Source organism: Kribbella sp. NBC_00359 (genome assembly GCF_036097425.1).
In the GTDB taxonomy this organism is placed as follows: Bacteria; Actinomycetota; Actinomycetes; order Propionibacteriales; family Kribbellaceae; genus Kribbella.
In genome coordinates, this window is record NZ_CP107975.1 from 1031716 (window position 1) to 1260182 (window position 228467).

213 protein-coding genes and 2 pseudogenes (1 of these 215 running past the window's edge) are annotated in these 228467 nt (G+C 69.3%); 86 read left to right on the top strand and 129 right to left on the bottom strand.

What is annotated here, in order from left to right; genetic code table 11:
- Positions 1 to 140 precede the first annotated feature (140 nt).
- Complete coding sequence (locus OG876_RS05000; RefSeq protein ID WP_328526859.1) at positions 141 to 1511, top strand: glycoside hydrolase family 76 protein; 1371 nt, start codon at positions 141 to 143, stop codon at positions 1509 to 1511.
- Here the strand turns inward: OG876_RS05000 and OG876_RS05005 are convergent.
- Positions 1495 to 3360, bottom strand: coding sequence for a DUF2264 domain-containing protein (locus OG876_RS05005; RefSeq protein WP_328523568.1), 1866 nt, complete (start codon positions 3358 to 3360; stop codon positions 1495 to 1497). The two genes, OG876_RS05000 and OG876_RS05005, sit on opposite strands and share 17 nt — an antisense overlap.
- A complete protein-coding gene (locus OG876_RS05010; protein WP_328523569.1) occupies positions 3353 to 5170 on the bottom strand; it encodes a heparinase II/III domain-containing protein in 1818 nt (605 codons plus the stop codon). Before OG876_RS05010 ends, OG876_RS05005 begins: the two co-directional genes overlap by 8 nt.
- Positions 5171 to 5287: 117 nt before the next feature.
- On the opposite strand from OG876_RS05010, the gene OG876_RS05015 reads away from it, so the two are divergent.
- Both OG876_RS05015 and OG876_RS05020 read left to right on the top strand, forming a co-directional pair.
- A complete protein-coding gene (locus OG876_RS05015; protein ID WP_328523570.1) occupies positions 5288 to 5773 on the top strand; it encodes a DUF2505 domain-containing protein in 486 nt (161 codons plus the stop codon).
- A gap of 86 nt (positions 5774 to 5859) precedes the next feature.
- Positions 5860 to 6057, top strand: coding sequence for a hypothetical protein (locus tag OG876_RS05020; RefSeq protein ID WP_328523571.1), 198 nt, complete (start codon positions 5860 to 5862; stop codon positions 6055 to 6057).
- 1 nt (position 6058) lies between these two features.
- Here OG876_RS05020 and OG876_RS05025 read toward each other — a convergent pair whose 3' ends face one another.
- Together OG876_RS05025 and OG876_RS05030 are read right to left on the bottom strand one after the other, a co-directional pair.
- Positions 6059 to 6328 carry a hypothetical protein gene (locus tag OG876_RS05025; RefSeq protein ID WP_328523572.1) on the bottom strand — a complete coding sequence of 90 codons (270 nt, stop codon included), beginning with the start codon at positions 6326 to 6328 and terminating at the stop codon, positions 6059 to 6061.
- Positions 6316 to 6669 (bottom strand): hypothetical protein, encoded by a 354-nt coding sequence (locus OG876_RS05030; protein ID WP_328523573.1) that lies wholly within the window; start codon positions 6667 to 6669, stop codon positions 6316 to 6318. Before OG876_RS05030 ends, OG876_RS05025 begins: the two co-directional genes overlap by 13 nt.
- A 237-nt stretch (positions 6670 to 6906) precedes the next feature.
- Here OG876_RS05030 and OG876_RS05035 point away from each other — a divergent pair, with 237 nt between their 5' ends.
- Positions 6907 to 7539, top strand: a complete 633-nt coding sequence (locus OG876_RS05035) for a TetR/AcrR family transcriptional regulator (protein WP_328523574.1) — start codon at positions 6907 to 6909, stop codon at positions 7537 to 7539.
- A gap of 174 nt (positions 7540 to 7713) precedes the next feature.
- Here OG876_RS05035 and pruA read toward each other — a convergent pair whose 3' ends face one another.
- Positions 7714 to 9342, bottom strand: coding sequence for an L-glutamate gamma-semialdehyde dehydrogenase (pruA, locus tag OG876_RS05040; RefSeq protein ID WP_328523575.1), 1629 nt, complete (start codon positions 9340 to 9342; stop codon positions 7714 to 7716).
- A 196-nt stretch (positions 9343 to 9538) separates the two neighbouring features.
- Between pruA and OG876_RS05045 the strand changes: the two genes are divergently transcribed.
- The gene (locus tag OG876_RS05045) at positions 9539 to 9928 is read left to right on the top strand and encodes a nuclear transport factor 2 family protein (protein ID WP_328523576.1); all 390 of its coding nucleotides are present in this window, start codon (positions 9539 to 9541) and stop codon (positions 9926 to 9928) included.
- Position 9929: 1 nt separating this feature from the next.
- Here the strand turns inward: OG876_RS05045 and OG876_RS05050 are convergent, their stop codons facing one another.
- Genes OG876_RS05050 through OG876_RS05065 form a run of 4 tightly spaced genes read right to left on the bottom strand, consistent with a single transcriptional unit; the run spans position 9930 to position 13339 of the window.
- Positions 9930 to 10406 (bottom strand): VOC family protein, encoded by a 477-nt coding sequence (locus tag OG876_RS05050; RefSeq protein WP_328523577.1) that lies wholly within the window; start codon positions 10404 to 10406, stop codon positions 9930 to 9932.
- On the bottom strand, positions 10403 to 11332 hold the full coding sequence (gene ku, locus OG876_RS05055; protein ID WP_328523578.1) for a non-homologous end joining protein Ku: 930 nt from the start codon (positions 11330 to 11332) through the stop codon (positions 10403 to 10405). The genes OG876_RS05050 and ku overlap by 4 nt, the downstream gene beginning before the upstream one ends.
- A 16-nt stretch (positions 11333 to 11348) precedes the next feature.
- On the bottom strand, positions 11349 to 11876 hold the full coding sequence (locus OG876_RS05060) for a DUF6912 family protein (protein WP_328523579.1): 528 nt from the start codon (positions 11874 to 11876) through the stop codon (positions 11349 to 11351).
- Positions 11873 to 13339: a WS/DGAT/MGAT family O-acyltransferase gene (locus OG876_RS05065; protein ID WP_328523580.1), complete on the bottom strand. Its 1467-nt coding sequence runs from the start codon at positions 13337 to 13339 to the stop codon at positions 11873 to 11875. The genes OG876_RS05060 and OG876_RS05065 overlap by 4 nt, the downstream gene beginning before the upstream one ends.
- A 172-nt stretch (positions 13340 to 13511) precedes the next feature.
- Here OG876_RS05065 and OG876_RS05070 point away from each other — a divergent pair, with 172 nt between their 5' ends.
- The 3 genes from OG876_RS05070 to OG876_RS05080 all read left to right on the top strand — a co-directional run bounded on the left by OG876_RS05070 (position 13512) and on the right by OG876_RS05080 (position 16193).
- The gene (locus tag OG876_RS05070; RefSeq protein ID WP_328523581.1) at positions 13512 to 14000 is read left to right on the top strand and encodes a cupredoxin domain-containing protein; all 489 of its coding nucleotides are present in this window, start codon (positions 13512 to 13514) and stop codon (positions 13998 to 14000) included.
- Positions 14001 to 14121: 121 nt separating this feature from the next.
- Entirely contained in the window at positions 14122 to 15450 is a 1329-nt protein-coding gene (locus OG876_RS05075) for a hypothetical protein (RefSeq protein WP_328523582.1), read from the top strand.
- Entirely contained in the window at positions 15450 to 16193 is a 744-nt protein-coding gene (locus OG876_RS05080) for a nucleotidyltransferase domain-containing protein (protein ID WP_328523583.1), read from the top strand. Before OG876_RS05075 ends, OG876_RS05080 begins: the two co-directional genes overlap by 1 nt.
- Here the strand turns inward: OG876_RS05080 and OG876_RS05085 are convergent.
- The 5 genes from OG876_RS05085 to OG876_RS05105 all read right to left on the bottom strand — a co-directional run bounded on the left by OG876_RS05085 (position 16153) and on the right by OG876_RS05105 (position 20948).
- A complete protein-coding gene (locus tag OG876_RS05085) occupies positions 16153 to 17382 on the bottom strand; it encodes a glycosyltransferase 87 family protein (protein WP_328523584.1) in 1230 nt (409 codons plus the stop codon). The genes OG876_RS05080 and OG876_RS05085 overlap by 41 nt on opposite strands.
- A 2-nt stretch (positions 17383 to 17384) precedes the next feature.
- Positions 17385 to 18056, bottom strand: coding sequence for an HAD family hydrolase (locus tag OG876_RS05090; protein WP_328523585.1), 672 nt, complete (start codon positions 18054 to 18056; stop codon positions 17385 to 17387).
- Between the two features lie 73 nt (positions 18057 to 18129).
- Positions 18130 to 18918, bottom strand: a complete 789-nt coding sequence (locus OG876_RS05095; protein WP_328523586.1) for a DUF4097 family beta strand repeat-containing protein — start codon at positions 18916 to 18918, stop codon at positions 18130 to 18132.
- Positions 18919 to 19023: 105 nt separating this feature from the next.
- Positions 19024 to 20289, bottom strand: a complete 1266-nt coding sequence (locus OG876_RS05100) for an AAA family ATPase (protein WP_328523587.1) — start codon at positions 20287 to 20289, stop codon at positions 19024 to 19026.
- On the bottom strand, positions 20289 to 20948 hold the full coding sequence (locus tag OG876_RS05105) for an SAF domain-containing protein (RefSeq protein WP_328523588.1): 660 nt from the start codon (positions 20946 to 20948) through the stop codon (positions 20289 to 20291). Before OG876_RS05105 ends, OG876_RS05100 begins: the two co-directional genes overlap by 1 nt.
- 183 nt (positions 20949 to 21131) lie before the next feature.
- Here OG876_RS05105 and OG876_RS05110 point away from each other — a divergent pair, with 183 nt between their 5' ends.
- On the top strand, positions 21132 to 21380 hold the full coding sequence (locus OG876_RS05110; RefSeq protein ID WP_328523589.1) for a helix-turn-helix domain-containing protein: 249 nt from the start codon (positions 21132 to 21134) through the stop codon (positions 21378 to 21380).
- A gap of 354 nt (positions 21381 to 21734) precedes the next feature.
- Here OG876_RS05110 and OG876_RS05115 read toward each other — a convergent pair whose 3' ends face one another.
- Positions 21735 to 22283, bottom strand: a complete 549-nt coding sequence (locus OG876_RS05115; protein WP_328523590.1) for a hypothetical protein — start codon at positions 22281 to 22283, stop codon at positions 21735 to 21737.
- Between the two features lie 160 nt (positions 22284 to 22443).
- Here OG876_RS05115 and OG876_RS05120 point away from each other — a divergent pair, with 160 nt between their 5' ends.
- From OG876_RS05120 to OG876_RS05130, 3 genes are all read left to right on the top strand, one after another.
- A complete protein-coding gene (locus OG876_RS05120) occupies positions 22444 to 24270 on the top strand; it encodes a LysM peptidoglycan-binding domain-containing protein (RefSeq protein WP_328523591.1) in 1827 nt (608 codons plus the stop codon).
- 1 nt (position 24271) lies between these two features.
- Complete coding sequence (locus OG876_RS05125) at positions 24272 to 25447, top strand: Rv3235 family protein (RefSeq protein ID WP_328523592.1); 1176 nt, start codon at positions 24272 to 24274, stop codon at positions 25445 to 25447.
- Positions 25448 to 25643: 196 nt separating this feature from the next.
- A complete protein-coding gene (locus OG876_RS05130) occupies positions 25644 to 26642 on the top strand; it encodes a VanW family protein (protein WP_328523593.1) in 999 nt (332 codons plus the stop codon).
- Positions 26643 to 26649: 7 nt separating this feature from the next.
- On the opposite strand, the gene OG876_RS05135 is transcribed toward OG876_RS05130, so the two are convergent.
- Positions 26650 to 27057, bottom strand: a complete 408-nt coding sequence (locus tag OG876_RS05135) for a cupin domain-containing protein (protein WP_328523594.1) — start codon at positions 27055 to 27057, stop codon at positions 26650 to 26652.
- Positions 27058 to 27155: 98 nt separating this feature from the next.
- Between OG876_RS05135 and OG876_RS05140 the strand changes: the two genes are divergently transcribed.
- Together OG876_RS05140 and OG876_RS05145 are read left to right on the top strand one after the other, a co-directional pair.
- Positions 27156 to 27863, top strand: a complete 708-nt coding sequence (locus OG876_RS05140) for a helix-turn-helix transcriptional regulator (protein WP_328523595.1) — start codon at positions 27156 to 27158, stop codon at positions 27861 to 27863.
- A 30-nt stretch (positions 27864 to 27893) separates the two neighbouring features.
- Positions 27894 to 28256: a hypothetical protein gene (locus tag OG876_RS05145; RefSeq protein WP_328523596.1), complete on the top strand. Its 363-nt coding sequence runs from the start codon at positions 27894 to 27896 to the stop codon at positions 28254 to 28256.
- A gap of 30 nt (positions 28257 to 28286) precedes the next feature.
- Here the strand turns inward: OG876_RS05145 and OG876_RS05150 are convergent, their stop codons facing one another.
- The 10 genes from OG876_RS05150 to OG876_RS05195 all read right to left on the bottom strand — a co-directional run bounded on the left by OG876_RS05150 (position 28287) and on the right by OG876_RS05195 (position 41513).
- Positions 28287 to 30212, bottom strand: a complete 1926-nt coding sequence (locus tag OG876_RS05150) for a hypothetical protein (RefSeq protein WP_328523597.1) — start codon at positions 30210 to 30212, stop codon at positions 28287 to 28289.
- Positions 30209 to 31270: a glycoside hydrolase family 130 protein gene (locus OG876_RS05155; protein ID WP_328523598.1), complete on the bottom strand. Its 1062-nt coding sequence runs from the start codon at positions 31268 to 31270 to the stop codon at positions 30209 to 30211. Before OG876_RS05155 ends, OG876_RS05150 begins: the two co-directional genes overlap by 4 nt.
- 25 nt (positions 31271 to 31295) lie before the next feature.
- The gene (locus OG876_RS05160; protein WP_328523599.1) at positions 31296 to 32111 is read right to left on the bottom strand and encodes a carbohydrate ABC transporter permease; all 816 of its coding nucleotides are present in this window, start codon (positions 32109 to 32111) and stop codon (positions 31296 to 31298) included.
- Entirely contained in the window at positions 32111 to 33004 is an 894-nt protein-coding gene (locus tag OG876_RS05165; protein ID WP_328523600.1) for a carbohydrate ABC transporter permease, read from the bottom strand. Before OG876_RS05165 ends, OG876_RS05160 begins: the two co-directional genes overlap by 1 nt.
- On the bottom strand, positions 33001 to 34293 hold the full coding sequence (locus OG876_RS05170; RefSeq protein ID WP_328523601.1) for an extracellular solute-binding protein: 1293 nt from the start codon (positions 34291 to 34293) through the stop codon (positions 33001 to 33003). The genes OG876_RS05165 and OG876_RS05170 overlap by 4 nt, the downstream gene beginning before the upstream one ends.
- Positions 34290 to 35327 (bottom strand): LacI family DNA-binding transcriptional regulator, encoded by a 1038-nt coding sequence (locus tag OG876_RS05175; RefSeq protein WP_328523602.1) that lies wholly within the window; start codon positions 35325 to 35327, stop codon positions 34290 to 34292. Before OG876_RS05175 ends, OG876_RS05170 begins: the two co-directional genes overlap by 4 nt.
- Positions 35328 to 35437: 110 nt before the next feature.
- Positions 35438 to 38509: an ATP-binding protein gene (locus OG876_RS05180; RefSeq protein ID WP_328523603.1), complete on the bottom strand. Its 3072-nt coding sequence runs from the start codon at positions 38507 to 38509 to the stop codon at positions 35438 to 35440.
- A 33-nt stretch (positions 38510 to 38542) separates the two neighbouring features.
- Entirely contained in the window at positions 38543 to 39676 is a 1134-nt protein-coding gene (locus OG876_RS05185) for an NAD(P)/FAD-dependent oxidoreductase (protein WP_328523604.1), read from the bottom strand.
- Entirely contained in the window at positions 39673 to 40938 is a 1266-nt protein-coding gene (locus OG876_RS05190; protein WP_328523605.1) for an NAD(P)-binding domain-containing protein, read from the bottom strand. The genes OG876_RS05185 and OG876_RS05190 overlap by 4 nt, the downstream gene beginning before the upstream one ends.
- 2 nt (positions 40939 to 40940) lie before the next feature.
- The gene (locus OG876_RS05195; RefSeq protein WP_328523606.1) at positions 40941 to 41513 is read right to left on the bottom strand and encodes an OsmC family protein; all 573 of its coding nucleotides are present in this window, start codon (positions 41511 to 41513) and stop codon (positions 40941 to 40943) included.
- 305 nt (positions 41514 to 41818) lie between these two features.
- Between OG876_RS05195 and OG876_RS05200 the strand changes: the two genes are divergently transcribed.
- From OG876_RS05200 to OG876_RS05225, 6 genes are read left to right on the top strand one after another with little or no spacing between them, the layout of a single operon-like run.
- Positions 41819 to 41977: a hypothetical protein gene (locus tag OG876_RS05200; RefSeq protein ID WP_328523607.1), complete on the top strand. Its 159-nt coding sequence runs from the start codon at positions 41819 to 41821 to the stop codon at positions 41975 to 41977.
- A gap of 40 nt (positions 41978 to 42017) precedes the next feature.
- Entirely contained in the window at positions 42018 to 43316 is a 1299-nt protein-coding gene (locus OG876_RS05205) for an ABC transporter substrate-binding protein (RefSeq protein ID WP_328523608.1), read from the top strand.
- Entirely contained in the window at positions 43316 to 44242 is a 927-nt protein-coding gene (locus OG876_RS05210) for a carbohydrate ABC transporter permease (RefSeq protein ID WP_328523609.1), read from the top strand. Before OG876_RS05205 ends, OG876_RS05210 begins: the two co-directional genes overlap by 1 nt.
- Positions 44239 to 45057, top strand: coding sequence for a carbohydrate ABC transporter permease (locus OG876_RS05215; protein WP_328523610.1), 819 nt, complete (start codon positions 44239 to 44241; stop codon positions 45055 to 45057). The genes OG876_RS05210 and OG876_RS05215 overlap by 4 nt, the downstream gene beginning before the upstream one ends.
- Positions 45058 to 45059: 2 nt before the next feature.
- Positions 45060 to 45986, top strand: coding sequence for a carbohydrate kinase family protein (locus tag OG876_RS05220; protein WP_328523611.1), 927 nt, complete (start codon positions 45060 to 45062; stop codon positions 45984 to 45986).
- On the top strand, positions 45983 to 47278 hold the full coding sequence (locus OG876_RS05225; protein WP_328523612.1) for an alpha-glucosidase/alpha-galactosidase: 1296 nt from the start codon (positions 45983 to 45985) through the stop codon (positions 47276 to 47278). Before OG876_RS05220 ends, OG876_RS05225 begins: the two co-directional genes overlap by 4 nt.
- On the opposite strand, the gene OG876_RS05230 is transcribed toward OG876_RS05225, so the two are convergent.
- From OG876_RS05230 to OG876_RS05245, 4 genes are all read right to left on the bottom strand, one after another.
- Entirely contained in the window at positions 47242 to 48147 is a 906-nt protein-coding gene (locus OG876_RS05230; RefSeq protein ID WP_328523613.1) for an NAD(P)H-dependent flavin oxidoreductase, read from the bottom strand. The two genes, OG876_RS05225 and OG876_RS05230, sit on opposite strands and share 37 nt — an antisense overlap.
- A gap of 61 nt (positions 48148 to 48208) precedes the next feature.
- The gene (secA, locus tag OG876_RS05235; protein ID WP_328523614.1) at positions 48209 to 51136 is read right to left on the bottom strand and encodes a preprotein translocase subunit SecA; all 2928 of its coding nucleotides are present in this window, start codon (positions 51134 to 51136) and stop codon (positions 48209 to 48211) included.
- A 186-nt stretch (positions 51137 to 51322) separates the two neighbouring features.
- Positions 51323 to 52471: a winged helix-turn-helix domain-containing protein gene (locus OG876_RS05240; protein WP_328526860.1), complete on the bottom strand. Its 1149-nt coding sequence runs from the start codon at positions 52469 to 52471 to the stop codon at positions 51323 to 51325.
- Positions 52472 to 52626: 155 nt separating this feature from the next.
- Positions 52627 to 54177 carry a BTAD domain-containing putative transcriptional regulator gene (locus OG876_RS05245; RefSeq protein WP_328523615.1) on the bottom strand — a complete coding sequence of 517 codons (1551 nt, stop codon included), beginning with the start codon at positions 54175 to 54177 and terminating at the stop codon, positions 52627 to 52629.
- A 161-nt stretch (positions 54178 to 54338) separates the two neighbouring features.
- On the opposite strand from OG876_RS05245, the gene OG876_RS05250 reads away from it, so the two are divergent.
- Both OG876_RS05250 and OG876_RS05255 read left to right on the top strand, forming a co-directional pair.
- Complete coding sequence (locus OG876_RS05250; RefSeq protein ID WP_328523616.1) at positions 54339 to 54938, top strand: hypothetical protein; 600 nt, start codon at positions 54339 to 54341, stop codon at positions 54936 to 54938.
- Positions 54939 to 55086: 148 nt separating this feature from the next.
- Positions 55087 to 55899 (top strand): S1 family peptidase, encoded by an 813-nt coding sequence (locus OG876_RS05255; RefSeq protein ID WP_328523617.1) that lies wholly within the window; start codon positions 55087 to 55089, stop codon positions 55897 to 55899.
- 54 nt (positions 55900 to 55953) lie between these two features.
- Here the strand turns inward: OG876_RS05255 and OG876_RS05260 are convergent, their stop codons facing one another.
- From OG876_RS05260 to mtrA, 6 genes are all read right to left on the bottom strand, one after another.
- Entirely contained in the window at positions 55954 to 57300 is a 1347-nt protein-coding gene (locus OG876_RS05260) for a ferredoxin reductase family protein (protein WP_328523618.1), read from the bottom strand.
- 169 nt (positions 57301 to 57469) lie between these two features.
- Positions 57470 to 58090 (bottom strand): ribosome hibernation-promoting factor, HPF/YfiA family, encoded by a 621-nt coding sequence (hpf, locus tag OG876_RS05265; protein ID WP_328523619.1) that lies wholly within the window; start codon positions 58088 to 58090, stop codon positions 57470 to 57472.
- Positions 58091 to 58340: 250 nt separating this feature from the next.
- The gene (locus OG876_RS05270) at positions 58341 to 59030 is read right to left on the bottom strand and encodes a ComF family protein (RefSeq protein ID WP_328523620.1); all 690 of its coding nucleotides are present in this window, start codon (positions 59028 to 59030) and stop codon (positions 58341 to 58343) included.
- Positions 59031 to 59097: 67 nt separating this feature from the next.
- Positions 59098 to 60876, bottom strand: a complete 1779-nt coding sequence (locus tag OG876_RS05275) for an LpqB family beta-propeller domain-containing protein (protein WP_328523621.1) — start codon at positions 60874 to 60876, stop codon at positions 59098 to 59100.
- On the bottom strand, positions 60873 to 62555 hold the full coding sequence (gene mtrB, locus OG876_RS05280; RefSeq protein ID WP_328523622.1) for an MtrAB system histidine kinase MtrB: 1683 nt from the start codon (positions 62553 to 62555) through the stop codon (positions 60873 to 60875). The genes OG876_RS05275 and mtrB overlap by 4 nt, the downstream gene beginning before the upstream one ends.
- Before the next feature lie 101 nt (positions 62556 to 62656).
- A complete protein-coding gene (mtrA, locus tag OG876_RS05285) occupies positions 62657 to 63334 on the bottom strand; it encodes an MtrAB system response regulator MtrA (protein ID WP_131345780.1) in 678 nt (225 codons plus the stop codon).
- A gap of 223 nt (positions 63335 to 63557) precedes the next feature.
- Here mtrA and OG876_RS05290 point away from each other — a divergent pair, with 223 nt between their 5' ends.
- From OG876_RS05290 to OG876_RS05310, 5 genes are read left to right on the top strand one after another with little or no spacing between them, the layout of a single operon-like run.
- Entirely contained in the window at positions 63558 to 64574 is a 1017-nt protein-coding gene (locus tag OG876_RS05290; RefSeq protein ID WP_328523623.1) for a hypothetical protein, read from the top strand.
- Complete coding sequence (locus tag OG876_RS05295) at positions 64571 to 65197, top strand: DUF4129 domain-containing protein (RefSeq protein ID WP_328523624.1); 627 nt, start codon at positions 64571 to 64573, stop codon at positions 65195 to 65197. The genes OG876_RS05290 and OG876_RS05295 overlap by 4 nt, the downstream gene beginning before the upstream one ends.
- The gene (locus tag OG876_RS05300; RefSeq protein ID WP_328523625.1) at positions 65194 to 66336 is read left to right on the top strand and encodes a DUF4350 domain-containing protein; all 1143 of its coding nucleotides are present in this window, start codon (positions 65194 to 65196) and stop codon (positions 66334 to 66336) included. Before OG876_RS05295 ends, OG876_RS05300 begins: the two co-directional genes overlap by 4 nt.
- Positions 66333 to 67304, top strand: coding sequence for an AAA family ATPase (locus OG876_RS05305; RefSeq protein ID WP_132150182.1), 972 nt, complete (start codon positions 66333 to 66335; stop codon positions 67302 to 67304). The genes OG876_RS05300 and OG876_RS05305 overlap by 4 nt, the downstream gene beginning before the upstream one ends.
- 13 nt (positions 67305 to 67317) lie before the next feature.
- Positions 67318 to 68610 (top strand): DUF58 domain-containing protein, encoded by a 1293-nt coding sequence (locus OG876_RS05310; RefSeq protein ID WP_328523626.1) that lies wholly within the window; start codon positions 67318 to 67320, stop codon positions 68608 to 68610.
- Positions 68611 to 68620: 10 nt separating this feature from the next.
- Here the strand turns inward: OG876_RS05310 and OG876_RS05315 are convergent, their stop codons facing one another.
- The 5 genes from OG876_RS05315 to OG876_RS05335 form a co-directional block, all read right to left on the bottom strand.
- Positions 68621 to 68767, bottom strand: coding sequence for a hypothetical protein (locus tag OG876_RS05315; protein ID WP_328523627.1), 147 nt, complete (start codon positions 68765 to 68767; stop codon positions 68621 to 68623).
- A gap of 73 nt (positions 68768 to 68840) precedes the next feature.
- The gene (locus tag OG876_RS05320) at positions 68841 to 69641 is read right to left on the bottom strand and encodes a VOC family protein (protein WP_328523628.1); all 801 of its coding nucleotides are present in this window, start codon (positions 69639 to 69641) and stop codon (positions 68841 to 68843) included.
- Positions 69638 to 69973 carry an ArsR/SmtB family transcription factor gene (locus tag OG876_RS05325; protein ID WP_328523629.1) on the bottom strand — a complete coding sequence of 112 codons (336 nt, stop codon included), beginning with the start codon at positions 69971 to 69973 and terminating at the stop codon, positions 69638 to 69640. Before OG876_RS05325 ends, OG876_RS05320 begins: the two co-directional genes overlap by 4 nt.
- A 49-nt stretch (positions 69974 to 70022) precedes the next feature.
- Positions 70023 to 72209 (bottom strand): S8 family serine peptidase, encoded by a 2187-nt coding sequence (locus OG876_RS05330; RefSeq protein ID WP_328523630.1) that lies wholly within the window; start codon positions 72207 to 72209, stop codon positions 70023 to 70025.
- Positions 72206 to 73804, bottom strand: a complete 1599-nt coding sequence (locus OG876_RS05335; protein WP_328523631.1) for a copper resistance CopC/CopD family protein — start codon at positions 73802 to 73804, stop codon at positions 72206 to 72208. Before OG876_RS05335 ends, OG876_RS05330 begins: the two co-directional genes overlap by 4 nt.
- A gap of 285 nt (positions 73805 to 74089) precedes the next feature.
- On the opposite strand from OG876_RS05335, the gene OG876_RS05340 reads away from it, so the two are divergent.
- From OG876_RS05340 to OG876_RS05360, 5 genes are read left to right on the top strand one after another with little or no spacing between them, the layout of a single operon-like run.
- A complete protein-coding gene (locus OG876_RS05340; protein ID WP_328523632.1) occupies positions 74090 to 79285 on the top strand; it encodes a hypothetical protein in 5196 nt (1731 codons plus the stop codon).
- Positions 79286 to 79314: 29 nt separating this feature from the next.
- Positions 79315 to 80598: a multicopper oxidase domain-containing protein gene (locus OG876_RS05345; RefSeq protein WP_328523633.1), complete on the top strand. Its 1284-nt coding sequence runs from the start codon at positions 79315 to 79317 to the stop codon at positions 80596 to 80598.
- Positions 80599 to 80611: 13 nt separating this feature from the next.
- On the top strand, positions 80612 to 82606 hold the full coding sequence (locus OG876_RS05350) for a multicopper oxidase domain-containing protein (protein ID WP_328523634.1): 1995 nt from the start codon (positions 80612 to 80614) through the stop codon (positions 82604 to 82606).
- Between the two features lie 29 nt (positions 82607 to 82635).
- Positions 82636 to 83607 carry a multicopper oxidase domain-containing protein gene (locus OG876_RS05355; RefSeq protein WP_328523635.1) on the top strand — a complete coding sequence of 324 codons (972 nt, stop codon included), beginning with the start codon at positions 82636 to 82638 and terminating at the stop codon, positions 83605 to 83607.
- A complete protein-coding gene (locus OG876_RS05360) occupies positions 83604 to 84086 on the top strand; it encodes a hypothetical protein (RefSeq protein ID WP_328523636.1) in 483 nt (160 codons plus the stop codon). The genes OG876_RS05355 and OG876_RS05360 overlap by 4 nt, the downstream gene beginning before the upstream one ends.
- 3 nt (positions 84087 to 84089) lie before the next feature.
- Here the strand turns inward: OG876_RS05360 and OG876_RS05365 are convergent, their stop codons facing one another.
- Complete coding sequence (locus OG876_RS05365; RefSeq protein WP_328523637.1) at positions 84090 to 85184, bottom strand: sensor histidine kinase; 1095 nt, start codon at positions 85182 to 85184, stop codon at positions 84090 to 84092.
- A complete protein-coding gene (locus OG876_RS05370) occupies positions 85156 to 85830 on the bottom strand; it encodes a response regulator transcription factor (protein ID WP_328523638.1) in 675 nt (224 codons plus the stop codon). The genes OG876_RS05365 and OG876_RS05370 overlap by 29 nt, the downstream gene beginning before the upstream one ends.
- 254 nt (positions 85831 to 86084) lie before the next feature.
- On the opposite strand from OG876_RS05370, the gene OG876_RS05375 reads away from it, so the two are divergent.
- From OG876_RS05375 to OG876_RS05385, 3 genes are read left to right on the top strand one after another with little or no spacing between them, the layout of a single operon-like run.
- A complete protein-coding gene (locus OG876_RS05375) occupies positions 86085 to 86693 on the top strand; it encodes a TetR/AcrR family transcriptional regulator (RefSeq protein ID WP_328523639.1) in 609 nt (202 codons plus the stop codon).
- A 2-nt stretch (positions 86694 to 86695) separates the two neighbouring features.
- Positions 86696 to 87595, top strand: a complete 900-nt coding sequence (locus tag OG876_RS05380; RefSeq protein WP_328523640.1) for an ABC transporter ATP-binding protein — start codon at positions 86696 to 86698, stop codon at positions 87593 to 87595.
- Complete coding sequence (locus tag OG876_RS05385; protein WP_328523641.1) at positions 87592 to 89181, top strand: ABC transporter permease; 1590 nt, start codon at positions 87592 to 87594, stop codon at positions 89179 to 89181. The genes OG876_RS05380 and OG876_RS05385 overlap by 4 nt, the downstream gene beginning before the upstream one ends.
- Here OG876_RS05385 and OG876_RS05390 read toward each other — a convergent pair.
- Complete coding sequence (locus OG876_RS05390; RefSeq protein ID WP_328523642.1) at positions 89178 to 89957, bottom strand: DUF1206 domain-containing protein; 780 nt, start codon at positions 89955 to 89957, stop codon at positions 89178 to 89180. The genes OG876_RS05385 and OG876_RS05390 overlap by 4 nt on opposite strands.
- A gap of 30 nt (positions 89958 to 89987) precedes the next feature.
- Entirely contained in the window at positions 89988 to 90983 is a 996-nt protein-coding gene (locus OG876_RS05395; protein ID WP_328523643.1) for a stage II sporulation protein M, read from the bottom strand.
- 81 nt (positions 90984 to 91064) lie between these two features.
- On the opposite strand from OG876_RS05395, the gene OG876_RS05400 reads away from it, so the two are divergent.
- Complete coding sequence (locus OG876_RS05400) at positions 91065 to 91949, top strand: RDD family protein (protein ID WP_328523644.1); 885 nt, start codon at positions 91065 to 91067, stop codon at positions 91947 to 91949.
- A 45-nt stretch (positions 91950 to 91994) separates the two neighbouring features.
- Here the strand turns inward: OG876_RS05400 and ahcY are convergent, their stop codons facing one another.
- Positions 91995 to 93431 carry an adenosylhomocysteinase gene (gene ahcY, locus OG876_RS05405; protein ID WP_328523645.1) on the bottom strand — a complete coding sequence of 479 codons (1437 nt, stop codon included), beginning with the start codon at positions 93429 to 93431 and terminating at the stop codon, positions 91995 to 91997.
- Between the two features lie 120 nt (positions 93432 to 93551).
- Here ahcY and OG876_RS05410 point away from each other — a divergent pair, with 120 nt between their 5' ends.
- On the top strand, positions 93552 to 93911 hold the full coding sequence (locus tag OG876_RS05410; protein WP_328523646.1) for a MerR family transcriptional regulator: 360 nt from the start codon (positions 93552 to 93554) through the stop codon (positions 93909 to 93911).
- A 102-nt stretch (positions 93912 to 94013) separates the two neighbouring features.
- Positions 94014 to 94949: an acyl-CoA desaturase gene (locus OG876_RS05415; protein WP_328523647.1), complete on the top strand. Its 936-nt coding sequence runs from the start codon at positions 94014 to 94016 to the stop codon at positions 94947 to 94949.
- 3 nt (positions 94950 to 94952) lie between these two features.
- On the opposite strand, the gene OG876_RS05420 is transcribed toward OG876_RS05415, so the two are convergent.
- The 8 genes from OG876_RS05420 to OG876_RS05455 form a co-directional block, all read right to left on the bottom strand.
- The gene (locus OG876_RS05420; protein WP_328523648.1) at positions 94953 to 95912 is read right to left on the bottom strand and encodes a cation diffusion facilitator family transporter; all 960 of its coding nucleotides are present in this window, start codon (positions 95910 to 95912) and stop codon (positions 94953 to 94955) included.
- A gap of 24 nt (positions 95913 to 95936) precedes the next feature.
- Complete coding sequence (gene manA, locus OG876_RS05425; protein WP_328523649.1) at positions 95937 to 97103, bottom strand: mannose-6-phosphate isomerase, class I; 1167 nt, start codon at positions 97101 to 97103, stop codon at positions 95937 to 95939.
- On the bottom strand, positions 97097 to 98173 hold the full coding sequence (locus OG876_RS05430) for an SIS domain-containing protein (protein WP_328523650.1): 1077 nt from the start codon (positions 98171 to 98173) through the stop codon (positions 97097 to 97099). The genes manA and OG876_RS05430 overlap by 7 nt, the downstream gene beginning before the upstream one ends.
- Positions 98173 to 98382 carry a Trm112 family protein gene (locus OG876_RS05435; RefSeq protein WP_328523651.1) on the bottom strand — a complete coding sequence of 70 codons (210 nt, stop codon included), beginning with the start codon at positions 98380 to 98382 and terminating at the stop codon, positions 98173 to 98175. The genes OG876_RS05430 and OG876_RS05435 overlap by 1 nt, the downstream gene beginning before the upstream one ends.
- Positions 98383 to 99768, bottom strand: coding sequence for a phosphomannomutase/phosphoglucomutase (locus OG876_RS05440; RefSeq protein ID WP_328523652.1), 1386 nt, complete (start codon positions 99766 to 99768; stop codon positions 98383 to 98385).
- A gap of 37 nt (positions 99769 to 99805) precedes the next feature.
- On the bottom strand, positions 99806 to 100549 hold the full coding sequence (locus OG876_RS05445; protein WP_328523653.1) for a ThuA domain-containing protein: 744 nt from the start codon (positions 100547 to 100549) through the stop codon (positions 99806 to 99808).
- Positions 100542 to 101630: a Gfo/Idh/MocA family protein gene (locus tag OG876_RS05450; protein WP_328523654.1), complete on the bottom strand. Its 1089-nt coding sequence runs from the start codon at positions 101628 to 101630 to the stop codon at positions 100542 to 100544. The genes OG876_RS05445 and OG876_RS05450 overlap by 8 nt, the downstream gene beginning before the upstream one ends.
- A gap of 217 nt (positions 101631 to 101847) precedes the next feature.
- Positions 101848 to 102294, bottom strand: a complete 447-nt coding sequence (locus OG876_RS05455) for a metallopeptidase family protein (protein ID WP_328523655.1) — start codon at positions 102292 to 102294, stop codon at positions 101848 to 101850.
- Positions 102295 to 102325: 31 nt separating this feature from the next.
- Between OG876_RS05455 and OG876_RS05460 the strand changes: the two genes are divergently transcribed.
- Entirely contained in the window at positions 102326 to 102709 is a 384-nt protein-coding gene (locus OG876_RS05460) for a DUF3499 domain-containing protein (RefSeq protein WP_328523656.1), read from the top strand.
- Here the strand turns inward: OG876_RS05460 and OG876_RS05465 are convergent, their stop codons facing one another.
- The 4 genes from OG876_RS05465 to OG876_RS05480 all read right to left on the bottom strand — a co-directional run bounded on the left by OG876_RS05465 (position 102710) and on the right by OG876_RS05480 (position 109110).
- On the bottom strand, positions 102710 to 104188 hold the full coding sequence (locus OG876_RS05465; RefSeq protein WP_328523657.1) for a DUF5719 family protein: 1479 nt from the start codon (positions 104186 to 104188) through the stop codon (positions 102710 to 102712). It abuts the gene before it with no gap.
- Positions 104185 to 107097, bottom strand: coding sequence for a glycosyltransferase family 2 protein (locus tag OG876_RS05470; protein WP_328523658.1), 2913 nt, complete (start codon positions 107095 to 107097; stop codon positions 104185 to 104187). The genes OG876_RS05465 and OG876_RS05470 overlap by 4 nt, the downstream gene beginning before the upstream one ends.
- Before the next feature lie 220 nt (positions 107098 to 107317).
- Positions 107318 to 107569: a WhiB family transcriptional regulator gene (locus tag OG876_RS05475; protein ID WP_020389877.1), complete on the bottom strand. Its 252-nt coding sequence runs from the start codon at positions 107567 to 107569 to the stop codon at positions 107318 to 107320.
- A gap of 314 nt (positions 107570 to 107883) precedes the next feature.
- Positions 107884 to 109110 carry a hypothetical protein gene (locus OG876_RS05480; protein ID WP_328523659.1) on the bottom strand — a complete coding sequence of 409 codons (1227 nt, stop codon included), beginning with the start codon at positions 109108 to 109110 and terminating at the stop codon, positions 107884 to 107886.
- Positions 109111 to 109224: 114 nt separating this feature from the next.
- Here OG876_RS05480 and cofD point away from each other — a divergent pair, with 114 nt between their 5' ends.
- From cofD to OG876_RS05495, 3 genes are all read left to right on the top strand, one after another.
- The gene (cofD, locus tag OG876_RS05485; RefSeq protein WP_328523660.1) at positions 109225 to 110202 is read left to right on the top strand and encodes a 2-phospho-L-lactate transferase; all 978 of its coding nucleotides are present in this window, start codon (positions 109225 to 109227) and stop codon (positions 110200 to 110202) included.
- The gene (locus OG876_RS05490; RefSeq protein WP_328523661.1) at positions 110199 to 111173 is read left to right on the top strand and encodes a coenzyme F420-0:L-glutamate ligase; all 975 of its coding nucleotides are present in this window, start codon (positions 110199 to 110201) and stop codon (positions 111171 to 111173) included. The genes cofD and OG876_RS05490 overlap by 4 nt, the downstream gene beginning before the upstream one ends.
- A 125-nt stretch (positions 111174 to 111298) precedes the next feature.
- Positions 111299 to 111979, top strand: a complete 681-nt coding sequence (locus OG876_RS05495; RefSeq protein ID WP_328523662.1) for a DUF3105 domain-containing protein — start codon at positions 111299 to 111301, stop codon at positions 111977 to 111979.
- 62 nt (positions 111980 to 112041) lie between these two features.
- Here OG876_RS05495 and OG876_RS05500 read toward each other — a convergent pair whose 3' ends face one another.
- The 5 genes from OG876_RS05500 to OG876_RS05520 form a co-directional block, all read right to left on the bottom strand.
- Positions 112042 to 113139, bottom strand: a complete 1098-nt coding sequence (locus OG876_RS05500) for a mannose-1-phosphate guanylyltransferase (protein ID WP_328523663.1) — start codon at positions 113137 to 113139, stop codon at positions 112042 to 112044.
- An 11-nt stretch (positions 113140 to 113150) separates the two neighbouring features.
- Complete coding sequence (locus tag OG876_RS05505; protein ID WP_328523664.1) at positions 113151 to 114173, bottom strand: NAD(+)/NADH kinase; 1023 nt, start codon at positions 114171 to 114173, stop codon at positions 113151 to 113153.
- An 88-nt stretch (positions 114174 to 114261) separates the two neighbouring features.
- Complete coding sequence (locus tag OG876_RS05510) at positions 114262 to 115332, bottom strand: hemolysin family protein (RefSeq protein ID WP_328523665.1); 1071 nt, start codon at positions 115330 to 115332, stop codon at positions 114262 to 114264.
- Positions 115329 to 116666, bottom strand: coding sequence for a hemolysin family protein (locus OG876_RS05515; RefSeq protein ID WP_328523666.1), 1338 nt, complete (start codon positions 116664 to 116666; stop codon positions 115329 to 115331). Before OG876_RS05515 ends, OG876_RS05510 begins: the two co-directional genes overlap by 4 nt.
- Positions 116667 to 116714: 48 nt before the next feature.
- Positions 116715 to 117560 carry an SDR family NAD(P)-dependent oxidoreductase gene (locus tag OG876_RS05520; protein WP_328523667.1) on the bottom strand — a complete coding sequence of 282 codons (846 nt, stop codon included), beginning with the start codon at positions 117558 to 117560 and terminating at the stop codon, positions 116715 to 116717.
- A gap of 71 nt (positions 117561 to 117631) precedes the next feature.
- Here OG876_RS05520 and OG876_RS05525 point away from each other — a divergent pair, with 71 nt between their 5' ends.
- Positions 117632 to 118555, top strand: a complete 924-nt coding sequence (locus OG876_RS05525; protein ID WP_328523668.1) for a LysR family transcriptional regulator — start codon at positions 117632 to 117634, stop codon at positions 118553 to 118555.
- On the opposite strand, the gene tatA is transcribed toward OG876_RS05525, so the two are convergent.
- Positions 118487 to 118756 carry a twin-arginine translocase TatA/TatE family subunit gene (gene tatA, locus OG876_RS05530; protein WP_328523669.1) on the bottom strand — a complete coding sequence of 90 codons (270 nt, stop codon included), beginning with the start codon at positions 118754 to 118756 and terminating at the stop codon, positions 118487 to 118489. The genes OG876_RS05525 and tatA overlap by 69 nt on opposite strands.
- A gap of 66 nt (positions 118757 to 118822) precedes the next feature.
- Between tatA and OG876_RS05535 the strand changes: the two genes are divergently transcribed.
- Both OG876_RS05535 and OG876_RS05540 read left to right on the top strand, forming a co-directional pair.
- Positions 118823 to 119503 carry a TIGR03089 family protein gene (locus OG876_RS05535; RefSeq protein ID WP_328523670.1) on the top strand — a complete coding sequence of 227 codons (681 nt, stop codon included), beginning with the start codon at positions 118823 to 118825 and terminating at the stop codon, positions 119501 to 119503.
- A 1-nt stretch (position 119504) separates the two neighbouring features.
- Positions 119505 to 120296, top strand: a complete 792-nt coding sequence (locus OG876_RS05540; protein WP_328523671.1) for an SDR family NAD(P)-dependent oxidoreductase — start codon at positions 119505 to 119507, stop codon at positions 120294 to 120296.
- Here the strand turns inward: OG876_RS05540 and OG876_RS05545 are convergent.
- From OG876_RS05545 to galE, 3 genes are all read right to left on the bottom strand, one after another.
- On the bottom strand, positions 120271 to 123483 hold the full coding sequence (locus tag OG876_RS05545; protein ID WP_328523672.1) for an ATP-binding protein: 3213 nt from the start codon (positions 123481 to 123483) through the stop codon (positions 120271 to 120273). The genes OG876_RS05540 and OG876_RS05545 overlap by 26 nt on opposite strands.
- A 30-nt stretch (positions 123484 to 123513) precedes the next feature.
- Positions 123514 to 123933 (bottom strand): cyclic nucleotide-binding domain-containing protein, encoded by a 420-nt coding sequence (locus tag OG876_RS05550; protein ID WP_328523673.1) that lies wholly within the window; start codon positions 123931 to 123933, stop codon positions 123514 to 123516.
- Positions 123934 to 124180: 247 nt separating this feature from the next.
- Positions 124181 to 125134, bottom strand: a complete 954-nt coding sequence (gene galE / locus OG876_RS05555) for a UDP-glucose 4-epimerase GalE (protein ID WP_328523674.1) — start codon at positions 125132 to 125134, stop codon at positions 124181 to 124183.
- A 66-nt stretch (positions 125135 to 125200) separates the two neighbouring features.
- On the opposite strand from galE, the gene OG876_RS05560 reads away from it, so the two are divergent.
- Positions 125201 to 125998 carry a phosphocholine cytidylyltransferase family protein gene (locus OG876_RS05560; RefSeq protein WP_328523675.1) on the top strand — a complete coding sequence of 266 codons (798 nt, stop codon included), beginning with the start codon at positions 125201 to 125203 and terminating at the stop codon, positions 125996 to 125998.
- Here the strand turns inward: OG876_RS05560 and OG876_RS05565 are convergent.
- The 3 genes from OG876_RS05565 to OG876_RS05575 all read right to left on the bottom strand — a co-directional run bounded on the left by OG876_RS05565 (position 125922) and on the right by OG876_RS05575 (position 129676).
- Entirely contained in the window at positions 125922 to 126557 is a 636-nt protein-coding gene (locus OG876_RS05565; RefSeq protein ID WP_328523676.1) for a class I SAM-dependent methyltransferase, read from the bottom strand. The two genes, OG876_RS05560 and OG876_RS05565, sit on opposite strands and share 77 nt — an antisense overlap.
- A gap of 3 nt (positions 126558 to 126560) precedes the next feature.
- Positions 126561 to 128660 (bottom strand): spermidine synthase, encoded by a 2100-nt coding sequence (locus tag OG876_RS05570; RefSeq protein ID WP_328523677.1) that lies wholly within the window; start codon positions 128658 to 128660, stop codon positions 126561 to 126563.
- A 167-nt stretch (positions 128661 to 128827) separates the two neighbouring features.
- On the bottom strand, positions 128828 to 129676 hold the full coding sequence (locus OG876_RS05575; RefSeq protein ID WP_328523678.1) for a S1 family peptidase: 849 nt from the start codon (positions 129674 to 129676) through the stop codon (positions 128828 to 128830).
- A 264-nt stretch (positions 129677 to 129940) separates the two neighbouring features.
- On the opposite strand from OG876_RS05575, the gene OG876_RS05580 reads away from it, so the two are divergent.
- Positions 129941 to 131422 (top strand): LCP family protein, encoded by a 1482-nt coding sequence (locus OG876_RS05580; RefSeq protein ID WP_328523679.1) that lies wholly within the window; start codon positions 129941 to 129943, stop codon positions 131420 to 131422.
- Between the two features lie 6 nt (positions 131423 to 131428).
- On the top strand, positions 131429 to 132430 hold the full coding sequence (locus OG876_RS05585; RefSeq protein ID WP_442914103.1) for a glycosyltransferase family 2 protein: 1002 nt from the start codon (positions 131429 to 131431) through the stop codon (positions 132428 to 132430).
- Here the strand turns inward: OG876_RS05585 and OG876_RS05590 are convergent.
- From OG876_RS05590 to OG876_RS05615, 6 genes are all read right to left on the bottom strand, one after another.
- Entirely contained in the window at positions 132427 to 133182 is a 756-nt protein-coding gene (locus OG876_RS05590; RefSeq protein ID WP_328523680.1) for an ABC transporter ATP-binding protein, read from the bottom strand. The two genes, OG876_RS05585 and OG876_RS05590, sit on opposite strands and share 4 nt — an antisense overlap.
- Positions 133169 to 134050 carry an ABC transporter permease gene (locus OG876_RS05595; RefSeq protein ID WP_328523681.1) on the bottom strand — a complete coding sequence of 294 codons (882 nt, stop codon included), beginning with the start codon at positions 134048 to 134050 and terminating at the stop codon, positions 133169 to 133171. The genes OG876_RS05590 and OG876_RS05595 overlap by 14 nt, the downstream gene beginning before the upstream one ends.
- 71 nt (positions 134051 to 134121) lie before the next feature.
- Entirely contained in the window at positions 134122 to 134823 is a 702-nt protein-coding gene (locus OG876_RS05600; protein WP_328523682.1) for a tyrosine-protein phosphatase, read from the bottom strand.
- Positions 134823 to 135476 (bottom strand): hypothetical protein, encoded by a 654-nt coding sequence (locus OG876_RS05605; RefSeq protein WP_328523683.1) that lies wholly within the window; start codon positions 135474 to 135476, stop codon positions 134823 to 134825. Before OG876_RS05605 ends, OG876_RS05600 begins: the two co-directional genes overlap by 1 nt.
- A gap of 22 nt (positions 135477 to 135498) precedes the next feature.
- Positions 135499 to 135825, bottom strand: a complete 327-nt coding sequence (locus OG876_RS05610) for an AzlD domain-containing protein (protein WP_328523684.1) — start codon at positions 135823 to 135825, stop codon at positions 135499 to 135501.
- Entirely contained in the window at positions 135822 to 136508 is a 687-nt protein-coding gene (locus OG876_RS05615; RefSeq protein WP_328523685.1) for an AzlC family ABC transporter permease, read from the bottom strand. The genes OG876_RS05610 and OG876_RS05615 overlap by 4 nt, the downstream gene beginning before the upstream one ends.
- 69 nt (positions 136509 to 136577) lie before the next feature.
- Here OG876_RS05615 and OG876_RS05620 point away from each other — a divergent pair, with 69 nt between their 5' ends.
- On the top strand, positions 136578 to 137159 hold the full coding sequence (locus OG876_RS05620; protein WP_328523686.1) for a helix-turn-helix domain-containing protein: 582 nt from the start codon (positions 136578 to 136580) through the stop codon (positions 137157 to 137159).
- A 53-nt stretch (positions 137160 to 137212) separates the two neighbouring features.
- Here the strand turns inward: OG876_RS05620 and OG876_RS05625 are convergent, their stop codons facing one another.
- Entirely contained in the window at positions 137213 to 138043 is an 831-nt protein-coding gene (locus tag OG876_RS05625) for an SAM-dependent methyltransferase (RefSeq protein ID WP_328523687.1), read from the bottom strand.
- Positions 138044 to 138203: 160 nt separating this feature from the next.
- Here OG876_RS05625 and OG876_RS05630 point away from each other — a divergent pair, with 160 nt between their 5' ends.
- The gene (locus tag OG876_RS05630; protein ID WP_328523688.1) at positions 138204 to 139076 is read left to right on the top strand and encodes a helix-turn-helix domain-containing protein; all 873 of its coding nucleotides are present in this window, start codon (positions 138204 to 138206) and stop codon (positions 139074 to 139076) included.
- Between the two features lie 3 nt (positions 139077 to 139079).
- On the opposite strand, the gene OG876_RS05635 is transcribed toward OG876_RS05630, so the two are convergent.
- Positions 139080 to 139571 (bottom strand): winged helix-turn-helix transcriptional regulator, encoded by a 492-nt coding sequence (locus OG876_RS05635; protein WP_328523689.1) that lies wholly within the window; start codon positions 139569 to 139571, stop codon positions 139080 to 139082.
- 250 nt (positions 139572 to 139821) lie between these two features.
- Between OG876_RS05635 and OG876_RS43950 the strand changes: the two are divergent.
- Positions 139822 to 140055 (top strand): annotated as a pseudogene (locus tag OG876_RS43950) (GNAT family N-acetyltransferase); the annotation flags it as partial.
- 81 nt (positions 140056 to 140136) lie between these two features.
- Here OG876_RS43950 and OG876_RS05645 read toward each other — a convergent pair.
- The gene (locus OG876_RS05645; protein WP_328523690.1) at positions 140137 to 141261 is read right to left on the bottom strand and encodes an epoxide hydrolase family protein; all 1125 of its coding nucleotides are present in this window, start codon (positions 141259 to 141261) and stop codon (positions 140137 to 140139) included.
- 34 nt (positions 141262 to 141295) lie between these two features.
- A complete protein-coding gene (locus tag OG876_RS05650; protein WP_328523691.1) occupies positions 141296 to 141934 on the bottom strand; it encodes a TetR/AcrR family transcriptional regulator in 639 nt (212 codons plus the stop codon).
- Positions 141935 to 142055: 121 nt separating this feature from the next.
- On the opposite strand from OG876_RS05650, the gene OG876_RS05655 reads away from it, so the two are divergent.
- Together OG876_RS05655 and OG876_RS05660 are read left to right on the top strand one after the other, a co-directional pair.
- Positions 142056 to 143522, top strand: a complete 1467-nt coding sequence (locus OG876_RS05655; protein WP_328523692.1) for an MFS transporter — start codon at positions 142056 to 142058, stop codon at positions 143520 to 143522.
- Positions 143523 to 143566: 44 nt separating this feature from the next.
- Positions 143567 to 143794, top strand: coding sequence for a hypothetical protein (locus OG876_RS05660; RefSeq protein WP_328523693.1), 228 nt, complete (start codon positions 143567 to 143569; stop codon positions 143792 to 143794).
- Positions 143795 to 143853: 59 nt separating this feature from the next.
- On the opposite strand, the gene OG876_RS05665 is transcribed toward OG876_RS05660, so the two are convergent.
- On the bottom strand, positions 143854 to 144432 hold the full coding sequence (locus OG876_RS05665; RefSeq protein ID WP_328523694.1) for a dienelactone hydrolase family protein: 579 nt from the start codon (positions 144430 to 144432) through the stop codon (positions 143854 to 143856).
- 58 nt (positions 144433 to 144490) lie between these two features.
- Between OG876_RS05665 and OG876_RS05670 the strand changes: the two genes are divergently transcribed.
- Positions 144491 to 145069, top strand: coding sequence for an ArsR/SmtB family transcription factor (locus OG876_RS05670; protein WP_328523695.1), 579 nt, complete (start codon positions 144491 to 144493; stop codon positions 145067 to 145069).
- On the opposite strand, the gene OG876_RS05675 is transcribed toward OG876_RS05670, so the two are convergent.
- Positions 145030 to 145881, bottom strand: a complete 852-nt coding sequence (locus OG876_RS05675) for a helix-turn-helix transcriptional regulator (RefSeq protein ID WP_328523696.1) — start codon at positions 145879 to 145881, stop codon at positions 145030 to 145032. The genes OG876_RS05670 and OG876_RS05675 overlap by 40 nt on opposite strands.
- 69 nt (positions 145882 to 145950) lie before the next feature.
- Between OG876_RS05675 and OG876_RS05680 the strand changes: the two genes are divergently transcribed.
- The 6 genes from OG876_RS05680 to OG876_RS05705 all read left to right on the top strand — a co-directional run bounded on the left by OG876_RS05680 (position 145951) and on the right by OG876_RS05705 (position 150591).
- Positions 145951 to 146751: a phytanoyl-CoA dioxygenase family protein gene (locus OG876_RS05680; protein WP_328523697.1), complete on the top strand. Its 801-nt coding sequence runs from the start codon at positions 145951 to 145953 to the stop codon at positions 146749 to 146751.
- Between the two features lie 77 nt (positions 146752 to 146828).
- Complete coding sequence (locus OG876_RS05685) at positions 146829 to 147308, top strand: TIGR03618 family F420-dependent PPOX class oxidoreductase (protein WP_328523698.1); 480 nt, start codon at positions 146829 to 146831, stop codon at positions 147306 to 147308.
- A complete protein-coding gene (locus tag OG876_RS05690; protein ID WP_328523699.1) occupies positions 147305 to 147982 on the top strand; it encodes a DsbA family oxidoreductase in 678 nt (225 codons plus the stop codon). The genes OG876_RS05685 and OG876_RS05690 overlap by 4 nt, the downstream gene beginning before the upstream one ends.
- Positions 147979 to 148686 carry an MBL fold metallo-hydrolase gene (locus tag OG876_RS05695; protein ID WP_328523700.1) on the top strand — a complete coding sequence of 236 codons (708 nt, stop codon included), beginning with the start codon at positions 147979 to 147981 and terminating at the stop codon, positions 148684 to 148686. Before OG876_RS05690 ends, OG876_RS05695 begins: the two co-directional genes overlap by 4 nt.
- 34 nt (positions 148687 to 148720) lie before the next feature.
- Positions 148721 to 149647, top strand: a complete 927-nt coding sequence (locus OG876_RS05700) for an aldo/keto reductase (RefSeq protein ID WP_328523701.1) — start codon at positions 148721 to 148723, stop codon at positions 149645 to 149647.
- 53 nt (positions 149648 to 149700) lie between these two features.
- Positions 149701 to 150591: a hypothetical protein gene (locus OG876_RS05705; RefSeq protein ID WP_328523702.1), complete on the top strand. Its 891-nt coding sequence runs from the start codon at positions 149701 to 149703 to the stop codon at positions 150589 to 150591.
- A gap of 86 nt (positions 150592 to 150677) precedes the next feature.
- Here the strand turns inward: OG876_RS05705 and OG876_RS05710 are convergent, their stop codons facing one another.
- From OG876_RS05710 to OG876_RS05720, 3 genes are all read right to left on the bottom strand, one after another.
- Complete coding sequence (locus OG876_RS05710; RefSeq protein ID WP_328523703.1) at positions 150678 to 151832, bottom strand: NAD(P)/FAD-dependent oxidoreductase; 1155 nt, start codon at positions 151830 to 151832, stop codon at positions 150678 to 150680.
- Positions 151833 to 151900: 68 nt separating this feature from the next.
- Complete coding sequence (sigJ, locus tag OG876_RS05715) at positions 151901 to 152773, bottom strand: RNA polymerase sigma factor SigJ (RefSeq protein WP_328523704.1); 873 nt, start codon at positions 152771 to 152773, stop codon at positions 151901 to 151903.
- A 124-nt stretch (positions 152774 to 152897) separates the two neighbouring features.
- The gene (locus OG876_RS05720; RefSeq protein ID WP_328523705.1) at positions 152898 to 153170 is read right to left on the bottom strand and encodes a GlsB/YeaQ/YmgE family stress response membrane protein; all 273 of its coding nucleotides are present in this window, start codon (positions 153168 to 153170) and stop codon (positions 152898 to 152900) included.
- Positions 153171 to 153446: 276 nt separating this feature from the next.
- On the opposite strand from OG876_RS05720, the gene OG876_RS05725 reads away from it, so the two are divergent.
- Positions 153447 to 155408 carry a hypothetical protein gene (locus OG876_RS05725; protein ID WP_328523706.1) on the top strand — a complete coding sequence of 654 codons (1962 nt, stop codon included), beginning with the start codon at positions 153447 to 153449 and terminating at the stop codon, positions 155406 to 155408.
- Positions 155409 to 155460: 52 nt separating this feature from the next.
- Here the strand turns inward: OG876_RS05725 and OG876_RS05730 are convergent, their stop codons facing one another.
- The gene (locus tag OG876_RS05730) at positions 155461 to 156267 is read right to left on the bottom strand and encodes an ABC transporter permease (protein WP_328523707.1); all 807 of its coding nucleotides are present in this window, start codon (positions 156265 to 156267) and stop codon (positions 155461 to 155463) included.
- Positions 156264 to 157163, bottom strand: a complete 900-nt coding sequence (locus tag OG876_RS05735; RefSeq protein ID WP_328523708.1) for an ABC transporter ATP-binding protein — start codon at positions 157161 to 157163, stop codon at positions 156264 to 156266. The genes OG876_RS05730 and OG876_RS05735 overlap by 4 nt, the downstream gene beginning before the upstream one ends.
- 152 nt (positions 157164 to 157315) lie before the next feature.
- On the opposite strand from OG876_RS05735, the gene OG876_RS05740 reads away from it, so the two are divergent.
- Positions 157316 to 158482, top strand: a complete 1167-nt coding sequence (locus OG876_RS05740) for a sensor histidine kinase (RefSeq protein WP_328523709.1) — start codon at positions 157316 to 157318, stop codon at positions 158480 to 158482.
- Positions 158479 to 159153, top strand: coding sequence for a response regulator transcription factor (locus OG876_RS05745; RefSeq protein ID WP_328523710.1), 675 nt, complete (start codon positions 158479 to 158481; stop codon positions 159151 to 159153). Before OG876_RS05740 ends, OG876_RS05745 begins: the two co-directional genes overlap by 4 nt.
- A 6-nt stretch (positions 159154 to 159159) precedes the next feature.
- Here OG876_RS05745 and OG876_RS05750 read toward each other — a convergent pair whose 3' ends face one another.
- Positions 159160 to 160323, bottom strand: coding sequence for an acyl-CoA dehydrogenase family protein (locus OG876_RS05750; protein ID WP_328523711.1), 1164 nt, complete (start codon positions 160321 to 160323; stop codon positions 159160 to 159162).
- 135 nt (positions 160324 to 160458) lie between these two features.
- Here OG876_RS05750 and OG876_RS05755 point away from each other — a divergent pair, with 135 nt between their 5' ends.
- Positions 160459 to 161796, top strand: a complete 1338-nt coding sequence (locus OG876_RS05755) for a UDP-glucose dehydrogenase family protein (RefSeq protein ID WP_328523712.1) — start codon at positions 160459 to 160461, stop codon at positions 161794 to 161796.
- Here the strand turns inward: OG876_RS05755 and OG876_RS05760 are convergent.
- From OG876_RS05760 to OG876_RS05770, 3 genes are all read right to left on the bottom strand, one after another.
- A complete protein-coding gene (locus OG876_RS05760) occupies positions 161793 to 163013 on the bottom strand; it encodes an MFS transporter (protein WP_328523713.1) in 1221 nt (406 codons plus the stop codon). The two genes, OG876_RS05755 and OG876_RS05760, sit on opposite strands and share 4 nt — an antisense overlap.
- Positions 163014 to 163088: 75 nt before the next feature.
- Positions 163089 to 163592 (bottom strand): 5-(carboxyamino)imidazole ribonucleotide mutase, encoded by a 504-nt coding sequence (gene purE / locus OG876_RS05765; protein WP_328523714.1) that lies wholly within the window; start codon positions 163590 to 163592, stop codon positions 163089 to 163091.
- A 9-nt stretch (positions 163593 to 163601) separates the two neighbouring features.
- Positions 163602 to 164774, bottom strand: a complete 1173-nt coding sequence (locus OG876_RS05770; RefSeq protein WP_328523715.1) for a 5-(carboxyamino)imidazole ribonucleotide synthase — start codon at positions 164772 to 164774, stop codon at positions 163602 to 163604.
- A gap of 155 nt (positions 164775 to 164929) precedes the next feature.
- Between OG876_RS05770 and OG876_RS05775 the strand changes: the two genes are divergently transcribed.
- Positions 164930 to 165490 carry a GtrA family protein gene (locus OG876_RS05775; RefSeq protein ID WP_328523716.1) on the top strand — a complete coding sequence of 187 codons (561 nt, stop codon included), beginning with the start codon at positions 164930 to 164932 and terminating at the stop codon, positions 165488 to 165490.
- 9 nt (positions 165491 to 165499) lie between these two features.
- On the opposite strand, the gene OG876_RS05780 is transcribed toward OG876_RS05775, so the two are convergent.
- Positions 165500 to 166288, bottom strand: a complete 789-nt coding sequence (locus OG876_RS05780; RefSeq protein WP_328523717.1) for a hypothetical protein — start codon at positions 166286 to 166288, stop codon at positions 165500 to 165502.
- A 212-nt stretch (positions 166289 to 166500) separates the two neighbouring features.
- On the opposite strand from OG876_RS05780, the gene OG876_RS05785 reads away from it, so the two are divergent.
- Positions 166501 to 167712 (top strand): GNAT family N-acetyltransferase, encoded by a 1212-nt coding sequence (locus OG876_RS05785; protein WP_328523718.1) that lies wholly within the window; start codon positions 166501 to 166503, stop codon positions 167710 to 167712.
- Positions 167713 to 167719: 7 nt separating this feature from the next.
- On the opposite strand, the gene OG876_RS05790 is transcribed toward OG876_RS05785, so the two are convergent.
- From OG876_RS05790 to OG876_RS05800, 3 genes are all read right to left on the bottom strand, one after another.
- A complete protein-coding gene (locus OG876_RS05790) occupies positions 167720 to 168112 on the bottom strand; it encodes an MAPEG family protein (RefSeq protein ID WP_328523719.1) in 393 nt (130 codons plus the stop codon).
- A gap of 76 nt (positions 168113 to 168188) precedes the next feature.
- Positions 168189 to 169160, bottom strand: a complete 972-nt coding sequence (locus OG876_RS05795; RefSeq protein ID WP_328523720.1) for a hypothetical protein — start codon at positions 169158 to 169160, stop codon at positions 168189 to 168191.
- On the bottom strand, positions 169157 to 170071 hold the full coding sequence (locus tag OG876_RS05800) for a glutamate-cysteine ligase family protein (RefSeq protein WP_328523721.1): 915 nt from the start codon (positions 170069 to 170071) through the stop codon (positions 169157 to 169159). The genes OG876_RS05795 and OG876_RS05800 overlap by 4 nt, the downstream gene beginning before the upstream one ends.
- A gap of 58 nt (positions 170072 to 170129) precedes the next feature.
- Between OG876_RS05800 and OG876_RS05805 the strand changes: the two genes are divergently transcribed.
- Positions 170130 to 170597 carry a hypothetical protein gene (locus OG876_RS05805; RefSeq protein ID WP_328523722.1) on the top strand — a complete coding sequence of 156 codons (468 nt, stop codon included), beginning with the start codon at positions 170130 to 170132 and terminating at the stop codon, positions 170595 to 170597.
- Here OG876_RS05805 and OG876_RS05810 read toward each other — a convergent pair.
- Positions 170594 to 171220, bottom strand: a complete 627-nt coding sequence (locus OG876_RS05810; protein ID WP_328523723.1) for a PH domain-containing protein — start codon at positions 171218 to 171220, stop codon at positions 170594 to 170596. The genes OG876_RS05805 and OG876_RS05810 overlap by 4 nt on opposite strands.
- 130 nt (positions 171221 to 171350) lie before the next feature.
- On the opposite strand from OG876_RS05810, the gene OG876_RS05815 reads away from it, so the two are divergent.
- The 4 genes from OG876_RS05815 (at position 171351) to OG876_RS05825 (ending at position 174468) form a co-directional block, all read left to right on the top strand.
- The gene (locus OG876_RS05815) at positions 171351 to 172745 is read left to right on the top strand and encodes an OFA family MFS transporter (RefSeq protein ID WP_328523724.1); all 1395 of its coding nucleotides are present in this window, start codon (positions 171351 to 171353) and stop codon (positions 172743 to 172745) included.
- Positions 172742 to 172849: an MFS transporter small subunit gene (locus tag OG876_RS43955; RefSeq protein ID WP_442914104.1), complete on the top strand. Its 108-nt coding sequence runs from the start codon at positions 172742 to 172744 to the stop codon at positions 172847 to 172849. The genes OG876_RS05815 and OG876_RS43955 overlap by 4 nt, the downstream gene beginning before the upstream one ends.
- A 168-nt stretch (positions 172850 to 173017) precedes the next feature.
- Complete coding sequence (locus OG876_RS05820) at positions 173018 to 173923, top strand: helix-turn-helix domain-containing protein (RefSeq protein WP_328523725.1); 906 nt, start codon at positions 173018 to 173020, stop codon at positions 173921 to 173923.
- Positions 173923 to 174468, top strand: a complete 546-nt coding sequence (locus OG876_RS05825; RefSeq protein WP_328523726.1) for an MOSC domain-containing protein — start codon at positions 173923 to 173925, stop codon at positions 174466 to 174468. The genes OG876_RS05820 and OG876_RS05825 overlap by 1 nt, the downstream gene beginning before the upstream one ends.
- On the opposite strand, the gene OG876_RS05830 is transcribed toward OG876_RS05825, so the two are convergent.
- The 3 genes from OG876_RS05830 to OG876_RS05840 form a co-directional block, all read right to left on the bottom strand.
- Positions 174454 to 175260, bottom strand: a complete 807-nt coding sequence (locus OG876_RS05830) for a biotin--[acetyl-CoA-carboxylase] ligase (RefSeq protein ID WP_328523727.1) — start codon at positions 175258 to 175260, stop codon at positions 174454 to 174456. The two genes, OG876_RS05825 and OG876_RS05830, sit on opposite strands and share 15 nt — an antisense overlap.
- Positions 175260 to 177887, bottom strand: coding sequence for a phosphoenolpyruvate carboxylase (locus OG876_RS05835; protein WP_328523728.1), 2628 nt, complete (start codon positions 177885 to 177887; stop codon positions 175260 to 175262). Before OG876_RS05835 ends, OG876_RS05830 begins: the two co-directional genes overlap by 1 nt.
- Positions 177888 to 177986: 99 nt before the next feature.
- Positions 177987 to 178613 (bottom strand): TetR/AcrR family transcriptional regulator, encoded by a 627-nt coding sequence (locus OG876_RS05840; protein ID WP_328523729.1) that lies wholly within the window; start codon positions 178611 to 178613, stop codon positions 177987 to 177989.
- Positions 178614 to 178679: 66 nt separating this feature from the next.
- Here OG876_RS05840 and OG876_RS05845 point away from each other — a divergent pair, with 66 nt between their 5' ends.
- The 4 genes from OG876_RS05845 (at position 178680) to OG876_RS05860 (ending at position 181544) form a co-directional block, all read left to right on the top strand.
- Positions 178680 to 179162 (top strand): SCP2 sterol-binding domain-containing protein, encoded by a 483-nt coding sequence (locus OG876_RS05845; RefSeq protein ID WP_328523730.1) that lies wholly within the window; start codon positions 178680 to 178682, stop codon positions 179160 to 179162.
- A gap of 234 nt (positions 179163 to 179396) precedes the next feature.
- Positions 179397 to 180974, top strand: a complete 1578-nt coding sequence (locus tag OG876_RS05850) for an acyl-CoA carboxylase subunit beta (protein ID WP_328523731.1) — start codon at positions 179397 to 179399, stop codon at positions 180972 to 180974.
- A complete protein-coding gene (locus tag OG876_RS05855; protein ID WP_328523732.1) occupies positions 180971 to 181174 on the top strand; it encodes an acyl-CoA carboxylase subunit epsilon in 204 nt (67 codons plus the stop codon). The genes OG876_RS05850 and OG876_RS05855 overlap by 4 nt, the downstream gene beginning before the upstream one ends.
- 10 nt (positions 181175 to 181184) lie before the next feature.
- On the top strand, positions 181185 to 181544 hold the full coding sequence (locus OG876_RS05860) for a hypothetical protein (protein WP_328523733.1): 360 nt from the start codon (positions 181185 to 181187) through the stop codon (positions 181542 to 181544).
- On the opposite strand, the gene OG876_RS05865 is transcribed toward OG876_RS05860, so the two are convergent.
- From OG876_RS05865 to OG876_RS05875, 3 genes are read right to left on the bottom strand one after another with little or no spacing between them, the layout of a single operon-like run.
- Positions 181541 to 183028 carry a hypothetical protein gene (locus OG876_RS05865; RefSeq protein ID WP_328523734.1) on the bottom strand — a complete coding sequence of 496 codons (1488 nt, stop codon included), beginning with the start codon at positions 183026 to 183028 and terminating at the stop codon, positions 181541 to 181543. The two genes, OG876_RS05860 and OG876_RS05865, sit on opposite strands and share 4 nt — an antisense overlap.
- Position 183029: 1 nt before the next feature.
- Positions 183030 to 184220: a Maf family nucleotide pyrophosphatase gene (locus OG876_RS05870; protein ID WP_328523735.1), complete on the bottom strand. Its 1191-nt coding sequence runs from the start codon at positions 184218 to 184220 to the stop codon at positions 183030 to 183032.
- Complete coding sequence (locus OG876_RS05875; protein WP_328523736.1) at positions 184217 to 185920, bottom strand: DUF885 domain-containing protein; 1704 nt, start codon at positions 185918 to 185920, stop codon at positions 184217 to 184219. Before OG876_RS05875 ends, OG876_RS05870 begins: the two co-directional genes overlap by 4 nt.
- 105 nt (positions 185921 to 186025) lie before the next feature.
- Here OG876_RS05875 and OG876_RS05880 point away from each other — a divergent pair, with 105 nt between their 5' ends.
- The gene (locus tag OG876_RS05880) at positions 186026 to 187246 is read left to right on the top strand and encodes a neutral zinc metallopeptidase (RefSeq protein WP_328523737.1); all 1221 of its coding nucleotides are present in this window, start codon (positions 186026 to 186028) and stop codon (positions 187244 to 187246) included.
- On the opposite strand, the gene OG876_RS05885 is transcribed toward OG876_RS05880, so the two are convergent.
- Both OG876_RS05885 and OG876_RS05890 read right to left on the bottom strand, forming a co-directional pair.
- A complete protein-coding gene (locus OG876_RS05885) occupies positions 187243 to 187566 on the bottom strand; it encodes an MmcQ/YjbR family DNA-binding protein (RefSeq protein ID WP_328523738.1) in 324 nt (107 codons plus the stop codon). The genes OG876_RS05880 and OG876_RS05885 overlap by 4 nt on opposite strands.
- 9 nt (positions 187567 to 187575) lie before the next feature.
- Complete coding sequence (locus OG876_RS05890; RefSeq protein WP_328523739.1) at positions 187576 to 188988, bottom strand: MFS transporter; 1413 nt, start codon at positions 188986 to 188988, stop codon at positions 187576 to 187578.
- Positions 188989 to 189107: 119 nt separating this feature from the next.
- Here OG876_RS05890 and OG876_RS05895 point away from each other — a divergent pair, with 119 nt between their 5' ends.
- Positions 189108 to 189653: a TetR/AcrR family transcriptional regulator gene (locus tag OG876_RS05895; protein ID WP_328523740.1), complete on the top strand. Its 546-nt coding sequence runs from the start codon at positions 189108 to 189110 to the stop codon at positions 189651 to 189653.
- Between the two features lie 268 nt (positions 189654 to 189921).
- Here OG876_RS05895 and OG876_RS05900 read toward each other — a convergent pair whose 3' ends face one another.
- The 8 genes from OG876_RS05900 to OG876_RS05935 all read right to left on the bottom strand — a co-directional run bounded on the left by OG876_RS05900 (position 189922) and on the right by OG876_RS05935 (position 198365).
- Complete coding sequence (locus OG876_RS05900; RefSeq protein ID WP_328523741.1) at positions 189922 to 190902, bottom strand: threonine ammonia-lyase; 981 nt, start codon at positions 190900 to 190902, stop codon at positions 189922 to 189924.
- A 413-nt stretch (positions 190903 to 191315) separates the two neighbouring features.
- On the bottom strand, positions 191316 to 192953 hold the full coding sequence (locus OG876_RS05905) for an FAD-dependent oxidoreductase (RefSeq protein ID WP_328523742.1): 1638 nt from the start codon (positions 192951 to 192953) through the stop codon (positions 191316 to 191318).
- A gap of 16 nt (positions 192954 to 192969) precedes the next feature.
- A complete protein-coding gene (locus tag OG876_RS05910) occupies positions 192970 to 193518 on the bottom strand; it encodes a hypothetical protein (protein WP_328523743.1) in 549 nt (182 codons plus the stop codon).
- Complete coding sequence (locus OG876_RS05915; protein WP_328523744.1) at positions 193515 to 194816, bottom strand: DUF58 domain-containing protein; 1302 nt, start codon at positions 194814 to 194816, stop codon at positions 193515 to 193517. Before OG876_RS05915 ends, OG876_RS05910 begins: the two co-directional genes overlap by 4 nt.
- A complete protein-coding gene (locus OG876_RS05920) occupies positions 194816 to 195823 on the bottom strand; it encodes an AAA family ATPase (RefSeq protein ID WP_328523745.1) in 1008 nt (335 codons plus the stop codon). Before OG876_RS05920 ends, OG876_RS05915 begins: the two co-directional genes overlap by 1 nt.
- A 6-nt stretch (positions 195824 to 195829) precedes the next feature.
- Positions 195830 to 196423, bottom strand: coding sequence for a hypothetical protein (locus OG876_RS05925; RefSeq protein WP_328523746.1), 594 nt, complete (start codon positions 196421 to 196423; stop codon positions 195830 to 195832).
- Positions 196420 to 197139, bottom strand: a complete 720-nt coding sequence (locus OG876_RS05930; RefSeq protein WP_328523747.1) for a DUF4129 domain-containing protein — start codon at positions 197137 to 197139, stop codon at positions 196420 to 196422. Before OG876_RS05930 ends, OG876_RS05925 begins: the two co-directional genes overlap by 4 nt.
- A 17-nt stretch (positions 197140 to 197156) precedes the next feature.
- Complete coding sequence (locus OG876_RS05935; protein ID WP_328523748.1) at positions 197157 to 198365, bottom strand: GNAT family N-acetyltransferase; 1209 nt, start codon at positions 198363 to 198365, stop codon at positions 197157 to 197159.
- 156 nt (positions 198366 to 198521) lie between these two features.
- On the opposite strand from OG876_RS05935, the gene OG876_RS05940 reads away from it, so the two are divergent.
- Positions 198522 to 199598, top strand: a complete 1077-nt coding sequence (locus OG876_RS05940; RefSeq protein WP_328523749.1) for a GTP-binding protein — start codon at positions 198522 to 198524, stop codon at positions 199596 to 199598.
- Here OG876_RS05940 and OG876_RS05945 read toward each other — a convergent pair.
- Together OG876_RS05945 and OG876_RS05950 are read right to left on the bottom strand one after the other, a co-directional pair.
- Positions 199595 to 200302, bottom strand: a complete 708-nt coding sequence (locus tag OG876_RS05945; protein ID WP_328523750.1) for a maleylpyruvate isomerase N-terminal domain-containing protein — start codon at positions 200300 to 200302, stop codon at positions 199595 to 199597. The two genes, OG876_RS05940 and OG876_RS05945, sit on opposite strands and share 4 nt — an antisense overlap.
- A 58-nt stretch (positions 200303 to 200360) precedes the next feature.
- Complete coding sequence (locus OG876_RS05950; RefSeq protein WP_328523751.1) at positions 200361 to 201137, bottom strand: HpcH/HpaI aldolase family protein; 777 nt, start codon at positions 201135 to 201137, stop codon at positions 200361 to 200363.
- 72 nt (positions 201138 to 201209) lie between these two features.
- Between OG876_RS05950 and OG876_RS43960 the strand changes: the two are divergent.
- A pseudogene (locus OG876_RS43960) lies at positions 201210 to 201890 on the top strand (phosphotransferase family protein); the annotation flags it as partial.
- On the opposite strand, the gene OG876_RS05960 reads toward OG876_RS43960, so the two are convergent.
- From OG876_RS05960 to OG876_RS05970, 3 genes are all read right to left on the bottom strand, one after another.
- Positions 201819 to 202118, bottom strand: coding sequence for a hypothetical protein (locus OG876_RS05960; protein ID WP_328523753.1), 300 nt, complete (start codon positions 202116 to 202118; stop codon positions 201819 to 201821). The pseudogene OG876_RS43960 and the gene OG876_RS05960 sit on opposite strands and share 72 nt — an antisense overlap.
- Positions 202119 to 202131: 13 nt before the next feature.
- Positions 202132 to 203661 carry an acyl-CoA carboxylase subunit beta gene (locus OG876_RS05965; protein ID WP_328523754.1) on the bottom strand — a complete coding sequence of 510 codons (1530 nt, stop codon included), beginning with the start codon at positions 203659 to 203661 and terminating at the stop codon, positions 202132 to 202134.
- 126 nt (positions 203662 to 203787) lie between these two features.
- Entirely contained in the window at positions 203788 to 204951 is a 1164-nt protein-coding gene (locus OG876_RS05970; RefSeq protein ID WP_328523755.1) for an acyl-CoA dehydrogenase family protein, read from the bottom strand.
- A 67-nt stretch (positions 204952 to 205018) separates the two neighbouring features.
- Between OG876_RS05970 and OG876_RS05975 the strand changes: the two genes are divergently transcribed.
- Complete coding sequence (locus tag OG876_RS05975; RefSeq protein WP_328523756.1) at positions 205019 to 205441, top strand: MerR family transcriptional regulator; 423 nt, start codon at positions 205019 to 205021, stop codon at positions 205439 to 205441.
- 58 nt (positions 205442 to 205499) lie between these two features.
- On the opposite strand, the gene OG876_RS05980 is transcribed toward OG876_RS05975, so the two are convergent.
- Entirely contained in the window at positions 205500 to 205934 is a 435-nt protein-coding gene (locus OG876_RS05980) for an SRPBCC family protein (protein WP_328523757.1), read from the bottom strand.
- Positions 205935 to 206216: 282 nt separating this feature from the next.
- Here OG876_RS05980 and OG876_RS05985 point away from each other — a divergent pair, with 282 nt between their 5' ends.
- Entirely contained in the window at positions 206217 to 206768 is a 552-nt protein-coding gene (locus OG876_RS05985; RefSeq protein WP_328523758.1) for a dihydrofolate reductase family protein, read from the top strand.
- Here the strand turns inward: OG876_RS05985 and OG876_RS05990 are convergent.
- The 6 genes from OG876_RS05990 to OG876_RS06015 form a co-directional block, all read right to left on the bottom strand.
- The gene (locus tag OG876_RS05990) at positions 206747 to 207466 is read right to left on the bottom strand and encodes a sirohydrochlorin chelatase (protein ID WP_328523759.1); all 720 of its coding nucleotides are present in this window, start codon (positions 207464 to 207466) and stop codon (positions 206747 to 206749) included. The genes OG876_RS05985 and OG876_RS05990 overlap by 22 nt on opposite strands.
- A complete protein-coding gene (locus OG876_RS05995) occupies positions 207463 to 208590 on the bottom strand; it encodes a uroporphyrinogen-III synthase (protein WP_328523760.1) in 1128 nt (375 codons plus the stop codon). The genes OG876_RS05990 and OG876_RS05995 overlap by 4 nt, the downstream gene beginning before the upstream one ends.
- The gene (gene nirD / locus OG876_RS06000) at positions 208580 to 208924 is read right to left on the bottom strand and encodes a nitrite reductase small subunit NirD (protein ID WP_328523761.1); all 345 of its coding nucleotides are present in this window, start codon (positions 208922 to 208924) and stop codon (positions 208580 to 208582) included. The genes OG876_RS05995 and nirD overlap by 11 nt, the downstream gene beginning before the upstream one ends.
- A gap of 76 nt (positions 208925 to 209000) precedes the next feature.
- The gene (nirB, locus tag OG876_RS06005; RefSeq protein ID WP_328523762.1) at positions 209001 to 212936 is read right to left on the bottom strand and encodes a nitrite reductase large subunit NirB; all 3936 of its coding nucleotides are present in this window, start codon (positions 212934 to 212936) and stop codon (positions 209001 to 209003) included.
- Entirely contained in the window at positions 212933 to 215056 is a 2124-nt protein-coding gene (locus OG876_RS06010; protein WP_328523763.1) for a molybdopterin oxidoreductase family protein, read from the bottom strand. The genes nirB and OG876_RS06010 overlap by 4 nt, the downstream gene beginning before the upstream one ends.
- Positions 215053 to 216420, bottom strand: coding sequence for an MFS transporter (locus OG876_RS06015; RefSeq protein ID WP_328523764.1), 1368 nt, complete (start codon positions 216418 to 216420; stop codon positions 215053 to 215055). The genes OG876_RS06010 and OG876_RS06015 overlap by 4 nt, the downstream gene beginning before the upstream one ends.
- A 181-nt stretch (positions 216421 to 216601) precedes the next feature.
- Here OG876_RS06015 and OG876_RS06020 point away from each other — a divergent pair, with 181 nt between their 5' ends.
- Positions 216602 to 218737, top strand: coding sequence for an MMPL family transporter (locus tag OG876_RS06020; RefSeq protein WP_328523765.1), 2136 nt, complete (start codon positions 216602 to 216604; stop codon positions 218735 to 218737).
- A 10-nt stretch (positions 218738 to 218747) separates the two neighbouring features.
- The gene (locus tag OG876_RS06025; RefSeq protein WP_328523766.1) at positions 218748 to 219188 is read left to right on the top strand and encodes a YdeI/OmpD-associated family protein; all 441 of its coding nucleotides are present in this window, start codon (positions 218748 to 218750) and stop codon (positions 219186 to 219188) included.
- Positions 219189 to 219190: 2 nt separating this feature from the next.
- On the opposite strand, the gene OG876_RS06030 is transcribed toward OG876_RS06025, so the two are convergent.
- Complete coding sequence (locus OG876_RS06030) at positions 219191 to 222229, bottom strand: helix-turn-helix transcriptional regulator (RefSeq protein WP_328523767.1); 3039 nt, start codon at positions 222227 to 222229, stop codon at positions 219191 to 219193.
- 139 nt (positions 222230 to 222368) lie between these two features.
- Here OG876_RS06030 and OG876_RS06035 point away from each other — a divergent pair, with 139 nt between their 5' ends.
- The gene (locus OG876_RS06035; RefSeq protein ID WP_328523768.1) at positions 222369 to 223805 is read left to right on the top strand and encodes an Nramp family divalent metal transporter; all 1437 of its coding nucleotides are present in this window, start codon (positions 222369 to 222371) and stop codon (positions 223803 to 223805) included.
- Positions 223806 to 223849: 44 nt separating this feature from the next.
- On the opposite strand, the gene OG876_RS06040 is transcribed toward OG876_RS06035, so the two are convergent.
- From OG876_RS06040 to OG876_RS06055, 4 genes are all read right to left on the bottom strand, one after another.
- Complete coding sequence (locus OG876_RS06040; protein ID WP_328523769.1) at positions 223850 to 224641, bottom strand: nucleotidyltransferase domain-containing protein; 792 nt, start codon at positions 224639 to 224641, stop codon at positions 223850 to 223852.
- Between the two features lie 20 nt (positions 224642 to 224661).
- Positions 224662 to 225207 carry a hypothetical protein gene (locus OG876_RS06045; protein WP_328523770.1) on the bottom strand — a complete coding sequence of 182 codons (546 nt, stop codon included), beginning with the start codon at positions 225205 to 225207 and terminating at the stop codon, positions 224662 to 224664.
- Between the two features lie 309 nt (positions 225208 to 225516).
- Positions 225517 to 226446: an SMP-30/gluconolactonase/LRE family protein gene (locus OG876_RS06050; RefSeq protein ID WP_328523771.1), complete on the bottom strand. Its 930-nt coding sequence runs from the start codon at positions 226444 to 226446 to the stop codon at positions 225517 to 225519.
- A gap of 90 nt (positions 226447 to 226536) precedes the next feature.
- Positions 226537 to 227439, bottom strand: a complete 903-nt coding sequence (locus tag OG876_RS06055; RefSeq protein ID WP_328523772.1) for an SMP-30/gluconolactonase/LRE family protein — start codon at positions 227437 to 227439, stop codon at positions 226537 to 226539.
- Between the two features lie 61 nt (positions 227440 to 227500).
- Here OG876_RS06055 and OG876_RS06060 point away from each other — a divergent pair, with 61 nt between their 5' ends.
- Both OG876_RS06060 and OG876_RS06065 read left to right on the top strand, forming a co-directional pair.
- On the top strand, positions 227501 to 227950 hold the full coding sequence (locus OG876_RS06060; RefSeq protein WP_328523773.1) for an Lrp/AsnC family transcriptional regulator: 450 nt from the start codon (positions 227501 to 227503) through the stop codon (positions 227948 to 227950).
- Positions 227951 to 228015: 65 nt separating this feature from the next.
- Positions 228016 to 228467 carry the start of an acetyl/propionyl/methylcrotonyl-CoA carboxylase subunit alpha gene (locus OG876_RS06065; RefSeq protein WP_328523774.1) on the top strand. It continues 1318 nt past the right edge of the window, so the window shows 452 of its 1770 coding nt (coding positions 1-452); it begins with the start codon at positions 228016 to 228018; its stop codon lies off the right edge, out of view.

Genomic DNA, 228467 nt, shown 5'->3' on the forward strand with positions numbered 1-228467 from the left:
ACCTTCGGTGACACCGCTCTCTTCCTACCGCCCCAGGGAGATCCGTGATGTTCGTTGGAATCGTTTCCAGCCTCAGCCTGCTAGCCTCGCCTCTCGGCGCACCACCTCCGGCCCCGGCCCCTGAGACCCCGGCGGTGAACATGTCCACCCAGGCAACGATCTGCAACAAGTACTGCGACGCCCGCGACCCCGCGCTCTCCCCCGGCGACCGGGCCCCGGTGTCGGCGACGCTGTTCGGCCGGACCGTCTCGCTGCACTTCGACGACGCGGACGCGATGGGCTGGGCCTCGATCGAGAACGGCAATCCCGGCGACGAGGTGTGGCTGGACCGCTCGATGGACGGCGGCCGTACCTGGACCGACGGCAGCCGCCTCGGCAACACCGCGATCCCCGCCGGGCAACGCGGTTGGCGCACGCTGATGTACAACGTCGACGACTGGAACAACCTCGGCGTCGGCGCCCTGCGCGCCTGCGGTAAGGCCGGCGACCGCCACGACATCGCCTGTACGCCGTGGGCCCGGACCACGTGGAACGCCTGGGATCGCCGTACGGCGGCCGCGACCGCGCAGATGCAGTACTACAACCGCTCGACCGGACTGTTCGACACCACCGGCTGGTGGAACTCGGCCAACGCGTTGAACGCGGTGATCGACAACATCCGGGTCAGCGGGATGGACAGCTACAAGTACGCGATCGCCCGGACCTACGACCTCAACCTGAATGCCGCGGAAGGCCAGTTTCGCAACGACTACCTCGACGACACCGGCTGGTGGGGTCTCGCCTGGGTCGCGGCGTACGACGTGACCGGTGAAGCGCGCTATCTGCAGACTGCCCGGGCCGACGCCGACCATATGGCGGCGTACTGGGACAACACCTGTGGTGGCGGCGTGTGGTGGAGTGAGGCGAAGACGTACAAGAACGCGATCTCCAACTCGCTCTACATCCAGCTCAGCGCGGCGCTGCACAGCCGGATCCCCGGCGACTCCACCTATCTCCAGCGGGCACAGGCCGGCTGGACCTGGTTCCAGCAGACCGGGATGATCAACGGCTCCCAGCTCGTCAACGACGGGATCGACCTGTCCACCTGCAAGAACAACGGCGCCACCGCATGGACCTACAACCAGGGTGTGCTGATCGGCGCGCTCACCGAGTTGGCCAGGGCAACGAACAACTCGGCGTACCTGACCAGCGCCCGGCAGCTCGCCGACGCGGCGACCACCGCGCCGTCACTGCACACCGCCGATGGGATCCTGCGCGAGCCCTGCGAGTCGGGTGACTGCGGCGGCGACGGCCCGTCCTTCAAGGGCGCCCACGTGCGCGGCCTCGGCAAGCTCAACGCGGCGCTGTCCGATCATCCGTACACGGCCTACCTCCAGCGGCAGGCCGACCGCGCCTTCACCGCCGACCGTACGCCGATGGACCAGTTCGGACTGCGGTGGTACGGCCCGGTCGACAACCTCGACGCCGCCCGGCAACAGTCCGCGCTCGACCTGCTCAACGCGGCCCCGTGAGTTCGAGACGATCCACTTGGCCGTCCGACCACTCGACCCGGACCGTCCGGCCCTCGCTGGACACGAGCGGGAGCGGCTCGGGGTATCCGCCGAGCGTGACGGTGGCGAGGTAGACGACATCCGGTTCGGGGTGGATCCGGGCACACGGTACGGCGGTGTGGTTGCCGACGGCACTCGCTTCGGTGGACCGGCGGACGTCGTACTCGAACCCGGCGCCTGCGGCAACGGACGAGACGAGGCCGTCGGTCGCGGCCTTCGCCATTTGGCCTTCGACGGTGGGCGGCTCGGTCCCGGACAGCGGCCAGCCGCTGACCTCCAGCTGCCACTCCGGATCAACGTTGCCTTCGACAACCACCGCGCGTACCTCATGGCTGCCGCGCAGCAGCGAGCCGACCACGAGGCGCGGCCCCTCGATCACCTCGCCTTGGCGACCCGATCCGTGGTCCCGGCCGGTCTCCGCTGTCCGCACCCAGTGCGCGGTCGCGGCCGAAACACCGGTGCTCACCGTGGTGAACCCATTGCGGTGGCTCGGGCCGAGCTCCGGGTGCACGATCGCGACACTGTTCTCGACCGCGGTCGACCAGGCGGCGCTGTCCATCGGCGGCATCGTGTGGGTCGAGTAGGCGATCCGTGCGTAGAGCGGCGAGTCGGCGCGCCGGTCGCCTGGGACCGAGTGATCTGTGCCGTGGTTGACGATCCGGACGACACCGTCGACCTTCGTACCGCTCACCAGCCAGCCTGGCTCGGGGAGTTGGAGCGTGAAGTCACCGGCCTCGACCGGTAGCGGTTCCTCCCGCGCCACCCAGACCGGATGGTCGGCGGGGAGCATGAGGCCGAGCATGCCTTTGACGACCCAGTACGGGGACCCCGGGCCTGAGTACGACTGGGCGATCCGTGGCCATTCGCCGTACCAGCCGAGGTTCAGCAGACCGCGGTCGTCGGGGACGCCGCGGTCGAGGAAGTGCGCGAGCATCCCGGACGCCCCGCGCCGGAGCAGGCCCAGCGGTACGTCGGTCGCGCCAGTGATCGCGCCCATCCACAGCGGCGCGGCCGTGGCGAAGCGGTAGGTGAGGCTGCGGCCTTGGACCAGGGGCGAGCCGTTGCCGCCTTGGAGGTGGACGACGGTTCGGAGGTACTGCGCCAACCGGTCGCGCCACGCGGTCACCAGGGAGTGCTCCACGAGCGTCGAGCCCATGGTTGCCCACAGCAATGGAAAGACGTGGAACGCCCAGCCGTTGTAGTGGTCGAACGCGCGCTCGGGACCGTCTGCGTACCAGCCGTGGCCGCGGTACAGCGACTCGTGCACAGCCAGACCGCTCTCGATGTCGGCGGCCGACCACGGCCCGCCGACGGACTCGAGGAAGGTCTCGACGACGATCTGGAACCAGACCCAGTTGACCGGTGGGTACTGCTCGCCGACGACGGTGGCGAGCCACGCGACGATCCGCTCACGATCCTGGTCGTTCAGGCGGTCCCACAGCCACGGTCGGCTGAGGTGCAGGCCGAGGGCGATCGAGTAGGCCTCCACCTTCGCCTGGCCGAGGCGATCGGGTCGAGGCCACGCGTTGGGTGACGCGGGGTCCGTGCCGGCACGGAGGCCGTCGGCGTACCACTCGGCGAACCCCTGGGGATCGTTGCCCTGCTCGCCGTGCAGCCGGACCGCTGCGAGCAGGAAGGATCGCGCGAACGCCTCCAGGGAATCGCTGTCCGATCCGTGCGCGCTCGGCTGGCCGGGGAGGTCGATGCGGGCGTGATCCGGTGAGTTCCAGGGGCGCAACGACAGCAGCAACCCGTCGGCGGTCGCGGCCCAGTGCTCGCGGGTCAGACCGGTGTACGGCGCGTCAGTCACGGGCACTCGTGACGGTCAGCTCGAAGGAGTTGCGGTCGGGCGTGATGACGAGCCGATGCACGATCGAGCCCCAGACACCTTCCAGGAGTTGGTCTTCCACCGCTCGTCGCTCCAGCCGTGCGGCGCCGGCGTCCCACCTGAGCTGAACGTGCCCGCCGGTGAGGGTCTGGATCCGGAGCCGGCCCGGCTCGTGATCGAGCGGCGTACCGGCGATGACGAAGTGCTGCTCGGCCGAGCCGTCCCACTGGTCGGCGATCCTGATCGCACCCGCCTCCAAACTGGCCACCCGCCGATAGCGCGACCCCGTGGGATAGGCGTGCGACAGGTCGAGTGCCAGCGAGTTCTCTTGCGCCTCAACCTCGGTGGCGCGGTACTGCGCGCCGGGGAGCTGCTCTTGGCCGTCGATCAACGGGACGTTGTGCCAGTCGCTCCGGACGACCCAGTGCTCGTAGCGGCGGTCGGAGAAGGATAACGCGGTGTACGTCGGCTGGCCGAGGTCGATCAGCACCGGAGTCCCGTCGAGGGCGGCGATGAACGAGCCGACGTCGTTGTGGTTGTGGTTCTCGTTGTTGTGGCCACCCTTGATCGCCAGGGTCAGGCCGTTCGAGGTGCCGGCCGTTTCGCGGACGACCAGGACCTGCAGCTCGGCGAGATAGGTCGACCGTGGCAGCGGCAGATCAGCTTTGGCGCTGGCCCACCAGGCATCGTCGGTGAATCCGATCAGCGCTCGGCCGAGACCGGCGACCGGCGCGATCGGCTGGTCGCGATGTGCGGCGGCCTGGGCCATCACGGCGGCGTCATCGTGATGGCGGCCCCAGCGGTGCAGGAGATGCCAGGGCTGGTTCGGGTCCGGACGGGCGGAGCCGTCGGCCACGTTGACGTACCAGCCGTTCCCCAGCGCCATCCGTTGCGGATAACGGGCCAGTTCGGCGAGCGGCGTACAACTCCAGGGCGCGAAGGCGCCGTTCGTGATGATGTCGAGGAGGTCGAGGGCTTGGGCCAGGCGGGCGGGACCGTTCCACCAGTAGGCGTAGCCCTCGTCGCAACCGCCGTCGGCCGGGAGTGAGTTCAGGTATCGATCGAGGCCGTCGACGACGAGGTCGGCGACCTCGAGCCGGACCTCGGGGTCGTCCTCGAGGAAGAGCGTGGCGGCGAGGACATGGCCGTGGACCCACGGGTTCCAGTTGCTCAGGTGACCGGTCAGGCCGAGCCAGTGCCAGCGGCGATCGGTGCGGAACGGCTGGATGACGCGACGACGGACCTCCGCGCGAAGGCGCCGCCGCAGCCCCGGCACGCGGGCGTCGAGCGCAGGGCCGAGCACGAGGTCGGCCCAGGCCAGGATCTCCGCGGTCTCCGCGGCACCCAGATCCAGGTACGGCTGGTCGGGATCGCCCAGCACCTCATGTCTCTCGGTCGCGAAGGACTCGTGCGCTGCCCAGCACCAGGTGGTCTGCTCACACAACAAGAGCAATCCGTCGGCGGCCTGATCGACGTACGCCTGGTCAGCGGTCAGCGTGGCGGCCACCACGGCGGTCGACGTACGACGCCGTAGCTCGCCGGCTGGGGTCTCGTAAGGGGTGCGGGCGCCGTCACGCCAGAAGCGGGCGTAGTCCGACAGCAAGGTCTGCGGCCAGGGCCGGGCACGGTCGGCGTCCGCCTCGGCCAGGATCGCCTTCACCGCCGCGGGGTCACGGGTCCCCCACGTCTCGCGGGCCGTCAGGTCCGGTACGCCGGCCCGCTCGCGTGCCGACGCGACCGCCTCGGCACGACCTTCCGCCCCAACCGCCATCCACCGCTCGGCGAGCCCCATCGGTCCTCACTCCGTCCGGCAATCGCTTGCCCAGGCACCGTAGCAGGCGACTCCGCACCAGCCGGCGGGTGCGGCGGAGGGGTCCGGTGACCGAGCGGCAATGCCATGATGTGCGGCATGGAGCTGAAGCTGTCGGCGTCGTACGACGCCACCCCCGAGGAAGTGTTCGCGATCGTCTCGGACGCCACCTTCCGCGAGCAGGCCTGCGAGAAGACCAAGGCGCTGTCGTACGACGTGCAGGTGACCGAGTCCGGCGGCGACACGATCGTCCGGGTCAGCCGGGAGATGCCGTCGGACGACGTACCCGACTTCGCGCGGAAGTTCGTCGGCCAGACGCTGACCGTGGTCCAGACCGAGACCTGGCACGCGGCCGCCGCGGACGGATCCCGGCGGGCCGACGTGGTCGGCGAGATCAGCAACACCCCGGTCACCCTGAAGGGCACCGCGAGCATCAGCGGCGGCGCCCAGGCGGTCCAGGCGATCGACCTGGACGTAAAGGTCGCGGTCCCGCTGATCGGCAAGAAGATGGAGCCGTTCGTCGTCGACGCGATCCGCTCCGGCCTGCAGAAGGAGCACGAGCTCGCCCGCGACTGGACGCACTGACCCGGCCGGGCCGAGTGTCGCTACCGTGACGGGCCCGGCTCCGGTGGCAACCTGAACGGAAGAGTTGCTCCGGAGGTGAGCCCGTCATGCGGAAGAAGCGCCAGCGCGTGGAGCCCGTGGGTGAGGATTCGCAGTACTGCGTGTTCTGTGCGGCGGTGATGCCGTTCGAACGGATCGAGGCCGGGGATCACCTGGTCGACGAGCCGGACGAATGGATCTGCGTGAAATGCGGATCCGCGCTGCTCGTCGACCCTCCTCTGCAGGAGCTCGACCGCACCGCCTGACTTACAGCGGCGGGCCGAAGGCGCACAGCACGCGGGTTGCGTGGGCCGGGTCGAGCGCGTTGGCGACCAACTGAGCGACAGTCGGGTCGAAGGCGAGACCGACGTGGCCGACCGGGTGGAGTGGGCAGGTGTCCTGGACGTACTGGTTCGTGACGCCGGGCCCGCGGATGAAGGACGTTTCGTGCGGTGTCACCAGGGCGTCGAAGCGGGACGCGATCACCGTGAACTTCACGCCGGGCTGGGCGATCGGGCCGACGGTCAGCTTCTGCACGGCTGCACCGCCGACGATGAGTTCGTCGCGGCCGGGCAGCCGAACTGCTGCAGGACCTGGTCGACCAGCGGGCCGAGCCCGAGGTAGTCACCCACGCTCACCAGGCCGGCGAACGTCGTACCGTTCGTCGGCGGCGCGAGGGCGATCACCTTGCCCACCTGACCGGCGTACCCGCGGACCTTGAGGCCGTACAGGCTCTGCAAGGCGGCCGACGGCTTGCAGGACCAGTTGTCGAAGCCCGATGACGGCGCGGCGATGGCGGTCGTCGCGGTGGTTGCCGAGGCTGTCAGCAGGACAGTGGCGATCAGGCCGGCCGCGGCCCGGCGCAGGCGGATTCTCATGTGCAGCTCCCCGTTGAAGAACACCCGCCGCCGAGGGCGGCGCTCCTTAAGAACACCCCGCCCCCGAAGGCGGCGCTCCTTAACACCCCGCCGCCGAGGGCGGCGCTCTGTCGTTGTATCGTTCAGTGACGCCGAGATCACAGACAGTTGAACATGGGAGCCTGGTTACAAACAAGAGCTCATGTTCGAAACAAGTTGCTCCGGTTATGAATCCGCCACGGGGGTACCGTCCAGCGCATGAGCAGGACCATACGGGGATTGGACGCCGAGCAACGCCGGGCGGAACGACGCGAGCAGCTGCTGGACGCGGCGCTCAAACTGTTCGCCGCCAACGGCTATCTCGGCACGTCGATCGAGCAGATCTGCAGCACGGCGTACATCGGGACGAAGAGCTTCTACGAACTGTTCTCCAGCCGGGAGGAGTGCTACCTCGCCCTGCTCCGGCGGACCTCGGCGCGCCTGGAGGAGCAGGTGGCCGACGCCGCGGCGCAGGCGACCGGCAACGAACGGCAGGAGGCGCCGCGGCTGCTCGCGACCTTCGTGCACGCGCTGGTCGACGACCCGCGCGTCACCAGGGTCACCTTCGGCATGGCCTCCGGGATCTCGGAGACGGTCGAGCGTGAACGCCGGACCAACCGCCGCTGGGCAGCCGGCTTCCTGATGCAACTCTGGGACCGGTACGACGGCCCGCCGCCCGAGGAGCAGCGAGCCGTCCGGCACAGTGCCGCGATCGGCCTGGTCGGCGGGATGTTCGACCTGATCTCGGACTGGCTGCTGGACGCCGATCTCACCAACCGGAACCAGGTCGAGGCCCTGCTCGACGACCTCACGACCTTCTACATCACCGTCCGCCGGGGCCTGGCGACCTAGACGAGCGCCGCCTCAGCCCCGGTCCCCCACCACCGTCTTTTCGCTTCTTTCGTCAGCCCTGGTCCCCCACCAGTGTCTTTCTCGCTTCTTTCGTGAGCCCGGTCCCCACCACCGTCTTTTTTTCGCTTTCTTTCGTCAGCGCTGCTCCCCCACCACCGTCTTTTCGCTTCTTCGTCAGCCCTGGTGCGGGTAGCGGTAGTCGGTCGGCGGGGCGAAGGTCTCCTTCAGCGACCGCGGCGAGACCCAGCGGATGAGGTTCCACATCGAGCCGGCCTTGTCGTTGGTGCCGGAGGCCCGCGCACCACCGAACGGCTGCTGCCCGACGACCGCGCCGGTCGGCTTGTCGTTGACGTAGAAGTTGCCAGCCGCGAAGCGCAGGTAGTCCGAGGCTTCGGCGATCGCGTGCCGGTCCTGCGCGATGACCGCACCAGTCAGCCCGTACGGCGCCGAGTGCTCCATCTCCCGCATCACGGTGTCGTAGTCGGCGTCGTCGTACACGTGCACGCCGAGGATCGGGCCGAAGTACTCGGTGCTGAAGATCTCGTCGGTCGGGTCCGCCGAGACCAGCATCGTGGGCCGGACGAAGTACCCCTCGCTGTCGTCATAGGTGCCACCGGCAACGACCTCGATGGAGTCGGTCGTGCGGGCCCGGTCCAGGGCCGCCTTGTGCTTGGCGAACGCGCGGTCGTCGATCACGGCGCCGATGAAGTTCGACAGGTCGGTGACGTCGCCCATGGTCAGTGAATCGGTCTCGGCGACCAGGTCGTCGCGGATCCGATCCCACACCGAGCGAGCGACGTACGCACGCGAAGCGGCCGAGCACTTCTGGCCCTGGTACTCGAACGCGCCGCGCACCATCGCGGTCTTCAGCACCGCCGGGTCCGCGGACGGGTGCGCCAGGATGAAGTCCTTGCCGCCGGTCTCGCCGACCAGCCGCGGGTAGGTCTTGTACGACGCGATGTTCGTGCCGACCGTGCCCCACAGCGACTGGAACGTCTTGGTCGAGCCGGTGAAGTGGATCCCGGCCAGATCCGGGTGGGTCAGCGCGGCCTTGCTCACCTCGAGGCCGTCACCGGTGACCAGGTTGATCACGCCGGCCGGCAGGCCCGCGGCCTCGAGCAGCCGCATCGTCCAGTGCGCCGCGAACTGCTGCGTCGGCGACGGCTTCCACACCACGGTGTTGCCCATCAGCGCCGGCGCGGTCGGCAGGTTGCCGGCGATGGCGCTGAAGTTGAACGGCGTGATCGCGTAGACGAAGCCCTCGAGCGGCCGGTAGTCGACCCGGTTCCACACTCCCGGGGACGAGATCGGCTGGTCGCTGACGAGCTGCCGCGCGAAGGCCACGTTGAAGCGGAGGAAGTCGATCAGCTCACAGGCCGCGTCGATCTCGGCCTGCTGGATCGTCTTCGACTGGCCGAGCATGGTGGCCGCGTTCAGGGTGTCGCGCCACGGGCCGGCCAGCAGGTCGGCGGCCTTCAGGAAGATCGCGGCGCGGTCGTCGAACGACAGCGACCGCCACGACGGAGCAGCCGCGAGCGCCGCGACCACGGCCGCCCGGCCATCGGCCTCGGTCGCGTTGCCGAGGGTGCCGAGCACGTGCGCGTGCTTGTGCGGCTGCACCACCTCGACCAGCGTGCCGCCACCCAGCTTGTGCTCGCCGCCGATCGTGCAGGTCAGATCGATCGCACCCGCCGCGGTGAACTCCTTGAGCTTCGACTCCAGACTCGCGCGCTCGGCCGAACCAGGCGCATACCCCTTGACGGGCTCGTTGGCAGGCGTCGGAACGGTGGTGACGGCATCCATAGTGCGAGGCTCCTCGATCGTGTGGTGGACCGTGCTGCGGCGCCGCTGCGGGTGGGCGGCGCGCGCTGCCACTAGGTGACACGAGCATCGTGCCACGCCGAACCCCCGGACCACGAACCCGACTGGTCCGCTCTCACGGCGACCTCATTTGTAGCATACGTTTCACCTGAAGAGGTCCCCGAGCGGAGGAGCAGCCATGGATCCCGACGACCGGATCGCCATCACCGACCTGATCTGTCTGCACGGCCACCGGGTCGACGCCGGCGAACGCTGCGACGACCTGTTCACCCCGGACATCGCGTACGACGTCTCCGACCTGGGCGGCGGCGTGATCGTCGGTACGACGGCGCTGTGGGAGGCGGCCCTGGCGCTCGGTGACAGCAATCCCGTCGGCCATCACGTCACCAACATCGTTCTCACCGAGGTCGGCCCCGACGAGGTGTCGGCCCGCTCCAAGGGCATCGGCGTGATGGCGGACGGCACTACCGGCAGCGTCACCTACGAGGACACCGTCGTACGCACCGCCGCCGGTTGGCGGATCAGCCGGCGGAAGGTTCTGGCCCGCCGCCGGCCGCTGGGGCGGTAGGTCAGGGGCGCCAAGGCATGTGCTGGAGGGCCCAGGTGTTGCCGTCGGGGTCCTCGAACCAGGCGTAGAAGACGCCGCCGAGGTCTTCGGTCTCGCTGACGTCGACGCCGCGCTTGATCAGCTCCTCGCGAGCGGCCTCGATGTCCTTGACCACGAGGTGCAGGCCGCGCAGGGTGCCGGGTGGCATGTCGAGCTGGGGCAGGCCGGTGACCAGGGTGATCGAGCAGTAGGAGCCCGGCGGGGTGAGCTGGACGATGCGTACGCCGTCCGCCGGGGAGACGTCGACGTCGACATGGAAGCCGGCCTGCTCGGAGTAGAACCGCTTGGCCCGATCCACGTCCGTCACCGGGACCGGGACGAGCTCCAGCAGGAAGGCGCCGGGCGTGACCACCGCCGCGGTCGGATCCGCCGGGATCTCCGAGGCGTCCTTCGGGATCTCGGTCTGGGTCGGCGGCGGGGTCGGCAGCTGATCGGTCATGCGGACTTCTTCGCCGTCTTCTTGGCGGTCTTCTTCGCCGGGGCCTTCTTGGCCGCCGCGGCCTTCTTGGCGGGAGCCTTCTTGGCGGCGGCCGCCTTCTTCGCCGGGGCCTTCTTGGCCGGCTCGGCGTCCGCGGACCCGCCCGCACGACGGGCCTTCGCGGCCTCGACCGAGGCGCGGAGCGCGGCGACCAGGTCGACGACCTCGGCGCCCTCCGTCTCCTCCTCCTCGGTCTCCGGCAGCGGGACACCCGCGGCCTTCGCCTCGACCACCTTCTCCAGCGCCTGCCGATACTCGTCGTGGTACTGGTCCGGGTCGAACTCGCCCCGCAGCGTGTCGATGTACGACGACGCCATCGCCTTCTCCTGGGACCGGATCTCCACGTCCTCGGGCGGCGCGGCGAAGGACGCGTCCCGGACCTCGTCCGGCCAGAGCATCACCTGCAGCACGAGGATGTCGTCGACGGTCCGCAGCAGCCCCAGGCTCTCCCGCGACCGCAGAGCCACCTTGACCAGCGCGTACAGCTCGGAGCCGTCGAGGGCGTCCCGCAGCAGCACGTACGGCTTGGCACCCGGCCCGCCGTCGGCCTGCAGGTAGTAGGACTTGCCCAGGTACAGAGGGTCGACCTGGTCGGCGGGCACGAACTCGAGGACGTCGATGACCTTCTTGCTGGACAGCGGCAGGTCGGCGAAGTCGTCCGGTTCCAGCACGATCATCCGGCCGTCCGGCATCTCGTAGCCCTTGCCGATGTCGGAGTACGGCACTTCCTCGCCGTCGATCGAGCAGATCCGCTTGTACTTGATCCGGCCGCCGTCGGCGACATGCACCTGGCGGAACGAGATGTCCTTCTCCTCGGTCGCCGAGAACACCTTGATCGGGATCGTCACCATCCCGAACGAGATGGCACCCTTCCAGATCGCCTGCATCGCCATCAGCTCCCTGTCAGCTCGATCCGTTCCGCCCGCGCGGCCCCTCCGCCGCCAGCAGGTCGGGAATCTCCTGTGTCGCGTACCACAACAGGTCTTCACCCTCGCACGAATCGAGGGCGAAAAGTGCGTCGTCGTCGCCGTTCTGGGCCGCATCCCAGAGGTCGGCGGCCTTCCCCACCACCGCCGCCGCGCCGGCCGCGTCCAGGTGGACGGCGGCCACCGTCGTCCACGGGATCACCACCTGCAGCTCCAGCCGGGCGTCCCCCAGCTCGACCGATCCGTCGGCCGGCGGTACGGCGCTCACCTCGGCCGCCACGACCACTCGTCTCCGCGCAGTCTCCGGATCGGCCGCGAGGAGTCCCACCGAGGCACGGGCGGCCTGCGCCATCGCGGCGTACTCGAGCTCCTCGTCGTCACCCTCGGCGTACCACTCCCGCAGCGCCGGTGTGACGGCGTACGCGGTCAGCGGGGCCGGGCCGAGCTCGCCGGCGTGACACGCGGCGTCCAGCAGCCGCAGCGTGGATGGGATGTAGACCCTCATGAACCCGCCTTCTTGGTCGTGCCGCGGGGTTTCTTCCGGCCCCGGGAGGCCCGGTTGTGGCTGCCCGTGGTGGTGTCGAGCAACTCGTCCAGCGCATCCGTCACACATTGGGCGAAAACAGCCAGGTCCGGCATCGCGGTGCGGTCCGCGTTGAGCCCGTAGAACACCTTCCCGTCGTACGACGTGACGCCGACGGACAGCCCCTGTCCGGGCATCAGTGGGACCACCGGGTACGACGCCAGCATCGGCGCACCCTGGGCGTACAGCGGGAACTGCGGACCGGGCACGTTGGTGATCACCACGTCGTCGATCGGCCGGACGGTCGTGGTCGCGACCCGGGCGGCGAGCGCGTGCAGCGTGGTCGGGGCGAACCCGGCGATGCCGACGAGCGACTGCGCACTGACCGCGCGGCCGGTGTCCTTGTGCACCTTGGTCTGATACGAGATCTGGTGCATCCGCATGACCGGGGAGTTCTCCCCGACCGGGAGGTTCACCGTGGAGGCGATCACCCGGGACCCGAGCGAGGTCGGCTCCTCGTCCTCGTCGTCGCGGATGCTGACGGGGACCACGGCGCGGACGCTCCGGGTCGGTCCGACGCCCTCACCACGTGTCATCATCCAGCCCCGGAACGCGCCCGCGACGACCGCGAGGACCACGTCGTTGACCGTGCCGCCGTGCATCGCGCGGACGGTCCGGTAGTCCTCCAGGTCGGTCTGCACGGTGGTGAACCGGCGCTGACCGGACGTCTTCACGTGGAGCGAGCTCTCCTGCACATGGCGCTGCGCGACCAGCGAGCCGACCACGTCCCCGAGCACCTCGCGGACCGACGTTGCCCCGGTCAGGCTGGCGATCTCGGCCCGGGCCAGCTCCAGCACCGCGGTGGGGTGCCGGGTGGCGTCGGTGAACACGCCGGCGAGCAGCTCCAGCGCGGACGGTGGGTGCTGCGGCTCCCAGGTGTCGGTCGGGGTGTCCCGGGGCTGCGCGGTCGCGTCCAGCACGACCTGGCCGATGTCGACCGTGCTGTTGCCGTCGACAAGGGCCTGGTGGGACTTGGCGATGATCGCGAACCGGTCACCTTGCAGGCCCTCGACCAGGTACATCTCCCACAGCGGCCGGGCCCGGTCCAGCCGCCGCGACATGATCCGGGCGACCAGCTCGAGCAGCTGCGCGTGGGTCCCCGGTCGCGGCAGGGCCGAGCGTCGTACGTGGAAGGTGATGTCGAACTCTTCGTCGTCCACCCAGACCGGGCCGGCGAACCGGCCGGGCACCTGCTGGACCCGCTGCCGGTACCGCGGCACGAACGCGATCCGGTCCCGGATCAGCGCGACCAGGCTCTCGTAGTCGAACCCGTCGCCGGAGTGCACCGGCGGCTCGAAGATGTCGACCGTCCCGACGTGCATCGGAGTGGCCGGGGACTCCGCCTTCAGGAAGGTGAGATCCAGCGACGTCAGCCGATCGGGCATCCGGTCACCTTCCTCTCTGGGGATAGCTTGTCTCGTCACCCTAGCGGCCGGTACCGACAGTGGGCTGCGACACTGGCTGTACGGGAACACTGAGCTATTCGTGTTCGTCAGGCAAGAGGGTGTGTCCCGCACCCTGAGAACTCCACAGACCCCTCGAAAGGCTCCTGGACCGATGCGTTCGACGCTCACTCGCGGTGCCGCCGCCGCTCTTCTGCCCACCCTCGGCATGCTGGTCCTGGCCGGCTGCGGCGGTGGTGACTCCGACAGCGGCGCGAGTTCGAGCAACACGCCGAGCGCCCCCGCCAGTACGCCGACGGCCCTGCCGACGAACACCCCGACCCCGGGCAAGCCGAACCCGAGCTCCCCGTCGAACACCGCGGACCCGTCCGGCGAGCAGGCCGACGTCACCATCAACGTCACCGTTGCCAACGGCAAGGTCACCCCGAGCGGCGCGACCATCAAGGCGAAGGCCGGCCAGACCGTCCTGGTCACCGCGGTCAGCGACGCCGCGGACGAGGTGCACATCCACGGCTACGACAAGGAGCTGCCGCTCACCCCGGGCAAGCCGGCCTCGGTCAAGTTCACCGCGGACATGAAGGGCACCTTCGAGATCGAGACACACGAGAGCGGCAAGCTCGTAGCCAAACTCGTCGTCTCGTGAGTACTGCATTGAATTGCCGCGCCTCCGGCACGGCGCGGTCACGGGGCCTTGGCTCCCGGCCTTCCCTCGTCGCTCCAGTCGCTTCGCTCCCTGCGCTCCTCAGTCCAGGCCGGGAGGCCCCGTGACCGGGCTGATCCTTCCCCTGCACGGAATCGGTGGGCGGCAGGATCTGCCGGTTCCGTTCGGGCTGGCGGTCGGGGGGGCCGCGGTTGCGATCGGCGTCTCGTTCGTCATCCTCGCGCTGGCCTGGCGGAGTCCGAAGTACCGGGGCAACGCCTCCGGTAAGCCGTTGCCTGCCGCAATCACCCGGACGGTCGACGCGGCCTGGTTCCGCTGGGTGGTCCGGCTGGTCGGGCTGGCGACCTTCCTCTACGCGATGGTGTCGCTGATGTTCGGCGTCGACCGGCTGACCAACCCGATCTTCGGGTTCATCTACATCCTGGTCTGGGTCGGCCTGGTGCCGATCTCGATCGTGTTCGGCCCGGTCTGGCGCACGCTGAACCCGCTGCGGACCATTCACCTGCTGCTCAGCAAAGCGCTCCGGCAGCCATCGTCGAAGGGCGTGCTCGAGCTGCCCGCGTGGCTCGGTCTGTGGCCCGCCGCGCTGGGTATCTTCGCTTTCACCTGGCTGGAGCTGGTAGCCCCGGACCGCGCCACCATCCCGGTCCTGCAGGCGTGGCTCGCGCTGTACTTCGTGATCACGCTGTTCGGCGCGATCCTGTTCGGCGACCGGTGGTTCTCGACCGGCGACCCGTTCGAGGTGTACGCGACCCTGATGTCCCGGTTGTCGCCGTGGGGCCGTCGTACCGACGGAGCCCTGGTGGTCCGCCGTCCGCTGGAGAACCTGGACGGTCTCAAGCCGCTACCCGGTCTCGTCGGCATGGTGGCCGCGCTGCTCGGCTCGACGGCGTACGACGGCTTCTCGAACTCGACGGCGTGGATCGGCTGGGCCCAGAACCAGAACATCTCGATGACCTGGCTCGGCACCGCCGCGCTGATCGGGTTCATCCTGTTCGTCCTGGTCACGTTCAGCGGTGCCACGCTGCTGGCCGGGCGGTTGTCGGACAGCTCCCGGACGACACTGCCGCGGTTGTTCGCGCACTCCGTCATACCGATCGCCTTCGGGTACGTCGTCGCGCACTACCTGACGCTGTTCATCCTCGAAGGGCAGCGGACGCTCATCTACCTGAGTGATCCGCTCAGCAACGGCGCCAACATCTTCGGCACCGGTCTGCTCGCGGTGAACACTGGCATCACCAACCACAGCACGACGATCGCGGTCGTCCAGGTGCTGGCCGTGGTCTGCGGTCACCTGCTGGGCGTCGTCTCGGCGCACGACCGTGCCGTCGCTCTGTTCCCGCGCAACAAGGCGCTGGCCGGTCAGATCCCGCTGCTGGTCGTCATGGTCGCCTACACCGTCGGTGGTCTGCTCCTACTGTTCTCCTCGTGATGTACACGGTTGCAGAGAGATCCCGCCTGCGGGATTTGCTGGTGGAGGCCGCTCGGTCTGATGCACGTGTCACCGGTGCGGCGCTGACCGGGTCGGCCGCGGTCGGAGGTGAGGACGAGTGGTCCGACATCGATCTGGCCCTCGGACTCGCGGCCGACGCCGACCAGGACGCCGTACTGGCTGACTTCACGGCACTGATGTACGCCGAGTACGGCGCTGTCCACCACACCGACGTGTGGTCGCGCCGGACGGTGTATCGGGTGTTCCTGCTGGCTTCGACGTTGCAGGTGGACATCGCCTTCGCACCGGCTGCTGAGTTCGGTGCCCTCGGGCCTACGTTCCGGCTGCTCTTCGGCGAGGCTGTGGAGCAGCCGGCCTGGGGGACGCCGGCACCGGTGGACCTGATCGGGATGGGGTGGCTGTACGCGTTGCATGCGCGGTCCAGCATCGCGCGGGGCAAGGCGTGGCAGGCGGAGTACATGATCAGCGGCGTACGCGATCACGTGCTGATGCTGGCGTGCTTGCGGCACGGTGTGCCGCATTCACAGGGCCGTGGCCTACATCTGTTGCCAGCGGCCACCACTGCGGCTGTGGAGCCGACACTGGTGCGGTCACTCGACACCGCTGAGCTCTTGCGAGCCTTCCGTGCCAGTGTCGACGTATTGCTGGCCGAAGCTTCTCTGATTGACGCTGACCTGGCGGTCAGGCTTGATCCGCCGTTGCGGGCGTTGACGACGGTTTAGGCAGGCTGCGGCTGGTGACCGCCAGCAGGATGAAGGCGATCATGCCGACGATCAGGTGGGAGTTGCCGGGGATGGACTGCCAGAAGGTCCAGTTGAGCTCGCGGTCGTCGCGGTACGGCACCCACCAGATCGAGCGCAGCACGAACAGGCCGTAGAAGAGCACTCCGGTGACGACCGCAGGGTTGAGTCCCCAGACGCGGTTGACCGCCCGGATCAGGCTCACGCCGAGCGGGATGATCCAGACCCAGTGGTGACTCCATGAGATCGGCGACGCGTACAGCACGGCCAGTGCCATCACGGAGATCGCGGTCACGCGCTCGTCCGCCAGCCAGTAGCGCCGGGCCAGCCAGAGCACGAGCAGGCCGAACACAACCGAGAGCACGAACCACGCCGGCTGTACCCAGCTCGCGTCGTTGCCGATCCGGTGCAGGAAGCCGTTGAAAGACTGATTGCCGGTGTATGCGATGCCGCCGACCCGGTTGGCATCGAGGATGACATCGGTCCAGTACCGCCACGACTGATGCGGCACGATCGCGAACCCGATCGCCATCGTGGCCAGCAGACCGAGTACGGCGTTGCGCAGCGCGCGCCACTGCTTGGTGACGATGAGCAACGCCAGGAACGGCAGCGGGGTCAGCTTGACGCCGATCGCGACACCGAGCCAGAACCCACGCAGCCGCGCGTCGTTCGGCCGGACCAGGTCCAGCAAGATCATTGCTGTCAGCAACAGGTTGATCTGGCCGAACTGGATCGTCTGCCAGACCGGTTCGAGCAGCAGCGAGAGCGCGGTCAGCGCGACCAGGACCGCCGTCCGCTTGCGGGGCGTGATGAACGCCCAGAAGGTCTTCGGCAGGCTGGTCCGCCACAGGGCGGTGATGCACAGCACCGAGATCGTGGTCCAGGCCACCAGCGCGACACCCCACGGGACCGCAGCAAGCGGCACCATAGCGATCGCCGCGAACGGCGGGTAGGTGAACGGCAACCCCGAGCCCGGCAGCTCGGCGTCGTACAGCGCCTGGCCGTGGAGCAGCACCGAGCCGCCCATCCGGTAGACGCGCAGGTCGATCATGCCGCCGAACAGGCTGCCGACCCAGGCGCCGAGAGCGACCAGCAGCGCGCAGCCGACGATCGCGATGACGACGCGGCGACGGCCGGCCCGGCGAGGTGGGGAGGAGGGTGTGGTGGTCACGGTCACGTCAGGTCGGCTCCGAACAGGGTTTCCAGCGCTCGCCGGGTCTCGTCGTACTCGGTGTGGAGGATCGCGGTCATGCCGACCGCGCGGGCGCCGTCGACGTTGAGCTCCAGGTCGTCGATGAAGACGCACTCCTCCGGCTTCAGGTCCAGCCGGCGGGCGGCCAGCAGGAAGATCTCCGGCTCGGGCTTGCGCATCCCGACCTCACCGGAGATGACGACGTCGTCGAACATCCCGTCCCAGGTGTCGCGCGGGTAGGTGTTGCCCCAGGAGTTCGACAGCAGGGCGGTGCGGATCCCGTGCGACCGGGCCCGGCGGACCAGCGCGGACATCGCCGGCTGGTGCTCGAAGTGCGCGAACATCCGCTCGATCAGCCCCTCCGCGGGCACCGGCGTACCGTCGCGGCGGACCAGGATCGAGGCGAGCTTGCGCTCGAAGTCGGGGACGGCGATCTGGCCGCGCTCGAGGGCGTGCACCGGGTTCAGCTCGGCTTCCGCGGTGGCGCTTTCGGGCGTTGCGGCGGGCAGCCAGGCGAGCACCGCCTGCAGGTAGGAATCGAAGTCGAACCCGTCGAGTTCGGCCCAGCGCCGGAGCGCGTCCTCCAGGCCCGAGGTGAGCACGCCGCCCCAGTCCACCAGCAGGCCGCGCGGCACCACCTTGACCTCTGACATGCCGGCAAGCCTACTCAGAACATGGACCCGACCACGCCGGCGGTCCTCCCGGTCACTCGCCGTATCCGCGGCGTCAGTTGTTGTACTCGATGGTGACGTCGCCCGACGAGGTCTTGGCTTTGATGGTGCGGGTCGCGGTCTGGCTGGTCTTCACATTGGCCGACTCGTCGCCGGACGAGGTGTCGGTCTCCACCTTGTACGACTCGGTGCCGGACGGGATCCGGATCGATACGTCACCCGAGCTCGCCTTCGCGTCCACCGACTGCGGCGCGACCGCGAAGTCGAGGTCGACATCACCGGAACTGCTCTCGGTCGACACACTCGTCGCCTTCAGATCCTGCCCGTCGAGGTCACCGGAGCTGGACTCCAGCCGCAACGGACCGGCGACGTCCTGCACCTCGATGGTGCCCGAACTCGACTTCAGGTCCGCACCACCGGTGAGCCCGGACACCTTGACGTGCCCACTGCTGCTCTTCAGCGTCACCTGCAGGTCCTTCGGAACCGTCACGATGTAGGTGGTCTTGCACCCGAAGGACAGGAACCCGCAGCCGGAGTCGGTCAGCTCGAGCTTGCCGTTGTCGTACTTCTCCTTCGGATCGGACCCGAACACGTTGCGCTCGAACTGCCGCTCGACCTTGACGTCCGGGCCGTCGCCGGCGCGTACTTCGACCTCCGCGGAGCTGCTGTCGATCCGCAGCGCGTCGCCCTGGACCGGGTAGCTGCCCTCGCCGGTCTTGGTGCCCTCGGTCAGGCCGGTCAGCGCCCAGTACAGCCCGCCCAGGATGAGCGCGACCGAGATCGCGATCCCATACCGCCGCTCGGTGCTCATCGTGCTCGCCGGCCGGCCCTCGACGTCGGACATTGCTCTCCCCTGGGTACGACAACAGCCCCACCCTGACACATCCCCCGACGCCTGTCGGTGGGGTTTTCCCCCGTATTACCACCGACTCGACCCTGAGTGGCACGGTCAGCCGACGAGCTCCTTGGCGATGGTGCCGGCGAGTTGCTGGAGGGACTTGCGGAGCTTGCTGGACTTGGCGGACTCGGCCAGGCTGCGGCCGCGGGACATGGCGGTGTCCACGGCGCTCAGGTCGTACGGAAGCAGAGCGGCCGGCTGGACCCCGGCGTACTGCGTGAGTGCCTCACCGACCGCATCGGCGGGAGAACTGCCGAGGGAGCCAGAGCGGATGCGGTTGACCACGACTCTGAGGTTGACCGACGGCACGATGGCGCGCACCTCGTGGATCGCGCGGATCAGGCGGGTCAGGCCGACCGGGTCCGCCGTACCGACGACGATCACCTCGTCGGCCTCCTCCAGCGTCGCCACCGTCGCGCCGTTGCGGCGCGGCGCCAGCGAGTCGAACGAGATCTCCTCATCCGTCTCGATACAGAAGCTGACGTCGACGACGGTCACCGGCGCGAGCATGCGCGCGGCCGACCAGATCGACTCGATCGCGGCCGGCCGCAACTCCGTCCAGCGGTCGGCGCGACTCAGGCCGGTCAGCACCAACAGATGCGGCTCGACCTGACGCGCGTGCTTCGCGAGCATCACCATGTCGAGCGAACCACTCGACGCCGACCGCGCCGCGGCGGCCAGCCCGGAGGTCTCGTCGAGCATCCCGAGGAGCTGCGCGACGGTCCCGCCGTACACATCAGCGTCGGCGAGCAGGGTCGGTACGCCTTTGACTGCGAGCTCGCATGCCAGTCCGACGGCGACGGTCGTCCGCCCGGGCGCGCCGGTCGGGCCCCAGACCGCGATCACCCGGCCGCTGCCCTGGGTGTAGACGGGCGGCGGGTTGCCCGCTGTCTCCGGAGTCAGCGGCACGAATCCGCCGCCGAAGTGCGACAGCGAGGCCGGCGGGCCGGACTCGACCGCATCGGTCACCGCGCGGCCGAGGTCCTCCGGGCTGACGTCGGCCGGGAGGATGCGCTCGATCCCCATCCGGCTGAGCCTGTCCTCGGCGCCGAAGGGTGCGCCGTTCTCGGTCGGGTCCACGAGGGCGAGTACGGCGATCCCGCGCGTGTGCAGTGCGGACACGGCGTCCGAGGTGAGCCGGGCCAGGTCGTCGGCGAGCAGCACCGCGCGGGCCTGACCGCTCGCGGCCGCCGCCATCACGTCGGCGAGGTCGACACAGCGCCGTACCACCCGGATCCCGGGTGCGCGCTCGGTCCGCCGTACGACGTCTGCCTCCCAGGGGGCGCCGGTCACGGCCAGCAGGACGGGGACGGACATCAGCCGGCCCGCCGCACGAGGGTCGGCTCGCCCGCGCTCATCGCGGTGAGCGCGGCCGGGAGCCGCGACAGGTCGGACGGCGCGAGCCCGACCAGGACCTGTCTGCGGGCCGAACCGCCCGCCACGCCTTTGACCGCGTCGATCTGGAGGACGCGAACGCTGCTCCAGAGCAGCTTGGCCGACTGACTCTGCTCCTTCGGGGCGACCCAGATGTCCACTGTGTCGCCGCCCGCGGTGTCCGACGGGAGCCGTCCGGTCGCGACCGACAACGGCAACTCGGTGCGGTTGCGCTCGGACTCGGAGACCGCCGCCTCCCGCGGCACGAACTCACCGGCGTCGACGGCGCGGGCTACGACGAGGCCTTTGAGGTCGGCGTCGGCGGCGACGTACCTGCTGGCGTCGTCGCTGCTGGTGAAGCGCACCCGGACGGTGGTGAGGTCGTCGCCGGTCAGCGTGGTGCCGGCCCGGAGGTCGTGCTTGGCCGCCCAGATCGTGGTGGTGTCGTCGGCCGCCGACAGCAGCTTGGCGCCGGCCAGCGCGGTGATGGCGACGAGCAGTACGCCGAGGACGAGCCGGCCGTCCTTCCACCGGGCCCGCCGGTTGCGCTGGGCCGGGACGGACGGTGCCCCGAACCCACTCCGCACTGCTGTGTCGACCACGTCGAACTCCCCAGTCAATCGATCGCTCTCGGAGCCGACATTCTGCCGTGTCCGGGGACCTCGCTGTGAACGGTCATCCACAGGGCGTCACTCCGGGCCCTTTGCCTGGGGACAAACGAGATCATCCGATCGTCAACCGTGGCAAACTGAAGGAACCAGCCACTATGTGAAGGAGTAGGACGGATGCCGGGTCCTCGATTCCTCCAGCTCGCCGACGTCGCCGAAGTCCTCAACATCTCCGCCAACCAGGTGTACGCCCTGGTCCGGCGCGGCGACATCCCCGCGGTCAAGATCGGCGGCCGCGGCCAGTGGCGGGTCGAGGCCACCGAGCTCGAGAAGTACATCGAACGGCTCTACAGCGAGACCCGCGAGTTCATCGACAGCCACCCGTTCGGCGAAGAAGCAGACCAGACAGAAGACGCTCACCACTAACCCACCCTCCAGTCACCCCGGCGAGCTGGCGCCGGCGTGACGATGCGGTTGGTTCTTGCGAGCCGGGTCCGGCGGCCGACGGCCCGGTTCTTGCGGGTCGGGTCCGCTGACGCCTAGTTCTGGCGGGTCGGGGCCTAGCGGCTGGCGGCTGGCGGCTGGCGGCTGGCGGTTGGCGGCTGGCGGCTGGCGGCTGGCGGCTGGCGGCTGGCGGCTGGCGGCTGGCGGCTGGCGGCACGGTACTTGCGAGCCGGCTCCGACAGCCCGGTGCTTGCGAGCCGGGTCCAGCGGCTGGCGGCCTAGTTTCTTGGAGTCGGGTCCAGCCGCGGCTCAGCGGGCCGAGGATCCACGGTCCGGTCAGCGGCGGCGGAGGGCTCGGAGGGCTTGGGTGGGGACCAGGCGCTGGTTGTAGACCTCGGAACGGCGGCGGGGAGCGTCGAGAGCATGCTCGGCGAGTTCGAGGAAATCCGCTCCAACCCGGTCGATCGTGCCCGTGACCGGTCCGCCGCTGCTACAGAACAGGGTCACCGGCGAGCGGTCACGCGCGATCCCCCGCAGCAGGTGCGCGAGCCCGAGCTTCCCCTCGACCGCACCGCTCGCCGGCTCCGCCCACGGTCCCAGCCTGTGTACGGCGACCAGCGCGGCGACCGGGATCAGCCACTCCTCGTACCGCTCGGTCTCGATCAGCAGGCAGTCCTTCCCGACCCGCGTCAACGTCCCGTGTACCGGGTCCGCGTCGATCAACTCCACCCGGACGACCGTGTCCACGGCCCCCCGCAGCCGGTCGAGCACCGTGATCTTCCCGACCTCGGCCCGGACCCGATCCGCGACCTCGCCGTACAGGTCGCCCTCCTGAAGCGCCTCGAACTGCGACTCCAGGTCCGCGAACAACGCATCCCACCGCATACCCGCTGAACCTACCGCCGTTGGCGGTCACCCTCTGTCAGGAAAGTCCACGCTTCGTGCGTTAAGGACTTGCAAAGTGACGGTAGAACCGGTCTATAGTGGTCAAGCCAAAGCAAACTCAAGCAAACTCATATGTCGGGGGCGAAGCGGGATGAACGCGATGATCCGGGGAGTGAAGGGGACGCTCGCGGTGCTCGCGCTCGTCGGCGTCGGCCTGGGCTTGCGCTGGATGACCGCGGGCTCGATCACCGGTGTGAACAGCCACGACCTCGACTCGATGACAGTCCTCGCCGTCGGCACCGTCGCCTGGATGGCCTACGGCTGGCTCGTCCTCGCAGTCCTCGTGACCGTCCTGGAGCAACTCCCCGGAGCCATCGGCGCCCTCGCCGGAGCCATCGCCGGCCAGATCACCTCAAGCACCGCCCGCACCCTCCTCCGCTCCAGCCTCGGCGTCGCCGCCGTCACCCCCCTCACCGTCGGCGTAGCCCACGCAACCCCCGCCGACGCCACCACCACCCGCCCCTGGACCCAGGTAGAGCCCCACTCCACCCTCCAACTCACAACCACCCCCACCCGGCCCAACTCAACCGCCCGCCTTACTGCACCCGCCCCAGCCACCCACCCGAACGCCGCCCCCTCACGCACGACGAACTCGCCCACCACCGAGCTGCGGTCACCGATCCAGCTCGCAGAACCTGCACCAGCAGCTCACCCGCAGATCTCCGCCGCAGGCACGACGGATCGGCGCGCCACCGAGCCGGGCTCAACAGTTCACCTCGCCGGACAGGCACCCGCCGCTCAACCGGACGCCGCCGCGTCATATACGACGAACTGGCGCACGACCGAGCCCGGCTCAACAGTCCACCTCACCGGGCCGGGACCCGCCGCTCACCCGAACGCCGCCCCCTCACGTACGACGAACTGGCGCACCACCGAGCCCGGGTCAACAATCCGCCTCACCGGCCCCGCACCCACCGGTCACCCGGACGCCGCGGTCTCAGGTACGACCGACTGGCGCACCACAGAGCCGCCGTCGACAGTCCGCCTGACTGAGCAGGCACCGACCGGCCCGGCACATTCCAGCGCCCGGACCGACGCCCCCAACCCGCACACCACACAGGGCCAACAGCCGCCCACGACCAACGGCACCCTCTCGGAGGCCGGCGTACGGACCCCACCGCCGAACGCAGCCCAGTCGGACGCGGCACGCACGCAGTCCTCCCGCCGGACCACGGGCGCTCCGGCGGACGGCGTACGTACGCCGGACGGCAAGATCACCCGTCAGCCCGCGCCAACCCAGCCCCATGCGAGCCGGCATGACGGGACCCGGCCCGGTACCAGCCAACCCAGCGCGAACCAGCCCCGCACCACCCAACCCGCCACCACCCGGCCTGACGTGACCCGGTCCGGCACCACCCGGCCCCGCACCAACCAACCTGGCGTGAACCAACTCCGCACTACCCAGCCCGACACCACCCGGCCTGGCGTGGACCAGCCCGGCACTACCCAACCCGGCACCACCCGGCCCGGCGTGAACCAGGGCGGGACCACCGAACCCGGCACCACCCAGCGCGGCGTGAACCAGCCCGGCACCACCCGACCTGACGTGAGCCGGCCCGACGTGGACCGGGCTGGTGTGGGAGGGGTGGAGGACGGGGTGCCGGGTGGGGGGCGGGTTCGGGTGGGGGTGCCGGATCGGCCGGCGGTGGGGGCGGCTACTCGGTATACGGATCTGCGGTCCGGGGTTCCGGTGCGGGTGCCTGGGCGGGTTGTGGTGCGGGCCGGGGACTCGTTGTGGAGCATCGCGGCGCGGGAGCTGGGTCCGAACGCCAGTGCCGAGGCGATCGCGGCCCGGTGGCCGGAGTGGTACGCCGCCAACCGTCAGGTGATCGGTTCCGATCCCGACCTCATTCTTCCCGGTCAGGTACTGCGCATCCCGGCAGCCGCGACCGGCCAGCACGTGCCGCCCACCCACCAGGAGAAGTGACATGAGCCAGCCTCAGAACCTCCGTGCGGACGAACTCCAGCACCCGACTCCCCTCACCCCTCTCGCAGCTGTCCCCAAGACTCCGGTGTCCCCGGACGACGTGGCCGGCGAGGTCAGCGTCGCGACACCGCGGCTGCGGGCTGTCGACGGTCCTCCGGCGCACACCGTGCCGGCGACGGTGCGCTACGCGGACAGCATGACCGACGGCGCGCTGGCCCGACGCCTGCACGCGATCACCCGGCTCGGCGTGGTCTCCGCACCCACCTCCCTCACCACCCTCGCCGCCTTCACCACAGCCCCAGCCCAAGCCCGCGAAGCCGAGGGCGAAGACCACCTGAAGGTTCAAGCCGCGGTGGCTGAGGGTCGGAAGCTCGCAGCGGTGTCGGCGGCGGCCGGCGACGGGTCGGCTGGGCCGGTGACGGCTGACGGCGGTGACGGGTCGGCGGCGCTGAAGGTGGCCGCGGCCGGCGACATGTTGGCGGCGCCGGTGACTGCTCGGGCCGGTGACGGGTCTGCGGCACTGAAGGTCGCCGCAGCCGCTGACGGGTCGGCTGCGCCGGTCAGGGCTGGGGTCGGTGACGGGTCAGCGGCACCGATGCTGGCTGAGGTCGGTGACGGGTCGGCGGCACTGAAGGTGGCCGCAGCCGCTGACGAGTCGACTGCGCCGGTCAGGGCTGACGGGTCGGCGGCAGTGGTGCCGGTTGAGGTCGGTGACAGGTCGGCGCTGAGGGTGGCCGCGGTTGGCGACGGGTCGGCTGCGGTGAAGTCGGCCGAGGACGGGGTTGGGTCGGCGGGGCCGGAGGTGGGTGGAGCGGCGGCCGCGGTGGGGGGTGGGCCGGGGGTGCCGGATGCGCGGGCTTGGGCTGGGCGGTTGGTGCAGGCGGTTTCGGAGGTGTTGGCGGGGGATCGGCCGATTTCGCAGTTGGTTCGGTTTGCGGATGAGGCTGTGTTCGCGGATCTGAATCGGCGGGTTCGGGTGTTGGGGCTGACTACTACCGCTACCAGTCGGGGGGCTCGGGAGCGGAGTGCGGTGCGGTCGGTTCGGGTGTGTACGCCGGCTCGGCACGTGGCTGAGGTTGCCGCGCATGTGCGGCACGGGGATCGGTCGAGGGCGATCGCATTGCGGATGGAGATCCGGCGCCATCGGTGGGTTTGTACTGCGCTCGAGATCGGCTGAGCGGCGACGGCGTGGGCGGAGCGGTCGGGGCTCGGACGGCAAGCCACGCCAGCCCGCGGATCGAACTCTCGGTGGAGTTGTGGCGTCGTAGAGGAGCGCAATCCGATCGTGCTTTCGCTGTCATGTGGCTGCGGCAGGCGCGGCGTACCGTAACCGGGTCGGTCGCAGGACCGCCCCTCGTCGTTCGGGGGAACGAATGTCAGACACGACCGTCAGCAGGGCGCTGGAGTTCAGCGGACCGAAAGACACGGAGCGATCGGAGTCCACTGGGGTGACGCCGGACGTGGCGTGGCGGGTCGGTCTGGAGGACCTGACCGACGCAGAGCGAGCCCGAGTGCTGCCCGCGGTACGGCGACGCCGGTGGAGCGAGCGGATGCCGCTGCTCTACCCACTGGCCGTGCGGTACCACCGGGTGCTCAAGCGACTCGAGTGGATGCTGTCCAGTACGCCGTACGCACAGCTGCGGCAGGTGGATGAGTTGCCGGTGCGGGTGAAGCGGCACAAGTCGTTGCTGTTGCGGCAGCTCGGCGAGACCGAGATGTGGATGCAGCACAACAAGGTGACCAACTTGAAGCTCGCATGCGCCCAGGTGGACGGGCTGCTGATCCGGCCGGGTGAGACGTTCTCGTTCAACAAGCTGGTGGGCAATGCGACGCGCCGCAAGGGCTATCGGAAGGGCATGCGGCTCTCGAACGGTCAGGCGCGACCGGGCATCGGTGGTGGGATCTGCCAGCTCGCCAACCTGCTGCACTGGATGGTGTTGCACTCGCCGTTGACGGTGACGCAGCGATCCACGCACAGCTTCGACCCGTTCCCGGACAACGGGCGGGTGCTCCCGTGGGGCGTGGGCTGCAGCATCGTCTACAACTACGTGGATCTGCAGTTCCACAACGACACCGACCAGACGTTCCAGCTGCGCGTCGGAGTGGGCGATCGCTACCTGGAGGGCGAGATCTTCGCCGACGTCCCGGCCGAATCGTCGTACCGGGTGTTCTCGCGGGGTGAGCGGTTCCTCCGGGTCGGCGCGGAGTACTTCCGCCGCAACGAGATCTGGCGGACGGTGATCGACCGGCGCACCGGTATGACGGTCCGCGACGAACTGATCCGCGAGAACGTTGCCCTGGTCAAGTATGTCCCGGTCGACGTGCCGGTGCTGGACGTCGTACCGCCGCGGCAGTACCCGCCGACCCGGTAGCCGGCGACTACTCGAGCAACGCGCAGCCGTACTTCTCGAAGAGTGCGGCCACGTCGCGGGAGAATCCGCCGTGCAACTCCCCGAGCATCGCGTGCGTCGTCGCCGACATCACCAGCACGTACCTGGCCGGCTCCTCGCTCGGGTTGCCGAACGTGTGCGGCACCCCGCGCGGGCCGACGATCCCCGATCCGGCCGGGACGTCGTAGTCCTCGCCGTCGATCCGGAGTCGCAGCGTCCCGGAGAGGACGTACCACGCCTCGTCGTCCTCGTAATGGACATGCAGCGGCGCCTGCCAAGCCACCTGGTCCGACGTACGCCCCGCTGCCTCCCACTCCGCGAGCACCAGCCCCGATCCCGCCGGCGCGACGGTCCGTCCGAGCAGCGGTACGCCCGACACATCGTCTCGACGCGACATCCAATCAGCTCCCCAGTCAGCGTGCACACCATCCTCAACCGCGACAGCCGTGACCACAACCGGCAGGAACTGTCGGTGGAGGGTTGCAGACTGGTGATGTGACTCTGGTTGTGGAGCCGTACCGGGAGCGCCCCGCGCTGGTGCCCGGCGCCGCCTTGTGGACGCGGACCGCCGAGGGCGGGGAGTACCGCATCCTGCCCGACGGCTGCATGGACCTGCTGTTCATGGACGACGACCTGATCGTCGCCGGACCTGACAGCCGCGCGTGGACCGGGACCGCGGACCGCGGGACCAGGTACGCCGGGATCCGGTTCGCCCCCGGAGCCGCGCCGGACTTCCTCGGCGTACCGGCGAAGGAGCTGCTCAACGAGCGCGTCCAGCTGGCCGACCTCTGGTCCCCGGCCCGGAGCAGGCGGATGCTCGACCGCGTCAGGTCGGCGCCCGACCCGGCCCGAGCCTTGGACGAGGCCGTGGCGAGCCTGGCCGAGGAGCCGCCGGATCGGCTGATCATTCAAGTACTGCGGAGCATCCGGGCCGGTGTGCTGCGTGGCGGAGCGGGCGTGTGGGGTCTGGCAGGCAGCGTCGGATTGAGCGAGCGGCAACTGCATCGCCGTTGCCTGAACGCGTTCGGCTACGGCCCGAAGATGCTCGACCGTGTCCTCCGGATGAACGTCGCCCTCGACCAGGCGCGGACCGGCCTCGCGCTCGCGGACGTCGCCGTCCGGACCGGGTACGCCGACCAGGCCCACTTCACCCGCGACGTGAAGGCGCTCACCGGCGTACCGCCGAGAATCCTTCTGGGCTGAGCCCTTCGCCGCGTGTCAGTATTGCTGTTCATGACCGGTGATGCCGAGATCAGTACGACGACTCTGCGGCACAACCCACTGAATGCGGTGACGGCGACCGTCGAGCGGATCACCTACCCGGATGCGCGCACCGCGGTCCGCAAACAGTTGCGGACTGCGGTGGAATCGACTGGCCCGTGGGCCGCCTCGACCGACCCGCGGCACTGGAACTACTGGCGCCGCGAGCTCGAGGTCTACCAGGATGAAGAGCTCCGCAAGCAGCTCGCGGACGCCGGCCTCGTGCTCCCCGCGGCGGAGGTCGAGGAGTACGCGGATGGCGCCGTGCTGCTGATGGAGGACATCGACGGCACCCCGGGCACCGACTTCTCTTCCACCAACGCGGTCAGGCGCTGACCCTCGTCGCCAACTGGTGTGCCGAGGCGATTACCCGAGCACGACGGTGAAGCCGCCGGGTTGGACGACCGCGTGGCTGGGGTTGGTGCGCGAGTGGAGTTGGCCGGTGGAGGTGTAGGAGTAGGCGACTCGGCCCGGGACGCTGACGCTGCGAGGGTGCGAGTCGACGCTGGTCAGCAACGTCCCGTTGTCCAGGCGCAGCGTGCTGATCATGGGGATCAGGAGCAGCGCGTCCACCTGAGCCGGAGCGCTGGCGGTGGCTTTCAGGTTGGTCGCGTACGGCGGAAGTGGTGTGGCCAACGTGATCGGCAGCAGAGCACCCGGCGCCGCGGAGATGCCTTGCGGGCCAGTCACATGATCGATGGTGCCCAGAACGTGCGAGCCGGTGGTCCACGTCGTGCGGGCGGGCGACGGTGTGTCGACCAGGTTGACGATCGGGAGGACCAGGAGCGGCTGGGCTGAGGACGGGAGGGTCCAGGTCGCGGACTCGCCGGCTCCCAGCGAGAGGTAGGAGCCGTTGCTCCATTGGGATTCGCCGGTCCAGGCGGAGGGTGGGGTGACCACCTGACCGCCGGTGGCCGACTCCGCCTCGACGACCCGCAGGCCGTCGTACGTCGGTCGGCCGACCAGGCGGGCGATCTCCGGAGCGGCGTCGAGAGCGAGCATGGAGAGCTGGCCGTGGATGCTGGACTCGGCGCCGGAGTTCCGGTTGACCACACCGTCGCCGGAGATGCCGTCGTACGTGCGACCGGTGGCCGGGTCGTACATCGCCTCGCCGGCCCGGTTCGCGCCGAAGTACCAGGCGGCGACGAAAGCCGCGACCTGCTTGAGGCCGGGCAGTCCGACCGCCAAGAGGCCTTGCAAGCGAGCGTCGACGCCGTAGGCGATCTGCGTACGGTCGATCGGAGCGGGGAGCCAGCCGTTGTCCGGCCCACCGGCAGTCATCAGCAACGGCGTGAAGCCGGCGGTGTCGCCGATCGCCGGGTCCAGCAGTCGGCGAGAACCTAGCGCTGACGAGGCAGCGGCGAGTGCGGACGGCATCTGGGCACCCCACGCGTGCCAGTCCGAGATGGACTCGCCCCAGGGCAGCAGCGCGCGGAACGGCCAAACAGTCCTCGATCCAGCACTCATCGCCGCGATGCCTTCGGCGAACTGTGCCAGCGCCCGCCGAGCCCGCGCTGACCCACCAGCTGGGACATAGGCCGCGAGCCCGAGGACAGCCTCGGATGTCGCATCGGCACCGTTGACGATGAGCCAGGCAGGCACACGGCGACCGTCGACGATGTTGTACTGGCCGTAGCGGGTCAGCACCTGCCGCTCCAACGCCGACACCGCGAGTTCGAGGCGGGCCTTCAGGAAGTCGGCGAAGGCACGGTCGGCTCGGCGGAAGACGGCGTACCCCTCCCCTAGTGCCCAGACCGTGCGGGCAAGCCAGTACGCCGGTCCGGAGTCGGAGGGGTCGGGAAGTTCGGGGGGATCGGCGCTGGGGTTGAGGGTGCCATCCGGTTGCATCCAGAGGACGACGTTGCCGTTGGGTGACTGGAGGAACGTCAGGCCGCGCAATAGACCGCGAGCGGCGGCCAACGAAGATGTGTCGTGGAAGAGCTCCCAGTGGCGGAGGTAGACGACGGCGGCTCGGGAGATGTCGTCGGCGTTGTAGGCGCCCTGCCCGTAGGTGTTGGTGACGGGGTCGTAGGTGCCGCCGCCGATGCGCTTGTAGGAGCCGTCGGCTTGACGGTCCGCGTAGGTCCACAGCACGCCGAGCGGGCCGGAGCCGAAGGTGCTGTGGCCCGGCGCTGCCGGCGGAGTGACCGAGGCCCGGAGGAAGTCGAGGTGGGCGAGGTTGGACAGTCGCCCACCCTTCGGGGTCGCCGCGGCAGCGGTTGCCGTCGGCAACATCACGGCGGCGGAAGCGGCGGCGGCGCCGCCGAGGACGGTACGGCGGGTCGGGTTCATGTCAGTCGGTCCAATCTCGCGACACCGATCGCCGCGTCGGCCATGCCGTAGAAGACGTAGCGCACGCCGTCCACTTCCTCGATCGCGGTCGGGAAGACCACGTTGCCGACGGTCCCGACCTTCTCCTCCGCGGTCTCGGGCACCAGGATCGGCTCCGGCGTACGCGCGATCACCCGGGTCACGTCCTCCGGATCCAGCAGCAGGGCGCCGGCCGCGTAGCAGACCTTCTGCGTGGTCGGATCGAAACCTTCCGGCTGCTCACCGGTGACGCCGTGGTGGATCACCAGCCAGCCCTCCGGCACCCGCAGCGGCGCCGGACCGGCCCCGATCTTCAGCTCCTCGAACGGGTACTCCGACATGGCCACCAGCCGGTGATGACGCAGATGCACGAGATTGCGCAGGTCCCGCTCGACATCGGCGACCGGCACGAAGGACACCCAGATCCCCGGCCGGTCATCGGTGACTCCGGCCGGCAGATGCACACCTTCGCCCTCGCGGAACCACCCCAGGTCCCACATCGGCCGATGCAACATCGCGTACGACGGTTCGCCGTCCGGACCGGGCACCGGCTCGGGGAAGAACACGGTGTCCTTGTTCGGGAACAGGTTCAGGTCGGTGTCGAGCGAAGGCTGGTACTCGAAGTGCAACGGCCCCAGCCGCGTCCACGAGCGCAGATCCGACGAGACCGCGAGCGCCGGCTTCGGGCCGAGTGGGCCGTAGGCGACGTACGTCATCACGTGCAGGCCGAGCGACGGGACGTACGTCACGCGCGGGTCCTCGACGCCGGCGTTGTTCAGGCCGCGCTCCCAGCCTTCGTCCGGGGCCAGGACGACGCCGTCGCGCCGGACGCCGACCGGCACACCGTCCTTCAGTTCGACCTCGGCCAGCCCGACCCGCGACACGTTGCCGGAAGCAACCAGTCGCGGCAGGAGGTACAGCGTGCCGTCGGGGGTGTGCCCGGTGGCCGGGTTCAGCACCCCCTCGGCCTCGAGTTCGTTGCCCGGTTCGGCCGTCATCAGGACGCCGACGCGGGTCAGGGTGTAAGGAACAGTAACCACGAGAAGCCTTTCAGAATAAGAGATTTCAGCCCTTGACCCCGGACGAGAGGTTCGAGGAGATGAAGCGGCGCTGGAAGATCACGAACAGCGCCACCGCGGGCGCGGCGAGCACACAGGCCCCGGCGAGGACGGCGCCGAACGGGTTCGCCGCCCGCGCCGACACCGTGGTCAGGTAGTTGGACAACGAGACCGCGAGCGGCTGCAGGGTCTGCTGCTTGGTGATCAGGAACGGCCAGAGGAACTCGTTCCACGGCCCGATGAACGTCAGGAGTACGCCGGTCAGCAGCGCCGGTTTCACCAACGGCACCGCCACCCGCCACAAGATGTCGAGCTCGGACGCACCGTCGATCCGGGCCGCGTCGAACAACTCGGCCGGCAACTGCAGGAAGTACTGCCGGAACACGAAGACCGCGGTCGAGTTGATCGCGAACGGCAGGATCATGCCGAGGTAGGAGTCGGCCAGACCGTAGGTGCGCACGATCATCACGTACAGCGGGATCGTCAGCAGCTGGAACGGCACGACCTGGATCAACAGCATCAGCCCGAACACCGCACCCCGGCCGCGGAACTGGAGCCGGGCCAGTGCGTAGCCCGCCAGCACGCCGAAGACCAGTGTGCCGAGGATGACCCCGCCGGTGAAGATGCCCGAGTTGAGCAACGACTTCCCGAGGTTGATCGCCTTGTTGATCTCGCTGTAGTTGTGCAGGGTCACGTTCCCGGTCGGGATCGACCCGGTGACGGACGGATCGGGCTCGGCCTGCAGGCTGCCGATCAGCATGTAGTAGAAGGGGAACAGGAACACGAACGCGCCGATCAGCAGCGCGACGAACCGCAGCCGCATCAGTCTTCCCTCCCGACGAAGCGCCGTTCGAGCAGCGCGACGATCAGCACGCCGATCACCAGCAGCACGCCGATCGCGGAGCCGACGTCCGGATTGCCCTGTTCGATGCCCTTCTGGTACATGATCAGCACCGGCGACGCCGAGGCGCCGTCCGGGCCACCGCCGCCGGTCAGCAGATACGGCTCGGTGAACAGGTTCGCCCCGGTCACCGTGGCCAGGAGTACGACGAGCGTGGTCGCCGGCCTTACTCCCGGAACGGTGACGTTCAGGAACGACTTCCACCGGCTCGCGCCGTCCATCGCCGCTGCCTCGTACAGATCCGCCCCCACGTTCTGCAAGGCGGCCAGGTACAGCAGGATGAAGAACCCGAGCTGCTTCCAGGTCACGAAGAACGCGACCGTCGGCATCGCCAGCTTCGAGTTGACCAGCCAGGACGGGTCCGGCGCGAGCGGGCCGAGGATGGAGTTGACCAGCCCGTTCGAGCTGAACAGGAACAGCCAGACCCCGACCACGGCGACGCTCGCGGTCACGTACGGCACGTAGTAGCTGACCCGGAAGAACGTCCGCCACCGGATCGCCGAGTTCAGCGCGGTCGACAGCCCGAGGGACAGTATGACGGTCAGCGGCACGTTGATGACCAGGAAGATCAGCACGTTGAAGAACGACCGCTGGACGGCCGGGTCCGTCAGCACGGTGACGTAGTTGGCGAACCCGACCCACGGCCGGTCCACGATCGCGCCCGGCGCCGCGAAGAAGTAGTCGTGGAACGACATGTACACCGCGAAGCCGAGCGGGTAGGCGAACACGGCCGCGACGAACACGACGTACGGCGTGACGAACGCGGTGCCGACCGGGTGCTCACCCAGCACCCGGGTGAGCGGCCCGCGCCTCATGATTGCTTGACGAGCTGATCAATCTTCTGCGCAGCGCCGTCCAGGGCAGCGCCGACGTCCTGCTGGCCGAAGATGACCGACTTGGAGTAGGCATCCCGGAAGGTCTGCCAGATGGCGATCGAGTTCGGCACGTTCGGCACCTCGACCGTGCGGGCCGCCTGGTCCGCGAACACCTTGTAGTCGGGGTTCTTGGTGAAGTAGTCCGCGTACACCGACGCGACGTCCTTCCGCAGCGGCATCTGGCCGGTCGTCTGCAGGAACTTGCCGTCCTGCTCCTGACTGGTGGCGAACTTCAGCACGTCCCACGCCGTCCCGCGGTTCTTGCAGGACGAGTACATCGCGACGTTCTTCGCGTCGGAGAAGGTGTGGATCTCGTTCGCCGGCTTGGCGGCCGAGGTCGGGACCGGGACGACGCCCCAGTCGACCTTGCCCTTGTATGTCGCGATCGCCCACGGACCGACCACGGCCATCGCGGAGGTGCCGTCGACGAACGCGTCACCCGTGTACTTCTCCTGCGACGACAGCTTGTCGGCGTACATCGTCCGCCAGAAGGTGGCGACCCGCTTGCCCTCGTCGGAGTTGAACGTCGACTTGCCGTCCTCGACCAGTTGCTTGCCGCCGGTCTCGGCCGCGTACAGCGGGTAGAAGTCGAACCAGGACTGGTAGAACTCGTTGCTCGGCGCCGGGTAGATGGCGACCTTCGCGGCCTTCGAGGCGACCAGCTTGCGCGAGGTGGCGAGGAAGTCGTCGTACGTCGTCAGCGGCGGCTTCGCGGTGTCGATACCGGCCTTCGCGAACGCCTTCTTGTTGTAGAAGATCATCACCGGGTTCGACTTCCAGGGCAGCTGGTAGTACTTCCCGTCGGCCGACTTGTACTGCTTGGCGATGTCCCCGGAGCGGTCCTCGATGTACGACGTCCCGTCGCTGAACGAGTCGAGCGGCACCAGGCCGCCCTGCTTCTGGAACTGCGAGACCGAGGCCGGCGAGGTGTTGAAGATCAGGCACGGCGCGTTGCCCGCGGTGATCGCGGCGCCGATGACCTCCTCGGAGCTCTTCCCGGTCGGGATCTCCTGGGCGGTGACCTTCTGGTCCGCGTGGGCCGTGTTCCAGGCCGCGACCATCTGCTTGCCCCAGGCCACTTCCTCGGCGTTGTTCGAGTACCAGATCGTGATCGGCCCGCGGGCCTTGGCAGCGGCGTCGGCGTCACCAGAGCCGCCACCACTACTGCCGCCACACGCGGCGAGCGAGCCGGCCAGGACAACGGCCAGCAGTCCAGCTTGCAACTTCATGATTCCTCCAGCTGTGGGGGTACAGCGGTCGAGCGTCGTACGACGAGCTGCGCGGGGGGCAGCTCGACATCCGGTACGTCGGCGGCACCGTCGACGACCTGGTTGAGGGTGTGGGCTGCCGCCTCGCCGAAGCGGAACGGGTCGGCGCGGACAGTGGTCAGCCCGGGGTGGACGTACTCGGAGATCTCGCTGTCGTCGAAGCCGGCGATGCTCAGGTCGTCCGGCACGGTCAGTCCGGCGGCCTGGGCCGCACTGAGGCCGGCGATCGCCATCCGGTCGTTGGCGTAGACGATCGCGGTCGGCGGCTCCGCGAGCGTGAGCAACCGCCGGGTCGCCTCGGTCCCGCCGGCCGCGGTGAAGTCGCTGGTCTCCATCGCCACCGGCTCCAGACCGGCCGCGGCGAGGGTCGCGGCGAAGGCCGTGGATCGCGCGGTCGCGTGGACGAACGCCGGCGGGCCGCCGACGTGCGCGATCCGGATGTGACCGAGCCGCAAGAGGTGCTCGACCACCGCGGTCGTGCCGGGCCGGTCGTCCAGGGTGACGGCCGGGAACGGCGACGCGCCGTCGGGCCGGTTCAGCGTGACGGCCGGCAGGCCGAGCTCGACCAGGAGGCCGATCCGGGGATCGTCGTGCCGGAGATCGGACAGGAACACCCCGTCGACCCGGCCGTCCTGTGCGAGTCGCCGGTAGCCGGCCTCCTCGGCCTCGCCGGCCGTGACGACCTGCAGGACCAGAGCCTGCCCGCGGGTCGAGAGCACACTCTCGACACCCGCGATGAAGGCCGGGAAGAACGGGTCCGACGACAGCACCGCCGGGTCTCGGGTGATCACCAGGCCGAGGGCGAACGCCTTCGAGACCGAGAGCGACCGGGCCCGGTTGCTGGGCCGCCAGCCCAGTTCGTCGGCAGCCGCGATGATCTTGTCCACGGTCGACTGCGCCAGCCCGGGCCGTCCGTTCAGCGCGAACGACACTGCGCCCTTGGAGACCCCAGCCCGGGTCGCGACATCCGCGATCGTCGGCCGCTGTTTCGCCACACGCACCTACCTCGATGGGTTTAAACCGGTTTAACAGGCATCTAAACCGGTTTAAACCACGGCGTCAAGAGGTCAGCGACAGTCACCGTCCGGAGTCGTCCACGGCCGGCTCAGACGGCGAGCGTCGTACCGGCGGCTCCCAGTTCACGCAGCGTGAGCAGTCCGTGCGCACGCGCCTGGCGGTCCGGGGCCGTCGCCAGCACGACCGCCTGCTCGTACCGGTCGCCCAGGCGGCCCCACGCCGCCGCGGCCTCCTGCCACTGGCCGGCGAGTGTCGCCGCCCACGGGCCTGGTGCGTCGGCGGGAGCCGGTACGTCGACGCCGGCTCGACGCAGATACGTGCAGAGCTCGCCGTGCATCGACCGGTGCCCGGCGGCCTCGGCGAGCCTGAGCGCTCGCTGGGCGTCGTCGGTCAGGGCGCCGAGCGAGCCGTCCAGCCAGCCGAGCTCGATCCGTGCGGCCGCCAGCGGACCCACGACGAAGCTGTCGTCCGCGAGTGCTCGATCGGCGAGCGCGACGGCCAGGACCTCGCCGGCCGTGGAATCGCCGCGCCGAGCGAGAAGCCGGGCGAGAACGCTGCGGGCCAGCGAGTCCATCAACCCCGGTTCGCCTGGGCTGTCCAGGAGCGCGCGGAGGTCGGCGATCGCCTGGTCCCAGCGGCCCCGGCTCGCCTGGACCGCGGCTTCGGTGAGCCGCAATCGATACTGACCGGCGAAGAACTCGCCGTCCGCCGCGGCCCGCAGCCCGGCGGCGACGTACCTCTCCGCGTCGTCCAAGCGGCCGCTGCGATAGGCGCCGCCGGCCGCATTCACGTAGCAACGCACCAGCGTCTCGATCCGGCTGTCCGCCCCCGCCAGGGAGATCGCACGCCGTAAGTCCTCGTCGCCGCGCGCATCGCCCCGGGCCAGCCGTGCGTCGCCCAAATAGCACCCGGCCTGGGCTTCCAGGTCCTGCCGCCCCAACTGCAACCCGATGGCCAGTGCGCGCTCGGCGTACCGCTCGGCCCGTGCGCTCGGCTCGGCGACGATGCCGACCGTCGCCAGGTTGCTGTGGGCGCGGGCCTGCTCGATCAGGGCCGCGGCCAGCCGGGCGTCGTCGCCTGTCGGCTCGAGCAGCTCGACGGCTTGCGCCGCGGCGAGCCGGGCCCGCATCGGTCCGTGCCCGAACATGACGACCCGCGCCAGCACCAGCAAGGCATCGGCCAACCTGGACGCATCGCCGGCCTCCTCGGCCGCACCAACCGCGGCCGAGGCCGATTCCAGCGCGGCCTCGAAACGATTGACCACGTAGAGGGAGTAGGCACGCCGGGTCAGCAGCTCCGCGGCTTCGGACGAGCCGAGCAGCTCGCGGTGGCGCAGTACGACGTCGAGGACCCCGACCGCTTGGCGATGCGCACCGAGGCGGGCGGCCTCGAGAGCAGCGGCCGGACCGTACTCGAGGATCACGTCGGTGCGTCCACATCGCTCCGCGTGATGCACCAGCCGGGAAGGCTCGACGGCCGGATCCTCGAGGAGCCTGTCGACCACGGCCCGGTTGGCGCCGATCCGCTCCCCGGCCGTCAACGACGACTCGATCGCCCGCCTGGCCAGTTCGTGGCGGAACGCGAGCGTGGCGTCGGTTCCGATCAGCATGCCGGACCGCTCGGCCTCGACCAGGACCGGCTGATCCCCGGCGAGGTTCTCGGCCAGCCGTCGCTCGGCGCGACTCGGGATCACGGACAGCCGCTCCAGCAGCGTTCGGGCCGACGGCGACAGCCTGCCCAGGCGGGCCAGCACGGCATCGCGGACGGTCGGCGGTACGTCGGTCTCCCCGGCGGCGAGCACCTCGGTGACGAAGAACGGATTCCCTTGCGTCACGCGATGAATCTCCACCGCTTCACGAGTGCTCGTCGCGCCCAGTCGCCGCACCGCCTCGACGCTCAACGGTGGCAACGTCACTCGCCGTACGGCGGAACCCGCAAGGCTGCCCAATAGCTGCCGCAGCGGGTGACCGGCGTCGACACCGGTCTCCCGGAAGGTGAGCACGAGCACGGCCGGAATGGCCGGGAACCGGCGGGCCAGGAACCGGATCGCGTCGAGCGTCGCGTCGTCGGCCCAGTGGATGTCCTCCACCACCACGACCGAAGGGCAGGCGGAGAACGCGCGCAGCAGACCCGGCAGTGCGGTGTCGAGCCGATCGCCCGACAGGGCCGCGGCCAATCCCGCGTCGCTCTCGGCCATGTCGCGGAACGGCCCGAGGCTGCGCGGCGCGAGCAGGTCGTCACAACCGCCGATCCCCACCTTGATCGCGCGGCTCAGTCCGTCGACGAACGTACGCACCAGCGCCGACTTGCCGGCTCCCGCCTCACCGGAGACCAGGACAACGACACCACGGCCTTCGTCGACGGCTGTGCCGACGGCCGCCGTGAGTTCGGCCAACTCCGCGTCCCGCTCCACCAGGTCCGTGCCACCCTGCGGTCCGCTCATCACGTCGGCGGATCGAGGCGGCGCAACCGACTCGACGGCCAGCAGACGATCGCGGAGTACGACGGCCTCGGGCCCGGGCGAGATGCCGAGCTCGGTGCTCAGCGCATGCTGCATCCGGGCGTAGCGGCGCAGCCCGGTCGGCCGATCACCGGAGACGACCGCTTCGCGCAGGAGCTCGACATGCGCCTCCTCGTTGGCGGGGTCCATGGCCAGCAGGGATTCCCAGCGACCCGCTCCGCGCAGCAGGCGCATGACCTGAAGGCGCAGCCGGTCACGCGGTCCGTCCAGCCACGGCTCGGCCAGGTCGTCGGGGAGCAGTTCGCCCGCGAGCACAAGCGCTTTGGCGCAGAGCTCCGGCGATGCGGGGTCGGCCGCCAGCGCGGCATCCGCGGCCGCCTCGAACGCGCCCGCATCAACCTCGAGCATCGCGCCCGGGAACAGCGCGACGACATCGCCCTTGAGGACCACGGCGTCGCGATCGGCAAGCGCCGTACGGGCATAGTGAGCGGCCTTGTGCAGCCGGGGAAGCGCGAGATCCACGCTGAGCTCCGGCCACAAGGCGTCGACCACGCGGTCGCGGTGCAGCCTTCCACCGGGCGACAGCGCCAGCAGTTTGACCAGCGCAGCCGCTTGGCGACGGCTCCACCGGCGCGCAGGAATCGGCGCGCCGTCCACCTGTACGGCGAAACCGTCCAGCATCCGCACGCTGACCTGCATAGGTCGGATCGTAGGCGTCAGGGGAATCCCGTTCTACAGCAAGAAGTGCGCGGACCCCAGATCCGGCTGTGATCCCACGTGATCGACCTCGTCGCGCATCGCCGAGCTGACCTCCCGCAGCAGCACCCGCACGTCGTCCAGGCTCCACCGGTACGACGCGACCGCGTCGGTCACCGCGAACAGACGACTCGAGAGTCTGTCCCGGGTCGCCTGATAGGACTCCTGCGTCTCCAGAATCGCGTGAGCCAATAGCTCTGCGTCACGCAGCGCATCGGTGATGCCGTGCGTGGTGATCGGATCCTTGTAATAGCCCGCGTCTCCGACCAGCGCCCACCCTGGCCCCCAGCACTCGCGGACGAACCCCGCCGCACCGGCCCAGCCGTGCATCGCACCCACCGGCGCCGCCGCCGACACTCGATCCGCCAGTGCCGGTGCCGTCTCCGCGAGGAGTGTCGCGAAGGCGCGCTCGGTCCCACGGCGACGCAGCGCACGCATCCTGTCCGGGGTCGTCGCGACGAACACGCAGGTCAACCCGTCGTTGGTGGGAATCAGACCGGCACCGCCACCGAACCCATAGGCCCATTCGTATCCAGTGGGTCGCGCATCGGCGTAGTAGCGATAGAGGACCGCGCTGAGCGAATGACCCCGCCGTACGACGGGTGCGCCGACTGCGGACGCGACAGTCGAACGGATGCCGTCGGCACCGACCGTGATCCCGGCTCGGAGCTCGCGATCCTGCACGCGAACGCCCGTCACGCGGCCACTCCCGTCGCGCAGGACTGCCGTGACGGGAGTCCGGAACCACATCTCCACACCCGCCTCGGCGGCCGCGTCCGCGAGGATCCGGTCGAGCACGGAGCGACGCGGCGCATACAAGGCATCGACACCGCCGCTGGAACGAAGCGCGAGTTGCTCGGACTCACGGTCGGTGTAGTGGAAGGTCGTCTGCCGGATCGGTGGCGTTCCCGCGGCAGCCAGCTCGTCGAGCAGGCCCCACCTCGCCAACTGCATGACGCCCGCGCGCATCAGACCGTGCGTCGAGACGGTGTCGCTGCCGTAGGCGGACCGCTCCACCAGAGCGACGCGGGCACCGGCCCGGGCGAGCAGCATCGCGGTCGAGGCTCCAGCTACCCGTCCGCCGACGACCAGTACGTCGTACTCGGTCATGCCGCCGGCTCCGCACTGCAGCCGTTCGTCCGGCCCGCGATCCTGCCGGTCAAGAGATGCTGCACGACGGCCGCCGCGTCGTGCCGGGCACCGCCGATAAAGGCGGAGTCGCGCCGGTATTGGAATCGCTGGCCGACGACGTACACACCAGGTGCTGCGGTGACCCCGCGGTTCTGGCGGATGTGGCCGTCGGGGCCGATGACCGGCAGCCGCAGCCACGGATATTCGGGCCGGTAGCCGGTGGCGACCAGGACGGTGGCGATGCCCGCACGGGACAGGTCCACAACGCGCGCTGCCGCCGGTGCCACGAGGGTCGGCGGCCGCACCGCCGGGAGAACCTCGCCGGTCAGGCCGGTACAGGCGATGTAGTCGTCCACCACGTCGAGCAGCCGATGCATCCGTACGTCGGCATCGGCAGCGGTCGCGGCCAGGTCCGGCCGGAAGCGTGCCCGCGTTCCTTTCATGCCCTCGAAGCGGCCGAGGAGCCGGACACCGTTGGCCTGCAGGCTGACCAGATCAAGATTCCGCGCACGTTCGCCGGTACGGCGGCCGACGAGTTGCATCGACGGCTCCCGCCGGGCGGCCACCGGGTCGGGAACCTCGTCGATCGTCCGCGCCAGCCGGCCGGTGCTCCGCAGCCAGCAGAAGATGTCTCTGCCGCGATAGCAGCGCGGGATCCGGGTGTGCCGGCCGGCTGCCAGGTACACCTCCCGGCCTGCGCGGTTGAGTTCGTCGGCGATCTGCGCACCCGACGACGAGGCGCCGATCACGAGCACGCCACCGGGCGGCAGTTGAGCGGGGTTGCGATAGCTGCTCGCGGTGACGACCTCGGCCGCGTCCAATCCGTCCGGCACGTTGGGCACACCGTGCGGACCGGTCGCGATCACCACGTGACGGGTCGACCAGGTCCCGCGATCGGTGACGAGTCGATAGCCCCCGGAGTGCGCGGTGACCAGGTCGCGCACCGTCGTACCGGTCAGCACGGGCGCGTCGTACGACTGCGCATACCGCTCCAGGTGCTGGACGAAGCCGGCCGAGCTCATGAACCCGTCCGGCTCGGACCCGTCGTACTCCCAGTGGGGCAGGCGGGTCATCCAGTTCGGCGACAGCAACCGCAGCGAGTCCCAGCGCTCGCTGCGCCAGCGCTCGCCGATCCGGCCTCGGTCGACGACCACATGATCACGGCCCGCACCGGTGAGCAGCCGGCTGACTGCGAGACCGGCATGGCCGGCGCCGATCACGACGGTGTCGATGGTCGTCATGGTCAGCCGGTGACCACGTCGACGACGACCGGAGTCGGGTTGGCGAGGGCGTCGAAGACCGCCGAGCGGCGCCGGGACTGCTCGACGATGCCGCGCAGGGTCTCGTCGTCGGCGTCACCCTCGATCGCGATCGACACCCGGATCTGCTGGTAGCCGTTGCGGACGGAATCGCCCGACAGGCCGAGGATCCCGAGCAGGTCGATGTCGCCTTCGACGGTCGAGGTGACCTTGGTGAGGTCGACGCCGCGGGCCGCGGCGATGTTGGCGATACCGGCGGTCAGGCAGGCGGCGATCGCGTGCAGGAGGTACTCCGCCGGCGTCGGCCCGTGGTCCGTGCCGACCAGGACTTCGGGGTGGTCGAACTCGAGCACCGTGTCGGCCTTGTGCCGCAACTCCTGCATGGCTCCGAAGAAGCCCGCTGCGGTGGAACGGCTGTGCGTCCCGGTGACCCAGGTGTTGCTCGCCCGGAACTGGAACTTGGCAATCTCGTGCTGGCCCTTCACCGCGTCGAGGGTGGCGAACAGCGTCGCGGTGTCGACGCCGTTCCGGCGCGGGCTCTCGGTGGTCGTGGTCATGGATCCTCCCCTGGTCTGCCTGGCCCGGTCGGCTCAGGCGTCTGCCGAAGGACGCTAGGCAGGTCGCCTTCCCCCGGCCTTCCCCTCGGCTTCTCTGCGCGGTAACGCGCTCAGGCGAGGAATCCACGCACTCGTTTGCAGCTTTGCCTTGACGAGAGGACGCCGCAGCGCTTGACTTGGTCGGCAGTGACGCACCCAGCCGGTAGCGGTCCGAGAGAGGTCCGAAGTCCGGTTTCCAGGCGCCAGGGCAGCTCGATCCACCCAGCCCGAGGCGGGGTCGCGTCCACGGGACCGATGGAGCAATCGTGTCCGACCTCGCTCGCCGCTTCCCGCCGGCCACTCTGACCGCCGCCGGACGACTACGACAGCCGCACCCGCTCGAAGAAGCTGCTCACCGCGACCCAGGCACGTTGACGATCGCGCAGCGCGACGTCGGCTCCGGGTCCGTGCGCAAGACCTGCTGATTCCACTCCCTTCATCCCTCGGCACCACCTGGAGACCCCTATGTCCCAGCATGCTCTGACCCTTTCCCGTCGTCACGTTCTGCGCGCCGCGGCCGCCGTCGCCGCCGCCGGCACGCTCGGTGCGTGCGGCAAGAGCAAAGAAGATCCAAAGGGGGCCGGCGGCGTCGTCAGCGTCGATCTCTGGCACGGCCAGGTCGACACCGGCAAGGCCGCGATCGATGCCTTGATCAACGAGTTCAACAAGTCGCACCCGAACATCAAGGTGGTCGGCGGCGGTGGCGGGGTCACCGCGGACAGCATGCTGCAGAAGGTCACCGCGGGGCTGGCCGGAGGGTCCTATCCGGATGTCGCGTACATCTTCGGGTCGGACCTCGCCAGCCTGACCAAGAGCCCGAAGGTGGCCGACCTGACCGGTGCGCTGAAGATCGACGACTACTGGCCGGCCGCGAAGGACGCGGTCAGCGTGAAGGGCAAGGTCCGGGCCGCGCCGGCGTTGCTCGACTCGCTCTGCTTGGTCTACAACAAGAAGCTGTTCACCGCCGCCGGCGTCCCGGCGCCGCCGGCGGGCTGGACCTGGGACGACTTCGTCACCACCGCCAAAGCCCTGACCAACCCGGGCAAGGGCATCTTCGGCACCGGCTGGCCGGGTGTCGGCGACGAGGACACGGTCTGGCGGATCTGGCCGATGATCTGGGATCTCGGCGGCGACGTGGTCAGCGGCGACGGCAAGAAGGTGGGCTTCGACCAGGTCGGCGAGCAGGCGCTCGGCACCCTCGACCGGCTGCGCAGCGACAAGTCGCTGTACGTCGATCCCAAGCCGGGCAGCGAACAGCTCTACCAGGTGTTCCTCGGCGGCCGGATGGCCATGGTCGCCACCGGCCCGTGGCAGCTCCCGGAGCTGATCGACAATCACCTCGACTACGGCGTGGTGCCGCTGCCGTCGTACTCCGGGAAGCCGGTGACGATCTCGGGTCCGGACACCTGGACCGTGTTCGACAACGGCAAGGCGAAGGTGCAGGCGGCCACCGAGTTCGTGAAGTGGATGGCCGACCCGGCGCAGGACATCCAGTGGGACATGGAGGGTGGGAGCCTGCCGATCACCAAGGCCACCGCCGAGCTCCCGCAGTGGAAGAAGCACTCGACCGAGACGAACGGGCTGGACGTGTTCGTCAAGGCGCTCGACTCGGCGAAGGTCCGGCCGACGATCACGGCCTACCCGCAGATCTCGCAGAACCTCGGTCAGGCCATCGCCGCCGTCCTGCTGGGGAAGCAGAGCCCGGGTGATGCGATCAAGCAGGCCGTCGACCAGTGCAACCAGGTGCTGGCGGTGCCGAACTGATGGCCAGCGTGGTCGGTACGTTCACCGTCGATCCCCGGAGCCGGGCCGCGGCGAAGCGTCGCACCCGGAACGAGAGCGCGACGGGATGGGCGTTCGTGAGCCCTTCGGTACTGATCATCCTCGGATTGAGTGTCGTACCGGTGCTGTGGTCGTTGCTGCTCTCGTTCCAGGTGAATGACCTGGTCTCGCCGAGTGAGTGGGTCGGGCTGGCCAACTACAAGGCGCTGATGAAAGACCCGACCTTCGGTGCGGCGGTCGAGCATACGTTGATCTACACGGTGCTGTACGTGCCGCTGAGCGTGGTCGCCGGGCTGGCGATCGCGATCGCGCTGGATCGGAAGATCGCGTTCATCGGTCTGTATCGGACCCTGGTTTTCGTGCCGTTCGTGGTGTCGGCGGCGGCGCAGGGCGTCCTGTTCTCCTTCGTGCTCGATCCGGAGTTCGGAGTGGCGAACTCGGTGCTGCACAAGGTCGGCTTGCCGGCGCAGGGGTTCTTCAGCGATCCCGGTCAGGCGCTGTACTTACTGGTCGCGATCTCGCTGTGGAGCGGGACCGGGTTCTGCGTGATCGTCTATCTGGCCGGGTTGCAAGGGGTTTCGACGGATCTGGTCGAGGCTGCGCGGATCGACGGTGCGGGACGGTTCGGCGTACTGCGTCATGTCGTGCTGCCGTCATTGACACCGGTGACGATCTTTCTGCTGCTGTTCCAGGCCATCAACGCGCTGCAGGTGTTCGACCTGGTGTTCGTCACCACCAAGGGCGGCCCGCTCGGGTCCACGACCGTGATTGTGTACTTCATCTGGGAGAAGGCGTTCAAGACGTTCACGGCCGGCTACAGCGCGGCCGCGGCGTACGCGTTGGCGGTCGCCTTGCTCGTGATCGGTGTGGCCTTGCAGCTGTATCGGCGGAGGGCGGCCGCGCGATGAAGAGATTGCCTTTCAGTGCCTGGCATTTCGTGCTGGCGCCACTTGCGTTGTTGTTCGCGTTGCCGTTGGTGTGGTTGCTGGTGAGCTCGGTGATGAGCAACGCCGAGATCAACCGGTTCCCACCGGCGCTGATTCCGCACGGGATCAACCTCGGCGGGTATCGCTACGTGCTGGGGAACGCGTTGTTCCCGCGCTGGTTCCTGAACTCGTTCATCGTCTCGATGGTGGCGGTGACGGCCAATCTCGTCCTCGGCTCGCTCGGCGGGTATGCATTCGCGCGGATCCGGTTCGCCGGGTCGAAGCTGGTGCTCGGGCTGATGCTGGCGACGATGGTGATCCCGTTCCAGCTGACGATGATCCCGACGTTCCTGGTGATGAAGGAACTCGGGCTGATCGACACGCTCGGCGCGCTGATCGTCCCGTCGCTGGTGACGCCGTTATCTGTTTTTCTTTTTCGGCAGTTCTTCGTCTCGCTTCCGCGCGAGCTTGAGGAGGCGGCCTGGATCGACGGGTGCGGGCGGTTGCGGATCCTGGTCTCGATCGTACTGCCGCTGGCCCGGCCGGCCTTGAGTACGGTCGCCGTCCTCACCTTCCTGGCCACCTGGAACGACCTGACCTGGCCGCTGATCGCGATCAACACCGACACCACCTACACCCTCCAGCTCGGCCTGACCACCTTCCAGGGCCAGCACCACACCCAGTGGGCCGCCGTGATGGCCGGCAACGTCATCACCGTGCTGCCGGTCCTACTGGGCTTCCTCCTCGCCCAGAAGGCCTTTATCCGCTCACTCGCATCCACGGGACTCAAAGGCTGACAATGACTTTCGATCTTCTGGTGATCGGCGACGCGAACCCCGATGTGGTTGTCGGGCCTGTCGACCAACCCATCCTCTTCGGCCAGCGGGAACGGCTTGTTCCCAACGGTTCTCTGGTGCTCGGCGGCTCGGCCTCGATTATGGCCTGTGGAGCCGCCCGGCTCGGGCTCAGCGTCGCCTTCGCCGGGCGCGTCGGCGACGATCCGGCCGGCGACTTCATCCGTACGGCGCTCTCCGACCGCGGAGTGAATGTCGACGCTCTGATTGTCGACAACACCCTGCCGACCCCGCTGACCACGATCCTCACCTCGGGCGACGACCGGGCGATCCTCACCTCGCCTGGCTGTCTCCCGGCCACCACGGCGGACGACGTACCCAGGTCGCTACTGCGATCGGTCCGGCACGTGCACGCGGCGTCGTTTTACCTGATGCCGGCGCTGGCGGCCGGGCTGGCGGCGCTGTTCAAGGAGGCGAAGGCCGCGAAGGCGACCACGTCGCTCGACCCGAACGACGACCCGGCCGGGCGTTGGGACCGGACGGTCCTCGACCCGGTGCTTCGGGTCACCGACTACTTCCTGCCGAATGCGGCCGAAGCGTTGGCCCTCACCGGTCATCACTCGGTAGAAGATGCCGCGGGCATCCTGGCCCGTCGCGGACCGTTGGTTGTGGTGAAGAACGGTGTGGACGGCGCCCTGGCCCACAGCGGTTCCAAGGTCACGACAGCGCCTGCGCTCAAGGTGGACACCGTCGACGCGGTCGGAGCAGGTGACAGCTTCGACGCCGGCTGGGTGGCCGCCGTACTGAACGGATCCCGCACCGAACGAGCCCTCGCGATCGCTGCCGCCTGCGGCTCGCTGTCCACCCGCGCCGCCGGCGGGACCGCAGCCCAACCGGACTGGGATCTAGCCATCGAGAGCGTGATGCAATGAGCAAGATCGCCTTCATCGGCGCGGGCAGTGTGGTCTTCACCCAGGGCCTGCTCGCCGACCTGTTCAGCTTCGACCTGGGACCACTGCACATCGCGTTGCACGACATCGATCCCGAGCGACTCGACACGGCCGCCGCGGCGGCGGCGTACATCGCCCAGGAGCGTGGTGCGACGCCGCGGATCACCGCGCACCTGGAGCGCCGGGCCGCACTCGACGGCGCGGACTTCGTGATCAACATCGTCCAGGTCGGGATGAACGCCGCGACCCGGGTGGACTTCGAGATCCCGGCCCGGTACGGGATCCGGCAGACGATCGGGGACACGCTCGGTGTCGGCGGGGTGTTCCGCGCACTCCGCACGTTCCCGGTGCTGCGGGGGCTGGCGGACGACATCGCCGAGGTGTGCCCGGACGCGTGGCTGCTGAACTACACCAACCCCATGGTGATGAACGTCTGGTACCTGGCCGCTCTCGGAGTTCGCAAGGTGGTCGGGCTCTGTCACTCGGTCTACTGGACGATGCACGGTCTGTCCGAAGTGGTCGGCGTCCCGTACGACGAGGTGACCTACCGGGCCGCTGGAGTCAACCACCAGTCGTGGGTACTACGGTTCGAGCGCGGCTCCGAGAATCTGTACGAGCGCCTGGACGCGGCAATCTCGGCGGATCCGGAGCTGCGGCGGCGAGTGCGCGTGGACATGTACCGGCGGCTCGGGTTCTATCCGACCGAGACCAGCGAGCACTCGTCGGAGTACGTGCCGTGGTACCTGTCGCATCCGGACGAGGTCGAGCGGCTGCGGCTGCCCGTGGGTGAGTATCTCGGGATCGTCGAGGAGAACCTGGCGTCGTACGAACAGACGCGGAAGGCGTTGAAGGCAGGCGAACCGGTGACGGTCGAACCGACGATGGAGTATGCGCCGCAGGTCATCCACAGCATCGTCACCGGGACGCCGCGAACCATCTACGGCAACGTCCCGAACACCGGCCTGATCAGCAACCTGCAGGCCGGCGGAGTGGTCGAAGTCCCTTGCCTGGTCGACGGTTCGGGGGTCCAGCCGACCGCGGTGGGTGCGTTGCCGGCGCAGTGTGCGGCGCTCAACCGGTCCTACCTGAACGTGGCTGAGCTGGTGGTGAAGGCCGCGGTGGACGAGGATCCGCGGGCGATCCGGCAGGCCGTGATGGTCGACCCGGCCACCGCGGCCGCGCTACCGGTCGAACGGATCTGGGACCTGTGCGACGACCTCGTGGTTGCTCACGGCAATTACTTGGCACCGTCGCTGAGGGCGGCCTGCAGGTAGGTGCGGTACGTCGCGAAGCCGTCGAGAACCTCGGCGGCGGTCGGCTGACCGGTGAGGGAGCCGACGCCCTGGCCCGCGTAGATCGAGGCGCGGGCCGGGTCGGCGGCGCGGGTGCCTTCGACGTAGTCGGTGTGGCCGGCGTCGTCGGTCTTCAGCTCGTCCTCGCGGCCCTGCCAGGCGTCGAAGTACGCGTTGCGCAGCGCCCGGCCACCGAACTCGTCCGGCCACCCGGCCCGCGACGCCGCGTCGAACACCGTGCCGTAGACAGTGTCGGTCTCGTCCGCCGCGATCACGCGCCGGCGGATCGGATCCGACGTGAGCGCCTCCTGGCAGGTGAGGAACGCCGTACCGATCCAGGCACCCGCGGCCCCCGCGGCCAGTACGGCGGCCAGCCCGCGCGGTCCCGAGATCCCACCACCCGCGAGCACCGGCAGCTCGGTCAGCTCGAGAATCGCCTGCAGCAACGGCAGCGTGGCTACGGCGTTGCGGCCATGCCCACCGGCTTCCGCGCCCCGGGCAACGATCACGTCGACACCGGCATCGACCGCCTCCCGCGCATCGGCAACCGTCCCCGCCTGCGTGGCAACGACAATCCCGGCCTTCTGCAGCGGTTCGACGTACGGCGCGTAGTCCCCGAAGCTCAGCGACACCAGTGCCGGCTTCAGTTCGAGCACGGCCTCCAGATGCTCCGGCCGCTCCCGCACCGACCACGCCATCAGGCCGATCCCGTACGGCTTCCCACTCGCCGCGGCGATCGAGCCTTCGGTCCGGATCCAGTCAGCCGCGACCGCGGATCCGGCGCCGAGCATGCCGAGACCACCCGCTGCCGAGATCGCGGCCGTCAGCTTCCCGCCGCCGACGTTGGCCATGGGCGCGCCCACCACGGGCACACCCAGGCCGAACCTCTCCGTCAGCCACACGGGCCTTGCCTCAGAACTTGTAGACGTCTGAGGCCGGGTCGCCGTGGCAGCGCTTGTACTTCTTGCCGGAGCCACAGGGGCAGGCCGCGTTGCGCGGGGTCCCGGCGTACTGCAGGGCACCCTCTTCGACGGCCGCCTCGCGGACAGCCACCTCGTCGTCGCCGTCCATGGTCGGAGCCGAGTAGGACAGGCGCTGCGGACGGCTGTCACCGGTCAGGCCCTTGGCGCGCAGGCGCGGGGTGTCCCGCGGCCGCACCTCGTCCTGGACGCGGCCCGGGAACTCCGCCACCGGCGCACCGGGGGTGAGGATGTCCTCGATCCGGCGGCCTTCGAGACCTTCACCGTCCAGGTCGAGGTCCACCGCGGCGTCCGCCTCGGCGGCGAGCTCCATCTCGGCGCGCATCGCCTCGACGTCCACCTCGACGTTGAAGATGAACGCGACCGACTCCTCCTTGATCGACTCCATCATCGCGGCGAACATGTCGTAGCCCTCGCGCTGGTACTCGACCAGCGGGTCGCGCTGCGCCATCGCGCGCAGGCCGATGCCCTCGCGCAGGTAGTCCATCTCGTACAGGTGCTCGCGCCACTTGCGGTCCAGCACGCTCAGTACGACGCGACGCTCCAGCTCGCGCATCGCGTCCTCACCGAGCAGCTCCTCGCGCCGCTCGTACGCCGCCTGGGCGTCCTCGATGAACCGCTCGATCAGGAAGTCCTGGGTCAGACCGGCCTTCTCGCCGCCGGCCTCATCGATCAGCTCGTCCTCGGTCAGCTCGGTCGAGTACAGCGTCTTCATCGCGGTGAACAGCGCGTCCAGGTCCCAGTCCTCGGCGAACCCGTCCGCGGTCGCGCCCTGCACGTACCCGGTGACCGTCTCGTCGAGCATGTCCGACACCTGCGAGCGCAGGTCCGCGCCCTCGAGCACCCGGCGGCGCTCGTCGTACACGACGTGCCGCTGCCGGTTCATCACGTCGTCGTACTTGAGGATGTTCTTCCGGGTCTCGAAGTTCTGCGCCTCGACCTGGGCCTGCGCCGACGCGATCGCCTTGGTGACGACCTTGTTCTCCAGCGGCTGGGTGTCGTCGTTGTTGCGCGACATCGCCCAGTCGACCATCTCGCGCTTGAACAGCCGCATCAGGTCGTCCTCCAGCGACAGGTAGAACCGGGACTTGCCCGGGTCGCCCTGACGGCCGGCGCGGCCGCGGAGCTGGTTGTCGATCCGGCGGGACTCGTGCCGCTCGGTGCCGAGCACATACAGGCCGCCGACCTCGGTGACCTCTTCCTGCTCGTCCTTGACCTGCTTCTCGAACTGCTCGAGGACCTTCGGGTACTCCGCCTCGTACTGCTCGGCGGACTCGACCGGGTCGATCCCGCGGGCGCGCAGGTCCTTGTCGGCCAGGTGCTCCGGGTTGCCACCGAGGATGATGTCGGTACCACGGCCGGCCATGTTGGTGGCCACCGTGACCGCACCCTTGCGGCCGGCCTCGGCGACGATCGCCGCCTCCCGCGCGTGCTGCTTCGCGTTCAGCACCTCGTGCGCGATGTTCTCCTTGCGCAACTGCGCCGACAGCCGCTCGGACTTCTCCACGCTGGTGGTGCCGACCAGGATCGGCTGACCGGTCCCGTGCACCTCGACGATGTCCTTGACCACCGCGTCGAACTTGGCGTCCTCGGTGCGGTAGATCAGATCCCGCTCCTCGACCCGGATCATCGGCTTGTTGGTCGGGATCGGCACGACGCCGAGCTTGTAGACCTTGGAGAACTCGGCCGCCTCGGTCATCGCCGTACCGGTCATGCCGGCCAGCTTGTCGTAGAGGCGGAAGTAGTTCTGCAGCGTGATCGTCGCCAGCGTCTGGTACTCCTCCTTGATCTCGACTTCTTCCTTCGCCTCGATCGCCTGGTGGAGTCCCTCGTTGTAGCGGCGGCCGTGCAGCGTGCGGCCGGTGTGCTCGTCGACGATCAGCACCTCGTTGTCGACGACCACGTAGTCCTTGTCCCGGCGGAACAGGTCCTTGGCCTTCAGCGCGTTGTTCAGGTAGCTGATCAGCGGGGTGTTGGCCGACTCGTACAGGTTGTCGATGCCGAGCCGGTCCTCGACCTTCTCGATCCCGCGCTCGAGGATCGCGACCGTGCGCTTCTTCTCGTCGACCTCGTAGTCGGCGACCGGGCGCTGCTCCTCGGGCACCTTGTCGTCGGCGATCCGCGGCTTCAGCGTGTTCGCGATCCGGGCCATCTCGACGTACCAGCGCTGGGAGTCCTCGGCCGGGCCGGAGATGATCAGCGGGGTCCGGGCCTCGTCGATCAGGATCGAGTCCACCTCGTCCACGATCGCGTAGTTGTGCTCGCGCTGGACGAGGTCCTCGATCGAGTTGGCCATGTTGTCGCGCAGGTAGTCGAAGCCGAACTCGTTGTTGGTGCCGTAGGTGATGTCCTTGGAGTAGGCCACCCGGCGCTCGGCCGGCGACATCTCCGGCAGGATCACGCCGTAGTCGAGGCCGAGGAAGTGGTACACCCGGCCCATCCACTCGGCCTGGAACCTGGCCAGGTAGTCGTTCACCGTGACCACGTGCACGCCGCGGCCGGACAGGGCGTTCAGGTACGTCGGAAGCGTGCCGACCAGCGTCTTGCCCTCACCGGTCTTCATCTCGGCGATGTTGCCCAGGTGCAGCGCGGCGCCGCCCATGATCTGGACGTCGTAGTGCCGTTGGTGCAGGGTCCGCTTGGCCGCCTCCCGGACCACCGCGAACGCCTCCGGCAGCAGCGCGTCGAGAGACTCCCCGTTCTCGTGCCGCTGCTTGAACTCCGCGGTCTGACCACGAAGTTCCTCGTCGGTCATCCCGACGAAGTCGTCCTCGATCGAGTTGACCATCTTCGCGATGCCCTGGAGCTGACGCAGGATCTTGCCCTCGCCGATCCGCAGGACCTTGTCGATCACCTTCATGGTGGGGAGTTCTCTCCTTGCTGCTGAAGCCTGGCTGCGGCCGAACGCCGACAGGGCACGATCCACCCCTCGGGCAGGCGCGCAGCACCCATGTTACGGGGCACGATGTGCCAAGCCACGTCGGATGCGTGCCGCCGGGCCTATCCGACCCACGCTCAGGCGGCCCGGAAAGTTCCCAAGGCTCGGTCAGAAACCGCGCAGAGCGTCACTGAGCGCTGGCGAGAGGTCACCACCACCGGCCACCCGGACCTGGTCCAGCCCGAGCCAGCCGGCCAGCTGGACGAGCTCCGCGGCCAGCTCGGCGGCCGTCTCCACCGGCGCCTTCGGCTCCGCGTGCGCCGATTGGACCAGCAGTACGCCGGCCGTCCGGTCGGCCTTGAGGTCCACCCGGGCGACCAGCCGGTCCCCGAGCAGGAACGGGAGGACGTAGTACCCGTGGATGCGTTTCTCGGCCGGGACGTAGATCTCGATCCGGTAGCGGAAGTCGAACAGGACCTCGGTCCGGGTCCGCTCGAACACCAGCGAGTCGAACGGGCTGACCAGGGCCCGCGTGTTCACCCGCCGCGGCAGCCGCGCGTCCCGATGCAGGTACGCCGGCCGCTTCCACCCGTCGATCCGGACCGGGAGCAGCTCGCCCTCCTCGACCAGCTCCGCGATCGCCTGCGCGGTCTCTTCCGGCGCGGTCCGGAAGTAGTCCCTCAGACACTGCGCGGTCGCCACCCCGTGCGCCCTGGCCGCGATCGACACCAGCCCGCGGTGCGCGGCGGCCACGGACGGCGTCGGGGTCTCCAGTACGGCGCGAGGCAGCACCCGCTCGGGTACGTCGTACATCCGCTCGAACTGCTGGTTGCGCCGGGCGACCGTGATCTCGCCGGCGAAGAAGAGGTACTCGAGGGCACGCTTCACGTCGGACCAGTTCCAGCCCCAGTTGGTGCGGTCGCGCTCGACGTCGTCATCGATCTGGCGGGCGGTCAGCGGGCCGTGGTCGCGGACGTCGGCGAGCACCTGCTTGAGCAGATCCGGCCGCTCGGCGGCGATCGACCGCGGGCCGCCCCACGCCTCGGTCGTTGCGCGGGCCATCCGCCAGCGCATCAGCGGGTGCGTCTCGACCGGGATCAGCGACGCCTCGTGCGCCCAGTACTCCACGAGTCGGCGCGGCGCCTTCCCGGACGCACGGTCCAGCAGATCCCGCGGGTACGGGCCCAGCCGCGAGTACAGCGGCAGGTACTGCGTCCGGCTCAGGACGTTGACCGAGTCGATCTGGATCAGCCCGATCCGCCCGAGCACGCGCGCCAGCGCCCGCGCATCCGGCGTCCCCTTCGGACGGGGATCCATGAACCCTTGTGCGGCCAGCGCCACCCGGCGGGCCTGAGCCGTCGACAACACCTGAGAATCCACGGAGCCGATTCTGCCGCCGGCCACCGACAGAAAATCGCGACCGTGCCGGCAGGGCTCTCCAGCAGCCCGTGTCCCGCGGGCCGGGCCTCAGCTCACCGACGGTCCTCGTCGACGGTGTCCTCGACCCGGATGATCAGCAGCACCTCGGCCACCTGGGGCGGGATCGGCGACGGGAACAGGCCGCGCGCGGAGAGATCCTCGACGGAGCGGAACGGCCCTCGGTGGGTCCTGTCGGCGACGATCAGCGCGGCCTGTTCGGCGGAGACGCCCGGCAGCCTACGCAGTACCGGCTCGGGTGCGTCGTTGATGTCGATCAGCCCGCCGTCCTCGAACTGGTTCGGCAGATCGGGGCGGCCGATGCCGAGCTGCCGGGCGATCTGCGGGTGCTCCGCGGCGAGCTGACGCGCGTACTGCCGGCGCGGGTCGAGACCTGGAGCCCGCTGCGTCCGCCGAGGCACGATCACGCCCACATGGATCGCACAGATCAGAGCTGTGGCGATCACCAGAGCCACCCCGAGCCCGTCGGTGTCGCTGGTGATCTCGTCGCTGGACGTATCGATCAGGAGCGCACCGGTGACCGTGGCGGCCAGGTAGCCCACCGCCGCCGCACCCAGCTGGACACTGCGCCGCCGGATCGCGAGGATGCCCACCAGCGGACCCGCCAGCATCCCGACCGAGATGATCGGGACCGCCGCCGCGGCGAACTTCACCGCCCAGTCCTGCCATTTCAACGTCTCCGGCTCACCAGCCTGTACCGGGACCTCCGGCGACCAGTACTGCGGTGGCGGCGGCGCGGGCCACCCGAAGGCGGCAGGCGCGGCCTGTGAGGCGGGAGTGGGGGCCGGGCCGCTTTGTGGGGCGATGAGGGTGGGGTCGTTCTGGAGGATCTGCTGGTGGAGGTGTTGGAGGGCGCTGCCGGGTTCCACGCCATGGGTGCTCACCAGGCGCGTGCGGGCCTCGCGATAGGTCGCCAGGGCTTCGGCTTGGCGGCCGGCGCGGTACAGGGCATGCATCTGTACGCCGCGCAGCCGTTCGTGGAGGGGGAACTCCGCAACCAGGCGCGACAACTCCGGCAGCAGGCTCTGCTGGTGGCCTTGCTCGAGTTCCAGCTGTGCCCAGTCCTCCACGGCCGCGGCGCGGTCAGCGGTGAGGCGAGCGCGGGTGGCCTCGAAGTACGAGCCCGTCAGGCCGGCCAGCGGCTCGGCTCGCCAGAGTGACAGGGCTGTCTGAAGCTCGGCGGCGGCCTCCGCCAGGCGACCCGCACCGCGCAGTTGGCGTGCTTCGCGGACGTGGCTGGTGAACAGGTCCAGGTCGGAGTTGCCGGGAGCAACGGAGAGCCGGTACCCGGCTTCGGTCAGGGTCAGCAGGAGGCCGGCCGCTCTGGGGGCTCGCTCCGGCTCCAGCACCCGGCGTAGCCCCGCGACGTACTTCTGGACGACGTTGGTGCCGTTCGCAGGCGGTTCGTCGCCCCAGACCGCGTCGATGATCCGGCTGGTCGGGACCGGCCGGTTGGCGGCCAGCAGGAGGATCGCCAGGACCGCGCGCTGCTTGGCCGGGCCGAGGTCCAGCTCACGCTGCCCGTCAAAGGCTCGCAGCGGTCCGAGCAGGTCGAACCGGACAGAGTCGTCAACCGCCCCCTGCACTGGTCAGCACCCTCCCGATCCGCACCGGCCGAGCTGCCCCCAGCCGACGGCAGTGCGGCCGCAGTCTATCGCCGAGCGGGGCGCAGTGAGGCGGCAGCGAGACCGCCAGTACTCCGGTCAAGCCCGCCGCGGGCCTCGAGAGCCAGCCGGTCCGGACCATCATGAAGAAGACCCGGCTGGCGTCGCTGGCCGCGAGCAATCTGCGGATGCGCGGCACCATCGAGGACGCCGGCCGACCGATGACCTTCGGCATCAGCTTGACCAAGGGCGGTGGCCAGGGCGACTTCGCCGTCGCCGGACAGGCGTACTCCGTCCGTGTGATCGGCAAGACCGTGTACCTCCAACTGTCCGAGGCCACGATCCGGGCCGAGGCCAAGGCCGGCAGGAGCAGCGCGGCCGAGACCGCGCAGATGCTCAGGCTGCTGAAGAACAAGTGGATCAAGCTGTCCAAGGTCGACAAGGACACCCAGGCGATGGTGGACCTGGTCACTCCCGGCCGGTTCTTCCGGTCGGTCTTCGGCGAGGACGACACCGATACCGCCGCGACACCTCGCAAGACCGCCGCGCGGATGGTCGACGGCATCCGCTGCGTCGGCCTGACCGAGGACGGCGCGTCGATGTGGATCGACACCACGACCGCCCAGCTGGTCCGGATGACCGACGGCAAGAACCAGTTCAGCTTCAGCGACTACGGCAAGGTGCCCACCCCGAAGGTGCCCGCCAGGAGCCAGGTCCTCGACGGCAAGACGATGGGCCTGTGAGGGTGGCCGCCCGGCCGGGACAGGGGACCTGGCCGGGCGGTCATAACTCCGCTGTTACCGCAAGTGGGAGGTGTGCTACGGAGGGTGTTCAGGGGACGCTGCCAGCAGGCCGCCCGCCCGCGCGGCCCCTATCAACCTGGAGTGAGGCATGACAGGAAGAGTGCAGTTGATCCGTGCCGTCTTGGCGGCCGGTGTGCTGACCGCGGCGTCCCTCGGTGCGGTGGCCGTAGCCGGCTCCGCATCGGCCGCGCAGTCACCTGACGGACCGAGGACCCGGATCGTCGGCGGCACGATCGCCCGTACCGCGGACACCCCGTGGGCGATCGCCCTCAACAACAGCGGCTCCCCGTCACCGAGCGGCCAGTGGTGCGGCTCGACCCTGGTCGCGGCGAACAAGATCGTCACCGCCGCACACTGCGCGCAGGAAGCGGTCGGCACCTACACGGCGATCCAGGGCCGGGACGTACTGACCAGCTCCGGTGGCACATCGTCCAAGGTCAGCAGCATCTGGGTGGACCCGCAGTACGGGCAGCAGCCGGGTCACGACCTCGCCGTGATGACGCTGGCGACGCCGTTCGCCGGCGTACCGACGCTGGCCCTGGAGACCGACCAGGCGGCGGACGCGGTCGGCGCGGCGTCGGTCGTCTACGGCTGGGGCACGACCGAGGGCACCGGCCCGGAGGACACCTTCCAGAAGGTGACCGTCCCCGTGCTGGGTGACGCGTACTGCGAGCAGGCGTACGCGAGTGAGGGCTACACCGCCGGCGGCGAGATCTGCGCCGGCTACGAGGACGGCGGCAAGGACTCCTGCCAGGGCGATTCCGGCGGTCCGCTCGTCCTGAACGGCCGCCTCTTCGGCGTCGTCTCCTGGGGCGTCGGCTGCGCGGACGCAGGGAACCCCGGCCTCTACGCCGAGGTAGCCACCTACGCCGCGGAACTCCAGTCCCAGATCGGCGGCTGAAACAGTCACGTGGGGCCCGGGCCTGTTCGTCCGGGCCCCACGCATGCTGTCCGGTCAGACAGCGCCGAAGCGTTCGGTGTGGATTCGCCGGAGTGGTACGCCGAGGCCGGACAGGTCCCGGCTGACGGCGCTGACCATCGGCTGCGGGCCGCAGATGAAGTACTCCAGACGCTGCGGGCGGCGCGGCAACTGACGGGACAGGAAGCTCCTGGTGATCCGGCCGGTCTCCCCCGGCCAGCCGGGATACGGGCGACTGAGCACCTCGACCACCCTGAGGTTGAGCCGGGTGCGCAACGCGGTGATCTCCGGCCGGAGCATCAGCTCGTCCTCGGTGCGCGCCGCGACGATCAACCGGTGCCGCCGGCGGTCCTCGCGATCGGCCAGGGTCCGGAGCATGCTCAGCAACGGCGTGATGCCGACGCCGGCCGCGATCAGCACGAACCCTGGTGCGTCCTCATGGCCCTCGATCGTGAATCCGCCGTACGGGCCGTCCAGGAAGACCCGGCGACCCGGCCGGAGCGCGCCGAGCAGCTCGGTGAAATCACCGAGCGCCTTGATGGTGAACTCCATCCGCTCGGGGTGCTCGGCGGTCGACGCGATGCTGAACGGATGCTCCTCGAACACGAACGGCGTTGAGCCGATCTTGAGCCAGACGAACTGACCGGCATCGAACGGCAAGCCCGCATGACCGTCCGCCTGGATCACCAGCGTCACGCCGTCGCCCGGCACAGCCCGCACCGATACCACGACGTAGGCGTGCTTGCGGGACCGGATCGGCAGCCAGATCCAGCGGCGTACGGCCAGACCGGCCATAAGCAGCCCGCTGGCGACGAACCAGGCAGCCACCAGCACGTGCGAGACGAGGTGCCGCAGCCACCAGACATGCAGCCAGGCGGTGACCAGGACGACCGCCACCAGCCCGTTGTGGACCAGCCGCCAGCCCTCGTACCGCGGTTGGCGGCTGGGACGGCGCAACGCGAGGACGACGACCAGGACCAGCGCGACCGTCGAGGTGACCGCCGCCCGGGCCGCCCAGGTGGTGTGCGCGAGATCGAGGATGGAGAGCCCGCGCGGATCGACGAACAGCACCGCGACCAGGTGGACGATGACCAGCAGGACCGCGATCAGCGCGATCAATCGGTGCACCGCCAGCACGGTCTCGATCCCGAACGTCGCGATCAGCCAAGGCAGCCGGGCGGGAAGCACGACCGCGACGACCAGGGCGGAGAAGCCGACCAGTCCGGCGCTGAGGGCCAGAGCCGCTCCCGGATTGGCATCCGGTGGCCCGATCACACCCCACGTGAGGAACAGCGGAACCAGCAGGAACGCGGCGTACCAGAGGAACCAGGCGAGCCGGGACAGCGGGCCATGTACACGTTCTGAGATTCGGTGGCGGGACATGACGGTGGAAAACTACGCCGCCGCTCACCTGTGGGGGAACACGCGTGCTCAGGGATGACAAGACTGTCATCGAGCCACGGACAGGCCGAGGGCCGGGCTTGTCGCCCGGCCCTCGGGTTGTTGTGTAGCTCCTCCCGGGATTCAGAAGGTCGGCCTCACACGACCAAGATCAGACGGCCAGACGGATCACGCCGTAGTCGTAACCGCGACGGCGGTAGACGACGCTGGGCTGGTTCTCGTCGGCATCGACGAACAGGTAGAAGTCGTGTCCGACCAGTTCGAGCTCGTAGAGCGCCTGGTCCAGGGACATCGGCTTGGCGGTGTGGGTCTTCTCGCGCATCACCAGCGGACCGTCGCCGGTGACCGTGAGCGATCCGACTTTGTACGTCGCCACCTTGTCTTCGGCGACTGTCTCCTCCACAGCGGTGCTGCTGACTGGCTGCTTCGCGTTCACGTGCCGCAGGCCTTCCGGCGAGCGCTCACCGCGGTGCACCCGGCGCCGGTCGGCCGCCTTGCGGACCTGGGCCCGGAGCCGGTCCAGGCAGACGTCGAACGCCGCCTGCTTGGTCTCACCGCACGCTTCGGCGCGGACCACCGGACCCTTGGTGTACATGGTGAGTTCGACACGCATCGCCCGATCGTGCTGTCGCGGGTTCTTCTCCTGGCTGACTTCCACCTCGCACCGCAGTACTCGGTGATCGACCTTCTCGATTCGCTCGAGTTTTTCCTCGACGTACTGCCGGAAGCGGTCACTGACCTCGCAGTGATGACCCTTGACAACGACGTCCACGGAAACCTCCATCGATCGGCGACTTCTTGTTACGTCTCCAGACCCCCGCAAGTGTGCGAATTCGACTCCATTTCACTGTGCCGGTAGCGGTCGGGGTGCCCGAAACGACAACACCCGCGACCACGCCCGTCGGACTCCGCGGTCAGGATTCCGGCTGATCCGGTCCTGCACCACATCCCTGCCCGACAAGCCCGTGCGGGTGTCATGGGCCAACGCTAGTCGGCTTCGGCGAAAACCGGTAGGGAAGTTCTCATGAACCAGACGGCCGGTGCCGGCGGGTCGCGGCCAGGACCGCGCAGCCGAGCACCGCGATCCCCCGGGATTCCAAGGCGCGGCACGCCTCCGCGAGCGTGGAACCGGTGGTGATCACGTCGTCGACCAGCAGGACCGGCTGATCCGTCAGCCTTTCAGCCCAGCGCGAACGAGCCGCGAAAGCCCCGTGCAGGTTGACGGTGCGGCGTTCCGCGGACAGGCCGGCCTGGTCGTCCGGGCGCCGTACGACGCGCAGCGCGTCGGCCAATCGCGCGTCAACGCCCTGTCTCCGCAGGGCTTTGATTGCGGCCTTCGCAATCCGCCGCAGCGGGTCGTGCCCGCGCTGCCGGACGGTCGCCCGCGCCGACGGGACCGGGCACAACCAGACTGCCCTGCGCTCCCCCAGCGCGCTCAGCACCGCGGTCGCGAGCACGCCACCGAGTGGCCGAGCAAGGGAGTACCGGGCGTTCTCCTTGTGCGCGATGATCAACTGCCGGAGCTGATCGGCGTACGGCGCACTCGCGGTCGGCGGAGGCAGTCCGGCCGGCCGCGGGTCGGGCCAGGCACGGAACGGAGTCAGGGCGGCCAGCAGTTCCCGGCAACCACCACAGAGAGTGACGCCGGGCCGCTCGCAGCCCGCGCAGCGCCCACCCAGGACCAGATCCACGAACGCGTCCCGGGCCGGCACCGCACCCACGATCGACGAACCGGACCGTCGCCCGCAACCGTCCTATCGCCGGCCTGTGGACAACAGGTCAGCCCGGGTACACCGGGAAGATGGGCGGGGCGTTGGGGTCGGAGTCCATCGGGGTCCAGAGCAGGTCGCGGCTGAGCCAGTGCACCTTGCCTTCGACGTCCTCGACGACCGGAAGGGTGTCCAGGTTCGGGTTGGATGCGACGGACCGGGCGGAGAAACTGGCCGGCGAACCGGGCAGCAGCTGCAGCTGGGATCCGTCGGAGTTGACCAGCCAGGGCCCCGGGGTCGAGTTGCTGCTCGAAGTGCTCACGCCGACGACCAGGATGCCCTGCTTGGTCCAGGCCGCGTCGGTGATGCCGCCGAGCGGGAGCTGGAGCTGACGGAACTGCCCGAGCACCAGCTGCTTGCCGCTGTTCCCGGGCAGGATGGTCCCGGTCTGCACGTAGTTCTTCCCGGTGGTCTTGGACTTCATCACCAGCAGCGCCCGGACGCCGTCCGGCGCCATCCTGAGGACCACCGGGGCGTCGCCGCGGAAGCTGGTCTTCACCAGGCTGACGTCGCCGCCGCGGTTGCGGACCCGCAGCCGTGGCGCCCCGCTGTCGGCCTTGTCCATGATCCAGAGGTTGTCCTGGTTGTCGTAGCTCGGCCGCAGGACCCGGCCGCTCACCGGGATCGGCTTGACCGCGTCGCTCTTGTCGGTCGCGTCCAGCCGGGCGTAGGCGACCACGTCGTCGCCGTCGATCGTGGTCACGACCGCGCCGGCGTCGCCGTGCAGGTTCACCGCGAAGGACTTGGCGTTGAGCTGGTAGAGCTGGCTGGACGTCAGTGGCTGAGCGGCGATGTCCGACGCCCCGTCCAGCCCGACGATCCGTTGCACCTTCCCCATCCGCACGCCGTACAGGTCGGTCAGGGCGCCGCCGGGCACCGACGGGTCGTACTGGCTGAAGTTCGCGAACGGCAGGATGTCCGGGTCGTCCGGCAGCAGGGGTGCGCCGCCCACGGTGATCTTGACCCGCAGGCTGATCTGGTTGAGCGTCCAGACGATCTGGGCCGCGAGCAGCCGGCGGTCCTGGTCCCGCATCGATGCGGCCGCGTCGTTGAGCGCGACGGTCGCCACGCCGAACTCGACCGGGACCGACACCTGGACCTCGGTGCCCGGTGGCGCCAGGGTGATCACGCCGCTGCCGAGCCGGCCGGTCGGGCCCTTCAGGAGCTCCTGGACCAGCTGGGTCGCGGCCTGCCCGGAGGACAGGTTCACCGGCAGATAGACCGGGTCGGGGACCAGCATCTCCCGGCCCGGCGTGAAGTAGTACAGATCGCGCGGGGCGAGCTTCAGATCCACCTGGTTGCTGCCCAGGTACACCCCGGGCGGCGCCGAGGCGACCCGGTACTGCCCGTTCGCCTTGGTCAGCTTGAAGAAGAAGTCGGCCGGCTCGTTCGCCGGCGCGGGGATCCACTCGCCTCGCTGGTTGATCGTCGCGATCTTGCGGGCGGTGAGCTGAATACCGCCGGCCCGTCGCGCCAGCGCGTCCGGGCGCTGGTCGTACACCACGGTCCCCGACTCCGGCTTCCACGCCGCCGCGGCCTCCGGGGTCATGTACTGCCGGGCGATGTCCAACGCGCCCTGCGAGTCCGACATGGCCTCCAGGAAGCCGTTGACGATGTCCATGTCGTTGAAGGTGTCCCGCGGTGGCTTCGCCTCCACGCCGACACCGCCGAGGTCCGGCGCCAGTCCTTGGCGGCTCCCGCTGCGGACGGTGCCCTTGGTCGGCACGGTCGCGCAGCCGGTGACCAGCAGCAGAACCGCGAGCAGAGCGACGAGCAGGCGCCTTCTCATCGCTCATCACCTCCGGTGAGCTTCTGGTACGGCGCTCCCACGTCGACCAGCGATTTCTCGGTGATGACGCGGCTGGCGTCGACCGGGCGGGCCGGCAGTGGTGAGCCGGTCAGGGTGACGTCGGCCCGGCGCGGCAGGGTGAGCCGGAAGTAGGCGCCGTCACCCGGCGAACCCCAGGCGTCCAGCCGGCCGCCGTGCAGCCGGGCGTCCTCGAGGGCGATGGACAGGCCGAGGCCAGTGCCGCCGGTGGTCCGGGCCCGGGCCGGGTCGGCGCGCCAGAACCGGCTGAACACCATCTCCGCCTCCTCGGGCCGGAAACCGATGCCGTGGTCCCGGACCGCAACCGCCGCCGCGTCCTCGTCGTGCGCCGTACTGATCCGGATCGGCTGACCCTCGCTGTGCTCGATGGCGTTGCCGATCAGGTTGCGCAGGATGCGCTCGATCCGGCGCGAGTCCACCTGGGCGCGGCACGGCTCCGGCATGTCCAGCTGGACATCGCAGCCCTTGCGCTCCAGCAGGGTCTCGTGGTTCTCCAGGACGCGGTTGACGATGTCGCGGAGGTCGACGTCCTCCAGGTCGAGCGCGGCCGCGCCGGCGTCGAACCGGCTGATCTCCAGCAGGTCCGCGAGCAGCTCCTCGAACCGGTTGAGCTCGTTCTGCAAGAGCTCCACCGAGCGGCGGCTGATCGGGTCGAACTGGTCGCGGCTCTCGTGCAGCAGGTCGGCGGCCATCCGGACCGTGGTCAGTGGGGTCCGCAGCTCGTGCGAGACGTCGGAGACGAACCGGCGCTGCAGCCGGGACAGCTCCTCCAGCCGGCGGATCTGCCGCTGCAGGTTGCTCGCCATCTTGTTGAACGAGACCGCCAGCCGGGCCAGGTCGTCGGTGCCACGGACCTGCATCCGCTCCTCGAGCTTGCCCGCCGCCAGCCGCTCCGCGATCCGCCGCGCCATCCGGACCGGGGTGACGACCTGCCGGGTGACCAGCCAGGCCACGGCGCCGAGCAGCACGATCAGCAGGAGTCCCGCGGTCAGGAGCGCGCGCTGGACGACGTCGAGCGTCTCCTGCTGCGCGGTGAGCGGGAAGAGGAAGTAGACGGCGTACCGCTCGTTGGTGGAGGTGATCCGCAGCTGCGAGCCGATCACCAGGCCGGGCACGCTGGGCCCGTCGCGGTAGTTGATCTGGGTGTAGGTGTCGTACAGCTTGGACTCGTCGCTCATCACCGAGGAGGCCAGCGACTGCGGGATCGAGTCGCTGTCGACCAGGCCGGTGTAGCGGATCGCGTTGGACTTCGAACTGTCGGTCGGCACCAGCAGGACGTCGTACAGGCCGGGGCGGTTGGAGCCGAGCACCAGCTCGGACAGCTGCTGGTTGATGGTGTTGCGGTCGGCGGCGTTGATCGTGTTGGACAGCTGGGTGAGCTGGGCGAGCGCCTCCGCCTGTGCGCTGGTACGCCGGGACTCCAGCACGCCATCGGTGACCTGGCTCATCATCACCCAGCCGACCAGGATCAGGACGAGGGTCGACATCAGCAGGGTGCCGGTGACGATCCGGGCCTGGATGGACCGGCGCCAGATGTCCGGCCAGTGCTTGGGGTGCGTCCGCCAGAGCGGCTGCGGGTAGGCAGGCCAGTCCGCCGCGGCGGCGGTCAGCTCCAGCTCCGTCCCACGGGGCTCGGCCACCTCCTGCTCGGGTGGGGCCGGTGGCTGCGCCGGGCCTGCTGCCGCGGGGGCGGCAGCCGGCTCGGTGGCAGCCTGCGACTCTGTGTCGCGTCCGTACTCGATCAGTCTGCACCCGCCTTGTAGCCGACGCCGCGGACCGTCACCACGATCTCCGGGTGCTCCGGGTCCTTCTCGATCTTGGACCGCAGCCGCTGGACGTGCACGTTCACCAGCCGGGTGTCCGCCGCGTGCCGGTAGCCCCAGACCTGCTCCAGCAGCACCTCACGGGTGAACACCTGCCAGGGCTTGGAGGCCAGGCAGACCAGCAGGTCGAACTCCAGCGGTGTCAGCTGGATCGTCTCGCCGGCCCGCTTCACCGAGTGGCCGGCCACGTCGATGGTGAGGTCGCCGATGGTCAGCGACTCCGGCCCGGGCTCGTCCATCCGGCGCAGCCGGGCCCGGATCCGGGCCACCAGTTCCTTCGGCTTGAACGGCTTGACCACGTAGTCGTCGGCACCGGACTCCAGGCCCAGCACCACGTCCACGGTGTCGCTCTTGGCGGTCAGCATCACGATCGGTACGCCGGACTCGGCCCGGATCGCCCGGCAGACGTCGATCCCGTCCATCCCGGGCAGCATCAGGTCGAGCAGCAGCAGGTCCGGTTTGAACTCCCGGAACGCCGGTACCGCTTTGTCACCGGTCGCGCACAGGTAGGTGTCATAGCCTTCGTTGCGCAGGACGATGCTGAGCATCTCCGACAACGCTGTGTCGTCGTCGACGATGAGGACCCGACCTCTCATCGTCCGGTTACCATCTGCCACGCCCTGCTCCTTGCCGTCCGATCGTTGTGCGCCCAGCGGATGCTGACCGTACGCACTACGGATAGTGTCCCATTCCCCTGGTAGTGCACACGCCGGATCGCCGAGTGACCCCCGGTTGGGCTGTGATCATGGTGCATCGCCGGGGCTCACCACAACTCACGCAGGACTCGAGCCGGCGGTTCAGCCGAGGGGAGGGCAGCTAGTGGCCGACGACATCCGTTTGCACGAGGAGGCGGCGGAGGAGCCGTTGCGGCCGTGGCTGCCCGCGGACCTGCTGGACAACGCCGCCCGGACCATCTCCGACAACAAGACGATCATGCTGGGCCTCCCGGTGCTGGCCGCCATCGCCCTGGTCGCGGTGCAGGCCGCTCTGACACAGGTCGCCGTACCGGGTGGGCTCGGTGGGTTCTTCGGTGCCGATGAGCCGTTCCAGCAGGCCGGTGCGGCGCTCATGCTCACGTACGGCGTGCAGCTCGTCCTGTTCAGCGCGGTGTCGAGCATGCTGGCCGGGATCATCGCGCTGGCCGCCGTACGGAGTCAGCTGGGCCGTCGGGTCGGCCCGCGGGAGCTGCTGCGGCTGGTCCGGCCGGCGCTGCCCGCACTGGCCGCGGTCGGGCTGGTGCAGTCGCTGTCGTTCGCGCTCCTGATCGGCGGCTGGGGTCTGGCGGTGCTCGGGATCGGAGCCGGCGCGGACGCGGCGATCTCCTCCGATGCGGCCGGTGCGGTGGCCATAGCGATGATGCTCGTCGGCGGAGTGCTCGTGGTGATCTTCGGCATCCGCCTGGTGCTGGCCGGGACCGTCGTACTGATGGAGGGCCGGCACGCACCGGACATCGGGCTCCACATCCCCGCCAGAGTGGGCATCTGGGGTGCGCTGAGGCGGTCCTGGCAGCTGGTGAGGGGCAAGTTCTGGCGGGTGTTCGGCATCCTGCTGTTCGGGGGGCTCGTGGTGAACATCGTCAGCTACGCCCTGCAGTTCGGGATCTCGGCGCTGGTGATCACGGTCGGCTCGTGGGCGGACAGCAGCGAGGGCAGTGGCGCCACGGCGGTCGCGATCGCGCTCGGTGCGGCCGCGGGGATCGCGACCGTGCTGACGCTGGTCGCCAGTCTGGCCTTCCTGTCCGCCGTCCAGGCCTTGATCTACCTGGATCTCCGGGTACGCCGGGAAGGCCTCGACCTGTGGATGCGCCCGGTGCTGCGGCCCGGAGGTGGGTCGTGATCTTCCTCCAGGAGCCGCCGGTCGATATCGGCCGGGACCAGGCCGCCCAGGAGGCGGCCAAGGAGCTGTCCAAGTCGGCGTACCGGGAGTCCGGGGGCTCGATCATCGGGAAGGCGATCGCCAAGGTCCTGCAGTGGATCGGCGACCTGCTGGACAGCCTCACCGGCTCCTCCCCGAACGGGCACGCCGGTCTGGCCATGCTGATCGGTCTGCTCGTGCTCGTCGTCATCGTGGTGCTGTGGCGGGCCGGCGTACTGCGCACCAGTCACCGGACGCCGCAGGCGGTGTTCGATACGGCCAAACCCCGGACGGCGGCCGAGTACCGCGCCCAGTCGGAGCGCGAGGCGGCATCCGGCGACTACGCGCTCGCGATCCGCAGTCGCTTCCGGGCCTGCGTCGCCGAGCTGACCGAACGCACCATCCTGGACGAGCGCGCCGGCCGGACGGCGTACGAGGTGGTCGCGGACGCGGGCCGCAGCGCTCCGGCACTGCGGGGGCCTCTGCAGCCGGCCGCGCTGGCATTCACTGAGGTTGTCTACGGCAACCGTCCCGGGACTCCCGAACGGTACGCCGCTGTCGTGGCCGCCGACGACGCGGCGCGGACTGCTCGGGTGAGCGTGTGAGTACGCCGGTCGGACGGAGCGCCGGGGAGAGCTGGCGAGTACTGCGGACACCGCTGCTCGTCACCGGCGCCATCGTGCTGATCGCCATCGTCGTCATGATCGCCACCACCGCACGGACGTCGGGACCGTTCAGCCCGGACTCCACAGAGTCGGACGGCGCACGTGCGCTGGCGACGCTGCTGAAGAACCACAGCGTCGATGTGCACAGCACCGAGGTCCTGGACGACGCGGTGCGAGCTGGAGACGGCAAGGCGCTCGTCATCGGCCCGGACGGGTCGCTGGATCGCGCTGACTGGCAGCGGATCGCGGATGCGCGGTGGAGTCACCTCATCCTGATCCGCCCTGGTACACGGGCCCTGGAGATCCTCGCACCGGGTGTCCTGGACACCGGTCAGATCCTGTCGTCGAGCAGTCGCCGGCCGGGCTGCGATCTGCCGGGCGCGGTGCAGGCGGGTACGGCGACTGTCAGCGGGTCGACGTACTCCGCTCCCGACGGTGCGCAGCGGTGCTACGGCGACGGCATCAACAACACGGTGATCCGGCTGGAGTCGGACAACCGGGTCGTCGATGTCGTGGGCACTCCACGCACCTTCACCAATGCGGAGCTCGCTGACGACGGCAATGCCGCGCTGGCGCTCAATCTGCTCGGCACGCACCAGGACCTGACCTGGTATCTGCCGCAGTGGGAGTCCAGTGGCTTCGACGACGAGGACTCGGGCGGTCCCCCGCTGGTTCCGCCGGATGTCCGCTACATCGGCTGGGCGCTGGCGTTCGCCGTACTGGTCGTCGCGATCTGGCGCGGGCGTCGGCTCGGTCCGGTGATTGCGGAACGGCTGCCGGTCATCGTGCACGCCGCGGAGACCACTGAAGGCAGGGCGCGGCTCTACCGGCGCTCGCGTGCTCGGGACCGCGCCGCGGCGGCACTGCGCGAGTCCGCGCTCGGCAAGCTGCACAAGGCTCACGGCATCCCCCGGCGGGCCGATCCTGCGGCGGTTGTGGCGACCGTGGCTGCTCGCACCGGTCGAGACCCGGCCATGCTGTACGAGCTCCTCTACGGCCTTGCACCACTCAGTGACGCCGCTCTGATGTCCTTGTCCCATGAACTCGACGTACTGACGCAGGAGGTACGACACCCGTGACGACTACCGAGGTCAGCGCCGATCAGGCCAGGCAGGCGCTGGTTGCGCTGCGGACCGAGATCGGCAAGGCGGTGGTCGGTCAGGACACTGCGGTGACCGCACTGGTGCTGGCCCTGCTCTGCCGCGGCCACGTGCTCCTGGAGGGCGTGCCCGGTACGGCGAAGACCCTGATGGTGCGGGCGCTGTCGACGGCCATGCGGCTGAACACCAAGCGCGTGCAGTTCACACCGGACCTGATGCCGGGTGACGTCACCGGATCGCTCGTGTACGACGCGAAGACCAGCGAGTTCGAGTTCCGGCCGGGACCCGTGTTCACGAACATCCTGCTGGCCGACGAGATCAACCGGACTCCCCCGAAGACGCAGGCGGCGTTGCTGGAGGCGATGGAGGAGCGACAGGTCACCGTGGACGGCGAACCGCGCAAACTGCCGGTGCCGTTCGTGGTCGCCGCGACTCAGAACCCGATCGAGTACGAAGGCACGTATCCGTTGCCGGAGGCCCAGCTCGACCGCTTCCTGCTGAAGGTGACGCTCGACATCCCGCCGCGCGATGCGGAGATCGCCGTACTGGCTCGGCATGCCCAGGGCTTCGACCCGCGGGATCTGGAGGCGGCGGGGCTGCGGCCGGTGGCCGGGCCGGAGGATCTGCTGGCCGGACAGAACGCCGTACGACGGGTTGCCGTGCGGGAGGACGTGTTGGCGTACGTGGTGGACCTCTGCCGGGCGACGCGGCAGTCTCCGTCGCTGCAGCTCGGGGTGTCGCCGCGTGGCGCGACCGCGTTGCTGGCGGTGTCCCGAGCCTGGGCGTGGTTGTCGGGGCGTGACTACGTGATCCCCGACGATGTGAAGGCGATGGCACGTCCTTGCCTTCGGCATCGAGTGCAGGTGCGGCCCGAAGCCGAGCTCGAGGGCGTCAGTGCCGATGCTGTGCTGGAGAGCGTGCTGGCCACGGTGCCGGTGCCCAGATGATTGAGCGCGGCTGATGGTTCTCACGGGCCGGGCCGGTCTGTTGGCCGCTGCCGGTGTCATCTTCGTGGCTCTGGTGATGCCTAGCTGGAGTGGCGTCGGTGTGGTGGTCGCGGTCGTGCTGGTGGTGTGTGTGATCGACATACTGCTGGCCGGGTCGCCGCGACGGCTGCAATTGAGTCGTGAGGGCGACAACGCCGTACGGCTCGGTGAGCAGGCGGTGGTTCAGTTGCTGGTCGCGAATCCGGGGCGGCGGGTGCGCGGGTTGTTGCGGGACGCGTGGCCGCCGTCGGCCGGCGTACTGGATCCGCCGCACAAGCTGGACCTGCCGGCTGGTGAGCGGCGGCGGCTGGTAACGCATCTGGTGCCAACGCGGCGTGGTGATCGGCACGCTTCGAGAGTGACTGTCCGGTCTGTTGGTCCGCTGGGCTTCGCTGGGCGGCAGGGGTCGCATCAAGTCCCGTGGACAGTGCGGGCGCTGCCGCCGTTCAAGAGTCGCAAGCACTTGCCGTCGCGGCTGGCGCGGCTGCGGGAGCTGGACGGGCGTACGGCGCTGCTGGTGCGGGGGCAGGGCACGGAGTTCGACTCGCTGCGTGACTATGTGCCGGGTGACGACGTACGCAGCATCGACTGGCGGGCGACTGCTCGGCGCGGCAACGTCGTACTGCGGACGTGGCGGCCGGAGCGCGATCGGCAGGTCGCCATCGTGATCGACTCAGGGCGGATGTCCGCGGGGCGGGTCGGGGATGCGCCGCGGCTGGACCATGCGATGGACGCGGCGTTGTTGCTGGCCGCGTTGGCGACGCGGGCGGGTGACCGGGTTTCCTTACTGGCTTGCGATTCCGCGGTGCGAGCCGACGTACGACGTCCTGCTCCTCAAGACGTCCTGCCGTCGTTCGTGAACGCGCTGGCGAACGTCGAGGCCGAGCTCGTCCAGACCGACTTCCGGATCGTCGTCTCCCAGGTCCTCGAGCGCCTCGGCCAACGGTCCCTCATCGTCCTGCTCACCGGCCTCGACCCGGCCGTCATCGAGGAGTCGTTGTTGCCGGTGATCGGTCCGCTGTTGCGTCGCCACGTCGTAGTCCTCGCGTCGGTCGCCGACCCTCGCCTCACCGAACTCGAATCCACCCGCACCGACCTCCCCGAGGTCTACGCCGCCGCCTCGGCCGCCCGCACCCGCCTCGACCGCGAACGCGTCACCGCCATCCTCACCCGAGCCGGCGCCACCGTCGTCGACGAGGACCCCGACCAGATCGCCCCCGCCCTAGCCGACACCTACCTATCCCTCAAGAAGGCCGGCCGCCTCTGATTCCCAGGGCTCACGCCTTGGAGCGGAAGGTGTACGGCGCGGCGTTGGCAAGTGTTGTGCCGGACACGACTCCGATCAGGACGGCGTACCCGACCCTGCGGTTGCGCTGCAGTTGGCAGCCGGCGTCGATCGGCTTCTCAGGCTTGTCCCAGTGCACACCGATCTTGGGCTCCGGTGACGGCTCGACTCCCGGGTCGTTGCCGGAAACAACGTAGCCGACCTGGGTCCAGTCAGGTCATCGTGGGGCGGGCCTGGGCGAAGGTCCAGTGGTGGCCTTCGAGGTCTTCGGCTTCGTAGCTGGTGTAGCCGTAGTGGTGGATCTCGGTGAGGATCTTGGCGCCGCCCGCCTGGGCTTGGGCGAAGTGGGAGTCGAGGTCGTCGACGTACACCCAGATGTTGTGGTCGGTCGTGGTGGGGCGTGGGTCGGTGCGCTTGACGAGGAGTACGGCGGCTGAGCCGACGTTGAGCTCGATCCACGGAGGGTTCTCGCCTTCGGCGGGGATGGCGTCCCACGAATCGAGGCCGAAGACGGTGTGCAACCAGCGGGCCGCGGCGGGCGGATCGTCGTAGGACAAGGCGATCGTGAGGCGGTCGAGCTCGCGCGGGGTGCGCGGCGCGGTGGAGCGGCGGGCGACCCAGGCCGGGATCCACCGGATGACGCGCGGCCAGAAGTAGAACGCCTTGCCGTCGTCGCGGACCAGGGACTGTACGACGGTGACGCGCGTACCGCCGTCGACGGCGGCGAAGTCGACCCGGGTCTCGGTGTCGTCGACCGAACTGCGGTAGCCGAGCCGGGCGCCGGGCTCCCACTCGGTGATCGTCGCGAGCTCGAGCGCGTCGTCACCGGAGTACACCTCGAGGACCCGGCCGCCGACGCCGGGCTCGATCCGCATCGCGGTCACTCGGCCGGAGTCCCAGAAGTTGATCGGGTTCCGCACCCACCACAGGTCGATCTCCTCGGTGAACACCTGGAACGCGGTGGCCGGGTCGGACGCGACCTCGACGGATGCCGTGGCGGATCGTTCGGTCATGACGACTCCTTCTGCTCGACGTGTCGTTTGAACGAGCCCAGCTGCTCGCGCCAGTGCGCCTGCACCTGGTCGAGCCAGGCCTGCACCGCGACCACGGGCTCGGGGTTGAGCCGGAAGACCCGGACCCGGGCGTCGTCCGGGACCCGCTCGTCGGCGACCAGACCGGCCGCCAGCAGGATCCGCAGATGCCGGCTCATCGCCGGCGACGACGAACCGGTCGCGGCCGCCAGCTGCCCGGCCCGCCGCGGCCCCTCCCCCAGCAGCTTCACCACCTGCCGCCGGGTCGGATCAGCCAGCACCTCGAAGAACCGATCCACCTGATCTTCCACCATACGGCAATAGTTAACGAGGAATAGAACTATTGTCAACCGGTGGAAGCTGTTAGCGGACCACCAAGGTTGCGCCGGCCTGGTGGCTCAGCGATCCGCTGGTGGCGGTGACCTTGATGCTGAAGGTTCCTCGGGTCGTGCTGAAGGTCGTCTTCACCTTCAGCGTGGCCGTTCCGGGAGCAGTGACCGGATTGCCGGTCCAGATCACGGACGCGTTCGCCGGCAGCCCCGACGCCTTCAGACTGACCGAGCCCGCGAACCCACTGATCGACGACACGGTGACCGTGTACGTCGCGGTCTGCCCCCGCGTGACCGTCACCGACGCCGGACTCATCGTCACGGCGAAGTCCGGCCTGTTCACGACCAGCTTCACCGTCACCGAATGACTGAGTGCACCGCTGGAGCTCGACACCGTCAGCGTGTAGGTGCCGGCGGGTGCCGTCGCCACGGTGCTGACAGCGAGTTGCGCCGTACCGTTGCCATGCACAACAGCCGGACTGACCGCCACTGTGCCCACACTGGCCGGCAAACCGGCGACGGACAGCGTCACGTCCCCGGCAAAGCCGTTGGCCGGGATGACAGACACCGTGTACGCCGCAGCCGCGCCAGCGTTCACCGTCCGCGTGCCCGGAGTCGCGGTGAGACTGTAGTCCGGCGGCGGTACGACGGTCAGCGATGCCGACGCGCTATGGCTGACAACCCCGCTGGTACCAGTGACGACGAGCCCAGTGGTCCCCAGAGTCGAGGGCGCGACCACTGTGAGCGCAGCAGTGCCGGTACCTCCCACCACAACCGGCGGATTGAAGCTCCCGGCGAGACCGCTGAGTGAGAGCGCAACATCGCCCGTGAATCCACCGCTGCTGGCGACCGTCACGGTGTACGTCGCAGTCCCACCCGGCAGAACGCTGACCGCTCCAGGCGTGACGGTCACACTGAAGTCCGGCGTACTCCGCAACCAGTTGTACGACGCCAACACATCGAGCCGGCCGGCGCCGTAGTCGTTGTCGGCACCCGCAGGACCCAGATCGACCGCACCGGCCTGCAGTGCTGCCTGTTGACCATCAGCCGACAGCCCCGGCGACGCCTGGAGGAGCAAAGCCAACGCGCCGGCGACATGCGGAGCGGCCAGCGAGGTCCCCGAGACGTCCAGGTAGCCGCCATACAGGTCGGTCGTGCGGATGTCCGTGCCGGGCGCAACCAGCTGCGGGTAGGTCCCCTGCGTACATGCAGACGGTCCGCGGCTGCTGTAGGGATCGATCAGTCCGTTGCCGTCGACCGAGCCGACCGCGAGCGCCTCCGGATTGTTCGCCGGGCTGGCCGACGTCCCCGCCGTCGGCCCGTAGTTGCCGGCAGCAAAGACCGGCAGGATGCCGGCGGTGCGGAGGTTGCGCAGGTCCGGCTGGAACTCGAGGCTGCAGCTGCCCGCGGTCATCGTCCACGAGTTGTCGACCACGTTCGGCGCGTCGGCGGTCGCCGGGTTCCCGTCCGGGTCGAGCAGCCACTGGTAGCCGAGATGGATGGCGGTCGACGTGGCCTGGCCGCGGTCGTTGAAGATCTTCACCGCGATCCACCGCGCGTCCGGCGCGACCCCGATCGACGAACCGCCGCCGTCGCCCCCGACCATCACCCCCATCGTCTGCGTACCGTGGCCGACGAGGTCGATCGGCGTGGCCGGATGCTGGCCGTTCGGGTCGTACCAGCTGTTGCCGCCACCACGCCAGCGTGTGGCCAGCTCGGGGTGGCTGATGTCGACGCCCGTGTCCATCGACGCCACGACCATGCCCTGGCCGCGGTAGCCGAGGTCCCACAACGCCGGTGCGTTCACCTGCGCCACGTTCGGCTCAGCAGCCGTCGCAACGGCGGCGGACGGTGCCTGGATCGTCGTACTCGGCCGCACCTCGCGGACATCCGGACGGCCCGCCAGCTCCGCCGCCACACTGGACCGGACCCGCGCGCCGATCGCATTGGTGATCCACAGCGGGACCACGGACGTCACCCGGCCCTGCTTGCGCCGTACGGCGAGAAGGTCACGGGCACCGCGCTGCGTCGCGTCGGCGTGATCCCGCAACGCCTTCTCCAGTTGACGAATCCGCTCCCGCCGATCCGGAGTGACGACCGTGGGAGCCACCTGCGACTTCATCACCACGATGACGTCGACGAACGGATCCGCAGCCGGGGCGGCAAGGGACTGCCCGGACAGCGCGAGTGACGCGACCACTACGACCGCACGAGACCTCATCGTGAACCTCCCCGACCTCGAACAAGCCACCAGGCACAAACCACGACCCCGAGTTCCAGCAGGAGCAAGGCCGCCCCATCGACGTACGGCGCCAGACTCCGGCCGGGTGCCGGTCGCACAGCCGGCGACGACACCTGCCAGTCGATCGGTACGGCGTAGTCACGATCTGCTCGACGCAGTACGGCGACCATCGGTACGGCGCCCGCCGAGCCGGCCCGGTACGTGGCGAAGTAGCGAGTGGTCGTCAACTGCTGCAGTACGACGGTCTGGTCACCGATGCGCAGGTCGACACCGTCGAGCGGTGCCGGTGCGGGTCGACGAGTGCTGTCGGCGAGAACGGTCAGCCAGTTCACTCCCGGCTGGTTCGGTGTCGCCGAGACCGTGACGACGAGATCCGCCACGAAACCGCTCCGCGTCACCTCGGGTGCGACGTCAGACGGCGTACTCACAACGGGCGCCTGCCCGACCAGCGCCGCCACTGCGACGAGCAGCAGCGCGCCGACAGCCCCCTCGACAGCGATCGTCTTGCGCGGCACCGATCGCCGGCGCAGCCGCCAGGCGTTGAGCAAACCCAGCACGCCCATCGCAGCGAGCAGACCGGTCTTCAGCAGCAGCAAGCGCCCGTACGGCGCGGCGACGAGGCTCCGAGGGGTGGCCACCTCGACGCCGGCGCCGTACAGCCCTGACACCACGACTAGCAGAACGCTGCCGGCTGCCAAGATGGAGAAGGGCCCTCGGCAGCTCTTCACCAGTTCCCCTCGCGGTCCGCGCCAGAAGAGGACGAGCAGCGCAGGCACCGCCCCCAGCCAGAGCAGTCCGGCGAAGGCGTGGACCGCATCGGCTACAAGCGCGAAGAGCCGCCCCGACGGCAGCGCCGCCGCATGACTGCCGAGAGCCTCGAGCCACATGAGTACGCCGAGCGGCACGAGGAGCACCACTGACACGACGCGCCCCGCGAGCACGAGCCCCACCAGCACGCACAGCGCGGCCAGGGTGAACAGCCGGAGCCCGGAGTGATGTAGGCCCATGGCAACGACTGCCGATACGAGCGAGGCGATCAGCAGTCGACGTCGCGCGGCCAGAGCGGTCGGATCGGACGGGGCACGAAGCACGAACACCACCAGCGCGAGCGGGCCGACCACGCCCGCGAGCGCCAACAGCCAGATCCACCGTTGCACCAGCCCACCCGAACCGCCGGAGGTAGCCGTCGGCAACACCGTTCCGGAGTGGCCGATCGAGAAGGTGACGGTCCCACTGGTGGTGTGGCCGTCGCGGGCGGACACGGCCTCCCACAGCAACCCGTAGGAACCATCGGCGAGGCTCGGCAGTTCCACTGCGATCGCCCGTGGATCGCCGGATCCTCGCACCAGTTGGGTTCCCGGCACTGTGGTACCGCGGTCGTTGACGAGTCGCGCCGTACTGCGGGATGCCGCGATGTCCCCGCTGAACCAGAGCTGGGCCAGGCCGGGGGACTCCGCGAGCACGGCACCGTCGGCCGGGTCCGCCCGGACCAGTTCGGTGTGGGCGGCCGCGACCGCCGGCAGTGCGCAGAGCAGGAGCACGCCGGCGAGCATCAGCAGACAGCGGCGCCACACGGGCTCCCCCTCCCCGCCGGCACTGTGTGTTTGATCCTGGGACACCGCGCCGACAGCCCTGACGATAGGAACCGGATCGGAAGCAGGACGCGCTTCATGACAGGACGGTCACTTCATGACCGGATCGTCATCCGCCCAGCACGCCCAGATGACCGCCGGATGACCCGCGGATGACAGAGCGGTCATGCAGCCGACGGGATCCGCCGGACGGCCGGATGATCACCCACAGATGTCCAGGCACCAGGCGGTGGCCTACCAGGTCATGCCGCCGGGAGGGTGGTTCCGATGTCTGCTTCGACCAGCCGTCACGGTCGCTCGTTCCGGATGGTGCGCCGTACGCGGGCGGTGGTGGCACGGGTCGCCGTGCTCGGCCTGATCGCGGCCAGCCTGTCCGGGCTGGCCCTCAGCGGGTCCGCGCCCAAGGCGCAGGCGGCCGCGGCCTGCCCCGCGGCCGGCTGCTCGGTCACGATCGACGCGCGCGACTTCCCGACCGGGACGCCGCTGGCGAACTTCAACTACATCATCAACCTGGACAACACCAAGCTGCCGAACGACCCGAAGTCGCTCAACACCGAGAGCAACAGCCCGATCGTCCGCGAGGGCGACCAGACCCGCAACACGGTCACGCTGCCCGCTGGGCGCTACCTGATCTCGGTCCGGGCGCTCGACCACAAGATGTGGGGCAAGTACATCAACCTGCCCGCCGACGCCGCCGCGGACGGCTCACTGACCGCGCGCGTCGACCTGACCGTCCAGAGCGCGGACCATCCGCTGCCGCTGGGCAAGATCCGCGTCTTCGTGTTCGAGGACAACGCGTGGGCGAACGGCGCACCCGACACCGAGGAAGCCGGCCTGTCCGGATTCCAGGTCGGGCTCGAGGAGCAGACCCACAGCGATGTCACGGTCGACTACAACAACCAGCCGCTGTGCGGCGGACTCTGCCTGACGAACGGCGACGGCTTCAACCTGATCGACAACCTGGGTCCCGCGACGTACTTCATCGACGTCCATCCGCCGGACCGGCCGTGCAACAGTGACCCGAACAGTCGCTGGTACCAGACCACCACGATCGACGGCGGCCTGCAGCTGCAGGCGCCGACCGAAGAGGGTGCCGACGGCACCGGTGCGCCCGGCGAGCAGTTGTGGGAGCCGCCGACGGCCCGGACCGCCTACTGGTTCGGCTTCGTCTGCGCGCCGCAGCCCTTCGCGACCGCCGGCACCGGCGAGATCACCGGTACCGCGCGCAACTGGCAGGGCTGGCCGCCGTTCGACCAGCTGACCCTCGGTGAGCCGGTCGCGAACCCGTTCGTGGCCCTCAGCGACAGCACCACCGACCGCACCGTGTTCATCGGCCAGGGCGACGGCGACGGCAACTTCGACATCCAGAACGTTCCGGCCGGCAGCTACAACCTGTCCCTCTGGGACGAGCAGCTGAGCTACATCATACGGATCCTGCCGGTCACCGTGGCCGCCGGTGGGACGGCTGTGGTCGAGGATCCGGATCCGGTCCATCCGGACGAGCACGGCGTGGGTGTGTCCCGTTGGTTCGGCTGGCTGGACGGTCATGTCTACAAGGACATGAACGGCAACCAGATCAGGGATCCAGGTGAGCCCGGCATCGCGAACACCGACATGGACCAGCGCTGGCGCGACGGCTCGATCAAGGAAGCCACCTTCACCGATCCCTCGGGCTACTACCAGTACCCGACCGCCGAGGGCGGTCCGCTCGGCCGCTGGATCGTCAACGAGCAAGGCTTCGCGCGCTTCGGAGTCAGTGGCGCGGCCCAGCACGACGAGTACGACCCGAGCGTCGTGACGCCGATCCCGACCGACCTCGGCGGCGCCCTGCTCACCAACCAACTGCTGACCGAGGGACACCGCGCCACGGTCGACTGGGGCAAGACCGACTACCCGGCCGGTACGCCGGGCCAGATCGTCGGCATCACGTACTTCTCGACCACCCGGAACGAGTTCGACGCGCGCTTCCAGGCGCACGAGGACTACGAGCCGGCCATTCCCGACGTCACGGTCTACCTGGAGACGCTCGGCGCGGACGGACTCCCGAACACGGCCGACGACGTGGTCGTGAACAAGTACGTGACCGACCACTGGGTCCAGCCCAGCGGCACGCCGCCGGCGAACCCGGCGACGTACGGACCAGGCTGTGCGGTCCGGGACGCGACCGGCGCGGACATCAGCGCCCAGATGAACCCGGACATCGGGCCGAACTGCTTCGAGGTCCCGATCACCGGTGAGCAGACCAAGGACGGCGCGTTCGACGGCGGTTACGCGTTCGCGGACTACTGCCCGAACGGCTACGACCTGACCGCCGACGACGGCACCTGCACCGGCAACACGCAGCCGACGGCACTGGTTGCCGGCACCTACATCACGCACGTCGTGATGCCGACCGACAGCACCGACGACCGGCTGTGCAACCCGGCGGGTGCTTCGCAGCGCGTCAGCCACGCCAAGGGATCGCTGCCCGGCGACGGCAGCGGCTGTCTTTACCGTCCGGTCCGCGAGGAGGACGTGAACGTTGACCTGGGCAACAAGTTCACGCCGGCCATCCCACCGCCGCCGTGCACCGGCGACGACCACGTGATCGACAAGTCCTCGCTGACCCCGCGCAGCAACTACTTCAACGTCCCCGACGCACACGCACCGTTGTGCGACAAGCGGCTGGTCGTCCTGCAGAACAGCCAGAACGCCAACGCCGACTTCAACATGATGACCAACTTCCGCACCGACCCCAACGGCGAGGACCCGGCCGACACCCGCACCGGTGACGTCGCCGAGCCCGGCCGGCTGGTCGGCCAGGTCTTCAACGACATCTACTTCGAGCGCGACCCGAACTCGCCGTGGTACGGCGAACCCCGTCCGATCGGCAACATCCCGGTCGGCATCTACGCCCGCGTCGACACCGCCGGACCCGGCGGCAACGTCAACGCGCCGTACGACGCGAACAACTGGCGGCTCCTCACCACGGTGAAGACCAGCCCGGACGGCTCCTTCGAGGCCCTGGTCCCGTCGACCGAGACCCTGAACTGCCCGATCCCGCAAGGTCCGTGCCCCGGCATGTACCTGGTGAAGGTCGACGACCCCGGTTCCAAGACGGCGCCGAACCCGACCTACAACCCGAATTTGCTCACGGCAACGACTCCGGCCGACGCCTGGCCGGGTCTGACCACCCAGCTCGACCTGCCACTGGACCCGATCTCCGGCACCGGCTGTGAGGACCCCGCCGTCCCGGCGCGGCCCGAGCTGCTGCAGGTCGACAACCCGGTCCGGACGGCCGGACAGCTGATGACGATCCAGGCCGACTTCATCGGTGCGCAGGGCACTGCCACCGGCACGACCGGCGTCCGCGCGACCCTGACGGACGATCGCACCGGTGTCGTCACGACTTTGACCCGGGCCAACGGTGGCATCGTCAGCTGGACTCCAGGCACCTCCGGGACGACCGGCGTACCTGATCAGGTCCAGATCCGGATCCCGAGCTTCGGCCTGACCTTCACGCCTGGACCGAAGCACCTCACCCTGACCACAGCGAACAGTGCGGGCGGAGTGTCGACGGTCAACGGCATCACCGTGCATGTCACCGGAACGTCGCTCGGCATCGCCTACAACCCGAACGTCGTGCCTGTGGCCGCCCCGACGCTCACCGGTCACCAGCTGCAAGCCGCCATCGACGCCGCCCCGGCACGCAGCCTGCTGGTGCTCAAGGCCGGTACGTACAACGAGAACGTCCTGGTCTGGAAGCCGCTGAAGATCCAGGGCCTCGGCCCGGGCGGCATCATCGGCGCGCACGAGTTCCAGGCCCGTGACCCGGAGGACCCGCGGTTCCACGTGCTCGGCTCGGTCATCGACGGCCGCTACTTCCAGCAGAACGCGACCGCGTACGACGCCACCATCGCGGCCAACGCTCCGTACGTCGACGCGGCCCATCCCGTACTGCGGGGTGCTGACGTCACCGTGGTCGCGAAGACGACGACGGCGTACGACCTGACCGGTACGACGACCGCAGTCAACCAGACCGCGTTCAACCGGTCCCGGATCGACGGAGTCGCCCTGATGACCGGCGGATCCGGTGAAGGCGCCGGCGGCATCCAGTTGCAGGCCTCGATCAACAACGAGCGGCTCACCAACAACGTGCTCGAGAACAACGCCGGCGTCGTCGCCGGTGGCATCGGGATCGGGCAGCCGTACGACCACGCCAGCCACAACTTCGACGTGAAGGTCGCGAACAACCGGCTGCTCGGCAACGGCGGTCTGACCCAGGCCGGTGGTCTCGGCATCTTCTACGGCTCGAACAACTACGAGGTGACCGGCAACATCGTCTGCTCGAACTTCAGCGTCAATTACGGCGCCGGCATCTCCCACATCGGGCTCAGCCCGAACGGGAACATCCACGAGAACCAGATCTACTACAACGACTCGGTCGACTCCGGCGCGGGCGTCGCGATCGAGTCCGAGCTGCCGGTGGGCGGCGGTCTCGGTGACGGCACCGGCCAGGTGTCGCTGGACAAGAACCTGATCCAGAGCAACTACTCCGGTGACGACGGCGGCGGCGTGTTCGTGCTCGACGCGCTCAACGGCGTGATCAACATCCGCGACAATCAGATTGTCGACAACGGGTCGGCGGACATCGGCGGCGCGCTGATGCTGGACGACTCGTCCAACGTGCGGATCGTCAACAACACCGTCGCGAACAACGTGGCCACCGCCTCGTCGGAGAACTCGGCGATCGGCGAACCGCACTCGGCGGGCCTCGCATCCGAGGGCAACGACCCGCTGTGGCAGACGGATGCCCGGTATGTCGCGCAGTACCCGAACGCGGCGACCCGGCCGGACTTCTCCCGCCCGGTGGCCCAGTTCAACGACATCTTCTGGAACAACAACGCGTTCACCCTGACCGGGTTCGGTCCGGGCTCCACGCTGGTGGACCAGGGATTCATCGACTTCGAGGTGCACGGGACGACGAACAACGCCGACACGTTCATCCCGCGGTACTCCGACCTGACCAACGGCCAGATCCTCGGGCCGGACGGCGTACAGCGCGCCGTGCCCGGCGGGCAGGGCAACATCATCGGCTCCGACCCGGCGTTCGTCACGCCGTTCACGCTGGAGCTGACGGTGTCCGGGTCCCGGCTCGACCCGCAGACCGCAGCGGTCACCATCACCGGCGCGGATCCGCCGGTCGGACTGACCGGGAACTACCACCTGCTGGGCACCAGCCCGGTCGTGGACCGCGGCGTCCGGTGCTCCAACACCGCCTCGCCGGCTCCGGCCACCGCGCTCAACCCGTGCTCCGCGGGCGCGGTCCAGGCCCCGAGCGGGATGCCCGGCCTCATCGCAGCGCTGAACGGCCTGGGCGACTACGACAGTCAGTACCGGCCGCAACTGCGGACGCTCCGGGTTCGCACTCCGTGGGACCTGGGCGCGGACGAGCTGCCGGGCCTTCCGGTGCCGTTGCCATGAGCACCTATCAGCCTCGGCAGGAGGACACGATGGAACCGCACCCGACCGGCGTCGGACGCCGGGACTTCCTCAAGGCCACCGGCCTGGGTGCACTGGGCACCCTCGCCCTCGGCGGGATCGGCGCCGGAGTGGTCCGCGGCACCGGCGCCGCCGCGGCGGCCACGACCACGCTGGCCCTAGCCGCCACCGACGGGTACGCACAGGTACCCGGACGGCCGGGCAACCCGCTCTACATCTTCGGGTTCATCCCGGTCAGCCCGACGGCCACAGTGGACCAGCTGGTCACGCAGTACAAGGGGCATGCCCAGACCAGCGCGCCGACCATCGACGTCAAGCAGAACGACGACATCAAGATCACCCTCACCAACCTGGGCCTGGTCCAGCGGCCCGACCTGACCGACTCGCACACGGTGCACTGGCACGGCTTCGACGTACCGTCGCCACTGAACGACGGCGTCCCCGAGGTCTCGGTCGCGGTGCCGATCGGCAAGCAACTGACGTACTTCTACCGTCCGCACCGCGAGGGCACGTACATGTACCACTGCCACTTCGAGGATGTCGAGCACGTGCAGATGGGGATGACCGGCATCGTCTTCGTCCGCCCCCTGCAGGACGGTACGACGATCGGCGGGTTCTCGCAGTTCGCGTACAACGACGGCGACGGCTCGACCGGCTACCACCGGCACTTCGCGATCCTGCTCAACGAGTACTGGAAGAACTTCCACGACGGCGACCGGGACATCCAGGAGTCGATCGCGACCGACTACGAGCCGCAGTGGTTCGTCCTCAACGGCCGCTGCTACCCGCAGACCACGCTGCCGAACGACGATCCCGGGTTGCCGCCGACGCTGCGGATCGCGACGCCGAACCCGAACTACGACGATGCTCCGGACTACAGCCTGCCGAACTCGGCGCTGATCCAGGTGAACTCCAACGACCGAGTGCTGCTGCGGCTCGCGAACCTGGGCTACCAGCAGCATGCGATGCAACTGCCGGGGATCCCGATGCACGTGATCGGCCAGGACGCGTCGCTGCTGCGCAACGGCGGCACGGACACGTCGTACTGGACGAACACGCTGTACATCGGTCCCGGTGAGGCCCGGGACGTGGTGTTCGACGCGCCGGCGTACTTGCCGACCCGGCCGTCCGGGAGCGACGGGCGTGGCAGCTACAACGTCTACTACTTCAAGAACCGGGACTGGCGCAGGTTGTCCAGCCTCGGCGCACCCGGCCCGAGCGGAATGATGACCGAGGTACGGGTGTACCAGACCCCGTTGCCCGCGCAGACCGTCGTGAGCCAGACCTATGTCTGAGCAGGAGGCGACGATGACACGCAGCACCTTGCCACGGATCCGCCGTTCACTGGCCGGTCTGGCGCTCGCCGCCGGTCTGCTCGTCCCGGTCGCAACGCTGACCGCCGACGCCCAGCCGGAGGCGGTCCCGCCGATCGGCATGGTCTGTACGACGGGCACGGTCGCGGGCTCGACCACGACGTTCGACCTGGTCGCGTCGGCGGGCACGATCGACACACCGGACGGCAACAGCGTCTTCACGTGGAGCTACTCGCCGGCCGGCGGGCACTTCCAGAGTCCCGGTCCGGTGCTCTGCACCACCCAGGGACAGACGGTGGTCGTGCACCTGCACAACAACTTGCCTGAGGCAACTTCGATCGTCTTCCCGGGCCAGGACGGCACGGTCGCCGCGACCGGCGGCAGCGCCGGCCTGCTGACCACCGAGGCGTCTCCGGCCGGCGACGTCACCTACACGTTCCCGGCCGGCCAGCCCGGCACGTACTTGTACGAGAGCGGATCCGACGTCGCCAAGCAGATCGAGATGGGACTGGCGGGTGCGCTGATCGTGCGACCGACGCTGGGCGCCGACTTCGCGTACAACGACACGGGCACCCAGTTCGCGCCCGCCCGCGAGTACCTGCTGCTGCTCAGCGACATCGACCCCGATCTGCACCACGCGATCGAGGTCGGCGGCACGTACGACGTGAACTCGCTGCGGAACCGGTACTTCGCCATCAACGGCCGCGAATTCCCCGACACGATCCAGGACAACGGCTCCGCCCTGCTGCCGAACCAGCCGTACGGCGCCCTGGTCCGGCTCCAGCCGAGTTCGTCCGCCGACAACCGGCCCGCGTTGATCCGGATGATCAACGTCGGCGCGGTCAACCACCCGTTCCACCCGCACGGCAACCACACCCGGCAGATCGCCCAGGACGGCCGGCTGGTCGCGTCCACCGAGCACTTCGGCGAGACCATCGGCTCCGGGCAGACCGAGGACTTCCTGCTCCGCTGGGACGACGCGGACAACTGGAATCCCACCACGAACCCGCTGCCGGTGGCGCAACCGAACTACCGCAACGTGTTCTTCAAGGACGGCAACACCTGGTACAGCGGATCGCCGTACCTCGGCTACAAGGGCACGCTGCCGGTCGGCACCACCTCGCAGAACGCCTGCGGTGAGTGGTACTTCCCGCTGCACAGCCACGCGCTGAACGAGTTCACCAACTTCGACCAGGGCTTCGGCGGTATGGGCACGCTGCTGCGCGTCGACCCCGCGGGCGGCTGCTTCGGCTCACCGACGTCGTCCTCGCTGATCGGCGCCACGCTCAAGTCCGGCTCGGTCGCCGCGCTCGGGCAATCCGACGACGTCTACTACCAGCTCAACCCGAAGACGACGACCCGGCCGACCCCGACCACCGCGGGACAGCTGTCCATCACAGTCGCCTCGGCCGCCGGTTTCCCCTCGACCGGCCAGTACTACGTACGGATCGACAACGAGATCCTGCTGGTCACCGGCGGCCAAGGCACGACCACCTGGACAGTCAGCCGCGGTCAACTCGGAACCGCAGCCGCGAGTCACCTGAGCGGTGCGGTCGTGACCGCCCTCGCGACCGACTGGTACGCCGCGTTCGGCGGCGTACCAGCCGGAAGCACGAACCTCAAGGTGATCTACGAGGGCCGCAACTGCGGCTCCACGACCGGGACCGCCTGCGTGTCGCTCACCACCAACGTGCCGCAGCAGACAGTCAAGATCTGCAACTGGACGATTGCCGGCGCGGCGGGCTGTAGCTCGGCCACGTCGGCCGGCTGGACCACGCTCCTCGCACCGCCGACGCAGCCACAGGCGGTCGGCTCCACGGACGTCAGCTCTACGTGGACGCTGTCGGGACCGGCGAGCGCCTACGTCGGCACGGGTTCGTACGCCGGCCAGCTCCGGGTGCTCGTCCACACCCAGCGGTACACCGCCCCCGCGCCGACGACGTTCTCGACCTGGGGCGACCTGATGAAGATCGTGTACGACGCGCCATGACCGGGCACGAGTGGCAAAGGAGAGCGGCGATGCGTACATCCGTCCACCGCGGGGCCCGGGTCCTGCTGGTGTTCGTGCTGGCCGTGTTCGGCCTGACCTGTGTGGGTGGCGCGGCCTCGGCGGCGACGGTCGCGATCGAACTGTGCGCCGTACCCGGGACGGCTCCGCTGCCCGGCGGCGGCACGGTACCCATCTGGGGCTTCGGTACGCCGACGACCCCCGGCAACTGCGCGACGGCCACCGCGACCCTGCCCGGGCCACGGCTCGAGGTGACCCAGGGCGACCTGGTCACGATCACGGTCCGGAACGCCTTGCCCGCTGGGCATGTGGTGTCGTTCGAGATTCCCGGGGTGACGTTCAACCCCGGACCGACCGATGCGGCACCCGGGACCGCGGTCAGCCGGACCTTCACGGCCCAGCCGGGCACCTACCTGTACCAGAGCGGCGGCGACGCCGGCCGGCAGGAGGCGATGGGGCTGTCCGGTGCGTTGCTGGTGCGCACGACCACTGCCAACCAGGCCTACGCTTCCGCGACAACGGCGTACGACGTGGAGGCCGTGCTGGTCCTCATGGCGGTCGATCCCGCGTTCAACGCCGCGCCGGAGACCTTCGACCTGCAGAACTTCAGAGCGACGTACTGGCTTGTCAACGGGGCCGCATATCCGGCGATCCCGGCGATCACGGCCGCCGCGGGTCAACGCGTCCTGCTGCGGTACCTCAACGCCGGCTACGACAACACCTCGATGACACTGCTCGGTGCACACCAGCAGGTCGTCGCCCGCGATGCGAGGTTGCTGACGAACCCGTTCAGCGCCAGCACGGAGACGATCCCGGCAGGCGCCACCGAGGACACCGTGATGGTCGTGCCCGCGGGGAGTCCGCCCAGCAGCCACGGCTTCCCACTGTTCAACCGCCAACTCCACCTGACCAGCGGACCTCAGACCAGTACCTCACCGACGCCGCTGACCGGTGGCGGCATGCTGGTCTTCATCCAGCCATGAGCCGCAAACCCAAGGTTCTGGGCGTTCTGACCGGAATCGCTCTGGTCGCCGGTGCACTGACAGGCTGGTTGCTCTACAGCGTCCGGAGCGACCAGTCCGCGGCTGCACCGGCACCGGTCGCACAGATCGCCTGGGGACGTACGCCGGTGGACGCGGACGGTCTCGCGCAACGCAGCGGCGTACGCATCACTCGGGTGGCCGTGACCGGGGGCGGCGGCCTGCTCGACCTGAGGTTCCAGGTGCTGGATCCCAACCGGGCGAACAGCCTGCACGACGCCGCGACGCCACCGGCGGTGATCGACGAGGACACCGGACTCGTGGTGCGCGACCTGCTGATGAGTCACGCACACACCGGCAAGTACACCGCGGGCGAGACCTACTACCTCGTGTTCGAGAACCCCGGCAACTGGATCCGCCGGGGTGCCGAAGTCACGGTGTTGCTGGGCCAGGCGCAGGTGGCACACGTCGTCGTCCGCTGAGCATCACCCGGTGCGCGGGATGCTCAGGACGAAGCGGGCGCCACCGTCGGGACTGGCCATGGCCAGCAACGTGCCGCCGTGGGCATCCGCGACCGCACGCGCCATTGGCAGGCCGAGACCGCTGCCCATCGGACCGTGCTCCGGCCGGCGGTGCCAGAACCGGTCGAACACGAACGGCAGGTCGTCGGGCTTGATCCCCGGCCCCGAGTCGTCGACGGTGATCGCGACGTACTCGGGCAACGACGTACAACCGAGCCGGATCGTGTCACCGGACTCGGTGAAATGCACGGCGTTCTCCACCAGTGCATCGAGTGCGAGCTCCAGCCAGTCCGGATCGACGCGTAGCCGTCCGGTGGGCCGGCACTCGACCAGCCAGATCCTGTCGGGGTTCGCGGTCCAGTTCTGGCCGATCTCACCGACGAGCGCGGTCACGTCAGTCGGTCTGAGGTCCAATTCCTCGCCGGCGTCCAGACGCGCCAGTGCGAGCAAGCGGTTCGACAATGCGGACATCCGATCCAGTTGCCGGAGCGCTACCTCGACGTGCGGTCTGGCCACATCGGTCGACGGCACTGTGCCGGCCAGTTCGAGGTGACCGCGGGCGATCGTGATCGGGGTCCGGATCGCGTGCGAGGTGTCCCGGAGGAATCCGCGCTCACGGTCCAGGCTGGCGCGGCGCTGGTCGGCCATGTGCTCCACCTGCCGCAGCGCCGCGATCCGCCGGCGGGCGTGCCACACCATCGCGACGAACAGCGCCGGCATCAGCGGCACCTCGGCGAGCTCGGCCCCGTCGATGACCCCGTCCACCACCCGGTCGCCGAGGACCCAGCCGGTCGCCCCGGTCACGGCCAGTGCCACCAGCAGGGTCGGCCACAGCGGCCAGACCCGGAACCCGTACACGATGGTGAGGCTGAGGAAGAGGAAGTGGTACGGAATCGTCTCCTCACCAGGCATGCGGGTCATCAGCACGAGCATGGCCAGCATGAAGGCAGCCAGCAGGCAGTCTGTGGTCAGACCGCTGCTCAGCCAGGCGCGGCGTGCGGTCGGGCCGGTCAGCACACCGGCCGCGGCGTCACGCTGTTTGTAGCTGATAGCCGACATTGCGCACCGTCCGGATGACGTCGTTGCGGAGCTTGGACCGGAGCCGGGCGATACACACGTCGACCAGGTTGGTCGCCGGGTCGAAGTCGTAGCCCCACACCTCGGACAGCAGCTCCTGCCGGGAGCACACGGTGTCGGGGTTGCGCATCAGGTGCTGCAGCAGCAGGAACTCCCGCTGCGGCAGTTCGGCGGAGCGCTCACCGATCTGCAGCCGCCGGGTCCGGGTGTCGAGCACGATCTCGCCGACCCGCAGGACCTCCGGCAGCCAGGCCGCGCCGGCGGCGGCCGGCGACAGCAGCCGCGACCGCACCCGGGCGAGCAGCTCCCGGACCACGAACGGCTTGGCCAGGAAGTCGACCGCGCCCTGTTCGAGGCAGGTGACCCGGACCTGCCGATCCTCTGTCGCGGACAGCACCAGGATCCGGGTGGACCGGTCGTGCGTCAGCAAGGCGGTCAGTACTGCCTGACCGTCGAGTCCCGGCATCAGCAGGTCCAGGATCACCAGGTCGGGCTTGGTTGTCAGAGCGAGCCGGAGACCTTCCGTCCCGTCCGTCGCCGTGATCACGTGGAAGCCTTCGGCTTCCAGCGCGCTGCGGACGAAGCCCAGCAGATCGGGTTCGTCGTCGACAACGAGAATCCTGGTCATCGAACCCCCTCCAGGCCGTAGGGCCTCCCCGGGCACGGCCATCCGGCTGCTGCACCCCACAGCCCCGGCCCGGGACCCCCACCGATCCGTGTCCACTGTCATTGTCTGACTACCCCGGACCGGACGGAAGAGGTCAGCCCCTGTCACCGGCTCGGTGGAGTCCGGTTCCCCCCACGCGTGCCACATCCCAGGGAGAGGCTTGACTACACGAGCGTGTAGTAGTTTGCTTTTGTGTGTAGCGAGAGGAGCTGGTGATGGATCGACCGGTCGACGACCTGACCGCGCGGGCGCGGATCCGGGACGCGGCGATCAAGCTGTTCGGTGAGCGCGGCATCGAGGGTGCGTCGATCCGCGACATCGCCGCCGAGGCAGGCGTTTCGTCCGGACTGGTCAGGCACCACTTCGGTTCCAAGGAGGCCCTGCGGGACGCCTGCGACCAGTACGCGCGGGAGCGGATGACCGAGATCGGCGCGGAGCTCACCGATCAGGACGGAGTGGCCGGCCTCGACCCGGCGGCGCTGCACCCGCGTGTCTTCCCGCTGCAGCTCTACCTGGTCCGCTCGATGATGGACGGCTCGGAGACCGCGACCGCGCTGTTCCTCGACGCCGTCGACGTGGTCGAGCAGTGGAGCACCAGCTACGGCATCGAGCCGAGCGACCGGCGGGCCTACGCGGCCGCGCTGGCCGCGATCAAGCTGAGCGTCTTCGTCTTCCGTGACCAGGTCTCGAAGGCGCTGGGCGAGGACATCACCTCACCGGCGGGGTATGCCCGGATCGGCCAGGGGCTGATGGAGGTCTTCACCATCCCGCTGGTCACGCCGGAACAGGCAGAACAACTACGCAAACGCTCTGAGGAGAAGTGATCATGCCGGCTGCGATCAGCACGGAAGGTCTGGTCAAGACGTTCGGGCGGACGCGCGCCCTGGACGGTCTCGACCTCACGGTGCACACCGGGGAAGTGCACGGATTCCTCGGCCCGAACGGCGCGGGGAAGACCACCACGATCCGGATCCTGCTCGGGATGACCCGGGCGACAGCGGGCACCGCACGCGTGCTGGACGGCGATCCGTGGTCGGATGCGACCGACCTGCACCGCCGGCTCGCCTACGTACCCGGCGACGTGACGCTGTGGCCGAACCTGTCCGGCGGCGAGGCGATCGACCTGCTCGGCCGGATGCGCGGCGGCGTGGACAAGAAGCGCAAGGCCGATCTGCTCGACCGCTTCGATCTCGACCCGCGTAAGAAGGCCCGCGCCTACTCCAAGGGCAACCGTCAGAAGGTGGCGCTGGTCGCCGCGCTGGCCTCCGACGTCGAACTGCTGCTCCTCGACGAGCCCACCTCGGGGCTGGACCCGTTGATGGAGGAGGTCTTCCGCGAGGTCGTCCAGGAGGTGAGCGAGCGCGACGGCCGGACGGTCCTGTTGTCCAGCCACATCCTGTCCGAGGTCGAGGCGCTCTGCGACCGGGTCACGATCATCCGCGCCGGCCGGGCCGTCGAGAGCGGCTCGCTGTCCGAGCTGCGGCACCTGACCCGTACGTCGATCCAGGCCGAGCTGGTCGGAACGATGGACGGTCTGGCTCAGCTGGACGGCGTACACGATCTGCGGGTGGACGAAGGGCGGGTGCGGTTCGACGTCGACACGGACGAGCTCAACCCGGTGCTTCGCCGGCTCACCGAGATCGGCGTACGGAGTCTGGTCAGTCAGCCGCCGTCGCTGGAGGAGCTGTTCCTGCGGCTGTACGAGCCGGAGGCGGTTTCGCGATGAAGACTCTTGCGGGGACCGGTGGGTTGATCAGGCTGATCCTGCGCCGCGACCGGATCGTGCTGCCGCTGTGGATCGTGCTGCTGTGCGCGATCTCGATCAGCTACGTGCAGACGTACGGCGATCTGTTCCCGACGCCGGAGTCGAGACTGAAGTACGCGAGCAACGCCGGCTTCATCACCTTGTACGGCGAACTGTCCGGGACCAGCCTGGGTGAGTTCGTCACCTGGCGACTGGGCTTCGTCCCGGTGATGATCGGACTGATCAGCCTGCTCACGGTGATCCGGCACACCCGGGTCGAGGAGGAGACCGGTCGGCGCGAGCTACTCGGGGCAAGTGTCGTCGGCCGGCACGCGCAGTTGGCCGCGGCGCTGCTGGCGACGTTCGGCGCGAATCTGGTGCTCGGCGTACTGCTGGCCCTCGGCATGCACAGCCAGGATCTGCCGATGGCCGGATCCCTTGCCATCGGCATCGAATTCGCCGGCACCGGGTGGATGTTCGCCGCGGTCGGCGCGGTGGCCGCCCAGCTGACCGCGAGCGCCGGGACCGCGCGGGGTATCGCGATCAGCGTGCTCGGTGCGGCGTACGTCCTGCGGGCCGCCGGTGACACCAGCGCGCACACGGACGGACCGCTGGCCTGGCTGGCCTGGCTCTCCCCGATCGCCTGGGCCCAACGGATCCATCCGTACGGCGCCAACCGGTGGTGGCTCGCAGTTCTGGTGCTCGCGGCAACCGTCGTACTCGTTGCCGTTGCCCTCTATCTGTCGGTACGGCGGGATGTCGGCGCGGGACTGTTGCCGGCCAGGCTCGGTCCGGCGGAGGGGCAGCTCGGATCGCCGCTGGCACTCGCGTGGCGGCTGCATCGCGGGCTGCTCGCGGCGTGGACCGTCGGATTCGCGTTGCTGGGCTTGCTGTTCGGCGGCGTGGCCAAGGGTGTGGGCGACATGATGCGCGACGATCCCTCGGTGCGGGAGGTGTTCCAGCGGCTCGGTGGCGCGGCCGGGCTGATCGATTCGTACTTCGCCGGAGTGATGACGATCGTCGGGCTGATCGCGTCGGCGTACGCGGTTCAGGCGACGCTGCGGTTGCGCACCGAGGAGGCGAGTGGGCGGGCCGAGCCGGTACTCGCGACCGCCACGAGCCGGCTGCGGTGGGCCGGGAGCCACCTGGCCTTCAGCTTGCTGGGTCCGGCGCTGGCTCTGCTCGCCGCGGGTGTAGCCGAGGGGATCGCCTATGGCTTGGCGATCGGCGATGTGGGCGGACAGCTTCCGCGGCTGATCGGTGCGTCACTGGCGCAACTGCCGGCCGTTTGGGTGCTGGCTGCGATCGCCATCGCTCTCTTCGGGCTGCTTCCACGCCTGTCACCGATCGCGTGGGCAGGGCCGGCGATCTGCCTGCTGATCGGACTCGTCAGTGGCGGCGTGCAGTTGGCCGACTGGGTGCGAGGCATCTCGCCGTTCAGCCATCTGCCGCAACTCCCCGGCGGGTCCACGTCAGCGGGTCCGCTGATCGCGCTGCTCGCGATCGCCGCCGTACTCGGAGCCGCCGGGCTGGTAGGGCTGCGGCGGCGGGACATACCAGTCGGTTAACGGCGGGCGTTGCGGGACCAGACGAAGGCGTACAGGCCGAAGGCGGCGATGCCGAGGGCGAGGATGGTGAGCAGGACGGAACCGAAGGGTTGGTCCTTGATCGTGCGGAGCGCTGTGTCCAGGCCACCGGCCTTCTTCGGGTCGTAGGCGATCGCCGCCCAGCCGAACAGGGCGCCGACGACGATGAACGCGACCCCCTTCGAGGCGTAGCCGATCCGTCCGAGCAGGATCGTCGTATCCGAGACCCCACCGGTCAGATCCTCGGTGAACTTCTTGGTGATCGCCTTGTAGATGTCGCGGACACCGACGCCGATGATGACCAGACCGATCACGACGATCAGGACCCGGCCCGGTCCGTGCGCCATCAGCTTCGCGCTGAGTGACTCCTGCTGACTGGTGCTCGAACTACTGGACCCGAGGGCGACCTTCACTGCGCTGATGCCGAGGACGAGGTAGACCAGTCCACGCCCGACCGACGAGACCTTCTTCTCGAGGTCCAGGTGACCGTAGGCGAGTTCGAGAGCCCGCCAGATCACCAGCGCGAACAGACCGATCGCGACGATCCAGAGCAGGACATCTCCGAACGGCTTGTCGGCCAGTTCCTGGAGAGCGCCTTGTTGCGATGCCTCCTGCGACGACTTGCCCCAAGCGAGTTGCAGGGCGATCCAGGCGATCAGCAGGTAGACGACCCCGTACGCGATCAGTCCGACGGTGATCGCGATGCCGTACCAACGACTGTATCTGACCTCATTGGCGGTGTTGCTTTGGCTGCTCACTCCAGATCCGGTGCCCAGAGCCGAAACGCTCTATGCGGAGACGGGTGCAGTGGCTTCCCGGTCGGCCGGGTCGATGTCGCCGTACTCGCCGGCGCGGAAGGCGCGGCGGCCGAGGGTCCAGACGTAGACGAAGAACGCGACCTCGGCCAGGATGCCGATCGCGATCCGGACCGGACCGGGCAGGAAGGGTGTGACAAACGCTTCGATCAGGCCGGTGACCAGGAGTACGGCGGCCAGGCCGATCGCCATCCCGACCGTGGCGCGGCCGGTCTGGGCGAGGGCCTGCATCCGGGTGCGCGCGCCGGGCACGACCCAGGCCCAGCCGAGCCGGAGCCCGGCCGCGGTCGCGACGAACACCGCGGTCAGCTCGAGCAGGCCGTGCGGCGTGATCAGGCTGAAGAACAGGCCGCCCTTGTCGTGACTGATCATCAGTCCGGCGCTGACGCCCAGGTTGAGCGCGTTGTCCCAGAGGATGAAGATCGACGGGATCAGCAGGATGCCGAGCGCGAGTACGGCGGCACTCAGCGTGGCGTTGTTGATCCACACCCGGAGGGCGAAGTCCTGGGCCGGGTTCTCCGAGTAGTAGGACTGGAAGTCGTGGTCGACCAGTTGCTGAATCTGGGCCGGCGTTGCGATCGAGTCCACCACCTCCGGGTGGACGAGGATCCGCCAGGCCGCCCAGGCCGCGACCAGGTAGAACAGCAGGCCGATGGTGAGCCACCAGCGTCTGGATGCGTAGAGGGCGGCTGGGAAGCTCACCAGGAAGTATTTCGAGATGTCACGCCAGACGGGGGCCTGTGCACCGGTCACGGCACCACGTGCGTCGGCGATGAGGCCGGAGAGGCGTCCGATGGAGACCGGGTCCGCACCCGCGGCTCTGAGCGCGGCCAGATGGGTGCCGACACGCTGGTAGAGCGTGACAAGCTCCTCCGCCTCGGCACCGGACAGGCGGCGCTGGCGGCGGGTCAGGTAGGCCAGCCGGTCCCACTGCGGCTGGTGCACCGACACGAACGCCTCGACATCCACAGCCGCACCTCCTCCCCTGACTGGCTCCTTGCGCTGGCAGACTAGCTGGACGCGGTGTCTGAGCAGGAGGGGGGCGACAGAGTGTCTCAGCTGGTCACCGGAGAAGCCGTTGTCCTTCAGGTGCGGATCGCGCGGATGCCGACGCGGGCGCTGGCGTGCGCGATCGACGTGGTGCTGCAGGGCATTGTGCTGGTCGTCCTGATCTCGTTGCTGGCCGGCTTCCTGATCGGTGGGCAGGCGAGTGAGGCGCTAGCGGCCGCGTTGATCTTCATCGTCGTCCTGCTCGTCGTGATCGGCTACCGCGTGGTGATGGAGACGCTGACCCGCGGCCGCACGCTGGGCAAGATGGTGCTCGGCCTGAAGGTGGTCCGCGACGACGGCAGTTCGATCCGGTTCCGGCAGGCGCTGGTGCGGTCGCTGCTGTGGTTCTTCGTCGACTTCGCACCCTGGTTCGCGGCCTGCCCGGGGATCGTGGCGAGCCTGATGAACAAGCAGGGCAAGCGCTTCGGCGACATGGTCTCCGGCACCGTCGTCATCCGCGAACGCCACCAGCCGATGGCGTCACCCCCACTCTTCGTCCCCGGCCACCTGGTCCAGTGGGCCCAGTCCCTGGAACTGTCCCGCCTCTCCGACGACCTCGCCAACGCCTCCCGCGACTACCTCGCCCGCTACACCGAACTCCAGCCCGACGCGAGGACAGCGCTAGGCGACGCCCTGGCCTCCCGCATGGCTGTCGTCACCGCGCCCGCCCCACCGGTCCCCCTGATCGCGCCGGCCTACCTCTCCGCCGTACTGGCCGAACGCCGCCGCCGAGAACTCAACCGCCTCGCCCCACCCAGCCCGTACGGCGCACTCCCTCCACCACCTGCCCCCGGCCCTTTCGCCCCACCCCCACCTCTCACCGCCTTCCGTCCGGCCACCCTCAATCCCCAAGGCTGGGCCGCCCCAGGCAGCAACGAGCTGTAAAGCAAAGCGCCCCACCGAGAACGGTGGGGCGCTTGCTGTGGGGGATCAGTAGCGGTAGTGCTCGGCCTTGTAGGGGCCTTCGACGGGGACGCCGAGGTAGGCGGCCTGTTCCTTGCTGAGCTCGGTCAGCTTCACGCCCAGGGCGTCCAGGTGCAGGCGGGCGACCATCTCGTCGAGGTGCTTGGGCAGGACGTACACGTCGGTCGGGTAGTCGGCCGTCTTCACGAAGAGCTCGATCTGCGCGAGCACCTGGTTGGTGAAGGAGTTCGACATCACGAACGACGGGTGCCCGGTCGCGTTGCCCAGGTTCAGCAGGCGGCCCTCGGACAGGATGATGATCGTGTGCCCGTCGGCGAACCGGAACTCGTCGACCTGCGGCTTGATGTTGACCCGCTCGATGCCCGGGACCTTGTACAGCCCGGCCATGTCGATCTCGTTGTCGAAGTGGCCGATGTTGCCGACGATCGCCTGGTGCTTCATCGCCGCCATGTGGTCGGAGGTGATGACGTCCTTGTTGCCGGTCGTGGTGACGAAGATGTCGGCGATCCCGACCACGTCGTCGAGCGTGGTCACCTGGTAGCCGTCCATCGCGGCCTGCAGCGCGCAGATCGGGTCGATCTCGGTCACGATCACCCGCGCGCCCTGGCCCCGCAGCGACTCCGCGCAGCCCTTGCCGACGTCGCCGTACCCGCAGACGACCGCGACCTTGCCGCCGATCAGTACGTCGGTGGCCCGGTTGATGCCGTCGATCAGCGAGTGCCGGCAGCCGTACTTGTTGTCGAACTTCGACTTGGTCACCGAGTCGTTCACGTTGATCGCCGGGAACAGCAACGCGCCGGCCTTGTGCATCTCGTACAGCCGGTGGACGCCGGTCGTGGTCTCCTCGGTGACGCCCTTGATGCCCTGGCCGATGGTCGTCCACAGCTGCGGGTCCTCCCGCAGCGTGCGGGTCAGCAACTTCAGGACGACGCCGTACTCCTCGGAGTCCGCGGTCGACGGGTCCGGCACGACTCCGGCCTTCTCGAACTCGGTGCCCTTGTGGACGAGCATGGTGGCGTCGCCACCGTCGTCGAGGATCATGTTCGGGCCGTCGGCGCCCGGCCACTTGAGCGCCTGCTCGGTGCACCACCAGTACTCGTCGAGCGTCTCGCCCTTCCAGGCGAACACCGGCACCCCGGCGGGGTTCTCGGCCGACCCGTTCGGGCCGACGACGACCGCGGCGGCGGCGTGGTCCTGGGTGGAGAAGATGTTGCAGGACACCCAGCGCACGTCGGCGCCGAGCGCCACCAGCGTCTCGATCAGCACCGCGGTCTGGATCGTCATGTGCAGCGAGCCCATGATCTTCGCGCCCGCCAGCGGCTTGCTCTCGCCGTACTGGGCCCGCATCGCCATCAGGCCGGGCATCTCGTGCTCGGCCAGCCGGATCTCCTTGCGCCCGAACTCGGCCAGGCCGAGGTCCGCCACCTTGTAGTCGAACGTCATACCGGTTCCCGCTCCCCTGAAGACTGTGATTGCTTCCTGCCTGCCAGAGCCTAGAGGGCCGAGCTACCCGGTTTGATCGCCGGGGGAGTGTTTTTGACACTGAAATGTCAAGATTGCCGTATGCGCATCACCGAGGCCGCGCGCCGACTGGGCACCACCCCGCGCATGCTGCGCTACCGGGAGGCCCTCGGCCTGCTGCCGCGCTCACGCGCCGGGCACACCGCACAACGCCAGTACGACGACCGCGACCTGGCCGCCGTCCAGCTCGCCCTGGATCTCGAACGCCGGTACGACGTGACGCCGGCCGCGCTGGCGTTCGCACTCAGAGCCCTGGCCGAACCGTCCGTCGCCGCCGACATCCGCAACCTCGGCTACCGCACCGGCCGCCTCACCGCACCGCCCACGCAGTCCCAGATCGACCGCGACCGGGCGTTGCGCTGGCTGGGCCGCTCCGGCGTCCTCCCACCGAAACCGCGCTGACCTCTCGCATCGGCGGTATCGTCGGACTACGATCCACTGATTCGTGAGCGGTGCTCCCCAGTCCCTGGCGCACTCCAACGGTGAACATCCGGGATGTCGACCATGACCGCAGCACCAGATTCCGACAGCTCGCTGCCGGAAGAATTCCAGGCCGTTGGTGGCAGGCTCGAGCGCGGGCTGATCTGGGTGTTCATCGTCGTGCCCACGCTCGCGCTGCTGCCCGGGATCTTCTTCGCCTGGGGCGGCTGGATCGGCTGGCGCGACATCGTCCTCCTGGTCGTGTTCTACGTGATCACGACCACCGGCATCGGCGCCGGCTACCACCGCGGCTTCACCCACGGCTCCTTCAAGAGCAAGCGTGGCCTCAAGATCGGACTCGCGATCGCCGGCAGCCTGGCGCTCGAAGGTCCGGTCGTCCGCTGGGTGGCCGACCACCGCAAACACCACAAGTTCTCCGACCGCGAGGGAGATCCGCACTCGCCCTGGCGCTACGGCACCACCGCTTGGGCGGTGACCAAGGGGTTCGTGTTCGCCCACGCCGGGTGGGTGCTCTGGGGGGAGGATCGCGCCGACCCCAAGCAGTACGCGCCAGACCTGATGAACGACCGCGACATGGCATCGATCTCGCGGCACTTCCGTGGACTGGCGGCGATCTCCCTGCTGGCGCCCGCGCTGATCGGCGGGCTGTGGGACAGGTCGTGGCACGGCGCCGCGACCGCATTCTTCTGGGCCACCCTGGTCCGCATCGCGCTGATGCACCACGTCACGTTCTCGATCAACTCGATCTGCCATGTCACCGGCAAGAAGCCCTTCGAGGCCCGGGACAGGTCAGGGAACGTCTGGTGGCTCGCCATCCTGAGCCAGGGCGAGTCCTGGCACAACCTGCACCACGCCGACCCCACGTGCGCGCGCCACGGCGTCCTCAGGGGCCAGGTCGACATCAACGCCTGGCTGATCAAGTGGTTCGAGCGGTTCGGCTGGGCGTACGACGTCAGATGGCCGAACCAGGAACGCCTGGCGAAGAAGCTCGCCGGCTGACGGTCAGTGCGAGGGCGCCTCGGGAACCGCGGGGCGCTCGTCGGCGACGTAGTTCTCGTGGTAGACGTCCGGCTCGAGGTAGATGTGCACCGACATCGGCTCGGCGGCGCGGATGGCGCGCTCGGCCGCATCGATGGTCTCGGCGACGACGGCCGCGTCGGTGGTCGGCGCGACGCCGATCTTGGCCGCGATCAGCACCTCCTCGGGGCCTAGGTGCAGGGTCTTGATGTGGATCAGCCGCTGCACACCGGCGGTGTTCTCGATCGCGTCGACGATCCTCTGCTGGGCCTCCCGGGTCGCGGACTCGCCGAGCAGCAGCGACTTCATCTCGATCGCGAGGAAGATCGCCACACAGACCAGCAGCGCGCCGATCGCCATCGAGCCCAGGCCGTCGAACACACCGTTGCCGGTGACAAGGGTCAGGACGACGCCGATCAGCGCCAGCACCAGACCGGTGAGCGCGGCGAAGTCCTCCAGCAGGATCACCGGCAACTCCGGCGCCCGGGCGTTCCGGACGAATCTGATCCAGGGCACGTGGCCGCGCAGCTTGTTCGATTCCGTGATCGCGGTCCGGAACGACAGCGACTCCATCACGATCGCGATCAGCAGCACCGCGATCGGGACCCACTTCCAGTTGTCGATCCCGTGCGGGTCGTGCACCTTGTGGTAGCCCTCGTACAGCGCGAACAGACCACCGACGCTGAACAGCACGATCGCCACGATGAACGAGTAGACGTACCGCTCCCGGCCGAACCCGAACTGGTGCAGGTCGTCGGCTTCGCGCTGGGCCCGCTTGCTGCCGACCAGCAGCAGCACCTGGTTGCCGGCGTCGGCGAGCGAGTGGATCGCCTCGGCCAGCATCGAGGCCGACTGGGTCAGTGCCCAGGCGGCGAACTTGGTGACGGCGATCCCGGTGTTCGCCAGCAATGCCGCCACCACGGCCTTGTTACCGCCACCAGCCATGTTCTCCAGGTCCTCCGTACGAAATCAGCGCGCGGACACGACGAACGCCGTGCCGGAACCACGCAAGATACAGGGTCCTTCGGGTCCCGTCGCGAACGCGGACTGACCGGCGGACAACGTCACAGCGGACTCTTTGCCCAGAGCATCGACAGTCCCCGCGACGCAGCAGATGATGCGCGGCCCGACGCCGTCGACCGTCCGCTCGGCACCGTCCAGCTCGACACGGTGGACGGCGAAGTACTCACATCCGGTCTCGTACGCCGACACCCCGTCGGCCACCGATGTCGCGGTCAGCACCGGATCGGCGAGCGGCTCGAAGTCGACGACCGACACCAGCTCGGGTACGTCGACGTGCTTGCTGGTCAGCCCGCCCCGCAGGACGTTGTCCGAGTTCGCCATCACTTCGAACCCGAGTCCCCGCAGATACGCGTGCACGTTCCCGGCCGGCAGGTACACCGCCTCGAAGCGCTCCAGGCGCACCCGGTTCAGCAGCAGGGCCGCCAGTACGCCGGGATCGTCCGGGAAGTCCTCGCACAGTCGCGTAATCGTCTCCCGCTCCAGCGCGAAGGCCTCGCCCGCATAGCTCGTGCAGGCCTCCGCCAGGGCCGCGACCAGTGGGCGGATGGAATCCCGGTCGCTGCTCATGAACTGCGTGAACGCCTCGCGGAGCTTGCCGTCCCGGAGCAGGTCGGTGAGCTCCTCGAACCCGATCGGCTGCAGCGCGTCCAGCAAGGCCACGGTCGCCTCGAGCGGCCGGAACCCGACCAGCGCGTCGAACGGCTCGAGCGCGATCAGGATCTCCGGCTTCGGCCACGCGTCCTTGTAGTTCCGGTCGGCCGCGTCCCGCGGGATCCCGTCCGCCTCGTCCCGCGCGTACCCGTCGATCGCCTGCTCCCGCGACGGGTGTGCCTGGATCGACAACGGCTGCGCGGCCGCCAGCAACTTGGCCAGGAACGGGAACCGCCCCTCGAACCGCTCGGCCGTCTCCTCCCCCAGTACGTCGCTCGGCCCGGCGGACACCACGTCGTACAGGGAGTCGCCGGACGGGAGCACGGACGGCGCGGACTCGTGCGCACCCATCCACAGCTCGGCCTGGGGCCGGCCGTCCGGCTCCACCCCGGTCAGCTCGGGGATCGCGGTCCGCGACCCCCAGGCGTAGTCCCGGATGGTGTTCTGCAGCCGCACTACCACGCTGGGTCCTCCGAGGGATTGCCCAGTTCGACAGGGTCCATGTCGCCGGCGGCGCCGTAGCGGCCGAGGCCGAGCCCCAGGTACGCCGCGGCATAGCGGCCGTGCTGGGTCAGAGCGGCGTACCGGGCGATGTCGGTGCCGTCGGCCTGGGTCACCACGTTCACCCGCACGTCGTGAGCCTCCGCCTTGGACTCCAGCTTGCGGCGGTGCTCTGCGACGCCTGGGTCGTCCACACCGTCGTCCAGGATGACCAGCGCCGGCCGCAGCTCCGCCGGCTTGTCGAAGGGGTCCGCGAACAGGTCCCGCGGCGGCTGGTTGAGGACCGGCAGCAGGTGACCGGCGTCGGCGGCCAGAGCGGGCCGGCCACTCGCCAGCCGGAAGGCCTCGACCACGCGCCGGGCAGCACGCGCGGCGAGGACAGAACCACCCCACACCAGCGGCAAAGCGTCCGCCAGCACCAGCGCCAAGTCCTTGGCCGGGTTGGACGCCACGTCGTTGTTGGGCGAGCACTCGATCGCCACCTCGTCCAGCAGCGCCGCGACCGACTTGTGGTCCACCTCCGGACCGAGGTCCATCTGATGCAAGGCCTGCAGTACGGCGACAGCCGACGCCAACTGGTCGTCGGACTGGGACGGCAACCGGATGGCGTGCCGCAGACCGGCCGACGCGATCGCGACGGGCGAGTCCGCCGGCGTCGCCACCATCAGGCCACAACCCCGTCGTGCTGCCTCGCCGGCTGCCGACACCGCGTCCGAGTCCTCGGAGACACCACTCAGGACGATCACCAGGTCCAGCGGACCGGCCCACCCGGGCAGACCGGGACCAGGCCAGGCGAGGAACGGCACCGGGCACACCGGCTCGAGCACGGCCCGGACCAGGCGGGCGTCGCGGCCGGCGGCCACGACGGCCCGCGGGCGGAAGCCGTCGGACTCCAGCGTGGACAGAACGTCCGCGGCCGCTTCGAGCTCGGCCCGGACCCGGGCCCCGGCCATCGCCAGCCGGCGGAGCAGGTGGTCGGCCGCCCGGAGCGAGGCCGTGTCGTCCAGCCGCGTTTCGTCGAAGACGCTCATCAGTTGTCCGCGGTCTCGGACTGCTCTGCCCGGGTGTCCCGCGCCTCGTCGATCAGCAGCACCGGGATGTCGTCGCGGACCGGGTAGGCCAGCGCGCAGGCGGTGTTGGTGCAGACCAGCTCGTTCGCCTCGTCGTCCACACGGAACTCCGACCGGCACTTCGGGCAGACCAGGATGCTCAGCAGGTCCGGGTCCAGATTGACTGCCATTCAGTTCTCCTCCACCGATGCACCGGTGATCAGGGCCAGTACTTCATCGCGGACGCGTTCCATGGTGGCGCGGTCCGCGGCCTCGACGTTCAGCCGCAGCAGCGGTTCCGTGTTCGACGCACGGACGTTGAACCACCACTGTCCCGCCGACACGGTCAGACCGTCCAGATGGTCAACCGTAATGCCGTCCCGCCCGCCGTAGGTGTCTTCGATCGCCGCGACCGTAGCCGCGGCGTCCTCGACCTTGTTGTTCAGCTCGCCGGACGCGACGTACCGCTCGTACTCGGCGAACAGCTCGCTGGCCGGCTTGTCCTGCTCACCGAGCGCGGCCAGCACGTGCAGCGCGGCCAGCATGCCGGTGTCGGCCCGCCAGAAGTCCCGGAAGTAGTAGTGCGCGGAGTGCTCGCCGCCGAACACCGCGTCGGTCTCGGCCATCTTCTGCTTGATGTACGAGTGCCCGACCCGGGATCGGATCGGCGTCCCGCCGTGCTCGGTGATCAGCTCCGGCACGGCCTTGGAGGTGATCAGGTTATGGATGACCGCCGAGCCGGGGTGCTTGGCCAGCTCGCGGACCGCGACCGCGCCGGTGATCGCGCTCGGCGAGATCGGGTCGCCCTTCTCGTCGATCACGAAGCAGCGGTCCGCGTCGCCGTCGAAGGCCAGGCCGAGGTCGGCGCCGACCTCGCGCACCTTGGCCTGCAGGTCGACCAGGTTCTTCGGGTCCAGCGGGTTGGCCTCGTGGTTCGGGAAGTTGCCGTCGAGCTCGAAGTACAGCGGGACGATCGTGACCGGGCCGGTGGCGAACACGGCCGGGACGGTGTGGCCGCCCATGCCGTTGCCGGCGTCGACGACCACGGTGAGCGGGCGGATCCCGCTCAGGTCGACGAGGTCGTGCAGGTGGTCGGCGTACGCGGTCAGCAGGTCCTTCTGCCGGACGTGGCCCGGAGTGGCGACGGTCGCCGGGCCCTCGGTCAGGGTCTTGGCGACCAGGTCGGCGATGTCGCGCAGGCCCGAGTCCGAGCCGACCGGTGCGGCGCCGGCACGGCACATCTTGATGCCGTTGTACTTCGCCGGGTTGTGGCTGGCGGTGAACATCGCGCCGGGCAGGTCGAGCCGGCCGGAGGCGAAGTACAGCAGGTCGGTCGAGGCCAGGCCGATGTCGATCACGTCCGCGCCGGTGCTGGTCACGCCTTCGGCGAACGCGGCCGCCAGTCCCGGGCTGGACGGCCGCATGTCGTAGCCGACCACGACCGCCCCCGGGCCACCGAGAACGTCCAGGACCTCGACGAACGCGGCACCGGCCGCCCGGGCCACCGACTCGTCCAACTGGTCCGGGACGACGCCTCGCACGTCGTACGCCTTGAAGATCGCCGCAACGTCAGCCATGCGTGGACCCTATCCGGCCCCGGCGCAAAGGTGTATTTCAGGCCTTCTCGAACCAGCCGATGTCCTTGCGGTGGTGGACCGTCGGCAGCTGGCGCGGACTGCTCGGCGCCGCCCACCTGGCCGCGTTGGCGATGATCTGCTGGACCTCGGGCTGGTGGTAGGTCGGGAACTCCTGGTCACCCGGCCGGAAGTAGAAGACCCGGCCCTGGCCGCGGCGGTAGCAGCAGCCGGAGCGGAACACCTCGCCACCGGTGAAGGAGCTGACGAACACCAGCTCGTCGGGCTGCGGGATGTCGAACAGCTCGCCGTACATCTCCTCCCGCTCGATCACCAGCGGGTGCGGGATGCCCTGCGCGATCGGGTGCCCGGCCGCGACCGTCCAGATCAGCTCGCGGTCGTTCTCGGCCCGCCAGTCCAGCGAGCAGGTGGTGCCCATCAGCCGGATGAAGATCTTGCTGAAGTGCGCCGAGTGCAGCGCGATCAGGCCCATCCCGGACAGCACATGCCGCTGCACCCGCTCGACGATCGCGTCGTCGACGTCGCCGTGCGCCGCGTGACCCCACCAGGTGAGCACGTCGGTCTCGGCGAGCACCTCCTCGGTGAGACCGTGCTCGGGCTGCTGCAGCCACGCCGTCCGGACGGCCACGTCCTCGCCGAGCTTGGCGCGCAGCGCCGCGGCGATCGTCTCGTGCATCGTGTCGGGGTAGATCTTGCGCACGGACTCGTCGCGGCCCTCGTGCACGTTCTCGCCCCAGACGGTGACGCGAATCGGATCAGTCATGCAGCACAACCTCTCGTCCCGCCTTCGCCGAGGCGTAGCAGGCGTCGATGACCTCGGTCCGCAGCAGCGCCTCGGACCCGTTGTGAGCGGCCCAGTCGCCGCTCCGGACGATCTTGACGAACTCCCGCACCACCGCGCGATGGCCGAGCCCCGGCCCGGTAGCCGGCTTCACCTCGGCCGGTACGCCGGCGACGTCGGTGAAGATCCGCAGCGTGTCGACGGTGGTGTAGTTCTGCACCTCGATCTTCGCGCCGCCCTCGGTGCCGAACAGCTCGATGCCGAAGTTGTCGCCCGGCGCCCGGAAGGTGGCCCAGCTGGTCTCCAGCTGCAGCGCCCCGCCGCCCTGCAGCCGCAGGTACGCCGTGGCCAGGTCCTCGACCTCGAACTTCGAACCGAGCGTGTCGACCGTCGGCCGGTCCGGGCTGCTCACACTGCCCTTGCCCCGCGGACCGAGCTCGGCGAACGTGTTCGCGGAGACCGTGGTCACCTGCGGCTCGCCCAGCAGGTGCAGCGCGAGATCGAGGATGTGCACACCCAGGTCGATCAGCGGGCCGCCGCCGGACAGCTCGCGGTTGGTGAACCAGCCGCCCATGCCCGGGATGCCGTTGCGGCGCATCCAGTGCGCCTTGGCGTAGTAGATCCGGCCCAGCTGGCCCTCGTCGATCTGGTGCTTCAGCGCCGCGACGTCGCCACGCTCGCGGTGGTTGAAGACCACCTTGAGCACCCGGCCGGCCTGCTTCGAGGCCTCGACCATCGCGGCGCCCTCGGCCACCGTCCGGGCCAGCGGCTTCTCGGACAGCACGTGCAGGCCCATCTCCAGCGCCTTCAGCGCGATCGGGGCGTGCAGCTGCGTCGGCGTACCGATGCTGACCGCTTCCAGTCCCTCGGTCTCGAGCAGGTCCTCCCACTTCTCGTACAGATGCGGTACGCCGTGCTTCTCACCGAGCCTGGTCAGAAGATCCTTCTCCAGCCCGGCCAGCGCCACCACCTCGACGTCCGGCAACTCGGAGAACGCCTCCAGCGCCGTCCGCCCGGCGAAGCCCAGCCCGACAACCCCGACCCGCAGTTTTTGATCGTTCACACCCACGATCCTCCCGCAATGACAACGAAGGTCACAAACCCCTTCCCACACTACGGAACACGTTCGAACACCAGCTAATCGACTGGTCCCATCGTCGTGTCACGGGGCCTCCCGGCCTGGACTGAGGAGCGGAGGGAGCGAAGCGACCGGAGCGACGAGGGAAGGCCGGGAGCCAAGGCCCCGTGACCGCGCCGTGCCGGAGGCGCGGCAATCCAACTCAGTCGTCGTCGGTGTCGAAGTCTGGGTCGATCTGCTCCGGGGAGAGCGCGAGTACGTCGGCCAGCTCGAGGACCAGCGCGGACCGGACCAGCCAGGCCAGGCCGGTGGCGGAGCGCTCGGCCCGGAGCTCGATCGGGCGGCGGAACACCACGATCCGGTACGGCTCGTGCGAGGTGCCGCCGGTGGAGTGGGTGAGCGGGATCTCGGTCGCGTCGAACTCCAGGTTCGGCACGTCCTCGATGGCGAACTCGACCCGGGCGACGACCTGCGGCAGCCGTTTCTCCAGCCGGGTCACCTCGATCGCGACCACCTCGTCGAACTGGGCCGCGGCCGATCGCTGCAGCGGCAGACCGCGCGGCGCGAACTTGCTCGGCCGGCTGATCGGCCCGAGCATTCCGCGGCCGTGGCGGTCGATGTGCCTGCGATGACGGCGAGCCTCGGTCACGCGCTCAGCCTAGTGGGGGTAACGTCTGGTCGTGAGCATCGCCAGGATCTGTTCGCGCGCCGCCTGTCATAAGTCGGCGGTGTCGACGCTCACGTATGTGTACGCCGACTCCACCTGTGTGCTCGGCCCGCTGGCGACGTACGCCGAGCCGCACTGCTACGACCTGTGTGCCGATCACGCCGACCGGCTGACCGCACCGAACGGCTGGGAAGTGATCCGGCTCGCTCCGGACCCGGCCGCGGCCGGACCGTCGTCGGACGATCTGGAAGCCCTGGCCAACGCGGTCCGCGAGGCAGCTCGCCCGCTGCCCCGCCAGGAGCCCGGCGCCGGCAGTCCGGGCGCACCGGTCGAGATCGCCCGCCGGCGCCACCTGCGCATGCTCCAGGACCCCGGCGCGAACACCTCCGAAGGCTGACTACCTCAGCGCGGCCCGCACATCCGGCTGCGCGCCCAGCTGGGCCTGGAACACCAGCGACGTGCTCAGCGGCCATGCGGCGACCTGAGCCACGTCTTCCTTGTCCGGCTTGGCTGCCGGCATCAATGTGACCCCAGCGACGACCGTGCCGCGCGTCTGCTGGACCATCAGGTACGTCGGCCGCGGCTGCGCCGGCAACGGGATCGCAGTGGTCGCGCCGCCGATGATGTCGAGCGCCCGGGTCTGCAGCACCCGTCCGGCCAGGTCGCGCAGCTCGAACTTCACACTGCCGGTCTTACCCGGTGCGGTGACCTCCAGGACGGCCTGCTGCTGATGCGCCGGCAGCACCAGGTACGCCGGTCCCATGAGCGCCTCGGCCGACCCGAGCGAAGCGAAGTCCGTCCCACTCGCGTCGGACATCCGCATCGACGCGGTGACCGGCTGGTCCGAGGTCACGGTGATCGCGCTGGGATCACCGTTCAGCACCGGGTCCAGCATGACCGTCTTCACCGAGCCGGCGTCCACCTGCACAGTCTCCAGACCGGCCGGCTTGAACGGGCCGTTCGGCCCGTGCACGGTCAGGCTGGCCGTCGCCTGCAGGTCCGAGGGGTTCGCGATCGACAGGATCCGCCCTCCGGCACCCGGCGCCACGGCCGGCACGAACACCTTGGTCGCGGGCGGGGCCGACGGGTTCAGCCAGTCCACACCGGCCGGCTTGGTGCCATTGCTCGCGTTGTCCCGCAGCGCCGGCGAGACCCGGCCACCAGTGGACTCGACGTGCAGCGCGACGTCCCGCAGGTTGGTCGCGACCTGACCGAGGAACAGCTCGGTCGTTTGCCGCGCCCGTACGACGATCCCCCGCGCAGCCGGCAGGTCCTGCGGACCGGTCCGCGCATACATGGTGACGTTCACCTCGGCGTTGACGCTGTCCAGGTTCGTCAGCACCAGCACATCGCGCCGGCCACTCGCTCCGGACGCTCCGACGAACCAGAAGTCCGAACCGGGCGCCTGGCACGGCACGCTCGCCATGCCCTGGTTCACGCCCTCGGTGGCGGTCGTCGTGCTCGTGCCGACCGTGCCGGCTGCGAGTGGTCCAGTGCCCTGGATCGACAGCGGCACCGGCTTGGTCGCTGGAGTGGTCGATCCGATCTTGCCGCGCACGAGCAGCGAGGCGACCGGGTCGGCCTTGGCCGCCAGTGGCGTGATCGACAGCGGCGACTCGGTGCCGGACGCGGTCGGGGTGCCTTCGGGCAGCGTCGGCGACACTGCGTTCACGACGCTGGTCAGCTTCCCGCCGCTGGCGAGCACCGGGCAGGACAGCGCCGTACGGTTCACCACCGCGGGCGCCGGTGCGACCGCGGCCTCTGGGCTCGTCACCGGCTCCTTGGGGTGCGTCACCACCGCGAGCCCGCCGATCACGGCCATGCCCAGCACAACGGCTCCGAGCCGGACGACCGGGTTCGACAGTAACCGGATCACCGGTCCCTCCTTGCGTGGGTGCCGTGCGGGACGGCGACAGTACGGCGAACCGTCGGCAGGCAGAAGACCAGCGCGATGATCCAGCCGATGATGCCGAGCAGCCGCCACAGCGTGTGGGTCTGGTCCTGCAACGGCGACGTGCCTTCGATCTTCGTCCGGTCCACCAGCCAGGACGCGTCTCCGTCCTCGGCGCTGGCCCGGGTCAGACCGGGCAGCGAGTCGAGGGTCGACTGCAGCGTCGGATCCAGCGGTGCGGGCAGGTAGACGTAGTCGACCGCCAGTCCGGCCAACTGCCGCCCTTCCTCACCGGTGCCACCGCCACCGAGGGTCGCCAGGACGTCGCCGATCGGCTTGGTCTGCTCCGCCGTCGGCGCGGCTTCCAGCGCCCCCATCCGCGGGCCACCGTTCTTCACCAGCGAGAACCGCATGTCGCCACCCGGCGCCTTGCGCACGACCAGGATCGACGCGTTGTCCGGCGGATCCTGCGAGGACGCCAGGTACGCCGGCAGGTCCTGCGCTGGCCCGCGCCAGAGCGGACCGTCCATCCCGCGGACCAGCCAGAACCCGGCCGTCACGATCGTCGTCACCAGCACGAGCCCGAGCACGCCCTGCACAATGATCTCGGTGGACTTGCCGACCGAGTCCCAGGCGACCGCGACCGCGATGATCCATCCGGCCGTCATCAGGAACATCAGCGGCCCACTGCCACCACCCAGCCGGCTCGCGACCAGCGTCGCGGCCAGACCGGCCAGTGCGGCGAACCATCCGAGCAACTCGTACCGCTGCCGCGACGAACGCAGCAGACTGATCATCGCGACCAGAATCAGCGGTACGGCGAACCACCACGGTGCCGGCGCTCCGATCGGCGTACCGGTCAGCAGATGCGGCAGGCTGTCGCCGGGACCGACCGCGGCGGTTGGCGGTCCGCCGGCCTCCTGCCCCAGCCGCGACGGATGCAGCACAAGCTGGATCGTCCACGGCAACACGAGCAACAGACCCAGTACGACGGAGAAGACCAACTGGCGGCTCTGCCGGCGCCAACCGAGTCCGATCAGCGCACCCAGGACCAGGAGGACGCTGACCAGCAGTCCCAGCGCCGGGGTGAACGCAAAGAGCACGGCCTGACAGATTCCGGCGAACCACGCGGCCCGCCAACTGCCTTGGATGACCACACGACGCCGCCGGGCGATGGTGTGCACAGCAGCACCGAGCAGCGGCAGCACGATCGCCGCCACACACGTCCCGATCCGGCCCTGCGTGATCGCGCCGTTCGTGAACACAGCGATCCCGTACGCCGCCGCACCCCAGGCTCGCGCGACACGGTCGACGACGAACGAGCGCAGCAACGCCCACGCGGACAGAGCGGCCAGCGGAACAGCGCCGAGCAACAACAGGTTCGCCGCACCGGACGGGCCGAACATCACCGTCGAGAACGCCCAGAACTGCGCCAGCCAGGCAGGCGGCGTCACACCGGGCGGTGCGGAAGCGGCCGCGTGCCAGAGCGCACCGAGGCTCTCGTGCGCCGGCAGCAAGAGGTTGGACCGGAGGACACCGCCACCGATCAGACTGCGGCCCGCGACCAGCGCACCGATCGCCAGGACGACCCACGCGACCAGGAACGGGCGGCGGATCAGCTGACGACGCCAGCGCGGCTGGTCGACGGCGACCCGCGCCGTGGACTTGGCCCGGCGTGCTGTCGTGACGACCTGCTCTTCCGGCTCGTCCGCCCAGGCTTCGCGGATCCGCTCGGAGATCGTGCTGGTCGTCTCTTCCAGGTTGTGCCGCAGTGCGTTCACCGACCGGGAGAAGAGTCCCTTGATGTCGTCGTACGCGACCCGATCGAGGTTGCGGCGGTTCTTGCGGGCCTGGGTCCAGCCACCGGCCAGCAATGTGCCGAGCAGCGCGGTCCACTCGTCGACCGCACCGGATGGTGTCTTGCCGAGGAGGAACCACACCGATCGCAGCACGGTGCCGAACAGGAAGCGCAGGATCAGTAGCGGCAGCAGCCTGCCGGGCGCGTTCGCGAGAACGGTGTAGTAGGCATGTGCGCGGTCGAGCTGGTAGGCGTGTCGACGGGTGCCGGCCAGTGCGCGCTCGCCGGTCGCCGCGGCTTGCGCGTGATAGACGACCGCGTCCGGTGCGACGCCGACCTGGAACCCGGCGCGACTGGCCCGCCAGCCGAAGTCGATGTCGTCGCGGAACATCGGCAGCCGCGGATCGAAGCCGTGCAAGGCCTCCCAGACGTCGCGGCGGACCAGCATGCCGGCCGAGCTGACCGCGAGGACGTTCCGCGGCTGGTCGTGCTGGCCCTGGTCGAGCTCTCCGACCTCGATGCCGGTGTCGCGGCGGCCGCCGAGCGAGGTACTGACGCCGACCTCGAGCAGTTCGCGGTCCCGCGGCCAGAGCCGCAGCTTCGGGCCCCAGACGCCGGTGGCCGGCGACATCGTGGCCTGGAGCAACAATTTCTCCAGGGCCTTCGGGGCCGGGGCGCAGTCGTCGTGCAGCAGCCACAACCACTCGACCACAGGCATGTGGCCGTCGTCGCCGTACGGGCCGACCGCCGAGGGGATCGGGGCGAACCCAACCGCCTCGAGACCGCGAGCCACGGCCGTGCCGAAACCGGTGCGTGCGGAGACGCTGACGACGGGTTCGACGCCGGGCATTGCGGCCAGCAGTTCGGCCGTCTCGTCGGTGGATCCGGTGTCGACCGCGATCAGCCGGTCGGGCCGTGGGTTGAGCGCCCACAGCGCCTCGGACAGCCGGGGCAGCCAGGCGGCGCCTTCATGGCCGACCACCACCGCGGTGACGACATGCCGGACCCGCGGGCGACCCATCGGGTCGTCGATGAGATCGGTCGGGAAGTCGACGGAGTCGAAGAATTCCCAGCCGGCCGGAGCTTCTTGTTCCATGCGGAGCTGTGACACCTCGATGGTTACGGACGGTTCTCACCGCAACCAGAGTCGCGGCGAGGACTCACCATACAGCCGTCACCCTGAGCCTCAACCCACTCACCCGCAGGCGGAGGACGTACTCCGCTCTTCCCCGGGACAGCCGCGGGCCCCGGCGACGTGTTCGTCGGCGGGGCCTCGCGGAAAGTCCTGGATGAAGTTGTGAGCCGGGTTCTGACCGTCAGACGGCCTTTTTCTTCAGCTTGCGGCGCTCCCGCTCCGACAGGCCGCCCCAGATTCCGAAGCGTTCGTCGTTCTGCAGTGCGTACTCGAGGCACTCGCCCCGTACGTCACAACCGAGGCACACCTTCTTCGCCTCGCGGGTGGATCCGCCTTTCTCCGGGAAGAAAGCCTCTGGGTCGGTCTGGGCGCACAGTGCCCGTTCCTGCCAGTTCGGCTCCTCCTCGATCGCCTCACCGTCGACAATCGCCATCAGCTCTGTCACGGTACGACCTCCTCGACCCTGTTCGTTCCCCTGTACATGTGGGTTTGCGGTCCACATGCCTGACCTCGTCCGTCCTGCGCTCTGCAACGGTCCCCGATACCGAGTGTCCAACGAACGACACGGTTGAAATTACATTCCTGCAATCCACGAAAGTCAAGCCGTGGTCTGCTATTGGCACTATCCGCAACACGGCTGCAAAAGAACGAGAGGCCTGCATGCACAGGCCTCTCGCACCGATCTACTGCCTCCCGAAGTGCCGCGAAAGAGTTTCGCGGCGACTTCGGCAAAGGCTTGCTGCCTTGTCAGGAAGGCTGCGACCACCAGCCCTGCTGTCCCTGACCCGGCTGGTCCTGGTCGTTCTTCTCCGGCTCGGTCACGCGCGGGTCGACCCGGGTCTCGTCAGCGGCCTCGGCCGCGGGCTGCTCCGGCTGTGCGCTCGGCTGCGGCTCGGCGGCCGGAGTCTCCTCCGCCTGCCAGGCCTGCTCCTGCTGCCATGCCTGCTGAGCCTCGGGCTGCTCGTGTGAGCCTTCCTCGCGGGCCGCGTGCTCGCCCTGGCCGGCCCACTCCTGCTGAGCCGGCTGGCCGTACTCCTGGCCGCTCCACTGCTGCTGCTGACCGGCGTCGCCGCCGCTCCACTGCTGCTGCTCCTGCGGCCACTGCTGGCCCTGGTCCTGGCCGCCCCACTGCTGCTGGCCTTCGGCGCTCCACGCCTGCGTCGGCTCGACGCCCTGGCCTTCGGCGGACCAGGCCTGCTCGGCCGGCTGCTGCGGCTGCTCGCCGTGCTGCTGAGCCTCGGCATCGCCGGCCGACCAGGCCTGCTGCTCGCCCTGGTTCCAGCTCTGCTCCTGCGGCCACTGCTGCTCGCCCTGAGCCGCCGCGTAACCACCGGCAGCGCCGGCCGCACCGGCCGCGGCGCCATAGCCGCCGTACTGGCCCTGGCTCTGGTCGTACTGACCGTATTGGCCCTGCTGGCCCTGCGGCTGGCCGTAGCCACCCTGCTGACCGTACGGCGCCTGCTGGCCGTACTGCTGCTGGCCGTACGGTGCCTGGCCCTGGGGCGCGAACTGACCCGGCTTCGGAGCGCGGACCGGCGCCGGCAGGGCCTGGTAGGTCTTGAGGATGTAGAGACCGGCGGCGCCGTACAGAGCCAGGCCACCGAGCGCGTAGATGAACCCGACGACCTTGATGCCGGCGGTGCTGGTCTCGTTGAAGCCGGCGAACGCCGTGATCAGGCCGATCAGCGCGGCCACACCGGTGATCACCAGCGCGGCCAGGGCCACGGTCCGGGCGTTCGGCGTCCGCTCACCCGCCTCGTTCACCAGCCAGACCGATCCCACCAGCGAGAGCAGGAGCAGCACTGCGCCGAAGGACGGCGGGGTGAGAATGCCTTGCACGCCTCCGGCGGCGGCAGTGAAGCCGGCGCCGCCGACGAACAGCCGGATCAGCGATGCCAGGACGATCAGGCCGGCGAATGCGAGCAGGATGTACGCGACCGGCTCTCTGAGCTTCTTGGTTGCGTCGGTGACCACGAGGGCTCCTCGGATGTTGGGGGCCGTACAACTGAGCTGTGCGGATGGTTCGGACCCACCGCAGCATAGTCGTGCGGTGGTCCGAGCGATTGACGACTCGTGCAGACTCTTCCCATGCGATTGACAGTGCTCAGCGGTGGCATCGGCGGATCCACCTTCCTGCGCGGGCTGCTGAAGGCCCGCCCGGACGCCGAGATCACCGTGGTGGGGAACACCGCGGACGACATCACCCTGTTCGGGCTGCGGGTGTGTCCGGACCTCGACACGGTGATGTACACGCTCGGTGGCGGCATCTCGGCCGAACGCGGCTGGGGCCGGGAGGACGAGACCTGGGTGATCAAGGAGGAGCTCGCGGCGTACGGCGTCGAGCCGACCTGGTTCGGCCTCGGCGACCGGGACGTGGCGACCCATCTGGTCCGGACCCAGATGCTCGACGCCGGCTACGGCCTGACCGCGGTCACCGAGGCGCTGTGCGCCCGCTGGAAGCTCCCGGTCCGGCTGCTCCCGATGAGTGACGACCGGGTCGAGACCCACGTGGTGGTGGACGACCCGGAGCAGCCCGGGCGGCGCAAGGCGATCCACTTCCAGGAGTACTGGGTCAGGTACCAGGCCGAGATCCCCGCACACCAGATCGTCGCGGTCGGCCAGGAGAAGGCCAAGCCCGCGCCCGGTGTGCTGGAGGCGATCGCGGACTGCGACGTGCTGATCGTGCCGCCGTCCAACCCCGTCGTCTCGGTCGGCACGATCCTCGGCGTACCGGGGATCCGGGACGCGGTCCGGGAGACCGCCGCGCCGGTCATCGGGCTGTCGCCGATCATCGGCACCGGCCCGGTCCGCGGGATGGCCGACAAGGTGCTGGCCACCGTCGGCGTGGCCTCGACCGCCTCGGCCGTGGCGCGGTACTACGGTTCGCGCGCGTCCGGCGGCGTACTGGACGGCTGGCTGATCGACACGTCGGACGCGATCCAGGCGGATTCGATCGCCGGAGCCGGAATTCACGTCCAGGCGGTGCCGTTGTGGATGACGGACGAGTCCACCACCGCCGCGATGGCCGATGCGGCGCTGAACCTCGCGGAGGCCGTACGGCGATGAGGAAGCACCTGGAAGTCTTCCCGGTGACCGGACTGCCCGAGGTGGCGGCCGGGGACGACCTGGCGGCACTGATCGGCGACGGGACGGACCTGCGGGACGGCGATGTCGTTTCCGTCACGTCCAAGATCGTCAGCAAGGCCGAGGGATGCCTGACCCACGGCACCCGGCAGGAGGCGATCGACGCCGAGCTCGTGCGGGTCGTGGCCCAGCGCGGCGAGACCCGGATCGTCCAGACCCGGCACGGCCTGGTCATGGCCGCGGCCGGCACCGATACGTCGAACACCGCCCCCGGCACGGTCCTGCTGCTCCCGGTCGACCCCGACGAGTCGGCCCGGCAGCTGCGGATCGCCCTGAAGCAGCGGTACGACGTCAACGTCGGCATCGTGATCACAGACACGTTGGGCCGCCCGTGGCGTAACGGCCAGACCGACCTGGCTATCGGTGCGGCCGGAGTCCGCGTGATGGAAGACCTTCGCGGTACGGCGGACAGCCATGGCAACGTCCTGGCGGTGACGGAGCCGGCTCTGGCCGACGAGATCGCCAGTGCGAGCGAGTTGGTCAAGGGCAAGGCGGACGGCGTCCCTGTCGCGGTGCTGCGCGGGCTGCAGGACGCCGTACTTCCGACTGGGGAGCACGGACCCGGGGCGCGGGCGCTGGTGCGGGATGCCGAGCAGGACATGTTCAGTCTCGGGACTCGTGAGGCGGCGCGGGCCGCCGTACTAGAGCGCGAGGCGCCGACCGGTCCGCGTGCGGTCGACCCGGCGCTGTGGGCCGGGCTGCTGGACGAGGTCGAGGACATTCACCTCGAGCTGCTGGACAACGCTGTCACGGTCTTCGGCGACGAGCCGGTCGCGGTCGGCGTGATCGCCGAGCGGCTCGCCGTACTGCTGCATGCCGAGGGGTACGGCGTCACCGTCCGGACCGGACCGGGCAGTGAGGCGACTGTCACGTTCGGCTCACGGTCCAGGTAGTTTTCTAGGCAACCTCTCAGGGTCACCTCGTACACTGCTCCCGCACGGCGGCGCGGTGGCCGCCCTGATCCGGGAAGACCAACACTGTGGGTAAAGCGTCGTCGCAGAAGCAGTCGCGTCGCGAGATGATCGAGAAGATGCAACGGGACCAGGCCCGCACGGACCGGAACCGGACCATCCTCATCGTGGTCGCGTCGATCGTGGTCGGCCTGGCCATCATCGCCTACCCGGCGATCCGGCTGATCCAGGACTCCCGGACCAAGAACCAGGCCGTCACCGAGCTCGGAGTGGCCGCGTCGGCGGCGTCGTGTGACACGCCGACCAACGACGAGGCCGGCGGCACCCAGGACCACAAGCCCGACGGCACGGTGATCAACTACTCGGTGTCGCCGCCGTCGTCCGGCTCGCACTACGCGGTCTGGGCGCCGTTCAACAAGAAGTTCTACACGCTCGACGACCGGCCCCCGATCCCGAACCTGGTGCACAACCTGGAGCACGGGTACACGATCCTCTGGTACAAGGAATCGCTGCCGAAGGACCAGATCGACCAGATCGAGAAGATGTCCAAGGCGAAGCTGCCGGACAGCTCGTCGGGCAAGTTCATCGCGGCGCCGTTCCGGGAGACCGACGGCAAGCCGTGGCCGGACGGGAAGAGCATCGCGTTCTCGCACTGGAGCGGCAACGCCCAGGGCCAGGACAAGGCCTTCGGCCACCGCCAGTTCTGCGGCTCCGTCAGCGGCGACGCCCTCAAGCAGTTCATGGACAAGTACCCGTCCACCGACGCCCAGGAACCCGCCGGCGGCTGAGTTCCCAGCTTGTGTACGCCGAACGCCCCCGGGATTCCCGGGGGCGTTCGTGTGTGCAGGAACTAGATGTAGCGCTCGGCGTGGTCGGACTGGACCTGGGCTACCAGGTCCTTGACGCGTTCGCCGTCGGCGAGGGGGCAGACCATGGTGACGTCCTGGGTGTGGACGATGATGTGGCTGCGCAGGCCGACCGCGGCGACCAGGTGGTCCGGGTCGTCGGTGACGACGATGTTGTCGTGGGAGTCGAGCAGGCAGCTGAGCGTCGTCCCGTCCGTACGGTTGCCGTTGGCATCGGCGTCGTACGTGCCGGCCAGGGCGGCCCAGGAGCCGACGTCGAGCCAGTGCACCGGCATCGGTACGACGACCACGTCGGCGTCCACCTTGCCCTGCGAAGCCGGCTCCATCACCGCGTAGTCGACGCTGATCTTGCGCAGGTTCGGATAGATCTCGGCCAAGGTCGCATCACGCGACGGGGTGTCCCAGACCGACGCGACCTGCCGCAGCCGCGCGGCCGACTCGGGCAGCAGCTCGTCGAGCACGCTCAGCACGGTCTCGGCCCGCCAGACGAACATGCCGGAGTTCCACCAGAACCGCCCGGTGGCCAGGTACTCCTCGGCGGTCGCCCGATCCGGCTTCTCCCGGAACCGGTCGACGGCGAAGGCCCTGGTGCCCTCGATCGGCTCGCCGCACTCGATGTACCCGAGTCCGGTGTGCGGATGGGTCGGCTCGATCCCGAACGTCACCAGCGACCGGGAACGCTGCTCGACGACCGCGAAACCGTTCTCGATCGCGGTCCGGAACTCGTCCTCCGGACTGATCAGGTGATCCGATCCGACGAACGCCACCACCGCGTCGGGGTCGTTGCGCGCCACCACCGCGGAGGCCAGGCCGACCGCGTTCGCGGTGTCCCGGCGGGCCGGCTCACCGATGATGTTGTGCTCGCCGAGCTCTGGCAGCTCGTTGCGGACCACCTCGGTGTACGCGCCGACCGTGCACACATAGATGTTCTCCGGCTCGACCAGGCCGCGCAGCCGGTTGTACGCCACCCGGAGCAACGACTGTCCGGCTGCCAGCGGCAGCACCTGCTTCGGCCGGTCGTCTCTGGACAGCGGCCACAACCGTGTCCCCGATCCACCGGCCAGGATCACCACGTTTCGCATGAGGAGAGACCCTACCGGTCGTGACCAGATGGTGGCGGAAGCTTGAGGTGGGCGAGGTCCGGTGGGACAGGTGTGGTGGTCCGCCAGAACAGGTCGGACTCGCCGTCGAGGGCGGTCGCGGGCGCGTCGGTGAGCCGGAAGCGGTCCCGCAGCCGGCCGTAGAAATCGGTGGGCGCCAACCGGACCAGCCGCAGGCGCCGAGTCGATCCGTAGACGCCGATCCAGTCACCCGGATCGAGGACCCCGCGGAGCTGCCCGTCGATGCTGACCGCGGCCTGACCGGAGTGCGGAAGGACCCGGAGCGCCACCGGCTCGTCCGGCGCCGTGACAACCGTTCGGTTGAAGGTCATGTGGGGTGCGACCGGAGTGAACACGATCGCCTCGGTGCTCGGCGACAGGATCGGCCCACCCGCCGCGAAGCTGTACGCCGTCGACCCGGTCGGCGTCGCCACGATCACCGCATCCGCGGAGTACGACGCCAGCAGCCGGCCGGCCAGATACACACCCAGCGCCACCTGATGGTCGCGCGCCAGCTTCTCGAGGACGACGTCGTTCAGCGCGGTCACGTCCAGCGCCACTCCCCAGCCGTCACCCTCGGCGGTCTCCGGGCGGACGGCCGGCGGCGGAAGGGCAGGGCCATGTCCGTAGCGCAGCAACGACTCGATGCCACTCGGGATCTCCAGCGGACGCGAAGCCCGCATGGTCAGCGTCATCCGCTCCTCGTACGTCGCACCGCCGTGGTGCACCGCCTCCAGAGCGGTCTCCACGTCGCGGCACGCCACCTCGGTCAGGAACCCGACCTTGCCGAGATCGACCCCGAGCACCGCCGCGTCGTTCTTCGCCGCGATCCGGGCACCGCGCAGGAACGTGCCGTCACCGCCCAGCGTGACCACGAGATCCGGGTTCCCGGCGTGGTGCAGCTCGTCCATCCCGCCGCGCCGTTCCTCGTGCGCCTTCCAGACGTCGATGTCGGTGCAGCCGATGTCGTGTCTGGTCGCCCACTGGCGCACGGTCTCGGCGGTCTGCACAGCCACCGGACGCCCCTGATGAACGACTAGCCCAAGCCGCCTGATCGGCACGACGGTCCTCCTCCGGACGGTTCCTGCCTCCACGGTAGCCGCCCTAGCGATCCGGTGATTCCGCCTTCGCGGCTTTCACGATCGGGTCGGTCTCGTCGTCGAACTCCCCGATCACCTCCTCGAGCAGATCCTCCAGCGCCACCACCCCGACAAGCCGATCCTCGTCGCGTACGACGGCCAGCTGCGACCGCTGATCGCGCATCGTCCGGATCGCGGTCGCCACCGGCGTACTCGCGGCCAGCTCGAGGGGCGCCGTCATCAGGTCCGACGCGCGCAACGTCGTACCGCCGCTCGTGGTCGCGCGGGCTGCGTCACGGACGTGCACGATGCCGCAGATCGTCGTACCCGAACTGACGACCGCGAGGCGGGAGCGGCCCTCGCGGCGGCTGGTCAGCTCGACGTCGCGGGCGGACGCGGCCGCGGGAACCGTCGACAGCTGGGCGATCGGGGTCATCACCTGGGCGACCGTGGTGTTCTGCAGCGCCAGCATCGCGGTGAGCAGGTTGTGCTCGGGTTCGTCCAGCGTGCCGTGCTCCCGGGACGACTGGATCAGCAGGCGGAGCTCGTCGGGTCCGTGCGCGTTGGCCAGCTCGTTCTGCGGGGTCACCTTCGCCAGCCGGACGCAGAGGTTGGCGAGCCAGTTGAGCACGATCAGCAGCGGGCGGAAGACGTACGTGAAGGCGCGGAACGGAAGAGCGAGCACCAGCGCCGACCGCTCGGGATTGCTGATCGCCCACGACTTCGGGGCCATCTCACCGAGCAGCACGTGCAGCAGGCCGATGACGGCGACGGCGATGATCAACGCGATCACCTGACCGACGCGCTCGGGGACGTGCGCCAGCTCGAACAACGGGTGCAGCAGACTGGCCACCGCCGGCTCGGCCAGCGAGCCGAGGCCCAACGTGCACAGCGTGATGCCGAGCTGCGCACCGGCGAGCATCAGCGACAGCTCACTCACACCGGCGATCGCGGCCCGGGCGGAGCGGTTGCCGGCCGCGGCCGCCTCCTCGAGTCGATGCCGCTTCGACGCGACCAGCGCGAACTCGGCGGCGACGAAGAAGCCGTTCAGGGCCAGCAGGACCACCGAGATGATCAGGGCGAGCGGCGTACTCATGCCAGCCGCTCCATCACGACGAGACCCGGCACGTGGCGCTCGATGGTCTGGACCGTCAGCCGGACGAACTCGGCCGGGACCGGCCGGCCGTCATGGTCGATGCGGTGGCGCAGTTCCACCATGAGCTCGTCGCCGATCGCCGGGATCCGGCCGAGCCGGGCCATCACCAGGCCGGACAGTGTCTCGTAGTCGTCGCCCTCGGGCAGCGCGACGCCGGTGGCCGCCTGGACCTCGTCGAGCCGCCATCGGGCCGACACCACCCACGATCCGTCGCCGCCCGGAACGAGTCCGCTCTCGGGCAGGTCGTCCTCGTCGCGGATCTCGCCGACCAGTTCCTCGGCGATGTCCTCGAGCGACACGATCCCGGCGAAGCCGCCGTACTCGTCCACGACGATCGCGAGCTGGCGGCGGGCGGTCCGCAGCCGTTCCAGTACGCCGGGCAGCGGCAGAGTCTCGGGTACGACGACCGGCGGCGACGCCAGTGAGCCGACCGCAATGTGCGCCCGGTCGGCCGGTTCGAGCTCGACCACGTCGCCGATCGCGACCACGCCGAGCACCTCGTCGACCGAGTCGGCGATCACCGGGAACCGGCTGTGGCCGGTGTCCTGCAGCTCGACCACCCGGGTGAGCGGCTCGTCCCGGTGCATGGTGATGACGTCGACGCGCGGGACCATCGCCTCCCCGGCGGTCCGGCCGCGGAAATCGAGGCCGCGGTCGAGCAGCCGCATGGTGTCCTCGTCCAGCAACCCCTGCTCGTAGGACGAAAGGATGATCCGGTCGAGCTCCTGCGCGGTCGCCCCCTGCGGCAGTTCCTCGACCGGTTCGATGCCGACCCGGCGCAGGATCCGGTTCGAGGCCGAGTCGAACACCCGGATCAGCGGGCCGGCAATCGTCAGGTACATCAGCGTCGACCGGGCCAGCCGGAGCGCGATCGCCTCGGCCTTCGCGATGGCCAGGTTCTTCGGCGCCAGCTCGCCCAGCACCATCTGGATGATCGTTGCCAACAGCAACGCCAGGATCACCGAGACGGACACGCTCACGGCCTGCGGCACCCCGGCCGAGCCGAGCAGATCCTCCAGGCCCGCACCGAGGTACGGCTCGGCGAAGTACCCGGCCAGCAGCGCGGTGATGGTGATGCCCACCTGCGCGCCGGACAGCACGAACGACAGCCGCGACGTGACCTTCAGCGCCCGCGCCGCCGCCGGGTCACCGTCCTCGGCCAGCGTCCGCAACCGGCTCCGGTCGACCGCGACGTACGCGAACTCCTGGGACACGAAGTAGCCAGTGGCAACGGTCAGCACCAGGATCAGAGCCAGGCCGCCCAGGATCAACATGTCCTGACCTTATGAGAACTCCGGCTGCTGGAGTACTGCGGGGTGATTTCACCGCGTGGACGGCTTCCACGGGAGGATTTTGCCGTCGCGGACGAGTTCGCCGTACATCGCGGGGTCGGTGCGGTCGGCCAGGATGACGTCGACGATCGGCTTGACCGCCTCGGCCGGGGACTTCGCCTGGCTGAAGTCGTCGAACCACGGCCGGGAGGCCCGGGTGTCCACCAGCCCCGGGCAGACCGACGCGACCAGCGTCCCGTCCTCGAGGTCCCGCGTACGGCGATCCGCCGCGACGGCCCGCACTGCGGCCACCTGAGCCACCTTCGACGGGAAGTTGATCCACTCCGGCCAGCCCTTCTCCTCGGCCGTCCCGTCGTGAATCGCGGCCCGCCACTCCTCGACCGCCTGCTCCACCTCGTCCAGCGTCACCCCGTCGAACCGCCCCCACAGCGCCTCCGGCAACTGCTCCAGCGTCCCCAGCGAACTGGCCACCACGATCAACCGCCCACCCGGACGCAGAATCGGTCCGAACTCCCGCAACACAGCCTGAGCCCCGAGGTTGGCGACATCGATGAACACATCAGCCTGCTCAGCCTGCGTCCGATCCGGGTGCAGCGGCCCGACGGCGTTGGAGATCACGATGTCGACCGCGCCCAGCTCACGAGCCAACGCCGCCACGGCCTCCCCGTCCGTCACATCCAGCACCCGCCCCTCGATCCGAGCCATCCCCGCCTCGGAGTCGGCCAGCTCGGCCACCGCGGTTGCTACCCGGTCCGGGTCCCGGCCGGCGAGGAGCACCAGGTCCTCTTCGTTCAGGCGGGTGGCCAGTTCTCGGACGAAGGCATAGCCGATGCCTTGGTTGGCGCCGGTGACCAGTGCGATGCGTTGTTCTCTCATGTGACCAAACGTAGGTGCGGTGCGAGTATGACTCCAACGAATCTTCGGCACAGGTAGTATGCGTAAACGTCATGGACTTCACCGATGTCTCACTGGTGGCGTTGCGAGTGTTCCGGGAGGTTGCGGAGCGCGGCACGTTCACGGCGGCCGCGACCGCCCTCGGCTACACCCAGTCGGCGGTGTCGCGACAGATCGCGTCGCTGGAGCGGGCAGCGGGCGCACCGCTGCTCGAGCGGCGGCGCGAAGGCGTGCTGCTGACCGCAGCCGGTCAAGTCGTACTGCGGAATGCCGCCGGCGTGCTGGATCAGCTCGACGCGACGGCCCGCGAGCTCGCCGGGCTCCCCGCGGCCGGTGGGACTGTCCGGCTGGGCTGGTTCCCGAGCGCCGGCGCCGTTCTGTTGCCGCAGGCAATCAGTGCGCTACGCCGCGGCCATCCCGCCATCACGGTCACGACCCGGGAGGGATCGACCCCCGCCCTGGTCCGGGCGCTGCGAGCCGGGACTGTGGACCTGGCGCTGCTGGCGTCGGCACCGCCGTTCCGGCCGCCGGACGCCGAGTCGCCCGCGTTGAGGCTCGAGACGCTCGCCGAGCGAAGTCTGCGGCTGGCGGTGCCGGCCAGTCATCCGCTCGCGGCCCACGACTCGGTGGACGTGGCCGACCTGCGGGGTCAGCGGTGGATCGCCGGGCCCGCGGCCGGCGAGGAGTTGCTGATGGGCGTCTGGCCCGGGCTCGACGAGCGGCCGGTGATCGCGCACACGGTCCGCGACTGGCTGGCGAAGCTGCAGCTGGTCGCGGCCGGTGCCGGGCTGACCACGATCTCCGCGTCGATGGCGTCGGCCGCACCGGCGGGTGTCCGCGTGGTCACCGTCCGCGGCGGACCGAAGGAGTTGCGGCGTACCATCCTGGCCCGCCTCCCGGGCCGCCTCTCAGAGCCCGCGGCGCTCCTCGCCGACGCCCTCCGAGCCGCCGCCCTCGACGTCAACCCGCGCGGCTGACCCGTCCGCCACCGGCGGCTGAGGTGGCGCGACCTCGCCCGGCTTCTCGTCGCCCTCGGCTCTGGCCTTGTTGAACTCGTTCAGTGCGCGCGCCGCGTTGCGCGACAGTTCAGGCAGCTTCTTCGCGCCGAACAGCAGCACGACGATGATCAGAATGACGATCCATTCGCCGCCCTGTGGCAGCTCGAGTTGTGGCACCATCACAAGCCTTCTTTCCGCGAATCCCCCTCCACGGTACGTCGGCGCCCGAACCGTAGGGTGGGCCGTATGTCACGAGTCCTCCCCGAGCTGTTCGGTGCCACGGTCCGCCGGGACGGCGCCGGTCCGTTCCTGACCTACTACGACGACGCGACCGGTGAACGGATCGAGCTGAGCGCCCTCACCACCGCGAACTGGGTCGCCAAGACCGCCAATCTGCTGGTCGACGAGTACGACCTGGAGCCCGGCGAGACCGTCGCGATCGGCCTGCCGCCGCACTGGCTCGGGGTGGTCTGGGCGCTGTCGACCTGGTCGGCCGGCGCTGCCCTCACCAGCGGCACCGGCACCCTCGCGATCACCGGCCCGGATCTGACCGTCCGCGGTGAGCGGGAGACCATCGCGTCGGCGCTGCTCCCCCTGGGCGGCCGGTTCCGCGAGCCGCTGCCGGACGGCATCCACGACTACGGCGCCGAGGTCTACAACCACCCGGACGTGTTCGTCCCGTTCGACCCGCCGGCTCCGTCGTCACCGGCGTACGACGACCTCACCCACGAAGACCTGATCGGTACGGCGGAACCCGTCGCCGACCGGATCCTCGTCACCCGCGACCTGACCACGCGGGACGGGGTGGCACTGCTGGTCGGGGTGATCTCCGGAGGTGGTTCGATCGTCCTCTGCCGCAACCTGGATGCCGCCAAGCTGGAGCGCCGGGTCACGGACGAGAAGGTCGACCGAGTGCTGGAGGAATGACGTGCGGCGATTCGAAGGACGAGTGGCTCTGGTCACGGCGGGTGCGCAGGGGATCGGGGCCGCGGTGGCTCGGCGACTGGCGGACGAAGGCGCGTCGGTCGTGGTCACCGATCTCCAGGAGGAGAAGGTCGCCGAGGTCGCGGCCGGGATCGGCGAGCAGGCGCTCGGCCTGCGCCTCGACGTGACCAGCCGGGACGACGTCGACGCGGCGGTGGCGGCCGCGGTGGATCGGTTCGGCCGGCTGGACGTCGTGGTGAACAACGCCGGCGGCTGCATCGTGACGTCCGTACCGGAGGACGCGACCGCCGAGGAGTGGCACCGGCAGCTCGACCTCACGCTGGTCGGCGCGTCCCGGTGCATCCAGGCCGCGCTCCCCCACCTGGTCAGGACCCGCGGCAACGTGGTCACGATCAGCTCGGTGAACGGCCTGGCCGCCTTCGGCAACATCGAGTACTCCGCGGCCAAGGCCGGCCAGATCGCGATGACCGTCAACTACGCGGCCCGGTACGGCGAGCTGGGCGTCCGCTTCAACATCGTTGCCCCCGGCACCATTCGGACGCCGAACTGGGACAACCAGCCGGGCACCCTGGAGCGGTTCTCGAAGATGTATCCGCTCGGCCGGGTCGGCGAGCCCGAGGACATCGCCGCCGCGGTCGCCTTCCTGGCCTCCGACGACGCCGCCTGGATCACCGGTCACACGCTCCCGGTCGAAGGCGGCGTACTCACCGGGCCGCGCGGCGAGATGAACCTGACCCCGTCCGGCTCCTTCAAGAAGGAGTACCCGGGGCTCTGAACAGCTGCTCGGCCTGGGCCAGGGCGGTGGGGTCGCCGGTGGTGCGGTGCAGGCCGCGCAGGGCGTGGGCCTGCTCGAGTTTGTTGCCGAAGGCACCCCAGTCCGCGGCCGCCCGGGCGAAGGCGGTGGCCGCCGCCTCGGTGTCGCCGCGGTGTTCGGCGAGCAGCGCCTGGGCGGTCGTCGCTGAGTACTCGCGCATCGGCAGCACCGGCTCCACGAAGTCCATGAGCACGGCGCCCGCCTCGGCGTGACCGGCGGCGAGCGCCGCCCGCACCAGCGACGGCAGCCGGGCGTCGAACTCGAGGCTGCCGCGCAGGTCGGACAATGACGCGAGCAACTGGAGGACCTCCAGTACGCCGTCCTGATCGCCGTCCCGGGCCCGGGTGGTCACCGCCGGAGATCCCGCGATGACGATCAGGTCCGGCCAGCCCGCATCCACCGCCAGCCGGAACGCCTCCTCGGCGGGATCGCGCGCGCCCGCGAGACCGGACTCGACTTCCGCCACCGCCAGCGCCGACAGGGCCTCGATGCGCCGCAAGGTGGTGAAGGCCGGTCCGGGGTGCTCGAGCTGCGCCCGGGAGGCCGCGATCGCTTCGGCCGGCCGGCCCGTCTCGATCACCAACTGCAGGACGGTGCAGCCGATCTGCTGCTCCATCTCGGCCAGCCGGCGCCGGGCGGAGAACTCGCGAGCGGTGTCCAGTTCACCCAGGGCGACCAGCGGTCCCTCGATCTGCCACAGCACCCAGCCGTAGTTCAGCCAGATCACCGCCGCGTCGCGCCCCTGCCCGGCGTCGAGCAGTGCGGCCAGCGCCTCCTTGACGTCGACCAGCCCGCCGGTGTCACCCTGGGCGACCCGGGCGAGCCCCCGGGACTCCAGGGCCCGGTGCGGTACGGCGTACCCGTGCTCGGCCGCCATCCGCAGGGCGCGGTTCGCCGAGTCGATCGCGTCCTGACGACGGCTCGCGACCACCCGGATGCTCGCCTGCCCGGACAGCAGGTGGACCAGGTCCTCGCTCGGCCCGAGTTCCTCGAGCATCGCGACGGCCCGGTCGATCGTCGCCAGACTCTCCTCCATGCTGTTCAGCGCGTACGTTGACGCTCGTAAGGCCCGAGCGAGTCCGGGGATGTCGCCGCTCGCCTCGAATCCGGCGATCGCCTCGCGGTAGGCGGACCGGGCGTCGTCGAGGCGGCCGGCCAGGAACTCCGCCCAGCCCCAGCGCAGCAGGACCCGCGGACGTTCCGGATCCCCGGGCGGGGTGAGACCGAGGGCGCGGTCGAGCAGGGCGATCGCTTCGCGGGTATCGAGGTTCATCGCCAGCTCGGCGGCCATCAGCTGGAAGCGACGGGCCCGTGGGGCGATCGCCGCGACCGCATCCGTGTCGCCGAGTGCGGCGGCCAGATCGAGAGCGGTCGTGAGGTGGTACGCGATCAGATTCGGAGTTTCGGCCTGGCAGGCGGCGCAGCGCAGGTCGAGCCAGTCGGCGGCGGCGAGGTGCCGCGCGGACCGCGCCGCCCGCGGCACCTGGCTGTAGGCGACATCGCGAGTCAGTGCATGCCAGAAGGTGTACTCGTGCTGGCCCAGCATCGACGACCGCCGGACCGGGCGCACCAGCTCCTTGCGGGCCAGCTCCTGCAGCGCCTGGACGACCTCCGCCTGGTCCCGGCCGGACAGCGCCGCGACGGCTTCCGCCCAGAACACCGGGCCGATCACGGCCGCATCCGCGAGCAGTGCCTTGCGATCGGGCTCGAGCGTGTCCAGCCGGGCCGCGATCAGCGCGGCGATGCCGGCCGGCAGCTCGACGGAGGCGGCCTGGTCCGGGCCGCAGTCGGCGACGATCCGGGCGAGTTCCTCGGCGTACAAGGGGTTGCCGTCGGCACGCCGTACCAGGCGACGGCGGGTCTGGTCCGGGACGTCCTGACCGGCGAACATCTCGATCAGGAGTTGATCGGTCTCGGCGGCGGTCAGCGGTGAGAGGCCGATGGTCAGCGAGTTCTGCACGCCACGGGTCCACTGCGGTCCGCGTTCGAGCAGCTCGGGGCGGGCGGTGACGACGACCAGCAGCGGAAGGTCGGTCAGCCACTCGGCGAGGTGATCGACGAAGGCCAGCATCGCGTCCGTGGCCCAGTGCAGATCCTCGAGGACCAGGACCACGGGCGACTGCTCGGCGAACGACTCCAGCAGTTGCCGCCAGGCCGCGAACGACTCCTCCTGCGTCACCGACTCCGCCGGCCCGGAACGTTCGACGCCGACCAGTGGCCCGACTCTGGCGCGCAACCAGGCCCGGTCCGCGCCGTCCGGCAGGATCGCGTCGAGCTTCTCCGCCGCCTGCGCCGGCGGGTCGGTGTCCAGGATCCCGGCCTGGACCTTGACGATCTCCGCGATCGGCCCGAACGGCGTCTCGCCGTACGGTACGGATCGGCCCTCGCGCCAGCTGACGAGCTCGTCGTGCCTCTCCAGCCAGGCGCCGAGCTCCGCGACCAGGCGCGACTTGCCGATCCCCGGCTCGCCGAGGAGTGTGACGAACTGCGGCACCCGCTCCGCGACGGCCTTCTCGAACGTCGTGCACAGCAAGGTCAGATCGCGCTGCCGGCCGACCATCGGCGTACTGAGGTCGCGGATCACGTCCGCGCCGAACCGGGCCCGCGGCGGGCCGGCCTGCCAGCGGTCGAGCGGGTGGCTGATTCCCTTCGCCACAACGGGTTCCAGCGCGTCGTAGCCGAACACGCGACTCGTCGCGTCGTAGGTGCCGGGTCCGACCACGACCGCGCCGACCGGCGCCGACGCCTGCAACCGGGCGGCCGTGTTGACCACCATGCCGGTGACGAACGGTTCGCCGAGCTCAGGTCGCGCGGTCAGCTGGACCAGTGCCTCACCGGTCTCGATCCCGATCCGGACCTCCAGCGGCCCGTCCGGCAGTTCGCGCACCGCGTCGAGGATGGCCAAGCCGGCCCGGATCGCCCGCTCGGCGTCGTCCTCCCGGGTCCGCGGTGCACCGAACACGGCCAGGATGGCGTCCCCGGCGAACTTCTCGACCGTCCCGCCGTACCGCTCGACGGTCTGCCGCAGCGTCGAGTGGTACGGCGCCAGCCACCGGCGGACGTCTTCGGGGTCGGCGGACTCGGACGCGGTGGTGAAGCCGACCAGGTCGCAGAACAACACCGAGACAACCTTCCGCTCCTCGGTCATGAGGTCCCCGGGCTGCTCAATTCGGTTGGCTCAGCCTTCGGACTCTAGGCGGCGGATGCGGGCGGTCAGGGCCTTGAGCAGGGCCTGGGCGACGTCCGGGTTCTCCCGCACGACCGGCTCGAACGCCAGCGCGGACAATGCGAACGTGCCCAGCCCGTCCGGCCCGGCGACCACGGTCGCGGACCGCGGCAGGCCGTCGATCAGCGAGATCTCACCGAAATAGTCCCCGACCTTGAGCGGCTCGCGGACGACGCCGTTGACCTCGACGTCGGCCGAACCCTCCAGCACCACCTGCAGGCCGGCGTCGTCGGCCCCCTGCTCGATCACGTGCTGGCCGGCCGGGACGGTCAGCCGGGTGCCACGCTCGATCAGGTCGGACAGCGTGTCCTCGGACAGCCCCTCGAAGAGATCGATCTTCCCCAGGAAATGCGGCAGGCTCTCGTAACTCATGGATCGCACCCCTCGATCGGTGCCCGCACCGGGCAGCTCAGTGAACTGCGCCACAGGCTACAACCGGCGAGGACCGGCCACCACGATCAGAGGTCACGCAGACAGGTGGCGCCGTCGCGAGCGTCGCACCGCGGGATGCTGGGCAAGGCGGAGGAGGGAGGCGGGACGGAGTCCCGTCGACCGACGACAACGCCGCCCAGCGCCCGCGGGGCGGCGCGCAGCAGGCGCCACCTGTCTGCGTGACCTCTCAGCTCTTCGGCCAGGCTTCCCAGGCGGTGGCGAACATTTCGTCGACCGTGTAGGTGTTCTTCCAGCCCAGGTCGCGGGCGGCCAGTGTGCCGTCGGCGACGACGCGGGAAGGGTCGCCGGGGCGGCGGGGGCCTTCGGCCGGGGTGAAGTCGATGCCGGTGACGCGGCGGGCGGCGTCCATGATCTGGCGGACCGACGTGCCGGTGCCGCTGCCGAGGTTGTAGACGGGCTCTAGGCTCGTCCCGGCGTCCAGGGCCCGGGCGGCGGCGACGTGCGCACGGGCCAGGTCGGCGACGTGGACGTAGTCCTTGACCGAGGTGCCGTCCGGCGTCGGGTGGTCGTTGCCGTAGATCTGCGGCACCTTCCCCTGGGCCAGGAGGCCGCAGACGATCGGGAACAGGTTGTACGGGCTGGCGTCGTACACCGTCTTGTCACCGGACCCGACCACGTTGAAGTAGCGCAGCGACGTGTGGTGCAGCTCGGTCGCGGCGGCCTGGTCCCGGAGCAACCACTCCCCGACCAGCTTCGACTCGCCGTACGGGCTCTGGGGGTCCGGCGGCGTCTGCTCGGTCACCAGCTCGTCCTTCGGCGTGCCGTAGACACCGGCGCTCGACGAGAAGACGAGGTTGCGGATCTCCTTGTCCGCCATCGCCTCCAGCAGTGACACCATCGCGGTCACGTTCTGCGTGTAGGTGTGCAGCGGTCGGTCGACCGAGACCCCGGCGTACTTGAACCCGGCCAGGTGCACGACCCCGCTGACCCCGTCCAGCGCGCCACGGACCGCCGTACCGTCCAGCAGGTTGGCCTGGACGAACGGGACGCCGTCCGGCACGAACTCGGCCTTCCCGCTGGACAGGTCGTCGATCACGACCACGTCGATCCCATCGGCCAGGAACGCCCGCACCACATGCGCCCCGATATACCCAGCACCACCAGTCACGAGCCACGTCATGTCCCTGATCCTGCCACCACACCGCAAGCCAGGCCGCGCAGACGGGCCGAACGCGTACCATGAGCCATGATCGGACTGGTTCTCGCTGCTGGGGCGGGGCGACGGCTGCGGCCGTACACGGATACGTTGCCCAAGGCACTTGTTCCGATCGGTCCTGATACCACCGTTCTCGACCTCACGCTGGCCAACTACGCGGCGGTCGGAATCACCGATGTCGCGATCGTGGTCGGGTACGCCGCGGCTGCGATCGAGGCCCGCGTCACGGACCTGCAGCAGCGGTACGGCGTGACGCTCGAGCTGATCCACAACGACAAGGCCGAGACGTGGAACAACGCATACTCGTTGTGGTGCGCGCGCGATCACCTCGGCTCCGGGGTGATGCTGGCGAACGGCGACACCGTGCATCCGGCCTCGGTCCAGCAGGCCTTGCTCGACGCCCGCGGCAACAACCGCCGGATCATCCTCGCCCTCGACACCGAGAAGTCCTTGGCAGCGGAGGAGATGAAGGTGATCTGCTCGGAGCACGCCGGCGTCGAGCGCATCACCAAGCTGATGGATCCGGCGACCGCCACCGGCGAGTACATCGGCGTCACCCTGGTCGAGCCCTCCGCGGCTACCGACCTCGCCGCCGCCCTCCGCAAGACCTGGGAGCGCGACCCGCACCTCTACTACGAGGACGCCTACCAGCTCCTCGTCGACCAGGGCCTCCGGATCGACGTCGCCCCGATCGGCACCGTCGACTGGGTGGAGATCGACAACCACGCCGACCTCACCCGCGCCCGCGAGATCATTGGGAGACAGTCGCCAACCAGAAGTACGTCAGGTCGGTCCAGCTCACCTGAGCCGGCGCCACGTCAGCCGTGAACTGCTCGACGGTCGGGAAGTTCTTCAGCACCTCGAACGTGCGTCCATCGGACAGCCGCCGTGTCTGGTACGTATCGCCGTCCGGCGTGGACCGTGTGATCGGGTGGTTGCTGCCTTCGACATAAGAGTTATCAGCAAGAATCACCACGCCGCCCCGCTCGACCCGATCCAGTACACCCGCAGCGAACCGCCGTACGTCGGCCCGTGGCACATGCGACCAGAAGAAGCCGGCGAAGATCGCGTCGAACCGGCCCGGGATCGCGCCGAGGTCATAGGCATCCGCGACCTCGAAGCGCACCTCGCCCGGGCCGTACGAACGGGTCCTGGCGATGGCCAGCGTTTCGTCGTTGAGATCTGTCGCCACCACCGACCGGGCTGAGGACGACAGGGCCGTCGTCCAGTAGCCCGTGCCGGCGGCGATCTCCAGGACCGACCTGCCGGCCACCAGCGGTGGCAGGAGGTCCCGCAGGCGGGTGAGGTCCTCCTGCCGCTCCGGCTTCTCGTAGACGGCGTCGTACTCCGTCGCACGCTGCCGGTAGTAGTCGGCCAGATCGCTCATCGGTCAGCTCCTCACCACCGCACGGATCTTCGGGGTCAGGAGGAAGGCGCCGGCGTAGAGCAGGGCGGCGATGATGAGGAGGCCGTCGAAGCCGATGATCAGCGCGGCGTACTCGAGGCAGCCGCCGAGCATGGCGCCGAGGAGGTTCGCACCGAACGACGCGGTGCCGTCGGCGGTGTCGGTGAAGCGCTTGGCGAAGATGACGTTCGCGGCGAAGATCGGCAGGAACGCGATCAGTACGGCGACCACCGCCCGCAGGCCGACCGGCATCCCCAGCAACCAGCCGTCCGGGAACACCCAGGCCAACGCGAGCCCACCGAACAGGACGCCGTACATGATCTTCACCGGTGGCGTCTTGAACCGTCTCGTCACTTCGACAGCGGCCAGTACGGCGACCAGCACCCCGGCGAAGACGATCGCGTTCACCACCCACGTCGTACCGAAGAGCAAGGCGAACCCGGTGATGCTCTTCGTCTCCAGCAGCATGAAGCCGGCGCCCAGCAGGAACAGATCGGCGTACGGGCGCATCCGCCGGTACGACGATCCGCCGCCGGCGATCCCGACCCCGATCAGACCGGCGACCAGGATCAGCCCGAGCGTGACCAGGTAGAGCGACGGGATCCGGTCCGTCAACAGGTAGAGGAACGGCCGGTTGTCGGTCGCGGGCGGCGGCGTGATCGACGAAACACCGCTCCACTGACCCAGACAGGTCTGGTCCTGCTCGGTGAGCCCGACCGTCACCACCGCCTGCTGCAGTTCGTCGCCGACCTTGTCCACACACGGCTTGTGCCCGAACGCCTTCTGCGCGGTCGATGCAAGCCGATCGATCAGCCAGGTCTCGCGGTAGAAGTTGTACATCGCGAACGCGCCACCCGGATTGAGGTGGTCACGAGCGGACTTGAACGCCTGCACGGTGAACAGGTAGCTCTCCAGTCGCAACGAGCTCGCGCCGTTCACCAGCGTCAGCGAGTCCGGCAGCGCCAGCAGGATCAGGTCGTACTTCTTGTCCGTCCGGGACAGGAACGCCCGCCCGTCGTCGATGTGCGACGTCACCCGCGGGTCCTGGTACGGCCGGTCCGGGTGCAGCGCCTTCCCGATGTCGCGGATCCGCGGGTCGATCTCGACCGCGTCCACATGCGTCGCGCCCTTCTTCAGCGCGATCGCCACGTCCGACCCCGAACCGGCACCGATGATCAGCACATTCTTCGGCGTCTTGCCGACGTTGGCCCGCTCGTACGGCAGTCCGTACTGCGACTCCCACTGCAGCCGCGCGTCGGCCGGGATCGCCTGCTGGTGCGGTACGCCGTTCACCGTGATCGTCACCAGTGGCACACCCTCATAGCTGGTCTGCTTCGTCTGCACCTTGTAGTACGGCGACCAGCTGTTCTCCGGCCGGGTCGACTCGTGGAAGAGCACCCCGACCATCACCAGCAGCGGCGCGAGCACCAACGCGGCGCTCAGCCCGAGGGCGACGACACTACGACCGGTCGCGGGGGTGCCGATTCGTTGCCGCGGGATCATCAGCGCGCCGAACATCACCGTGACGATGAGGCCCCACCAGATCGGCGGCGCCCCCAGGAACGACAGCCCGGTGAAGCTCGCGATCCCGACCAGGCTCCCGACCAGGTCGTACCGGTACGCCGTCAGTCGCGGCAACTCGGCGAAGCACCGGCCGACCAGCTCGGCCGGACCGGCCAGCACCACCGCGGCGGCGACGAAGATGATCGGCAGGATCACCCAGGTCGGCGGGCCGGTGGTGTTCAGGCTGGTGAAGTAGATGACGCTGGACGAGGTGCCACGGTTGACCGTGACCGGCTTCCAGGCGATCACCAGGACCAGCAGCCCGAGCATGATCGGTGAGTAGTAGGGCAGCCGTTTCGCCCGCCCGGATCGGAGGATGCCGATCCCGATGCCGAGGAACGAGCCGAGCAGCACGAAGTTCGAGAAGTAACTGAGGTGGACCACGTTCGAGCCGGTCCAGCGGATCAGCGCGAGCTCGAGGAAGAGCATCAACGCACTGGACGCGACGAGTCTGGTCCGGACCCCGAGGGGGCTCGGCCACTTCGACGTACTGACCTGATCCGTGGAGGAGTCGACTGCCATGCGGGGCGACGTTACCGGATATCGAAGTGGTGTGCGTCACCCCGCACTCGGCAACCCCTCCCCCGCTCCGTTTCAGGGGTCAACCCCTGAGGTGGTGGGTTGCGTAAGGAAAATCTGGGTCCGCACCCCACGTGTTCCGGGGTTGACCCCTGAAAGGGCGGGGATGGTCAGTGGCGGGCGGCGGGCTTCGGTAGCTCGCAGCCGGCCTTGTTCAGGTCGATGGTGCGCGTGGCGGTCAGGCAGGTGTAGAGCCACCAGGTCTGCTGGCCGTACGCCGCGCCCTGCTCGACCGTGATGTTGCCGTCGGCGTCGACCTCGCACGGGTTGTTCACCGTGCAGCGCTCGCCGTCCTCGTTGCCGGTGTTGTTGATGCCGATCACCTCACCGGTGGACGTGCTGACGACGGGGGATCCCGACGTACCGCCGATCGTCTCGCAACCGGGCTGCTGGTACTTGATCGAGTTCTGCCAGGTCCAGTCGCCCTCGCGCAGCTGCGGGATGGTCGCCTGCACCGAGCAGGTGTAGATCCGCTTCCAGTAGCCGGAAACGACCGCCATGCCGGCGCCGTTCGCCGGGCCCTGCTTGGCCAGCGTGAGCGGCGAGACGTTGAGGCGGCTCTTGATCGAGGCGTAGGTCTCGTTCACCTGGTAGACGATCATGTCGGTCTTCGTCATCGTGCCGAAGAGGATCCGGCTGGCACGCACCGTGCCGGCCCGGCTGGAGTCCGGCCGGAGCAGCGTGATCGACCGGGTCGACGCCCGGTTCACCAGCACCTGGCCGGGTTGCAGGAACCCGCCCTCGTAGCAGTGCCCGTTGGTGAGCACGAGCGCCTTGTCGGTGCCGGCGGATTCGGCGTACCGGACGAGGGAGGCGGAGCAGTTGCTGAGCGCGGCGATGCCGGTGAAGTCGGCACCAGGTGCTTGTACGGCGGGTTCGTATGCCTGCGCAGCACTGGTGCCGAGGAGCGTGGTGGTGACTGCCGCGGTGGCAGCCAGAAGCGTACGGAACAGTTTCATGGGCGGTTTCCTGTCCTCACTGAAGGTGCGTGCAGCACTTCGTAACCCATCCATCCACCGACCACCATCACAACTGCATGAAACCGATCGGCGACAGGGTGTGTGCACGGGTTTTCCTGCGCTGAGTGAAAGGGCTGCTACTCTTCGTCTCCGGATCCGCCTCGGCTCGAACCTTCACCGCCCCCGGCACGTCGTACCGGGCGAGGGTGGGAACCACAAGGTACGGTCGGCAGGAGCCCGCCGTACGGAGAACGGAAGGACGTCATGCCGCAGGAGAAGCCTGACCTGCGCAATCTCGGCGAGCCGGTGCGGTTCAAGCGGGCGTTGACGCTGGTGCTGATGACACTGGTGCTGCCGGGATCGGCGCAGATCGCGGCCGGCAGCAAGCGGGCCGGCCGCTGGGCCTGGCGGGTGGTCGCCGGGCTGATCGCGATCGTCATGTTCCTGGTGCTGCTGGGGCTGGTCTGGCGGTCCGGCACGATCAACCTGATGGCCCGGCCGGGCACGCTGCGGATCGTCCAGGTGCTGCTGATCCTGCTCGCGATCGGGTGGGCCGGGCTGTTCATCGACGCCTACCGGCTCGGCCGGCCGCTGAGCCTGGAGCGTAACCACCGGCTCATCACCAGCATCCTCGACGGCGCCCTCATCGTGGCCGTGGTCAGTGCGCTGATCTACGGCAGCACGATCGTGAACGCGCAGCGCGACTTCGTGGCGAGCGTGTTCGGCAACGGGCAGAAGTCGAAGGCCGAGAAGGGCCGCTACAACGTGCTGTTGCTCGGCGGCGACTCCGGTGCGGACCGGATCGGCACCCGGCCGGACAGCATCACGCTGGCCAGCATCGACGCGGACACCGGCCGGACCGTGCTGATCGGCCTGCCGCGGAACCTGTCGAAGGTTCCGTTCCCGGCCGGTACGGCGATGGCCAAGCAGTTCCCGGACGGCTTCCACTGGAAGAACTGCGGCGCCGAGTGCCTGATCAACGCCGTCTACACCTACGCCTCCAACCACAAGGACCTCTTCCCGGGCGACCCGCACCCCGGCGTGACCGCGACCAAGCAGGCGGTCGAGGCGGTGACCGGGATGAAGGTCAACTACTACGTGCTGATCGACCTGGCTGGGTTCCGTGACCTGCTCAACGCGGTCGGCGGCATCACCCTGGACATCGGCAAGCGGGTCCCGATCGGCGGCGGCAGCTCACCGATCAAGGGCTACATCGAAGCCGGCAAGAACCAGCACCTGGACGGTTACCACGCGCTCTGGTTCGCCCGGTCCCGGGCCGAGTCGTCGGACTACGAGCGGATGACCCGGCAGAAGTGCGTGATGTCGGCCATGCTGAACCAGTTGTCGCCACAGACCGTGCTGACCAAGTTCCAGGGCATCGCGTCGGCCAGCAAAGAGGTGGTCCAGACCGACATCCCGGCCGGCGAGCTGGGCACCTTCACCGATCTCGCGCTGGACGCGAAGAAGCTGCCGGTGTCAAGCTTCTCCGCGGTCCCACCGTTGATCCACACCGGCGATCCCGACTTCGCACTGATCCGCACGAAGGTCGCGGAGGCCGTCGCGAAGTCAGAAGCGCTGGACAAGGCGGGCTCGGGGGGAGACGGTAAGACTTCGAACACTCCGCGTAGTACGACGAGCAAGCCGACCACCAGTACGACCAAGAAGCCGAGCACGCCGAAACCCGGCAGCTCACCGACCACACCCGCCACCGGCGTCGACGACGTCGCTTCGATCTGTAAGGCCTGACCTGATATGCCGCTGTCCCACTGGCCGCCCGTGTCCGTCGTGATGCCCGTGCTGAACGAGGAACGTCATCTCGAGGAGGCGGTCGGCCGCGTTCTCGACCAGGACTATCCGGGTGAGCTCGAGGTCGTGCTCGCCATCGGCCCGAGCAAGGACCGGACCCAGGAGATCGCGGACAAGCTGGCCGACCGCGACCCGCGGATCAGCATCGTGCCGAACCCGACCGGCAAGACACCGGCCGCGCTGAACGTCGGCATCGCGCACGCCAAGCACGACATCCTGGTCCGGGTCGACGGGCACGGCGCCCTCACCGACGGCTACATCACCCGCGCGGTCGAGATCCTCGACGAGAGCGGAGCCGACAACGTCGGCGGCGTGATGGCGGCCGAAGGCCGGACACCGACCGAGATGGCTGTGGCGTGTGCGTACCGGTCCCGGCTGGGTCTGGGTGCGTCGACGTTCCACCAGGGCGGCAAGGCCGGGCCGGCCGACACCGTTTATCTGGGCGTCTTCCGGCGGGCCGCGCTCGAGCGGGTCGGCGGCTTCGACGAGACCATGCACCGGGCCCAGGACTGGGAGCTGAACTACCGGATCCGCAAGACCGGTGGCGTGATCTGGTTCAGCCCGGACCTGTCCGTCACCTACCGGCCGCGGTCATCGCTGTCCGCGGTGGCGAAGCAGTTCTTCCACACCGGCCAGTGGCGCCGCGAGGTGATCCGCCGGCACCCCGAGACCGCGAACAAGCGCTACCTGGCCCCGCCGATCGCGGTGATCCTGCTGGCCGTCGGCACGATCCTCGGCATCATCGGTCTGATCAGCGGCGTCAGCTGGCTCGACCTGGGCTTCCTGGCCCCGCTGGGCTACGCCGTGCTGCTCCTGGCCGGCTCCGCAGTCGAGGGCCGCTACCTGCCCTGGCGGGCCCAGCTCTGGATGCCGCTGGTCTGCGCGACCATGCACGTCTCCTGGGGCCTGGGTTTCCTGCTGGGCCTCCGCGAGCGGCCGAAGGCCTAACTCCTGGTCTCCTTGATGTAGGCGGCGACGACGTCGTCCACCGGACCGTCGAGACGCAGTACGCCGGCGTCCAGCCACAGGGCGCGATTACACGTGTCGCGGACGACGTCCAGGCTGTGGCTGACCAGGAAGACCGTGCCCGCCTGGTCGCGCAACTCACGGATCCTGCGCTCGGACCGGACCCGGAACTCGGCGTCCCCGGTCGCCAGCGCCTCGTCGACGAGCAGGATGTCGTGCGTCTTCGCCGATGCGATCGCGAACTTCAGCCGCGCTGCCATCCCGGACGAGTACGTCGACATCGGCAGATCGATGAAGTTGCCGATCCCGGAGAACTCGACGATCTCGTCGTACCGGCGCTGGATCTCGGCCGGTGACATGCCCATCGCCAGACAGCCGAGGACGACGTTCCGGTCGCCGGTGAGGTCGTTCATCATCGCCGCGTTGACACCGAGCAGCGACGGCCGGCCGCCGGTGTAGATCACGCCGTCCGCGGGTGGCAGCAGGCCGGCGACCGCGCGCAGCAGCGTCGACTTGCCCGAGCCGTTGCGGCCGATCACGCCGATCGCATCGCCCTTGTAGGCGGTGAAGCTGACGTTCTTGACCGCGTGCACCTCGCGGATCGTCGGCCGGTCCTGCCGCTTCAGGATCCGCCGGAACGCGGTCGCCGCCGTACCCTTGCCGCCCTGGCCGGAGATCACCTTGTAGACGATGTCGACCTGGTCGGCGATGACGGTCGGCTCAGCCTCGCCCATATCGGTCCTCCGCCCGCCAGAAGTAGACGAACCCGAAGGCCAGCATCACGAACGACCAGACGATCGCGATCGACCACGCGTGCGGCAACTCGTTCTGCTTGTGCTCCTCCAGCAGGGATCGCCGGACGATGTCGATGTACGCCGAGATCGGGTTGAACGCGAGCACCTGCACGACCCAGCCCGGCGCGTTCGCCTGCTCGAGCTTGGCGGGCAGCGAGAAGAAGATGCCGGAGGCATAGAGCCAGGTGCGGGTGATGAACGGCAGCAACTGGCTGACGTCGGACACGAACGTGCCGACCCGCGCGAAGACCAGCGTGATCCCGATGTTGAACATGAGCTGCAGCAGCAGGGCCGGTACGACGAGCAACCAGCGCCAGGCGAGTCCGTCGGTGAAGCCGACGATCACGAACAGGATGCCCAGCGAGACGAGCATCTGGTTCAGCTCGTTCAGCACATAGGCCAGCGGGAGCGTGGCGCGCGGGAAGTGCAGCGTGCGGATCAGCGACAGGTTCAGCGCCAGCGACCGCGAGCCTTCGGTCATACAGCGCTGGGTGAACGTGAAGACGAAGATCCCGGTCAGCAGGAACGCGACGTAGTTGTCGATCCCGTTCTTGGTGCCGAGCAGGACACCGAACGCGAGGTAGTAGACCGCGGCGTTGAGCAGCGGTGTCAGCACCTGCCAGAGCGAGCCGAGGCGGGCTCCGGCGTACATGGCGTAGGTGCGTGCGGTGGCATAGCTGAGGACGAACTGGCGACGGCTCCACAGCTCGCGCAAGTACGAGGCGAGCGAAGGGCGGATCGAGCTCTTGGAGAGTCCGTAGCGTTCGGCCAGTGCCGCCGGGTCGGTCACCCAGGTTGACCCGGTCATGCGGCATTCAACACAGCGGCGGTCGGCATTGCGCCAATGTACTGCGCTCTGTGATCCGCTCGTGACGCAGGTCAGCCCACTAAGCGGCTTCTCAGCTTCGCCAGATCCGCGGTGGTGAGACCACCGTGGCGCAGGTATGCCTCCGGCCCGCCGTACTTTTCGTCGAGATGCCGCAGAATTGCGACCAGCGACTCGGCCCGGGTGTCGCGGAACTCGATCATCTCCGGATGCAGGGCGGTGTCCGGCTCGGCGGCGAGTTGCTCCTCCAGCCACGGGGCGAGCCGTTCCTGGGTGCGGAAGTAGTCGGCGACGATCTCGTCCTCGGGTACGCCGGCGATGCTCAGCGCCAGCGCGACGACCATGCCGGTCCGGTCCTTCCCGCCGTGGCAGTGCACCACGACCGCGCCGTCCGGCTCGTCCGCGATCGCCTTGACCGCGGCCGCGAACAAGCCCGGTCGCCGGTCGAGCATCCAGGTGCACGCGGCGACGATCGTCGGCTGCCCGTGGTCCGGGTCGGCCGGATCCTGCAGCGGCTGCCGGACCGCCAGCGGCGTCCCGGTGAACGGCGTCGGCGCGGTCGCCACCTCGCCGTCGCCGCGCAGATCCAGGATCCGGCTGACTCCGGAACGCCGTACCGCGTCGACGCCGTGGGGGGTCAGGTACTGCAGGCTCTCCGAACGGATCAGCACGCCTTCGCGAATGGTGCGGCCGTCGGCGGTCGGCAGTCCACCGACGTCGCGGGCATTGCGGCAACCGGGCCAGTCGAGGTCCATCAGCGATCCTGCGGGCGGTCCGGGTTCGGGCCCGGGTTGTACGGCGGGGGTGCGGGGAAGGTGGTGTTCGGCGGCGGCGGGTAGTTGCCGGGGGCACCTGGTGGTGGCTGCATCGGGAACGTGCCGGACGGGCGGTTGCGGCGGCGGTTCTTGACCAGGCCGATCGTGAGCAGGACGCCACCGAGGATGAAGAAGACCAGGAAGGAGCCGATGGCGCCGAAGATCGACAGCACGAACTTGCCGACCGACATCCCGGGCCCGGCCGCGTACGTCGCGGAGGTCTGGTCGTCGGTGCAGGAGATGCTGTAGTCGCCCGCCGGGACCGGGTCCACCGAGCGGGCGACGACGTACCAGCTGTCGCCGTTGATCGTGATCGTTTCCGACCCGGTCGGCGGCTTGAGCGGCACGTCGGCGCCGGTGGAGTCCTGCGCCTTGCAGGGCGGCGTGGGCACCGGCACGGACGAATAGATCGTCAGCCCGTCCTTGTTCAGATGGATCACGCCGCTCTCGATCGGCTGCGGCGACCTCGGTGCCGTCGCGACGATCCGCCAGACGAAGAACCCGGTCAACACGACACCGATCACGAAGCAGGCGATCGCGATCCAGATCAGGGTCTTCTTCGCCGCCGGAGCCTGCCCGGGATAGGTGCTCATGCGAGCACGCTATCCGTTCCGGCTACGGTACGCCGAGGAGCCGCAGGCCGGCCGCGGTCGCGGCGGCTGCCACCACGACCAGGACGAACGGGGCCCTGCGCCAGGCCAGGATGCCGCCGACCAGCACACCGGCCGGGCGAGCCACCCCGGCCGGGCCGTGGCCATCCATCAGCGCGGAGGTCGCGACGAGCGCGGTGAGCAGGACGATCGCCGCCGCGGCCAGGATCTGCTGGACCCGGTCGGGGATCTCGAACCGGCTGCGCAGCATCGGCCCGGCGAACCGCAGCGAAAAGGTGCCCACGGCAAGAATCAGGATGGCCGCCAGCACGAGTGGGGTGTTGGTCATCATCGCGAGACCTCCACTGCGGGCTTCTCTGTGCGGTAGAACAGCAGGCCGACCAGGGCGAGCAGCACCGGCAGACCTGCCGGCAGGAACGGCGTCGCGGCCAGCGCGACCACGACCCCGACGAGTGCCGCCGTACGGGTCGCACGGTCGCGCAGGGCCGGCAGGACGAGAGCCAGCAGGACGGCCGGGAAGGCCGCGTCCAGGCCGAACACGTCGGTGTCTGTGATCACCGAGCCGGCCAGTCCGCCGATGACGACGCCGACGTTCCAGCAGAGGAAGATGCCGATCCCGCCGGCCCAGTACGCGGCCCGCTTCTGCTGTGGATCGTCCTGACCCATGGCGAAGGCGACGTTCTCGTCGGTCATCACGTGGCTTCCCGGCAGGCGCCGCCAGCCGCCGCCGATCAGGTCGCTGACCGCCAGGCCGAACGCGACGTGCCGCGTGTTCACCAGCAGGCCGGCGATCATCGCGGCGATCGGACTGCCACCGGCCGCCACGATCCCCACGAAGAGGAACTGCGACGCGCCCGCGAACACCACGATCGACAGCAGCACCGGCACCCACAACGGCAGGCCGCCGCCGACGCTGATCGCGCCGTAGGAGAGACCGACGACGCCGTCGGCCAGGCAGACCAGGCCGATGTCGCGGGCCAGTCCACGATCGAGTGTTCGCCAGATCGAACGCATGAGCATTATGATGAACAATCTTCCGCCCGTTCGTCAAGCCGAACAACCAGACCGATGGAGCGAACACCGATGGACACCGAGTCTGCCTCCGGGGATCGCGGCACCAAGGCGCCGCTCGACGTGATCGCCACCTCCCTGCGCCGCCACCGCGCCCGCGCGGGCCTGTCGCTGAGCGAGGTGGCCAAACGCGCCGGCGTCGCCAAGTCGACGCTCTCCCAACTGGAGTCCGGCACCGGCAACCCGAGCGTCGAAACCCTGTGGGCACTGGCCGTCGCGCTGGACACCCCGTTCGCCGCACTCCTCGATCCACCGCGACCGAAGGTCCAGATCATCCGCGCCGGGGAAGGCCCGGTGATCTACTCCGACCAGGCCGAGTACAGCGCGACCCTGGTGGCTTCCAGCCCGCCGAACGCGCGCCGCGACATCTATCGCATCGCCGCCTCCCCCGGCCCGGGCCGAAAGTCCGAGCCGCACATGCCCGGCGTGGTCGAGCACGTCATCCTCGGCTCCGGCCGAGCCTTGGTCGGCCCGGCCGACGACCCCGTCGAACTGAACCCGGGCGACTACGTCGCCTATCCCGGCGATCTCCCCCACATCTTCCAGGCACTGGTCGAAAACACAGCAGCAGTGCTGGTCTCCGAACACGTCTGAAAACAGCAGTTGCCCAGGGCATTGGATGCCCTGGGCAACTGAAACGGCGTAGGTCAGAGTTTGCGGCCGACTCCGCCGGCGATGCACTCCTCGACCTGGTTGAGCGGCTTGACCCGCGGGCCGTCCGGCCACCAGTCGTCGCACAGCACCAGACCCGGCGGGACCAGCTCCTGGCCGGGGAACAACTCGAGCAGTTGCTTGCGGGTGCGGAAGACGCCACTGCCCATCGGGCTGTGGACGAACTTCTCCTCCATCATCCGGGCGATCTGCGAGTGCTCCGGCGTCTCCGGGTCGAAGAAGTGCGCGATCACCGTGTACGACCCCGGGACGACCGCGTCGACGTACTTCTGCATGATCTGCGGGCCGTCGTCGCCGATGTAGTGGTGCAGCGTGCCGTTCTGGATCACGGCGATCGGCTGGCTGAAGTCGAGGAAGTCGTTCACCTCGGACAGGCTCAGCACGGCGTCGGGGTCGAAGATGTCGGCGCTGACGAACAGGGTGTTCTCGTTCTCCTCGAGCAGCGCGCGGCCGTGCGCGAGCACCACCGGATCGTTGTCGATGTAGAGCACCTTGGCCTCCGGCGCCAGCCGCTGCACCACCTGGTGGGTGTTCTCCGCCGTCGGCAGGCCCGAGCCGCAGTCCAGATATTGCGTGATGCCCGCCTGGCTGGCCAGGAATCGGCAGGCCCGGATCAGGAAGTTCCGATTCGACCAGGCCAGGTCGTTGACCTGGGGCGCGACCGTGGCGACCTGGCGGAGCACTTCGCGGTCGATCTCGAAGTTGTCCTTGCCGTTCAGCGCGGCGTCGTACACCCGGGCGATACTGGCGCGGGTGGTGTCGACGCCCACCGGGATCGAGCTGGGTGCCTTGGTGGCATCGGGCATCAGTGGGGCCTCGCAGATGATCGGGATGTCTGTAGTTCCGACTCTACTGACAGTAGGGTCGCGTGAACACATGGTGTAAGCGCGTCGGGCTGGACGAAATCACAATCTGTTGTGAAATGATCTACTGCTGCACCGGACACAGGCTGCTGGGAGGCGAGGCGTGACGGAACCGGGCGCGTACGGCGGTCCGACCGCCCTGCGCATCATGCTCGGCGTACACCTGCGCCGCCTGCGCGAGGAAGCCGGCATCACCCGGACCGACGCGGGCTGGGCGATCCGTGGCTCGGAGTCGAAGATCAGCCGGCTCGAGCTCGGCCGGGTCGGGTTCAAGGTCCGCGACGTCGACGACCTGCTCACGCTCTACAAGCTGAAGGACGGCGAGGAGCGCGACCGACTGCTCAACCTGGCCCGCGAGGCGAACAACCCGGGCTGGTGGCAACGGTATGACGACCTGACGCCCAACTGGTTCCACTCCTACCTCGGCCTGGAGATGGCCGCGGACCTGATCCGAACGTTCGAACTCCAGTTCATCCCCGGCCTGCTGCAGACCTCCGACTACGCCCGGGCCGTGGTCCAGCTCGGCCGGCAGGACAAGCCGTTGTCGCGGTCGGAGCAGGAGCGCCTGGTCACGTTGCGGATGAGTCGCCAGGAAGTGCTCACCCGGCAACGGCCGGCCCGGCTCTGGGCCGTCGTCGACGAGGCCGTGCTCCGCCGCCCGATCGGCAGCAAGGCAGTGCTCAGAGGTCAACTGGAGTACCTGATCGAGGCGTCCCGGCGGCACAACGTCACCCTGCAGGTCATCCCGTTCGACAAGGGTGGCTACACCGCGACCGGCGGCGCGTTCACGCTGCTGCGGTACAACGACAGCGATCTGCCGGACATCGTCTACATCGAACACTTGACCAGCGCCGTCTACCTCGACAAGCGCGAGGAACTCGACGCGTACGTCGTCACCATGGACGCGCTGTCCATCACGGCCGCCCAGCCCCGCGAGACCGAACGCATCCTCCGCGAGGCAATCGCCGTCCTGTAGTCCCTATCCGGCCAGTGCGCGGAGCTGCGCTCCCGGTCCGGGACGGAACGCGACTTCGCGCGGTGCCGGCTCATGACCTGCCTCGCAGCGGAGTACGACGCTCACGTGTTCACCGCAGTCGCCGCGGTGGCGGGGCTCGAGCGGTGGACCGCCGTCGAGCGGGAGGTACTGATCGCCCCACTGGATCATCGCGACCAGCACCGGATAGAGGTCCAGTCCGGCCTGGGTGAGGCGGTACTCGTACCGCTCCCGCTGGCCGGGCAGGCGATACGGCTCGCGGCGGATCAGGCCGCGCTCGATCAGCGCCGCGAGCCGATCGGTCAGCACCTGACGCGGGATCCCGGCCCGGGCCCGCATGTCCTCGAACCGCCGGACTCCGACGAACAACTCGCGGAGCACGTGAAAGGTCCACTTGTCGCCGAGGATCTCCATCGTCCGGGAGATCGTGCAGTTCTCGGTCGACCAGCGCATCGCCTCGGGCACCTGGTCAGTCATGGGACGATGATAAGTCCGCTTGACAGACTCAGCCAACTCCGGTCAGGCTGAATCCGTGAACCAGACTCAGACGACCGACCGGACCCGCGATCCGCGGCCGACGGCGACGCGGACGCCGATCGTCCGCCGGGCCGGTGAACCGGACACGGACGAGCTGGCCCGGATGCTGATCGGAATGACGGACCTCAGCCTCTACTTCCGCTTCCAGACCGCGATCGGCCGGCCACCCCGGCCCGCGCTCCTGCTCCGGATGCTGTGCCCGACCGGGGCCGCGTTCGTCGCCACCCGCGACACCACGATCGTCGGCCACGCGATGTGGGCCTGGGCGCCCGGCGAGGCCACCGCCGAACTGGCCGCGATCATCGCCGAGGCCGACCAGAACCGTGGACTCGGGGTCCGGATGCTGTCGATCGCGGCCGCGGATGCCATCGCGGCCGGCGCGCGGCACTTCCTGTTCGTCGTTGGCGCGGCCAACGACCGGACCCTCCGGATGGTCCGCCGCCGCTGGCCCGAGGCGACCGCGGAGCGCGACGGGACGCTCGTCAACTTCGTTGCCCCGGCCCGCCTACCGGACCAGCCGGAAGAAGGCGCGGATGTCGTCGACGAGAAGGTCCGGCGCCTCGAGCGCGGCGAAATGCCCGCCCCGGGTGAACTCCGACCAGTGGACGATCCGGTGCCGGCGATCTAGCACCCGGCGGATCGCGGGATCCGTCGGGAAGACCGCCACCCCGGTCGGCACACCCGGCCTGATGTCGTCGGCCGCGGCGCGATTCTCGTAGTACAGGTTGGCCGATGACGCGCTCGTGTTGGTGAACCAGTAGATGGACACATCCGTCAGCAGATGGTCCAGCTCGACCGCGTCCTCGGGCCGCGCGTGCGCCGGATCCGTCCACTCCCAGAACTTCTCCACGATCCAGGCCAGCTGCCCGACCGGCGAATCACTCAACCCGAACGACACCGTCTGCGGCCGGGTGCCTTGCAACTCCGCGTATCCCGTCCCGACCGCACGGAGCTGCTCGGCCGCCGCCAGCCGCGCGCGCTCGGCGTCGTTCAACTGCTCGACATCACCAGGCTCGAGCGCCGGATAAGCCAATCCCCCGTTGATATGTACGCCGACGACATGCGTGGGATCGACCTGCCCGACCAGCGGTGACACCACCGACCCGGTGTCTCCACCTTGCGCGCCGTACTGCTCGTACCCCAGGCGCGCCATCAGCTCGACCCACGCCCGCGCGATCCGGTCGTGATTCCAGCCTGCTGAGTCGAGTGGTACCGAGAACCCATGTCCCGGCACGGACGGCGCCACGATGTGGAAGGCATCCCGCGGATCCCCGCCGTACGACGCCGGATCGGTGAGCGGGCCGAGGATCGGCAGAAACTCCGCGATCGAACCCGGCCAGCCGTGCGTGAGAATCAACGGGAACGCATCGGCCTGCGGCGACCGCACGTGCAGGAAGTGAATCGTCTGCCCGTCGATCCGTGTCGTGTACTGCGGATACGCGTTCAGCCGCGCCTCCCACCGCCGCCAGTCGTACTCCTTCCACTGCTCCACGACCTGGCGGAGATAGTCGACCGGCACCCCGCGATCCCACCCGCCCCCAGGTAGTTGCCCCGGCCAACGAATCCGTCCCAGCCGCTCAGCCAGGTCCGCCAGGGCTTCGTCCGGCACCTCGATCCTGAACTCCCGCATGCACCGAACCTACGCGGAACACCGGCCAACTCAGTCAGGAAGTCACCGGTGCGGTCCAGAGGCCGACGATGCCGTCGATGAGGCCGGCCGCCATCTCCTGCCAGGTCGCGCGGGCGGTCGGCGTGCCCTCGGCCAGGGCACGCTCGTACTCGGCGCACATCTGGACGATCAGATTGCGCGCCATGTCACCGCGTTCCATCCGGACCGGAATCGGCAGGTCGGCCAGGCACGCGTTGAGTCCGTCCAGGATCTGCCGCAGGGTCGGCGAGGTGAGCGACTCCTCGATCTGGATCTCGCGTAGCGCCGGGTCGTTCATCAACTGAGCGTTGAACCGGGCCAGCCAGCTCGGGGTGCCGAGGCCGGACATGTGGTCGGTCGCCGGGCGGACCAGGCACGTCACCCAGTCGCGCACCTCGGTGCTGCCTTCGACCTCGGCCACCAACTCCTTGCGCCGCACCTCGATCGGCTCAGCATGCTTGCGGACGATCGCCCGGACCAGATCGGCCTTGGTCCCGAAGTGGTAGCCGACCGCGGTGTTGTTGCCCTGCCCGGCCGCCTCGCTGATCTGCCGGTTGGACACCTCGTGCACCCCGCGCTCGGCGAACATCCGCTCCGCCGTCGCCAGGATCAGCTCGCGCGTGTTGTTCACCCGCTCCGACCGAACCGCCTTCACCGGTGATCACCTCCGAGTCGACTTCACTCCCAGCGTGCCCGACCCACTTGTTTAAGTCAACTGCCTGACTTAAAGTCTAGTTGCACAAACCAACTATCTAGTTGCTCCCCGGAGGCAAGGCATGTCCGCTGTCCCCACCGACCCGGCCGAGGCACCACCAGCGCCGGTACGCACCGGTGCCGTCGTACCGGTGCTCGCCTCGGCCGGCATCACGGTCGCGCTCATGCAGACCCTGGTGATCCCGCTCGTCCCGGAACTGCCGAAGCTGCTGCATGCCTCGGCCGCCGAGACCGCCTGGGCGATCACCGCCACCCTGCTCGCGGCCGCGGTCGCGACGCCGATCATGGGCCGGCTCGGCGACATGTACGGCAAGCGCCGGATGCTGCTGATCAGCGTCGGCATGCTGGTCACCGGCTCGGTCGTCGCCGCGCTGAGCAGTTCACTGGTGCCGATGATCACGGGGCGCGCCCTGCAAGGCCTGGCCGCCGGAGTGATCCCGCTGGGCATCAGCATCATGCGCGACGAGCTGCCCGCGGACAAGCTCGGTACGGCGACCGCGCAGATGAGCGCGTCCCTCGGTGTCGGCGGCGCCCTCGGTCTGCCCGCGGCCGCGCTGCTGGCCGAGAACTTCAACTGGCACACGCTTTTCTGGACCTCGGCAACCCTCGGCGCGATCGTCCTCGTGCTCGTCCTGCGCTTCGTCCCCGAGTCCGCGGTCCGGTCCGGCGGACGGTTCGACGTGCTCGGCGGAGTGGGGCTGTCGGTCGGCCTGATTTCGTTGCTGTTGGCAATCTCTCAGGGCGGCGACTGGGGCTGGACCGGCGGCCGGACGCTCGGTCTGTTCGCTCTGGCGGTCGTCGCGCTGCTCGCGTGGGGCTGGTGGGAACGCCGTACCGCAGAGCCGTTGGTGGATCTTCGAACCACGGCTCGCCCACAGGTGCTGCTGACCAACCTGGCGTCGATGGTGTTCGGGTTCGCGATGTTCGCGATGTCGCTGGTCCTGCCGCAGTTGCTGCAGATGCCGAAGGCAACCGGTTTCGGCCTCGGCCAGTCGATGCTGGCGTCCGGTCTGGTGATGGGCCCGTCCGGCCTGGTGATGCTGCTGACCGCGCCGTTCTCGGCGAAGATCTCGAAGACCCGCGGCCCGAAGGTCACACTGATGCTCGGCGCCGTCGTGGTCGCGGCCGGGTACGGCGTCGGCAGTGTGCTGATGAGCTCGGTCTGGCAACTCGTGCTGGTCTCGCTGCTGATCGGCGCCGGCATCGGCCTCGCGTACGGCGCCATGCCCGCGCTGATCATGGCCGCCGTACCGGTCTCGGAGACCGCGGCCGCGAACAGCTTCAACACCCTGATGCGTTCGATCGGGACCTCGGTGTCCAGTGCGGTCGCCGGTGTCATCCTGGCCCAGCTGACCATCAGCCTCGGCGGTTACACACTGCCATCCCAGACCGGTTTCCGCGTCGTCCTGCTGATCGGAGCCGGAGCCGCCCTGACAGCTCTCGCGATCGCGTCCTTCATCCCCGCCCGGAAACCGGTCCAGTCCGGTGAAGCGGCGCCGGCGAGGACCGCCGACGCGAGAGTTTCCTGATCGTGAAGATTCCCGGCGGCCAGGTGGCGCATACTGAAGGTGCTATGGATTCCTTCCGCGCGACGACGCGTCGTCACCTGTCCACGAGCCCGTTCAAACCCCGCGTGCCCGACCCGGTCAAGGTTTTCGAGGTCGGCCAGCGAGTGTCCCACGACAAGGAAGGCCTGGGCCGGATCACCTCGGTCGATGGCGGCTACGCGGTCGTCGTCGACTTCGGTGCCGGCAAGCTCATGCGCATCCTCGCCCCGTTCCCCAAACTCCACGCCCTCTGAGAACCCGCCGCCGCCCACACCGAGACGGTGTGGGCGGTCGCTGTCTGTCAGGCAGCGGGTCAGCGAATCGGGTCGAGGAAGGCGAGCGTCCGGCTGGTGAGCAGCTTCGCCGCGGCCTCGTCGTACCCGGGCAGTGACGAGTCGGCGAACAGGTGCTCCTTGCCGGGGTAGAGGAACAGCTCGGCGTCGTCGGTGGACGCGACCAGGGCACGGGCGGCGTCCAGGTCACCGCCTTCTTCGGTGAAGAGCGGATCCTCGTCCATGCCGTGCACCTGGACCGGGACGCCCGCCGGCCATCCACCGAACTCCTCCGCCGGCAGGCACGAGTAGAAGAACAGCGCTCCAGTGGCCCCGGGGCGGGTCTGCGCAAGCTGCTGGGCCGCCATCACGCCGAGCGAGAAGCCGGCGTAGACGAGCCGGTCACCGAGGCCCTGGGCGGCCTGGACGCCGCGCTCGTTGACGACCCCGAACCCAGTCGTCCTCGCGTACTCCAGACCTTCGTCGAGCGTCGCGTACGTATGCCCTTCGTACATGTCCGGCAGGTGGACGGTGTGACCCGCTTGGCGCAGTTCCTCGGCGAACGACTTCACCCCGTCGGTGAGCCCCTGCGCGTGGTGGTACAGCACGACCTCGGCCATCGTCAGCTCCAATGATCCAAATATCTCGAACAATCCGCGATGCTAGTCTATTCGGATCATGTCGATCAACAGCCCGGTGCCGGATTACGAGCTGGCAGACACCATCGAGCTGACCACCGCGGAGCAGGTGCGCGCGATCAGCGACCCGTTGCGGACGACGATCCTCGGCCTGCTGCACGAGCGGGCCGCGACCGTGACCGAGCTGGCCACCGCGGTCAAACGCCCGAAAAGCACGGTCGCGCACCACGTGAAGGTGCTGACCGACGCCGGCATCCTGCGAGTCGTCCGGACCCGCCGCGTCCGGGCGATCGAGGAGCGGTTCTACGGCCGGGCCGCGCGGATGTTCTACATCGGTCTCGGCCGCCAGGGCGGGGAACTACCGCACGACTTCAACGACTTCGAGGTCGCGGCCGAGGAGTCCAAACGGGCGTACGACGCGGGCCAGATGTACTCGTTCATCCGGCACGCACGGATCCCGGCGGAGCGAGCCGCCGAGTTCTGGCGCGAGGTCGACCGCCTGATCCACCACTTCGACAAGCTGCCGCGATCCGGCGACACGACGTACGGCTTCACCGTCGGCCTCTACCCGATCCTCGACTACCCGACCCTGCCCCCGGCCGCGGACGAGGAGCGGTAGCCGGTCGGCGTGGCGCCGGCCAGTTGGCGGAACACGCGGGCGAAGTGCTGGCTGGAGCTGAAACCCAGGCTGAGGGCGAGCGCCGTGATGGTCACGTCACTGGTTTCGAGGAGTTGCCGGGCGCGGTCGATCCGGCGCTCGTTGAGGTAACGATGCGGCGGCTGACCGAGCTGGTCGACGAACAGTTCGGCCAGGTAGGACGGCGCGAGGCCGACGCGATCCGCCAACTGCCGCAGTGTCCACCGCTCGTGGAACTCCTGATCCAGTAGCCGTTTGACGGTCCGCACCGCCGGATGCATCGCGAGCTGCGGTACGGCGGTCGGCGTCATCGACCGTGCGACCGCAAGCACGAGGTGGTCGACCGCGAGAGCCAGGCCGGTGCCGGCGTACTCATAGCGCGTGGTGAGCTCGCGGACCAGTTGCGCGAAGGCATAGGCGAGCTCTCCCGCCTCCCGGTGGACCACGGTCTTCGGCCACGACATCGCCAGCGCCGGTTGGCGTCGTACGACGGGTTCGAGGTCGATGGCGGCGAAGTAGAAGTGGTGGTTGCCGGAGCGCCCGGCCAGGTGATGCTCGAGGTTCGGCGGTACGGCGAACAGGTGGCCGGGCTGGAGGACATAGCTCTCGGCGCCGGCCACCCAGTGCGTGATGCCGTGCAGTTGCAGGTAGATCTCCCAGACCGGATGGTCGTGCGGCTCGATCAGGAACTGTTCGGGAACCCACTGCTCACCGGCGTGCACGAGGCCGCTGACCGGGTCCTGCACATCGGCGTGGAAGCCGGCGCGCAGGCCGCTCGGCCGGGACAAGGACACCTGAAGATTGTGTCCAGTCGCCTGAACAACGGCAACGCTGCCGGCCGGTCGGTTGTCTACGGTTCTCGCATGCTTCCTGGACCCGAAGACATCGCCTTCTACCGTGACCATGGCTACTGGATCTCGCCGGTGATCGTGCCGCCCGAGGTGCTCGACGCGGCCGAGCGCGGGATGGAGCGCTTCTACGCCGGCGACCACGACCACGTCCTTCCGGACCTGCCGGCGACTCGTGGCTGGCAGCCGTCCGACGGCGACGTACTGCGGAAGAACGACTACGCCTCGCTCCGGGTGGACGAGCTGGCGGCACTGGTCCGGCACCCAGCGATCGGCGCGACCGCGGCCGCGTTGTCCGGTGCGGACGGGATCCGGCTGTGGCACGACCAGCTACTGCGGAAGCCGGTCGGCGGCTCGGCACGCGTGGGGTGGCACACCGATCGGCAGTACTGGCAGTCCTGTACGTCGGACGACATGCTCACCGCGTGGGTCGGCTTCCATGATGTGGACGAGGTCAACGGCGCTGTTTCGTTCCTGCCCGGCAGTCACCGCTGGGACATCACCGGCCTGGACTTCTTCTCGCAGGACGCGGCCGGCCTCGAGGCATCGATCGTTGCCCAGGGCTTCGACCCGACCCCCGCCGTACCCCGGATGCGCCGCGGCCAGGTCAGCTTCCACCACTGCCGCACCGTCCACGGCAGCTCCGCCAACCGAGGTACGGCACCGCGCCGCTCACTCGCCATCCACCTCCAGCCCACTGACAACCACTGGCGCCCCGGCTCGTCTCACCCGAACGACACGCTCGTCCGCCACAACCCCGACCCCGACTACACCGACCCCGCCATCCAGCCCCTGCTGTGGGCCCGTGGACAGTGACCCCCAACGTCGCACTCACCATCTTCGCGGTCCAACTGCCTTGATAAAACGGACCACGGTCCGTTAAGGTCGTCGGCATGGATGTGCGCCGAGGACTCGACCTTGTCTCCGAGCTCGGCCGGCAGGATCACTGGCTGGCCGTGCTCGTCACCCGTCGCCGGTCCGGCGAGCCTGCTGCCTCGGTGGTGAACGCCGGTGTGCTGGCGCATCCGCTCACCGGCGAGCAGGTGGTCGCGTTCGTCGCGCGCGGACGGACGGCCAAGCTCGCCAATCTGCGCCGCGATCCGCAAGCCACGTTGGTGTTTCGCGCAGGCTGGGAGTGGGTCGGGGTCAGTGGACCGGTCGAGCTCGCCGGACCGGACGACGCCCTGCCCGGCATCGACGCGGAGCAGTTGCGGTTGTTGTTGCGCGACATCTACCACGCCGCCGGCGGCAACCACCCGGATCTCGACGAATACGACCGCGCCATGGCGGCAGATCGCCGTACGGCAGTTCTGCTCAGGCCGGAGCGGTTCACCAGCAACCCGGCGGGAGCCGATCACGAGGAGGACGAATGACCGCGACGACCGCCGCACCGGGGACGATCCAGGTCTGGTCGGATCTGCTCTGCCCGTTCGCCCATGTCGCGATTCATCGGCTTCGGGCGGCGCGGGCGCGGCTCGGGCTCGATGACCAGGTGCGGCTCGACCATCACACGTTCGCGCTGGAACTGTTCAACGGGCCGCATTCCCGGCCGGGCACCGACAGCGAGGCGGTCGGCCTTGGCCAGTTGGAGCCGGAGGCAGGGTTCCGGCTGTGGACGAAGCCGGACTGGACCTATCCCTCGACAGTGCTGCTCGCGGCCGAGGCCGTGCACGCGGCCAAGGAGCAGGGGCTGCGGCAGTCGGAGGATCTCGATCACGCGCTGCGCCGGGCGTTCTGGCTGGAGTCGCGGTCGATCGGGCATCGCCAGGTCATCCTCGACGTCGCCGCCGAAGTGGACACGGTCGACAGTGCTGCGCTGGGCGCGGCTCTCGACGACGGCCGGGCCCGGTCCGCGGTCATGGCCGACCACGCGGTCGCCGTGACGGACGCCGTACAAGGAAGTCCGCATCTGTTCCTGCCGGACGGGAGCGGTGTCCACAACCCTGGCATCGCAGTGCATTGGGTCGGGCCGTGGGCGGCCGGCTACCCCGTTGCCCAGGACAACGATCCCGGCTGGGCCGACCTGTTGCTGAAGCAGGTTGCGTGATCGACGAGGCCAACGGGGTGGAGCTTCGGCGCATCGTGGTGGGCTATCTCGACACCAACTGCTGGGTGGTGAGACCACTCGGCGGCCGCGAGGCGCTGATCGTCGATCCCGGTGACGAACCGCGCCGGATCGCCGAGGCGGTGTCCGATCTCGACGTGACCGGCATCGTGATCACCCATGCCCACGCCGACCATGTCCTCGCCGTCGCCGCGCTGGCCGGCGAGTTCGGCGTACCGATCGTCGGTCATCCGGACGAAGCCCGGGTCTGGGCGGCCGAGCTCGACTACCTCGCCGAGCACGGCCACCTGGACGCCGGTACTGCGACGCCCGACTTCGTTGCTAGCGGCAACCTCCCGCGACCCTCCCCGGACCTGCCACTTTGGGACGGTCAGCTGGCTGACTACAGCAACCAGCTCTGCGTGGGTCCGTTGACGGTCGACCTGTTGCACACTCCCGGCCACACCCCAGGCAGCCTCTGTCTCAGCCTTCCCGGTCACCTGCTCAGCGGCGACACCCTCTTCCCCGGCGGTCCCGGCCTCACCGGTGCCCAATGGCCGCTGTCCGACTTCACTGCGATCATCGCCTCGGTCCAGCGCCTGCTCGAGCTGCCGCCTGACACCGTGATCCATCCCGGCCACGGCTCCGACACCACCGTCGCCACCGAACGTCCCCACCTCGACGCCTGGCGGGCCCGCGGCTGGTAGACAGTCCTGGTATCGATCTCACCAGGAGGCAGTAGTGGAGACCGTCGAGTTGGCCGGGGCCGGAATGGTCGTGTCGCGGGTTGTGCTGGGGTTGATGCGGATCCAGAAGCTCAGCGACGGCGAGATCCGCGAGCTCGTCGGCGCGGCGCGGGACGCCGGGGTGACGATGTTCGATCACGCGGACATCTACGGCGGCCCGCACGGCTGCGAGCAGCGGTACGGCGAGGCACAGCCGGTCCCGAGTTCGGAGCGGGACCAGGTGACGATCCAGTCCAAGGTGGGCATCCGGGCCGGCTTCTTCGACTCGTCCCGCGAGCACATCGTGTCGAGTGTCGAGCAGTCCCTGGCCGCGCTGCGGACCGACTACCTGGACCTGTTGCTGATCCACCGCCCGGACACCCTGGTCGAGCCGGACGAGGTCGCCGCCGCGTTCGACGAACTCCACGCCGGCGGCAAGGTCGCGGCGTTCGGCGTCTCGAACCACACGCCCGCGCAGCTGGAGCTGCTGGCCAGGTCGGTCCGGCAACCACTCGTCGTCAACCAGCTGCAGTTCAGCGTGGCGAACGCCGCGCTCGTCGCGCAGGGCCTGGCCGCCAACATCACCGGTCTCGACCAGTCGGCCGACCGCGATCTCGGCGTCCTCGACTACAGCCGGCTGAAGGACATCACCATCCAGACCTGGGGATCCCTCCAGAAGCCGCCGCCCGGTGGAGTGTTCCTCGGCGACCGGGAGAACTACCCCGACCTGAACGACGCCCTCGACCAACTCGCCCACGACCACGGCACCACACCCACTGCGATCGCCGTCGCCTGGATCGCCCGCCACCCGGGCCGCATGCAGATCGTCGTCGGCACCACGAACCCCGCCCGCCTCCGCGAAGCCGCCGCGGGCGCGACCGTCGACCTCACCCGCGAGGAGTGGTACCGCTTGTTCACCGCCGCCGGTCACACGCTCCCGTAACCAATCCGCGCCGCCGAGCATCTGGTCCAGTAGAGGCCAAGGGATGGTGCGAGATGTTCAAGGCAATCGGAACGGCGGCTCTCCTCGTCGCGGGAGCACTGGCACCTGGTACGGCGACAGCCGCGGTGTCGGCGAACTGTTCGGTGGGCGTGGGGTCGGTGACCCCGGCCGGTGACCAGTGGGGTCAAGCGGTGATCTCGACCCGCCCGCCGACAGTCATCCTCAGTCAGGTCACGGCGCGCGGCGTCTACGCGCCGGGGCAGGTGAAGGTCAGCAGCTCGATGGCCGAACGGGACGACGGGTTCGGCGGCCTCACCGTCAACGGCTACGTGATCATCGGCGACGCGCTGTACTCGAGCGGCTATCACGCCGTCGACGGCACGATCGACAGCCGTGGCCTGCGCCGGATCGGGGGCGGCTGGGGGAACTTCGTCGCGGTGGAGGAGGCGGAGTACCAAGGACCGACCGAGGCCGGCATCTCGCGGGTGTACACCTACGGACTCCGCAGCGACGGCGTGCTGTTCCGCTGGAACACCTTCGGCGGCGTCTGGCGGAGCAAGGCGTCCGCTCCGGGCTTCGCCGCGGTGAAGTCGATGGCACTCATCAGCAAGTCCAGGACCTACGACACGTTCCTCGCCAACACCCGCGGCGGCGCGCTCTACACGGTCCACATCCCGACCACCGCACCGATGAAGCCGATCGTGAAACAGGTCCGCGCCGCGACCTGGCAAGGCTTCGAGACCCTGCTCGCCCAGAAGTGCGGCCAGCTCGGCACCGTCCTCCTGGGCATCGACCAGGACACCAACACCGGCTACCTGTACGCCGTCGGCCACGCCACCGGGACGACCACCGTCATCCAGTCCCTCGGCAAGGTCCCCGCCACCTTCGGCGACGACGTCTACTTCCGCGGCAAGGACCCGGGCTCCCCACTCACCGGCGAGTGAACTGCGCTCGCCTGGAAGGCAGGCATCACGTGCCGGGCGAAGAGGCGCGTCACTTGGCGGATGCCGGCCGGCCGCGGAGGCCGGCATCAGGCGGCAGGCGCGGCCTGCTCCTCATCGCGGGGGAAGAAGGGCAGCTCGAGGTAGACGCGATCGGCGGCGGCGAGGATCTTCGCGGCGTCGTCGACCGGCGGGTGGATGGCCTGGTTGATGCCCTTCTTGACGGCCGCGCCCTCAGCGCGCGACGCCATCACCCTGCGGTCCCAGCCCCGGGTGAAGACCGCACCGGCGCCGCCGAGGTCCAGGCAGGTGACATACGGACCGGGGGTGAAGTCGCGCAGCGGCAGGTCGAGCAGGTCGGCCGCCGCGTTGTACCCGGCGACCTTGCCCAGCGGGGTGGCGTGCTGGCAGGCCTGCATGACCGTGTGCTCGGCGTCGAACGCCGCCGCGGCCGTGTCCCCGGCGACGAACACCTCGGGAAGAGCCCGCAGCCGATGGTCCACCGGCACCCGGCCGAGGTGGTCGAGCTCGGCCGAGATCTGACGGGTGAGCTCGCTGGCCCGCATCCCCACGGACCAGACGACGGCGTCCGCCTCGACCCGGCTGCCGTCGGACAGTACGGCGTACCCGTCGCCGACCTCGGTCACGGTCGTCGCAAGCCGGCGTTCGACACCCAGTTCGTCGAGCGCGGCCTCGATCACCTCGCGCGGTCCCGGGCCGAGCTGCGCTCCGACGACGTCCGACTGGTCCACCAGCAGCACCCGGCCGCGGGCGGCCAGTTCGGTCGCGGCCTCGAGGCCGACGAACCCGGCGCCGACGACCACGACGGAGTAGTCCTCGCGATCGCGCAAGTGGCCGGTGAGGCGTCGGGCACCGTCCAGGGTGTCGATGTCGAAGAGCCGTTCCGCGCCGGGCAGGCCCTCGGGCTGAACGAGCTTGCTGCCCGCCGCCAGCACCAGCCGGTCGTAGCCGATCTCGTTGCCGTCGGCCACCACTACGCGGCGCTCGGTGTCGATCGTGCTGACCGACGCGCGCACGTGCTCGACGCCGATCGGGTCGAGGATCCGGCGGAGTTCCACCGTGGCCAGCTCCGGCTCCGGTTCGTACAGGCGAGGGCGCAGTACCAGCTGCTCGTTCGGCGCGATGAGCGTGATGCGCAGCTCCGCGTCGCCGCGCGCGAGGGCCGCGCCCGCCGCGCTCCACACACCCGCGAAACCGCCCCCGATGATCACAACGTGTGCCACTTTCTCGTCCTCTCCCAGCGTCGCTCCCCCGCGGATCGGGGGTTCGGCAGGGAGACAACACGGCGGCGTCAGATGTGACCGAGGTGCGCCAGCTTGTCGGGATTGACCAGTCGCCGGAACGCCGTGATCCGCCCGCCGGCGAGCTCCACGGTGTCGAGCCAGACGATCCTGCCGCCGCGGTACGTCGCCAGCGCCGGCTGCCCGTTCACCTCGATGATCCGGGTCTCGTCGGGACGCCTGAGCTGGATCTGCCTGGCCGTCAGCAGCGCGATCGTCTCGGCACCGATGACCAGCTTCCGTGCGGCGGTCACCTTGCCACCGCCGTCGGCGGTGTAGACGGCCTCGGGGTCGAGTAACGCGACCAGCCCGGCCATGTCGCCGGCGTCGGCTGCTGCCTTGAAGGCCTGGAGCACCCGTTCGGTCTCGGCCCTGGATGCCCGGGGGCGCTCCTCGACCGCGGCGACCCGCGCCCGTGCGCGGGAGGCGAGCTTGCGGCTGGCGGCCGGCGTTGAGCCGAGCACCTCGGCGATCCGGCCGAACGGGAAGTCGAAGACGTCGTGCAGCACCAGTGCGACGCGTTCGGCGGGGGTGAGCGTCTCCATCACCACGAGCATCGCCGTGCTCACCGACTCGTCCGTGAGCACCTGGTCGGCGGTGTCCGGCCCGGTCAGCAGCGGTTCGGGCAACCAGGGTCCGACGTAGGACTCACGCCGTACGCGGGCCGACTTCAGCACGTTGTACGACGTCCGGGCCGCCAGCGTGACCAGCCAGGCCCGTAGGTCGCGCACCTCGGACAGGTCGGCGTCAGCGGCGCGCAACCAGACATCCTGCGTCACGTCCTCGGCCTCGGTCACGGTGCCGAGAATCCGGTACGCCGCCCCGAAAACCGCCGGCCGATGCGAAACCCAGTCCGCCTCCGCCAGCGTGCCGGTCAGGTCCACCCTCGACCTCCTGCCCCCGCTCAGACCACTAGTCAGCCTCCGATTCTAGGCAAGGCCGACCGGTGGGGCCTGACAACGGCCTGCCGGGGTATCGGTTGACACCCCGGCAGTGGTCGCAGGTGGTTCAGCTCCGCGCGGACGTGTTCCGGCCGGTCAGCGTGGATGCGATGACGACCAGAATGGCCGCGATCGCGATCGCCACGAGCCAGCGCACCCAGTCGACGCCCGGGCTGCCGTTACCACCGAACGCGGTGTAGACGAACCATCCGATGATCACCCCGCCGATTCCGCACAGGATGGTGAGCCAGATCGGGATGTTGTCCTTGTTCCCGGGCGCGACGAACTTTCCGAGCAGGCCGATGATGATGCCCGCGACGATGACTCCGATGATCTCCATGGTTCCGTTCCTCTTGTAGCTCCGGATCGCCGCGGTGATGACCGCAGCGACCACCCAGTGCCCAAGCGACAAACCCGGCCTCGCGCCGCCCCGGAAGAGACCGGGACAGAACTGGTTCTTCTCGAATTGTCGAAACCCTCTGACGGAAATTCACTGACCGACCATTCCCATCGCTCCGGTATTTTGCTTCCTGCTCACCTTGACACAGAACGACAAAATTCAATCACCCGGGAAATATGTGCTCCCGGCCGTTTCGGCGCTAGCATCCTCCGCATTGTGGAAACTGTGATCGCCTACGTGTCCGACCGATCCGACGACAATCAGTGGGCTGCCGCGAGCCTCCGGCGGGTCGAGGCTTACTACAGCGGCCTCTGGCGTGAGGAGGCCGTCCATCAGGGACATGATGCGGGGACGGTCGGGCTGCACGTCTGGGATCGCCGCGAACGCGACTGCCGCTGGCCCTCCTGGCAGGACAGCGGCGATCTCCGGGTAGCGAGTCTGCATGCCCCGCTCGGATACGAACGGATAGTCGGCGGCGTCCCGCTGCACGACGCCCCTGGACAATTGGCGCGCGCAGTTCTTCAGGCGCCCGGCCGATTCCTGGATCTGGCACCGCCGTTCACGATGGCCGTCCTGGACCCGGCCGACGAACGACTCGAGCTGTTCACCGACTCCATCGGAGTGGGCCGTCTGTTCCAGCTGCGGCTGCCCGACGGCTGGGTCTGGAGCAACCGGCCGGTCGCCGCGCTCTTGTTCGCAGGCGTCGCGGCCAGGGTGGCTGAGCGGGGTTGGCGCTATGCGGCCGCTTGCGGCTGGTTCATGGGCGACACCACGCCGTACGACGGGGTTCTGGCCGTGCCGGGCGCGACCCGGATCGTCGCCGAGGGCAGGCATCGCCGCTCTACCGTCAGCAGTGTCGAGATCAGTAGCGTCTGGTCCGGCAGCGTGGACGCCGCCGACGAGACCGCCGAGGCGCTGCGCGATGTGGCGAGGTCGGTCGACCACCTCTGGCCGGGAAGGCCGACGGTGGATCTCAGCGGCGGCCGGGACTCCCGCGTGGTCGCAGCGGCTTTCCTGTCCGCCGGTGTGGACCTACGCCTCAACAGTTACGACGCGGTGCCGGGCGAGCTCCAGGTCGCCGAGGACCTGGTGGGTCTGCTTCCTTTCCAGGTGGAGCACGCCGTGACCCGTCGCACAGAGTCAGCCCAACCTCCGCAGGCTCGGCCGGCCCCTCCGGCCCTCGTCAGCCGCGCCCTCCGGTGGCACCGCTACGCGGATGGCCTCAGACCGGCCAGTTACCTCTTCCACACCCCACCCAGCAGCCTCTCGGTCGTCACACACCTCGCGATCGGCGGCGCGGGTGGCGAGGTCGCGCACGGGCACTTCTACCCGACCGACGTCCTCCAGCTCGACGCCCTGCCGCTCGAGCCGAAGCTCCGGGCGTTCGTCAGCCGCCTGCAGAGCCGGCTGGTCGCCGCGGCCGGCCCGTCCGAGGAGGCTCGCGCCGCCGTCTCCGCACAGATCGAGCAGGTACTGCGCGAGGCGATTCACGGCGGCATCGAGAACGCGACCATGCTCGACTACTTCTATCTGGTCGAAAGGCTCCGCCGCTGGGGGACCACAGGCGAGCGCAGCGGCGTGGTATCACCGCTGCTCATTCCGTCCTTCGTCCGCGGTGCCTTCGCGCTCAATCCCGCCCAGCGGCTCGAGAACGCTCTGCACCGTGACCTGGTCCGTCGGTTGATCCCCGAGTGGGCCGACATTCCGTTCTTCAAACCGTGCCCGGCCGGGCGGGGGAAGGCCCAGGCCCGGTTGCGGCGCCTCGCCGATGCGCCGGATCGCGATCTGATCGGGGAGCTCATCACCGGCTCGGAGCTGGAGGGACTGGAACCGAAGACCGTCCGAACACTGTGGGCGGACTCGGCGGCCGGCACCAGTTCTGCCCCGGGTGAGGCAGCACTCCGGCAGGCGCTGTGGAGAGCATCCTTCGAGCAGCACCTGGCCGAGATCAACAGCCACCTCCCGCCCGCCGTACGCACCGAAGCCCGCAGCATCTCCCTTGCCAGGGTCCCAGATCCGGCGAAGCCACCACGACCTTCCACGCGCCCGACGGTCCGCGGCGTACGGCGCGTCGCCCAGCGCCGACTGATCCGCCGCCTGGCCAGGCATCCGCTCTGGTCCGCCTTCCGCCGAACCCGCCTCGGCCGCACCTGGCGAAGCCTCAGCCGACCCCGCTGACCATCCCCACCGACCGTGAACGCCGAGAGGAGGGGCACGCAGGGCTTCGCGATCAGGCGGATTTCACCTCGCGGCGGAGTAGCCGCACGAGGCCCAGAGCGAGTGGCAGGACTACCCAGATGGTTCCGGCGACCGCGATGTGCGCCCAGTCGCCTACCTGGAAGGTCTGTTGTTCGAAGGCTGGTGCCATGGCGGTGTTGAGATCGAGCCAGGGCGCCACGTTCTCGAGCGCGCCCACCATCGCGAAGAGGACGCTCCACGCGATCGGGATCACGTAGTACAGCACGATGGCGGCGGCCGTGTTCATCAGCAGCATCCCGAAGGCGAAGCCCTGCAGGATGCCGATCAACTGCACGGCGACGAAGTCGCGGACGTTGTCGGCTCCGACGTTCCAGGTCCCGGCCCCGTCCATGAACGCCATCCCGGCCAGGTTGCTGAGGGCTGCGACGCCGAGCGCCACAACCACCGCGAGCAGGCCGACCAGGGTCACGGCGACCAGCTTGGCGACGGCGACGCGGATCCGGCTCGGCTCGAGGGTGAACGTGACGAGGCCGGTGCGCTGGCTCCATTCCGCGGTCACCGCGAGGATGCCGAGGACCGGGAGCAGGATGCTCTGCGGGGTCGCGGTCGCGCCGACGAAGTTCAGGAACGTCAATTGGTCCGGATCGGCGACGAACAGGAACACAACGATGACTGCGACCGTGATGAGGCCGATCGCGGTGAGCAGCCAGAATCCGGCCCGGGTGTCGACGAGCTTGCGCAGCTCGACGCGCAGCAGGCGGCTGAAGGGTACGGACGTCACGCCCGGATCCGGTGACACTTCGAGGTGGAACGGTGCTTGCTGGGTCGCGGTGCTCATGCGGAGACCTTCTCTCGTGCGTCGTCGGCGGTGAGCTGCAGGAACATGTCCTCGAGCCCGGCGCCGTCAGCGCCGCGCAACTCGGTGACGACAACGCCGTGCCGCGCGGTGGCCGTGGCGATCTGCTCGCGGGTGGCCTCCACGACGTACGCGCCGTCCGGGGTGGTCCGGTAGGTGTAGCCGGCGACGTCGAGGCAGTGAGCCACGGCACCCGGATCCAGGCCGCGGACCAGTGTGCCCGCGGCGTTCAGGAGTTCTGCCTTGCTGCCGTCGGCGACGATGACACCGCGGCCGATGACGACCAGGTGGTCGGCGACGACCTCGATCTCGTGCAGGAGGTGTGAGGACAGCAGGACGGTTCCGCCTCGGTCGGCGAAGCTCTTGAGGAGTCCGCGCATCCAGTGGATGCCGGCCGGGTCGAGTCCGTTCGCGGGCTCGTCGAGGATCAGCACCTGCGGATCGCCGAGCAGGGCGTGCGCGATGCCGAGCCGTTGCCGCATGCCGAGGGAATAGTTGCCGACCCGGCGGTCGCCCTCCTCGCCGGACAAGCCGACGATCTCGAGCATCTCGTCCACCCGTTGGCGGCGAAGACCCATGACGGTGGCGCCGAGGCGAAGGATCTCGCGCCCGGTCCGCCCCGTGTGCTGCGCCGAGGCGTCGAGAAGGACCCCCACGTGCCGGCCCGGGTTGGGGAGTTCGGCGTACGGGACGCCGAGGATGGTGCTGCGACCCGCGGATGGCGGCGTCAGGCCGGTCATCATGCGCATCGTGGTGGACTTGCCGGCCCCGTTCGGGCCGAGGAAGCCGGTGACGGATCCGGGCTGCGCCCGGAAGGACACGCGGTCGACGGATTGGTGTGCTCCGTAGCGCTTGCTGAGTTCTTCGACTGTGATCATGAGGTCGAGCCTGGGCCCGAGCGCCGGCTCGGCACATCAGCCGCAGTGCTAGGTCCGGAAACCACGGGACACGCCGGTGTAGCCCACGGTAGGGGGTCGGCCCGGACCGCGGTCCCTGCCCTGAACCAGATACCTCCCGTACCGTGGGCCAGGTGGACGCCATCCAAGCCGCGTCACCACCTCCGCTGAGTCGCTGGCAGTCGACGTGGCGCTACCTCTTCGCCATCGTCGCCGGCGCCGGTTTCTGGATTGCGAGCTACTACAACCTGTACGCCGGGGAGATCCGTGCGCTCTGGGCCATCGATCTGCTGCTCGGCGCCGTGAGCGTGGTTCTGATGCGCTGGAGACGTCGCAGTCCGCTGATCGTTGCCCTGATCGTCAATGTCTTCGGCGCCTTCTCCACGGCCGCGTCCGGCGCGGTGGTCGTCACCACGGTGTCCTTGGCCACGCGCCGGCGGTGGCGCGAGATCGTACCGGTCGCAGTGGTCGGCTTCATCGCCTCTGTGGTCTTCTTCGAAACCCATCCCGGCGCCGAGGACTCGTTGCTCTTCTCACTCTTGTTCACGGTCGTCTTCGTGAGCGCGGTGATCGCTCCCGGCATGTACATCGGCGCCCGCCGCGACCTGCTGGCCACGCTGCGGGAACGAGCGGACCGCGCCGAACGCGAGCAGGCGCTGCGGGTCGGACAGGCGCAGGCCACCGAGCGAGCCCGGATCGCCCGTGAAATGCACGACGCACTGGCACATCGACTGTCGCTGGTGGCGTTGCACGCGGGTGCGCTGGAGTACTGCCGCGGGCTGAGCGAGGCCGAGGTCGCCCAAGCGGCCGCCATCACCCGGAGGAGCGCCCACCTCGCCCTGCAGGACCTGCACGCGATCCTCGGGGTCCTGCGAACGCTCGAGACCGAGGCACCACCGGAGCGTCCGCAACCGACGTTGGCCGACCTTCCGGCGCTGGTCCAGGAGGCCATCGGATCTGGCACACGAGTCCGGTTGCACAACCAGGTCGACAACCTGGCCGGGCCGCCCGAGGCGATCGGGCGCGGCGCGTACCGGATGATTCAGGAGAGCTTGACGAATGCTCGCAAACACGCACCGGACACCGCCGTCGACGTCACGCTCAGCGGTCGAGCGGGCGGCCAATTGCGGCTCGAGGTACGGAATCCGCTGCGGCTCGGCTCCGCGGTGAGTGCGACCCCCGGTTCGGGTCTCGGCCTGCTCGGACTGACCGAGCGCGCCGAGCTGATCGGTGGCGGCCTCGAGCACGTGAGACTGGACGGAGACTTCGTGGTCCGCGCCTGGTTGCCGTGGCCGGCATGAACACCGATGCGGGTGAGTCGATCAGGGTCGTGATCATCGACGACGACGCATTGGTGCGCACCGCACTCGCGATGATCCTGCGCGACGACGCCACGATCGAGCTGGCCGGCGAGGCAGACGACGGCCAGACCGGGCTCGACCTCATCGCCCGGGTCGCGCCGGACGTCGTACTCATGGACATCCGGATGCCACGACTCGACGGCCTGGAGGCCCTCGCCCGGCTGATGGGTCAGCCCACGCCGCCCAAAGTGATCGTGCTGACGACATTCGATGCCGACGACCACGTGCTCCGGGCTCTCCGCGGCGGAGCCAGCGGGTTCCTCCTCAAACACACCCCACCCGCGGAGATCGTCGAGGCGGTGCACAAGGTTGCCGCTGGCAACCACATGCTCTCCCCCAGCGTGACCGCCCAGCTCATCGCCCAACTGGGTGACGACGCGGCGGAACCCCAGCGGGTCCTCGACGCGCAGGCGCTGGTCACGACCCTCACCGTCCGCGAACGCGAGGTAGCCATCGCGGTCGGCGAGGGCAAGGTCAACGCGCAGATCGCCGACGAGCTCTACCTCAGCATGGCCACCGTCAAAGCACACGTCTCGCGCATCATGACCAAGCTCCAAGCCACCAACCGCGTCCAGATCGCAAACCGCATCCACGACGCAGACCCCCACTGAACGTCGTCAGGCAAGTCCCTTCAACAGCTGCCGCGCCATCACGATGCGCTGGACCTGGTTGGTGCCTTCGTAGATTTGGGTGATCTTGGCGTCGCGCATCATGCGTTCGACCGGGTAGTCGTGGGTGTAGCCGTAGCCGCCGAGGAGTTGGACGGCGTCGGTGGTGACGGCCATCGCTACGTCGGAGGCGAAGCACTTAGCGGCGGCGCCGAAGTAGGTCAGGTCCTTGTCACCGCGCTCCGAGCGGGCGGCCGCGGCGTACGTGAGCTGCCGGGCGGCCTCGATCTTCATGCCCATGTCGGCCAGCATGAACTGCAGGCCCTGGAACTCCGCGATCGCCTTGCCGAACTGCTTGCGCTCCTGCATGTACCCGAGCGCGTAGTCCAGCGCTCCCTGGGCGATCCCGAGCGCCTGCGCGGCGATCGTCACGCGGGTGTGGTCGAGCGTCGCCATCGCGGTACCGAACCCGGTGCCCGGGTCCCCGATCAGCCGCGACGCCGGGATCCGCACGTTGTCGAAGTACACCTCGCGGGTCGGCGAACCCTTGATGCCGAGCTTCTTCTCCGGCGCACCGAAGGACACGCCGTCGTCGGACTTCTCGACCACGAAGGCGGAGATCCCCTTCGACCGCGCGGCCGGATCGGTCACCGCGAACACGGTGTAGAAGTCGCTGACACCGGCGTTGGTGATCCAGCGCTTCACGCCGTTCAGGACGTACGAGTCGCCGTCGAGCACCGCCCGCGTCTTCATCGAGACGGCGTCCGAGCCGGCCTCGGGCTCCGACAGGCAGTACGAGAACATCGAGTCACCCGCCGCGACCGGCGGCAGGTAGCGCTGCTTGACCTCGTCCGACCCGGACAGCAGCAGCGGCAGTGAGCCGAGCTTGTTCACCGCGGGGATCAGCGACGTCGAGGCGCACGCCCGGGCGACCTCCTCGATCACGATCACAGTCGCGAGCGCATCCGCCCCGGCACCGCCGTACTGCTCCGGGATGTGCGGCGCGTGGAAGTCCGAGGCCTTCAAGGCGTCGTACGACGCCTTCGGGAACTCCGCGAGTTCGTCCACGTCACCGGCGTGCGGGGCGACCTTGGCGTCACAGACGTCGCGGACGGCGTCCCGGATCGCCTGGTGCTCCTCGGACAGCGCGTACAGGTCGAATGAGTTACTCACGAGTTGCACTGTACGACGCAGGGCCGCCGCTCGGCAGCCGTCGGACGCCGAAAGTGACCAACAGCGCACGCCCTGGTGGGCCCTCGGACATGAGCCGGTCACCGGGTGATAACCGTGGTGGGTAGAGTCCCGGACATGAGTGAAGCGACCTCCCGCCCCCTGCGGATCGCCGTGATCGGTACCAACTACCTCGGGGCGAACACCGCCGCGGGGATGGCCGAGTTCGGTTTCGACGTCGTCGGGGTCGAGATCGACGAGCACCGGCTGAAGCTGCTGAACGACGGCAAGGCCCCGCTGTACGAGCCCGGGCTGGACCCGCTGCTGAAGAAGCACGTCGATTCCGGCCGGCTGCGGTTCACCAAGGACTACCGCGAGATCGCGGACTGGGCCGACGTGCACTTCATCAGCGTCGGCACGCCGCAACTCGAGGGCAGCGAGGCGGCCGACCTGACCCAGGTCAACTCGGTCGTCGACATGCTCGCGCCCCTGCTGACCCGGCCGACGCTGGTGGTGGGCCGGTCGACGGTCCCGGTCGGTACGGCGAAGCACATCGAGCAGCGTTTCCACACCGAGGCGCCGGCGGGTACGGCGGTCGAGCTCGCCTGGCAGCCTGAGTTCCTGCGCGAGGCGCACGGCGTGGACGACACGCTGCACCCGGACCGGCTCGTGTTCGGCGTGGAGTCGGCGACCGCGGAGGCCCGGCTGCGTGAGGTCTTCGCCACCCCGATCGCCGAGGGTTCGCCGGTGGTCGTCTGTAACCGGCCGACCGCGGAGCTGGTGAAGGGCGGCGCGAACGCCTTCCTGGCCACGAAGATCTCCTTCATCAACGCGCTCGCCGAGCTGGCCGACGCGGCCGGCGCGGATGTCACCCAACTCGCCGACGCGCTCGGGTACGACAAGCGGATCGGCCGCGGCATGCTGAACGCCGGCCCCGGGTACGGCGGCGGCTGCCTGCCGAAGGACCTGCGCGCGTTCATGCACCGGGCCGGTGAGCTCGGCGTCGAAGAGGTGATCACGCTGCTGCGTGAGGTCGACGACATCAACCAGCACCGCCGGGCCCGGATCGTCGACGTCACCCACGAGGTGCTCGGCGGCGAGTGGGTCGGCAAGAACGTCACCGTCCTCGGCGCCGCGTTCAAGGCCGGTACGGACGACGTCCGCGACTCGCCCGCCCTCGACGTGGCCGGCCGGATCCAGCTGCACGGCGCGAACGTCACCGTCTACGACCCGGAGGCGATGGAGAACGCCCGCAAGGTTCGCCCGACGCTGCGCTACGCCGCATCCGCCACCGAGGCCTGCGAAGGCGCACACGCCGTCCTCCACCTCACCGAGTGGCCCGAGTTCCGCGAGCTCGACCCCGCCGCCCTCCGCGGCGTGGTCGAACACCCCGTCGTCATCGACGCCCGCCTCCTCCTCAACGCAGCCCGATGGCGCGCCGCCGGCTGGACCTACCGAGCCCCCGGCAAGCCCTAGGTGACGGTGGCGTTGCGGAGGACGGGGCGGCTCAGTACGACGAGACCGGTGAGCGCGGCCGCCACGGAAATGCCGAGGCAGACACCGGTGATGCCCACCCCGCTCAGATCCGCGAGGCTGCCGAGCACCGGGTTCATCACCACGAGCGCGAGGCTCTGACACAGCACCACGACGGATTGCAGCCGGGACTGGTACTCACGCTCGACGGAGTTCATCAAGAGCGGCAGCACGTGACCGGTGAACGTGCCGACGCCGATTCCGCTGAGCACGCCGGCCGCGAAGACCAGCGGCAACGGCTCGAGTACGGACAGACCCAGCAGGCCCGCGGCGGCCACCAGCAGGCCGATGGCGGCGAACACACCCGGCCGTGGAAACGCGCCGCGCATGAGGATGCGCACCGCGATCACTCCGACGCCCAGGCTCCGGCTCGCGACGAGCAGACCCGCGGTCGCCGCGTTCCAGCCGTGCGACCGGGCGAGCAGCGGGAACAGCAATGCGTCCAGCGGTATCAGCAACCCGGCCGCCACCGTCATCGTGATCAGCAGCGCGCGGGTGAGCGGGCGCCCGAAAGCGACCCTGATGCCGGCTGCGATCGACCGGAGCATGCCGGACGGCATCCGACCGGGTGGGGCGATCGTTCCGCGCAGCAGGATCAGGACGATGATCATGGCGCCGAAGGTGAGGGAGTCGAAGGCGGCGGCGGCCTTGAGGCCGGCCCAACTGACCAGGACGCCGCCGACGGCGGTGCCGGTGACGGCGAAGACGACGCCGGTGACCTGGAAGCTGGCCAGTGCGCGCGGGACCTGCTCCGGTGGGACGAGCAGGCGCGGCATGGAGCGCGACGACGGCAGGAAGAACGCGTCGATCACGCCGACGACGAGGGCCAGCACGACCAGCAGCCAGACCGGCTCGCCCACGGCCAGCGAGGCCGGGACGAGAGCCGCGGTCACCAGGAACATCGCCGTACAGCTGACCAGCAGGACGCGGGGTGCGCCGAAGCGGTCGCCGACCGCGCCGCCGACCAGGAGCAGGGCGGCACGGGGTGCGGCGGCGAGAAGCAGGATCAGACCGGCGACGCGGCCGCCGTGCTGGCTGGCCGACCATCCGATGGCGAACGTCATCGTCAGGTCGCCCAGAAGAGACACGGCAGCACCGAACAGCCAGATCCAGTAACGGACCGGGATGCGCTGCGTGTCCGGTTCAGTGGGCGGAGTCACGATCGACGACCTTAGACGACAACGGATGGGATCTCATGACTACCCGCCCCCGGCTGTGGAAAACCAGTTACAAGACTAGCCTTTACGCAGCTCTGCCGCGCCGTCACGCACTGTGCTGCCCTTCGCCCGGGCCAGGTCGGCCAGGGACTCCTGGAAGGCGATCATCCGGTCCCGCAGCTTCGCGTCGGACGCGGCCAGGATCCGGACCGCGAGCAGGCCGGCGTTGCGCGCGTTGCCGATCGACACCGTCGCCACCGGGACCCCTGCCGGCATCTGCACGATCGACAGCAGCGAGTCCATCCCGTCCAGGTACTTGAGCGGCACGGGTACGCCGATCACCGGCAACGGAGTCACCGACGCGAGCATGCCGGGCAGGTGCGCGGCCCCGCCGGCGCCCGCGATCAGCACCTTCAGTCCCCGCTCGTGTGCTGACCGTCCGTAGTCGATCATCTCCACCGGCATCCGGTGCGCCGAGATGACGTCTGCCTCAAAGGGCACGTCGAATTCGTCACACACCTCGGCCGCGGCCTTCATCGTCGGCCAGTCCGAGTCCGACCCCATCACGATGCCAACAGTCATTGATCGTCCCTATTCGTCGATGGTGCCGGTCAGATAGGCCGCCGCGTGCCGGGCGCGTTCACGGGTCTCCTCGAGGTCGTCGCCGTACGCCGTGACGTGGCCGATCTTGCGGCCCGGCTTCACCGACTTCCCGTAGAAGTGGACCTTCAGCCCGGGGTCGCGGGCCAGGCAGTGCAACAGCCCGCGGTGCATGTCCTCGACGTCGCCGCCGAGCACGTTGACCATCACGGTGTACGGCGCTCGCGCGGCTGGCGATCCGAGTGGCAGATCCAGCACGGCCCGCAGGTGGTTCTCGAACTGGGACGTGATCGCGCCCTCGATCGACCAGTGACCGGTGTTGTGCGGGCGCATCGCGAGCTCGTTGACCAGCAGGCGGCCGTCGCGGGCCTCGAACATCTCGACCGCGAGGATGCCGACGACACCGAGCTCACCGGCGATCTTCAGCGCCGTCTGCTGGGCCTGCGCGGCCTTCTCCGGCGCCAGACCGGGCGCGGGCGCGGTGACCTCGACGCAGATGCCGTCCTTCTGGACCGACTCGACGATCGGGTACGCGACCGCCTGGCCGTGCGGCGAGCGCGCGACGATCGCGGACAGTTCGCGGACGAAGTCGACCTTCTCCTCGGCCAGGATAAGTACGCCGCTGCCGAACGCGACCGCGATCGCGTCGTCGTCCGGACCGTCCACGAACCACACACCCTTGCCGTCGTACCCGCCGCGGGTGGTCTTGAGGATGATCGGGAACCCGCCGACCCGCTTGGCGAAGTCCACGACGTCCGCTTGTGTCTCGACCACCTGGTGAGCCGGCGACGGCGCGTCGAAGGTGTCGAGCCGGCGCCGCATCACCGCCTTGTCCTGGGCGTGCACCAGCGCGTCGGGGCCGGGGTGGACCTTGATGCCATCCGCCTCGAGCGCGTGCAGCAGGTCGGTCGGGACGTGCTCGTGGTCGAACGTGACCACATCACACTCCGCGGCGAACCGCCGTACCGTCTCCAGGTCCCTGTAGTCGCCGACGGGCGCGTCCGCGACCGCCTGGGCGGCCGACACCGTCGGGCCCTCGGCCAGCACGCGGAGCTGGATGCCGAGCGCGACGGCGGTCTCCTGCGTCATCCGGGCCAGCTGACCGCCGCCGACCATGCCGACGACCGGCGTACCGACGGGGAGGTCGTTTCGTTCGAACTTCACAGCCTGGAGCCTAATGTCCATACAACACCGCGCGTACGGCGGCCACCGTGACACTCCTGGCACGCGCGGCGGATTTCAGGGTCGGCCCGGTCGGCAGGTACCGTGGGGAGCTGCCCTCCCCGTTGCGGTGTGATCACAGAAGGTTACAGAGACCGTTGAAACTCGTCACCACGATGTATCGCCAGGTCGAGCATCTGGCGCAGGAAGTGGCCAAGTTCGGTCTTGTCGGTCTGCTCGGTCTGGTCGTCGATCTGCCGATCTACAACTGGCTGGTCTTCAGCAACCCGCTGGTGCTCGCCGACTCCGGCGAGGGCATGCTGCACAACAAGCCGCTGACCGCGAAGCTGATCTCGACGACGGTGGCGACCGTCGTGACCTATTTCGGGAACCGGTACTGGACCTGGCGGCACCGTGAGCGCAGCGGACTGCGCCGCGAGTACGTGCTCTTCTTCGTGCTGAACGGCATCGGCCTGCTGATCGCGGCCGGCTGCCTGGCCTTCTCCCGGTACGTGCTCGACCTGCACAGCTGGCTGTCCGACAACATCGCCGCGAACTTCATCGGCCTGGGACTCGGCACCTTGTTCCGGTTCTGGTCCTACCGCAAGTTCGTCTTCCGCGAGGAGATCGCCCTCGACGAGGCCGAGCACACCCCGGTCCCCGAGTCCCCCGCCGCGCTGGACGACGAGAACACCGGCGACCTCCCCGCAGTCCGCTAACTGCGCTCGTCACTCTCCGAACGGCGGCGTGCTGCCGGCGTTGCCGTCCGACCAGTGGAAGTAGACCGGGTCGGAGAAGGTGCTCGGGACCTTGCCGAGTGACTGGATGACCGTGGTCGCGCCGGTGGCATGGCCGACGGCGTACAGGTAGCCGGTGTGGGTGTCCCGGTCGATGCCGAGCAGCAGGGTGCCGTACTGGCCACACTTCTGCGCGAGCAACGTTTCGAAGCCCTGCCAGGTCTTACTCCGGACCTGCTTCACAATCGGCTTCATCGGCGCGGTGGCCGGGATGTGGATCGTGTACAGCGCACCACCCCGGGTGTTCGCCAGGAACGTGTCGTAGGTCCTGGTGGTGCTGATCAGCGTCATCGACTTCACGGCGGCGAAGCCGGTGGCCGACACCTTGTTCCGCCAGACACCGTTGCTGTCGACGGTCCAGCGGAACAGCGTGCCGTCGTTGCGGAGTCCGTACGTGTTGACCCGCCGGACCACCGTGTCGGCGTACGCGGTCTCGTCGAGGGCGACGAAGGTCCCCCAGCCGCCACCGATCCGCGTCACCCCACCGTCGATGACGCCGTCGTCCCCGGCCGAGTAGTTGGCGAGATACAGCGCATCCCCCAGGACGCTGTAGCCCGACACGAAGACGATGCTGATCCCGTCATCGCCCCGCGACATCGACGAGCTGATCCGAACTGCTCCATCGGGGTACACACCGCGCCCCAGGATGAGGCCGGCCGAGGCCGTGGGCGGCGTTGCCGCGAACGCGCCCTGCTCCTTGTGGTCGCCCCCGGCCGTCACGGACCCCACCGCTACCGGGCAGCCCCCCGCCGACGCCGCGCTCGGCGATGCCACGGCGCTCGGCGTGGCGGGGCCCAGGCCGGCCGCCACGAGCAGAGCTGCTGTTGTCGTTCCGAGGAGGTTCCTCATCGTGCACCGTCCCTTGTGTCTAACTGACCAGATGCTCGGTGGAGGACGTTGGTTATGCCAACTGGACGTGTGAAGATGCGGGCGTGACCGAGTTCGCCGTTCGTCCGGCTGTGGCCGAGGACTACGAAGAGGTAAGTGCCCTGTTCGGCGGGGCGATGATGTTCGACCCGTCGCCCGATGACCTGCGCCGGAGATTGTTCGAACCCGACCGGGCGCTGGTGGCGACCGACGGCCCGGAGATCATCGGCACCACGCGGGCGGTGACACGCGATCTGTCCGTGCCCGGTGCGGTGGTGCCTGCGGCGCACGTGACCGGGGTCGGCGTACGGGCGACTCATCGGCGGCGCGGTGTCATGTCCGAGTTGATCACCCGGCAGTTGCGCGAGGTGCCGGAGGCGATCGCGGCGCTCTGGGCCAGCGAGCCCGGCATCTACGGACGATTCGGGTACGGCGCTGCCGCGTGGGGAACGTCGTACGAGATCGACTTGCACCGGGTCGGGCCGCCTGACGTCAGGCTCCGTCCGGGCGAGGTGAGCGAGCTGGCCGCCGACGCCGCGGTGAAGGAGCTCGCGCCACTCCTGCGGAGCATGCAGGAACGACGACCGGGCGTCTCCGGTCGCTCGGAGCTCGAATGGCAGAAGCACCTCGAGGACAAGAAGGACGATCGCGACGGCCGGACCGCCCGCCAGATCCTCGTCCACCGTGACGAGACCGGCGCCGTGGACGGGTACGCGCTGTGGCGCGGCAAGATGAACTGGACCGCTACCGGTCCGGCCAACGAGGTGCTGCTCGAAGAACTGGTCGCGATCGCCCCGGCAGCGTACAGCGCGCTGTGGCACCACCTGCTGACGCTGGACCTGGCCGCCACCCTCGGATTCGGGTACGCCGCCATCGACGAGCCGATCCAGCAACTCGTGACCACCCCGACCGCGCTCAACCGGCGAGTGAACGAGTCCCTCTGGCTCCGGGTGACGGACGTCGTCCGAGCCCTCGAACAGCGTCGGTACGCCGTCGCCGTGGACCTCGTGTTCGACCTGACCGACGACCTGATCCCGGCGAACGCCGGACGCTTCCGCCTGACCGCCGACGGCGCCGAGGTGCGCTGTGAACGCACCGAGGATCCCGCCGACCTGAGTCTCGCCGTGACCGAACTCGGCGCGGCCTACCTCGGCGGCCGCCCGCTCGCCGAATTCGCCGCCACCGGCCGCGTCACCGAGCACACCCCAGGCGCCCTGACCACCGCCACGACAGCCTTCACCTGGCCGATCTCCCCACTCAGCCTCGAGATCTTCTGACCACGGCTCAGATCGTCACGATCGCAGTGACACCGAGGGCGATGCCGGTGAGGTAGGTGCCTAAGGCGCCGACGTCGCGCAGCGGGCCATGGGCCGCGAGGGTCTTCGCCGAGAGCATCCCGACGGCGTGCGTGGTGCGGACGACCAGCGAAGCCACGGCCAGGACGTCGACCAGCCAACTGTCTGAGAGCGCCGAACACACCAGCAGCAGGACGATCATCGTCGGGATGTACTCGGCCGCGTTGCCGTGCGCGCGGATCGCGATCAGCAGCCGGTCGGTCGGATCGGTCGGCGCCTGATTGCCGGCGCCGCGGATCGCGCGCTGCCGGGAGACGTTGGCGCCGAGGACGAACAGCAGAATGCCCATCAAGGCGATGCAGACGATCGTGACAGTGCTCATCCACGTCCTCGCTTCGCTCCGGGCGCGGATGAGACACGAGATACGCAGTGCTTGATGATGAACTCGCTACGCTCGCTCATGCGAGTGCTCCTTCCGGGAGCTGAGCCGGTTCGATGAGCCGGCGGACGATGGTTTCGCTCAGCCGGGTGCCGAGCAGGGCGTCGGTCTTGTGCATGCCGCCCGGGCAGGTCACGTTGACCTCGATCAAGCGGCCGCCGATGACGTCCGCACCGGCGATGGACAGACCGTGGCGGCGCAGCAGCGGACCGAGGGCGGCGACGATCGCGCGGTCGGCGTCGTCGATCGCGGCCGGCGCGACCGGCGGCCCGATCCGGAAATCGTCGGCGGCGGGCCGGCGCAGCACCGCACCGGCGATCTCGCCGTCGACGAGGAACAGCCGTTTGTTGCCATGCGCAACGGTCGGCAGGTACTCCTGGGCGATCACCTGCCGGCGACCACCGTGCGTGGCCGACTCCAGCAGGGCTACCGCGGTGTGGTCGTCGCGCACCAGCCACACGTCGAGTCCGGCGAACCCGTCGACAGGCTTCACGACCGCCGTACCGACCGACGCGACGAAGTCACGCAGGCCGGCGATCGAGGCACCGACGTACGTCGGTGGGCACAGCTCGGGGAACCGCAGTGCCACGAGCTTCTCGTGGACCGCCCGGATCCCGTCCGGACGATTGACCACCCGGGTGCCGGCCAGGTCGAGCAGGTACGTCGTGTGTAGGTAACGCTCACCGACGGGCGGGTCGATCCGCAGGTGCACCACATCGAACCCGGCGACCTCGACCGTGGCGAGGTCGAGCTCGTCCCACCAGGCCGCGTCGACGAGCCACCGGTGGTCGCCGCCCGCGGGCCGGCGCGGCCGGAGCCGGATCTTGTGGGCACGCGCCCGCAGCCGCCCGTCGACCACGGCGAGTTCCTCGGGTCCGCAGCACCACACGTCCAGGCCCAGGTCCTGGCTGGCGCTCATCAGGCCGATGGTCGCGTCGATGTCGGCGTGCAGCCCGGCCAGCGGGTCGGTGACGAACAGGACGCTGTTCATGCTGCTGCCTCCAACCCGTCGAGATCGCCGGCGGCGGCCGCGTGCCAGTGCGCGGCGAGGCGGCGCCGCTGCGGTTCCAGTGCGGCCAGGACGCGCCGGCGGCGATCGTCGTCGTACAGGAGACCGGCGAGCGCGGTGATCGCGCGGCCGACGGCTGCCGGCTCCTGCGCGTCGAGGAAGCGGACCTCGAGGTACGTCCCCCGCGGCCGCACCGGAGGGAACAGCGTGGTCAGGTGCTCGGCCGGCCCACCATCGACGAAGACCGTGGCGCCGGCGGCGAAGTCGGCGTACGCGGTGACGGGGTCGTCGTGGTGCAGCACGCGGTCGTCGAAGCCGGTCCGGGCCGGGTCGACGTCGAGCCAGGTGGTCAGCCGGCCGTCGGGCCCGGCGCTGCGCGCGAACGCCGCGGCGAGAAAGGGCCCGGCGAGGTTGACGACCCGCCACTGCTCCAGCCCCGCGCGCCCGGGCCACCAGTCGAGGCACACCTGGGTCGACGCGGTACGCCGCATCATCCGCCGCCCGGCCGGCCCGATCGTGTCGAAGTGGCGCTGCATGGCGACGTACCGCGGACTCGTCAGCTGCAACGGCACCTGCCGGCGCGGATCGACCGGGATCGGGTCGATCCGGATGCCGGTCGTCGCCAGGTGACGTTCGAGGTCCCGCGTGACATCGCAGAGCAGGCGGGCCGGGTCCGGCCCACACGGCAGGCTCAGCTCGAGCTGACCGCCGGGCTCGAAGCTCAGGTACGGCGCCGACGTCGCCGCCGCTCGTCGTACCCGCTCGATCGGTACGGGGTTGCCGCTCGCGGCGTCGCTGACGACGAACTCCTGCTCGACGGCGACCCGGACGGTCCGGCGACGGCCGCGGGCGAACTGGCCCGCAACGGCGTCGCGTAGCTCCTTGGGGTCCATCGTCCCCTCCTGATACTGTAAGGCTTCCTGTCGAAATATTGGAAGGTATCCTTACAAGATGTCAAGAGCTGAGCAGCCGCGACTTGGCCGCAAGCCGCTGATCGCGCTGGTCGACCGGGCCAACCGGGCCCTGCAGGCCGACATGGTCCGGACCGCCCACCTCCGCGGGCACCCGGAGGTCAAGCCGGCCCACAACTCGGTGTTCGGGACGCTGACCGAGGGCGGCGCCCGGGCCGCGGACATGGCCGCCCGGGCCGGCATGACCCGGCAGTCGATGGGTGAGGTGATCCGGGACCTGGTCGCCCTGGATGTCCTCGAGATGCGCACCGACCCCGACGACCGCCGCGCCAAGGTCGTCACCTTCACCGATCACGGCGCGTCCGTCGCGAGCGACGGTTACCGGCACCTGATCGAGCTCGAGGAGCGGCTCACCGAGGAGTTGGGCACCGACGCCTACGAGACCGCCCGCGACGTCCTCGGCCGCCTCCCCGACCTCCTCGACCGCTGGTCCGCCGAGGAGTCCTAGCGGTCGTTGTCGTCGGAGCTGAAGAGCGTCTGGCCGTCGTCCGGGCGAGGCTGTTGCTGTTCCTTCGGCTCGGCGCGACGGCGCATGTGGTCCGGCGGCTCCTCGTCGGCGAGGATGCCGTCGCCGGGCCGGCCCTCCGGACCGCCGAAGAGCAGGTCGGACATCTGCAGGTGAACGTGCTCGACATGCGGTACGTCGGGCAGGACGACCTGGCCACGCTCGCCGGCGGACTCGATGTGCAGGGTGCCGCAGCCGAGGATCCGGTCGATCAGGCCGTGCTCGTAGGACACGTCGTTGATCCGCATCAGCGGGATGTCCCGCCCGGTCCGGGTGAGGATGCCGTGCCGGGTGATCAGCCGGCGGTTGGTCACCGTGTACGTCGAGAAGAACCAGTTCAGGAACGGCTTCAGCGCAAAGGCCGCGAGGATCACCACGCCGACCGCGAGAATCGCGATCCGGCCCGGCGTCTGCAGGGATCCGGACGGCACGATCGCGGCCAGGAAACCGCCCAGCCCCGCCACCAGCAGCAGCAGGAAGACCGGGAAGATCAGCGCCTTCCAGTGCGTCCGGGTGCTGACGACGACGTACTCGTCCTCACCCAACAACTTCGCCGAGATCGCCATGCCCCCAGTGTCACAGTTCCCGGGTTCGGTTGTCCCCCCGCGACACGATGGTTGAAGCCTTCACAAAATGCATACAGTGAGCCAAGATGCGCGAGGGGTTACCAACTGGGGGACAAGAGAAGGAGCCGTGATGGGCATCTTGTCGGTACTCGATCGGGAGCACACCGTCGCCCCGCCGGGATACAGCCGCTGGCTGATCCCGCCGGCCGCGCTGGCGGTCCACCTCTGCATCGGGCAGGCGTACGCGACCAGTGTGTACAAGACGTCGCTGGTGAAGCACTTCGACAGCAGCCAGACCGCGATCGGGGTGATCTTCAGCATCGCGATCGTGATGCTGGGGATGTCCGCCGCGCTCGGGGGCACCTGGGTCGAACGCAACGGCCCGCGCAAGGCGATGTTCGTGGCCGCCTGCTTCTGGGCCACCGGCTTCCTGGTCGGTGCGCTCGGCATCGGCACCGGCCAGCTCTGGCTGGTCTACCTCGGGTACGGCGTGATCGGCGGCATCGGACTCGGGATCGGATACATCTCGCCGGTGTCCACGCTGATCAAGTGGTTCCCGGACCGCCCGGGCCTGGCCACCGGCCTGGCGATCATGGGCTTCGGTGGCGGCGCGCTGGTCGCCAGCCCGTTGTCCCGCCAACTGCTGAGCCAGTACGACTCCGCCTACGACCCGGACGTCAGCTCCTCGGTGGCCGGCGGCGGTGCCCTGGTCGGGCTGTTCCTCACGCTCGGCATCGTCTACTTCGCGATCATGATGTTCGGGGTGTTCAACATCCGGGTGCCCGCCGAGGGCTGGGCGCCGGAGGGGTTCGATCCGGCGACGGTCAAGCAGAAGCCACTGGTGACCACGGCCAATGTCTCGGCCGCGAACGCGATCAAGACCCCGCAGTTCTGGCTGCTGTGGGTGGTCCTGTTCTGCAACGTCACCGCCGGGATCGGCATCCTCGAGCAGGCTAGCCCGATGATCCAGGACTTCTTCCGCGGCGCGGACGGCAAGTCCACCGTCGCGGTCGCGGCGGCGGCCGGGTTCGTCGGCCTGCTGTCGATCTTCAACATGGCCGGCCGGTTCGGCTGGTCCAGCACGTCGGACGTGATCGGCCGCAAGCCCATGTACACGATCTATCTGGGCCTCGGCATCATCGCCTACTTCCTGCTCGCCACGGTCGGGCACAACAACACCGCGATCTTCGTGCTGCTGGCCGCGGTGATCATCTCGTTCTACGGCGGTGGGTTCGCGACGGTTCCGGCGTACCTGCGGGATCTGTTCGGCGGCTTCCAGGTGGGCGCGATCCACGGCCGGCTGCTGACCGCGTGGTCGGCGGCGGGTATCGCCGGGCCGCTGATCGTGAACGGCTTCCTGGACAAGGAGGGCAAGCCCGGCACGTTGACGGCCGCGGCGTACCGGCCCGCGCTGTTCACGATGGTCGGCGTCCTGGCCATCGGCCTCGTCGCCAACCTGCTGATCCGTCAGGTGTCCGACCGGTTCCACGAGAAGTCCGAGTCCACGCTGGAGGCCGCGCAATGAGTCAGTCCGTACGCCTGGTGATCTCCTGGCTCCTCGTCGCCGTCCTCCTCGGGTACGGCGTCATCGAAACCCTGATCCCCGCGGCGAAGATCTTCACCAGTTAGGCGAAAACGATCAAGTACGGCGAGCCTGGCGGCGGCACGATAGTCCTATGACTGTGCTTTTGGCCGGGCCTTCGGCGCCGGCGGGTCATGGGGCCTCGGCTCCCGGCCTTCCCTCGTCGCTCCAGTCGCTGCGCTCCCTGCGCTCCTCAGTCCAGGCCGGGAGGCCCCATGACTGACGTGTTCGCCGCCTTCGTCGACGTACTGGCCGATGCGCTGGACGATCACGAGGCGACCGGGACCGATCTGGCCGCCCGGGTCCAGCTGTCCCGGTCGCAGCTCGACCGGGTGGTGACGGCGGCGGCGGGCGAGCGACCGGGCGCGTTCCGGCGCCGGATCCTGCTGGAGCGGTCGGCGTACCGGCTGCTGACCGCGCCGGGCCACATCCTCGACGTCGCGGTCGAGGCCGGCTACGGATCCCACGAGGCGTTCACGCGCGCCTTCAGCCGGGCGTACGGCGTGGCGCCGGCAGCCTGGCGGGGTCACCCGGACCGGATCCGGATCGACGCGCCGAGTGGCATCCACTTCCACCCACCGAACGGCCTGCGGGTGCCGGCCAGGGACAAGGTGACCTCCATGGATCTTCTCCGCACGATGGTCGACCATCACGTCTGGCTGCTCGGCCAGATGTGCGACCAGGCGTCGACGCTGACCGACGACCAACTGGACACCCGGATCGAGATCTCCGTCGAGGGCATCGACGCCGACCCGACCCTGCGCTCGCTGCTGTCCCGCCTGATCGGTCAGCTGGGGATGTGGCACGCGGCGCTCGCCGGGCAGGAGTACGACTTCTCTGTAGAGCAAGGCGAAAGCGTCCAGAGCATGCGGCGACGGCTCGACGAGGTCGGCCCGGCGTTCGCGGCCGAGGTCGGTGAGCTCTGCGCCCAGAACCGTCTCGACGAACTCATCGTCTGCCCCGGCGAAGCGGTCGAGGTCTACACCGCCGGCGCGATGATCGCGCATGTCATCACGTTCGCGTCATACCGGCGTACTCTCGTCGCCGGTGCCCTGCACGACGCCGGCTGCGACGACCTCGACAGCGGCGACCCCATCCGCTGGATCACCCGGACAACCTGATGCCCGCCCGGTTGGTGACGGTCAACGTCGTCCACGAACTCATCCGCGGACCGACCCGCTGGACCGCGATCGACAAGCGCCCGGTGAGCGGCCTGGTCGCCGTCGACGAGCTCGGCCTGACCGGCGACCGGCAGTGCGACACCCGGTACCACGGCGGACCGGACAAAGCGCTCTACGCGTACGCCGAGGAGGACTCCGCCTGGTGGTCGACCGAGCTGGACCGCGAAATCACACCCGGCCTGTTCGGCGAGAACCTGACCACCCGCGGCCTGGACATCACCAACGCCCTGATCGGCGAACGCTGGCGGATCGGCGGACCGAAGACCGGCATCCTGGTCGAGGTCCGGAGCCCGCGCACGCCGTGCAGCAATCTGGCGGCCCGGATGGGCATCCCGAAGTTCCACCATCGGTTCGTGGCGACGGGCCGGGTCGGGGCCTACCTCAAAGTGCTGTCCGTCGGCTCGGTCCGGGCCGGCAACCGAATCGTCGTCGAACACCGCCCTGACCACGGACGGACGGTCGGTGCGGCGTCAGGACGCGCGTAGGTGGGTCACGTCGCCCGCCGCCAACGGGCGCGGACCGTCGGCAGTGTCGACGATCAGCCGGCCGTCGTCGGCCAGGTCGCGGGCAGTGCCTTCGAGGAAGGTGCCGTCGGGCAGCTCCACGCGAACGGCCCGGCCCAGCGTGGCGGACAGCTCGCGGTACTCCGGGAGGATCGTGGCCGGGTCACCGTCCGCCTCGACCCACGTGAGGTAGCGCGTGGCGAGCTCCCGCAGTACGGCGCTCAGCACAGTGGCTCGATCGGTCGTGGCCGCCTTCTCGAGTGCCAGCGAGGTCGCCGCGGGATGTGGCTTCTCGGCCTCGCGCAGGGTCACGTTGAGCCCGATGCCGACCACAGCGGCCGGACCTTCCACGCGCTCGAGCAGAATGCCCGCCAGCTTCCGGTCCTCGACCAGTACGTCGTTCGGCCACTTCACCAGCGCCGGGATCTCCCCGACCTGCCGTACGGCGGCCGCCACCGCCAACGGGACCAGGAGACCCAGCCACGGCCACCGGGCCGCAGTCACAGCAGTCGGACGCAGCAACACAGACATCAGCAGGGCAGAGCGCGCGGGAGTGGTCCACGTACGCCCCAGCCGCCCGCGACCGGACGACTGCAACTCCGCAGCCACCACCAACCCCTCGGCCGCGCCTTCGGCCGCCGCAGCCGCCACGACCGCATTGGTCGACGGCGTCTCCGCGAGTACGTCGATCTGCGTCCACAGCGAGCCGGGACGTACCAGCCGCCCTCGCAGGAACCGTGCGTCGAGTGGCGGCCGGTCCAAGTCGCTGAACATCAGCCGGTGTTCTGCAGGCCGGCGGCGACACCCGAGACGGTCAGCAACAGCAGCCGCCGCTGGCGGACGATCTGCTCCTCGTCCACGGAGTCATCGGTGCGCAGCGTCCGCAGCGCCCGCAACTGCAGGTAGCTGAGGGCGTCGACGTACGGGTTCCGCAGCTCGACCGCGCGGCCCAGCACGCGCCGGCCGGCCAGCAGCCGGTCCTGGTCGAGCACCTTGAGCACCCACTCCGTGGTGAGCGCGTGCTCGTCGAGCATCAGCTGCGACAGGTCCGGTCGGTCGCCCAGTTCCAGATAACGGCCCAGGATGCGCCGGTCGGTCTTGGCCAGCGACATCTCCGCGTTCTCCAGCATCACCTGGAACAGCGGCCAGTTCTGGTTGGCGTCCCGCAGTACGGCGACATCCCCGACAGCCGCGAGCGCCGAGCCGAGGCCGTACCAGCCGGGTGCGTTCACGCGGGCCTGCGACCAGGCGAACACCCACGGGATCGCGCGCAGGTCCTCCAGCGACGACACCGCCACCCCACGCCGGGCGGGCCGCGACCCGAGCGGCAGCTGACCGAGCTCCTCCAGCGGAGTCACCCGGCCGAACCACTCCGCGAAGCCATCCGCCTTCACCAACCGGTGGTACGTCGTCCGCGCGGCCTCGTCGAGGGTCTTCTCCACCACGGAGAACCGATCGGCCGCCGCGGCAGCCCTCTCCTCGACAGCCGGCGTGGACGCCAGCAAGGTCGCCGCGGTCACCTGCTCGATGTGCCGCTGCGCGATCGCCGCGTTGCCATAGCGCGCCGGGATCGCCTCACCCTGCTCGGTGAGCTTGAACCGCCCGGCCACCGACCCAGGAGCCTGAGCCAGTACGGCGCGGTTCGCCGGGCCACCGCCACGACCCAGGGCGCCACCCCGACCGTGGAACAGGGTCAGCCGGATCGCATTGCGCTGTGCCCACGCGGTGATCCGCGCCTGGGCGTCGTACAGGGCCAGCGTCGCCGACACGGGACCGACGTCCTTGGCGGAGTCGGAGTACCCGAGCATGACCTCGAAGCGCCGGTCGTTGGCGGTGAGCCGGTGCCGGACCCGGGTGAGCTGGATCGCGTTGTCCAGCACCTCCACCGAGTTCTGCAGGTCGTCACCGGTTTCGAACAGCGGTACGACGTCCAGCTCGATCGGGCGCCCGTCCAGTGCGGCATCCGCCAACTCGTAGACGGCTGCGAGGTCACCGGCGTTGCGTGTGAACGAAACGACGTACCGACGGCAGGCCTCGGGGCCGAAGCGCTGCTGGATCTGACCGATCACCCGCAGCGTCGCCAGCACCTCTTCGGTCTGGTCGGACAGCTCGCCGCCGCCCAGCACCTCTTCGAGGGCCTTCGTGTGGACCGAGGAGTGCTGACGGACCTCCAGCTCGGCCAGGTGGAAGCCGAACGAGTTCACCTGCCAGATGAGCTGCTGGAGCTCGCCGTACGCCTGGCGTAGTGCACCTGCGTTCACCAGGGAGTCCTGGAGCACCTTGAGCTCGTGCAGGAAGTCGGAAGCCCGCGGATAGCCGAAGTCCGCGTCGCGAGCCCTGGTCGCGGCCAGCCGGCGCGCGGCGAGGAGCAGGAGCTGCCGGTGCGGCTCAGCGGGCGAACGGGCCTCGATGTCTGCGATCAGCTCCGGGTTGACCGCCCGCGCGTCCTCCAGGATGCGGCGGACCGGTGCCGACGGCGGGGTGGTCGCCGCGTCCAGGGTGAGCGCCCGGCCGAGGACTTCCGTGGCCTGTTCGAGAGCCCGCAGGACGTGGTCGGCCTGGATCTGCATGGCCTCGCGGGTGATCGCGGCGGTGACGTTCGGGTTGCCGTCGCGGTCGCCGCCGATCCACGAGCCGAGCCGGACGAACGGCGCCACCACGGGCTGCTTCACCCCGGCGGCGTCGCCGGCCAGCGCGTCGTCCAGCCGCCGGTAGACGTTGGCGACGACATCGAAGAGCGTCTCCTCGAACACGGCCATCGCGGACCGGACCTCGTCCAGCGGCGACGGCCGGCTGGTGCGCAGCTGCGACGTACGCCAGAGGATGTCGACCTGCTCGATCAGGCGTCGGCGGTTCTCCGCCAGCTCGCTGTCGCCGGTCCGCGGGTCGCCGCGCTCGTCCAGCAGCGACGAGATGCGCCGGATCGTCGCCAGGACGGCGCGGCGCCGGGCCTCGGTCGGGTGCGCGGTCAGCACCGGGCGGAACTCGAGCCCGTTGAGCAGCGCGCGGGCCTGCTGCTCGCCGCTGTCGGCGGCGATCTGCTCGACCGCCTGGGCCAGCTCCGACACGGCAGGCGCGTCGCCCGACCGGTCTCGCGCGCGCAGCACCCGGGCGCGGTGCAGTTCCTCACTGAGGTTGGTCAGGTGGAAGTAGCAGGTGAACGCGCGCGCGACGTCCTCGGCCCGCTCGTGCGGCCAGGAGGCGACGAGCTGCTCGGCCGCCGCGCCGTCGCCGGCGATGGTCAGCTCCCGGAGCTTCTCGACGTCGTCGAGCAGCGGTTGTCCGGCGTACTCGACCAGCACCTTGCCGAGAAGCTCGCCGAGCAGGCGGACGTCGGCCCGAAGTTCTTCGGGCACCTCGAACCGCGCGCGGGTACGGGTCTCACTACCGGTCTCGGTCACGTTCGCCCACCCTATCGGGGCGGACCCGACATCGCCGCAGAGTCCGCCAGCTGGAAGCCCGATCGTGACCGTCCGCTCAGCTACTTCCCAGTACGGCGATCAGACGTTGCCGAAGCCGCCGCCGACGACCTGCGAGACGACCTTGGCCAGCTCCACCGGGGTGCGCTCCGTGCCGTCCACGACGAGCATCCGGGCGCAGGCCTCGGTCATCGAGGCGAGCAGCTCGGCAAGGACCGGCAGGTTCGCATCCGGGTCGGTGACGCCGGGCAGGGACTGCAGCAGGGTCAGCCGCAGGCCCTCGACCAGGAAGGCACGGGCGGCCCGGACGCGCTCGGCCACCGCGGGCGCGGCGCCGTACTGGGCTCCGAAGACGATCCGCCAGGACTGCGGGTTCTTCGCCGCGGTGGTGAGGAAGACGGTCAGGCCCTCGAGGACGTGCTCCTCGGGGGTGCCCACGCTCGGGTCGGCGGGGAGCGCGGAGACGATCGAGGCGACCAGATGCTGCTCTTCCCTGGCGAGCAGGGCCAGCAGCAGCTCGTCGCGGTTCGCGAAGCTGTCGTAGACGACGGGTTTGGTGACGCCGGCCGCGTCCGCCACCGACTGCATCGTCGTCCCGGCGTAGCCGTTCGCGGAGAACACCTCGAGGGCGGCGTCCAGGATCATCGGGCGCCGGCGCTCCGGACCGAGATGCGCCGCCCGGCGGCGTTTTTCGGAGTCCCCGACCACTTGACAAACCTACCAGATCGTAGGAAATTCCTACGGTCTGGTAGGAACTGCCCGGGGGTGGTCGCGATGGCCGAGCGAGGCAGTGCCGGCTGGCTCGAGTCCGAAGGTCTCACCAGCCTGGACGCGAGTGAGCTGGCCCGGTTGGTCGACCGGACCTCGGAGCGGGAGCTTCGGCATCGGCTCATCGGGGGTGTGCGAGAGGTCGCGTTGCGCGAGATCTTTCGCCGGATGCCGGAGTACCTCCGACCCGCCCGTGCAGCCGGGTTCGACGCTGTGGTCGCCTGGCAGATCACGGGGGCGGGCGGGGACGGTCGGCCGGACGACGTGGACGAGCTGTGGATCCGGATCCGCGACGGCCGCTGCACGCTGCTCGCCGATCAGCCGGAGGCCGCGGACATCTCCATCCGCACCGACCCCGCCACCCTGCTCCGCGTCGTCACCGGCAACGAGGACCCGGTCCTCGCGGTCCTCAAACAGCGCCTCTCGGTCCGCGGCGACCTGGCCCTGGCCGCCCGCCTCACCAAGATCTTCGCCGTCGGCCCAGCCTGACCTCACCGACCGAGCCCGTGGATCTTCTGCTCGGGTGTGCGCAGGGCAACTGGTTGCCGGAGGCCATGGACCGGCCGTCGGTGTCCTCGACCACGAGGTGGTTGATACTGCGGATGAGGTTCACGACATTCGCGTCCGCCACGCCGGAAACCTACCGGTGACCCGGTTCAGCGGGACCGTTGCGGTGGACGTCACAGCCCGCGAACGGCTACCGGACAGTTAGGCTGCCCGCTTATGGGAGAGACCGTGAACATCCACACCACCGCCGGGAAGATCGCGGACCTCGAGAACCGGCTCGACGAGGCCGTCCACGCCGGGTCGGAGCGCGCGGTGGAGAAGCAGCACGCCCGCGGGAAGAAGACCGCCCGGGAGCGGATCGCCCTGCTGCTGGACGAGGGCTCCTTCTCCGAGCTGGACGAGTTCGCCAGACACCGCTCGACGAGCTTCGGCCTGGACGGCAACCGCCCGTACGGCGACGGCGTGGTGACCGGGTTCGGCACCATCGACGGCCGCCAGGTCTGCGTGTTCGCGCAGGACTTCACCGTCTTCGGCGGCAGCCTGGGCGAGGTCTTCGGCGAGAAGATCGTCAAGGTGATGGACCTGGCCACCAAGATCGGCTGCCCGCTGATCGGCATCAACGACTCCGGCGGCGCGCGGATCCAGGAGGGCGTGGTCAGCCTCGGCTTGTACGGCGAGATCTTCCGCCGCAACGTCCGTGCCTCGGGCGTGATCCCGCAGATCTCACTGATCATGGGCCCGTGTGCCGGCGGCGCGGTCTACTCCCCCGCGGTCACCGACTTCACCGTGATGGTGGACGAATCGTCGTACATGTTCATCACCGGCCCGGACGTGATCAAGACCGTCACCGGCGAGGACGTCACCCAGGAGGAGCTCGGCGGCGCCCGGACGCACAACACCAAGTCCGGCAACGCGCACTACCTCGGCAGCGACGAGGAGGACGCGATCGAGTGGGTGAAGGCGCTGGTCGGTCACCTCCCGCAGAACAACCTCGAGGACCCGCCGGTGTACGACGCCCCGGCCGACCTGGAGCTGACCGAGACCGACCTGGCCCTGGACACGCTGATCCCGGACTCGCCGAACCAGCCGTACGACATGCACACCGCGATCGAGGCGGTGATCGACGACGGCGAGTTCCTCGAGGTGCAGACGCTGTTCGCGCCGAACATCATCGTCGGCTTCGGCCGGGTCGAGGGCCGCCCGGTCGGCGTGGTCGCGAACCAGCCGATGCAGTTCGCCGGCACCCTGGACATCGACGCGTCCGAGAAGGCGGCCCGGTTCGTCCGCACCTGCGACGCGTTCAACGTGCCGATCCTGACCTTTGTCGACGTACCGGGCTTCCTGCCCGGCACCGACCAGGAGTGGAACGGGATCATCCGCCGCGGCGCCAAGCTGATCTACGCCTACGCCGAGGCGACCGTGCCGATGATCACCGTGATCACCCGCAAGGCCTACGGCGGCGCGTACGACGTGATGGGTTCGAAGCACCTGGGCGCGGACATCAACCTCGCCTGGCCGACCGCGCAGATCGCGGTGATGGGCGCACAGGGCGCGGTGAACATCCTCTACCGCCGCGAGCTGGCCGGCGCCGAGGACCCGGAGTCGCGCCGGCAGCAGCTGATCACCGAGTACGAGGACCACCTCGCCAATCCCTACGTCGCCGCCGAGCGCGGTTACGTCGACGCCGTCGTCAAGCCGAGCGAGACCCGCGCCGAGATCGTCCGCGGCCTGCGTCTGCTCCGCACCAAGCGCGACACGCTGCCGCCCAAGAAGCATGGGAACATTCCACTATGACCGAGCCGATCCTCCAGGTCGTCAAGGGCGACCCAACCCCTGAAGAGCTCGCCGCGCTGATCGCGGTCGTCGCCGCCCGCTCCGCGCCGGCGCCTGCTCCCGAACCGGAGCGCTCCAGCACCTGGGCGACCTACTGGCGCAACGCGCGGACCCCGTTCCACCCCGGCCCGGGTCGTTGGCGCGCGAGCGCACATCCGTGACACTGGCTGCATGGCCAGTTACGAGGTCAATGCCGAAGCGGTCGAGAACGCACGCAAGCTGATCGAGGCACGTCAGTACGTGCTGGACAGCGACTGGGGTGAGGTGCAGCCCCGGGCGGACGACCAGAACGCGTTCCTGGACAAGCACAGCTGGGCCGAGTACGCCTCTTGGCACCTCGGACTGACCGAGGGCGCCGGCGACGAGACCAAGGCCCGCTATGCCTTCGTGCTGGGCGATTTCCGCCGGATCCACCGCACTGCGCTGATCGCCTGCGTCTACCGAGCGGCCGAGTGGCGCCACAAGTCCGTGGAACTGGCCGCCCACGACCTCCTCCAGCAACTGGACACCAAGACCGGACTGACCGCCTAGCGCTGGTGGTCAGCCGGGCCGAGCTTGGTCTCGTCGAACCAGAGATCGGCCGGGACGCGGTCCCCCAGCTCGGCGAGCAGGTCACCGGCGCCGCGGAACATGTCGGTGTCCACCGGGATCGAGCAGCCGTTCAGCCCGAAGACGATCGTCGGGCTGTCGTCGTCGCCGCGCAGGACACCGGCGATCTCGTCCCACCGGACCGCGTGCACCCCGTCCTCGTCCCGCAGTACCAATGCATCGTCGGTGCGCACCCACGTCATCGCCCGCGCCTCCTTGAGAAACGCACGCGCCGCGAGCGACGGCCGGAATGTCCGCCCCGACGGCAGTTCGGCGACCACAGGGCAGATTGACTGACGTGTGAATCCCGCTTGCTGCCACGGGTCCAGTGCGTCCTCGTCGGCGTACCCGATCGCGGTCGGCAGCGCAGCCTTCAGTACGGCGGCGATGTCCGCGGGCTGTACCGCGGCCAGCCGGTCCAGCTCGACGGGCTTGAGCTCGGGCTCGCCGAACATCTCACCCAGCAGGTTCGTGAACGCCCGGCGCAGCTCGGGTTCGTCGGCGGCGATCCGTTCCTCCGCGCGGGCGACCGCATACCCGAGCTCCGTTGCCGTCGGCCCGTTCCCGGCGAGGTCGATGAGCGCCTCGACGATCGCCGTCGACACCGCCTTCTCGCTGCCGTCGCGGGCATCGGCGTACACGACCCAGTCGCTGCTTCCGCCCGGTCCCGCGAGCAGGTCCGCGTCGACGTCGTAGCTGTGCCCGCCGACGTGCCGGCACTGTTCCTCGACTCGCTGCCGGAGCACGCCGATCGCCAGGGTGGACAGCCGTACGTCGTCGTCCGGCGGCAGCGTGAGCAGCACACCGGCCGCCGGGATTCCGAACCCGACCACGGCCGGACCGTCGAACGTCCGCCCGGGCCGCAGGACCCGGTCCGCGGCGAGACCGGCCGGCAGCCCCAACTCGAGGTCCTCGGGCAGCGGACCGGACACCTGAAGTACGGCGTTGGACGCGACGAACCACCGGCGTGCGAACGACGTCACGTGCTCCGGCGTCAGGCCGTCGTACCCGGGACCTTCCAGCCAGGCGAGGCCGGGTCCGGTCGCGCCGTACCGCACGAACATCAACAGCGCCGTCACCGGATGCGCGACGCTGCCCTCCTCGGCGGCCAGGACGCCGGCTTCCAGCGTGAGGCGCTCCACCGGAGGGTCCGCGAGCACGCGGCACAACCGGTTCAGGAACTCGCCCACCCGGGCCGCCGAGCCCGACGCGACGAACGTGGTCGTCATCAGGTCGACCTCGGCGTTCATCTCGATCGGGACGTCGCGGACGGCGTGCATCACCAGATGCTCGAGGGCGTGCGCGACACCGATGGTGCGCAAGGTCTCGTCCCGCGAACCGACCGCGAACGTCAGGGTGACGTCGGTGTGGCTCTGTGTCCCGCTGTGACGCAGCACGGGCACGCCGTTGATGGTGGTGATCTCCACGTCAGGTCCGGCGGAAGCGGATCAGGGGGTAGATGGGAGTCTGGTCGGTGGTGCGAGGCGGCCCGGGGAACGTGGTCGCGCCGTCGAGAGCGAGGCCGTGGCGGGCGGCCTGGGCGACGAGGAGGGTGAGCGCGTCCTGGGCGCGGGACTCGTCCGGGACGCGGCCGTCGGCGTACCGGCCGGCGTCGGACTTCTCGGTCGTGGTGATGAAGACGCCGCCCGGGCGCAGCACCCGCGCGACCTCGGCGATGACCGGCTCGCTGTCGTCGAGCAGGTGCAGCAGCCAGATCGCGACGACCGCGTCGCAGCGGCGATCGGCGATCGGGAGCTCCGTCGCGGTCGCGGCCGCGACGTGACCGGGCAGCCGGATCCGGGCCTGGCGCAGCATCGCGGTGGACAGGTCGACACCGTGCACGAGGTTGCCTCGGGCAACGAGTTCGGCGCCGACGATGCCGGTGCCGACGGCGAGCTCGAGGACGCGGCCGCCCTTCGGCAGCAGCGAGTCCACCGCCTCGGCGGCGGCTTGGGCGCGGGTGGCGCCGCCGCGGGTCTCGTCGTACGCCGCCGCTACGGACTCGTCGTACGTGAACGGGGTCGAGGGCTGCCAGAGGGCGGGCCAGGGGATGCCGACCTCGATGAGCATCCGGCGGAGCAGCGGCAGGGACAGGCCGACGACGTTGTGGTAGTCGCCCTCGATGACCGAGACGAAGGGACCGCCGAGACCGTCGACGGTGAAGGAACCGGCGACCACGAGCGGCTCGCCGGTCGCGACGTACGCGTCGATCTCCTCGTCGGTGAGCTCGGCGAAGTGGACGGTGGTGGACGCGAGCTCGCGGAGTTCCTGCTTCGAGTTCGTGTCGATCAGGCAGTGACCGGTGTGCAGTACGCCGGACCGCCCGCTCATCGACCGGAGTCGTTCGCGCGCGACCTCCGGCGTACCGGGCTTGCCGTAGGCGGCACCGTCGAACTCGAGCACCGAGTCGCAGCCGAGCACGGTCGCGTGGTCGTCCAGGCTCGCGACAACGGCGCGCGCCTTCAGCGTGGCCAGCAGGCGGGCGAGCTCGCCCGGGGTGTCCGCGGTGATGTGGTCCTCGTCGACACCGGAGACGATCACCTCCGGCTCGACGCCGGCGCCGCGCAACGTCTTCAACCGGGCCGGCGAGGCCGAGGCGAGGACGAACCGCGGCTTCACAGCTTGGCCAGGGCCCGCCGCAGCGGGTCCAGCCCGATCGACCCCAGGTTCAGCGCGTCCGAGTGGAACGTCCGCAGATCGAACGCGGATCCCTTGCGCTGCTTGGCCTCCTCGCGCGCCTGCAGCCAGATCCGCTCCCCGACCTTGTACGACGGCGCTTGCCCGGGCCAGCCGAGATAGCGGTTCAGCTCGGCCCGCAGGAACTCGGTCTCCATCCGGCAGTGCGCGCGCAGGAACTCGAACCCGAGGTCGGCGTTCCACCGCTCCCCCGGATGCCAGCCGAACGGGTTGTCGCGCGGGATCTCCAGCTCCAGGTGCATGCCGATGTCGACGATCACCCGGGCGGCCCGGAATCCCTGCGCATCGAGCATGCCGAAGCGCGCGCCGGGGTCCTCGAGGTAACCCAGTTCCTCCATCAGGCGTTCGGCGTACAGGGCCCAGCCCTCGCCGTGACCGGAGACCCAGCAGGCGATCCGCTGCCAGCGGTTCAGCAGGTCCGTGCGCAGCATCGTCTGCGCGCACTGGAGGTGATGCCCGGGCACACCCTCGTGATAGACCGTGGTGACCTCACGCCAGGTGGCGAAGTCCTCGACGCCGTTCGGCACCGCCCACCACATCCGGCCCGGCCGGGTGGTCAGGTCCTCGCTCGGCGGCGTGTAGTAGATCGAGCCGTCCGAGGTCGGCGCGATCATGCACTCGAGGGTGCGGATCTCGGCGGGGATGTCGAAGTGCGTGCCGCCCAGCTCGGCCACGGCCGCGTCCGACATCTGCTGCATCCAGTCCCGGAACGCGTCCTTGCCGTGGATCTTGCGGCCCGGGTCGTCGTCCAGCAGCGCGGCGGCCGCCTCGATGCTGCGGTCGCCGCCGTTCAGGCCGGCCGCGATCGCCTGCATGTCCGCCTCGATCCGGGCCAGCTCCTCCCAGCCCCAGGCGTAGGTCTCCTCGAAGTCGATCGCCGCACCGAGGAAGTCGCGCGAGGCCAGCTCGTACACCTCGCGGCCGCACGCGTCCCGCTGCGGCGCCCTCGGCGCGAGCTCGGCGGTCAGCCAGGCGCCGAACTCCTCGTACGCCTTCCGCGCCGACGCGGCCGCGGCCTCCACGGTCGCCTTGACGGCGTGGTCCGGCGCTTGCGCGGCGAGGCCGGCGAAGAAGTCGTCACCGTCGGCGCCGGTCCAGCTGGCGATCCGATCGGCCAGGTCGTTCACCTGGCGCACAGCCGACACCCTGCCCTTGCCGGCCTGCTCGAGCAGCGTGTCGCGGTACCCGTCCAGGGCCGTGCCGACCTGGCTGAGCCGGATCGCCATGGTCTCCCAGTCCTGATCCGTTGCGGTCGGCATCAAGTCGAACACCTGCCGGATCTCGGCCGGGACCGAGGCGATCGCGTTCAGCTGGTGCTGCGGGACGCCGGCCTCGAACCGCTCGATCTCCAATCCGAGCCGCTCCAGGAACGCGTCCTTGGCGACCTCCTCACGCGGACTGCCGGCCTCGATCGCCTGCGCGTCGGCGACGGACCGCCGGGTCAGCTCGGCCAGCGCCTCGAACCCGGACGGCGTGTAGTCCGGCAGTTCGTGGTCGTGGCCCGCGATCCCCATGAAGGTGGCGGCGGTCGGCGACAGAGCGACGTACTGCTCGAGGTACCGGTCGGCGAGCTGGTCGATCGGGCTGTTCGGCGTACTGGCCGGGATGCTGGCTTCGGTCACCTGGCCGACCCTACCCCGCGGGGGGCCGCTGAGCTGACCTGTTTGTTGCCGATACTGTGGGCGGTCGCTGTCCACGCGCAGCGTTGCTTCGAGAAGGGAACGGCGTTGAGCCAGACACCGTTCGGCGGACCGCCCGGTCAGAATGCGCCGTATCCGCCGTACCAGCAGCCTGGTCCGCCACCTGGTCCGCCGCCGGGCCCGCCGCCTGGTCCTTACGGTCCGGCGCCCGGCCAGTACGGCGTACCGCAGTACGGGCACTCGATGGCGCCACAGCAGGGGCCTGGATTCAGCTGGGGACCCAACTTCGGGCCGCCGCTCGGTCCGGGTGGACCCGGCGGGCACGGGTTCCAGCCGGGCTGGCAGCCGCAGCGGCCGAAGAAGAAGTCCAAGGGCCCGCTGATCGCGATCCTCAGCCTCGTCGGCGTGGCCGTCGTCGGCGCGTGGGCCTTCGGCGTGATCAAGAAGAACGCCGACAACACCTACACGCCGCCGGTCAGCTCGCGCCGGTACACGCCGGAGCCGACCACCACGTCGGAGCCGACCGAAGAGCCCACCGGTGAGCCGACCACGACGACCTCGACGTCCACGCAGGGCCCGTCCGACTCGACGATCGTCGCCAAGAACGCGCTCTACAAGGTCGGCCAGATGGGCACGGTGAACTGCAAGGAGCCCCGCGTCCGGCCGACCAACGCCCGGAACGCGGCGGCCTACTGGGCCGCGATCAAGCCCTGCCTGGACAAGTCCTGGGCACCGCTGGTGGCCAAGGCGGGCTACACCTTCCGGGCGCCGAAGATGCTGTACTGGGCGGGCACCAGCGTCCACAGCCCGTGCGGCGACGGACCGGTGAACGTGCCGTTCTACTGCTCCGGCAACCACATGATGTACATGAAGGTCGACGTCTTCGTGAAGACCTACAACGAGTACCCGGACGCGGAGTCCAAGGCCTACGCCCGGATGTGGTACTCGCGGTCGATCGCGCACGAGTACGGGCACAGCGTGCAGTACATGACCGGGATCCTGCAGGCGTCCAGCAGGATGCGGTACGAGCAGACCGACTACGCCGGTCAGATGCGGATGACGCGCCGGATGGAACTGCAGGCGAACTGCTTCGCAGGTGTCTTCCTGGCCGCGAACAAGCGCAGCTACCCGATCAACGGCCTGATGCTCAGCGTCTGGAAGAAGTGGGTCGTCACCGCCGGCGACAAGCCCGAGCAGGGCGACCACGGCAGCGTCGCCAGCCAGGCGCGCTTCATGGGCAAGTCCTTCACCAACGCGAATCCCGCGTCCTGCAACACGTTCGCGGCCTCACCGGCCAACGTCAGTTAGGTGAGCTCCGGCGGAGCGACCTGCCGCCAGGAGTCGAGCAGGATGTCGCGCAGTTCGCCGGCGTCCTCGAGCGCGGCGAGGCGGGCTCGAACCCAGTTCGAACCCGCCTCGTGCGGCGGAACCCAGAACTTCTCGGGTTCCGCCGCGATCAGCTCTTCCCGCTCCAGCCGGGGGCACCGCACCGCGAACGACGTCTGATCGTCCGGGACCGTGATGAACATCCGGCCGGCCACGTCGAAGGTCGGGTGCCCCCACCGCTGCTTCTCCACCGTCTCCGGGAAGGACAGCGCGATCCGTCGTACGTCGTCAGCGTCGAGCACGCCGACACTTTAAGCGGTGCGCCTCCGGCCGGGTAGCAGGAGTGCGACGACCGCACCGACGGCGACGATGGCGGCGCCGGTCCAGACCGCGGGCACCAGTCCGTCGGCGTACCGGGCCGGGGACTCGTAGGAGCCCGCCGAGGCGAAGACCGAGGCCAGAACGGCGACGCCCATCGCGACGCCGACCTCGCGGATGGTGTTGTTCGTGCCCGACGCCACACCACGGTCGGCGTCGGACGCACTCGCCATCACGACACTCGCCGCCGGCGCGAAGGTCAGCCCCATCCCGACACCGGCCAGGACGAACGGTACGACCATTTCGCCGTACTGCGTCGTCGCCGTGGTGATCAACGCGATCCACCCGAGCGCCACCGCGAGCAACACCTGCCCGGTCGCGATCAGCACGCGCGGACCGACCCGGTCGACGATCATGCCTGCGATCGGTGCAACCACCATCGGCGCCATTGTCCACGGCAGGGTCCGGACGCCCGACTCCAGCGGGCTGTAGCCCTGTACGACCTGGAAGAACTGCGCGAGCAGGAAGACCGAGCCGAACACACCGACCGAGAACGTGAACGAGGTGAAGTTCACGACGCTGAACGCCCGGACCGAGAACAACCGCAGCGGCAGCATCGGAGTCGCCGTACGCCGCTCCCAGCCGACGAACGCGGCAAGCAGCGCCACCCCGGCGACCAGCGAGCCCAGCACGCTACCCGACGTCCAGCCGTCGTCGGCACCGTGCACGACACCCCAGACGATCGACAGTACGCCGGCCGCTGCCAGGACCAACCCGATCAGATCCAGGCGCTTCGCCGTACCCTTCGACTCGGTCAGGACGCGCGCGGCGAGCAGTACGGCGACCACACCGACCGGCACGTTCAGCCAGAAGATCCACTGCCAGTTCAGGCCGTCGACGACGGCTCCACCGACGACCGGACCGACGGCCACACCGAGTCCGGAGATGCCGCCCCAGATCCCGATCGCGGCACTGCGCATCTTGTCCGGTACGGCGCCGGCCAGCAACGTCAGCGACAACGGCATCACGGCCGCCGCGCCGACGCCCTGGATCGCCCGGGACCCGATCAGCATCCACGGCTCGGTCGCCATCGCGCAGGCCGCCGAGGCCAGCGTGAACAGAGCGATCCCGGCCAGGAAGACCCGCCGCCGGCCGAGCCGGTCGCCGATGGCCGCCATCGTCAGCAGCAAGGCGGCGAACGACAGCGTGTAGGCGTTCACGAACCACTGCAGGTCGGACAGCGACGCGCCGAGCTCGGTCTTGATCACCGGCAGCGCGTTCGTCACGACCAGGTTGTCCAGCGTGACCATGAAGGTCGGGATCCCCACCGCAGCCAGGACGGCACCGAGCCCGAAGTTGCGGGTTCGCGGAGTCCGGACCGGCTCATCGAGAGCGGTCGACGTCATCTCAATCTCCTCACCACATCCCGACCCGGGGCCGGCTAGTTGTAATTCACTGATAACAAGTCTGGTGAGACCAAAGTATGCATCCGCTGATAACATGTCAAGGGACGAGAGGAAATCGCATGACGGCGAGAGTGAGACTGACGGCGGCAGAACGCGGCGCGGAGGTGCTGGAGGCGGCGGTGCACGCGTTCGGGGCCGCCGGGTACGAGGGCACGAAGACGGACGAGATCGCGCGGATGGCGGGGGTCTCGCAGCCGTACGTGATCAGATTGTTCGGGACCAAGCAGCAGCTGTTCCTGGCCGCGGTCCAGGCCGTCTGCGAGCGGATCGAACAGATCTTCCGCGAGGCGGCCGCGGAGTCGCCCGACCTGCACAACCTCGGCCGCAACTACAAACGACTGCTGTCCGAGCCCGAACTCCTCCTGGTCCTCCTGCACGGCTTCTCCGCCAGCGGCGAACCGGCCATCGGCGACTGCGTCCGCGAGCGCTTCGGCGGCATCTACAGCCTGGTCCGCGAACTCACCGGCGCATCCCCCGAGGAGGCCCGCGAGTTCCTGGCCACCGGCATGCTCCTCACCGTCATGTCAGCCATGCAGGTCCTCGGCCCCGACGCCATCAACCTCCCCTGGGCCAAAGAACTAACCGACACCCTCGGCTCCGACTAGTTGTACTGGGGTAACCCACGCGCGCTCCCGCAGTCGCTCCTTCGTCGCGCCCACTCCGCGCGCTCCCACCCACCCTTAGTCGCGCGCTATCGCGCTTCATCGACTACACCGTGGTCCCGGGCTCGGTGGTTGGCTCAAACCCACCAGGTGATGTGGTCGCCCACCCGTGCTCCCGCGCTCCCACCCACCCTGGTTGCGCGCTTTCGCGCTTCATCAACCACACCGTGGTTCCGGGCTCGGCGGTTAGCTCAACCCCACCGAGCGAGTGTCACGGTCTGTGGACGGAAGTCGCGCCGACCCAGCCGTGGTAGGCGTCGAGGTCGACGTTGCTGCCGCACACGATGGTGACCACGTGCCGACCGGCGAAGCGATCTGGGTCTTCGAGGATCGCCGCGATGCCGAGCGCGGCGGACGGTTCGACGACAAGGCCGGCGTGGTCGAGGAGCAGCCGCATGCCGGCGATGATTGACGTCTCCTGGACCAGGACGGCGTCGTCAGCGACCACGAGGAGGTCGTCCAGGACGGCCGGGATGGGATACCGACCCGCGACGCCGTCGGCGATGGTGTTGGTCGAGTCGGTGGTGACCACACGGCGTTGGTGCCACGAGTGCGTCAATGCCGGTGCGCCCAGCGGCTGCACGCAAATCACCTGGACTTCGGGCGCCAAGGCCTTCATCACATGACCCACGCCAGTCGCCAGCGCACCGCCGCCGAGAGCGATCAACACGGTGTCGAACGACGGCGCGGCGTCCACCAGTTCCAGGCCGATAGTCGCCGCGCCCTCGCAGGTCTCGAGGTCCAGGCTGTCTTCGAGCAGCCGGATGCCGTCGTACCGCGCGATGGCCGCCGCACGCTCGCGAGCCAGCTCGTGGTCGCCATCCACCAGCTCCAACCTGGCGCCCAATGCGCGAATGCGATCGAGCTTGGCCGCCGTCGCGAAGCGAGATGCCACGACGGTGACGTCGAGCCCGCGTCCGCGACCGGACCAGGCGAGAGCCTGGCCAAGATTGCCCGCGCTGGCGCACACCACGGCTCGCGAACCACTGTCGGCGAGCTGGGTCGCGACCAACTCGGTACCGCGTGCCTTGAAACTGCGGACCGGGTTCGCGGTTTCGAGCTTGATGCTCACCGCGCACCCGAGGGCGGGCTCCAGAGCCTCGCAGCGGTACAGCGGAGTGTCGAGAAAGACCGGGTCGATCACCCGACGAGCCGCCTGGATCCGACCAATGTCGAGCCGCGTCTCCTGCACGCGACGGGAGTGTAGCCCGAGCGGCGCTCACGCCAGGCAAATTCCAGTACGGCGACGATCGCGCGCGAACACATCCGGTGCTCGCGTCCACGCCGGCGGGTTTGAGCGAAACGCATCACCTGGTGGAGTTTGAACCAATCACCGAGCCCCGAACCACGGTGTAGTCGGTGAAGCGCGACAGCGCGCACCCAAGGGTGGGTGGGAGCGCGCGGAGCGGGCGCGACGAAGGAGCGACCGCGGGAGCACGCGTGGGCGACCACGTCACCTGTGAGCTGAACCAACCGCCGAGCCCGGGATCACGGTGTGGTTGATGAAGCGCGGCAGCGCGCGACCTCGGGTGGGTGGGAGCGCGCGGAGCGGGCGCGACGAAGGAGTGGCCGCGGGAGCACGCGTGGGCGAACACAGTCCTTCGGTCAGTGGGTTCCGGCGAGGTGGGAGTGGACTGCGGAGATCACGATTGAGCCTTCTCCGACGGCGGAGGCGACGCGTTTGACGGAGCCGGCGCGGACGTCGCCGACGGCGTACAGGCCGGGTACTGAGGTTTCGAAGGAGCCTCGGGTTGTGACGAATCCTTTGTCGTCGAGCTCTACGCCGATGTCGGAGAGCCATGCGGTGCGTGGGACTGCGCCGATCATCAAGAACAGTCCGCCCGCCTCGAGCCGGACGTCTTGTTGGCTGCGGTCGTCTCGCCAGGTCAGTTCGGTGACGCGGTCTGTACCGGCAACGGAGGTCAGCTGGGACTGGGGGTGGACGGTGATCCGTTCATGGTGAGCGATCCGCTGCTCGAGGTACGTCGACATCGTCTCGGCGAGGGTGTCGCGGCGAATGAGGACGTGTACCTGGTTGGCCTGCTGGGCGAGGAACAGGGCGGCTTGGCCGGCTGAATTGGCGCCTCCGACCACCACCACGTTTCGTCCGAAGCACGCCCGCGCTTCGAGTTCGGTTGCGGCGTAGTAGACGCCGCGGCCCTCGAACTCGGCGACACCTGGGATCCCCAAGCGGCGGTACTGGACACCGCTGGCGATGACAACGGACCGGGCCGCGACATCTTGCTCGTCATCGAGCCGGACCCGGAATCCGCCGGGAGTCTGCGAGAGCTCGGTCACCGAGCGAGGTGAGACCAACCGAGCCCCGAACTTCACCGCCTGCAACATCGCCGACCGAGCCAGCTCACTGCCGGATACCCCGCGTGGGAAGCCGAGGTAGTTCTCGATCCGCGACGACGTTCCGGCCTGCCCGCCCAGAGCGACGTCCTCGACGATGACAACGTCGAGTCCTTCGGAGGCGCCGTACACGGCAGCGGCCAAGCCCGCAGGGCCGGCGCCGACGATCAGCAGATCGCAACGCGCTTGGTCGGAGATCGCACACAGGTCGAGACCGATGGCGGTAGCCAGATCGCGCGTCGTCGGCTCGGCCAGGATCCGACGTCGGCCGGTCACCACGGCGGTCCCCTTGTCCGGGAGCGCACATGTCGCCGCGATCTCGGCCCAAGCGGCCGGGTTCGAGCGCAGCACCGTCCGATAGGGAACGTGATTGCGCTCGGCGAACTGCTGCAGCCGGTGCAGGTCGCGATCGTCGTCGCCGGCGAGGACGAGGCCGCCCTCGCCGATACGGGTCAACAGGCGTCGTCGCGCATCGAAGGCGGAGAGCAGCACGTCACCCAGCTCGACGGAGGTCGCCACGAGCCGCCGCAGGTCCTCGATCGGCACCCGCAACACCACACTGTCGGGCAGCGCAACGCCCGCGAGGAAGGCCGGCTGTCCCATCAGCATGCCGAGTTCGCCGACGAAGTCGCCGGCTTCCACCACGAACACGACCCGGTCGTCCCGCCGATCCACGAGACCGACTCCACCCGCGAGTACGAGGTGCAGGTCGTAGCCGTCGCCGGCATCCCACAGCACCTCGCCGGCCGCGGGACGGATCACCTCGCCGACCGACTCCAACAGCCTTCGGACCTGCTCGTCGAACTCAGGCCAAGCCTGATCATCGACAGCATCCGCACGCTGGGAGGAGTATCGCGTCCGCTCGTCGGCCGCTGGAGTGGTGCTCACGTAGCTACCTTCAGTACTAGTCGCGGCCGAGTTTCTGGCCGGCGGCGAACCAGATGGTCACGGTTGCGAGGACGAGTGCGCCGACGGTGATCAGCAGTGAGCCTGGCACGTCCGCGCCCTGCACCAACGCGGCCGCCACCGCGACCACCGGGACGATGAGCGCAGCGATTGCCCCGGGCAACCACCAGCGACGGAGGGCGTCCCGGTGGACCCGCGCGTACGACGGGATCTGGGCGGCGAACGCGGTCGCCAGATGCACCACCACCAAGGCGATCGCGGTCACGGCCAGGCTCCAGCTCAGCTCGCCCGGCGCCCGCATCAACCAGCCGGCCGGGACGACCAGCACAAAGACCAGCCCGGCCGGCGAATCCGGCAACGCCACCGTTGCCACCAGCATCGGCACCGCGACCAACGGGATCAGATCGGCCTGATCCCACGACTGCACCGCCGGCACCACGAGCGCGACGGTCCCCGCGGCCGCGATCACCAACCGGGTCAGCAGCACAGCGCGCCCCGACGCACGCACCTGCGCCAACCACAAACTGATTCTCTCTGCCACGCTCATGAGCGCATCCTCGGTGCCGAGGCCAGCCTGGACGCGTCCCGCAGTACCTCGTCCAAGGTCCCGGCACCTCGCCACGGCACCGTCGGTACGCCGAGATCGCTGAGCCGATCGAGGTCACGGCGGCGCTCCAGCAGGCGCAGTCGCCAAGCCAGCGGCCAGGTCCGCGAGTCGTGCTCCTCGAGGTCGATGATCGACGCGATGTCCGGCGGCAGCGTGTCCACGGCGATCACCGTGCAGCCCGAGTGGACGAGCGTCACGACGTACCCGAGCATCACCTGGCGGAGCAGCGGGCTGAGCACCAGCACCAGGCTGTCGGACCTGATCCGGTTCCGCCGGGCCAGTTGCTGTTCGTCCTGCTGGCGGCCCTTGCGGTCGGCGTGGACGAGCGTGTCGAGGATCCGGCGCAGGTGCCCGCGACCGCTGCCGGAGCGTACGCCGCGGACCAGGTTCCCGGTGTCGATGAGCCGGACCCGGTCGCCGTGCCGCAGGTAGTGCTCGGCGATCGACGCGGCCGCGCGGACCGCGGTGTCGAGACTGCTCGACCGCCCGTCGATCCCTTCGCTGATCCCGATCTCGCCACCGGTGTCGAGCAGGATCACCACCTCGGTGTCGCGGTCCGACCACGTCGAGGTCACATGCAGCTCGCGGGTCCGCGCGGACACGGACCAGTTGATCCGCCGCAACCGGTCGCCGGTGCGGAACGGCCGGACCCCGGCCAGCTCGGTCCCTTCTCCCGGTCGCCGGGATCGGTGCAGACCGACCAGTCCGGCCGGCCGCGGTACGGAGTCGATCGCCTCGAAGCCCTCACGCAACGGCAACGTGGTCACCGCCAGCGGCTCCGCCGACGTCACCTGGATCCGGTACGCGCCGAGCGCCGACGTCGCCGCGACCGTTGGTCGCTCCAACGCACGCAGACCCCACCGCTTCGACCGCAGCCCGACCTCGAGCGTCACCGCGCCGTCCGTCACCGGCTCCGCGATCGCAGCCTGCGGCGGGTCGTACTGGAACCACTCGGACCGGGGCAGCGCCGCCACAATCAGATCGATGTCCGGGTCAACGGTGCCGGACACTGCCAGCCGGTACGTCGTCGCCTGGCCCTCGAACAACACGTCCGCATCGAGTTCGGTGTGCACCTCGGGCCGTTCCCGTGGCCGGAAGTACCGCCCCCACACCGCGACGAACGCCAGCGGCAGCCCGAACACCGCCGCGTCCGGCCGCCGCAGCAGCACCGCGATGGCGAGCAACACCGCGGCCGCGCAGATGGCGCGGACCTGCGCATGGGTCGGTCGCCACCTCATCAGCGGGAAGCGCCGACCACGGTCGGCGGTGTCGCGACCGTGCCGAGCACCGTGCGCACCACGGTCGCGCCGGTGACCTCGTGCAGCCAGAGCTCCGGCCGCACGGTGATCCGGTGCGCCAGGGCAGGTACGGCGACGGCCTTCACATCCTCTGGTACGACGTAGTCCCGCCCGTGGATCACGGCGTACGCACGGGCTGTCAGGAGCAGCGCGAGAGAACCGCGAGGTGATGCACCGACCAGGACCTGCGAGTCCCGGCGGGTCGCGGACGCGAGGTCGACGCAGTACTGGCCGACGGTGTCGTCGACGGTGACCGACTCGACGGTGCGCTGGGCGGCGAGCAGTCCGGCGGCGTCGGTGACGGCGTCGACCGTCTGGTCCTCCTGCCGGCGGCTCATCCGGCGACGCAGCACCTCCCACTCCTCCGCGGCGCTCGGGTAGCCGAAGCCGATCCGCAGCATGAAGCGGTCGAGCTGTGCCTCGGGGAGCGGGTAGGTGCCTTCGTACTCGACCGGGTTCGCGGTCGCGAGCACGTGGAACGGCGTGGGCAGCGGGAAGGTCTGGCCCTCGACCGTGACCTGATGCTCCTGCATCGACTCGAGCAGGGCGGCCTGGGTCTTCGGTGGGGTCCGGTTGATCTCGTCGGCGAGCAGCAGGCCGGTGAAGATCGGGCCGGGCCGGAAGACGAACTCCGAATCCTTCTGGTCGTACACGAACGCGCCGGTCACGTCCGACGGCAACAGGTCCGGCGTGAACTGCACCCGCCGGAACTCCAGCCCGAGCGCCTGCGCGAACGACCGGGCCGCCAGCGTCTTCGCCAGGCCCGGGTAGTCCTCCAGCAGCACATGCCCACCCGCGAGGATCCCGGCCAGCACCAGCTCCAGCGCCTCGGACTTGCCGACGACTGCCTGGCTCACCCGCTCCAGCACCCGCCGGCTCAGGTCGGACACCTCACCGAGCGTCAGCTCGCGGCCAGTTCCCCCGAGCGGCTGCTCGCGATCAGTCACAGTTCCTCACAGGTTCTCGATGGTGTGGATCGCGTACTCGATCTCGTCGAGGGACGCGGTACGTTTCTCGTCGCCGGTGATCAGACCCCAGAGCCGGTCGCCGGTGATCGCGCGGGCGCGGTCCGGCTCGAGTGTGGGATCGACGCCGTGGCGGTGGACCAGGCGATCGGTGGTGAGCTCGAGCAGCAGCGGACGGACCCGGCGGGCGAACGTCTGCGAACCCTCGCCGGCCCGGCGCTCGCGGCTGGACTCCTGCAGCCAGGTGGCGATGAACTGGGTCCGGTTGTCGTTGCTCCGGGCCCGCATCGCCGCCAGCTGCTCGTCGTGGCGGGTCGGCCAGCTGGTCTCGAGTACCTCCGGGGCGATCAGCCGGATCGCCAGCGACCCGAACCCGATCGCCAGCGCGGCGGCCACGAACCACAACGGCCGCGGCGCCATCCCCGCGGCCCCGAACGCGCCGACCAGCAGCAGGCTCGCCAGCACGGTGATCCCGACATGCTGGACAAGCACCTTGTTCAGCCGCATCGACCGGCCCCGGCGCTTCCCGGGCTCCGGCGGCGGACCCTTCTCCTCCAAGGGCGACCATCGGTACGACGTCATGACGTCACGTCCACGGGGTGTGCGACAGCCAGCTCGTCCCGCAGCCGCAGAAGGGCAGCCCGGGCCTCGGTGCGGGCCGGTTCGGACGAGCCGTGCGTGGAGTAACGAGCCTCGCGATACAGCTCACCGAGGCGGTTCAGTTGCGGCTCGGAGATCCCCCCGACACCCAGGACCCGGACGGTGAACTCGGCCGGGGTCTCCGACGGATCGCGGGCCACCCCCGCGGACGCGGCCGCCTCCTCCAGCGCGACCCAGCAAGCGATCACCGCGTCGGTCGCCGTCCCGGAGTCGATCCGGGACAGCCCCGTGTCGACCGCCTCGGCAAGCCGCTCGGCCTTCACCCGCTCCCACTCGGCGTCGACCACCTCGGCCTGCGGCAGCTCGACCTTGCGGATGACGCGGTAGATCCACCGGCCCAGGAACAACGCGATCGCCGCGATCAGCAGGTAGACCAGCGCCTGCCACAAGGCCTTCAGCCACTCCGGCATCGGCCGTGGCTTCACCTGACGCTGCCGCGGCGGCCCGATCGGCGTCGGCGCCGACACGGACTCGGTCGGCGTGAAGGTCGGCAGTGGACGTGGGCTCGAGCGCAGCGTGCTCTCGCTCAGCGGCCGGACCGACCCACCCGCCGACGCGAGCACCACGAAACCGGCCGCAGCGACCCCGACGAGCAGGACGGCAGCCAGCGCGAGCGCACCTCGACGCTGCGTCTGCATCTGGGAAGGCTAACCGATCAGAAGCCCGTATCGAGGAACGGTAGGCGAGATGTGGAAAACGCTTGCGACGTTGCCGCCAGCGCACCGGCCGTGTGCTCCTCGACCAGGCCGGCCCGGCCGAGCCGCGCCAGCGACGGCCGGCCGAGGTAGACGGCCCCGAGCTCGCGGACATCGACGGTCAGATCGGCCTCCCGTGTAGTCGGCTCGCACGTGGCACCGTCCGGGCCTCCGGACAGCTGCCACTTGCCCACGTTCCACGGCAGGAAGCCGTCGGTGACGTCGAGAACGACGTCGATGTCCCGCGCGTACGTCCGCGCCGCGAGCGCGCGGCCGACGTCGACCGTCCGCACCCACAGGCCGTCCCGGGTGATCGGCGACGGTGCGCGCGGATCGAGCAGCAGATCGAGCAACGGATCGTCGGACGCGATCTCGCTGCGGGTCTCACTCAGCAGGTCGGGCTCGAGCAGGTAGCGCCAGAGCGCGGCATGCGACGCGATGTCCACGGCATGCACGCGGTCGACCTGCACGTACCCCTTCTCGGCGCGCTTCGTCCGGTAGTGCGCGAACCCGGTCAGCTCGCCGTCGCGCTCGGCCAGCACACACCGGCGCTTCGATCCGTTCGCCGGATCACTCGTCACGTTGTCACTGATGATGTGTTCGTTCCACCGGTCGTCGTGCTGGAACATCCCCGGCCGCTCTTCCGCGAGCCGATTGCGCAGCGCCGCGCAACCGGCGAGCGCCTCGCGCACATCGACGTACCTGATGCGTACGTCGTCGATGCCCGCCACCGAGCGCAGTGCGCGCGACACCTTCGGTACGACGATCGCCTGGTAGTCGGCCGCCAGCCCGTAGCCGAACCGGCCGTAGATGACTGCCTCGCTGGCGGTGAGCGCGGCCAGTGGCTCGGTCCCGGCCTCGTGGATCTCGGTCAGTTGCGCGCGCATCAGGTCGCGCAGGATGCCGCGCCGCCGATGCGTCGGCCGGACCCCGACCATGGTCACCCCGCCCACCGGCACCTGCGCGCCCGGCACCGTCATCCGGAACGAGAACGTCCCGGTATGACCGACCAGTTGCCCGTCGTCGGTCGCGACCGTGCTCCGGTCGGCCTCCCAGACCCGCCGCTCCGCCTCCAACTGCGTCTCGGTCCAAGGCGCCGCGAACGCCAAGTCGAGGAGCTCCACGAGCTCGTCCCACCCACCCTTGAACTGCCCGATCTCGATCGCCATAACCCCTTGCCTACCAGACCGCAGATCCCCCGCCCACCGAATTCGAAGCCTGACAACAGGACGTAGTGCCGCAGGCACGGGAATTTCCCGTGGTAGCGGGAAAGTCGGGGCTGCCCGGCTCTGGACTGATGAAAACCGTTTTCATATACTCGGGGCATGACCGCCGCCCGAGCGAAGACTCCGTTGTCCCTGCTGGCCGGGCTCTCCACGACGCTCCGCGAGCCGGTGCTCGACGCCATGACGGACGCGAGCACGGTGACCGTGGTCGTGGAGCAGGACGAGCTGCCTGGGCGGGGTGTGCTGACGTGGCGAGTGCAGGACGCGTCCGGTCCGATCGACGCCGGTGAGTTCGCGGTCGGCGACGACTGCGGCGCCTGCCAGTTGATCGAGTCGCTGGTGCCGCTGCTCGAGGCCCTGGTCGCACGCCGGCAGTGGGATCACGTCGTACTGGCGGCTCCCCCGGCGATGGAGGCGCGTCCGCTCGTGACCGCGCTCGTGACGGCACTGCCCGAGCTCGTGGTCGATACGGTCACGTGTGTGGTCGACGCAGTACTGCTGGTCGAGCAACTGTCCGGTGACGAATTGCTGGCCGAGCGAGGACTCGCGCTGGGAATGCCGGACCGGCGCAACGTCGCGGAGCTGACCGCACGACAGATCGAGTACGCCGACGTGTGCGTACTCGCGAACGCTCATCGCAGCGCGGCACCCGAGCGACTGCACAACCTGCTGCTGCATCTGAACCCGCGCACCACGGTTGTCGCCGCCAACCACGAGGGCGGGCCGACCGGACCGGTCGCACGGACCGGGCTGTTCGACTTCGACGCGGCCGAGGCATGGGCCGGCGAGCTCGCGTCCTCCGATCGAGTCCAGCCCAGTGGAGACGGTGTGACGACAGTGCTGTGGAGGTCGACCCGGCCACTGCATCCGGCGCGGCTGAACGACGCACTCGCGGACATCGTGGACGGCGTGGTCCGGAGTCGCGGCGTGGTCTGGCTGGCGAACCGGCCGACGCAGCGGGTCCGCTGGGAGTCGGCCGGGTACAGCGCGTCGCTCGGCATGCTGGGCGAGTGGTCCGAGAGTGAGCACCTCGCGGAGTGCACGGTGGTCGCGACCGGGATGGGACTCGATCCGGCCCGCCTGCAGTCGATTCTCGACGCGTGCCTGCTGACCGAGTCCGAGCTCGCGGGCCTGGACTGGCAGGACCTGGACGACCCGTTCGCCGGGGTGTTCTAGCCGAGCAGCGGAAGCCGGTCCGCGTGCGGGCCGAGCATGTCCACGTCGTCTTCGTCGAGCGGCAGCCGGCCGGTTGCCTTCAGCACGTACGTCGTGGTGTCCCAGCCGATCACGTCCCACGCCGCCGGGCCGAACAGGCCGTCCAGCGTCCGGGCCGTCACCTGCAGCGCCTCCGGATCCGGTTCGGGCGCGTCCGGCAGGCCGACGATCAGGTCGAGATGGTGAACCGTTGACTCGAGCACCAAAGTCGCGACGAAGTCCTTCGCGAGCAGCACGTGCCCCTGCGTCTCGATCCGATGACCCTTCACGGCCAGTCCGACCGCCGCGGCCCGCACCGCCGCCTCGGACACCTCACGCCAGTGCTGGACCAGCAGGCCAGGCTTCCGGTACGCCGCCGCGACGCCACGGACGAACTTCGTATCCGGCTCCGCATCACTCTCGGACCGAGGCGGGAAGTCCTGCCAGTACGTGACGAAGTCCCGATCCGGGTCGGCGGTGGCCGGGCTGGCGAACGCGATCAGTGCCCGCTGAGCGTCGTACAGGAGATGGACCAGCAGCGGACCGACCGGCATGCCGGCGCATCTGGTCTCCCGCTCGAAGTCCGCGTCGGTCAAACCCTGCACGGTCTCGGTCAGCCGCCCATAGGTCCGCCCCAGCGTCGCCGCCAGCCCCAACGGCAGTGCCCCTCGCTCGGGTGCCTTCATCCAGGCCCTCCTCGGTCTGTCCTCTCCGAACCTAACCCGCGAAGGCGCCCGTGTGTTCCTAGGAGCGAGCAGTGTCCAGGTGGGCGGCGGCGATGCCCTCGAGGTGGTTGAGGTCGGAGGAGACGGTGGCGAAGGAGTAGCCCTGGGCCAGCCGGCGCTTCGCGGAGTCGCCGTCGAAGGTGTGGATGCCGGCCGCGATCCCGGCCTCGGCGGCGGTCCGGGCGATCAGCTCGACCGCCTCCTCGAACGGACCGTCGATCTCCGGGTCACCCGGGAAGCGGGCACCCAGCGCGAGGCCGAGGTCCGACGGCCCGACGTACACGCCGTCCAGCCCGGGCGTCGCGCAGATCTCCGCCACGTTCTTCAGGCCGAGCGGCGTCTCGATCATCGCGAGTACGACGGTCGCCGCGTTGGAGTCGGCCGGGATCGGACCGATGCGCAGCGACGCCCGCGTCGGGCCGAACGAGCGCCCGCCGACCGGCGGATACTTGGCCGCCTGGACTGCCCGAGCCACGTCGTCCGTGGTGTCGATCAGCGGCACGATCACACCTGCCGCACCAGCGTCGAGCGCACGCCCGATCGGAGTCGGGTCGTTCGCCTCGACGCGCACCATCCCGACGGTCTCGCCCGAGCCGATCGCCGCACCGGCGTCGATCGCGAGCAACCCGGTCAGCAGACCTTGGTACCCGATCAGGCCGTGCTGCCCGTCGAGGACGACATAGTCGTACCCCAGCCGCGCGATCCGCTCGGTCGCCGGCGGCGCATCCAGCGTCACCCAGTAACCAACCAGCTTCTCCCGGCCCCGGATCTTCCTCGCGAAATCGTTTGCGCTCACACACTTCACCCTAGCGGGCCACCGCCGGCAAAACCGCTCGCGTGACCGATCTGTGGACGAAAGGATGAGCGCATGCCGACCACCGAGCACCTGCTGCACGAACTCGTCGCCGCGGCCGGCCTGCCCGAGGTGCGGTCGACCGAGCCCTTGCGCGGCCACGGGTTCAACCACGAGATCCTGCGCGCGACCCTCGCCGACTCACGCCAGATCGTCCTCCGTCGCCGGCACGCATCCCGTCCACTCCCGCACGGCCGAACGCGCTTCCTGTCGGAGCACGACGTACCGGCACCGGCGCTGCTCGGCGGCAACGAGCACGCAACCCTCTACGAGTACGTCCCCGGCGAGATGCTGTCGACCTTGGTCGACGAGCACCGGATGACCGACGACGCCTGGCGGACTGTCGGTACGGTGTTCCGCAGGGTGCACGCGGTGCGTTTCCCGAGCGCGATGACCGGTGACTTCGGTCCGGACGCGTTGGTCCTCACCCCGACGGACCCGGTGAACGACCTGCACCAGTTGCTGGCCGACGCGGAGGCCAGGTTGTCGGCCAATCTCCCGTTCGTGATTCCGCACCTGCGGCGCTTGCATGCGGTGATCGATGAGCACGCGGGGCCGCTCCGCGAGACGCCGACCGCCTTGCTGCATGGCGACGTCTTCCTGGCGAACGTCATCGTCGGCCGGTCACAGACCATCTTGATCGACTGGGACGAACCTCGTGTCGGCGATCCCGCGCGGGAGATCGCCGACCTCGACGAGCGGATCCACCTGATCAACGGCGGCCGGCTTCCCGATGCGTTCTTCGAGACCTACGGCGCGCGGCCCTCGACCACCGCCGTGCACCGGCTCACCGGGGCGATCCGGTGGTTCGCCTACGGTCCCTTCGCCGGGTGGCACATCGACCCCGGCCTCGACCCGGATCGACGCGCGCAGGCCATCGCTTGGCGCAATGGCCTGGTCGCCTACCTCGCGGGCATCGGCCAACGGCTGAAGGATTTCAGACCGGCGGGACGCCGTGGCGGCGGTGCGAGAATGTCCGGTCTTTGGACTGGGCGGCGGCGAGGCGGGCGATCAGTTCGTCGCGGAGGTTCTCCGGCTCGACGATGGCGTCGATCACCAGGTCGGCGGCCAGGCGGAGGATGTCGATGTCGGTCTCGTACTCCTCGCGCAGCCGGGACACGTACTCGACCCGTTCGCCCTCGTCGGCGATCTCCTGGATCTTGTTGTAGTACACGGCGTTGATCGCCGCCTCCGGACCCATCACGGCGATCTTCGCGGTCGGCAGTGCGATACACGCGTCCGGCGAGAAGCCGGGTCCACACATCGCGTAGAGCCCAGCGCCGTACGCCTTCCGCACGATCACGGACACCGTCGGCACGGTCGCCTCCGACACCGCGGTGATCATCTTCGCGCCGTGCCGGATGATGCCGGCCCGCTCGACCTCGCTGCCGATCATGAAGCCCGGTACGTCGCACAGGTACACCAGCGGCACGTTGAACGCGTCGCACAGCCAGATGAAGCGGGCCGCCTTGTCGGCGGAGTTGACGAACAGCACGCCGCCCTTGACGGCCGGCTGGTTCGCCACGATCCCGACGACCTGACCGGCCAGCAGGCCGAACCCGGTGACGAGCTCCGGCGCGTACGCCGGTTTGACCTCGAAGAACGTGTCCGCGTCGAGGAGCGCGTCGACCACGTCGTGGATGTCGAACCCGACGCTCTCCTCGGCCGGCACCAGATCCCGGGTGAAGTCGCGCGCCGGCGGCGAGGCGTCGTACGACGGAGGCCGCGACTGCCACGAACCGGGCAAGTAGGAGAAGAACTGCTTGGCGAGGTCGATCGCCTCGGTGTCGTCGGTGGCGAGCAGGTCACCGCAGCCGGAGACACTGGTGTGCATCCGGGCGCCGCCCATCTCCTCCAGCGTCACCTTCTCGCCGACCACCATCTCGGCCATCCGGGGCGAGCCCAGGTACATCGAGGCGTTGCCGTCGACCATGATCACGATGTCGCAGAACGCCGGGATGTACGCGCCACCCGCGGCGGACGGGCCGAACAGGCAGCAGATCTGCGGGACCTTGCCGGACAGCGCGACCTGGTTGTGGAAGATGCGGCCGGCGCCGCGACGGCCGGGGAACAGGTCGACCTGGTCGGTGATCCGCGCGCCGGCCGAGTCGATCAGCCAGAAGATCGGCAGCTCGTCGCGGAGCGCGACCTCGGTGATGCGGACGATCTTCTCCACCGTCCGGGCGCCCCACGAGCCGGCCTTGACGGTCGGGTCGTTCGCGACCAGCAGCGCCGGGCGGCCGTCGACCAGCGCGCGGCCGGTCACCACGCCGTCGGCCGGCAGGCCGGGGTTCAGCGCGTTCGCCAGCTGGGCGTCCTCGACGAAGCTGCCCTCGTCGACGAGCAGGGCAATCCGGTCCCGGACGTAGAGCTTGTTCTGACTCGCGAGCTTCGCTGCAGCCTTCTCGGGCGGGCCGAGAGTCGCCTCGCGTGCAACCTTGACCTCTGTCCAGTGATCGTGGGTCATGGGGCCTCCCGGCCTGGACTGAGGAGCGGAGGGAGCGAAGCGACTGGAGCGACGAGGGAAGGCCGGGAGCCAAAGCCCCATGACCCGCCGCGCCGGAGGCGTGGCATCAACACAGTCATGCGGCCATCATTCCACTGGGAGCCCGAGGCTCCGGGCGATCAGCATCCGCTGGACCTCCGACGTCCCCTCGCCGATCTCGAGGATCTTGGCGTCGCGGTAGAACCGGGTGACCGGGTACTCCTCCATGAAGCCGTAGCCGCCGAAGACCTGGGTGGCGATCCGCGTCGCCGTCACCGCGGACTCGGTCGCGTAGAGCTTGGCCACCGACGCGGCCTGCTTGAAGTCGGCCGTCGAGGCGCCGGCGTCCTTCTGTGCGGCGGCCCGGTAGACGAGCAGCTCGGCCGCGTCGGCCATCACCTTCAGGTCCGCGATCTGGAAGGCGACACCCTGCTTGCGCCCGATCGGACCACCGAACGTCTGCCGCTCACCGGCGTACTGGACCGACATCTCCAAGCACGCCCGGATGCATCCGAGCGCGACCGCCGCGATCGCGACGCGCCCGTCGTCCAGCGTCGCGAGGAACTGCGCGAACCCCTTGCCGCGCGTGCCGAGCAGGTTCCCCTCGGGCACCCGGCAGCCGACCAGGGAGAGCGGATGCGTGTCCGAAGCGTGCCAGCCGAGCTTGTCGTACGCCGCTTCCGCGACGAAGCCCGGCGTACCACTCGGGACGATGATCGTGGAGATCTCCGCCTTGCCGTCCGCCTTCTCACCGGTCCGCGCGGTCACGGTCACGCAGGAGGTGATGCTGGAGCCGGAGTTGGTGATGAACTGCTTCGAGCCGTCGATCACCCACTCGCCGCCGTCGAGGACCGCGCGCGTCTTGGTCGCGCCCGCGTCCGACCCCGACTCCGGCTCGGTCAGCCCGAACCCGGCCAACTTCTGGCCGGCGACCAGGTCGGGCAGCCAGGTGGCCTTCTGCTCCGCGGTGCCGAAGGTGAGGATCGGGTTGATCCCCAGCCCGACCGCCGCCTCGAGCGTGATACCCATCGACTGGTCGACCCGGGAGATCTCCTCGATCGCCACGCACAGACTCGTGAAGTCGCCGCCCGCACCGCCGTACTCCTCCGGGGCGGTCAGGCCGAACAGGCCGAGCTTCCCCATCTTCTGCACGACCTCCACCGGGAAGTAGTGCTTGCGGTCCCACTCGGCGGCGTGCGGTGCGATCTCCGCCTCGGCGAAGTCGCGGACGCTGTGGCGGAACTCGCGGTGTTCCTCGGACAGCTCGAACATGAGGCACTCCTTGTGCTTGACGCTTACGTAAACGTAAAGCAACCTGGGGTGTGTGCACAATATCCGGGTGCCCGCTGAGACCTGGTCGATCGCCGAACTGGCCGCCGAGTACGACGTGACGCTGCGGACGATCCGGTTCTACGAGGACCGCGGCCTGCTCACGCCCGAGCGCCGCGGCACCCTGCGCGTCTACCACCCCCGCGACAAGGTCCGCCTCGGCCTGATCCTGCGCGGCAAACGCCTCGGCTTCTCCCTCGACGAGATCGCCACCATCGTCGACATGTACGACGCCGAACCCGGCGAGGAGGGCCAGCTCGAGTACCTCCTCACCCAGATCACCCACCGCCGAGCCGACCTCGAACAACGCCGCGAGGACATCGACAAGACCCTTGCCGAACTCGCCGACCTGGAACGCCGCTGCCACGCGGACCTGGACGTTCTCCGATCAGCCGGCGCCGACCGATCGGACGGCGTACCGACCAACGGGTAGTAGCCCGCGCCGGTCGGCCGGCGGGCGGCGTGGCGAGGTCGAATCAGGCACCACCGGCTCACACCTGGTCTTCCAGGATCGCTTTCGCGCGGTCGAGGGCGGCGACCTCGGAGTTCATCGACTGCTGGACCGGCTTGGTCATCAGGAGTTTCTTCAGGCCGGACAGGCTGGCGGACAGTTTGAGGGTGACCTCGGTCCCGTCGGTCACCGGTTCGAACCGGTAGTCGCCGACCGGGCGCACCGGCCCGGCCGTGACCTCGAACGCCAGATGGCTGTCCGGCTCGTACGCCGTCACCCGGAAGTCCGACGGAATCGGCCGGCCACCCGGTCCGGCGACCCGCTGCCGGTACGTCATCCCCGGACCGATCGGACCGTTCCGGGCGATCTCCTTGACCGCGGGACGCCACTGCGGGTCGTTCTCGCCGTCCGCGAAGTACGCGAAGACGGCCGCCGGCGGCCGGTGGATCCGAACTGTGTGCTCGGCCTCGGGCATGGCGCCTCCGAAACTGGGCGATCTTCCGCCGCCACTACCTCCACGATGCTCCCCCTCCACCCCGCACGCAACCAGCCCCCTCACCATCCGTGACCGACCTCAACACCCTTCACGCCTGTTGACGACGAGACGACTGGTGCATCTCGACAGGAGGTGTCTGCTCGTCACGGCACGACACGCCGGGAATGAGCGGTCGCCCGGGCTGAATTGACCGACACCTCCTGTCGATCTGCACACCCTCGGTTCGTGTAGAGGGCGAGAACACGAATCGAGGAGGTAGTCGTGATCACGGTGGTTTGTAATCTGACGCTGGATGGTGTGATGCAGGCGCCGGGGCGGGCGGATGAGGACGTGCGGGACGGCTTCGAGTACGGCGGGTGGGCTGCGCCGTACAGCGAGGACGCGATGGGGCGTGTGCTGGGGCGGCGGGCCGGGGTCCAGGGTGGGATGCTGCTCGGGCGGCGGACGTACGAGGACTTCGCGGGCTTCTGGCCGAAGCAGGAAGCCAACCCGTACACGGACGCGCTGAACAAGCAGCAGAAGTACGTCGTCTCGTCGACGCTGACGGACCCCGATTGGGTCAACACCCACGTGATCGGTCTGGACGACGTCGCGAAGCTGAAGAGCGAGCAGGACCTCATCGTCCTCGGCAGCGGCGAACTGGTCCGATCCATCCCGGACCTCGTCGACGAGTACATCCTGCTGATCCACCCGCTCGTACTCGGCACCGGCCATCACCTGTTCGGCGACCTGCACCAGCCGCTGACGCTGACGGATTCCGAGACCACCACGACCGGCGTGGTGATCAACACCTACAAGCCGGCCGCCGCGTAGCTCGGCCGCAGCGCCTCGTGGTACCGCTGGACGGCCAGGGCGGCCAGGCGGGGATCGGCGCCCAGCGGCCGGGTCACGGGACGTCCGGCAGCCAGTCGGCGGACCCGGTCGGCGAAGAAGCCGGGCGCCAGCAGGTACGTCGCGACCGCCACCCGCCCCGGGGTCCGGGACAGGACCGCGGCGAGGCGTTCACCCGCACCCGAGAGGTAGCCGACGGATACCGGGCGGTGGACGCGAGCCGAGAGCAGATCCGCTGTCTCGGAGCAGTCGGCGAGGGCGCGGGGGTCGGAGGAGCCGGCCGCGGCGAGGACCACGTGGTCGACGCGACCCAGGTTGTCGAGGCGATCGGCGAGGATCTCCGCCAGGACAGGCGATGGTCCGAGGGCCGGCGCCGTGCGGACCCGGCCGGGATACCGATCCGCCTCGGCAGCTACGTCGACGTAGACGTGGTAGCCGCCGGACAGCAGCAGCGGAACCACCACGGCTTGGTTGCTATCGGCAACCACGCGGCGGACCAGGCCCGGCAGCGCGGGGACGTCGACGTCGACGAAGCCGAGGGAGATGGGGATGCCGGGACTCTGCCGGGCCATCAGCCGGACCAGCTCGCGGACCTCGCGGATGCCCCGTGGGTCCGCCGTTCCGTGCGCCGCGGCGATCAGGTCCACACCAGCCGCGCGCCTGGTCGGGCCGGTGATCATGTCGGTACCCCGGCAGGTTCCACGGCGAGCCGATAGCCGCGCCGCACCACCGTCCGCACCAGCTCGGGCCGGCCGACCGCCGTACGCAAACGATTAACCGTCACCTCAACCGCGTGGACGTCCTCGGCCCCCGGCAGTACGGCGAGCAGCGCCGGCCGGGACACCACGTCACCGCCGGCCGCGACCAAGGCGGCCAGTACGGCGCGTGGGCCCGGACCGAGCGGCAACACCACACCATCCAGCACCGCCGCACCGCCGCGGATCACCAACTGCCCGAACTCCGTCTCGATCGACCGGGCGTTGTCATCGGTGAGCCGGTCGGTCACGATCCGGATCAGCGCACCCAGCCGGTAGCGGTCCGGCACCAGAGGCTCCAACCCCAACGCCACAAAGGGTCCAGCGGTCACCGGTCCGACGCAGGCGTTCAGCACTCGACCTGCCCGCAACGACGAGACCAGAGCGTCGTACTGCCCGGTCAGGGCCGCAGCGTCCAGCATGGCCTGGGCACCCGGCGCAGAGGTGTGCACCACCGCGTCCACGATCCCTGTGCAGACCTGACCGATCATCCGCTCGACAACGGCCGGGTCAGGCGCCGGACCCCAGCGGTACACCTCCAGCCCGCGCACCGACGCCCCGACCGACCGCAGTGCGTCCTGCAGCGACGGATCCGACAGCCCATGCAGTTGTACGACGATCTTCCGGCCGTTGACCCCCTGATCGCGAAGCCACTCCACCACCTCGGCGGTGGTCTCCGACCGAGCGGACCAGTGTTCGACCAATCCGGCGGCCCGGATCGCACCCCGGGCCTTCGGACCACGGGCGAGGATGCGCGACTGCTCCAGCGTGCCGAGCAGATCCGCGGCCAGCCCGGCGGTGTCAGCGGCCTCGATCCAGCCGCGGAAGCCGACCGCGGTGGTGACGACGACGTCGTCCGGCGGGTTCGCGATCACCCGCCGGGACGCCTCGATCAGCGCGTGGTCGTCGGCGACCGGCACGATCTGCAGCGTCGGTGCGTGCAGCACCTTCGCTCCTCGCCGCTCGAACGAGGCGATCAGGTCCTCCGCCCGCCGATGCGCGGTGATCGCGATCGTGCAGCCACTGAGTGGCCCGGTCCTAGTCGTCACCGAGATTCACCGTGACCTGTCCGTCGACCACGTCGACCTGGTACACCGGAAGCGACACCGACGGATCGTCGAGGCACGAGCCGGTGCGCAGATCGAAGACCTGCTTGAACATCGGCGACGCGACCGTCGGCACGTCACCGCGACTGCCGACGATGCCCCGCGACATCACGTTCGCCCCACTGAACGGATCCTGGTTGCCGATGGCAAACACTTCGCCGTCGTGGGTCCGGAACAACGCGATCTGCCGGTCCCCGATCAGGGCCGCGACACCGCGCTCCGGCAGCAGCACGTCGTACCGGCAGACGACCGTGTGACTCATCGCAATGATACTCATCCGCGTCCTCGCTTCGCTCCGGGCGCGGATGAGGCACGGGGCGCGCTGTGCTCGATTGTGAACTCGCTTCGCTCCTTCACTGGCGTACCTCCAATCGGGGGCCGGCCAGCAGGACCGGCTCCAGCTGTCCGCGTTCGGCCGGGGTGGCGGGCCGCGGCTGGTTGCGCTCGACCACGTACCGCAGGTCGGCGTCGGGCTGGTCCGGCGCGTTCACGAACGAGACGAACCGGGCCAGCTTGTCGGGGTCGTTCAGGGTCGCCTGCCATTCGTCGACATACGAGTCGACGTGCCTGGCCATCGCGGCGTCCAGGTCCGCGGCGATGCCCAGGCTGTCGTTCAGTACGACGTCCCGCACGTGATCCAGGCCGCCTTCGAGCTCACGCATCCACACCGCGGTCCGTTGCAGCCGGTCGCCGGTGCGGATGTAGTACATGAGGAAGCGATCGATCGCCTGGAACAGCTCCTCGTCGGTCAGGTCGGACGCGAGCAGCTCCGCGTGCCGGGGTGTCATCCCGCCGTTCCCACCGACGTACAGGTTCCAGCCCTTCTCGGTCGCGATCACGCCGACGTCCTTGCCGCGCGCCTCGGCGCACTCGCGAGCACAGCCGGAGACACCGAGCTTGAGCTTGTGCGGCGACCGCAGCCCGCGGTAGCGAAGCTCCAGCGCGATCGCCATCCCCACCGAGTCCTGTACGCCGTACCGGCACCAGGTGGACCCGACACACGACTTCACGGTCCGCAGCGCCTTGCCGTACGCGTGACCGGATTCGAACCCGGCGTCGACCAGCCGCTTCCAGATCGCGGGCAGCTGTTCGATCCGGGCACCGAACAGGTCGACCCGCTGACCACCGGTGATCTTGGTGTAGAGGCCGAAGTCGCGGGCGACCTCGCCGATCGTGATCAGGCCCTCCGGGGTGATCTCGCCGCCGGGGATCCGCGGGACGACGGAGTAGGTGCCGTCCTTCTGCATGTTGGCCATCACGTGGTCGTTGGTGTCCTGCAGCGTCGCCCGCTCGCCGTCGAGGACGTGACCGGCCGGGTCCAGGCTGGCCAGGATCGACGCCACCACCGGCTTGCAGATGTCGCAGCCCCGGCCGGTCCCGTGCCGCTCGACGATCTCGCTGAACGTGCGCAGTTCCGTCACCCGGACCACGTCGAACAACTCGGCCCGCGACAGCGCGAAGTGCTCGCACAACGCCTTGCTGACCTCGACACCGGCCTTGGTGAGCTCGGTGTTGAGCAGGTTCTTCACGATCGGCAGACAGGAACCGCAGCTGGTCCCGGCACGCGTCGTGCCACACACCGACTTGATATCGCTGCAGCCTTCGTCACGTACGGCGCAACGGATCGTGCCCGCGGACACGTTGTTGCACGAACACACCGGCGCGTCGTCCGGCAACTCGAGCTGGACCGGGGCGGCACCTTCCGGCAACAGGAACGCGGCCGGATCGGCGCCGAGCTCCCGGCCCACCATCGGGCGAAGTCCGGAGTACGCCGACGCGTCGCCGACCAGGATCCCGCCGAGCAATGTACGCGCGTCATCCGACAGCACGAGCTTCTTGTAGACACCGGCCACCGGGTCGGCGTACACGATGTCCAACGCGCCCTCGGTTGCGCCGAACGCGTCACCGAAGCTCGCCACGTCGACACCAAGGAGCTTCAGCTTGGTCGAGGTGTCCGCACCCGGGAAGGTCGCCTGGCCACCGAGCAGCCGGTCGGCGACGATCTCGGCCATCGTGTAGCCGGGGGCAACCAATCCCCAGACGCGGCCTTCGATACAAGCGACTTCGCCGATCGCCCAGACCCCGGGGATCGACGTGCGGCAGGCCTCGTCGACGACGACTCCACCGCGTTCGCCGATCTCCAGACCGGCGGCCCTGCCGAGTTCGTCGCGCGGGCGGACGCCGGTCGCGAAGACGACCACGTCGGCCGGGAGATCGGGGCCTTCGGCAACGGCCATCGCGCGGGCCGCGCCTTGCGAGGTGAGCTTGACCCGGGTCGTCTGCGTCGAGGTCATCACGTCGACGTCGAGGCCGCGGATCAGCCGGGCGAGTGCGCTGCCGCCGCCCTCGTCGACCTGCAACGGCATCAGGCGAGGCGCGAACTCGACGACCTTGGTCGCGGCGCCGAGGGCTCGTAGCGCGCCGGCCGCTTCCAGGCCGAGCAGACCGCCACCGACGACCACACCGTGGACGTCCTTGCCTTCGTCCTTGAGCCGCTCGACGTACACCCGCAGTGCGGCCACGTCGTCGACAGTCCGGTAGACGAAGCAACCCTGGGCATCACTGTTCTTGACCGGCGGCACGAAGGCCGACGAACCTGTCGCCAGGACCAGTTCGTCGTACCCGATCTGCTCGCCCCGCGCGGTCGTCACGGTCTTGGCCACACTGTCGAACGAGGTGACCTGGACTCCCTTGCGCAAGGTCACGGCCGGGTCGTCCCACAGATCCGGGTCGCCCAGGGAGAGGTCGTGCGGGTCGCGGCCGGAGAAGTAGCTGGTCAGCGCCACCCGGTCGTACGGGAGCCGCGGCTCCTCGGCCAGCACGGTGATGCGGTACGTGATCTCGCTGTCGCGGGAGCGCAGTGCCTCCACGAGCCGGTGCGCGACCATGCCACCGCCTACCACCACAACGTGCCGGGCCTTGTTCAGCTCTGCCATCGTCGCCCTCCTGCTCGGGACTGGTTCGGTCTCGCCGCGACGGAAGCGGTCGAGCAGATCGCCGACGGCGCCGGTGCAACTCCCGCACCCGGTCGTCGCCCGCGTCGTGGCGGCGATGCCGGCGACACTGTCGGCACCCCCACGCCAGGCCGCCTCGATCGCGGCCCGGGTGACGCCGTTGCACCTGCACACGGTCGCCACCTTCTTCTTCGGTACGACGGGTTCGGCCAGCAACCCGTCCGCCACCACCGGCGTCCCCCGATCCGCCAGCAACACCAACTCGGCGGCCACCTCCGGCGCCCCCACCGCCACGGCCGACCGGACGATCCCGTCCTGCAGGACAGCCCGTACATACCGCGTGCCGTCCTCCAGCCGCACCACCTCGCCGTCCTCGTCCTTGTTGCCGAGGACAAGCACGTCGAGTCCACCCGCAGTGAGCCGAACGACGTCGAAGGCCGGCACGCTCGGACCGATGCCGCTGGAGAGCCCCGCGCCACCGCCCTGCTCACCGCTCAGCCGCGTCGCGAGCACCTCCGCGTGCGACCACGCCGACGCGACGGTCCCGCTCAGTCGCCCGTCGACCTCGGCACAGTCCCCGATCGCGTGCACCCGTGGGTCGTCGGGGCTCGTGAGAGTCCGGTCGACCACGATCCCGGTCCGAACGGTCAGCCCGGTCGCCAGCTCGGTCCGCGGCGTCACCCCGCACGCGACGACCAGCAGCTCGCCGAACACCTGCCGTCCGCTCCGCAGGTTCAGCGCCCGGAACCGCCCATCGCGAACATCTGTCCCGGAGAGGCTCGTGTTGAGCAGCACCTCGACACCCAACTCCCGCACCGCCCGCGTCACCCGGCGACCGGCCGATAGCCGAATGCTCTTGTCCAGCAGGGCTTCGCCGTCATGCACCAACGTGACCGCGACACCCCGCTCCCGCAGCGCACAAGCAGTCTCGATGCCCAGCACACCCCCGCCAAGCACCACCGCCCGCCGCGCCCGGCCGGCGGCCTCGACCACCGCCCGCGCATCTCCCACCGACCGCAGCATGAACATGCCGGCCGCCTCGACCAACTCGGCCGGCACCACCGGCGTCGCACCCGTCGCGAAGACCAACCGGTCGTACTCCCAGACGCGACCATCGGAATCCACCACCACCCGCCGGCCCCGATCCACGGCAACCGCAGCCACCGGCACCTCGTCCCCGACCACGGGCTCCGCGCGGCCGGCGACGTACTCGGTCAACCGGGTGCGGTTGTACGACGGTTCATCGCCCAGGACGGTCACGTCGTACGTCGGCAGCAGCTCGGCCAGCCGACGACCCGACATCCCGCCACCGATGATCACCACCCGTTCGGTCATGCTGACACTCCCGTCACCGGCAGGGCGGCAGCGGTGACTTCGACTGCACACGCCTTGAACTCGGGCATCCGGGAGACCGGGTCGAGCGCATCGTTGGTGAGCTCGTTGACCGCGCCGGAACCACCGAAGTGGAACGGCACGAAGACCGTGTCCGGCCGTACGTCGGCCGTCACCCGCGCCGGGAGCACCATCGACCCGCGATCCGTCCGCAGCCGGACCGGACGCCCGTCCGCGATTCCCAGCTGTGCGGCCACGCGCGGATGGATCTCGGCGAACACCTCCGGCTCCGCCTCGGCCAACTCCGGCACCCGGCGTGTCTGCGCCCCACTCTGGTAGTGCTGCAACAACCGCCCGGTCACCAGGTACATCGGCGCGGTCGCGTTCAGGTCGTCGGCAACCGGCCGGTGATCCACCGGTACGACGTGCGCACGGCCATCCGGTGTGGCGAAGCCGTCCGCGAACAACCGCGGCGTACCCGGATGGCCCTCGAACGGGACCGGCCAGAACAGCGCCTCCCCCGCGTCGATCCGCTCCCACGTGATCCCCGAGTAGTCCGCCTTCCCACCCTTGCTGGCCAGCCGCAGCTCGTCGAACACCTCACCCGGATCGGTCGAGAACGCCGCAGTACAACCAAGCCGCGACGCCAAGCCGGCGAACACAGCGAGGTCGCTCCGCACCTCACCAGGCGGTGCGACAGCAGCCCGCCGCCGCAGCACCCGCCCTTCGAGGGACGTCATCGTCCCCTCTTCCTCAGCCCACTGCGTGACCGGAAAGACGACATCCGCCAGCAGAGCGGTCTCAGACGGTACGACGTCCGCCACGACCAGCAGGTCGAGTGCTGAGAGCCGCTCACGCACGGAGGCCAACCGTGGCGCCGACACCAGCAGGTTGCTCCCGTGGACGAGCAATGCCTTCGGGCCGCCCGTCGTGCCAAGAGCATTGATGAGTTCGACCGCGCTCTTTCCAGGTCCGGGGAGCTCGGACGGATCCACACCCCACACGCCGGCCACGTGCGCACGAGCCGCCGGATCGGCGATGCTGCGGTACCCGGGAAGTTGATCCGCCTTCTGACCGTGCTCCCGGCCGCCCTGACCGTTCCCCTGACCAGTGATGCAGCCGTAGCCACTGCCCAGCCGCCCGGGCAACCCGAGAGCCAGTGCGAGGTTGATGCAGGCCGTCACGGTGTCGGTGCCCTTGCTGTGCTGCTCAGCACCACGACCGGTCAGGATGAACGCCCCAGCACCACCGTGCACCGGTGCGGCCGCCGCAAGCACCCGAGCAGCCCGGCGGATGGTTGCCGCCGGCACTCCGGTCACCCGCTCCGCCCGCTCGGGCCACCAGGACGCGGTCGAGCGGAACAACACCTCCGCGTCGTCGACCCGCTCGTTCAGGTACGTCGTGTCCGCCAGACCTTCCTGCAGTACGACGTGAGTCAGCGCGAGCATGAGCGCGAGATCCGACCCCGGAGTCGCCTGCAGGTGGATCCCGGCACCGTCCTCGGTCAGGCCGGCCGTCGCCGAGCGACGCGGGTCGACGACCAGAAGCCGACCCGCGTCCCTGGCGCCCTGCAGATGCGCGACCGCCGGCGGCATCGTCTCCGCGATGTTGCTGCCGACCAGCAGGACGGCACCAGCACCGCCCAGATCGGCAAGGGGGAACGGCAGCCCGCGGTCGATGCCGAAGGCCCGGTTGGTCGCAGCCGCGGCGGACGACATGCAGAAGCGGCCGTTGTAGTCCACGTTCGCGGTCTTCAGCGCAACCCGGGCGAACTTGCCCAGCGCGTAGGCCTTCTCGTTGGTGAGACCGCCACCACCGAACACAGCGACCGAGTCATGGCCATGGTCGCGCTGCAGCGATCGGATGCGCTCGGCAACGAAGTCCAGGGCTGCGTCCCAGCTCGTCTCCACCAAGGTGCCCGCCGCGTCGCGTACCAGTGGCATGGTGAGCCGGTCCGGCACCGTGAGTACGTCGGGAGCCGTCCACCCCTTGCGGCACAGGCCGCCCCGGTTGGTCGGGAAGTCGCGTGGCCGCACCTCCACTGCACCCGGCCGGTCGACCGGGTGCAGGGTGGTCGCGCACTGCAGAGCGCAGTACGGGCAGTGAGTGGGGACACCCTTCACACGCGCTCCCGGCTGAGCGGGCCACCCTTGCGCAGGTAGCAGAAGTACGTGACGGCCACGCAGAGGACGTAGAAGCCGCAGAAGACGTACAGCGCCGGGACCAGGGAGCCGAAGTGACTCGTCGACATCGCGAACCCCCGCGGGACCAGGAAGCCGCCGTACGCGCCGACCGCGGAGGCGATCCCGATGCAGGCCGCCGCCTCCCGCCGGGCCCGGCCCGGATCGCCCGGCGTAGTCAGCCGGAACACCGCCGGGATCATCCGGTACGTCGATCCGTTCGCCGCGCCACTGGCGACGAAGAGGACCAGGAAGCTGGTCAGGAACGCCGCGAAGCTGCCCGCGTTCACCGAGACGATCGCGGCCAGGATCCCCAGGCCCATCACCACGAACGAGCACACCGTCACCCGGGCGCCGCCGACCCGGTCCGCCAGCTTGCCGCCGAACGGCCGTGCGACCGAGCCGACCAGCGCGCCGAGGAACGCGATGTGGGCCACCGTGATCTCGGGGAACGTGGTCTTGATCAGTAGCGGGAACGCCGCCCCGAACCCGATGAACGAGCCGAACGTGCCGATGTAGAGGAACGAGATGATCCAGGTGTGCGGCCGCTTCGCCGCCGCGACCGAGGCGCGGAACGACGAGGTCGCGACGGACAGGTTGGCCATCACCTTCCAGGCCAGGAACGCGGCCAGCAGGACCAGCGGGATCCACATCAGTCCGGCCCGGTTCAGCGACAGCCCGGCGCCGGCGACGATCACGATCGGCACCAGCAGCTGGACCACGGCGACGCCGAGGTTGCCGCCGGCCGCGTTGATGCCGAGGGCGAAGCCCTTCTCCTTCTCCGGGTAGAAGAACGAGATGTTCGTCATGCTGCTGGCGAAGTTGCCGCCGCCGACACCGGCGGTGGCCGCGACCAGCGCCATCACCCAGAACGGTGTTTCCGGCCTGGTCATGAAGTAGGCCAGCCCGCTGGTCGGGATCAGCAGCAACAGCGCGGAGACGACGGTCCAGTTCCGCCCACCGAACCTCGGTACGGCGAAGGTGTAGGGCAGCCGCAGTGTCGCGCCGACCAGGCTGGGCAGCGCGACCAGCCAGAAGAGCTGGTTCGTGTCGTAGCTGAAGCCGGCCTTGGGCATCGAAACCACGACGATGCTCCACAGCTGCCAGACCGAGAAGCCGAGGAACTCGGCGAAGATGGACGGCCACAGGTTGCGCCGCGCCACCGCGCGGCCCTTCGCGGCCCAGAAGCCGGCGTCCTCCGGGTCCCAGACATCGATCCAGCGCCCGCGCCGCGGCACCTCGACAGTGCCCACCGCACCGGTCCGGTCGCGGGGAGTGACGACCTCCGGCCGTGTCTCGAGCGTCATCGTGCGTCTCCGATCATCCGACCTGTTCGATTAGGCCAGGACGCTATGACCGGGGTGTTTCCACGTAGTCATCTTGTTGTTACGCCGCCGAAACGGCTCCCGCACACCCGCCGCCGGGTGGTGAGAGAAGAAGGAACCGGCCTGGGTACTGTGCCGGTGACCGACAGGCGGAGGGGACAGCGTGCGACACGACAAGAGCCAGGGCCGGTGGAAGTGGCGGGCGGCCATCGCCGCCGTGCTGATCGGCTGGCTGGTGCTGGGGGCTCTGGGCGGCCCGACGGTGGGCAAGCTCAGTGAGGTCCAGGAGAACGACAACGCCAACTTCCTGCCGAAGCAGGCCGAGTCGACATTGGTCGCGAACGAATCGGCCAAGTTCGTGGACTCCAAGGCCCTGCCGTACTTCGTCCTGATCGTGCGCGACTCCGGCATCACCCCGCAAGACCTGGCCAACGCCAACGCGTTCCTCGCCAAGGTCCCGACGATGGAGCTCGGCGGCGGCAAGACCATCGGCGACTACCTCGCCGCGCCCGCCAAGACGGTGATCCCGTCGGAGGACAAGAAGGCCCTCCTGCTCACCGTCGAGCTGGACGGCCAGCGCGCCGACGAGGTGGTCAAGCCTGGCGAGACCGTGCTGTTCGCGGTCGCCGACACGATGCGCACCAGCATAAAACAGGACCTCACACCCACTGGTCTGACGGTCTACGTCACCGGCCCTGGCGGTGTCTTCGCGGACTTCGTCGTGGCATTCAGCGGGATCGACGGGATCCTGCTCGGGGTCGCGCTCACGGTCGTGTTCGTCATCCTGCTGATCGTCTACCGCAGCCCGATCCTGCCCATCGCGGTCCTGCTGACCGCCGTCTTCGGGCTCGCCCTGGCCGCGCTCGTCGTCTATCCACTGGCGAAGCACGGCGTACTGGAACTGAACGGGCAGAGTCAGGGCATCCTGTTCATCCTCGTCGTCGGCGCCGCGACCGACTACTCGCTGCTGCTCGTCTCGCGCTACAAGGAAGAGCTGCACGACTACGAGAGCAAGTACGAGGCGATGCGGATCGCCTGGCGCGCGGCGATCGAGCCGATCGCGGCCAGCGCGGCGACGGTCATCCTCGGTCTGCTCTGCCTGCTGCTGTCCCAGCTCGGCAGCACCAAGGGCCTCGGCCCGGTCGGCGCGATCGGCATCGCCGGCGCGCTGATCGCGGCGATGAGCTTCCTGCCCGCGATCCTGCTCGCCTTCGGCCGGCGGATCTTCTGGCCGTCGATCCCGCGCCTCGACCACGTCCACGCCCGCGACCAGGTCGGCGGCCGCAAGCTGTGGGGCCGCATCTCCGGCCTGGTCGGGCGCCGCGCCCGCCGGGTCTGGGTGGTCAGCGCGCTGGCGCTGCTGGCCTGTGCGGCGTTCCTGCCGACGTTCAAGGCGAGCGGCATCTCGCAGGAGGACCTGTTCCTCGACAAGGTCGAATCCGTCACCGGCCAGCAGGTGCTCGCCCAGCACTTCGACGCGGGCGCCGGTACGCCGGTCCAGATCCTGACCCCGGCCGCCCAGGCGGACCAGGTGGTGCAGACCGCGTCGAAGGTCGACGGCGTCGGTACGGCGTCCGCCTCGCCGGCACCCGGCGTACCGCCGAAGGTTGTCGACGGCAAGGTTCTGGTCCAGGCCACGCTGAAGGTGCCGGCCGACTCACCAGCGGCGACCAAGGTGGTCCAGCATCTGCGCACCGAGCTGGACCAGGTCAGCCCCGACATCCTGGTGGGCGGCAACACGGCGATCAACCTCGACGTCCTCGACGCCAGCAAGCGGGACCTGCGGGTGATCATCCCGGCCATCCTCGCGCTCATCTTCGTCGTACTGACGCTGTTGTTGCGCTCGCTCGTCGCCGCCGTCCTGCTGGTGGTCGCGAACGTGCTGTCCTTCGGCGCGACCGTCGGGGTGAGCGCGCTGGTGTTCAACCACGTGTTCAAGTTCCCGGGCGCGGATCCGAACATCCCGCTCTACGCGTTCGTCTTCCTGGTGGCACTGGGCATCGACTACTCGATCTTCCTGATGACCAGGGTGCGGGAGGAATCCAAGGAACAGGGCACCAGACCCGGCATCCTGGTCGGCCTCGCGGTCACCGGCGGCGTAATCACCTCGGCCGGCGTCGTCCTCGCGGCCACCTTCTCCGCCCTCGCCGTCCTCCCCATCCTCTTCCTCGTCCAGATCGCCTTCATGGTCGCCTTCGGCGTCCTCCTGGACACCACCGTCGTCCGCTCCCTCCTCGTCCCGTCTCTCGCCTACGACATCGGCAAGAAAGTCTGGTGGCCCAGCAAGTTGTCGGCCTAGGTTGGGCGGCATGGAGACGTTCGAGGGGTCGATTGTGGTGAATGACGGGGGTGGAGGCTGGGTGGAGGTGCCTGGGGAGGTGGTTGCCGCGCTCGGGGGTGGTGGGCGGATTCCGGTGCAAGCGACGTTCGATGGGATCGCGTATCGCGGGTCGATCGCGTCGATGGGTGGGTGTATGGCGCTGGGGATCCTGAAGAGTATTCGGGGTGAGTTGGGGAAGGGGGCCGGTGATCCGGTGACCGTGACGCTGGTGCGGGACGCAGCCGAGCGGACGGTGGAGGTGCCGGCGGATCTTGCCGCGGCGCTGCAGGAGGCCGGGTTGCGGACGGCGTTCGATGCGCTCAGTTACAGCCACCGGCGGGAGCACGTGAACGCGATCAACGACGCCAAGAAGCCGGAGACGCGGGTACGGCGGATCAGCAAGGCACTGGAGATGCTCAGGTCTTCTTGAGTTCAGGTCTTCTTGAGTGATGCGAGCTCGGTGCGGTTGGCGACTCCGAGTTTCGCGTACACGTGGGCGAGGTGCGTCTTCACCGTGCCCCGGCTGATGAACAGCCGCTCGCCGATCTCGGGGTTGCTCAGCCCTTCGACCGCGAGCGCGACGACCTGCTCCTCGGTCGGCGTCAAACTCGCCCACCCACTCGACGGACGGCCCCTCGCTCCCCTGGTACGACGCGCATACGCAACAGCCTGGTCCAGCGACAACGGCGCCTGGTCGACCCTCATTGACTCCGGTCGATCGGCCGGCGTGGGCAGACCGGTCGGGGCTGTGTAGCCGAGAGTGGTGCGGGCAGTGGCGGCTGCGGTTGCCAGGCGGGTTGCGTCGGTTGGGCGGTTGGTGTGGTCTGCCAGCAGGGCGAGGGATTCGAGGCTGTCGACCAGTTGTGTGCGCAGGCCGTGGTCGAGTCGTGTGGTGAGCGCCTCGTGCAGGAGGTCGGCGGCCTTGTCGGGCTGGTCGGTGATCAGGCATCGGCCCAGTTGGTCGAGCGCGTCGGCGTGGATCTTCGGCAGGCCGTACTCCCGGGCAAGCCTCACCCCACGGTCCGCCGCCTCGATCGCCTCCGCCGTGTGTCTACCCACCTGCAGCGCGGCGGCGTACGTCGGGAGGAGCATCGCCGGCACATACGTCTGCGCCATCGGGCTGTCCGGATCCACAATGGGCCGCATCCACTCGACAGCGGCGTCGTGGTCGCCTTTCCACAGTGACAGCACGCCCATCACCTGACCGAGGTTCGGGACCACTGCCGCGTCGACCAGATCGAGGAGCGGCTGCATCAGCGCGTACGCCTCGTCAAGCCGTCCCGACCGAGCCAGCAACGTCGCCAACTGACCGCGGGCCGTCCCGACCCGATGGAAGTCGGCCAGCGGCTCGGCCGTTGCGAGGGCCTGTTCGGCCACCTCGATCGCCTGTCCAAGCTCGTCTGTCGACGCAAGGCTCTCGGACCGCACCAGCAGCACCGTGGTCGCGATACCGCTTTCGCCGCGGGCGAGCAGGCCCGGCGTCACGACCTCGAGCATCAGACGCAGCTCGTCGTGCCGGTCCCACAGCGCCAGCAACACGCACTGGAGCGCGAGGTTGGCGTCGCGAGCGGCGTCGTCGCCGATCCCCTCGGCGAGGCGACGTCCTTCCTCGGTCAGGTCCCAGGCCTCCTGGAATCCGGTGAAGAACTTGCCGACCGCAACCAAGGCGAGCAGCAACGACCGCAGTCGATCAGCACCGAGCTCAATGGCCAGCTCGAGACCCCGGCCGGCCGCGTCGTACCCGAACGGATCGACGGTGTCGGCGACGGACGCGTACCCGTACAGCAAACGGGCCTGCAGCAACGACCTCTCGTCCGACGCGGACTCGATCGCCCGCCGGAGGATCCCGATACCCTCGGAGCCCGTCGCCTGCAGGTTCCACATCCAGGACAACGCGGCGGCCAGCCGGCGGCCGCGTTCAGTGTCGCTTCGGGACAGTCCGTGGTCCAGTGCCGCGCGGAAGTTCTCCCGATCGGGCTCGATCAGCGCTCGCCACTTGTCCCGATCGCTGTCCAGCAACGGCTCCGCCGCCTCGGCCACGGCCAGGTAATGATCGAGCTGCAGGTCACGGACGGCGTCCTCCTCATCCGCCTCCCGCAGCCGCGCACCGGCGTACTCGCGGATGGTCTCGAGCAGCCGGTAGCGTCCGGCCTCGGCGACGACAAGCGATTTGTCGACAAGCCGCCCGAAGATCTCCAGTACGCCGTCCCGTCCGCACACGGCCCGCGCTGCGTCCAGCGTGAATCCGCCGGCGAACACAGCCAACCGGCGGAACACCTGCCGCTCGTCCGGATCGAGCAGCTCGTGACTCCAGTCGATCGACGCGGCCAGCGTCTGCTGCCGGGCCGCGACACCACGGACGTTCTTCGTCAGCAGGCCGAACCGGTCGTCCAGGCCGGACTCGATCTGCTCCGGCGTCAGCGTGCGTACCCAGGCCGCAGCCAGTTCCAACGCCAGCGGCATCCCGTCCAGGCGGACGCAGATCGACCGGATCGCCTGCTCCGACTCGGGAAACTCGGATCCGGCGCGTTCCACGAAGAGTGTCCGCGCCTCGTCCGGCGCGAGGGCGGGCACGCGCCAGATCGCCTCGCCCGGGATGTCGAGCGGCTCGCGGCTCGTCGCGAGTACGGAGATCTCGGGACACGCGGTCTGCAGCGCGACCACGAACTCCGCGACGGCGTCGATGATCTGCTCGCAGTTGTCCAGGCAGATCAGGGCCCGCTTGGTCCTCAACTGACCGATCAGCAGGCGGGTGCGATCGCCGGCCTCGACCAGTACGCCGACAGCGGACGCGACAGCCTCCGGGATCTGCTTGCCCTCGGTGACCGCGGCGAGGTCGACCCACCAGACGCCGTCCGGCCAGCGATCCACCGACTGTGCCGCGGACTGTGCAGCCAGCCGAGTCTTGCCACTGCCGCCTGGGCCGGTCAGCGTCACGAGGCGGTTCCCGGACAGCTGCGTCCGCAGTGCGGCCAGTTGGGTCTGCCGGCCGACGAAGCTGGTGAACATCACTGGCAGGTTGTTCGGCACCCGGTCCAGCGATCGCAGCGCCCCGGTCGTCTCCGTGAGCTCGAAGATCCGCTCCGGCGACCCGAGATCCTTCAGCCGGTGAACGCCGAGATCGGTGACGTCGGCCAGGCCGGCCGCGGCGGTTGCGGTGAGCAACGTCTGTCCGGGATTCGCGATCTCCAGCAGTTGCTCGGCATGCCTGACCGCCGCACCTGTCGCTGAGCCTGTATGTACGGCGATCCGCAGCAACTCAGCCGCCGGCGCGCCGGATGCAGCTGCGCGCAACGTCCGCGCTGCGGAGACCGCGGTCGCCGGGTCATCGAAGACCACGATCGGCCCGGTGGCGTCACGCTGTACCAACTTCTCCCCCGCCAACTCGTCGACGAGCCCGGCCAGCCGGGCGTAGGCCGGTGCGCTCGCGGCTCCGGCGTACGACGCGCTCAGCACCGTCACCCCACTCATGTCCGGCAGTCTGCCATCCAGCTGCGTCGGGTCGCCGCCCCTTGCCCCTCCTTTCCTTTGTCCTTTTCTGTGTCGGGTCGCCTGTGTCCGCAGTGTTCGTTAACCTCCGCAGAAAGGGGGCCGAGGAAGTGAGGAGCCGATGGCAGACATCACGACCACTGACCACGGAAAGTTCGCACTGCCCACCAAGAACCTGCCCGCACCGCAGGTCCGCGACCTCCCCGAACCGCCCAGCAAGACCTGGAAGATCGTCGGCCCCGGTATGGTCGGCGCCGGCGTCGGGCTGGCCTCGGGTGAGTTCATCCTCTGGCCGTACATCTCCAGTCAGGTCGGACTGGTGTTCCTCTGGGGCGCCGTCGTCGGCGTGGTGATCCAGTGGTTCCTGAACATGGAGATCGAGCGGTACACGCTGGCCACTGGTGAGACAGCGTTGACCGGCTTCAACCGGTACGGCAAACACTGGGGCCTGTTCTTCGCGATCATGACGTATTTCGCGAACATGTGGCCCGGCTGGGCGACCAGTTCGGCGGCGATGCTGACCTATCTGTTCGGCGCCGGCGACCCGCGCTGGATCGCGATCGGCATCCTGCTGGTGATCGGCGTGATCCTGACCTTCGCGCCGGTCGTCTATGTGATGCTCGAGCGGCTGATCGCGGTGAAGATCGCCGCCGTGGCGCTGCTCGTCGTCCTGGCGCTCGTCTTCGCCATCCGCGGCAAGACGTACAGCGCGCTCGGCGACGCGGTCACCCACCCGCAGTTCCCGGTCGACCAGCTCGGGTTCGCGCTGGTGATGGGCGCGATCGCGTACGCCGGTGCCGGCGGCGGCCAGAATCTCGTCCAGAGCAACTGGATCCGGGACAAGGGCTTCGGGATGGGGCAGCACGTGCCCCGGCTGACGTCACCGGTCACCGGTGAGACCGAGGCCGACCCGACCGCGAACGGTTACACCTTCACCCCCGACGAGGCGAACATGGCCCGCTGGCGGCGCTGGTGGAAGTTCGCCAACATCGAGCAGGCCGCGACGTTCGTGGCGATCACCGTGCTGACGATCGTGTTCACCTCGATGCTCGCCCACGCGACGCTGTTCGGTAACCCCGACGTCAAGAACAACATCAGCTTCCTGAAGATCGAGGGCACGACCCTGCAGTCCCTGGTCGGCGGCTGGTTCGGCTACCTGTTCTGGGCGATCGGCGCGTTCGCGTTGTTCGCGGCCGCGGCCGGGATCGTCGACTACACGTCCCGGCTGGCCTCGGACATGATCAAGGCCCGCTACCTGCGCGAATCGAAGGTGACCGAATCCAAGCTGTACTTCTGGCTGGTCTGGGGACTGGTTGCCTTCGGCATCCTCGTGCTACTGGCCGGGCTGGATCAGCCGCTGGTGCTGCTGGTCATCTCCGCCTGCACCGCCGGCACGATGATGTTCGTGTACTCCGGCCTGCTCTGGTGGATGAACTCCCGGGCTCTCCCGCACGCTATCCGCATCACGGCCTGGCGGACCGCCGTGCTGTGGTTCTCGTTCCTGGCGTTCGGCTTCCTGGCCGTGTTCACCGTCATCGACCAACTGAAGAAGCTCTAGCGACCACCCGAGCCCGGGGTACGTCGTACCCCGGGCTCGCGCGCTCAGTCCGCAAGGAACGCCACGACCGCCTGCTCGGCAGCAGTACGCCGCTCCACCGCGACGCCGCTGCTGTCCCGCACCTTCCGGTACAGGTCGACGGACGCATTCAACGCCCGCAGGCAGTCATCCGGATCCGCGATCGGCACGGTCGCCCGCAACTCCGGGACCAACTCCGGCGCCAGCGTCTCCAACCGCCGTACGCCGGAAGGCTTCGATGTCCGGCCCAGGGTCGCGAGCGGCGCGATCGTGGCCGAGCGGATCGCGCCCAGCGCTTCCACCGCCTCGAAGAGTTCACCGCGGGCGATCTTCACCGCCGTGTAGTGCACCCACACCCAGAACCGGTCCTCGATCCACTGCGGATCGACCTCCGGCCAGCTCGGCTGCGACGTACTGTAAGCACGATCGACCGAGTCGTCCCGCTGCCACAGCACGACACCGTCCTCGACCCGGTCCCGCAGGTCGTCCGGCGTGACGAACTTCAGATCCACATGCGCCAACGGCGGCCCGTACAACGCGATCAGCAACCGCGGCTCGCCCACGTGCTCGCCGGTGAAACTCGCCAGCAACGGTCCCAGCCGAGCTGCGAACACCGGCGCCTCGGCCAGACATTCCTGGTGTTTGTCCGGCGCGCAGACGAGCACCAGGTCCAGATCGGAGTGCTCGTCGCTCGTCCCGGTGGCGATCGACCCGCCGGCGACAACGGCGAGCAGCCGCGGGTCCGTCTCGGCCTCGGCGACAACAGCCTCCGCGAGCTGCCGTAGATGCGCGGGAACTCGATCGATCACGATGCTCACAAACTCCTCCTCGGAACAGGTCAGCAGGCCAACATCTCACAGCCGCGGCCGCGCGGGCGACCGAGTTTCTTCTCTGACCGAACGACCACGCCGCCCCACCGAGGGGAGTAGAACGGCACGGTGGACCGACAGTCGGCGATCGGCGCGGGGTGATCGGACCAGCTCCACAGCCAGCCGATGCGGTCGATCCTGCCGTCTTTCAGGGCAAAGGACACCGGCTTGCCGACGCGGGACGGATCGGTCGACCTCGTCACCACGCCCGTCGTCATCGCCACCGGGCCGCCGGTGGCCAGGCAGGTGAGCTGTCCTTCGACCTCCGTCGACCACCTACCACGCTCGGTGAAGCGGAAGTGGCCCTGGACCTGCGTCGGGTTCCCGCCCGCCGGCACGTGAGCCGTCAGATCGAACCGCAGCATTCCGGTTCGCGCTGCGTCCGGGGCACCGAGTACGGCGGCAACCGTCGTACCGCCGTCCGCGGCAGCCTTCACCGCCACCGTCGTCCCGGCTCGGGCAGCCTCCGACGGATGCCGTACGCCGTGCACCCGGAACCCACCGTCCGTCAGCAAGAAGTTCGGCGCGGTGCCCTAAACCGCACCGGATCACCGTCGAACGGCTTCCACTCCGGTCCGAGCCGCCCGCCGCCGACCCCGGACACCCTCATCACCGGCGCCGCATCATTGCCTGCGGCAACCGATGGGGAGAGGCCGATTCCGGCCAGCACCGCGACGGCCAAGGTCCCCAGCAGCAGTCGCCTACCCACGTGCGCTCCTCCTCGATCGGGCCCGCCGGTCGCGGACCAACCGAGTCGACGCTTCCATCGCAGCTGCGCCGGCACATCCCTCACGAGAGCGAACGCGCTCCCTCCGCCGAGGGAATCAGCGGCGCGGGCCGTAGGCCTCCGGGGCTCCGTTCGCGGTGGTGAAGAGGGAGTAGACCGAGGTGGTCGCGGTGAGGAAGAGGCGGTTGCGTTTGGCGCCGCCCCAGGTGAGGTTGGAGACGGTCTCGGGGACGAGGAGCTTGCCGAGCAGCGTGCCGTCGGGGTGGTAGATGTGTACGCCGTCGGCAGCGGAAGCCCAGATGCGGCCCTCGGTGTCGAGCCGGATGCCGTCGAAGATCCCGTTGCCGCATTCGGCGAACAGCTCGCCGCCGGACAACTTGTCGCCGTCGACGGTGAAGACGCGGAGCGTCCCCTCCTCCGAGTCGGCGATGTAGAGCAACGATTCGTCGAGCGAGAACGCCAGGCCGTTCGGCCGGTTGAAGTCGTCCGCGACCCGGGTCAGCACCCCGTCCGGCGAGATCCGGTAGACGTGGCAACCACCCGTCTCGATCGCGCCCTTGTATCCCTCGTAGTCACTGTCGATCCCGTACGCCGGATCCGTGAACCAGACCGAGCCGTCGCGCTTGACCACCACGTCGTTCGGGCTGTTCAGCCGCTTGCCGTCGTACTCCGAAGCCAGCACGGTGACCGCGCCGTGGTGCTCGGTCCGGCTCACCCGGCGGTTGCCGTGCTCGCAGCTGACCAGGCGGCCCTCGGTGTCGCGCGTGTGCCCGTTCGTGTTCCCGGCCGGGTGCCGGAAGACGGAGACCTGGTACGACGTCTCGTCCCAGCGCAGGATGCGGTCGTTCGGGATGTCGCTCCAGAGCAGATAGCGGCCGGCCGGCGAGTACACGGGACCTTCCACCCACCGGCCGCCGGTCCACAGGCGTTCGAGCAGGCTGTCCCCGCGAATCCCGGCGAACCGGTCGTCCAACGCCTCCCAGACGGCCGGTGCGGTCCCCGCCAACGGTTCGAGAATGCCCGTCATCACCACTCCTCGCGAACTCGGCTGCACGTCACCCGCGAGCCTATGCCGAACTCGCCCGGATCGCCCCCGCCCGCCCGTCGGTTGGACCTCTCAGCTGCCGGTTGCGGTGAGCAACCAGGACCAGACCGTCGTGGTGGCAGTGATGAACAGGCGGTTCTTCTTCGGGCCGCCGAAGGTCAGGTTGGACACGACGTCCGGCAGCAGGAGCTTGCCGATCAGCGTGCCGTCCGGGTCGAAGCAGTGCACGCCTTCGTGCGTCGCCGCCCAGACCCGCCCGGCGCTGTCCAGCCGGACCCCGTCGAACATGCCGGCCTCGCACGGCGCGAACACCTCGCCCCCGGTCAGCTTCTCGCCGTCCACGTCGAACCGGCGGATGTGCTTGCCCGGGGTGTCGACGACGTACAACTGGTTCTCGTCAAGGGAGAAGGCGAGGCCGTTCGGGCGGATGAAATCGTCCGCGACCACGGTCAGCGCGCCGTCCGGGGCGATCCGGTAGACGTGGCAACCGTCGATCTCCTGCTCGGCCGCGTTGCCCTCGTAGTTCGAGGTGATGCCGTACGGCGGGTCCGTGAACCAGATCGAGCCGTCGCTGCGCACGACCACATCGTTCGGGCTGTTGAGGCGGCGGCCGTCCAGGTGTGACGCGAGCACCGTGCGGCTTCCGTCGTACTCGGTCCGGATGACGCTGCGGTCGCCTTGGGAGCAGCTGATCAGGCGGCCGGTGCGGTCGATCGTGTTGCCGTTGACATTGCCGGACGGCTCGCGGAACACGCTCACCTGACCGGAGACCTCGTCCCAGCGGAGCAGCCGGTCGTTCGGGATGTCGCTGAAGATCAGGCAGCGCCAGGCCGGTGCGTACGCCGGTCCTTCCAGCCAGCGACCGCCGTCGTACAGGCACTCGACGTACTCGTCGCCGGCCACGGTGAAGCGGTCGTCGAGCTTGACCAGCTCGGCCCGGATCCGCGGTGGGGTGGGTGTGAGAGTGATGGGCATATCCAGAACCATATCCTGTTACACTCACTCTGAACAGGATGAGATTCGGAGAGAGCTATAGATGACCATAGATGATCTGGATCGCAAGCTCCTCACCGCCTTGCAGGACGACGCCGGGCAGTCGTACGCCGCGTTGGGCCAGACCGTCGGCCTGTCGGCGGGCTCGGCCCACGAGCGGGTGCGCAAACTGAAGGCGGCCGGTGTGATCCGGCGGACCACGGTCGAGGTGGACCCGGCCGCTCTCGGTCAGGGCGTGCTGGCCTTCGTCCTACTCGACGCGAGCGCCTGGATGGGCGACGAGCCGACGCTGCACGCTCTTCGTGCGATTCCGGCAGTCCAGGAGGCGCACATCATCGCCGGGCCGGCATCCGTCCTGGTGAAGGTGCGGACGGCGACCACCGAGGACCTGCAGGCGACCCTGCGCGCATTGCACCAGATCGACGGCGTGACCAGCACGCAGACGATCGTCGTCCTCGAGTCGTACTTCGAGCGCCCGCCCGCGGTGATGTGAGGAACGCCCTGTCTCCTTCGAGGGCTGGTTGACCCTAGACTCGGGCCAGCCGAAGGGAGTCAGCTGTGTCCGACAGCAAGCAGATCACCAAGGTGCTGGTCGCCAACCGGGGCGAGATCGCCGTCCGGGTCGTCCGGGCCGCCGCCGACGCGGGCCTGGCCAGCGTCGCCGTGTACGCCGACCAGGACCGGGACGCGCTGTTCGTCCGGCTCGCCGACGAGGCGTACTCCCTGGACGGGTCGACACCGGCCGACTCCTACCTGAACATCGCCAAGATCCTCGACGTCGCGGCCCGCTCGGGTGCGGACGCCGTCCATCCCGGCTACGGCTTCCTGGCCGAGAACGCCGACTTCGCCCAGGCCGTCCTCGACGCCGGGCTGATCTGGATCGGCCCGCCGCCGTCGGCGATCGACTCGCTCGGCGACAAGGTCAAGGCGCGGCACATCGCCGACAAGGTCGGCGCGCCGCAGGTCCCCGGTACGCCGGACCCGGTCGCCGACGCCTCGGAGGTGATCGC

What these genes read in the sequence shown, in the direction of transcription:
- OG876_RS05490 (WP_328523661.1), top strand. Translation starts at nt 110,199, where the DNA reads ATGAGGAAGCACCTGGAAGTCTTCCCGGTGACCGGACTGCCCGAGGTG.
- OG876_RS05015 (WP_328523570.1), top strand. Translation starts at nt 5,288, where the DNA reads ATGGAGCTGAAGCTGTCGGCGTCGTACGACGCCACCCCCGAGGAAGTG.
- ahcY (WP_328523645.1), bottom strand. Translation starts at nt 93,431, where the DNA reads ATGACGTTCGACTACAAGGTGGCGGACCTCGGCCTGGCCGAGTTCGGG.
- OG876_RS05520 (WP_328523667.1), bottom strand. Translation starts at nt 117,560, where the DNA reads ATGAGAGAACAACGCATCGCACTGGTCACCGGCGCCAACCAAGGCATC.
- OG876_RS05050 (WP_328523577.1), bottom strand. Translation starts at nt 10,406, where the DNA reads ATGACCGATCAGCTGCCGACCCCGCCGCCGACCCAGACCGAGATCCCG.
- OG876_RS05565 (WP_328523676.1), bottom strand. Translation starts at nt 126,557, where the DNA reads ATGAGCGATCTGGCCGACTACTACCGGCAGCGTGCGACGGAGTACGAC.
- OG876_RS05915 (WP_328523744.1), bottom strand. Translation starts at nt 194,816, where the DNA reads ATGAGGTGGCGACCGACCCATGCGCAGGTCCGCGCCATCTGCGCGGCC.
- cofD (WP_328523660.1), top strand. Translation starts at nt 109,225, where the DNA reads ATGCGATTGACAGTGCTCAGCGGTGGCATCGGCGGATCCACCTTCCTG.
- OG876_RS05435 (WP_328523651.1), bottom strand. Translation starts at nt 98,382, where the DNA reads ATGGCAGTCAATCTGGACCCGGACCTGCTGAGCATCCTGGTCTGCCCG.
- OG876_RS05220 (WP_328523611.1), top strand. Translation starts at nt 45,060, where the DNA reads ATGACTTTCGATCTTCTGGTGATCGGCGACGCGAACCCCGATGTGGTT.
- OG876_RS05190 (WP_328523605.1), bottom strand. Translation starts at nt 40,938, where the DNA reads ATGACGACCATCGACACCGTCGTGATCGGCGCCGGCCATGCCGGTCTC.
- OG876_RS05845 (WP_328523730.1), top strand. Translation starts at nt 178,680, where the DNA reads ATGGCCGAGCGAGGCAGTGCCGGCTGGCTCGAGTCCGAAGGTCTCACC.
- nirB (WP_328523762.1), bottom strand. Translation starts at nt 212,936, where the DNA reads ATGACCGAACGGGTGGTGATCATCGGTGGCGGGATGTCGGGTCGTCGG.
- OG876_RS05345 (WP_328523633.1), top strand. Translation starts at nt 79,315, where the DNA reads ATGGAACCGCACCCGACCGGCGTCGGACGCCGGGACTTCCTCAAGGCC.
- OG876_RS05575 (WP_328523678.1), bottom strand. Translation starts at nt 129,676, where the DNA reads ATGAAACTGTTCCGTACGCTTCTGGCTGCCACCGCGGCAGTCACCACC.
- OG876_RS05385 (WP_328523641.1), top strand. Translation starts at nt 87,592, where the DNA reads ATGAAGACTCTTGCGGGGACCGGTGGGTTGATCAGGCTGATCCTGCGC.
- OG876_RS05180 (WP_328523603.1), bottom strand. Translation starts at nt 38,509, where the DNA reads ATGCAGGTCAGCGTGCGGATGCTGGACGGTTTCGCCGTACAGGTGGAC.
- OG876_RS05945 (WP_328523750.1), bottom strand. Translation starts at nt 200,302, where the DNA reads ATGAAGGCACCCGAGCGAGGGGCACTGCCGTTGGGGCTGGCGGCGACG.
- OG876_RS05570 (WP_328523677.1), bottom strand. Translation starts at nt 128,660, where the DNA reads ATGGCAGTCGACTCCTCCACGGATCAGGTCAGTACGTCGAAGTGGCCG.
- OG876_RS05550 (WP_328523673.1), bottom strand. Translation starts at nt 123,933, where the DNA reads ATGAGTTACGAGAGCCTGCCGCATTTCCTGGGGAAGATCGATCTCTTC.
- OG876_RS05910 (WP_328523743.1), bottom strand. Translation starts at nt 193,518, where the DNA reads ATGAGCGTGGCAGAGAGAATCAGTTTGTGGTTGGCGCAGGTGCGTGCG.
- OG876_RS05100 (WP_328523587.1), bottom strand. Translation starts at nt 20,289, where the DNA reads ATGTCCGTCCCCGTCCTGCTGGCCGTGACCGGCGCCCCCTGGGAGGCA.
- OG876_RS05580 (WP_328523679.1), top strand. Translation starts at nt 129,941, where the DNA reads ATGCCGCAGGAGAAGCCTGACCTGCGCAATCTCGGCGAGCCGGTGCGG.
- OG876_RS05445 (WP_328523653.1), bottom strand. Translation starts at nt 100,549, where the DNA reads ATGACTGATCCGATTCGCGTCACCGTCTGGGGCGAGAACGTGCACGAG.
- OG876_RS05000 (WP_328526859.1), top strand. Translation starts at nt 141, where the DNA reads ATGTCCACCCAGGCAACGATCTGCAACAAGTACTGCGACGCCCGCGAC.
- OG876_RS05735 (WP_328523708.1), bottom strand. Translation starts at nt 157,163, where the DNA reads ATGATCACAGTCGAAGAACTCAGCAAGCGCTACGGAGCACACCAATCC.
- OG876_RS06050 (WP_328523771.1), bottom strand. Translation starts at nt 226,446, where the DNA reads ATGACGGGCATTCTCGAACCGTTGGCGGGGACCGCACCGGCCGTCTGG.
- OG876_RS05090 (WP_328523585.1), bottom strand. Translation starts at nt 18,056, where the DNA reads ATGTCAGAGGTCAAGGTGGTGCCGCGCGGCCTGCTGGTGGACTGGGGC.
- OG876_RS05070 (WP_328523581.1), top strand. Translation starts at nt 13,512, where the DNA reads ATGCGTTCGACGCTCACTCGCGGTGCCGCCGCCGCTCTTCTGCCCACC.
- OG876_RS05255 (WP_328523617.1), top strand. Translation starts at nt 55,087, where the DNA reads ATGACAGGAAGAGTGCAGTTGATCCGTGCCGTCTTGGCGGCCGGTGTG.
- OG876_RS05895 (WP_328523740.1), top strand. Translation starts at nt 189,108, where the DNA reads ATGACGGCGAGAGTGAGACTGACGGCGGCAGAACGCGGCGCGGAGGTG.
- OG876_RS05470 (WP_328523658.1), bottom strand. Translation starts at nt 107,097, where the DNA reads ATGGAACAAGAAGCTCCGGCCGGCTGGGAATTCTTCGACTCCGTCGAC.
- OG876_RS05325 (WP_328523629.1), bottom strand. Translation starts at nt 69,973, where the DNA reads ATGGTGGAAGATCAGGTGGATCGGTTCTTCGAGGTGCTGGCTGATCCG.
- OG876_RS05925 (WP_328523746.1), bottom strand. Translation starts at nt 196,423, where the DNA reads ATGACGTCGTACCGATGGTCGCCCTTGGAGGAGAAGGGTCCGCCGCCG.
- OG876_RS06060 (WP_328523773.1), top strand. Translation starts at nt 227,501, where the DNA reads ATGACCATAGATGATCTGGATCGCAAGCTCCTCACCGCCTTGCAGGAC.
- OG876_RS43955 (WP_442914104.1), top strand. Translation starts at nt 172,742, where the DNA reads ATGAGTCAGTCCGTACGCCTGGTGATCTCCTGGCTCCTCGTCGCCGTC.
- OG876_RS05810 (WP_328523723.1), bottom strand. Translation starts at nt 171,220, where the DNA reads ATGGCGATCTCGGCGAAGTTGTTGGGTGAGGACGAGTACGTCGTCGTC.
- OG876_RS05320 (WP_328523628.1), bottom strand. Translation starts at nt 69,641, where the DNA reads ATGACCGAACGATCCGCCACGGCATCCGTCGAGGTCGCGTCCGACCCG.
- OG876_RS05240 (WP_328526860.1), bottom strand. Translation starts at nt 52,471, where the DNA reads ATGGATCCCCGTCCGAAGGGGACGCCGGATGCGCGGGCGCTGGCGCGC.
- OG876_RS05755 (WP_328523712.1), top strand. Translation starts at nt 160,459, where the DNA reads ATGAGTGAAGCGACCTCCCGCCCCCTGCGGATCGCCGTGATCGGTACC.
- OG876_RS05120 (WP_328523591.1), top strand. Translation starts at nt 22,444, where the DNA reads ATGATCCGGGGAGTGAAGGGGACGCTCGCGGTGCTCGCGCTCGTCGGC.
- OG876_RS05515 (WP_328523666.1), bottom strand. Translation starts at nt 116,666, where the DNA reads ATGTTGATCCTGGGCGGCCTGGCTCTGATCCTGGTGCTGACCGTTGCC.
- OG876_RS05360 (WP_328523636.1), top strand. Translation starts at nt 83,604, where the DNA reads ATGAGCCGCAAACCCAAGGTTCTGGGCGTTCTGACCGGAATCGCTCTG.
- OG876_RS05820 (WP_328523725.1), top strand. Translation starts at nt 173,018, where the DNA reads ATGACTGACGTGTTCGCCGCCTTCGTCGACGTACTGGCCGATGCGCTG.
- OG876_RS05645 (WP_328523690.1), bottom strand. Translation starts at nt 141,261, where the DNA reads ATGCGGGAGTTCAGGATCGAGGTGCCGGACGAAGCCCTGGCGGACCTG.
- OG876_RS05625 (WP_328523687.1), bottom strand. Translation starts at nt 138,043, where the DNA reads ATGCCCGATGCCACCAAGGCACCCAGCTCGATCCCGGTGGGCGTCGAC.
- OG876_RS05130 (WP_328523593.1), top strand. Translation starts at nt 25,644, where the DNA reads ATGTCAGACACGACCGTCAGCAGGGCGCTGGAGTTCAGCGGACCGAAA.
- OG876_RS05230 (WP_328523613.1), bottom strand. Translation starts at nt 48,147, where the DNA reads ATGGCCAACGTCGGCGGCGGGAAGCTGACGGCCGCGATCTCGGCAGCG.
- OG876_RS05510 (WP_328523665.1), bottom strand. Translation starts at nt 115,332, where the DNA reads ATGAGTACGCCGCTCGCCCTGATCATCTCGGTGGTCCTGCTGGCCCTG.
- OG876_RS05850 (WP_328523731.1), top strand. Translation starts at nt 179,397, where the DNA reads ATGGGAGAGACCGTGAACATCCACACCACCGCCGGGAAGATCGCGGAC.
- OG876_RS05805 (WP_328523722.1), top strand. Translation starts at nt 170,130, where the DNA reads ATGTCAAGAGCTGAGCAGCCGCGACTTGGCCGCAAGCCGCTGATCGCG.
- OG876_RS05560 (WP_328523675.1), top strand. Translation starts at nt 125,201, where the DNA reads ATGATCGGACTGGTTCTCGCTGCTGGGGCGGGGCGACGGCTGCGGCCG.
- pruA (WP_328523575.1), bottom strand. Translation starts at nt 9,342, where the DNA reads ATGGATGCCGTCACCACCGTTCCGACGCCTGCCAACGAGCCCGTCAAG.
- OG876_RS06025 (WP_328523766.1), top strand. Translation starts at nt 218,748, where the DNA reads ATGGAGACGTTCGAGGGGTCGATTGTGGTGAATGACGGGGGTGGAGGC.
- OG876_RS05365 (WP_328523637.1), bottom strand. Translation starts at nt 85,184, where the DNA reads ATGTCGGCTATCAGCTACAAACAGCGTGACGCCGCGGCCGGTGTGCTG.
- OG876_RS05150 (WP_328523597.1), bottom strand. Translation starts at nt 30,212, where the DNA reads ATGAACCCGACCCGCCGTACCGTCCTCGGCGGCGCCGCCGCCGCTTCC.
- OG876_RS05600 (WP_328523682.1), bottom strand. Translation starts at nt 134,823, where the DNA reads ATGGACCTCGACTGGCCCGGTTGCCGCAATGCCCGCGACGTCGGTGGA.
- OG876_RS05830 (WP_328523727.1), bottom strand. Translation starts at nt 175,260, where the DNA reads ATGTTCAGCGACTTGGACCGGCCGCCACTCGACGCACGGTTCCTGCGA.
- OG876_RS05125 (WP_328523592.1), top strand. Translation starts at nt 24,272, where the DNA reads ATGAGCCAGCCTCAGAACCTCCGTGCGGACGAACTCCAGCACCCGACT.
- OG876_RS05430 (WP_328523650.1), bottom strand. Translation starts at nt 98,173, where the DNA reads ATGAGCGTCTTCGACGAAACGCGGCTGGACGACACGGCCTCGCTCCGG.
- OG876_RS05110 (WP_328523589.1), top strand. Translation starts at nt 21,132, where the DNA reads ATGCCGGGTCCTCGATTCCTCCAGCTCGCCGACGTCGCCGAAGTCCTC.
- OG876_RS05260 (WP_328523618.1), bottom strand. Translation starts at nt 57,300, where the DNA reads ATGTCCCGCCACCGAATCTCAGAACGTGTACATGGCCCGCTGTCCCGG.
- OG876_RS05185 (WP_328523604.1), bottom strand. Translation starts at nt 39,676, where the DNA reads ATGACCGAGTACGACGTACTGGTCGTCGGCGGACGGGTAGCTGGAGCC.
- OG876_RS05205 (WP_328523608.1), top strand. Translation starts at nt 42,018, where the DNA reads ATGTCCCAGCATGCTCTGACCCTTTCCCGTCGTCACGTTCTGCGCGCC.
- OG876_RS05790 (WP_328523719.1), bottom strand. Translation starts at nt 168,112, where the DNA reads ATGAGCACTGTCACGATCGTCTGCATCGCCTTGATGGGCATTCTGCTG.
- OG876_RS05145 (WP_328523596.1), top strand. Translation starts at nt 27,894, where the DNA reads ATGACCGGTGATGCCGAGATCAGTACGACGACTCTGCGGCACAACCCA.
- OG876_RS05585 (WP_442914103.1), top strand. Translation starts at nt 131,429, where the DNA reads ATGCCGCTGTCCCACTGGCCGCCCGTGTCCGTCGTGATGCCCGTGCTG.
- OG876_RS05665 (WP_328523694.1), bottom strand. Translation starts at nt 144,432, where the DNA reads ATGGCCGAGGTCGTGCTGTACCACCACGCGCAGGGGCTCACCGACGGG.
- OG876_RS05660 (WP_328523693.1), top strand. Translation starts at nt 143,567, where the DNA reads ATGGATTCCTTCCGCGCGACGACGCGTCGTCACCTGTCCACGAGCCCG.
- OG876_RS05215 (WP_328523610.1), top strand. Translation starts at nt 44,239, where the DNA reads ATGAAGAGATTGCCTTTCAGTGCCTGGCATTTCGTGCTGGCGCCACTT.
- OG876_RS06035 (WP_328523768.1), top strand. Translation starts at nt 222,369, where the DNA reads ATGGCAGACATCACGACCACTGACCACGGAAAGTTCGCACTGCCCACC.
- OG876_RS05420 (WP_328523648.1), bottom strand. Translation starts at nt 95,912, where the DNA reads ATGGCTGGTGGCGGTAACAAGGCCGTGGTGGCGGCATTGCTGGCGAAC.
- OG876_RS05370 (WP_328523638.1), bottom strand. Translation starts at nt 85,830, where the DNA reads ATGACCAGGATTCTCGTTGTCGACGACGAACCCGATCTGCTGGGCTTC.
- OG876_RS05815 (WP_328523724.1), top strand. Translation starts at nt 171,351, where the DNA reads ATGGGCATCTTGTCGGTACTCGATCGGGAGCACACCGTCGCCCCGCCG.
- OG876_RS05170 (WP_328523601.1), bottom strand. Translation starts at nt 34,293, where the DNA reads ATGAAGTTGCAAGCTGGACTGCTGGCCGTTGTCCTGGCCGGCTCGCTC.
- OG876_RS05410 (WP_328523646.1), top strand. Translation starts at nt 93,552, where the DNA reads ATGCGCATCACCGAGGCCGCGCGCCGACTGGGCACCACCCCGCGCATG.
- OG876_RS05935 (WP_328523748.1), bottom strand. Translation starts at nt 198,365, where the DNA reads ATGGCGATCGAGATCGGGCAGTTCAAGGGTGGGTGGGACGAGCTCGTG.
- OG876_RS05225 (WP_328523612.1), top strand. Translation starts at nt 45,983, where the DNA reads ATGAGCAAGATCGCCTTCATCGGCGCGGGCAGTGTGGTCTTCACCCAG.
- OG876_RS05930 (WP_328523747.1), bottom strand. Translation starts at nt 197,139, where the DNA reads ATGCAGACGCAGCGTCGAGGTGCGCTCGCGCTGGCTGCCGTCCTGCTC.
- OG876_RS05010 (WP_328523569.1), bottom strand. Translation starts at nt 5,170, where the DNA reads ATGGGGCTCGCCGAGCGGTGGATGGCGGTTGGGGCGGAAGGTCGTGCC.
- OG876_RS05060 (WP_328523579.1), bottom strand. Translation starts at nt 11,876, where the DNA reads ATGAGGGTCTACATCCCATCCACGCTGCGGCTGCTGGACGCCGCGTGT.
- OG876_RS05940 (WP_328523749.1), top strand. Translation starts at nt 198,522, where the DNA reads ATGACCGCCGCCCGAGCGAAGACTCCGTTGTCCCTGCTGGCCGGGCTC.
- OG876_RS05795 (WP_328523720.1), bottom strand. Translation starts at nt 169,160, where the DNA reads ATGAACAGCGTCCTGTTCGTCACCGACCCGCTGGCCGGGCTGCACGCC.
- OG876_RS05670 (WP_328523695.1), top strand. Translation starts at nt 144,491, where the DNA reads ATGTCGATCAACAGCCCGGTGCCGGATTACGAGCTGGCAGACACCATC.
- OG876_RS06030 (WP_328523767.1), bottom strand. Translation starts at nt 222,229, where the DNA reads ATGAGTGGGGTGACGGTGCTGAGCGCGTCGTACGCCGGAGCCGCGAGC.
- OG876_RS05890 (WP_328523739.1), bottom strand. Translation starts at nt 188,988, where the DNA reads ATGACGTCGACCGCTCTCGATGAGCCGGTCCGGACTCCGCGAACCCGC.
- ku (WP_328523578.1), bottom strand. Translation starts at nt 11,332, where the DNA reads ATGCAGGCGATCTGGAAGGGTGCCATCTCGTTCGGGATGGTGACGATC.
- OG876_RS05375 (WP_328523639.1), top strand. Translation starts at nt 86,085, where the DNA reads ATGGATCGACCGGTCGACGACCTGACCGCGCGGGCGCGGATCCGGGAC.
- OG876_RS05605 (WP_328523683.1), bottom strand. Translation starts at nt 135,476, where the DNA reads ATGAGCACCTATCCCGGGCAGGCTCCGGCGGCGAAGAAGACCCTGATC.
- OG876_RS05610 (WP_328523684.1), bottom strand. Translation starts at nt 135,825, where the DNA reads ATGATGACCAACACCCCACTCGTGCTGGCGGCCATCCTGATTCTTGCC.
- OG876_RS05620 (WP_328523686.1), top strand. Translation starts at nt 136,578, where the DNA reads ATGGACACCGAGTCTGCCTCCGGGGATCGCGGCACCAAGGCGCCGCTC.
- OG876_RS05825 (WP_328523726.1), top strand. Translation starts at nt 173,923, where the DNA reads ATGCCCGCCCGGTTGGTGACGGTCAACGTCGTCCACGAACTCATCCGC.
- OG876_RS05500 (WP_328523663.1), bottom strand. Translation starts at nt 113,139, where the DNA reads ATGCGAAACGTGGTGATCCTGGCCGGTGGATCGGGGACACGGTTGTGG.
- OG876_RS05635 (WP_328523689.1), bottom strand. Translation starts at nt 139,571, where the DNA reads ATGACTGACCAGGTGCCCGAGGCGATGCGCTGGTCGACCGAGAACTGC.
- OG876_RS05165 (WP_328523600.1), bottom strand. Translation starts at nt 33,004, where the DNA reads ATGAGGCGCGGGCCGCTCACCCGGGTGCTGGGTGAGCACCCGGTCGGC.
- OG876_RS05045 (WP_328523576.1), top strand. Translation starts at nt 9,539, where the DNA reads ATGGATCCCGACGACCGGATCGCCATCACCGACCTGATCTGTCTGCAC.
- OG876_RS05250 (WP_328523616.1), top strand. Translation starts at nt 54,339, where the DNA reads ATGAAGAAGACCCGGCTGGCGTCGCTGGCCGCGAGCAATCTGCGGATG.
- OG876_RS05680 (WP_328523697.1), top strand. Translation starts at nt 145,951, where the DNA reads ATGCTTCCTGGACCCGAAGACATCGCCTTCTACCGTGACCATGGCTAC.
- OG876_RS05415 (WP_328523647.1), top strand. Translation starts at nt 94,014, where the DNA reads ATGACCGCAGCACCAGATTCCGACAGCTCGCTGCCGGAAGAATTCCAG.
- OG876_RS05440 (WP_328523652.1), bottom strand. Translation starts at nt 99,768, where the DNA reads ATGGCTGACGTTGCGGCGATCTTCAAGGCGTACGACGTGCGAGGCGTC.
- OG876_RS05590 (WP_328523680.1), bottom strand. Translation starts at nt 133,182, where the DNA reads ATGGGCGAGGCTGAGCCGACCGTCATCGCCGACCAGGTCGACATCGTC.
- OG876_RS05525 (WP_328523668.1), top strand. Translation starts at nt 117,632, where the DNA reads ATGGACTTCACCGATGTCTCACTGGTGGCGTTGCGAGTGTTCCGGGAG.
- OG876_RS05350 (WP_328523634.1), top strand. Translation starts at nt 80,612, where the DNA reads ATGACACGCAGCACCTTGCCACGGATCCGCCGTTCACTGGCCGGTCTG.
- OG876_RS05800 (WP_328523721.1), bottom strand. Translation starts at nt 170,071, where the DNA reads ATGGACCCCAAGGAGCTACGCGACGCCGTTGCGGGCCAGTTCGCCCGC.
- OG876_RS05095 (WP_328523586.1), bottom strand. Translation starts at nt 18,918, where the DNA reads ATGTCCGACGTCGAGGGCCGGCCGGCGAGCACGATGAGCACCGAGCGG.
- OG876_RS05990 (WP_328523759.1), bottom strand. Translation starts at nt 207,466, where the DNA reads ATGATCACCGGCCCGACCAGGCGCGCGGCTGGTGTGGACCTGATCGCC.
- OG876_RS05860 (WP_328523733.1), top strand. Translation starts at nt 181,185, where the DNA reads ATGGCCAGTTACGAGGTCAATGCCGAAGCGGTCGAGAACGCACGCAAG.
- OG876_RS05970 (WP_328523755.1), bottom strand. Translation starts at nt 204,951, where the DNA reads ATGTTCGAGCTGTCCGAGGAACACCGCGAGTTCCGCCACAGCGTCCGC.
- OG876_RS05730 (WP_328523707.1), bottom strand. Translation starts at nt 156,267, where the DNA reads ATGAGCACCGCGACCCAGCAAGCACCGTTCCACCTCGAAGTGTCACCG.
- OG876_RS05030 (WP_328523573.1), bottom strand. Translation starts at nt 6,669, where the DNA reads ATGAGAATCCGCCTGCGCCGGGCCGCGGCCGGCCTGATCGCCACTGTC.
- OG876_RS05160 (WP_328523599.1), bottom strand. Translation starts at nt 32,111, where the DNA reads ATGCGGCTGCGGTTCGTCGCGCTGCTGATCGGCGCGTTCGTGTTCCTG.
- OG876_RS05495 (WP_328523662.1), top strand. Translation starts at nt 111,299, where the DNA reads ATGATCGAGAAGATGCAACGGGACCAGGCCCGCACGGACCGGAACCGG.
- secA (WP_328523614.1), bottom strand. Translation starts at nt 51,136, where the DNA reads ATGAAGGTGATCGACAAGGTCCTGCGGATCGGCGAGGGCAAGATCCTG.
- galE (WP_328523674.1), bottom strand. Translation starts at nt 125,134, where the DNA reads ATGACGTGGCTCGTGACTGGTGGTGCTGGGTATATCGGGGCGCATGTG.
- OG876_RS05340 (WP_328523632.1), top strand. Translation starts at nt 74,090, where the DNA reads ATGTCTGCTTCGACCAGCCGTCACGGTCGCTCGTTCCGGATGGTGCGC.
- nirD (WP_328523761.1), bottom strand. Translation starts at nt 208,924, where the DNA reads ATGAGTATCATTGCGATGAGTCACACGGTCGTCTGCCGGTACGACGTG.
- OG876_RS05330 (WP_328523630.1), bottom strand. Translation starts at nt 72,209, where the DNA reads ATGAGGTCTCGTGCGGTCGTAGTGGTCGCGTCACTCGCGCTGTCCGGG.
- OG876_RS05705 (WP_328523702.1), top strand. Translation starts at nt 149,701, where the DNA reads ATGTTCAAGGCAATCGGAACGGCGGCTCTCCTCGTCGCGGGAGCACTG.
- OG876_RS05310 (WP_328523626.1), top strand. Translation starts at nt 67,318, where the DNA reads ATGGTTCTCACGGGCCGGGCCGGTCTGTTGGCCGCTGCCGGTGTCATC.
- OG876_RS05720 (WP_328523705.1), bottom strand. Translation starts at nt 153,170, where the DNA reads ATGGAGATCATCGGAGTCATCGTCGCGGGCATCATCATCGGCCTGCTC.
- OG876_RS05965 (WP_328523754.1), bottom strand. Translation starts at nt 203,661, where the DNA reads ATGACCCACGATCACTGGACAGAGGTCAAGGTTGCACGCGAGGCGACT.
- purE (WP_328523714.1), bottom strand. Translation starts at nt 163,592, where the DNA reads ATGACTGTTGGCATCGTGATGGGGTCGGACTCGGACTGGCCGACGATG.
- OG876_RS05355 (WP_328523635.1), top strand. Translation starts at nt 82,636, where the DNA reads ATGCGTACATCCGTCCACCGCGGGGCCCGGGTCCTGCTGGTGTTCGTG.
- OG876_RS05210 (WP_328523609.1), top strand. Translation starts at nt 43,316, where the DNA reads ATGGCCAGCGTGGTCGGTACGTTCACCGTCGATCCCCGGAGCCGGGCC.
- OG876_RS05275 (WP_328523621.1), bottom strand. Translation starts at nt 60,876, where the DNA reads ATGAGAAGGCGCCTGCTCGTCGCTCTGCTCGCGGTTCTGCTGCTGGTC.
- OG876_RS05035 (WP_328523574.1), top strand. Translation starts at nt 6,907, where the DNA reads ATGAGCAGGACCATACGGGGATTGGACGCCGAGCAACGCCGGGCGGAA.
- OG876_RS05380 (WP_328523640.1), top strand. Translation starts at nt 86,696, where the DNA reads ATGCCGGCTGCGATCAGCACGGAAGGTCTGGTCAAGACGTTCGGGCGG.
- OG876_RS05135 (WP_328523594.1), bottom strand. Translation starts at nt 27,057, where the DNA reads ATGTCGCGTCGAGACGATGTGTCGGGCGTACCGCTGCTCGGACGGACC.
- OG876_RS06055 (WP_328523772.1), bottom strand. Translation starts at nt 227,439, where the DNA reads ATGCCCATCACTCTCACACCCACCCCACCGCGGATCCGGGCCGAGCTG.
- OG876_RS05020 (WP_328523571.1), top strand. Translation starts at nt 5,860, where the DNA reads ATGCGGAAGAAGCGCCAGCGCGTGGAGCCCGTGGGTGAGGATTCGCAG.
- OG876_RS05535 (WP_328523670.1), top strand. Translation starts at nt 118,823, where the DNA reads ATGTCACGAGTCCTCCCCGAGCTGTTCGGTGCCACGGTCCGCCGGGAC.
- OG876_RS05685 (WP_328523698.1), top strand. Translation starts at nt 146,829, where the DNA reads ATGGATGTGCGCCGAGGACTCGACCTTGTCTCCGAGCTCGGCCGGCAG.
- OG876_RS05655 (WP_328523692.1), top strand. Translation starts at nt 142,056, where the DNA reads ATGTCCGCTGTCCCCACCGACCCGGCCGAGGCACCACCAGCGCCGGTA.
- tatA (WP_328523669.1), bottom strand. Translation starts at nt 118,756, where the DNA reads ATGGTGCCACAACTCGAGCTGCCACAGGGCGGCGAATGGATCGTCATT.
- OG876_RS05980 (WP_328523757.1), bottom strand. Translation starts at nt 205,934, where the DNA reads ATGCCCGAGGCCGAGCACACAGTTCGGATCCACCGGCCGCCGGCGGCC.
- OG876_RS05195 (WP_328523606.1), bottom strand. Translation starts at nt 41,513, where the DNA reads ATGACCACGACCACCGAGAGCCCGCGCCGGAACGGCGTCGACACCGCG.
- OG876_RS05065 (WP_328523580.1), bottom strand. Translation starts at nt 13,339, where the DNA reads ATGCCCGATCGGCTGACGTCGCTGGATCTCACCTTCCTGAAGGCGGAG.
- OG876_RS05115 (WP_328523590.1), bottom strand. Translation starts at nt 22,283, where the DNA reads ATGCGGTGGGATGCGTTGTTCGCGGACCTGGAGTCGCAGTTCGAGGCG.
- OG876_RS05545 (WP_328523672.1), bottom strand. Translation starts at nt 123,483, where the DNA reads ATGACCGAGGAGCGGAAGGTTGTCTCGGTGTTGTTCTGCGACCTGGTC.
- OG876_RS05855 (WP_328523732.1), top strand. Translation starts at nt 180,971, where the DNA reads ATGACCGAGCCGATCCTCCAGGTCGTCAAGGGCGACCCAACCCCTGAA.
- OG876_RS05080 (WP_328523583.1), top strand. Translation starts at nt 15,450, where the DNA reads ATGTACACGGTTGCAGAGAGATCCCGCCTGCGGGATTTGCTGGTGGAG.
- OG876_RS05615 (WP_328523685.1), bottom strand. Translation starts at nt 136,508, where the DNA reads ATGCGTTCGATCTGGCGAACACTCGATCGTGGACTGGCCCGCGACATC.
- OG876_RS05745 (WP_328523710.1), top strand. Translation starts at nt 158,479, where the DNA reads ATGAACACCGATGCGGGTGAGTCGATCAGGGTCGTGATCATCGACGAC.
- OG876_RS05595 (WP_328523681.1), bottom strand. Translation starts at nt 134,050, where the DNA reads ATGACCGGGTCAACCTGGGTGACCGACCCGGCGGCACTGGCCGAACGC.
- mtrA (WP_131345780.1), bottom strand. Translation starts at nt 63,334, where the DNA reads ATGAGAGGTCGGGTCCTCATCGTCGACGACGACACAGCGTTGTCGGAG.
- OG876_RS06015 (WP_328523764.1), bottom strand. Translation starts at nt 216,420, where the DNA reads ATGACGCTCGAGACACGGCCGGAGGTCGTCACTCCCCGCGACCGGACC.
- OG876_RS05690 (WP_328523699.1), top strand. Translation starts at nt 147,305, where the DNA reads ATGACCGCGACGACCGCCGCACCGGGGACGATCCAGGTCTGGTCGGAT.
- OG876_RS05475 (WP_020389877.1), bottom strand. Translation starts at nt 107,569, where the DNA reads ATGGCGATTGTCGACGGTGAGGCGATCGAGGAGGAGCCGAACTGGCAG.